This window comes from Roseibium sp. (genome assembly GCF_039982295.1).
In the GTDB taxonomy this organism is placed as follows: Bacteria; Pseudomonadota; Alphaproteobacteria; order Rhizobiales; family Stappiaceae; genus Roseibium.
The window spans coordinates 57,467-284,707 of sequence record NZ_JBDWYP010000082.1 but is presented as its reverse complement, the minus strand read 5'-3'; the positions used below and the strand labels follow the sequence as shown (position 1 = coordinate 284,707).

At 57.4% G+C, this 227,241-nt stretch carries 213 protein-coding genes, 1 tRNA gene and 2 riboswitches (2 of these 216 only partly in view); of the genes, 116 read left to right on the top strand and 98 right to left on the bottom strand.

The genetic code is table 11. From position 1 onward, the window contains the following. From ABJZ52_RS17300 to purD, 3 genes are all read right to left on the bottom strand, one after another. Positions 1-607 carry the 5' end (the start) of an EAL domain-containing protein gene (locus tag ABJZ52_RS17300; protein WP_348185993.1) on the bottom strand. 2,612 nt of this gene lie to the left of the window's left edge, so only the first 607 of its 3,219 coding nucleotides appear in the window; its start codon is at positions 605-607; its stop codon lies off the left edge, out of view. Positions 608-1,118: 511 nt separating this feature from the next. Then, on the bottom strand, positions 1,119-2,030 hold the full coding sequence (locus tag ABJZ52_RS17295; RefSeq protein ID WP_348185991.1) for an alpha/beta hydrolase: 912 nt from the start codon (positions 2,028-2,030) through the stop codon (positions 1,119-1,121). Between the two features lie 92 nt (positions 2,031-2,122). Continuing rightward, complete coding sequence (gene purD / locus ABJZ52_RS17290) at positions 2,123-3,397, bottom strand: phosphoribosylamine--glycine ligase (RefSeq protein ID WP_348185988.1); 1,275 nt, start codon at positions 3,395-3,397, stop codon at positions 2,123-2,125. Positions 3,398-3,582: 185 nt separating this feature from the next. On the opposite strand from purD, the gene ABJZ52_RS17285 reads away from it, so the two are divergent. The 3 genes from ABJZ52_RS17285 to ubiA are packed head-to-tail and all read left to right on the top strand — an operon-like array spanning position 3,583 to position 6,369. Further along, entirely contained in the window at positions 3,583-4,047 is a 465-nt protein-coding gene (locus ABJZ52_RS17285; protein WP_348185986.1) for a GNAT family N-acetyltransferase, read from the top strand. Between the two features lie 58 nt (positions 4,048-4,105). Next, positions 4,106-5,365 (top strand): GGDEF domain-containing protein, encoded by a 1,260-nt coding sequence (locus ABJZ52_RS17280; protein ID WP_348185983.1) that lies wholly within the window; start codon positions 4,106-4,108, stop codon positions 5,363-5,365. Between the two features lie 59 nt (positions 5,366-5,424). Continuing rightward, positions 5,425-6,369 carry a 4-hydroxybenzoate octaprenyltransferase gene (gene ubiA, locus ABJZ52_RS17275; protein ID WP_348186221.1) on the top strand — a complete coding sequence of 315 codons (945 nt, stop codon included), beginning with the start codon at positions 5,425-5,427 and terminating at the stop codon, positions 6,367-6,369. 17 nt (positions 6,370-6,386) lie between these two features. Here ubiA and ABJZ52_RS17270 read toward each other — a convergent pair whose 3' ends face one another. Both ABJZ52_RS17270 and ABJZ52_RS17265 read right to left on the bottom strand, forming a co-directional pair. Further along, complete coding sequence (locus ABJZ52_RS17270; RefSeq protein ID WP_348185980.1) at positions 6,387-7,610, bottom strand: GGDEF domain-containing protein; 1,224 nt, start codon at positions 7,608-7,610, stop codon at positions 6,387-6,389. A gap of 142 nt (positions 7,611-7,752) precedes the next feature. Further along, positions 7,753-8,346 (bottom strand): DUF6101 family protein, encoded by a 594-nt coding sequence (locus tag ABJZ52_RS17265; RefSeq protein ID WP_348185977.1) that lies wholly within the window; start codon positions 8,344-8,346, stop codon positions 7,753-7,755. A 351-nt stretch (positions 8,347-8,697) separates the two neighbouring features. On the opposite strand from ABJZ52_RS17265, the gene ABJZ52_RS17260 reads away from it, so the two are divergent. Genes ABJZ52_RS17260 through lpxK form a run of 6 tightly spaced genes read left to right on the top strand, consistent with a single transcriptional unit; the run spans position 8,698 to position 14,172 of the window. Next, on the top strand, positions 8,698-10,041 hold the full coding sequence (locus ABJZ52_RS17260) for a metallopeptidase TldD-related protein (RefSeq protein WP_348185974.1): 1,344 nt from the start codon (positions 8,698-8,700) through the stop codon (positions 10,039-10,041). Next, a complete protein-coding gene (locus ABJZ52_RS17255; RefSeq protein ID WP_348185972.1) occupies positions 10,028-10,840 on the top strand; it encodes a 3'(2'),5'-bisphosphate nucleotidase CysQ in 813 nt (270 codons plus the stop codon). The genes ABJZ52_RS17260 and ABJZ52_RS17255 overlap by 14 nt, the downstream gene beginning before the upstream one ends. A gap of 36 nt (positions 10,841-10,876) precedes the next feature. Continuing rightward, positions 10,877-11,116: a DUF4170 domain-containing protein gene (locus ABJZ52_RS17250; RefSeq protein ID WP_213216774.1), complete on the top strand. Its 240-nt coding sequence runs from the start codon at positions 10,877-10,879 to the stop codon at positions 11,114-11,116. Positions 11,117-11,148: 32 nt separating this feature from the next. Further along, a complete protein-coding gene (locus ABJZ52_RS17245) occupies positions 11,149-11,847 on the top strand; it encodes a lysophospholipid acyltransferase family protein (RefSeq protein ID WP_348185970.1) in 699 nt (232 codons plus the stop codon). Then, entirely contained in the window at positions 11,840-13,147 is a 1,308-nt protein-coding gene (locus tag ABJZ52_RS17240) for a 3-deoxy-D-manno-octulosonic acid transferase (protein WP_348185967.1), read from the top strand. The genes ABJZ52_RS17245 and ABJZ52_RS17240 overlap by 8 nt, the downstream gene beginning before the upstream one ends. Next, positions 13,144-14,172 (top strand): tetraacyldisaccharide 4'-kinase, encoded by a 1,029-nt coding sequence (gene lpxK / locus ABJZ52_RS17235; protein WP_348185965.1) that lies wholly within the window; start codon positions 13,144-13,146, stop codon positions 14,170-14,172. Before ABJZ52_RS17240 ends, lpxK begins: the two co-directional genes overlap by 4 nt. Positions 14,173-14,193: 21 nt before the next feature. Here lpxK and ABJZ52_RS17230 read toward each other — a convergent pair whose 3' ends face one another. Both ABJZ52_RS17230 and ABJZ52_RS17225 read right to left on the bottom strand, forming a co-directional pair. Then, complete coding sequence (locus tag ABJZ52_RS17230) at positions 14,194-14,409, bottom strand: DUF2093 domain-containing protein (protein ID WP_348186219.1); 216 nt, start codon at positions 14,407-14,409, stop codon at positions 14,194-14,196. 351 nt (positions 14,410-14,760) lie between these two features. Further along, positions 14,761-14,988: a hypothetical protein gene (locus ABJZ52_RS17225; protein WP_348185963.1), complete on the bottom strand. Its 228-nt coding sequence runs from the start codon at positions 14,986-14,988 to the stop codon at positions 14,761-14,763. Positions 14,989-15,305: 317 nt separating this feature from the next. Between ABJZ52_RS17225 and tldD the strand changes: the two genes are divergently transcribed. Beyond that, complete coding sequence (gene tldD, locus ABJZ52_RS17220; RefSeq protein WP_348185960.1) at positions 15,306-16,730, top strand: metalloprotease TldD; 1,425 nt, start codon at positions 15,306-15,308, stop codon at positions 16,728-16,730. 261 nt (positions 16,731-16,991) lie between these two features. Next, positions 16,992-18,779: a monovalent cation:proton antiporter-2 (CPA2) family protein gene (locus tag ABJZ52_RS17215; protein ID WP_348185959.1), complete on the top strand. Its 1,788-nt coding sequence runs from the start codon at positions 16,992-16,994 to the stop codon at positions 18,777-18,779. An 8-nt stretch (positions 18,780-18,787) separates the two neighbouring features. Here the strand turns inward: ABJZ52_RS17215 and ABJZ52_RS17210 are convergent, their stop codons facing one another. Beyond that, on the bottom strand, positions 18,788-19,288 hold the full coding sequence (locus ABJZ52_RS17210; RefSeq protein WP_348186217.1) for an invasion associated locus B family protein: 501 nt from the start codon (positions 19,286-19,288) through the stop codon (positions 18,788-18,790). A 549-nt stretch (positions 19,289-19,837) separates the two neighbouring features. Here ABJZ52_RS17210 and coxB point away from each other — a divergent pair. The 8 genes from coxB (at position 19,838) to ABJZ52_RS17170 (ending at position 26,525) form a co-directional block, all read left to right on the top strand. Beyond that, on the top strand, positions 19,838-20,734 hold the full coding sequence (gene coxB, locus ABJZ52_RS17205) for a cytochrome c oxidase subunit II (RefSeq protein WP_348186215.1): 897 nt from the start codon (positions 19,838-19,840) through the stop codon (positions 20,732-20,734). A 90-nt stretch (positions 20,735-20,824) separates the two neighbouring features. After that, a complete protein-coding gene (gene ctaD / locus ABJZ52_RS17200; RefSeq protein WP_153770863.1) occupies positions 20,825-22,420 on the top strand; it encodes a cytochrome c oxidase subunit I in 1,596 nt (531 codons plus the stop codon). 153 nt (positions 22,421-22,573) lie between these two features. Then, positions 22,574-23,509 carry a heme o synthase gene (locus tag ABJZ52_RS17195; RefSeq protein ID WP_348185957.1) on the top strand — a complete coding sequence of 312 codons (936 nt, stop codon included), beginning with the start codon at positions 22,574-22,576 and terminating at the stop codon, positions 23,507-23,509. A gap of 4 nt (positions 23,510-23,513) precedes the next feature. Next, complete coding sequence (locus ABJZ52_RS17190; RefSeq protein ID WP_348185956.1) at positions 23,514-23,675, top strand: hypothetical protein; 162 nt, start codon at positions 23,514-23,516, stop codon at positions 23,673-23,675. 9 nt (positions 23,676-23,684) lie between these two features. Beyond that, the gene (locus ABJZ52_RS17185) at positions 23,685-24,293 is read left to right on the top strand and encodes a cytochrome c oxidase assembly protein (RefSeq protein WP_348185954.1); all 609 of its coding nucleotides are present in this window, start codon (positions 23,685-23,687) and stop codon (positions 24,291-24,293) included. Between the two features lie 50 nt (positions 24,294-24,343). Next, on the top strand, positions 24,344-25,213 hold the full coding sequence (locus ABJZ52_RS17180; protein ID WP_348185953.1) for a cytochrome c oxidase subunit 3: 870 nt from the start codon (positions 24,344-24,346) through the stop codon (positions 25,211-25,213). 89 nt (positions 25,214-25,302) lie between these two features. Beyond that, on the top strand, positions 25,303-25,707 hold the full coding sequence (locus tag ABJZ52_RS17175) for a DUF983 domain-containing protein (RefSeq protein WP_348186213.1): 405 nt from the start codon (positions 25,303-25,305) through the stop codon (positions 25,705-25,707). Between the two features lie 32 nt (positions 25,708-25,739). Continuing rightward, the gene (locus ABJZ52_RS17170; protein WP_348185952.1) at positions 25,740-26,525 is read left to right on the top strand and encodes an SURF1 family protein; all 786 of its coding nucleotides are present in this window, start codon (positions 25,740-25,742) and stop codon (positions 26,523-26,525) included. Positions 26,526-26,629: 104 nt separating this feature from the next. Here ABJZ52_RS17170 and ABJZ52_RS17165 read toward each other — a convergent pair whose 3' ends face one another. Both ABJZ52_RS17165 and ABJZ52_RS17160 read right to left on the bottom strand, forming a co-directional pair. Further along, positions 26,630-27,115 carry a peroxiredoxin gene (locus ABJZ52_RS17165; RefSeq protein ID WP_348185951.1) on the bottom strand — a complete coding sequence of 162 codons (486 nt, stop codon included), beginning with the start codon at positions 27,113-27,115 and terminating at the stop codon, positions 26,630-26,632. Positions 27,116-27,231: 116 nt separating this feature from the next. Then, positions 27,232-28,080: a protein-disulfide reductase DsbD domain-containing protein gene (locus tag ABJZ52_RS17160; protein ID WP_348185949.1), complete on the bottom strand. Its 849-nt coding sequence runs from the start codon at positions 28,078-28,080 to the stop codon at positions 27,232-27,234. A 253-nt stretch (positions 28,081-28,333) separates the two neighbouring features. Between ABJZ52_RS17160 and ABJZ52_RS17155 the strand changes: the two genes are divergently transcribed. The 5 genes from ABJZ52_RS17155 (at position 28,334) to ABJZ52_RS17135 (ending at position 35,381) form a co-directional block, all read left to right on the top strand. Then, complete coding sequence (locus tag ABJZ52_RS17155) at positions 28,334-28,915, top strand: YqgE/AlgH family protein (RefSeq protein WP_348185948.1); 582 nt, start codon at positions 28,334-28,336, stop codon at positions 28,913-28,915. Positions 28,916-29,054: 139 nt separating this feature from the next. Beyond that, positions 29,055-30,461 (top strand): threonine synthase, encoded by a 1,407-nt coding sequence (gene thrC / locus ABJZ52_RS17150; protein ID WP_348185945.1) that lies wholly within the window; start codon positions 29,055-29,057, stop codon positions 30,459-30,461. A 2-nt stretch (positions 30,462-30,463) separates the two neighbouring features. Further along, positions 30,464-31,777 carry a pitrilysin family protein gene (locus ABJZ52_RS17145; RefSeq protein WP_348185942.1) on the top strand — a complete coding sequence of 438 codons (1,314 nt, stop codon included), beginning with the start codon at positions 30,464-30,466 and terminating at the stop codon, positions 31,775-31,777. 24 nt (positions 31,778-31,801) lie between these two features. After that, the gene (locus ABJZ52_RS17140; protein WP_348185939.1) at positions 31,802-32,440 is read left to right on the top strand and encodes a GNAT family protein; all 639 of its coding nucleotides are present in this window, start codon (positions 31,802-31,804) and stop codon (positions 32,438-32,440) included. Positions 32,441-32,471: 31 nt separating this feature from the next. Beyond that, complete coding sequence (locus ABJZ52_RS17135) at positions 32,472-35,381, top strand: EAL domain-containing protein (RefSeq protein WP_348186211.1); 2,910 nt, start codon at positions 32,472-32,474, stop codon at positions 35,379-35,381. 60 nt (positions 35,382-35,441) lie between these two features. Here the strand turns inward: ABJZ52_RS17135 and ABJZ52_RS17130 are convergent, their stop codons facing one another. From ABJZ52_RS17130 to ispH, 4 genes are read right to left on the bottom strand one after another with little or no spacing between them, the layout of a single operon-like run. Continuing rightward, positions 35,442-36,368 (bottom strand): diacylglycerol kinase family protein, encoded by a 927-nt coding sequence (locus ABJZ52_RS17130; RefSeq protein WP_348185936.1) that lies wholly within the window; start codon positions 36,366-36,368, stop codon positions 35,442-35,444. Then, the gene (gene rnhA / locus ABJZ52_RS17125; RefSeq protein WP_348185933.1) at positions 36,365-36,844 is read right to left on the bottom strand and encodes a ribonuclease HI; all 480 of its coding nucleotides are present in this window, start codon (positions 36,842-36,844) and stop codon (positions 36,365-36,367) included. The genes ABJZ52_RS17130 and rnhA overlap by 4 nt, the downstream gene beginning before the upstream one ends. Then, positions 36,841-37,806 carry a homoserine kinase gene (locus ABJZ52_RS17120; protein ID WP_348185931.1) on the bottom strand — a complete coding sequence of 322 codons (966 nt, stop codon included), beginning with the start codon at positions 37,804-37,806 and terminating at the stop codon, positions 36,841-36,843. The genes rnhA and ABJZ52_RS17120 overlap by 4 nt, the downstream gene beginning before the upstream one ends. Positions 37,807-37,812: 6 nt before the next feature. Then, positions 37,813-38,811, bottom strand: a complete 999-nt coding sequence (gene ispH / locus ABJZ52_RS17115; RefSeq protein WP_348185929.1) for a 4-hydroxy-3-methylbut-2-enyl diphosphate reductase — start codon at positions 38,809-38,811, stop codon at positions 37,813-37,815. 155 nt (positions 38,812-38,966) lie between these two features. Between ispH and ABJZ52_RS17110 the strand changes: the two genes are divergently transcribed. The 9 genes from ABJZ52_RS17110 (at position 38,967) to tyrS (ending at position 47,785) form a co-directional block, all read left to right on the top strand. After that, complete coding sequence (locus ABJZ52_RS17110; protein WP_348185926.1) at positions 38,967-39,593, top strand: hypothetical protein; 627 nt, start codon at positions 38,967-38,969, stop codon at positions 39,591-39,593. Positions 39,594-39,712: 119 nt separating this feature from the next. Then, positions 39,713-39,804, top strand: a riboswitch (glycine riboswitch). A 185-nt stretch (positions 39,805-39,989) separates the two neighbouring features. Further along, a complete protein-coding gene (gcvT, locus tag ABJZ52_RS17105) occupies positions 39,990-41,141 on the top strand; it encodes a glycine cleavage system aminomethyltransferase GcvT (protein ID WP_348185924.1) in 1,152 nt (383 codons plus the stop codon). A gap of 26 nt (positions 41,142-41,167) precedes the next feature. Further along, the gene (gene gcvH, locus ABJZ52_RS17100) at positions 41,168-41,539 is read left to right on the top strand and encodes a glycine cleavage system protein GcvH (protein WP_348185922.1); all 372 of its coding nucleotides are present in this window, start codon (positions 41,168-41,170) and stop codon (positions 41,537-41,539) included. A gap of 1 nt (position 41,540) precedes the next feature. Beyond that, positions 41,541-42,029 (top strand): OsmC family protein, encoded by a 489-nt coding sequence (locus ABJZ52_RS17095; RefSeq protein ID WP_348185919.1) that lies wholly within the window; start codon positions 41,541-41,543, stop codon positions 42,027-42,029. Positions 42,030-42,047: 18 nt separating this feature from the next. Further along, a complete protein-coding gene (gene gcvPA, locus ABJZ52_RS17090) occupies positions 42,048-43,394 on the top strand; it encodes an aminomethyl-transferring glycine dehydrogenase subunit GcvPA (RefSeq protein WP_348185917.1) in 1,347 nt (448 codons plus the stop codon). Further along, positions 43,391-44,983: an aminomethyl-transferring glycine dehydrogenase subunit GcvPB gene (gene gcvPB, locus ABJZ52_RS17085; protein WP_348185914.1), complete on the top strand. Its 1,593-nt coding sequence runs from the start codon at positions 43,391-43,393 to the stop codon at positions 44,981-44,983. Before gcvPA ends, gcvPB begins: the two co-directional genes overlap by 4 nt. 110 nt (positions 44,984-45,093) lie before the next feature. After that, a complete protein-coding gene (locus ABJZ52_RS17080; protein WP_348185911.1) occupies positions 45,094-45,570 on the top strand; it encodes a MarR family winged helix-turn-helix transcriptional regulator in 477 nt (158 codons plus the stop codon). Positions 45,571-45,589: 19 nt separating this feature from the next. Further along, positions 45,590-46,261 (top strand): cysteine hydrolase, encoded by a 672-nt coding sequence (locus tag ABJZ52_RS17075; protein ID WP_348185909.1) that lies wholly within the window; start codon positions 45,590-45,592, stop codon positions 46,259-46,261. A 243-nt stretch (positions 46,262-46,504) separates the two neighbouring features. Beyond that, positions 46,505-47,785, top strand: a complete 1,281-nt coding sequence (gene tyrS, locus ABJZ52_RS17070; protein WP_348185906.1) for a tyrosine--tRNA ligase — start codon at positions 46,505-46,507, stop codon at positions 47,783-47,785. A 182-nt stretch (positions 47,786-47,967) separates the two neighbouring features. On the opposite strand, the gene ABJZ52_RS17065 is transcribed toward tyrS, so the two are convergent. Then, positions 47,968-48,861: a hypothetical protein gene (locus tag ABJZ52_RS17065; RefSeq protein WP_348185903.1), complete on the bottom strand. Its 894-nt coding sequence runs from the start codon at positions 48,859-48,861 to the stop codon at positions 47,968-47,970. Between the two features lie 162 nt (positions 48,862-49,023). On the opposite strand from ABJZ52_RS17065, the gene ABJZ52_RS17060 reads away from it, so the two are divergent. Together ABJZ52_RS17060 and ABJZ52_RS17055 are read left to right on the top strand one after the other, a co-directional pair. After that, complete coding sequence (locus ABJZ52_RS17060) at positions 49,024-49,428, top strand: MerR family transcriptional regulator (protein WP_348185901.1); 405 nt, start codon at positions 49,024-49,026, stop codon at positions 49,426-49,428. Next, positions 49,425-50,024, top strand: coding sequence for a short chain dehydrogenase (locus ABJZ52_RS17055; protein ID WP_348185898.1), 600 nt, complete (start codon positions 49,425-49,427; stop codon positions 50,022-50,024). The genes ABJZ52_RS17060 and ABJZ52_RS17055 overlap by 4 nt, the downstream gene beginning before the upstream one ends. A gap of 21 nt (positions 50,025-50,045) precedes the next feature. Here the strand turns inward: ABJZ52_RS17055 and ABJZ52_RS17050 are convergent, their stop codons facing one another. Beyond that, positions 50,046-50,450: a VOC family protein gene (locus ABJZ52_RS17050; RefSeq protein WP_348185896.1), complete on the bottom strand. Its 405-nt coding sequence runs from the start codon at positions 50,448-50,450 to the stop codon at positions 50,046-50,048. Between the two features lie 264 nt (positions 50,451-50,714). Here ABJZ52_RS17050 and ABJZ52_RS17045 point away from each other — a divergent pair, with 264 nt between their 5' ends. After that, positions 50,715-51,200: a hypothetical protein gene (locus ABJZ52_RS17045; RefSeq protein WP_348185894.1), complete on the top strand. Its 486-nt coding sequence runs from the start codon at positions 50,715-50,717 to the stop codon at positions 51,198-51,200. Positions 51,201-51,308: 108 nt separating this feature from the next. Here ABJZ52_RS17045 and ABJZ52_RS17040 read toward each other — a convergent pair whose 3' ends face one another. Beyond that, complete coding sequence (locus tag ABJZ52_RS17040; protein WP_348185892.1) at positions 51,309-52,448, bottom strand: site-specific DNA-methyltransferase; 1,140 nt, start codon at positions 52,446-52,448, stop codon at positions 51,309-51,311. A 548-nt stretch (positions 52,449-52,996) separates the two neighbouring features. Here ABJZ52_RS17040 and ABJZ52_RS17035 point away from each other — a divergent pair. Then, a complete protein-coding gene (locus ABJZ52_RS17035; protein WP_348186210.1) occupies positions 52,997-54,463 on the top strand; it encodes an AMP nucleosidase in 1,467 nt (488 codons plus the stop codon). A gap of 25 nt (positions 54,464-54,488) precedes the next feature. On the opposite strand, the gene ABJZ52_RS17030 is transcribed toward ABJZ52_RS17035, so the two are convergent. Continuing rightward, entirely contained in the window at positions 54,489-55,481 is a 993-nt protein-coding gene (locus tag ABJZ52_RS17030; RefSeq protein WP_348185889.1) for a phytanoyl-CoA dioxygenase family protein, read from the bottom strand. Between the two features lie 133 nt (positions 55,482-55,614). Here ABJZ52_RS17030 and ABJZ52_RS17025 point away from each other — a divergent pair, with 133 nt between their 5' ends. After that, positions 55,615-56,502, top strand: coding sequence for a LysR substrate-binding domain-containing protein (locus ABJZ52_RS17025; RefSeq protein WP_348185887.1), 888 nt, complete (start codon positions 55,615-55,617; stop codon positions 56,500-56,502). A gap of 214 nt (positions 56,503-56,716) precedes the next feature. On the opposite strand, the gene bfr is transcribed toward ABJZ52_RS17025, so the two are convergent. Together bfr and mutY are read right to left on the bottom strand one after the other, a co-directional pair. Beyond that, positions 56,717-57,202, bottom strand: a complete 486-nt coding sequence (gene bfr / locus ABJZ52_RS17020) for a bacterioferritin (RefSeq protein WP_348185884.1) — start codon at positions 57,200-57,202, stop codon at positions 56,717-56,719. A gap of 203 nt (positions 57,203-57,405) precedes the next feature. Further along, positions 57,406-58,476 (bottom strand): A/G-specific adenine glycosylase, encoded by a 1,071-nt coding sequence (gene mutY, locus ABJZ52_RS17015; protein ID WP_348185882.1) that lies wholly within the window; start codon positions 58,474-58,476, stop codon positions 57,406-57,408. A gap of 195 nt (positions 58,477-58,671) precedes the next feature. Here mutY and ABJZ52_RS17010 point away from each other — a divergent pair, with 195 nt between their 5' ends. The 8 genes from ABJZ52_RS17010 (at position 58,672) to ABJZ52_RS16975 (ending at position 66,433) form a co-directional block, all read left to right on the top strand. Beyond that, on the top strand, positions 58,672-59,178 hold the full coding sequence (locus ABJZ52_RS17010; protein ID WP_348185879.1) for a DciA family protein: 507 nt from the start codon (positions 58,672-58,674) through the stop codon (positions 59,176-59,178). A gap of 175 nt (positions 59,179-59,353) precedes the next feature. Further along, positions 59,354-60,016: a thioredoxin domain-containing protein gene (locus tag ABJZ52_RS17005; protein WP_348208025.1), complete on the top strand. Its 663-nt coding sequence runs from the start codon at positions 59,354-59,356 to the stop codon at positions 60,014-60,016. Positions 60,017-60,118: 102 nt separating this feature from the next. Next, positions 60,119-63,577 (top strand): AAA family ATPase, encoded by a 3,459-nt coding sequence (locus ABJZ52_RS17000; RefSeq protein WP_348185874.1) that lies wholly within the window; start codon positions 60,119-60,121, stop codon positions 63,575-63,577. Between the two features lie 208 nt (positions 63,578-63,785). Then, positions 63,786-64,172 (top strand): AtpZ/AtpI family protein, encoded by a 387-nt coding sequence (locus ABJZ52_RS16995; protein WP_348185872.1) that lies wholly within the window; start codon positions 63,786-63,788, stop codon positions 64,170-64,172. Between the two features lie 59 nt (positions 64,173-64,231). Continuing rightward, positions 64,232-64,981, top strand: coding sequence for a F0F1 ATP synthase subunit A (locus ABJZ52_RS16990; RefSeq protein WP_348185870.1), 750 nt, complete (start codon positions 64,232-64,234; stop codon positions 64,979-64,981). 79 nt (positions 64,982-65,060) lie between these two features. Then, the gene (locus ABJZ52_RS16985) at positions 65,061-65,285 is read left to right on the top strand and encodes a F0F1 ATP synthase subunit C (RefSeq protein WP_153770903.1); all 225 of its coding nucleotides are present in this window, start codon (positions 65,061-65,063) and stop codon (positions 65,283-65,285) included. Positions 65,286-65,382: 97 nt separating this feature from the next. Continuing rightward, positions 65,383-65,943 (top strand): F0F1 ATP synthase subunit B, encoded by a 561-nt coding sequence (locus ABJZ52_RS16980; protein ID WP_192110420.1) that lies wholly within the window; start codon positions 65,383-65,385, stop codon positions 65,941-65,943. 10 nt (positions 65,944-65,953) lie between these two features. Next, positions 65,954-66,433 (top strand): ATP F0F1 synthase subunit B, encoded by a 480-nt coding sequence (locus ABJZ52_RS16975; protein WP_348185867.1) that lies wholly within the window; start codon positions 65,954-65,956, stop codon positions 66,431-66,433. An 82-nt stretch (positions 66,434-66,515) separates the two neighbouring features. Here the strand turns inward: ABJZ52_RS16975 and ABJZ52_RS16970 are convergent, their stop codons facing one another. Both ABJZ52_RS16970 and ABJZ52_RS16965 read right to left on the bottom strand, forming a co-directional pair. Continuing rightward, on the bottom strand, positions 66,516-67,178 hold the full coding sequence (locus ABJZ52_RS16970; RefSeq protein ID WP_348185865.1) for a ribonuclease HII: 663 nt from the start codon (positions 67,176-67,178) through the stop codon (positions 66,516-66,518). 45 nt (positions 67,179-67,223) lie between these two features. Continuing rightward, the gene (locus ABJZ52_RS16965; RefSeq protein WP_348185863.1) at positions 67,224-68,372 is read right to left on the bottom strand and encodes a PA0069 family radical SAM protein; all 1,149 of its coding nucleotides are present in this window, start codon (positions 68,370-68,372) and stop codon (positions 67,224-67,226) included. Positions 68,373-68,485: 113 nt separating this feature from the next. Between ABJZ52_RS16965 and ABJZ52_RS16960 the strand changes: the two genes are divergently transcribed. Then, positions 68,486-69,190, top strand: a complete 705-nt coding sequence (locus ABJZ52_RS16960; protein ID WP_348185860.1) for a glycosyltransferase — start codon at positions 68,486-68,488, stop codon at positions 69,188-69,190. Between the two features lie 6 nt (positions 69,191-69,196). On the opposite strand, the gene ABJZ52_RS16955 is transcribed toward ABJZ52_RS16960, so the two are convergent. After that, entirely contained in the window at positions 69,197-69,991 is a 795-nt protein-coding gene (locus tag ABJZ52_RS16955) for a Stf0 family sulfotransferase (protein WP_348185858.1), read from the bottom strand. Between the two features lie 175 nt (positions 69,992-70,166). Here ABJZ52_RS16955 and ABJZ52_RS16950 point away from each other — a divergent pair, with 175 nt between their 5' ends. Continuing rightward, positions 70,167-71,063, top strand: coding sequence for a DMT family transporter (locus ABJZ52_RS16950; RefSeq protein ID WP_348185855.1), 897 nt, complete (start codon positions 70,167-70,169; stop codon positions 71,061-71,063). Positions 71,064-71,332: 269 nt separating this feature from the next. Further along, positions 71,333-71,905 (top strand): Panacea domain-containing protein, encoded by a 573-nt coding sequence (locus tag ABJZ52_RS16945; protein ID WP_348185853.1) that lies wholly within the window; start codon positions 71,333-71,335, stop codon positions 71,903-71,905. A 450-nt stretch (positions 71,906-72,355) separates the two neighbouring features. On the opposite strand, the gene moaB is transcribed toward ABJZ52_RS16945, so the two are convergent. Further along, entirely contained in the window at positions 72,356-72,913 is a 558-nt protein-coding gene (gene moaB, locus ABJZ52_RS16940; RefSeq protein WP_348185851.1) for a molybdenum cofactor biosynthesis protein B, read from the bottom strand. A gap of 208 nt (positions 72,914-73,121) precedes the next feature. On the opposite strand from moaB, the gene ABJZ52_RS16935 reads away from it, so the two are divergent. The 4 genes from ABJZ52_RS16935 to ABJZ52_RS16920 all read left to right on the top strand — a co-directional run bounded on the left by ABJZ52_RS16935 (position 73,122) and on the right by ABJZ52_RS16920 (position 79,163). Continuing rightward, complete coding sequence (locus tag ABJZ52_RS16935; RefSeq protein WP_348185848.1) at positions 73,122-74,348, top strand: PLP-dependent aminotransferase family protein; 1,227 nt, start codon at positions 73,122-73,124, stop codon at positions 74,346-74,348. A 15-nt stretch (positions 74,349-74,363) separates the two neighbouring features. Continuing rightward, entirely contained in the window at positions 74,364-75,017 is a 654-nt protein-coding gene (locus ABJZ52_RS16930) for a ceramidase domain-containing protein (RefSeq protein ID WP_348185846.1), read from the top strand. A 123-nt stretch (positions 75,018-75,140) separates the two neighbouring features. Further along, a complete protein-coding gene (locus ABJZ52_RS16925) occupies positions 75,141-77,435 on the top strand; it encodes an NADP-dependent malic enzyme (RefSeq protein ID WP_348185843.1) in 2,295 nt (764 codons plus the stop codon). Between the two features lie 420 nt (positions 77,436-77,855). After that, on the top strand, positions 77,856-79,163 hold the full coding sequence (locus ABJZ52_RS16920; protein ID WP_348185841.1) for a DEAD/DEAH box helicase: 1,308 nt from the start codon (positions 77,856-77,858) through the stop codon (positions 79,161-79,163). A 746-nt stretch (positions 79,164-79,909) separates the two neighbouring features. Here the strand turns inward: ABJZ52_RS16920 and ABJZ52_RS16915 are convergent. Then, positions 79,910-81,586, bottom strand: coding sequence for an electron transfer flavoprotein-ubiquinone oxidoreductase (locus ABJZ52_RS16915; RefSeq protein WP_348200170.1), 1,677 nt, complete (start codon positions 81,584-81,586; stop codon positions 79,910-79,912). 348 nt (positions 81,587-81,934) lie between these two features. Between ABJZ52_RS16915 and ABJZ52_RS16910 the strand changes: the two genes are divergently transcribed. The 4 genes from ABJZ52_RS16910 to ABJZ52_RS16895 all read left to right on the top strand — a co-directional run bounded on the left by ABJZ52_RS16910 (position 81,935) and on the right by ABJZ52_RS16895 (position 84,947). Then, positions 81,935-82,855, top strand: a complete 921-nt coding sequence (locus ABJZ52_RS16910) for a uracil-DNA glycosylase (protein ID WP_348190263.1) — start codon at positions 81,935-81,937, stop codon at positions 82,853-82,855. A 147-nt stretch (positions 82,856-83,002) separates the two neighbouring features. After that, a complete protein-coding gene (locus ABJZ52_RS16905) occupies positions 83,003-83,740 on the top strand; it encodes a PilZ domain-containing protein (protein ID WP_348190265.1) in 738 nt (245 codons plus the stop codon). A 99-nt stretch (positions 83,741-83,839) separates the two neighbouring features. Beyond that, entirely contained in the window at positions 83,840-84,700 is an 861-nt protein-coding gene (locus ABJZ52_RS16900; protein ID WP_348190267.1) for a S49 family peptidase, read from the top strand. Positions 84,701-84,764: 64 nt separating this feature from the next. Next, positions 84,765-84,947 (top strand): hypothetical protein, encoded by a 183-nt coding sequence (locus tag ABJZ52_RS16895; RefSeq protein WP_348190269.1) that lies wholly within the window; start codon positions 84,765-84,767, stop codon positions 84,945-84,947. A gap of 8 nt (positions 84,948-84,955) precedes the next feature. Here ABJZ52_RS16895 and ABJZ52_RS16890 read toward each other — a convergent pair whose 3' ends face one another. The 3 genes from ABJZ52_RS16890 to ABJZ52_RS16880 form a co-directional block, all read right to left on the bottom strand. Then, on the bottom strand, positions 84,956-85,393 hold the full coding sequence (locus ABJZ52_RS16890; protein WP_348190291.1) for a GNAT family N-acetyltransferase: 438 nt from the start codon (positions 85,391-85,393) through the stop codon (positions 84,956-84,958). A gap of 50 nt (positions 85,394-85,443) precedes the next feature. After that, positions 85,444-86,703 carry a DUF2778 domain-containing protein gene (locus tag ABJZ52_RS16885; protein WP_348190271.1) on the bottom strand — a complete coding sequence of 420 codons (1,260 nt, stop codon included), beginning with the start codon at positions 86,701-86,703 and terminating at the stop codon, positions 85,444-85,446. A 998-nt stretch (positions 86,704-87,701) separates the two neighbouring features. After that, positions 87,702-88,334 (bottom strand): metalloregulator ArsR/SmtB family transcription factor, encoded by a 633-nt coding sequence (locus ABJZ52_RS16880; protein WP_348190273.1) that lies wholly within the window; start codon positions 88,332-88,334, stop codon positions 87,702-87,704. A 408-nt stretch (positions 88,335-88,742) separates the two neighbouring features. Here ABJZ52_RS16880 and ABJZ52_RS16875 point away from each other — a divergent pair, with 408 nt between their 5' ends. After that, complete coding sequence (locus ABJZ52_RS16875; RefSeq protein WP_348190275.1) at positions 88,743-89,060, top strand: DUF2293 domain-containing protein; 318 nt, start codon at positions 88,743-88,745, stop codon at positions 89,058-89,060. A gap of 27 nt (positions 89,061-89,087) precedes the next feature. Here the strand turns inward: ABJZ52_RS16875 and ABJZ52_RS16870 are convergent, their stop codons facing one another. Beyond that, the gene (locus ABJZ52_RS16870) at positions 89,088-89,711 is read right to left on the bottom strand and encodes an MOSC domain-containing protein (RefSeq protein ID WP_348190277.1); all 624 of its coding nucleotides are present in this window, start codon (positions 89,709-89,711) and stop codon (positions 89,088-89,090) included. Positions 89,712-89,952: 241 nt separating this feature from the next. Between ABJZ52_RS16870 and ABJZ52_RS16865 the strand changes: the two genes are divergently transcribed. Continuing rightward, entirely contained in the window at positions 89,953-90,657 is a 705-nt protein-coding gene (locus ABJZ52_RS16865; RefSeq protein ID WP_348190279.1) for a hypothetical protein, read from the top strand. 29 nt (positions 90,658-90,686) lie between these two features. Here the strand turns inward: ABJZ52_RS16865 and ABJZ52_RS16860 are convergent, their stop codons facing one another. From ABJZ52_RS16860 to ABJZ52_RS16845, 4 genes are all read right to left on the bottom strand, one after another. Further along, a complete protein-coding gene (locus tag ABJZ52_RS16860; protein WP_348190281.1) occupies positions 90,687-91,244 on the bottom strand; it encodes a pyridoxamine 5'-phosphate oxidase family protein in 558 nt (185 codons plus the stop codon). Positions 91,245-91,392: 148 nt separating this feature from the next. Beyond that, positions 91,393-93,045: an energy-dependent translational throttle protein EttA gene (gene ettA, locus ABJZ52_RS16855; protein WP_348190283.1), complete on the bottom strand. Its 1,653-nt coding sequence runs from the start codon at positions 93,043-93,045 to the stop codon at positions 91,393-91,395. Between the two features lie 445 nt (positions 93,046-93,490). Beyond that, positions 93,491-94,318 (bottom strand): class I SAM-dependent methyltransferase, encoded by an 828-nt coding sequence (locus ABJZ52_RS16850; RefSeq protein WP_348190285.1) that lies wholly within the window; start codon positions 94,316-94,318, stop codon positions 93,491-93,493. 34 nt (positions 94,319-94,352) lie between these two features. Next, complete coding sequence (locus tag ABJZ52_RS16845; RefSeq protein WP_348190287.1) at positions 94,353-95,234, bottom strand: metal-dependent hydrolase; 882 nt, start codon at positions 95,232-95,234, stop codon at positions 94,353-94,355. A gap of 330 nt (positions 95,235-95,564) precedes the next feature. Between ABJZ52_RS16845 and ABJZ52_RS16840 the strand changes: the two genes are divergently transcribed. The 4 genes from ABJZ52_RS16840 (at position 95,565) to gltS (ending at position 100,491) form a co-directional block, all read left to right on the top strand. Continuing rightward, positions 95,565-96,530: a glycine--tRNA ligase subunit alpha gene (locus tag ABJZ52_RS16840; protein WP_348200171.1), complete on the top strand. Its 966-nt coding sequence runs from the start codon at positions 95,565-95,567 to the stop codon at positions 96,528-96,530. A gap of 146 nt (positions 96,531-96,676) precedes the next feature. Then, on the top strand, positions 96,677-97,234 hold the full coding sequence (locus ABJZ52_RS16835; RefSeq protein WP_348188617.1) for a LemA family protein: 558 nt from the start codon (positions 96,677-96,679) through the stop codon (positions 97,232-97,234). Positions 97,235-97,245: 11 nt separating this feature from the next. Beyond that, positions 97,246-99,207 carry a DUF2207 domain-containing protein gene (locus ABJZ52_RS16830; protein WP_348188615.1) on the top strand — a complete coding sequence of 654 codons (1,962 nt, stop codon included), beginning with the start codon at positions 97,246-97,248 and terminating at the stop codon, positions 99,205-99,207. A gap of 63 nt (positions 99,208-99,270) precedes the next feature. Further along, positions 99,271-100,491 (top strand): sodium/glutamate symporter, encoded by a 1,221-nt coding sequence (gene gltS, locus ABJZ52_RS16825; protein WP_348188613.1) that lies wholly within the window; start codon positions 99,271-99,273, stop codon positions 100,489-100,491. Positions 100,492-100,525: 34 nt separating this feature from the next. On the opposite strand, the gene ABJZ52_RS16820 is transcribed toward gltS, so the two are convergent. Next, positions 100,526-102,109, bottom strand: coding sequence for an EAL domain-containing protein (locus ABJZ52_RS16820; RefSeq protein ID WP_348188611.1), 1,584 nt, complete (start codon positions 102,107-102,109; stop codon positions 100,526-100,528). Between the two features lie 343 nt (positions 102,110-102,452). Between ABJZ52_RS16820 and glyS the strand changes: the two genes are divergently transcribed. After that, positions 102,453-104,693, top strand: coding sequence for a glycine--tRNA ligase subunit beta (gene glyS / locus ABJZ52_RS16815; protein WP_348188609.1), 2,241 nt, complete (start codon positions 102,453-102,455; stop codon positions 104,691-104,693). 32 nt (positions 104,694-104,725) lie between these two features. Continuing rightward, entirely contained in the window at positions 104,726-105,253 is a 528-nt protein-coding gene (locus ABJZ52_RS16810) for an N-acetyltransferase (protein ID WP_348188607.1), read from the top strand. Between the two features lie 36 nt (positions 105,254-105,289). On the opposite strand, the gene chrA is transcribed toward ABJZ52_RS16810, so the two are convergent. From chrA to ABJZ52_RS16795, 3 genes are all read right to left on the bottom strand, one after another. Then, positions 105,290-106,561 carry a chromate efflux transporter gene (gene chrA, locus ABJZ52_RS16805; protein WP_348188605.1) on the bottom strand — a complete coding sequence of 424 codons (1,272 nt, stop codon included), beginning with the start codon at positions 106,559-106,561 and terminating at the stop codon, positions 105,290-105,292. Next, positions 106,558-107,376: a sulfurtransferase/chromate resistance protein gene (locus ABJZ52_RS16800; RefSeq protein WP_348188603.1), complete on the bottom strand. Its 819-nt coding sequence runs from the start codon at positions 107,374-107,376 to the stop codon at positions 106,558-106,560. Before ABJZ52_RS16800 ends, chrA begins: the two co-directional genes overlap by 4 nt. A gap of 142 nt (positions 107,377-107,518) precedes the next feature. Beyond that, positions 107,519-108,757, bottom strand: coding sequence for an MFS transporter (locus tag ABJZ52_RS16795; protein ID WP_348188601.1), 1,239 nt, complete (start codon positions 108,755-108,757; stop codon positions 107,519-107,521). A 384-nt stretch (positions 108,758-109,141) separates the two neighbouring features. Between ABJZ52_RS16795 and nadA the strand changes: the two genes are divergently transcribed. From nadA to ABJZ52_RS16765, 6 genes are all read left to right on the top strand, one after another. Next, positions 109,142-110,263, top strand: coding sequence for a quinolinate synthase NadA (gene nadA, locus ABJZ52_RS16790; RefSeq protein ID WP_348188599.1), 1,122 nt, complete (start codon positions 109,142-109,144; stop codon positions 110,261-110,263). Beyond that, complete coding sequence (locus tag ABJZ52_RS16785) at positions 110,260-111,087, top strand: hypothetical protein (protein WP_348188597.1); 828 nt, start codon at positions 110,260-110,262, stop codon at positions 111,085-111,087. Before nadA ends, ABJZ52_RS16785 begins: the two co-directional genes overlap by 4 nt. 11 nt (positions 111,088-111,098) lie before the next feature. Next, positions 111,099-112,733: an L-aspartate oxidase gene (locus tag ABJZ52_RS16780; protein ID WP_348188595.1), complete on the top strand. Its 1,635-nt coding sequence runs from the start codon at positions 111,099-111,101 to the stop codon at positions 112,731-112,733. A gap of 3 nt (positions 112,734-112,736) precedes the next feature. Continuing rightward, positions 112,737-113,597 carry a carboxylating nicotinate-nucleotide diphosphorylase gene (gene nadC / locus ABJZ52_RS16775; protein ID WP_348188593.1) on the top strand — a complete coding sequence of 287 codons (861 nt, stop codon included), beginning with the start codon at positions 112,737-112,739 and terminating at the stop codon, positions 113,595-113,597. A 113-nt stretch (positions 113,598-113,710) separates the two neighbouring features. Further along, the gene (locus ABJZ52_RS16770; protein ID WP_348188591.1) at positions 113,711-114,619 is read left to right on the top strand and encodes an ATP-binding protein; all 909 of its coding nucleotides are present in this window, start codon (positions 113,711-113,713) and stop codon (positions 114,617-114,619) included. Further along, on the top strand, positions 114,610-114,906 hold the full coding sequence (locus tag ABJZ52_RS16765) for an STAS-like domain-containing protein (protein ID WP_348188589.1): 297 nt from the start codon (positions 114,610-114,612) through the stop codon (positions 114,904-114,906). Before ABJZ52_RS16770 ends, ABJZ52_RS16765 begins: the two co-directional genes overlap by 10 nt. 244 nt (positions 114,907-115,150) lie before the next feature. Here ABJZ52_RS16765 and ABJZ52_RS16760 read toward each other — a convergent pair whose 3' ends face one another. The 7 genes from ABJZ52_RS16760 to ABJZ52_RS16730 form a co-directional block, all read right to left on the bottom strand. Beyond that, a complete protein-coding gene (locus ABJZ52_RS16760; protein WP_348208047.1) occupies positions 115,151-115,744 on the bottom strand; it encodes a HupE/UreJ family protein in 594 nt (197 codons plus the stop codon). 114 nt (positions 115,745-115,858) lie between these two features. Continuing rightward, on the bottom strand, positions 115,859-118,627 hold the full coding sequence (locus tag ABJZ52_RS16755) for a cation-translocating P-type ATPase (RefSeq protein ID WP_348188489.1): 2,769 nt from the start codon (positions 118,625-118,627) through the stop codon (positions 115,859-115,861). 126 nt (positions 118,628-118,753) lie between these two features. Continuing rightward, positions 118,754-120,010, bottom strand: coding sequence for a cell wall hydrolase (locus ABJZ52_RS16750; protein WP_348188487.1), 1,257 nt, complete (start codon positions 120,008-120,010; stop codon positions 118,754-118,756). A 199-nt stretch (positions 120,011-120,209) separates the two neighbouring features. Next, positions 120,210-121,193, bottom strand: a complete 984-nt coding sequence (locus ABJZ52_RS16745) for an NAD regulator (protein WP_348188485.1) — start codon at positions 121,191-121,193, stop codon at positions 120,210-120,212. Between the two features lie 26 nt (positions 121,194-121,219). Continuing rightward, the gene (locus ABJZ52_RS16740) at positions 121,220-121,726 is read right to left on the bottom strand and encodes a tyrosine phosphatase family protein (protein WP_348188483.1); all 507 of its coding nucleotides are present in this window, start codon (positions 121,724-121,726) and stop codon (positions 121,220-121,222) included. A gap of 60 nt (positions 121,727-121,786) precedes the next feature. After that, positions 121,787-122,443, bottom strand: a complete 657-nt coding sequence (locus ABJZ52_RS16735) for an HD family hydrolase (protein ID WP_348188481.1) — start codon at positions 122,441-122,443, stop codon at positions 121,787-121,789. A gap of 45 nt (positions 122,444-122,488) precedes the next feature. Continuing rightward, on the bottom strand, positions 122,489-123,388 hold the full coding sequence (locus ABJZ52_RS16730; RefSeq protein ID WP_348188479.1) for a folate-binding protein YgfZ: 900 nt from the start codon (positions 123,386-123,388) through the stop codon (positions 122,489-122,491). A 202-nt stretch (positions 123,389-123,590) separates the two neighbouring features. Here ABJZ52_RS16730 and ABJZ52_RS16725 point away from each other — a divergent pair, with 202 nt between their 5' ends. Then, positions 123,591-124,925 carry a dihydroorotase gene (locus tag ABJZ52_RS16725; protein ID WP_348188477.1) on the top strand — a complete coding sequence of 445 codons (1,335 nt, stop codon included), beginning with the start codon at positions 123,591-123,593 and terminating at the stop codon, positions 124,923-124,925. Between the two features lie 39 nt (positions 124,926-124,964). Here the strand turns inward: ABJZ52_RS16725 and ABJZ52_RS16720 are convergent, their stop codons facing one another. Further along, entirely contained in the window at positions 124,965-125,189 is a 225-nt protein-coding gene (locus tag ABJZ52_RS16720) for a DUF2061 domain-containing protein (protein WP_348199844.1), read from the bottom strand. 149 nt (positions 125,190-125,338) lie between these two features. On the opposite strand from ABJZ52_RS16720, the gene ABJZ52_RS16715 reads away from it, so the two are divergent. The 4 genes from ABJZ52_RS16715 to ABJZ52_RS16700 all read left to right on the top strand — a co-directional run bounded on the left by ABJZ52_RS16715 (position 125,339) and on the right by ABJZ52_RS16700 (position 129,730). Beyond that, positions 125,339-126,184: a helix-turn-helix transcriptional regulator gene (locus ABJZ52_RS16715; RefSeq protein ID WP_348188473.1), complete on the top strand. Its 846-nt coding sequence runs from the start codon at positions 125,339-125,341 to the stop codon at positions 126,182-126,184. Between the two features lie 192 nt (positions 126,185-126,376). Further along, entirely contained in the window at positions 126,377-127,621 is a 1,245-nt protein-coding gene (locus tag ABJZ52_RS16710) for a L,D-transpeptidase (RefSeq protein ID WP_348188471.1), read from the top strand. A gap of 157 nt (positions 127,622-127,778) precedes the next feature. Further along, the gene (locus ABJZ52_RS16705; protein WP_348188469.1) at positions 127,779-129,041 is read left to right on the top strand and encodes a DUF3419 family protein; all 1,263 of its coding nucleotides are present in this window, start codon (positions 127,779-127,781) and stop codon (positions 129,039-129,041) included. A gap of 5 nt (positions 129,042-129,046) precedes the next feature. Continuing rightward, positions 129,047-129,730 carry a class I SAM-dependent methyltransferase gene (locus ABJZ52_RS16700; protein WP_348188467.1) on the top strand — a complete coding sequence of 228 codons (684 nt, stop codon included), beginning with the start codon at positions 129,047-129,049 and terminating at the stop codon, positions 129,728-129,730. Here ABJZ52_RS16700 and ABJZ52_RS16695 read toward each other — a convergent pair. Continuing rightward, the gene (locus tag ABJZ52_RS16695) at positions 129,709-130,377 is read right to left on the bottom strand and encodes a hypothetical protein (protein ID WP_348188465.1); all 669 of its coding nucleotides are present in this window, start codon (positions 130,375-130,377) and stop codon (positions 129,709-129,711) included. The two genes, ABJZ52_RS16700 and ABJZ52_RS16695, sit on opposite strands and share 22 nt — an antisense overlap. 155 nt (positions 130,378-130,532) lie before the next feature. Between ABJZ52_RS16695 and ABJZ52_RS16690 the strand changes: the two genes are divergently transcribed. Continuing rightward, on the top strand, positions 130,533-131,171 hold the full coding sequence (locus ABJZ52_RS16690; RefSeq protein WP_348188463.1) for a LysE family transporter: 639 nt from the start codon (positions 130,533-130,535) through the stop codon (positions 131,169-131,171). Between the two features lie 59 nt (positions 131,172-131,230). On the opposite strand, the gene ABJZ52_RS16685 is transcribed toward ABJZ52_RS16690, so the two are convergent. From ABJZ52_RS16685 to ABJZ52_RS16670, 4 genes are all read right to left on the bottom strand, one after another. Continuing rightward, the gene (locus ABJZ52_RS16685) at positions 131,231-131,503 is read right to left on the bottom strand and encodes a hypothetical protein (protein WP_348188461.1); all 273 of its coding nucleotides are present in this window, start codon (positions 131,501-131,503) and stop codon (positions 131,231-131,233) included. A gap of 192 nt (positions 131,504-131,695) precedes the next feature. Further along, positions 131,696-132,106, bottom strand: a complete 411-nt coding sequence (locus ABJZ52_RS16680; protein ID WP_348188459.1) for a TIGR02301 family protein — start codon at positions 132,104-132,106, stop codon at positions 131,696-131,698. 69 nt (positions 132,107-132,175) lie between these two features. Next, positions 132,176-132,607 carry an NUDIX hydrolase gene (locus ABJZ52_RS16675; protein ID WP_348188457.1) on the bottom strand — a complete coding sequence of 144 codons (432 nt, stop codon included), beginning with the start codon at positions 132,605-132,607 and terminating at the stop codon, positions 132,176-132,178. A 93-nt stretch (positions 132,608-132,700) separates the two neighbouring features. Continuing rightward, a complete protein-coding gene (locus tag ABJZ52_RS16670) occupies positions 132,701-133,213 on the bottom strand; it encodes a hypothetical protein (RefSeq protein WP_348188455.1) in 513 nt (170 codons plus the stop codon). Between the two features lie 84 nt (positions 133,214-133,297). Here ABJZ52_RS16670 and ABJZ52_RS16665 point away from each other — a divergent pair, with 84 nt between their 5' ends. Further along, positions 133,298-134,038: an SOS response-associated peptidase gene (locus ABJZ52_RS16665; protein ID WP_348188453.1), complete on the top strand. Its 741-nt coding sequence runs from the start codon at positions 133,298-133,300 to the stop codon at positions 134,036-134,038. A gap of 122 nt (positions 134,039-134,160) precedes the next feature. Further along, positions 134,161-134,991, top strand: coding sequence for a methyltransferase (locus ABJZ52_RS16660; RefSeq protein ID WP_348188451.1), 831 nt, complete (start codon positions 134,161-134,163; stop codon positions 134,989-134,991). Positions 134,992-135,096: 105 nt separating this feature from the next. Here the strand turns inward: ABJZ52_RS16660 and dnaA are convergent, their stop codons facing one another. Next, on the bottom strand, positions 135,097-136,548 hold the full coding sequence (dnaA, locus tag ABJZ52_RS16655; RefSeq protein ID WP_348188449.1) for a chromosomal replication initiator protein DnaA: 1,452 nt from the start codon (positions 136,546-136,548) through the stop codon (positions 135,097-135,099). A 721-nt stretch (positions 136,549-137,269) separates the two neighbouring features. Beyond that, positions 137,270-137,785 (bottom strand): TetR/AcrR family transcriptional regulator, encoded by a 516-nt coding sequence (locus ABJZ52_RS16650; protein ID WP_348188447.1) that lies wholly within the window; start codon positions 137,783-137,785, stop codon positions 137,270-137,272. 83 nt (positions 137,786-137,868) lie between these two features. Between ABJZ52_RS16650 and ABJZ52_RS16645 the strand changes: the two genes are divergently transcribed. Next, the gene (locus ABJZ52_RS16645; RefSeq protein ID WP_348188445.1) at positions 137,869-138,942 is read left to right on the top strand and encodes an alcohol dehydrogenase family protein; all 1,074 of its coding nucleotides are present in this window, start codon (positions 137,869-137,871) and stop codon (positions 138,940-138,942) included. Positions 138,943-139,040: 98 nt separating this feature from the next. Here ABJZ52_RS16645 and ABJZ52_RS16640 read toward each other — a convergent pair whose 3' ends face one another. Both ABJZ52_RS16640 and ABJZ52_RS16635 read right to left on the bottom strand, forming a co-directional pair. Beyond that, a complete protein-coding gene (locus ABJZ52_RS16640) occupies positions 139,041-139,484 on the bottom strand; it encodes a glyoxalase superfamily protein (RefSeq protein WP_348188443.1) in 444 nt (147 codons plus the stop codon). A 218-nt stretch (positions 139,485-139,702) separates the two neighbouring features. After that, on the bottom strand, positions 139,703-141,115 hold the full coding sequence (locus ABJZ52_RS16635; protein ID WP_348188441.1) for an FAD-binding oxidoreductase: 1,413 nt from the start codon (positions 141,113-141,115) through the stop codon (positions 139,703-139,705). Positions 141,116-141,287: 172 nt separating this feature from the next. Here ABJZ52_RS16635 and fabI point away from each other — a divergent pair, with 172 nt between their 5' ends. The 5 genes from fabI to yghX all read left to right on the top strand — a co-directional run bounded on the left by fabI (position 141,288) and on the right by yghX (position 146,469). Continuing rightward, complete coding sequence (gene fabI / locus ABJZ52_RS16630; protein WP_348188439.1) at positions 141,288-142,106, top strand: enoyl-ACP reductase FabI; 819 nt, start codon at positions 141,288-141,290, stop codon at positions 142,104-142,106. 168 nt (positions 142,107-142,274) lie between these two features. Then, the gene (locus ABJZ52_RS16625) at positions 142,275-142,895 is read left to right on the top strand and encodes a histidine phosphatase family protein (RefSeq protein ID WP_348188437.1); all 621 of its coding nucleotides are present in this window, start codon (positions 142,275-142,277) and stop codon (positions 142,893-142,895) included. A 105-nt stretch (positions 142,896-143,000) separates the two neighbouring features. Continuing rightward, complete coding sequence (locus ABJZ52_RS16620; protein WP_348188435.1) at positions 143,001-144,179, top strand: DUF3095 family protein; 1,179 nt, start codon at positions 143,001-143,003, stop codon at positions 144,177-144,179. A 142-nt stretch (positions 144,180-144,321) separates the two neighbouring features. Beyond that, complete coding sequence (gene aroC / locus ABJZ52_RS16615) at positions 144,322-145,407, top strand: chorismate synthase (protein ID WP_348188433.1); 1,086 nt, start codon at positions 144,322-144,324, stop codon at positions 145,405-145,407. Positions 145,408-145,563: 156 nt separating this feature from the next. After that, entirely contained in the window at positions 145,564-146,469 is a 906-nt protein-coding gene (gene yghX / locus ABJZ52_RS16610) for a YghX family hydrolase (RefSeq protein WP_348188432.1), read from the top strand. 21 nt (positions 146,470-146,490) lie between these two features. Here the strand turns inward: yghX and ABJZ52_RS16605 are convergent, their stop codons facing one another. From ABJZ52_RS16605 to dxs, 16 genes are all read right to left on the bottom strand, one after another. Further along, positions 146,491-148,287, bottom strand: a complete 1,797-nt coding sequence (locus ABJZ52_RS16605) for a TRAP transporter fused permease subunit (RefSeq protein ID WP_348188430.1) — start codon at positions 148,285-148,287, stop codon at positions 146,491-146,493. A gap of 73 nt (positions 148,288-148,360) precedes the next feature. Further along, the gene (locus ABJZ52_RS16600; RefSeq protein WP_348188428.1) at positions 148,361-149,320 is read right to left on the bottom strand and encodes a TAXI family TRAP transporter solute-binding subunit; all 960 of its coding nucleotides are present in this window, start codon (positions 149,318-149,320) and stop codon (positions 148,361-148,363) included. A gap of 206 nt (positions 149,321-149,526) precedes the next feature. Next, positions 149,527-150,075: a hypothetical protein gene (locus ABJZ52_RS16595; RefSeq protein WP_348188426.1), complete on the bottom strand. Its 549-nt coding sequence runs from the start codon at positions 150,073-150,075 to the stop codon at positions 149,527-149,529. A 99-nt stretch (positions 150,076-150,174) separates the two neighbouring features. Next, the gene (locus ABJZ52_RS16590; protein WP_348188424.1) at positions 150,175-151,380 is read right to left on the bottom strand and encodes a multidrug effflux MFS transporter; all 1,206 of its coding nucleotides are present in this window, start codon (positions 151,378-151,380) and stop codon (positions 150,175-150,177) included. Positions 151,381-151,529: 149 nt separating this feature from the next. After that, positions 151,530-152,849: a 3,4-dihydroxy-2-butanone-4-phosphate synthase gene (gene ribB, locus ABJZ52_RS16585; protein WP_348188499.1), complete on the bottom strand. Its 1,320-nt coding sequence runs from the start codon at positions 152,847-152,849 to the stop codon at positions 151,530-151,532. 72 nt (positions 152,850-152,921) lie between these two features. Further along, positions 152,922-153,626: a type 1 glutamine amidotransferase gene (locus tag ABJZ52_RS16580; protein WP_348188422.1), complete on the bottom strand. Its 705-nt coding sequence runs from the start codon at positions 153,624-153,626 to the stop codon at positions 152,922-152,924. Then, complete coding sequence (locus ABJZ52_RS16575) at positions 153,623-154,606, bottom strand: amidoligase family protein (protein WP_348188420.1); 984 nt, start codon at positions 154,604-154,606, stop codon at positions 153,623-153,625. Before ABJZ52_RS16575 ends, ABJZ52_RS16580 begins: the two co-directional genes overlap by 4 nt. Before the next feature lie 112 nt (positions 154,607-154,718). Next, positions 154,719-155,855 (bottom strand): class I SAM-dependent methyltransferase, encoded by a 1,137-nt coding sequence (locus ABJZ52_RS16570; RefSeq protein WP_348188418.1) that lies wholly within the window; start codon positions 155,853-155,855, stop codon positions 154,719-154,721. 3 nt (positions 155,856-155,858) lie between these two features. Beyond that, positions 155,859-157,076, bottom strand: a complete 1,218-nt coding sequence (locus ABJZ52_RS16565; protein WP_348188416.1) for a class I SAM-dependent RNA methyltransferase — start codon at positions 157,074-157,076, stop codon at positions 155,859-155,861. Positions 157,077-157,189: 113 nt separating this feature from the next. After that, positions 157,190-157,933, bottom strand: coding sequence for a TlyA family RNA methyltransferase (locus ABJZ52_RS16560; protein WP_348188414.1), 744 nt, complete (start codon positions 157,931-157,933; stop codon positions 157,190-157,192). Positions 157,934-157,978: 45 nt separating this feature from the next. Beyond that, positions 157,979-158,113, bottom strand: a complete 135-nt coding sequence (locus tag ABJZ52_RS16555) for a hypothetical protein (RefSeq protein ID WP_348188412.1) — start codon at positions 158,111-158,113, stop codon at positions 157,979-157,981. A 46-nt stretch (positions 158,114-158,159) separates the two neighbouring features. Continuing rightward, positions 158,160-158,786 carry an SCO family protein gene (locus tag ABJZ52_RS16550; protein WP_348188410.1) on the bottom strand — a complete coding sequence of 209 codons (627 nt, stop codon included), beginning with the start codon at positions 158,784-158,786 and terminating at the stop codon, positions 158,160-158,162. 7 nt (positions 158,787-158,793) lie between these two features. Beyond that, on the bottom strand, positions 158,794-159,318 hold the full coding sequence (locus ABJZ52_RS16545) for a copper chaperone PCu(A)C (RefSeq protein ID WP_348188408.1): 525 nt from the start codon (positions 159,316-159,318) through the stop codon (positions 158,794-158,796). A 56-nt stretch (positions 159,319-159,374) separates the two neighbouring features. After that, positions 159,375-159,779, bottom strand: coding sequence for a hypothetical protein (locus ABJZ52_RS16540; protein WP_348188406.1), 405 nt, complete (start codon positions 159,777-159,779; stop codon positions 159,375-159,377). 67 nt (positions 159,780-159,846) lie between these two features. After that, the gene (locus tag ABJZ52_RS16535) at positions 159,847-161,244 is read right to left on the bottom strand and encodes an MFS transporter (protein ID WP_348188404.1); all 1,398 of its coding nucleotides are present in this window, start codon (positions 161,242-161,244) and stop codon (positions 159,847-159,849) included. A 167-nt stretch (positions 161,245-161,411) separates the two neighbouring features. Then, on the bottom strand, positions 161,412-163,331 hold the full coding sequence (dxs, locus tag ABJZ52_RS16530) for a 1-deoxy-D-xylulose-5-phosphate synthase (protein ID WP_348188402.1): 1,920 nt from the start codon (positions 163,329-163,331) through the stop codon (positions 161,412-161,414). On the opposite strand from dxs, the gene ABJZ52_RS16525 reads away from it, so the two are divergent. Next, positions 163,321-163,506, top strand: coding sequence for a hypothetical protein (locus ABJZ52_RS16525; protein WP_348188400.1), 186 nt, complete (start codon positions 163,321-163,323; stop codon positions 163,504-163,506). The genes dxs and ABJZ52_RS16525 overlap by 11 nt on opposite strands. Positions 163,507-163,706: 200 nt before the next feature. On the opposite strand, the gene ABJZ52_RS16520 is transcribed toward ABJZ52_RS16525, so the two are convergent. The 4 genes from ABJZ52_RS16520 to ABJZ52_RS16505 form a co-directional block, all read right to left on the bottom strand. Then, positions 163,707-164,873, bottom strand: a complete 1,167-nt coding sequence (locus tag ABJZ52_RS16520; RefSeq protein ID WP_348188398.1) for a hypothetical protein — start codon at positions 164,871-164,873, stop codon at positions 163,707-163,709. 127 nt (positions 164,874-165,000) lie between these two features. Further along, complete coding sequence (locus ABJZ52_RS16515; protein WP_348188396.1) at positions 165,001-165,258, bottom strand: exodeoxyribonuclease VII small subunit; 258 nt, start codon at positions 165,256-165,258, stop codon at positions 165,001-165,003. A 116-nt stretch (positions 165,259-165,374) separates the two neighbouring features. Beyond that, positions 165,375-166,355 carry a histone deacetylase family protein gene (locus ABJZ52_RS16510; RefSeq protein WP_348188392.1) on the bottom strand — a complete coding sequence of 327 codons (981 nt, stop codon included), beginning with the start codon at positions 166,353-166,355 and terminating at the stop codon, positions 165,375-165,377. Between the two features lie 456 nt (positions 166,356-166,811). After that, positions 166,812-167,819: an L-threonylcarbamoyladenylate synthase gene (locus ABJZ52_RS16505; RefSeq protein WP_348188390.1), complete on the bottom strand. Its 1,008-nt coding sequence runs from the start codon at positions 167,817-167,819 to the stop codon at positions 166,812-166,814. A 189-nt stretch (positions 167,820-168,008) separates the two neighbouring features. On the opposite strand from ABJZ52_RS16505, the gene ABJZ52_RS16500 reads away from it, so the two are divergent. From ABJZ52_RS16500 to ABJZ52_RS16490, 3 genes are read left to right on the top strand one after another with little or no spacing between them, the layout of a single operon-like run. After that, positions 168,009-169,790, top strand: coding sequence for an acyl-CoA dehydrogenase (locus tag ABJZ52_RS16500; RefSeq protein WP_348188388.1), 1,782 nt, complete (start codon positions 168,009-168,011; stop codon positions 169,788-169,790). A 25-nt stretch (positions 169,791-169,815) separates the two neighbouring features. Further along, positions 169,816-170,559, top strand: a complete 744-nt coding sequence (locus tag ABJZ52_RS16495) for a crotonase/enoyl-CoA hydratase family protein (RefSeq protein WP_348188386.1) — start codon at positions 169,816-169,818, stop codon at positions 170,557-170,559. 22 nt (positions 170,560-170,581) lie between these two features. Then, entirely contained in the window at positions 170,582-171,445 is an 864-nt protein-coding gene (locus tag ABJZ52_RS16490) for an NAD(P)-dependent oxidoreductase (RefSeq protein ID WP_348188384.1), read from the top strand. Positions 171,446-171,529: 84 nt separating this feature from the next. Here the strand turns inward: ABJZ52_RS16490 and ABJZ52_RS16485 are convergent, their stop codons facing one another. Both ABJZ52_RS16485 and ABJZ52_RS16480 read right to left on the bottom strand, forming a co-directional pair. Further along, complete coding sequence (locus ABJZ52_RS16485; RefSeq protein ID WP_348188382.1) at positions 171,530-172,516, bottom strand: J domain-containing protein; 987 nt, start codon at positions 172,514-172,516, stop codon at positions 171,530-171,532. 145 nt (positions 172,517-172,661) lie between these two features. Further along, on the bottom strand, positions 172,662-173,147 hold the full coding sequence (locus ABJZ52_RS16480) for an RT0821/Lpp0805 family surface protein (protein ID WP_348188380.1): 486 nt from the start codon (positions 173,145-173,147) through the stop codon (positions 172,662-172,664). Between the two features lie 72 nt (positions 173,148-173,219). Here ABJZ52_RS16480 and pdxH point away from each other — a divergent pair, with 72 nt between their 5' ends. Then, positions 173,220-173,855 carry a pyridoxamine 5'-phosphate oxidase gene (gene pdxH, locus ABJZ52_RS16475; RefSeq protein ID WP_348188378.1) on the top strand — a complete coding sequence of 212 codons (636 nt, stop codon included), beginning with the start codon at positions 173,220-173,222 and terminating at the stop codon, positions 173,853-173,855. Between the two features lie 20 nt (positions 173,856-173,875). On the opposite strand, the gene ABJZ52_RS16470 is transcribed toward pdxH, so the two are convergent. Together ABJZ52_RS16470 and ABJZ52_RS16465 are read right to left on the bottom strand one after the other, a co-directional pair. Next, entirely contained in the window at positions 173,876-174,850 is a 975-nt protein-coding gene (locus ABJZ52_RS16470; protein WP_348188376.1) for a magnesium transporter CorA family protein, read from the bottom strand. A gap of 168 nt (positions 174,851-175,018) precedes the next feature. Beyond that, a complete protein-coding gene (locus ABJZ52_RS16465; RefSeq protein WP_348188374.1) occupies positions 175,019-175,162 on the bottom strand; it encodes a hypothetical protein in 144 nt (47 codons plus the stop codon). A gap of 562 nt (positions 175,163-175,724) precedes the next feature. Between ABJZ52_RS16465 and ABJZ52_RS16460 the strand changes: the two genes are divergently transcribed. Continuing rightward, positions 175,725-176,672 carry a DUF1499 domain-containing protein gene (locus ABJZ52_RS16460; protein WP_348188372.1) on the top strand — a complete coding sequence of 316 codons (948 nt, stop codon included), beginning with the start codon at positions 175,725-175,727 and terminating at the stop codon, positions 176,670-176,672. 21 nt (positions 176,673-176,693) lie between these two features. Here the strand turns inward: ABJZ52_RS16460 and ABJZ52_RS16455 are convergent, their stop codons facing one another. Continuing rightward, a complete protein-coding gene (locus tag ABJZ52_RS16455) occupies positions 176,694-177,593 on the bottom strand; it encodes an MBL fold metallo-hydrolase (protein WP_348188370.1) in 900 nt (299 codons plus the stop codon). A gap of 294 nt (positions 177,594-177,887) precedes the next feature. Between ABJZ52_RS16455 and ABJZ52_RS16450 the strand changes: the two genes are divergently transcribed. The 8 genes from ABJZ52_RS16450 to phoB all read left to right on the top strand — a co-directional run bounded on the left by ABJZ52_RS16450 (position 177,888) and on the right by phoB (position 186,926). Continuing rightward, entirely contained in the window at positions 177,888-179,219 is a 1,332-nt protein-coding gene (locus tag ABJZ52_RS16450; protein ID WP_348188368.1) for an ATP-binding protein, read from the top strand. A 104-nt stretch (positions 179,220-179,323) separates the two neighbouring features. After that, positions 179,324-180,325, top strand: coding sequence for a substrate-binding domain-containing protein (locus ABJZ52_RS16445; protein WP_348188366.1), 1,002 nt, complete (start codon positions 179,324-179,326; stop codon positions 180,323-180,325). A gap of 359 nt (positions 180,326-180,684) precedes the next feature. Continuing rightward, entirely contained in the window at positions 180,685-181,722 is a 1,038-nt protein-coding gene (locus ABJZ52_RS16440; RefSeq protein WP_153771005.1) for a substrate-binding domain-containing protein, read from the top strand. Between the two features lie 84 nt (positions 181,723-181,806). Then, positions 181,807-183,279 carry a phosphate ABC transporter permease subunit PstC gene (pstC, locus tag ABJZ52_RS16435; RefSeq protein WP_348188364.1) on the top strand — a complete coding sequence of 491 codons (1,473 nt, stop codon included), beginning with the start codon at positions 181,807-181,809 and terminating at the stop codon, positions 183,277-183,279. Beyond that, positions 183,279-184,631: a phosphate ABC transporter permease PstA gene (gene pstA / locus ABJZ52_RS16430; RefSeq protein ID WP_348188362.1), complete on the top strand. Its 1,353-nt coding sequence runs from the start codon at positions 183,279-183,281 to the stop codon at positions 184,629-184,631. The genes pstC and pstA overlap by 1 nt, the downstream gene beginning before the upstream one ends. Positions 184,632-184,684: 53 nt before the next feature. After that, positions 184,685-185,446, top strand: coding sequence for a phosphate ABC transporter ATP-binding protein PstB (gene pstB / locus ABJZ52_RS16425; RefSeq protein WP_348200088.1), 762 nt, complete (start codon positions 184,685-184,687; stop codon positions 185,444-185,446). Between the two features lie 34 nt (positions 185,447-185,480). Next, entirely contained in the window at positions 185,481-186,191 is a 711-nt protein-coding gene (gene phoU / locus ABJZ52_RS16420; RefSeq protein WP_348188358.1) for a phosphate signaling complex protein PhoU, read from the top strand. Positions 186,192-186,230: 39 nt separating this feature from the next. Next, positions 186,231-186,926, top strand: a complete 696-nt coding sequence (phoB, locus tag ABJZ52_RS16415; protein WP_348188356.1) for a phosphate regulon transcriptional regulator PhoB — start codon at positions 186,231-186,233, stop codon at positions 186,924-186,926. Positions 186,927-187,001: 75 nt separating this feature from the next. Here the strand turns inward: phoB and ABJZ52_RS16410 are convergent, their stop codons facing one another. Beyond that, positions 187,002-187,538, bottom strand: a complete 537-nt coding sequence (locus ABJZ52_RS16410; RefSeq protein WP_348188354.1) for a GcrA family cell cycle regulator — start codon at positions 187,536-187,538, stop codon at positions 187,002-187,004. Positions 187,539-187,972: 434 nt separating this feature from the next. On the opposite strand from ABJZ52_RS16410, the gene ABJZ52_RS16405 reads away from it, so the two are divergent. From ABJZ52_RS16405 to ABJZ52_RS16385, 5 genes are all read left to right on the top strand, one after another. Beyond that, a complete protein-coding gene (locus tag ABJZ52_RS16405; RefSeq protein WP_348188352.1) occupies positions 187,973-189,175 on the top strand; it encodes an aspartate aminotransferase family protein in 1,203 nt (400 codons plus the stop codon). Continuing rightward, positions 189,172-190,101 (top strand): ornithine carbamoyltransferase, encoded by a 930-nt coding sequence (argF, locus tag ABJZ52_RS16400; RefSeq protein ID WP_348188350.1) that lies wholly within the window; start codon positions 189,172-189,174, stop codon positions 190,099-190,101. Before ABJZ52_RS16405 ends, argF begins: the two co-directional genes overlap by 4 nt. A gap of 12 nt (positions 190,102-190,113) precedes the next feature. Beyond that, complete coding sequence (locus tag ABJZ52_RS16395; RefSeq protein ID WP_348188348.1) at positions 190,114-191,091, top strand: Hsp33 family molecular chaperone; 978 nt, start codon at positions 190,114-190,116, stop codon at positions 191,089-191,091. A 177-nt stretch (positions 191,092-191,268) separates the two neighbouring features. After that, positions 191,269-192,663: an HlyD family efflux transporter periplasmic adaptor subunit gene (locus ABJZ52_RS16390; RefSeq protein ID WP_348188346.1), complete on the top strand. Its 1,395-nt coding sequence runs from the start codon at positions 191,269-191,271 to the stop codon at positions 192,661-192,663. Between the two features lie 11 nt (positions 192,664-192,674). Continuing rightward, the gene (locus ABJZ52_RS16385) at positions 192,675-196,076 is read left to right on the top strand and encodes an efflux RND transporter permease subunit (protein WP_348188344.1); all 3,402 of its coding nucleotides are present in this window, start codon (positions 192,675-192,677) and stop codon (positions 196,074-196,076) included. 28 nt (positions 196,077-196,104) lie between these two features. Here ABJZ52_RS16385 and ABJZ52_RS16380 read toward each other — a convergent pair whose 3' ends face one another. Beyond that, positions 196,105-196,767 carry an alpha/beta family hydrolase gene (locus ABJZ52_RS16380; RefSeq protein WP_348188342.1) on the bottom strand — a complete coding sequence of 221 codons (663 nt, stop codon included), beginning with the start codon at positions 196,765-196,767 and terminating at the stop codon, positions 196,105-196,107. A gap of 145 nt (positions 196,768-196,912) precedes the next feature. Here ABJZ52_RS16380 and ABJZ52_RS16375 point away from each other — a divergent pair, with 145 nt between their 5' ends. Further along, the gene (locus ABJZ52_RS16375; protein WP_348188340.1) at positions 196,913-197,722 is read left to right on the top strand and encodes a sterol desaturase family protein; all 810 of its coding nucleotides are present in this window, start codon (positions 196,913-196,915) and stop codon (positions 197,720-197,722) included. Here ABJZ52_RS16375 and ABJZ52_RS16370 read toward each other — a convergent pair. Then, positions 197,716-198,570, bottom strand: coding sequence for a transporter substrate-binding domain-containing protein (locus tag ABJZ52_RS16370; RefSeq protein ID WP_348188338.1), 855 nt, complete (start codon positions 198,568-198,570; stop codon positions 197,716-197,718). The genes ABJZ52_RS16375 and ABJZ52_RS16370 overlap by 7 nt on opposite strands. Positions 198,571-198,656: 86 nt before the next feature. Here ABJZ52_RS16370 and ABJZ52_RS16365 point away from each other — a divergent pair, with 86 nt between their 5' ends. Next, entirely contained in the window at positions 198,657-200,483 is a 1,827-nt protein-coding gene (locus ABJZ52_RS16365; RefSeq protein ID WP_348188336.1) for a glycosyltransferase family 2 protein, read from the top strand. An 11-nt stretch (positions 200,484-200,494) separates the two neighbouring features. On the opposite strand, the gene ABJZ52_RS16360 is transcribed toward ABJZ52_RS16365, so the two are convergent. Continuing rightward, positions 200,495-200,568, bottom strand: a tRNA-Gly gene (locus ABJZ52_RS16360). Positions 200,569-200,756: 188 nt separating this feature from the next. Between ABJZ52_RS16360 and ABJZ52_RS16355 the strand changes: the two genes are divergently transcribed. Together ABJZ52_RS16355 and ABJZ52_RS16350 are read left to right on the top strand one after the other, a co-directional pair. Next, the gene (locus ABJZ52_RS16355; protein WP_348188334.1) at positions 200,757-201,554 is read left to right on the top strand and encodes an ion transporter; all 798 of its coding nucleotides are present in this window, start codon (positions 200,757-200,759) and stop codon (positions 201,552-201,554) included. A gap of 99 nt (positions 201,555-201,653) precedes the next feature. Then, positions 201,654-202,547: an ion transporter gene (locus ABJZ52_RS16350; protein ID WP_348188332.1), complete on the top strand. Its 894-nt coding sequence runs from the start codon at positions 201,654-201,656 to the stop codon at positions 202,545-202,547. Positions 202,548-202,619: 72 nt separating this feature from the next. On the opposite strand, the gene ABJZ52_RS16345 is transcribed toward ABJZ52_RS16350, so the two are convergent. Then, positions 202,620-204,278 carry a lysine--tRNA ligase gene (locus ABJZ52_RS16345; protein ID WP_348188330.1) on the bottom strand — a complete coding sequence of 553 codons (1,659 nt, stop codon included), beginning with the start codon at positions 204,276-204,278 and terminating at the stop codon, positions 202,620-202,622. 218 nt (positions 204,279-204,496) lie between these two features. Here ABJZ52_RS16345 and ABJZ52_RS16340 point away from each other — a divergent pair, with 218 nt between their 5' ends. Then, positions 204,497-204,910 carry a tellurite resistance TerB family protein gene (locus ABJZ52_RS16340; RefSeq protein ID WP_348187694.1) on the top strand — a complete coding sequence of 138 codons (414 nt, stop codon included), beginning with the start codon at positions 204,497-204,499 and terminating at the stop codon, positions 204,908-204,910. A 5-nt stretch (positions 204,911-204,915) separates the two neighbouring features. Here ABJZ52_RS16340 and apaG read toward each other — a convergent pair whose 3' ends face one another. After that, entirely contained in the window at positions 204,916-205,308 is a 393-nt protein-coding gene (apaG, locus tag ABJZ52_RS16335) for a Co2+/Mg2+ efflux protein ApaG (RefSeq protein ID WP_192110306.1), read from the bottom strand. A 165-nt stretch (positions 205,309-205,473) separates the two neighbouring features. Between apaG and ABJZ52_RS16330 the strand changes: the two genes are divergently transcribed. Beyond that, positions 205,474-206,091, top strand: coding sequence for a CDP-alcohol phosphatidyltransferase family protein (locus ABJZ52_RS16330; protein ID WP_348188327.1), 618 nt, complete (start codon positions 205,474-205,476; stop codon positions 206,089-206,091). Here the strand turns inward: ABJZ52_RS16330 and ABJZ52_RS16325 are convergent. Next, entirely contained in the window at positions 206,088-207,020 is a 933-nt protein-coding gene (locus ABJZ52_RS16325; protein ID WP_348188325.1) for a LysR family transcriptional regulator, read from the bottom strand. The genes ABJZ52_RS16330 and ABJZ52_RS16325 overlap by 4 nt on opposite strands. Positions 207,021-207,097: 77 nt before the next feature. On the opposite strand from ABJZ52_RS16325, the gene ABJZ52_RS16320 reads away from it, so the two are divergent. After that, the gene (locus ABJZ52_RS16320) at positions 207,098-207,706 is read left to right on the top strand and encodes a LysE family translocator (RefSeq protein WP_348188323.1); all 609 of its coding nucleotides are present in this window, start codon (positions 207,098-207,100) and stop codon (positions 207,704-207,706) included. Here the strand turns inward: ABJZ52_RS16320 and ABJZ52_RS16315 are convergent, their stop codons facing one another. Further along, positions 207,707-208,909: an O-succinylhomoserine sulfhydrylase gene (locus ABJZ52_RS16315; RefSeq protein ID WP_348188321.1), complete on the bottom strand. Its 1,203-nt coding sequence runs from the start codon at positions 208,907-208,909 to the stop codon at positions 207,707-207,709. 41 nt (positions 208,910-208,950) lie between these two features. Beyond that, positions 208,951-209,030: riboswitch (SAM riboswitch) on the bottom strand. A gap of 198 nt (positions 209,031-209,228) precedes the next feature. Here ABJZ52_RS16315 and ABJZ52_RS16310 point away from each other — a divergent pair. Further along, a complete protein-coding gene (locus tag ABJZ52_RS16310; RefSeq protein WP_348188319.1) occupies positions 209,229-210,329 on the top strand; it encodes a 2'-deoxycytidine 5'-triphosphate deaminase in 1,101 nt (366 codons plus the stop codon). 5 nt (positions 210,330-210,334) lie between these two features. Continuing rightward, a complete protein-coding gene (locus ABJZ52_RS16305) occupies positions 210,335-210,883 on the top strand; it encodes a YigZ family protein (protein ID WP_348188317.1) in 549 nt (182 codons plus the stop codon). Here ABJZ52_RS16305 and ABJZ52_RS16300 read toward each other — a convergent pair. After that, positions 210,837-211,769, bottom strand: a complete 933-nt coding sequence (locus tag ABJZ52_RS16300; RefSeq protein WP_348188315.1) for a thermonuclease family protein — start codon at positions 211,767-211,769, stop codon at positions 210,837-210,839. The genes ABJZ52_RS16305 and ABJZ52_RS16300 overlap by 47 nt on opposite strands. 24 nt (positions 211,770-211,793) lie before the next feature. After that, entirely contained in the window at positions 211,794-212,438 is a 645-nt protein-coding gene (locus ABJZ52_RS16295) for a helix-turn-helix transcriptional regulator (protein WP_348188313.1), read from the bottom strand. Between the two features lie 218 nt (positions 212,439-212,656). Here ABJZ52_RS16295 and ABJZ52_RS16290 point away from each other — a divergent pair, with 218 nt between their 5' ends. Further along, a complete protein-coding gene (locus ABJZ52_RS16290; protein WP_348188311.1) occupies positions 212,657-213,001 on the top strand; it encodes a DUF952 domain-containing protein in 345 nt (114 codons plus the stop codon). Then, the gene (locus tag ABJZ52_RS16285) at positions 212,998-214,095 is read left to right on the top strand and encodes a quinone-dependent dihydroorotate dehydrogenase (RefSeq protein WP_348188309.1); all 1,098 of its coding nucleotides are present in this window, start codon (positions 212,998-213,000) and stop codon (positions 214,093-214,095) included. Before ABJZ52_RS16290 ends, ABJZ52_RS16285 begins: the two co-directional genes overlap by 4 nt. Here the strand turns inward: ABJZ52_RS16285 and ABJZ52_RS16280 are convergent. Beyond that, a complete protein-coding gene (locus tag ABJZ52_RS16280; protein ID WP_348188307.1) occupies positions 214,092-215,441 on the bottom strand; it encodes an MATE family efflux transporter in 1,350 nt (449 codons plus the stop codon). The two genes, ABJZ52_RS16285 and ABJZ52_RS16280, sit on opposite strands and share 4 nt — an antisense overlap. A 113-nt stretch (positions 215,442-215,554) precedes the next feature. On the opposite strand from ABJZ52_RS16280, the gene ABJZ52_RS16275 reads away from it, so the two are divergent. Further along, positions 215,555-216,481 (top strand): histone deacetylase, encoded by a 927-nt coding sequence (locus tag ABJZ52_RS16275; RefSeq protein WP_348188497.1) that lies wholly within the window; start codon positions 215,555-215,557, stop codon positions 216,479-216,481. Here the strand turns inward: ABJZ52_RS16275 and ABJZ52_RS16270 are convergent, their stop codons facing one another. From ABJZ52_RS16270 to ABJZ52_RS16235, 8 genes are all read right to left on the bottom strand, one after another. Continuing rightward, a complete protein-coding gene (locus ABJZ52_RS16270) occupies positions 216,482-216,757 on the bottom strand; it encodes a DUF6460 domain-containing protein (RefSeq protein ID WP_348187685.1) in 276 nt (91 codons plus the stop codon). It lies immediately after the preceding gene. Positions 216,758-217,370: 613 nt separating this feature from the next. After that, the gene (locus ABJZ52_RS16265) at positions 217,371-218,423 is read right to left on the bottom strand and encodes a helix-turn-helix domain-containing protein (RefSeq protein WP_348187682.1); all 1,053 of its coding nucleotides are present in this window, start codon (positions 218,421-218,423) and stop codon (positions 217,371-217,373) included. 154 nt (positions 218,424-218,577) lie between these two features. Continuing rightward, positions 218,578-219,558, bottom strand: coding sequence for a helix-turn-helix domain-containing protein (locus ABJZ52_RS16260; RefSeq protein WP_348187680.1), 981 nt, complete (start codon positions 219,556-219,558; stop codon positions 218,578-218,580). A gap of 209 nt (positions 219,559-219,767) precedes the next feature. Beyond that, positions 219,768-220,784, bottom strand: coding sequence for an AraC family transcriptional regulator ligand-binding domain-containing protein (locus ABJZ52_RS16255; RefSeq protein WP_348188304.1), 1,017 nt, complete (start codon positions 220,782-220,784; stop codon positions 219,768-219,770). 221 nt (positions 220,785-221,005) lie between these two features. Further along, complete coding sequence (locus ABJZ52_RS16250) at positions 221,006-223,219, bottom strand: FAD-dependent oxidoreductase (RefSeq protein WP_348188302.1); 2,214 nt, start codon at positions 223,217-223,219, stop codon at positions 221,006-221,008. Between the two features lie 23 nt (positions 223,220-223,242). After that, positions 223,243-224,451, bottom strand: coding sequence for an acetyl-CoA C-acetyltransferase (locus ABJZ52_RS16245; RefSeq protein ID WP_348188300.1), 1,209 nt, complete (start codon positions 224,449-224,451; stop codon positions 223,243-223,245). 144 nt (positions 224,452-224,595) lie between these two features. Next, positions 224,596-226,392 (bottom strand): acyl-CoA dehydrogenase C-terminal domain-containing protein, encoded by a 1,797-nt coding sequence (locus tag ABJZ52_RS16240; protein ID WP_348188298.1) that lies wholly within the window; start codon positions 226,390-226,392, stop codon positions 224,596-224,598. Positions 226,393-226,790: 398 nt separating this feature from the next. After that, a protein-coding gene (locus ABJZ52_RS16235) for a MerR family DNA-binding transcriptional regulator (RefSeq protein ID WP_153771043.1) crosses the window boundary here: on the bottom strand, positions 226,791-227,241 show its 3' portion. 14 nt of this gene lie beyond the right edge of the window; 451 of the gene's 465 nt are visible here — the last part of the coding sequence; its start codon lies off the right edge, out of view; its stop codon occupies positions 226,791-226,793.

Below are 227,241 nucleotides of genomic sequence, written 5' to 3'. Positions count from 1 at the left end.
TGCCATCGACGCTCCAGGGCCTCACGGCGGAAATCGTCGTGGTTCCGTTGTCTCCGAGCTCGAGCCCGCGCGATACACTCTCCGTCTCCGCAGAAAGGCCGAGCAGGAAATTCGGTTGATCATCAGGCCGCGTAATAGCCTTGTGCGCGCTGATGATCCGTTGTTTCTCCGAATTATATATGCTGAATTCCGTGATCCTATGGCGATCGATCATCTCCGGAAACAGGTGCGAGGTAACCTGCTGAAGTGCATAGGAGTCATTACTTTTAAACGCATCTATAAGCCGTTGATTCACGGAGAGTCCGAGAAGGCTTTTTTCCAGGCCCTCTGTGCCGATCTTCTGTTGATGGCTGAGAAAAGACTTGGCCGTTTCGATAGTCTTTTCCAGACGTTCCGTAAGGTGTTGGTATTCGCTGACCAACCTTAGTCCCGTCAGGGAGATGACGGTCATGGCAAAAAAGCAGATGAATGTGATTTTGAGAGGCTTCGAGATCTGCCTGCCGTTGCGGCTCCAGTGGCGCATAATTGCGTCGAGACGCGCGGTAAAACCGCGTTCTTGGTCCGATCGGCTCTTGATGGCTTCAGCTGGTTGAATTCTGACGCCCACTACAAACTCCTCGTGTAGCCTCGCGCTACAATCCATTCCGAAACAGCGGTCTGGAGGAAGAGTGAGAATCCCTGATTTTCTGCGCAGGGGCCGCCACAAATCGTCAAGAGCATGAGCTTCGGTCAGCGTCAGGCTAGCCTAGACAAGTTAACTTCTCTTGAATCCTCAAGTTAATTTGTTAGCAAAAGCGTGTATATTCCAAGTACTTAGAAATGGGACCCCAGTGCATTCCGGCAGTCGCTGGCAGTCTGTTCCGCAGACGCCTTCGCTTCTGTTTGCAAAGCCCAAAAAGGGTATGTGAGTAGAATTAAGTACGACGTTGCGTAAATAATGACTTAACTCCTTTGTGACCGCTGTTGCCCCGGAAGTTCGGTTGGCAAGCAGGCATGGTTTGCGGTCGTAGGGCCATACGGCCAACCTTGGGCAGCGCAGCTAACGAAGACAGGAGCGCTGGGTTTCTTAAGGCTTGGCGCGTAAGCCTCCGCTCACGGGTGACCTCGTTGAGGTTCCCCTACTGCCCTAAGAACGGCAGGAGCATGTCAAGAAGCTCCCTTGGGTTTTCCTCGGCAACGAAATGACCGGCTTTGACAGGACCGCCCGAGACATCGTCGGCCCATCGCGCCCAGACATCGAGAGGTGTTTCACCTGCCTGGGCGATACCCGTGGCGCCCCAAACGGCGAGGAGTGGAGCTTTCACCTTGTTGCCTGTTTCCAGGTCCTGCCTGTCGTGATCGACATCAACTGTCGCGCCTGCCCTGTAGTCCTCGCAAGTTGCGGTGATCCGGTCAGGATCGGAGAAAAACGCATGGTAGTGCTTGAGGGCTTCCAAACTAAAACTCTTGAGCGACTTGTCGGCTGTCCAGCTGGCTAGTGTGTGGTCAAGAAAGCGCGCTGCTGAGGCCGCGATGAGGTCTTCGGGGAAGGGAGCCGGTTGCGCCAGAAATGCCCAGTGGTAGATCTTCAGTGCAAAATTCCGATCCATCCGCTGCCAATAGTCATAGGTTGGCAGGATGTCGAGCACTGCGACACGCTCGATGCAATCTGGATGATCCAGTGCCATGCGATAGGAAACACGAGCACCACGATCGTGCCCGACCAACCGAAAACGCTCATGGCCGAGCTTTTGCATCAGAGTGAGCAGCGCATTCGCCATGGCTCGCTTTGAATAGGCACTATGATTGGCGCTGGGTGCCGGAACAGAACTTTGTCCATAGCCGGGAAGGTCGGGAAGGATCAGCGTGAAGCGCTGGGCCAGATCGGGAGCGATCTGGTGCCACATGGCATGGCTTTGCGGATAACCATGGACAAGCAGCAGGGGCGGTCCGTCACCACCGGTGCGGCAATGGACTTCGCAGCCATCACAGTCAATGCGATGAGTTTGAAAGCCGGGGAAAAGCTCCGGCAGTACAACTGGATTTGACACGTGTTCCCTCCCGCGGAAGTCCGATCAGCGGGAAGGTGCACGGACAGTGTTCTTGGCGCAAGGTCGATCTTCCGACAAAGCGCAGCGGGGCTTTAGCTTTCCCGCTCGATCGCGCGCCAGCCGATGTCGCTCCGGCAAAACCCGTCTGGCCAGTCAACCTTTTCGACCGCGGCGTAAGCCCGGTCACGTGCTTCCCTGACCGTTTTGCCGCGTGCGGTGATATTCAGAACTCGGCCGCCATTTGAGAGGATCTTGCCATCGCTCGCTTTGGTGCCCGCATGAAAAACCTCCACGTCAGCATCTGAAGATGCTTCGGCGAGGCCGCTGATATTCGTGCCTTTTTCATAAGCCCCAGGGTAGCCTTTTGCTGCCATGACCACCGTGAGTGCGACATCGTCGTGCCATCTTGCGCTGACCTTGTTCAAGGAGCCTTCCGCAGATGCGAGCATCAACGTGAGAATGTCGTCCTTCAGCCGCAGCATCATGACCTGGCATTCGGGGTCTCCGAAGCGTGTATTGTATTCGATCAGTTTCGGGCCATCGGTGGTGATCATCAGTCCGGCGTAGAGAACCCCTTTGAATGGCGTTCCGCGTTTGGCCATGGTTGCGACTGTTGGTTCGATAATTTCGCGCATGGTGCGCTCGATCATGTCTTCGCTCATCACCGGCGCTGGCGAGTAAGCCCCCATGCCGCCAGTATTTGGGCCCGTGTCGCCGTCGAATGCACGCTTGTGGTCCTGGGCCGTAGCAAGTGGTAGAGGGGTGGTGCCGTCGACAATGACAAAGAAGCTGGCTTCTTCGCCTTCCATGAACTCTTCAATGACGACTTCGGCACCGGCCTCGCCAAAACTTCCGTCAAAACACGCTTCGACTGCTTCCAGTGCGTCCTCTTCGGACATGGCAACGACAACGCCTTTGCCGGCGGCCAGGCCGTCAGCCTTGACGACGATCGGCGCGCCCTTTTCGCGAATATACGCGAGCGCGTCTTCCTTCCGGTCGAACCGGCCGTAGCCAGCGGTTGGAATATCGGCTTCGTCGCAAACACCTTTGGTGAAGGCTTTTGAACCTTCCAGCTGAGCGGCGGCTTTGCTGGGGCCGAATGCCTTGATCCCGGCAGCTTCCAGATCATCCACCAGACCGGCAACAAGCGGTGCTTCGGGGCCGACGACGACCAGATCGATCTGCTTTTCGCGGCAAAAACCAATCACGGCCGCATGGTCGTCTGCGTCCAGAGAAACAAGAGTTGCAACCTCGCCGATGCCGGCATTTCCCGGCGCGGCATAGAGCGTGCTGAGCAACGGCGAGTTGGCCAGTGCCCAGGCCAGGGCATGTTCGCGACCACCGGAGCCAATCAGAAGAACGTTCATAGGGCGCAGTCTCTCAAATCTGGGGCCAGACAACTGGCCGGTCCTCGCTCTGGTGAGCAAATGATCAATTTCGCGGCGGTCTAACATGTTGTGAGGGTTTCAGACAATGGAGATGCGAGGTGATGGCTGCGCACGTCCGCTAATGGGCGCAGGCAAATCAAGTCGGCAGAGGTGGGAGGGCAGGAGTGGGGCGTTCTCTTGAGATTTTCCTGGGCGGCCCTTTGTCAGCACGTGAGTTGCGACGGCTTCTGGGCGAAGCATATCTGGAATATGGTCTGCCCGTTTCAGATGAGCAGGAAGACGAGTTCAATAGACTGCTCGTCGATGCTGCGGCAGGACGGATTTATTTGTTTCGCTACAAAGGGGACCCGGCAGGTTTCGCAACGGTTTTCTTTCGCCAGTCTGTGCGGGAGGCCGGACGTGTCGCTCATTTCGAGGACCTGTTTCTACGCTCTCAATTCAGGCGCCTCGGACTTGGGCAACGTATGGTCCGCGCGGTCATACAGGACCTGGAAGCTTTCGGGATCGTTTCGGTTTGGTCCTTCACACGTCGCAATGTTCAAGCTGCGCGGGTTTTCGAACTCGAACATTTCGAACGTCATCCGCTGAACGCGTTCAGGAGGTCATGGAAGCTTGAAGATGCGGAATAAACATTCTTTGCGCTGAATGTTTGCCTTGTCAATTTATGCACTGTTGATACAGAGGGGCATGGTTGTCACGAACACATTTTTGCTGATCGCGCAGGCTGCTGTCTATTTCAGCGTCATGATGAGCCTTCTTCAGGCGCGGCATTCGATAGGTATCGGTGTGTTCATGTGCGCGCTTGGCGTAATGCATTTCCTTGAGACATATCTCGCCAGTGTCTTCTATATTGAGCTGCCCTTCGGCATAATATCCCCCGGTTCGACGATTTTGTTTTCCGGCAAGCTGCTGATGATCCTGCTGCTGTATATCCGCGAGGATGCGCTCGTGGTTCGTCAGCCCATTTACGGTCTTCTGATCGGCAACTTTCTGATTGTCGCGCTGGTGATGATCCTGCGCAGTCACGACACCGTATCGGTTATCCCAGATCGTGTTCCGGACATCCGCTTTGTCGACGAGATGGGCTGGCTGATGATTTGGGGCACAATCCTCCTTTTTATCGATGCTATTGCAATCATTGTTCTTTACGAGCGTATCGGGGATGCCTTCGGTCGGCATCTGGGATGGAGGTTCCTTGTTTGTGGGGCTGTCGTTCTCACCTTTGATCAGGCTGGCTTCTACCTTGCCCTGCATTACGTCTCGGGGGCACCTTTCAGCGTGTTCCTCGGCGGGTGGGCGGCAAAAATGATTGCGACTCTCCTCTACACCAGCTTCTTCGTCGCCTACCTGCGGTTTTTCGATGAAAGGGCCAGGTGGCTCACGCATCGTTCTTTCAAGGACGTCTTTCATGTCCTGACTTACCGGGAGCGGTACTATGATCTTCTTGAAACTTCGGACAAGGATCATCTGACAGGCGTTCATCATCGCAGAAGTTATGATCTCAACGGCCCGAAAATCCTGCAGGAGAGCCTCGCGGCAAAACGCCCCATCACCATGCTGGTCATCGATATCGATCACTTCAAGTTGGTGAATGACAGGCTTGGGCATCAGGCCGGTGACGAGGTGTTGAAGGCCATCGCAGGCCTTCTCAATGAAAACCTCAGGGCTGAAGACCACCTCTATCGCTTTGGTGGAGAAGAGTTTGTGTTTTTGTGCGACCGTCTCTCACCGACTGGGGCAATGGCAATGGCAGAGCGCATCCGCAAGCTGATCGAAAAGTTCAGTATTATCTATCTGCCCGAAAAAGTGACGGTCAGCGTCGGGGTGGCGAGCGCGCCAGAAGACGGCGATAACCTTGAGGCCCTGTTCCAAACCGCCGATCAGCGTCTTTACAGGGCCAAGCATATGGGACGAAACCGTGTCTGTGGGCCGACTGTGCAGGATTGAAGCCTTCTTGGCGTCAAAAATCGCTCGCACCCGAACGCTGGCCGCGGTAAATGAAATCCATGTTTTTCGGTACAAAAGACACGGGACCTGTCGCTGACGCTGTTAAGAGTCATTGGGTCGACACGCGGCTTCCTGCTTGGGCGAGGCCCTATGCAAGACTAGCGCGTTGGGAACGACCGATTGGTTGGTGGTTGCTGCTGTGGCCTTGCTGTTGGTCTGCGTCGCTGGCGGCGATTGCGGAAGAGGCCCCGGGACCCAACCCTTGGCACATCGCCCTGTTTTTGATTGGGGCCGTCGCCATGCGTGGTGCGGGCTGTACCTACAATGATCTGATCGATGAAGACATTGATGCACAGGTGGAGCGCACGCGCTCTCGGCCAATCCCCGCCGGTCAGGTCAGCCGAAGTCAGGCGAAGATCTTTTTAGCGGCGCAGGCACTTGTCGGTCTGTTGGTGCTTCTGCAGTTCAACACCTTCACAATTCTGTTGGGTTTTGCCTCGCTTCTGCCGGTAGCCATCTATCCCTTCATGAAGCGCGTGACAAACTGGCCGCAGCTTTTTCTGGGGTTGGCGTTTTCCTGGGGCGCACTCATGGGATGGGCCGCAAGCTTTGGATCGTTGTCCTGGGCGCCGCTCGTCCTTTATGCTGGCGGCATTTGCTGGACGATTGGCTATGACACTATTTATGCCCATCAGGATAAGGAGGATGATGCACTTGTCGGCGTGAAGTCTACGGCACGGCTGTTTGGCGCCTGGACGAAACCGGCAATGCTGCTGCTTTATACCCTGGCGACGCTTTTATTCGCTTTGGCTGCGGTGCTGGCCGATGCCGGACCGGCTGCCTTTGCGGGTATTGCTCTTGGCGCACTTCATCTGCTCTGGCAGTCGATCGTGCTTGATATCGACGACGGCGACCAGTGCCTCAAGCTCTTTCGCTCGAACACCACCTACGGCTGGATTCTGTTTGCCGGCTTTGTCCTGGACGCACTGATCCGCTGGCTTTGATACAAGAACGTGTGCGGTCAGGCAGCGTCGTCCGCATTGAGCGAGGTGACATTGGGAGGGATGCCAGCATCGGCCAGAATGTCGGTGACGATTTGGTTCTTACCCTTGGCCTTTGCCTGATAGAGGCGCCTGTCGGCCGCGGCGAGTGCCCCGTCCAGAGGCTCGTGATCTGAGGAAGTAGAATATAAGCCGCCGCTGACCGTGGCGCGGATCTTTCCATTAGAGGCAGCCAGGGATTCGCGTGCAAAGCGCTCGCGAATGCGTTCGGCTCGCATGATGGCCTTATGCGGGCTTGTGTTCGGAAGGAACAAGGCAAATTCTTCTCCGCCAAGACGCCCCGCAATACTGCCTAGTCTTAGTCCGTCTCCGCAGATTCCCCCAAGCTTCTTGAGGATGCGATCTCCTGTCGCATGACCGTGCTCATCATTGATCTGCTTGAAATGATCGACGTCGATCATCAGGACGGAATAGGGTTTGGGCCAACCGCTCTGATCGGTCAACCAGCGACGCGCATCATCGAAAAAAGCCCTGCGATTGGCGAGGCCCGTGAGCGGGTCGCGATGAGCTTGGTCTCGATAGTGCCGCTGTTCTTTCTCGATCACCATCGAGAAGACCAAAATGACCTTGGCCGTCGCAGTCAGCAGGACGAGTAGAAGATAAATCTGGGTGGCATTTTCACTGTAAAATTCAGTCAGAGATCCGACGGACCTAAAGTGTGAAACGAACATGTAGCCCGTTTGATATACGGCATCGAAGCTGGAGGTGATGCCGAGCCACTTTGCGGTATTCAAATGTTCTTTGTTGTGACGAAGGCAGAGAATGGCAATCCTGCAGGAAGTCGAGATGAAGACGACTTGGACGAAAAATGCTCGAGCAGCGTAGGTCTCGAAAAAATTTGGAACTGTGCAAAGTGCGAGCCACAGTATGCTTGGCAACACGGCCAGCCGATACGGGCGCTTTTGCTTCCAGAGCGCTGCCACGGCGACAGGGCCAAGACCAAGTCCAAGGAATAGGAATGCGTTGCCAAAAACGATACAGAGGTCTTCCGGAAGTGTCTGACGCAAACAGATGGATAACGAGCCAACACCTGCAAAGGCGAAAGCAAGTGCCCAGATGAAGATGCTGTCCCTGTTGCTTTCCGTTTGGTGCGGTGTCATGCGCCAGACGAGGAAGATCAGCAATGCCGCGACCCACTCTACAATCGTGATCGCGATGATGAGTGTTGCCGCGTCCAAAGACATGAGATGCATCTTTCAAAGACGAGGAAGGAAAGGCAGAAGTGAGAAGGTCTGTGTACCTCGATGACAGAAATATAAATCCATACCGTAAAAAATACGTAATGATCTGCCGTTTCGGGAAAATGCACCGAACAGCCGGTCTGGATCAGTCCCGGGCAATGATCTCCCGTTCGCCCTGGTGAAGAACTAGCCGATCTCCGGTATTGCCGATGCGGCGGCGGACGAGGAAGCGCGGGCGCCGACCAGTCAGCAAGGGATACTTGCGTCTCGGTGCGGGTGTTCCACAAGGGCGGGCACTGAAAGCTTCTATTGGTTTGACCGCGCCACCGGTGTCGCACACCAGCATTGGTAAATTCAGCGCTGCCGACCATGTTGGCCAGGATGTCGCCAGTTGTTCGGGCTTGTCGGTTTCAATCAGAATGACGCAGAATTGTGGGTCTGGATGCTTCAAGACCAGCCTTGCGGCGACGGCGCCTGGCACGTCTGATGCCTCGATCTGCACCATAACGCCAGCATAGGTATGGACCGGAGCGATCAGCGACTTGAGGTCACCATCTCGCCATCGGCTGATGCTAACATTCTGTCTGTCGAGTTTCACCTCGACCGGATTTGCACCGTCAACGACGGTTATATCGAAAAGCCGCGTTTCGAAAACTGCGGGCAATTGGCCGGGGACGGGAATTGCTGTTGCTCCCGGCCCGGCTTCCATTGCTCTGTCTGCTGCTGTCTGACGTCTCAATTTGCCTCTCCGTCGGACCTTGATTGTTTTTTTAGGTCTCGCGAATGAAAGCAATGTAGCGAATGCAGGTGGTGATCCACTTAACGTACAGAGTTAAAAAAGTCTGATTTTAAAGAGGGTTACTTATTTCTCACCGTTGAATTCATGATTGGTCAACCTTAGCACGTCGGGAGTATTCGAACGCTTGTAGAACCGCAGCGGATATTTGCGTTTCGCGGCTTGGGTGGTCCGAAGGGTGATCTATATGCCTTTCCAGGGGGCAAAGGGGCGGAGCCGGGACAGTGGATGACGCGCTTGCCTCCCGAGTGTCACCATCTTATGAAAGCCGGACAGCAGGAGAATTGAACGCACATGTCAGAAGTCATCGACCAGAGTGAGCTGGAAATCCGGGCAGCCCGGCTTGTGGATGCCGCGAAGAAAGCAGGCGCGGATGCCTGCGACGCAGTGGCTGTCACGGGTGTTTCTCTTTCTGTTGATGTCAGGGATGGGCAGGTAGAGGAGACCGATCGCGCAGAGGGCGATGACGTCACCCTGCGTGTTTTTGTTGGCAAGAAAACAGCCTCTGTGTCCGCGAACGTTCTGGATGACCCGATGGCTCTTGCGGAAAGAGCCGTCGCAATGGCGAAGGTAACACCCGAAAATCCCTATGCAGGTCTTGCCGAACCTGACAGGCTTGTTAAAAATTTCCCTGATCTGGAAATGCTGGATCCCACCGAAGTCCGCTCAGGCAGGCTCGCCGACCTGGCAATTGAAGCCGAAGAGGCTGGGCTTGCGGTGACCGGCGTTACGAAATCCGGCGGCGCGAGCGCCTCATGGCGCCTTGCCGGTATTGTCCTGGTCACAAGTCATGGTTTTTCCGGTTCCTATCTGAGTTCGCGCCATGGACTATCGATGACGGCCGTCGCTGGCGAAGGCACCGCGATGGAGCGCGACTATGACTATGATTACCGGGTTTTCTTGGAGGACATGGAAAATCCGGTCGATATCGGGCGACGCGCAGGCGAACGTGCCGTTCGTCGGCTGAACCCGCAGAAGATTTCAACACGCACCGCAAATGTTCTCTATGAATCGCGCGCGGCGAAAAGCCTCCTTGGCCATTTTGCGGGGGCTGTAAACGGATCCTCGATCGCGCGAAAGACGAGCTTTCTGCGCGAGAAGATGGGGCAGCAGATTTTCGCACCGGGTATTCAAATTGTCGATGATCCGTTCAAGCGTCGCGGCGCTGCGACGAGGCCATTTGACGGCGAGGGAACCGCGGGACTGGCGCTCGATATGGTTGAGAACGGCGTTCTGAAACACTGGTTCCTTGACGGGGCCACCAGCCGTGAACTGGGATTGCAGCCCAATGGCCGCGCCCACCGAGGTGGATCAGGCACTGCTCCCGGAGCAACAAACCTGACCTTGGCGCCGGGCAAGAAAACGCCCGGGGAGATGATGAAGGAGTTGGGGGATGGGCTACTCGTCACGGACTTGATCGGTCACGGCGTCAATGGTGTCACGGGCGATTATTCGCGCGGAGCATCAGGTTTCTGGTTCGAAAATGGCGAGCCGGTCCAAGCTGTCAGTGAAATCACCATCGCCGGCAATCTGATTGACATGTTCGGGCGCATGGTGCCTGCCAGTGACCTCGACGCTCGCTACTCGGTGGCGGCACCGTCGGTCATGATCGAGGGACTGGCCATTGCCGGCGAATAAGGGACCAGAACACGCTCCCGGCAGCATGGATGACCTTGCGCTGCTTCAAGACGCCGCCAGACAGGCTGGCGAGATTGCCATGTCTTTTTTTGGAGGAGATCCGAAGACGTGGTTCAAGGACAACAAGTCACCTGTTTCAGAGGCTGATCTCGCGGTCGATCGTTATTTGGCCGAGGTGCTCTTGGCCGAGCGGCCCGAGTATGGCTGGCTTTCTGAGGAAACAACCGACAATTCGGATCGCCTTGAATGCCGGCGTGTGTTCATCGTTGATCCGATCGATGGGACGCGGGCGTTCTTGGCCGGTGGTGACGAATGGACCGTTGCCTTGGCCGTTGTCGAGAACGGGCGACCTACCACGGGCGTTGTCTACAGTCCGGTACGTCAGGAAATGTTCACCGCCACGTCTGGCAAAGGGGCCTTTCTCAATGGCGAGCCGCTCAAGGTATCCGGGCAGACGAACGTCGACGGAGCGAGCCTCACCGGTCCACATTCAATTGCTGCCAACAAGGACGTTTTGAACGCAGGATTTAGGCGGTCCGCCAACATACGTTCGCTGGCCTATCGCATCGCGCTCGTGGCCGCGGGCCGAGTGGATGTTGCTGCCGCGCGCAGCTCGGCAAGCGACTGGGATCTTGCGGCGGCTGATCTTTTGGTGCAGGAAGCGGGCGGCAGATTAACCGACCTGTCTGGACAGGGCGTGCGCTACAATCAAACCGTAACGCGCCACCCCGCATTGATTGCAGCACCTGAGCGCCTTGTCGCTCCGGTTTGCGAGCTTCTGTTCCGATTGGTGGGCTGAATACACGACACAACTCGAAGCAGCGAGATTTGAGCAATGAGTGAAGCCCAAGAACCGAAACAGCTCCTTCATCTGGTGTTTGGTGGCGAGCTTGAAAGTCCCGACGGAATGACCTTTCGTGACCTTGAAGGCCTCGACATCGTTGGGATCTATCCGAATTACGCTGAAGCCTATGCTGCTTGGAAGGGCAAGGCACAGGCGACAGTTGATAACGCGCACATGCGTTATTTCATCGTGCACATGCACCGTCTACTCGATCCTGAAGCCACTGGCTGAGGGCCGATCAAGTTGCACCGGACATCTAGCTGATGCTTAAAAGTCTCGGCCGTCATCCTGTCGTTCTCAGGACTGTCGGCACTCTCCTGGCGACCTATCTGAAGTTCGTTCGCAAGACGAACCGTTTTGTCGTGGATCCGCCTGACGTCTATGACCAGATCGATGGTGACCTGCCGGTCATCGTTGCCATGTGGCATGGTCAGCATTTCATGGCGCCATTCATTCGGCCCGAAGGCTATTCAGTCAGTGTTATGATCTCCAGGTCCGCCGACGGCGAGATCAATGCGATTGCAGCAGAAAAGCTGGGGCTGGGTTTGATCCGCGCCTCCGGCAGCCAGAAGGCACATCAGATTTCCAAGCGTGGCGGTATGCGTGGCTTTATTGAGGCCATGCGCGTTCTGCGTGGCGGCGGCAATGTTGCATTGACTGCGGATGTCCCAAAGGGGCCCGCACGGATTGCTGGGCCAGGTATCGTTCAAATCGCTCGTCATTCCGGCCGTGCGATTTTGCCCGTCGCTGTCGCAACCAGCCGCAGTATCGAGCTGAATTCGTGGGACAAGGCCAGCATTAACCTTCCATTCGGGCGAGGCGCGATCGTCCTTGGAGAATTGATCCATGTTGCGTCCGACGCAGATGACGATGCTCTGGAAGCATCGCGCCAGGAAGTTGAAGCTGGATTGAATGCGACCACCCGGCGGGCCTATGAGTTGGTTGGGCGCAGCGATGGCTGAACGTTGCCCGTTTCCGGTAACGTTCTATCTGGTCCTGTCGCGGCTTGCCGCGCCAATCTATAGGCTCGTCCATCTGCTCCGGTGTCGGCGTGGCAAGGATGATCCGGCAAGGTCGGGAGAAAAGTTCGGTTTTGCCAGCATTGCCCGGCCAAGTGGACCACTCGTTTGGCTTCACGCTGCAAGTGTCGGCGAAACGATTTCCGTGCTGCCATTGATCGAGGCACTCACCGCGGATCATCAGCGCGTCCTGTTGACCACCATCACGAGGACTGCGGCAGAGATTGCCGCAAAGCGGCTGCCCGATGGTGCCTTCCATCAATATGCACCTTTCGACAGTCAGGACTATTGGGATCGCTTTTTGGACGCATGGACGCCTGACCTGGCGATCATGGTCGAATCCGAGATCTGGCCCGCCTGCTTTGAAAGTTTGCGTAGGCGAGACTGTCCGCTTTGCCTCGTGAACGGTCGTATGTCGGACGGATCTTTCAAAAACTGGTCACGTCTCCCCAAGTCGGCACACCACATCTTCCAGGCGTTTGATCTCACCCTGGCACAAAGCTCGGCCGACGCCCGGCGTTTGAAAGCGTTGGGGTGCAGGACCGTTGAGGAGCCTGGGAACCTGAAGTTTGACGCGGTGCCGGAGCAAGCCGACAACGCCCGTATCCAAGAGCTGTCCGGCATGTTTGACGGCCGCCCAATCTGGCTGGCGGCTTTGACCCATCCGGGAGAGGAAGAAATTGTCCTCGCCAATCATCGTACATTGCTGGAAAAGAACCCGGATTTGCTCCTGTTGCTCGTTCCGCGCCACCCCGCACGCGCTGATGAGGTGTCTAGGGCGATTGAGCAGAGCGGCTTGAACGCGGTACGAAGGAGCAAAGGCGCTCGCATCCTTTTCGACACCCAAGTTTATCTCGGCGATACCCTTGGTGAAATGAGTCTGTTTTACGAGGTCGTCGATGTCGCCTTCCTTGGAGGTTCATTTGTCGAGGTGGGCGGCCACAATCCTGTTGAGGCTGCGAACCTGGGAACGGCGATCATTACGGGCCCAAAGGTGGCGAACGCTCGCACCGTCTACAAGTCCTTGTGGGCGGCGGGGGGCGCGCTTCGGGTAGACGAGGCTGACACTCTTTCTGTTTCAGTGGCCAGGCTTTTGCATCACCCTGCAGAGAGAAATCGCCAGATCGAGGCTGCGCGCGAGATCATCGAGAAGGGGCGTGGTGCACTTCAAAGGACGCTTGCGTTTTTGCAGTCCTATCTGCCACCGTCTGGCGATGTAGAGGCGGGGGGCAATGGGCAATGAGGAAGGCACCAGACTTTTGGTGGCGCAAAGGGTGGAGCTGGCAAGCGTTTTTGCTGCTCTTGCCTTCCTTCCTCTATGGGCGGGTCACTGGCAGACGCATGCTGCAGAAGCCCCGCGGTCGTGCCAATATACCGGTCATCTGTATTGGAAATTTTGTGCTCGGGGGCGTCGGAAAGACGCCTTTCGCCTTGCGTCTCGCGGAGCGCCTGACTGCCGAAGGGTATAGCCCGGGATTTCTGCTAAGGGGCTACGGCGGCCGCGAAAAAGGTCCTCTTTCGGTGGATCTGGATGTTCATGATGCAGAGGCCGTTGGCGATGAGGCGCTGCTGCTGGCCAGCAAACTGCCAACGGTCGTTTCCGCAGATCGCCTGGACGGTGCGAAATTTGCAGAAGGCGAGGGCATCGATCTTCTGATCATGGATGACGGGTTTCAGAACCCTGCACTGGAAAAAGATCTTTCAATCGCACTCGTGGACGCGTCAACCGGGCTTGGAAATGGTCGTTGCATTCCGGCGGGGCCCTTGAGAGCGCCAATGGACGTGCAAATGGTCAAGGCCGACGTTCTTGTTCGCGTCGGCAATGGCGACGCGGACGACGAGGTGGTTCACCTGGCGGCCCGCAAGGGGCTACCAATGTTCCATGCTGGCCTGAGAGCGACCATTCAAGACGAACTTAGAGAACGGCCTCTGTTTGCCTTCGCAGGTATCGGGCGGCCAGCCAAGTTCTTTGATACCTTGCGGCAAGAGGGGCTCGACGTCGCCAAGACCCAGTCTTTCGCTGACCACCATGAGTTTACAGAGGCCGAAGCGGAGACGCTGCTAAAGACCGCCGAGGCCGAGGATCTTCAATTGGTCACCACCGCCAAAGACATGGTGCGGCTCCAATCCACTCGCCATGAGATCTTTCGTTGGCTGGTCGCCAGAACACATGTGTTGAACGTCGCGATGGAAATCGGTGATGAAGACAGGCTCGTCGGTATCATTCGCGAAAGCATCCGGTCCCGCGTCTTCAAGCCAGGCGCATGAGTTATCGATGCCAGATGAGCCTCAGTGGGTTTCTTTGTAGCGCTTCAAGGAAGCGACTGCATCCACATAGGCCTCTTGAAGCTCTACCGACCAATACTTCAGCTCGTCGAGGGGAATGGCCGATCCAGTCACCGCGCAGCGAACAAACGTGCCCGGTGTTTCCACCTGGTAGTCGCCGTCGAGGTAGCGCACGCGAGCTTCACTTGGAATGCGCGGGTTTTCATATCGGTTCATCATGGTCTTGTCGCCGGTCTCGGGTCTCTCGAGCAGGTCTTGTATCGTCGCCTTGCCCAGTTTCTGGCGCGATCCTATGCATTCGCTTATGCAAGGGCAAGCGTCAAAGGCTCTTGCGACGAGCCTCGCTCTAGAACAGCTGCAGACTTCTGCCGTCACGCGCGATGAGATATCTGCAACGTGCCATGACGACTGTCCAGGCCGGTAGCTGTGACCTTGCAGAAGAGATGAGGTCTTCTTTCCGAGCGGTGCAGTGGGAAATATCGGTCCACCGGAGACCGTCATCTGCCATATCCTTGCAGATCAGAAGGTCTGGCTGGCAGGCAACAATATGCAAGGCGACCAGAACAGATTTCACGCGGTTTGTTTCCCGGAGCGCGTCGATGGTCGCTTGCTGCGGAAATCCACGTTGATAACATTTGCCGCCGTCGGTCCATCGCTTGGCGCAGGCCCGGAGATGGAACCTTTCTGAGCGAGAGCTTCGATCATGCGTGGATCGAGACCGTCGCCGCGCTCGGCCATATAGGCCTGCAGGGGTGAAAGGGGGCGACTCGAACCCTCGGGCATGTCGTTGTCCGTCATGAAGTGCTCACGATAAAAGGCACGCAGTTTCGAGACCGCGGCGCTGGTTGAGATACTTTTAGGAAGTGGCTTGCTCGCGCTGTGAACTGTCGAAGGGCAGCAGATGTGCGCGACTTGCTAAAAGAAGCATGCTGTTTTTGATCCGCAGCGCTTCTTTAATATGAGTACTATAATCAAGTTAAAATTCATGCAAGTGGAGAACCGCGATTGGAAGATGAAATTCCGCCGCGATCACCTATGTTACTGACAGAAGCACTCCCAAGCTTGCACGGAAGCGGCCAGAGCCCTGCCAGCGGCCAACGGATACAGGACGTCTCATGAGCGACAAGAACACCGATCTCATCGAAACTTCGGGCCTTGGCCTTGAAACTGCGAAACGCATCACAGCGCAGGCTCTTGAAGGCGCGGACGACGGCGAGCTTTTTGTGGAATATCGCCAGTCTGAGGGGCTGGTGTTCGACAATGGCCGATTAAAAGGGGCGAACTACGACACGGCGCAGGGTTTTGGCCTTCGTGCAGTGGTCGGGGAGGCTGCGGGCTACGCTCACGCCGGTGAAATTTCCGAGGGAGCGCTGAAGCGTGCAGCTGATGCCGTCAGTGCAGTGAAAACTGGCCACAGCGGGACTTATGCAAGCGCTCCTGCACGCACCAATCAATCCCTCTACACCGACGAAAATCCACTCGGTGGACCGTCTTTCGAAGACAAGGTCAAGCTTCTTCAGGAGATCGACGCCTATGCTAGGGCGCGAGATCCACGTGTGCGGCAGGTAACCGCATCCCTGGCGGGGTCCTGGCAGGTCGTTGATATTCTGCGCGCTGACGGGCACCGCGTTCGCGACGTTCGACCCATGGTCCGCATGAGCATAAATGTGGTTGCTGGAAATGACGAGCGGCAGGAATCTGGTTCCTTCGGTTGCGGTGGCCGCGAAGGGTTCGCGCGGTTCATCACCGCGGAAAACTGGCAGTCCGGCGTTGATGAAGCCCTGCGCCAGGCGTTGGTCAATCTCGACGCCGTGCCGGCGCCAGCCGGGACGCTCGACGTGGTCTTGGGGCCGGGCTGGCCGGGCATTCTGCTTCACGAAGCGGTCGGCCACGGGCTTGAAGGTGATTTCAATCGCAAGAAGACGTCCGCTTTTGCAGGGCTGATGGGCCAACGTGTGGCAGCTCCCGGTGTCACCATCGTGGATGACGGAACGATACCTGATCGTCGCGGCTCGTTGACCGTCGATGATGAAGGAACACCGGCCTCACGCACGCCCTTGATTGAGGACGGTATTTTGACGGGATACATGCAGGATCGCCAAAATGCGCGCCTCATGGGAATGGAGCCCACGGGCAACGGCCGTCGCCAATCCTATGCGCACATACCGATGCCTCGGATGACCAACACGGTCATGATGTCCGGTGACAAGGAACCGGACGAAATTCTGGCATCGGTCAAAGATGGGCTCTACGCCGTCTCCTTTGGTGGCGGACAGGTCGATATCACCAGCGGAAAGTTCGTGTTTTCATGCACCGAGGCCTATCGTGTGCGCGACGGCAAGGTTGGTGAGCCGGTAAAAGGTGCGATGCTGATTGGAAATGGCCCCGACGCATTGACCCGGATTTCCATGATAGGCAACGATATGGCGCTTGATCCTGGTATGGGAACTTGCGGCAAACAAGGCCAAGGCGTTCCTGTCGGCGTTGGACAGCCCTCCATGCGGATCAACGGGTTGACCGTCGGCGGAACGGCGGTTTGAGCCAGCGATCTTAGTCGGGGGCTGTGCTCCGTAGACCTCTCTTTTCGCCGATGACCGGGAAAGCAATGTCGCGGTAACCCAAAACGCCGGAGTGGCAACGCCTTTCTACGGGAGTTATAAGGGCTCGTTGCGTTTTCTCGACGGCATGGATTGCTGTTTTTCCTGAACTCTTTTCTTGAAGCCCTCTGTTTTGTTTAGAAACAGCTGCTAGTTGTTATCTGGACGTAACAGATCAAGCACGAAGCGAGAGTGGGAGAGGGAATGGCCGCCGAGGGTGCTCCGCCATTTTTTACTGAATCGATCATTTTTCTCGCGGCAACCGTCGTGGCTGTGCCTATAGCGAAACGGCTGGGGCTGGGCTCCGTGGTTGGCTACCTTGCGGCAGGTGCAGCCATAGGGCCATTCGGTCTCGGGTTTCTGGGGTCTGGGGAGGATGTGCTGCACGTCGCCGAGCTGGGGGTCGTCCTTCTTCTGTTTGTGATCGGCCTGGAACTCGATCCGCAAAAGCTCTGGAAGATGAAGCGGGACATCTTCGGCCTCGGAACGGTGCAAGTTCTGCTCACGGGCGCGACCCTTTATTCCATCGGACATTTCCTCGGGTACTCGACCAAGCTCTCCCTTGTGGCAGGCTTTGGTCTGGCGTTGTCTTCTACGGCCTTCGCCCTTCAGATCCTGCAGGAGCGTGGCCAGCTCTCATCTGCCTACGGCCAAAGGGCGTTTGGCATCCTGTTGCTGCAGGACATTGCCATTGTGCCGCTTCTGGCCATGGTGGCTCTCCTCGCGCCGGATGAAGGCCCTTCAACAGGCTCCGAGGTTGCCGTGGAAGTGGCGACGATCGTCGGCGCGGTCGGTGCCGTGATTCTGGCGGGGCGTTTCCTGGCCTCGCCGTTGTTCTCATTTCTGGCGGCCAGCCGTGCACGGGAAATCATGCTGACGGCTGCCCTGCTGGTAGCGCTTGGCAGCGCCGGCATCATGCATGCTGTCGGCCTGTCTATGGCGCTCGGGGCATTCCTTGCTGGCGTGCTGCTGGCGGAATCAAGTTTCCGCCACACGCTGGAAGCCGACATCGAACCATTCAGATCTTTGCTGATGGGGCTGTTCTTTGTTGCCGTTGGCATGTCGCTCGATTTTTCAATTCTCACTGAGAATCTTGGTCTGGTGGCAACAGGCGTTCTGATCGTGATGCTGGTGAAGGGTGTGTTCCTTTGGGCGCTGACACGTGGTTCGGGCTCATCCAATTCCGACGCCTTCCGCGTCGCCGTGACGTTGCCGCAGGGTGGGGAGTTTGCTTTCGTTCTTTTCACTGCCGCAATCAGCGCTGGCATCTTGCCCTATAAGACAGCGAACCTGCTCAACTCTATCGTTATCCTGACGATGCTGATGACACCGCTGGCCTGCCTTGCGTTGGACTGGATCGCGGCTCGATTGAAGAAAAGTGGCGTCGAGAATCCGTCAATCGAGACCTTTGACGAGGCGACACCAACGGTTTTGGTCATCGGCTTTGGGCGCTTCGGAATGATGGTCGGCCAGATTCTGACCTCTGAAGGTCTTGAAGTCCGAGCCATCGATAACCGGCCCGACCGCATCGCCTATGCACGCAAGCTTGGCTACAAGGTCTACTACGGTGATGCGACACGCCCTGATGTCCTTGCCGCCGCGGGCGCTGGAGAAGCTGCGTTGGTCGCAATGTGCATCGAGAACGACAGGGTGATGAGCCAATCCATCGATCTGATCCACGGGAATTTCCCCAACGCCTTGGTCTTCTGCCGGGCTACCGACCGCGCCCATGCAATGGAGTTGACCCAAAAAGGCGTTGACTATCAAATCCGAGAGACCTTTGAGTCCAGCATCGCTTTTGGCAAGGCGGCGCTGGAATCACTTGGGACACCTGTCGATCGTATCGCTCAAATCGAGGAAGATGTCCGCATCAGAGACGAGGAACGGCTCGCTCTTCAACTGGAAGAAGGTATCTTCGCTGGCGCTGATCGTCTTCACGGCGTGACGCCACGCCGACGCTCTACGGATGTCGTCTCAGATAAGCCGGACTGAGTACTGCGTCAGGGCAGCGAGTCGAAACCCGCGGAAAAGCCATTCAGGGAAATCGGAATTCCGATTCCTTCTTCCGGTGTCTGGAAGATGATGAACGTCGCCTGACCGCCGCTCTTCAGCTGGTTGATCAAATTGTCTTCCAGAATAACCTCGGCGATGCAGCCATTTGGCAGACACCGTACGAAGCCGGCACGACCTATATCTGCATCATCAACCCGAAGACCCAAGCCTGATGGCAAGAGAACACCTAGCGGCGCCAGGACGCGAAGAATTTTGGCTTGCTTGTCGGCCGTTTTCAGCACGATGACCGATAGCCCGACATTCTCGCGATCCTCAGCCGTAACATTCTGGATCAGCGCGCATTGCTCGCCGGAAGCTCCAGGTGGAGTGTCGCACCGCATTTGCCAATCCCCATGGGTTGCTTTCACCTCTCCTTGGGCAAGAGCGGGCAGAGCTGAGGTGGCGCCAAGGGCAAGTGTCAGGGCCAGGGAGGCTCCGAAAGAAGACAGACGGCTCAACAAGGGTATCCTCCAGTCACAGTTTGTGAACAACATTTAGCATGCCGGCCAATGGATGTATGCTTTCACAAACGCGAATCGACTTTGCTTTCTAAGCGCGAGATTGCCGTATGGAAGCCTGCGTGGCCACCCCTTCGGCGGAGACGGGAATGAGCTACTGCGCATTTTTGACCAGATTTCGACTGTCCTTGATCTCAATCAACGATATCAGAGGGTAAGTCCGGTGCGAAATGTCCTGATGACCATTGCAGCTTTGCGTTTCTTGTGGTTTTTGTGCGACGGAACGGAGTCCGTGGAGTGATGCGTCAGATCGCCGCTTAACCCTTTGGACCCATCGCGCTATGTGCGTGTTTGTGAGTATTATGTGGCAAAGCCGTTGTGTTTTGCCGGTCTGGCTGGAAGCGACATGCTCATGCGTGTCATAGCCCGGCTGCTGTTGGAGCCTTACGGTTCTTGGATTAGCATGCGTATACCGCTGGAAACGGGCGGTCGAGGGAAGGGAGCGCGGACGTGAAGGGCATCTTCAAGCGTCTCATCAACATGGTCGCACTGGCGATCGCAACGGTCTGTGGTTCAGCCGCGGCACTTGCTCAGGAACCCGGTTTCGTGCCGTGGCAGCTGGGTTTCCAGTCTGCAGCGACCGAAGTCATGGACGACATTCACTGGTTCAACAACATGACGCTCTGGATCATCACGATCGTCACATTGTTCGTGCTGGCTCTTTTGATCGTCGTCATGGTGAAGTTCAATTCCAAGGCGAACCCTGTTCCGTCGCGAACTTCTCACAACACGATGATCGAGGTTGTCTGGACCATTGCTCCGATCCTGATCCTCGTCGTGATTGCTGTCCCGTCTTTCCGTCTGCTCTACAAGGAGCTGGAAATTCCCGAATACGACATGACCGTCAAGGCGATCGGTTATCAGTGGTACTGGGGTTACGAGTACACCGACGAAGGCATGGGCGATCTCTACTTCGATTCCATCATGGTTGAAGACGCCGACCGTGCCGAAGTCGCCGAAGCACGTGGTGTTTCGCTGGATGAAGTCCCGCGTTTGCTCGCCGTGGACTATGACTTGGTTGTGCCGGTCAACAAGACGGTCCGCCTTCAGGTTACCGCCGAAGACGTTTTACATGCATTTGCGATGCCTGCTTTTGGCGTCAAGATCGACGCTGTTCCGGGCCGCCTGAATGAGACCTGGTTCAAGGCCCGCGAAACTGGCGTCTACTACGGTCAGTGTTCCGAGCTTTGCGGCATCAAGCATGCCTTCATGCCGATTGCTCTCCGCGTTGTCACTCAGGAGCAGTATGACGCTTGGGCGATTGCCGCGCAGGACGATCTCGATGTCGCCAATGAGCAGCTGATTGCAGCGATAGCCGCTGACAAGAAGGTGGCCGAGGCGCGCTCGATCGACGAAATCACTGTCGCCAAGAACTAACGGCGACAGTCAACGAATGCGGGCGCGCGCGACGATCGCACATTGCGACGTCAGACGCGCCGCCAGCTGGGCTTAACGAGGGAGCACAATATGTATGCGACCGATACACATGCGGCACATGGTCATCCGACAGGATGGCGTCGGTGGGTCTATTCGACCAACCACAAGGATATCGGAATTCTATATCTTTTCTTCGCGATCTTTGCCGGGATCGTCGGGGGAGCGCTGAGCGTCGGCATTCGCCTTGAGCTGCAAGAGCCAGGCATGCAGATCTTCTCCAACGCGCATACGTTCAACGTCTTCACGACTTCGCACGGTCTTATCATGATCTTCTTCATGGTGATGCCTGCGATGATCGGCGGGTACGCCAACTACTTCGTGCCGATCATGATCGGTGCGCCGGACATGGCCTTCCCGCGGATGAACAACATCTCCTTCTGGCTGCTTCCGCCCGCCTTCATTCTGCTACTGCTCTCGCTCTTCGTTGAAGGGCCTCCAGGTGGCAACGGTGTAGGTGGTGGCTGGACGATCTACCCGCCACTGTCCACCTCCGGGCAGCCGGGTCCGGCCATGGACCTTGCGATCCTGTCCCTGCACGTTGCAGGTGCTTCCTCGATCCTGGGCGCCATCAACTTCATCACCACCATCTTCAACATGCGTGCGCCGGGGATGACCCTGCACAAGATGCCGCTGTTCGCCTGGTCGGTGCTGATCACGGCATTCCTGCTGCTGCTGTCGCTGCCGGTTCTGGCTGGTGCCATCACCATGCTGCTGACTGACCGGAACTTCGGCACCACCTTCTTCGATCCTGCAGGTGGCGGTGACCCGATCCTGTTCCAGCATCTTTTCTGGTTCTTCGGCCACCCGGAAGTGTACATCCTGATCCTCCCAGGCTTCGGCATCATCAGTCACATCATCTCCACCTTCTCCCGTAAGCCGATCTTCGGTTATCTGGGCATGGCATATGCCATGGTGGCGATCGGTGTCGTCGGCTTCATCGTCTGGGCTCACCACATGTATACGGTTGGCATGTCCGCCGAAACGCAGGCCTACTTCGTGGCAGCCACGATGGTGATTGCGGTGCCGACAGGTGTGAAGATCTTCTCGTGGATTGCGACCATGTGGGGCGGCTCAATTGAGTTCAAGACACCTATGGTCTGGGCAATCGGCTTCATCTTCCTGTTCACCGTTGGTGGTGTGACCGGGGTGCAGCTGGCCAACGCGGGTCTCGACCGCGCGCTTCATGACACCTACTACGTTGTGGCTCACTTCCACTACGTTCTGTCGCTGGGCGCCGTGTTCGCGATCTTTGCGGCCTGGTACTACTGGTTCCCGAAGATGTTCGGCTACATGTACAACGACACGATCGGAAAAGCGCATTTCTGGATCACCTTCGTTGGCGTGAACCTGATCTTCTTCCCGCAGCACTTCCTGGGTCTGAATGGCATGCCGCGTCGCTACGCTGACTACCCGGACGCTCTGGCCAACTGGAACCTGGTCTCTTCGATCGGTTCGTACATCTCGGCCTTTGCCGTTCTGGTCTTCATCTTCGGTATCGTCGAAGCATTCGCCAAGAAGCGTGCTGTCGGCAACAACCCTTGGGGTGAAGGTGCAACCACTCTGGAATGGACGCTGTCTTCGCCGCCTCCGTTCCACCAGTTCGAAACCCTGCCGCGCATCAAGTAAGGCGACGGGTTTCCCCGCAGGCTCCAGCTTGCGACTGGACAAAATACACACCGCGCCATTTCCGGCGCGGTGTGACTTTGAGATCAAGATCCGTCCCTCTGCCCAAAGGCAGCTGCGAGACGGTAATACGAAAACAAACAAGGGACGCCGCCCATGTCGCTCGCCGAGCGCCAGGATACGATGAACACGGAAAGCTTCGTCTGGGATGGCGGGCAGGGATCCGTTGGCGACTACATCGCGCTGTTGAAGCCGCGGGTGATGTCGCTGGTGATCTTCACCGCATTCGTCGGAATGATGTTGGCGCCGGGGAACATTCACCCCGTGCTTGCCGCTGTGTCCCTGCTGTGCATCGCAATCGGCGCTGGCGCGTCCGGCGCTCTGAACATGTGGTATGACGCGGACATCGACCAGATCATGTCGCGGACCGCAGAACGCCCGATTCCTGCCGGCAAGGTCAGCCGTGAAGAAGCCTTCGCCTTCGGCATGACGCTATCTGTCGGATCTGTCCTGACGCTCGGGCTCCTCGTAAACTGGTTTGCCGGAGCCTTTCTCGCGTTTACGATCTTCTTCTATGTCATTGTCTACACGATGTGGCTGAAGCGTTCGACGCCTCAGAATATCGTCATTGGCGGTGCGGCCGGAGCCTTCCCGCCGATGATCGGCTGGGCGTCTGTGACAGGAAGCGTGAGCCTCGAAAGCTTTGTTCTTTTCCTGATCATCTTCATGTGGACACCTCCGCACTTTTGGGCGCTGGCGCTGTTCAAGAACAGCGACTACAAGGCCGCGGGCGTTCCAATGATGCCGGTTGTCGCTGGAGAGAATTCGACCCGCAATCAGATTCTGGCCTATTCGGTGGTTCTGACACCGCTTGCCGTCGCGCCTTATTTCTTGGGCTTTGCCGGTCTCTTCTATGGCGTTTCAGCGGGCGTCTTGGGGGCGATCTTCCTCGCGCTCGCATTCAACGTCTGGCGTGTGCGGGACGGAGAGGCTGCTCGCAAAGCGACGGTCCACCTCTTCTCCTACTCCATCTTCTATCTCTTCATGCTTTTCGCCATTCTTCTGGCGGAGAGCCTGATTTCAGGTCTTTAAAGCCATGACGGGTGACGAAAACGGTATCAAGCTGACGGTCGAGCAGCAAAAGCGTCGGCGCTCACGGTCAATAGCGATCGCCTTGTCGCTGGTCGCGCTCGTCGTGCTGTTCTATGTGGTTACCATCGTCAAGATGGGACCTGAAATCTTCAACCGGGCCCTCTGAGACAAAACCATGAGCGACTACAGATCCAAAGACGACAAGGCAATGCGCCGGAACCAGACCTTAGGTCTGGCGTGCGCTGGATTGTTCTTCACGATGGTCGGCGCCGCATATGCGGCCGTACCACTTTACAATCTGTTTTGTAAGGTCACGGGATTTGGCGGGACCACCCAGGTGGCGGAAGCAGCGAGCGATCTCGTGATCGACCGCCCGATCACCATACGGTTCGATGGCAATGTGAATCGTACGCTGAACTGGAATTTCAAGCCTGTTCAGCGGTCCGTGACCATGAAGATGGGCGAGAGCGCGCAAATCGCCTACACTGCGACAAACTCGGGCGCTGATCTCTCCGTCGGAACTTCGGTCTTCAACGTGACGCCGAACGAGGCAGGCGCCTATTTCAACAAGCTGGAGTGCTTCTGCTTTACCGAACAAGTGCTGGCACCTGGCGAATCAATCGAAATGCCAGTCTTGTTCTTCATCGACCCGGAAATGGACAAGGATCCCGAGCTGAAACATGTGAAGGAAATCACCCTGTCCTATACCTTCTTCCCGGTGGATGAGCCGGAACAACCTGTTGTGGCCCGGGCAGTTCAGCCCGCCGCTGAAACGAAGCTTTGAACCCGCCGCTCTGATGGCGACGGATCTATTTGTGTTTGGGGAGCATGCCGATGGCTGAGGCACATACCAAAAATCACGACTACCACCTGGTGGATCCCAGCCCGTGGCCGTTCCTGGCTTCGGTCGGAGCGTTCATCCTGGCCCTAGGTGCCATTGGCTTCATGAAGCTGGGTCAGGGAACGGAGTTCGTTCTTTTCGGTCTCGACCTGACCGGCTGGGGACTCTTCGCCGTCGGACTGGTAATTGTCCTTTACGTGATGTTTGCCTGGTGGCGTGACACCATTCGTGAGGCGCATGAGGGGCATCATACCCGTGTTGTTTCGCTACATCTGCGCTACGGCATGCTGCTTTTCATCGCATCCGAAGTGATGTTCTTCGTCGCCTGGTTCTGGGCCTACTTCGATGCTGCGCTCTTTGCGGGCGAGGCCATCCAGTTCGCGCGCGTGGAAGCAACCGGTGGTCACTGGCCGCCCGACAGCATCGCGACATTCGATCCTTGGCATCTGCCTCTGCTCAATACGCTGATCCTGCTCACTTCCGGCACGACGGTGACCTGGGCACATCATGCGCTGCTGCATGACGACCGCGAAGGTCTGAAGTGGGGACTGATCCTGACCGTGATCCTCGGCGTGATTTTCAGCATCTGCCAGGCCTACGAATATGGCCATGCCGCCTTCACCTTCGACGGCAACATCTACGGCGCGACCTTCTACATGGCCACCGGTTTCCATGGCTTCCACGTTATCGTCGGAACCATCTTCCTGGCCGTCTGTCTGTTCCGCGCTCTTGCCGGTCACTTCACCAAGGAACAGCACTTCGGTTTTGAGGCAGCTGCCTGGTACTGGCATTTCGTTGATGTGGTTTGGCTGTTCCTCTTCGTCGCCATCTACATCTGGGGCGCTGGAACGCCTGCTCACTGATCTTCGATACAGTGAGATGACGAACAAAGCGCCCGTTCCGGCTTCCGGTTCGGGCGTTTGCTTTTTGAACCAGCATTCCATTGAAGGTCATCATGTCCGACAAAGCCCATTTCCCACCTGTGAACCCGGTGACTGCCGGCATGTCCGGCCATTGTCCGCGCTGTGGCGGGGGGAAGCTGTTCAAGGGTTTCCTGGGGCTTCGTGATCGTTGTAGCAATTGCGGATTGGATCTCAATTTCGCTGACAGTGGAGACGGTCCCGCGGTTTTTGTCATAATGCTGGTGGGCTTTGTGGTCGTCGGGTTGGTCCTCGCGGTCGAGCTGTCCTATCAGCCGCCGATCTGGCTGCATATGGTGCTTTGGTTGCCGCTGACTGTCGTTCTTGCCGGTGGTGTCTTGCGTCCCCTCAAAGGCGTGATGATCGCCATGCAATACAAGCATAATGCCAGCGAAGGGCAGCTTGACACTCCACAGGACCAGGCCGCCGATCGTTGAATGCTCGGGAACAAAAGAAGTTGAAATCGCAAGTGTCTGAAGCCTCCTCGGTGCGCCGTCTCGTTCTTCCAACTGTCGCAACAGCGATCGCCTTGACGATTTTGCTGACGTTGGGCTTTTGGCAACTCGATCGTTTGGCATGGAAGAATGCGCTGATCGCCAAGGTGGAAATCGCGACGACGGCAGATCCACAGCCAGCGCCGGGCCCGAAAGGCTGGGCGGGTCTGGTTTCTTTCGATGTCGACTACCGACATGTGTTTATCGAAGGACAGTTTCTCGCAAAGGACGTGTTCTATTTCACGTCCCTCGGCTCCGACAGAAGCGGGCAGTACAAGGGGCCCGGCTATATGGTCTATAGCCCCTTCGTCACAGAGGACGGATGGACGGTGCTCGTCAATCGGGGCTTTGTGCCTCAGGAAATCTGGTCGTACGGCGCTGGGGTTTATGCCGGGCCGGATAAATGGCCTGACGCGACGCGCCTGACGGGGTTGCTACGTCTTTCGGAGACACCAAACTGGACGACGCCTGAGGTTCAGGAAAACGAACGTATCTGGTTTGCCCGAGACACCGATCACATGGCCAGTGTGCTTGGGCTCGAGACTGGAAAGCTCGCACCATTCAGTATTGATCTCGATGAAGAATTCTCCGGGAAAGACGGCATTCCGCAAGCGGGAGAAACCGTGGTGCGCTTCAAGAATGACCACCTCGGCTATGCCTTGACCTGGTTTGGTCTGGCAGCAACCTTAATAGGTGTCTATCTGACCTTTGCGCTGAGCTTGCTGCGCCGAAAGCCTGTTCCCGATCAGAGCTCTGATTGAAACCACGCCGCGGAGCCCAAAACAAAAGGGCGCAGAAACCTGCGCCCTGAAATCGTTTCGCCCTGAAAGCCTGATCCGAGTGCTGTGGCCCGGAAAACCTTGCCTTAGAGCGCTGCCAATATGGCAGCTGCGCCAGTCGCTGTCGCATCACTGGGCGTTTCCTCAATTGCCAGGAACGTGACTTCGCCATCTTTTGCCACCAGTGCAAAACGCTGGGAGCGGAGATGGCCAAAGATCGGCGCCGGACCAAGTCCAAGACCAACTGCCTCGACAAATTCAGCGCCGGTGTCCGCAAGGAATGTGATCTGATCGCTGGCGTTGGAGGCCTTTTTCCAAGCGTCCATGACGAAAACATCATTCACGGAAAGAACGGCAATGGTGTCGACACCCTTCGACTTGATGGTGTCTGCATGCTCGATGAAACCGGGAAGATGGTTCATGTGGCATGTCGGAGTGAACGCGCCTGGGACGCCAAAGAGCACAACCGTCTTGCCACCGAACAATTCACTAATGCTGATCTCGCCAGGGCCATCGGCGGTCATCACCTTGAAGGATGCCTCGGGCAGCTTGTCACCAACCTTGATGCTCATTCACCACACTCCATGTTCGCCGCTCATCCCCATGTGAGGGCTGTCTCCTATCCAAATAGAACTTTGCATCTGCGGCGTCGAGAGCTCAACCGGCACTTGTTGTTCTGTTGGCCGATTTAATCCGCCGCGGGAAGGAGTTCAGGCGGCACTTCGAACTTGGTTTCAACGGCAGCGTCCCCGTCGACAAGAACGAAGGTAAGGCTTGAGCCCTTGCCTGATTGCGCCAAGCCACGGGATGAAAGCGACCATGTTGCTTGAGAACCATCGCGTTGAAGCAAAACGGGAAGCGCGATGTAGGACCCTTCCGGCCCCTCTGCGAAAAGATCGATCTCAGCGGTTTCCGAGACTTCGGCTGTGATCAGGAATTGGTGGCCCTTGTCTGACGTTTCGGCATCAAGACTTAGAACGTTGGTGGCGCTGTTGCCCGCGGAGGTTGGCACGAGTTCCAGATCGCGGTCGATGAGTGTTGTCGCCAGTGCATCGGCCTTGCCGTCCGGAAAAAGTGTCAACGACAGGTTGGCATCGCCGGGCACACATATGTCCTTGCAGATACCAAAGAACATGGAAAGGGACAGGTCGATCGGATCTCCGGCGTCATCGGGTGTGATGATCACTGGCAGAACGACCGCATCGTGATAAACGATGGAGCTCGAAAAACCGTCATTATAACGCTTGGGTGCGGGGAACAGGACATCGCTGTTCTGCACGTTCTCAGACGCAGAAAAGTCGATCATCGGCGGAATGCCTGCCTCGCCTGGGAAACGCCAGTAGGTGTGCCAACCAGGCTCCATCGAAAATTCAATGCCCGCCTTGTAGGTGCCGTCCTGGAGGGGCCCGGCAGCGATCAGACGAACCGCTCCGCCATGTACACTTGCCCATTCTGTTGCTGCAGCGCTGGCCGCGCTTGAGACAAGGACGGGGAGGTAGGCTGAAAATGCGAGTGCTATGACCAGTCGTTTTACCATGCCTCTTTGCTAACGGATCCGAGGCTGTTCGTCATCACTGGGCGTGCCCTGCTTGCGTCATATCTGCGTGACAGGGTGGTGAGGTCACACAAGTTTGGCGCCTGCTCACAATGAGATTATTCAGCAGATCCCGACGTTAACAATTTTGTAAAGTCAGGGTACTCTTTTGGATCTCTGAATTGGGCAGAACGAGGAGACCAGTTGGCGTGACCGGATATCGGGAAAGACAATCGGTTTCATGAAGGAGTACGGAATGACGGATTCGCTCGAAGGCCAGTTTCTGATTGCCATGCCAAACATGGATGACGGACGCTTCGATCATTCTGTGATTTATGTCTGCTCGCATACGGAGCAGGGTGCCATGGGTTTGGTGCTCAACCAGGTGGCGCGTCATCTCAGTTTTGAAGATCTGCTGCTTCAGCTCAACATTTTGAACGACGAAAATGCCATTCGCCTTCCGACCAAAATTCGGGAAATGAACGTCCACAAGGGTGGTCCGGTTGAAATGGAACGTGGCTTTGTCCTGCACACGAATGACTACGTGCTGGACAGATCGACCCTTGAGATCGACAATGGAATTTGTCTGACCGCGACCCTCGAGATTCTCAAGGCCCTTGCTGAAGGTCGTGGCCCGGAAAAGGCCATGCTTGCGCTTGGCTATTCTGGTTGGGCACCTGGGCAGTTGGAAAGTGAGATCCAGGCAAATGGGTGGCTTACCGGTCCGGCCAGCCGGGATCTGGTGTTTGATCCGACTTTCGACGACAAGTGGCAACGGGCCCTGAAATCCATCGGCATCGATCCGGCCATGCTATTCGGCACTGCTGGCCACGCATGATTGCGACCGCCTGCTGCAAATCGACGCTAAAGACAGTTTGCAGGCGAGGGTTTTGTTTTAATTCCGGCTAAGTTTGCTCTAGGGTGCGCCAAAAGCGAATACGCTTGATGAGTAACGACAGTTTGGAGGCAATCGGGCGGTGAAATACTTCAGTACGCGCGGCGAAGCACCTGTTCTCGGCTTTTCCGAGGTTCTCTTGCAGGGACTGGCGCGCGATGGCGGCCTCTATCTCCCCGAAACCTGGCCCACCTTCGACGCAGACAAGATCGCGTCATTTGCTGGAATGCCCTACGCAGATGTCGCCTATGAGGTGATGCAGCCGTTTGTGGTCGGTGAGATTTCTGATCAGGAACTGCGCGATATGATTCGTGAAGCCTATGCCGGGTTCCGGCATGAGGCGGTTACGCCACTCGTGCAGATCGGCGCCAACAGCTTTGTTCTCGAACTTTTCCATGGTCCGACGCTTGCCTTCAAGGACGTGGCAATGCAGCTGCTCGGCCGAATGATGGACCATGTTCTGACCAAAAAAGGACTGAGAGCGACCATCGTTGGCGCGACCTCTGGTGATACCGGCGGTGCAGCGATCGAGGCGTTTCGTGGGCGCGACCGGACCGACGTTTTCATTCTTTTCCCGGATGGGCGCGTGTCGCCGGTGCAGCGACGGCAGATGACGACGCCAACCGAGGCGAATGTCCATGCTTTGGCTCTGACCGGCAACTTCGATGATTGTCAGTCCATCGTGAAGGGGATGTTCAACAACTTCGGCTTTCGCGACCGGGTGGCACTTTCAGGCGTGAACTCCATTAACTGGGCACGGATTCTGGCCCAGATCGTCTACTATTTTGTTTCGGGGGTTGCGCTTGACGCACCGCACCGCAAGGTGTCTTTCACCGTTCCGACCGGGAACTTCGGCGATATCTTTGCAGGTTATGCGGCCATGCAAATGGGGTTGCCCGTTGAAAAACTGGTCGTTGCCACGAATGTGAACGACATTCTGGCAAGGGCATTGGAGACGGGCCGCTACGAAATGCGCGGTGTGACGGCAACCAGCGCGCCGTCGATGGACATTCAGATTTCGTCGAACTTCGAACGACTGTTGAGCGAAGTCAGTGACCGCGATGGCAGCGCGGTGCGTCGCATGATGAACCAGCTCACCCAGTCAGGCAGCTTCACCATAGAAGACGGCCCTCTCGCAAAAATGCGGGAGACATTCCTTGCTGGACGCTGCAATGAGGCGGAAACCGCCGAGACCATCGATCGTGTCCTGAAACAGAGCGGCTACCTGCTTGATCCACATACTGCGATTGGTGTTCATGTCGCCAAGGAGCAGGACATCAGCGAAACGCCGATGATCATCCTTGGCACCGCCCATCCGGCGAAATTTCCGGATGCCGTAGAGGCAGCGTCTGGCATACGACCCGCGCTTCCGCCCGAGCTGCAGCCTATGATGAGCGCAGAAGAACGCCAGGAAGTTCTGCCCGCGGAGCAGGACGCAATTGAACGCCACATCGAAGAGCATGCCCGCGCCGTGCGCAGCGGGGTTTGACCATGCAGGTACGTATAACGAAACTGTCGAACGGCATGACTGTGGTGACCGACGAGATGCCACATCTGAAGACGGTTGCCCTTGGCGTCTGGGTACGCACCGGGTCCCGCGCCGAAACGAACCAGCAGAATGGGATTACCCATCTGCTCGAGCACATGGCTTTCAAAGGAACCCTGTCTCGTACAGCGCGGGAAATCGCCGAGCAGATCGAGGCTGTCGGCGGAGAGCTGAATGCGTCTACCAGCATCGAGCACACCAATTACTACGCTCGTATCCTCGCTGAGGATCTACCGCTCGCCGTCGATCTATTGGCCGATATTCTGCAGAATTCGACTTTCGACAAGGATGAGCTGGCGCGTGAGCAGCACGTGATCCTTCAGGAAATTGGTGCTGCCTATGACTCCCCTGAAGATCGCGCTTTTGATCTATTTCAGGAGGCTGCCTGGCCGGATCAGCCGTTGGGCCGTCCCATCCTTGGCACGCCGGAGACCGTGCAGGGCTTCTCCCACGATGCTTTGAACAAGTACCTGCTTGATCGATATCGCGGACCGGACATGGTCTTGTCAGCTGCCGGTGCGGTGGATCATGACGAATTGGTGCGTTTGGCGGAAGAAAAGTTTAAATCCATTCCTGCTTCAGCTGCCGAGGCTGAAACACCGGCTCTCTACAAGGGCGGAGAGCAGCGGCTGACAAAGGACTTGATGGAGGCCCAGATCCTGATCGGCTTCGAGGGGCGACCTTACAAGTCAAAGGATTATTACGCGATCCAGATCCTTGCTTCCGTCCTGGGCGGAGGCATGTCCTCTCGACTGTTCCAGGAAATCCGCGAAAAGCGGGGGCTGTGCTATGCGATTTACTCCTTCCACTGGGCGTTTTCCGACACGGGTCTTTTCGGCCTGCACGCTGCCACCAGCCGCGAAGATATCGCCGCCTTGATGCCTGTCATCGTGGACGAACTGAAAACTGCCGGTGAAACCATCACCGATCAGGAGGTGGCGCGTTCCAGGGCGCAGATCCGTGCCGGCCTTATGATGGCACTTGAAAGCCCGGCTGCCCGGGCAGGGCAGATCGCCCGCCAGATTTTGGTTCACGGCCGCATTCTCAGCATCGAGGAAGTGTCGGACAAGATCGAAGCGGTGACCGTCGAGGACATCCGCAGGGTGGCAAGAGAAACCTTCATTGATTCGACGCCGACGCTGACAGCCGTTGGACCAGTAGATACACTGATGAATGTCGATGAGCTTGCCAGCCGCCTCGCTGGATCAGGGCCCTTGTCTGCCAAGCAGTCAGCAGGCCAGGCCGCTGGCGCGATGTAGTAGGGAAAAGGAGGGGAGGCAGCCATGTCTTTGTTGCGACCCGTGCTTTCCCTGGATGCCGGTCCGCGTATCGAGACCGATCGGCATTACTTGCGTCCGCCGAGCATGACCGACTTCCGGCAATGGGCCAGGTTGCGCGCAGAAAGCCGAACCTTCCTGAGCCCATGGGAACCTGTCTGGCCGGCAGACGATCTGACAAAGGCCGGGTTTCGCCGCCGTCTACGGCGCTATGCTCGCGACCGGCGGGATGGGCGCAGCCAACCGCTTCTTCTGTTCTGTGCGCAAACTGATGAAATTCTCGGTGGGCTGACACTGTCGAACATCCGCCGCGGTGTCAGCCAATGTGTGACGCTCGGCTACTGGATGGGCGCTGCACATGCGGGCAAGGGGCATATGTCCGCGGCAGTTTCCGCCGTCATGCCATTTTGTTTCAATGATCTTGGTCTGCACCGGATTGAAGCCGCCTGCCTGCCATCCAATGAAGCTTCAATTCGCCTTCTTCAAAAAGCCGGATTTGAGCGCGAAGGGTACGCACGCAATTATCTATTGATTAATGGCACTTGGCAGGATCACATACTTTTTGCCTGCCTGGCTGAAGATCATGCCAAAAAACGTTCCGCGCTTCCGTTTTCTTACGGGGGCAAGCTGAAAGAAATCTTGTGACATGCTACGCAACCCGGTACTTCTTCGCCCCATGTGGAATGTGATACCGGAACAGCTTGGAGGCGCAATAAAAGGCCTCGCTGTATTGTTGATTGCGCTGCTGGGTATCCTCGCAGCCAATCACGCACGCGCCGTCGAACCAATCCAGGTTCCGCTCGATGTGGACGCTCTCGATCTTACGAATGCAATTGAGATTCATGCTGGCACGGGTCCGCGCATTCAGGTTTCCACTGCGCCCGGGGCAGACGGTATCGTTCGAAGGATCGAGGTATCGTCAAGGGATGCGAGCAACACAGATTGGGCGGTGTTTGCCCTGACGAACACCAGCGACGAGCAGATTGACAGGCTTCTGGTTGCCCCCTTCTTCCAGCTCGTCGGATCTCGCCTGTTCTGGCCTGACCTCGGCTCTTCCCGGATCGCGTCGATCACGCCAAGTCAGGGCATCGCGCCTGAGCGTCAGAAGAGTCTCGAAGCGGACGTATTCCTCATCACGCTCGACCCTGGCGCCATCGTGACTTTCGTTGCGGAGATGACAACGCCGGATCTTCCGCAATTCCGTTTGTGGGAGCCAGATACCTACAAGGAAACGATCAACGCCTATACGCTCTACCGGGGCATTATTCTTGGTATTTCAGGCCTTCTTGCGCTTTTCCTGACGATCCTCTTCGTCGTCAAGGGAACGGTGATGTTTCCCGCCACCGCTTCGCTTGCCTGGGCGGTTCTGGCTTATTTGTGTATAGACTTTGGCTTCTTCAGCCGGGTTTTCAATTTGACCCAGGGTGATGATCAGCTCTACCGCGCTTGCGCCGAGGTGATGCTGGCAGCAAGTCTGATCATTTTCCTCTACGCCTATTTGAACCTCAACCGTTGGAACATCCACTACAGCCATCTGGCGTTGACGACCTTGGTGTTGCTGTTGGGCCTCCTGGGCGTCGCCGTCTGGGACCCTTCGATCGCGGCGGGTATCGCGCGCCTGTCACTTGGCATCATTGGTGTTCTCGGCTTCGCGACGGTTCTATTGCTAGCCTTCCAGGGCTATGACCGGGCCATTATGCTCATTCCCACATGGTTCCTGCTGATCGCCTGGCTGATCGGTGCGGCACTTACGGTGACGGGCGGACTGGCAAATGACATCGTTCAGCCAGCTCTCGGCGGTGGTCTCGTTCTTATCGTGCTTCTGATCGGGTTTACGGTCATGCAGCATGCTTTCGCTGGTGGCGCGATTGCCCAGGGCCTGATTTCCGATGTTGAGCGCCGGGCTCTGGCGTTGACCGGGTCTGGAGACATCATCTGGGACTGGGATGTGGACCGGGACCGGATCTTTACCGGCAACGAAGTTGAAGACCTGCTCGGCCTGCGTCACGGAACGTTGGATGGTGCGGCAAGGGATTGGCTTGAGATCCTGCACCCGCAGGATCGGGATCGTTTCCGGGCGACGCTCGACGCCGTCATCGACCAACGACGTGGCAAGGTTCAGCAAAATTTCCGGTTGAGATCTGAGGACGGCCATTTCCGGTGGTTCCGTCTGCGGGCACGTCCCATCGTCGGGTCGGACGGCGAGGTGATACGCTGTGTCGGAACGCTTCTGGATATCACCGAAGAGCGCACCGCCGAGGAGCGCCTTCTTCATGACGCCGTCCACGACAATCTGACTGGCCTGCCCAACCGCGAGTTGTTCATGGACAGGCTGACTATGGCGCTGGCGCGCTCGCGTGCCGAAGCCAGCGGCAAGCCTGCAGTTCTGGTGATAAACCTCGATCGCTTCAAGCAGGTCAATGACAGCATTGGCCTGTCTGCTGGAGACAGCATTCTTTTGACCGTCGCACGCCGTCTTGGACGTCTCGTTGGACAGCAGGACGCGCTCTCTCGTTTGAGTGGTGACCAGTACGGGCTGGTGCTCCTGTCCGAGCAGGAGCCGGATCGCGTGGTGACCTTGGCAGATTCCTTGCGCAAGGCCGTGCGTGCGCCCATTACCTTTGGTGACCGCGAGATCTTCCTGACCTGTTCTGTGGGTATTGCGCTATATGAAGGCGAGAAGCAGAGCGTTGAGGACCTGGTCACAAATGCCGAGATCGCGCTTAATCATGCCAAGCGGCTGGGCGGTGACAGGCAGGAGGTCTTCAGGCCGATCCTGCGCCCCTTGGGCAAGAACGTTGTCGACATGGAGACGGACCTGCGCGAGGCGATCAAGAAGGAGGCGCTTGGCGTCTTCTTCCAACCGATCGTGCGTCTTGAAGATCAGTCCATCGCAGGATTTGAGGTCCTGGCCCGGTGGACACATCCAAAGCGTGGCAAGATTGCGCCGTCTGAATTCATACCGATTGCCGAACAGTCAGGGCTGATCAACGAACTTGGCACTTACATGATGGAGAAGGGGGCGGCTCAGCTTGCCTTCTGGCAGCGCGAAATCAAGATGTCCAAGCCGCTGTTCGCCAGCATAAACATGTCGTCGCGCCAGCTGCTCAAGCATGATCTGATCAATGAAGTGAAGGCCATTCTCTCGCGCCTTTCACTGGCCCCGGGAACCCTCAAGCTCGAACTGACTGAATCACTCGTGATGTCCAATCCGGAGTATTCGGCCAAGGTTCTTGAGCGATTGCGTGCACTGGGGGCAGGCCTGTCGCTCGATGATTTCGGCACCGGCCATTCGTCCCTGTCTTATCTGCAACGCTTTCCGTTCGACACGATCAAGATCGACCAGTCGTTCGTGAAAGCTGATGGCCAGTCCGCTCGTCCGGTCCTGCTAAGGTCCATCGTTGCGATGGGACATGACTTGGGCATGTCGGTGGTCGCTGAAGGTGCCGAGAACGAAGCCGATGCGCTGGAGCTCTATCAGCTTGGCTGCGAATATGCTCAGGGTTATTTCTTCGGACAGGCCCTGTCTGCCGACGAGGCAACCAAGTTGCTCCGCAGCATTCCGGCAGAGACTGAGCCCGCTTGAAGCAAGCCTATGTGGAAGCAGATCGCTTCGCCATAGACCCGCCTGGAAGTGAACAAGTGTTCAGGGAACGACGATAGCCAATTCGTCTTTGGCTGCCTCGATCATCACCGGTGTCGTGCCGAAGGCATCGCCATCGATCTGCACAGCCACGGGCCGCTTTGCAAAGAAGCGCGCTTTTTCAAAAGCAGTGACAGTTACGCCCTTGGCCTTGTGTACACGCCCCATCAAGAGCGCGAGACCAAACCGGACGGCCGAGACGGGATCGCCTTTTCGAAGCACAAGAACGTGCAGTCCACGGGTCGTTACGGATGCGTCGGGGCAGATCACGAACGGCCCGCCATAAAACCGGCCGTTCGTGGCAACCACGAGCTTGCCGGTGAACTCCTGACCGTCGATGTCCACATTGATGTCGGAACTATCTCGGCTCATCCCGATCTTCAGTGCAGTAAAGACATAGGCGAGCTTGCCGAATTTCCGCTTCAATGCCAGAGAAATGCCGTGAACCACCTCGGCATCAAGGCCGGCGGAAGCCATCAGGATGAATGGGTGGCCGTTCGCAAGCCCAAAGTGTAGTGGCTGCGTGCGGTGGTTCAGGATCGCCCTTGCAATTGCGGCAGGCCGGTTGGGCAGGCCCAGCTCATGGGCGAGTACATTGGCCGTGCCGCATGGGATCACGGCAAGATCAGGAGCGGCGGGGTTGGACTGAAAGCCTGAGATCGCTTCATTGACAGAGCCGTCTCCACCGGCAATCGCCAGGACGTTCACGGCAAGACGCGGATCGGCCGCAACCTCGCCAATTTCGCCCGCATGTGTCGTCAACCTCAACGTGACGCGACAACCTGCCTCCGTAAGGTAAGATTGGATTTTCTCAAGCTTGCGCGGATTGTACCCACCGCTTGTCGGGTTTGCGAGAATGAGGACCGTCTTGCCCTTCGCGTCCGGCGCGAGGTCAGGCAGAGCATGAGAGGGTGACCAGAGTGACCTCAAGTGTCTGAGCCTTCTTCGTCGCCGGAATAGCCAGGTTTGAAAGGAGCCATTCCCTTGCGCGCCAGTTCGTCAGCACGTTCGTTGTCGGGATGGCCTGCGTGTCCCTTCACCCAATGCCAGGTCACGTCATGGCGTTGACGCGCTTCATCCAGTGCCTGCCATAGTTCCACATTTTTGACTGGCTTGTTGGCGGCAGTGCGCCAGTTCTTGCGCTTCCAGCCTGCCATCCATTCCTTGATGCCACTGCGCACGTAGGTGCTGTCAGTGTAGAGGTCGACGCTGCAGGGACGCTTGAGCGCATTCAAGGACTCGATGGCCGCCGTCAGTTCCATGCGATTGTTTGTTGTCGAGCTTTCGCCGCCACACAGTTCCCGCTCATGCTCGCCGAAGCGCAAAATGGCCCCCCAGCCGCCCGGCCCAGGATTTCCTGAACAAGCGCCATCCGTATAGATCGTAACCTGATTGTTGTCTGTCATAGGTCCAATCCGTAGGATTTCACGCTGTCAACGCTTTGATGAAATCTGAGCTTCTTCAGATACTCAAGCGGATCCTTCGGTGTGACGAGCGCGCCTTCAGGCACACTAAGCCAGTCATAAAGACGTGTTAGAAGAAAGCGCAGGGCCGAGCCACGTGCGAGCAGCGGCAGAGCTTCGTATTCTGGTTCACTTAAGGGCCTGACCTTGGTGTAGCCGTTCAGCAGCGCACGTGCCTTGGTGACATTGAAGGCACCATCTTGTTCAAAGCACCAGGCGTTGAGGCAGATTGCAACGTCGTAGGCGAAGGCGTCGGTGCAGGCGAAATAGAAATCAATCAATCCGGAAAGTTCATCGCCCAGAAAGAAGACGTTGTCCGGAAAGAGATCTGCATGGATCACCCCGTTGGGCAGGTCCTTTGGCCACCGGCCTTCCAAGAGATCGAGTTCTCTTTCGATTTCGCCCGAAAGGCCGGCCTGTACCCGATCTGAATCCGCGCCGCATTGCTGGAAAAGCGGGCGCCAGTCGCCAACGGTCAGTGCGTTGGGTCTGACCATCGCAAAGTCAGCTCCTGCCAGATGCAAGGCCGCCATGCCGGCGCCAAGCTCGGCGCAATGTTCCGGACGGGGTCTTTTGACCCACATGCCCTCAAGAAACGTGACGATCGCCGCTGGTCGCCCTGCGAGTGTCCCCAGAAGCTCGCCCGTCTTGTTGGCAACTGGCGTCGGGCAGGAAATGTTCTTCGCAGCAAGATGCTGCATCAGGTTCAAAAAGAACGGGAGATCATTCGGGTCGACGCGCTTTTCGTAAAGGGTCAGAATGAAATAGCCAGCCTCAGTGTGCAGCAGGAAATTGCTGTTCTCGACCCCTTCGGCAATGCCTTTGCACGAGAGCAAGGCGCCAATGTCGTATGTTGCAATGAAGGCGGCGAGCTCTTCATCGGCGACGTCGGTATAAACAGCCATAAATGTTTACTCTGCAGCCGTGGGCGCTTGTGTGGAAGCTTCGCGCAGTTCCCGCGGTAGGTTGAAGGCAATCGTCTCTTCGGCCGTACGCACGGTCTCGACAGAAACGCTGTAGCGGTCCGCAAAGGCAGTGATGATTTCTTCAACCAGTGTCTCGGGCGCAGACGCACCGGCGGTCAGGCCGAGGGACGAAATCCCGGAAAACGCGTTCCAGTCAATGTCACTGGCTCTCTGGATCAGGTGAGATGTTGTACACCCAGCGCGCTCGGCAACTTCGCGAAGCCGTTGCGAATTGGAAGAGTTGGGTGCTCCGACCACGATCATGGCATCAACTTCAGGGGCGACGGCCTTGACGGCCTCCTGGCGATTGGTGGTCGCGTAGCAAATATCTTCCTTGTGCGGGGCGACAATATCCGGAAACCGCTGTCGAAGCACCTCAACAATACCTGCCGTATCGTCCACCGACAGGGTCGTCTGCGTGATAAACGCCAGTTGGCGATCTGTCTTGGGCCGGAAGCCGAGTGCATCTGCCTCGGTTTCGATCAAGGTTACGGTGTCGGCGGGAAGCTGGCCCATGGTTCCGATCACTTCGGGATGACCTGCGTGTCCGATCAGAAGAATCTCGCGTTCGCGGCGGTGATGAATCACCGCTTCCTTGTGAACCTTGGAAACCAGTGGACAGGTCGCGTCGAGAAAGAACATGTTGCGTGAGCGGGCATCCTCGGGCACGGATTTGGGTACGCCGTGGGCCGAAAAGATGACCGGTCGTTCATGATCCTCTGCCGGAATCTCTTCCAGCTCTTCCACGAAGACAGCACCCTTGGTTTTCAGGCCGTCGACCACGAACTTGTTGTGGACGATCTCGTGGCGCACATAAACCGGACGGCCATATTTTTCCAGAGCCAGCTCGACAATCTGAATTGCCCGGTCCACGCCAGCGCAAAAACCACGAGGTGCGCACAGGTGGATCGTCAGGGCAGGCCTCTCGGAGGTTGGTGCTGTCATTTTGGTCCTTCGGACTGTCATCAGTCCGCAATAAGGGGCGCGAGCTGGGTCCTGTCAAGGTTCAACTGAAACGTATGCAGCCTCAGTCTCGCCAAGGTTTGATGGACCTGCTATGTAGCGCGGCCGAAGCTTAAAGGGAAATATGCGGGTGAAACATGGGTAAGGGCATTGAAACTGTGGTTAAACGTCGGACGGGTCTCGTTATGGCCGGAGTGCTTTGCGCAGGCTTGCTCGCCGGCTGCATGAGCAGTTCCGATGAAGTCACGTCTGGCGGTGCCAGTGTATCCTCCAAGTCAAAGAGCTGGATAGCGGGCATCACCACAAGCGGCAAGGGGCCGATTGAGGTCAACCCGGATGCCTTTGTTGCCGATGTTTACTGTCCTCCGATCCAGCTTCAGATAGGTACGCACCTGATCATGAAGTTTGCCCGACGTAAGGAAGAAACGCCGGAGAATCTCCTCTACCAGGCTACTGTTGAAGAGTGGGCGCGCGAGTGCACGCGCGAGGGAACGGATCAAACGCGCATCAAGATCGGTCTTTCCGGTGATGTTACTCCAGGCCCTGCGTGGTCGGGAGGTGAGGTTCTGCTTCCTGTCCGTGTTGCGATCATTCCTTCAGGCGGCGACGCAAAGCCCCTTCACTCTGAAATTGTTTCGGTGCCGGTCACCGTTGGTGCAGGTGCTCCCAGTGAGGCCTGGACCCTGATCGAGAACAAGTTCACGGTCCCGCGCAATCAGGAAATGAAAATTGTGGTCGGCTTCGACGAAGGAAAGCGCCGTTGAGAACGATCGCTTATCGTTTGAGCAGTCTGGCTTATTGACATTGGCATAGGCGCGCCACAGAATTGTCAACATTGGCTCGGGTCGTTCTCGAGTCGATGGGAGGCTTGTTTGAGCCTCCTCGAGACCTAGCGGGAGAGGCCGGATGAAACAGACCGGCGCCGAAGGAGCAACCGCCCCGGAAACTCTCAGGCAAAAGGACCGCTAGGACATCAACGCTCTGGAAAGCAGTTAACCGGCCCGGTGAAACGGGAAGGAACGGCTCACCGAAGGAGTAACCGTAGATCGCCTGCCTTTCCGGCTGGCGACGCGGGAAATCTCTCAGGTACTCGGACAGAGGGGGTGCGGACGGGCCATTGTTGGCGCGTTCCCGTGCAACCTTGAATCTGAGGACCTTACATGGCTGAGCCGGACGCTTCTGGCGATCTTCAAAAGACACCGCTTTACGATCTTCACGTCGAACTTGGCGCGCGTATGGTGCCGTTTGCCGGCTATGAGATGCCGGTCCAGTATCCGACCGGCATCATGACGGAGCACCTTCAGACCCGTGAAAGCGCCGGTCTGTTTGACGTCTCTCACATGGGCCAGGCCAAGCTGGTTGGACCAGACCATGAGACGACGGCGCGGGCGCTGGAAGCCCTTTGCCCGTCCAACATGGTCGAGCTGAAGCCAAGCAAGCAGCGTTACACCGTTCTTCTGAACGCTGACGGCGGTATCGTCGATGATTTGATGGTGACACGTCCAAGAGACGAAAGCCTCGACGGTCAGCTGTTGCTCGTCGTCAATGCATCTCGCAAACATGTCGATTATCCGCTGCTGGAAGCTGGTCTTCCAGACGGCGTTCGCCTGGAAATTCTGGAAGATCGTGCGCTGATCGCGGTGCAAGGCCCCAAGGCGGTGGAGGCGGTCGCCGCTCACGCGCCTGCTGCGGCCGACCTCGAATTCATGTCTGGCGACTTCATGGAATTTGACGGTATCGCCTGCCACATCTCCCGCGCCGGTTACACGGGCGAAGACGGTGTGGAAATGTCAGTGCCGGCGGGGGCTGCGGAAGCCATTGCCCGTGCGCTGCTCGCCGATGACCGGGTTGAGCCGATAGGCTTGGGTGCGCGTGACAGTCTGCGCCTTGAAGCCGGACTTTGCCTTTATGGTCATGACCTCGATGAAACCACGTCGCCGATTGAAGGCGCGATCACCTTCTGCATGCAGAAGCGCCGCCGCGAAGAGGGCGGTTTTCCAGGTGCCGAACGCATCCAGGCGGAATTGAAGGACGGTCCTGGCCGTGTGCGTGTCGGGTTCAAACTCGAAGGCCGTGCGCCTGCGCGAGAAGGTGCCGAGATCCAGTTGCCGGGCGGTCCGGTGATCGGGACGGCGACCTCTGGCGGCTTTGCCCCCAGCGTCGGCGCGCCGATCGGCATGGGTTATGTCCCGGCCGAACATGCGGCCACCGGCACCAAGATCAATCTCGTTGTGCGGGGCAGGGAGCTGCCGGCGGAAATCGTCGACATGCCCATCGTGCCGAACCGCTATTACCGCAAACCCAAAGCTTGACTACATTTCAGAGAACGGACGCAATCATGACCACCTATTTCTCCAAGGACCACGAGTGGATCGCAGTTGAAGGCGATGTCGCAACGGTTGGCATTACCAAATACGCCCAGGAACAGCTCGGTGATGTTGTTTTTGTAGAGTTGCCCGAAGCCGGGAAGGCGCTTTCACAGGGGGACGAGGCAGCCGTCGTTGAATCGGTCAAGGCAGCCTCCGAGGTCTATGCCCCGATCGATGGCGAAGTGGTCGAAGCCAACGATGTGCTCGCCGATGAACCGGCCAAGGTCAATGAGGACCCTGAAGGCAGTGCCTGGTTCATCAAGATGAAAGTCGCCAATGCAGGCCAGCTGTCCGACCTGATGGACGAGGCCGCCTACAAGGCGTTTGTGGACACTCTCTGAGATGCCGGGACACGTCTACACCGCTGAAGTGACATGGAAGCTGGTTGGCGATGACTTCGCCAAGGGCAAATATTCACGCGCCCATACCTGGCGCTTCGATGGCGGCGTGGAAGTGCCCGCATCAGCTTCACCCTCTGTGGTCCCGCTGCCGTTTTCTTCTGAAAGTGCGGTGGATCCCGAGGAAGCCTTCGTTGCCTGCCTGTCTTCCTGTCACATGATGACATTTATCGATTTGGCGCGCCTCTCGAAGTATCGGGTGGAAAGCTACTACGACAAGGCCGAAGGCGTCATGTCCCGCATCGATCGGGGCCGGATGGCTGTGACGAAGGTGATCCTGCGGCCGCAGGTTACTCTTCTTGGCAGCGCGGCTCCGGACCCGAGCTTGTTCGCCGATCTGCATGAGAAGGCGCATGAAATGTGTTTCATCGCCAATTCCGTCAAGACCGAGATCGAGATTGCGCCAGAGCCCCTGCGCCTGATCCCGGCATAACAAAAGAGCCTGACCGTTATGCGTTACTTGCCTCTTTCCGACACTGACAGAGCCGATATGCTGGCGCGCGTTGGCGTCGACAGCATCGATGAGCTGTTTTCCGATATCCCGGAAAAGGCACGCCTCAACGAGGTTCTGGACCTGCCGCGCCGCGCGGGCGAGCTGCAGGTGGAGCGTCACCTGTCCAGCCTGGCGGCCAAGAATGTTCCGGCCTCCACTGTGCCTTTCTTCGTGGGTGCAGGTGCCTACAAACACCATGTTCCCGCCACCGTCGATCATCTGATTCAGCGCTCGGAGTTTCTGACCTCCTACACGCCCTATCAGCCGGAGATCACCCAAGGCACACTACAGTATCTCTTCGAATTCCAGACCCAGGTCGCGCGCCTGACCGCCATGGATGTGGCCAATGCCTCCATGTATGACGGCTCCACCGGCACCGGCGAAGCCGTTCTCATGGCGCACCGGGTCACCAAGAAGAAAAAGGCGATCCTCTCCGGCGGCCTGCATCCGCAGTACCGGGAAGTTGTTGAAGGCCTGTCCGAGATGGCAAGCGACGATGTCGTGTCCTTGCCGGCAGACCCGATGGGCACGGAAGACATCCTGTCCCAGATCGATGACGAGACCTCTTGCGTCGTGGTGCAGTCACCGTCCTTCTACGGCCAGATCATCGATCTGAAGCCGATTGCGGAAAAGGCGCATAAGCACAAGGCGCTGTTGATCGCGGTCTTCACCGAAGTCGTGTCTCTCGGCCTGATTGAGCCTCCCGGGACGCAAGGCGCCGACATCGTCGTCGGCGAAGGCCAGTCCATCGGCAACGGCCTGAACTTCGGCGGTCCTTACGTCGGTCTCTTCGCCACCAAGCAGAAATACGTCCGCCAGATGCCGGGCCGTCTGTGCGGTGAGACGGTGGATGCCGACGGCAAGCGCGGCTTTGTGCTGACGCTCTCCACCCGCGAGCAGCATATCCGCCGCGACAAGGCGACCTCCAACATCTGCACCAATTCCGGCCTGTGCTGCCTGGCGTTCACCATTCACCTGTCGCTTCTGGGCGCCAAGGGGCTGGGCCAGATGGCGCGGATCAACCACGCCAACGCCGTGAAGCTGAAGAAGGAGCTCACCGCCATCTCCGGTGTTGAGGTGCTCAACAGCGCTTACTTCAACGAGTTCACCGTCAAGCTGCCGAAGGCCGCCAATGGTGTCGTCGAGGCACTTGCAGAAAAGGGCATTCTGGCCGGTGTGCCGGTTTCCCGCCTGGAGCCGGGCAAGGCAGAGCTTGAAAACCTGCTGGTCGTGGCTTCCACCGAAGTCAACACGGATGAAGACCGCGCCGCCCTTGCCGGCGCTCTGAAGGAGGTGCTGGCATGAGCATGAACACTCAGGGACGTCCGACCTCTGCGGGCGATGCAGGAACTCACTTCACTCCAAAGACCTTCACCGGCAACCGTGCGCTCGACATGGAAGAGCCGCTGATTTTTGAAGTCGGCCATCTGGATGTGACCGGTGTCGATCTGGACGAGCCGGAAAGCTTCGAGCCGGAACTGGGCGCCCATGCCCGTGCCGACATGCTCGATCTGCCGGGGCTGGCCGAGCCGGAAGCCATGCGCCACTATGTGCGTCTGTCACGCAACAATTACGCGATTGACGCGGGGCTCTACCCGCTCGGCTCCTGCACCATGAAACACAATCCGCGGCTGAACGAGAAGATGGCTCGCCTGCCGGGCTTTTCCGACATTCACCCGCTGCAGCCCCTGTCCACGGTGAAGGGCGGCATCGAGCTGATCGACGAATTGGCCCATTGGCTGATGGTCATGACTGGCACGTCCGCCGTTGCCATGAGCCCGAAAGCCGGTGCGCATGGCGAGCTTTGCGGCATGATGGCGATCAAGGCGGCCCATACGGCGGCTGGCCGCGATCCGAAAATCGTTCTGGTTCCAGAAAGTGCTCATGGCACCAATCCGGCCACAGCAGCGCTTCTCGGCTACAAGGTGGTCTCCATCGATGCCAAGGACGACGGCACCGTCGATTTCGACGGCCTGAAAGCGACCATTGGCGAGCATGAAGGCAACATCGCCGGCATCATGCTGACCAATCCGAACACCTGCGGGCTGTTCGAACGCGACATCATCGAGATCGCGGAAATCATCCATGCGGCAGATGCCTACTTCTACTGTGATGGTGCCAACTTCAACGCCATTGTCGGCAAGGCCCGTCCCGGTGATCTTGGCGTCGATGCCATGCATATCAACCTGCACAAGACCTTCTCCACGCCCCATGGCGGCGGCGGGCCGGGTTCCGGTCCGGTGGTGCTGTCCGACCGTTTGGCGCCTTTCGCACCGCTTCCCTTCATCCGTAAGGGCGAGAGCGGTCCGGAGCTGGTCGAGACCACTGCCGAGGTCAAGGACGGTGAGCAGCCCTTTGGCCGCATGACCGCGTTTCATGGCCAGATGGGCATGTATGTGCGCGCGCTCAGCTACATGCTGAGCCATGGTTCCGACGGTCTGCGTCAGGCTTCTGAAGATGCGGTGCTGAACGCCAACTATGTGCGCGTTGGCCTGCAGGACCTGATGAGCCTGCCCTTCGGCGAGCGCCCGTGCATGCATGAAGTGCTCTTCGATGACAGCTTCCTGAAGGACACGGGCGTGACCACTCTCGACTTCGCCAAGGCGATGATCGACGAGGGCTATCATCCGATGACCATGTACTTCCCGCTGGTGGTTCATGGCGCGATGCTGATCGAACCGACGGAATCTGAAAGCCGGGCCGCGCTCGACCTCTTCGTTGCCACCATGCGCGACCTGGTGATGAGTGCCAAGCGCGGCGAGACGGATCGCTTCTCAGGCGCGCCATATCTCTCGCCCCGCCGCCGCCTGGACGAAACGCTGGCCGCCCGCAAGCCGGTCCTCAAGTGGACTGCCCCGGATCCGGCAGATGTCACGCCGGTTGCTGCAGAGTAGCTGTGTTTGAAAAATTGATTGCGGAACAAAGCCCCGGCCATTTGGTCGGGGTTTTTTATTGCCTACTTTATTGACAAGTAAATTGTCATTATGACAATATAATTGTCGTTATGATCGATAATGCCAAAACCGCCGAGCTTTATGAGCTCATCCGACTGATACGCCCGGTACACCGGCGCTTGGCGCGCGCCGTTGAGGCGAAACTCGTTGGAACCGGCTTATCCGTCGGCATGCGCGCAGTGATGGAATTCCTGGGCAAGGCGGGAGCAACGTCTGTCCCGGACATTGGCCGGGCACTGTTCCTGGCGCGTCAGCAGATCCAACTCCTGGTGAATGACCTGGAGAAATTGGAATTGATCAAACGGCACCCCAATCCAGCGCACAAACGCTCACCACTCTTCGCGTTGACCGACAGCGGACGTGCACAATTCGGCGAAATCAGAGCCAGCGAAGACGCAGATATCGCTCTTGTCGGCCAGAGATTCTCGTCTGAGGAAATAGCCGCGGCGCAGAAAGTTGTTTGTGCGATGCTGGATCATTTCGCTGAATTTGAAGATGACCCCAACCGGCCTCGTGGCCTCGAGTGATCTAGCAAGGAGATTTCAAATGGACCTGATTTGGCTGTTTGCCGCCATCGCAGGACTGATCGTCGCGGGCCTTGTCTTCTGGTCGGTCCTGGTCCTGCGGAAACTGGGCACTCCGACACGAGGTGTGAAGATTGACGTTAAAACGCGGCCAAGGTCCGCGCTTGTCATCATCGACGTTCAGGAGGATTTTACGCGAAATACCGGCAAGAACGCTTTTGACCCAGAAGAGCGGAAACAGGTTCTTGCCAGAACGAACAGGCTGATTTCGAAAGCGCGGCAGGATGGTGAGGATGTGATCTTTGTTCAAAACGTCTTCCGGGATCTACCTGTCATCCTGGCGATGAAGATCGTGTCGGGAGGAATCGGAACGCCCGGTCGGGACGGTCTTCGGCTTGATCGCGAGCTGGATGTTGGATCTGAGCCTGTGTTCGAAAAATCTATTGGGGACACTTTTTCCAACCAGGACTTCGACGCCTATTTGGCCGAAAAAGGGATCGGGTCCCTTAAGCTCGTCGGCCTCGATGCCTGTCATTGCGTTCAGCTCACTGCCAAGGGCGCGCTTCAAAGGGGGTATGAGGTCGAGGTTATCGAGCCGGCCTTGTTGACGGCTTTTCCCGAAAAGTGGCCAGGTTTCAGCAAGGAGCTGATAGAGCTGGGAGCCCGTGTCTCCGATCAAACGGCTGTTTCTTGATGTGGTCAATGTCAGGGCGTGAAATTTGTTTTCGATCCAGCTTGACAACCTGAGTGAACTTCCCGCATGTAAAGCGTTATGAAGCAGATCGCCGCACCCACTTTTGTGTACTTTTATTACGTCACCGACATATCGGCGGCTGCGTAGGATCTTGTCTCACTCCTAGAACCTCAAAAAAGCCGCCGCGTCAGGCGGCTTTTTGGTTTCAAAGCTCCTGGCGGGCAAACCTCCAGGAAAGCCGAAATGACAAATCACATGATCGAAGCCGGTAAGCCGGCCGCAAAACTCAAGTCCGAAGCCCTGCAGGTTCTGTTGGAGCGTGGGTTGGTGCATCAATGTACTGATCTGGAAGCGCTGGACGCCAAGCTGGACGCCGGGCCGGTGACCGCCTACGCCGGGTTTGATGCCACCGCCGCCAGTCTTCACGTCGGCCACCTGATGCCGCTGATGACCATGCGCTGGCTGCAGAAGCTTGGTCACAAGCCGATCATTGTTCTCGGCGGTGGTACATCCCAGGTCGGTGACCCAAGCTTTCGAAACGAAGCGCGCCCTCTTCTGGAACAGCAACAAATCGCGGCCAACATCGCCGGTATCCGACGCTCTGTCGAACGCTTGCTGGATCTGGAGGGCGAGGACGGCGCGCAGCTCGTCGATAATGCCGAGTGGCTCACAGAATTCCGCTTCCTGGAATTCCTGCGTGATTATGGTGCACATTTCACCGTAAACCGCATGATGACCTTCGACAGCGTCAGGTCGCGGCTGGACGCCCAAATGCCTCTGACCGTGCTGGAGTTCTGCTACATGATGCTTCAGGCAGTCGATTTTCTCGAGCTTGCGCGAAGGCACGACTGTTCCTTGCAGGTGGGCGGATCAGATCAATGGGGCAACATCATCAACGGTGTGGAGCTGGGACGAAAAGGCGAGGGGCGGCAGCTCTTCGGTCTGACCGTGCCGCTGATCACCACCGCGAGCGGGGCGAAAATGGGCAAGACGGCTGCGGGCGCCATCTGGCTGCATCCTGAGCATCTGTCACCCTTCGCTTTCTGGCAGTTCTGGCGCAATACGGCGGACGCGGATGTGCCGAAATTCCTCAGGCTTTTCACCGAATTGCCGATGAATGAAGTGATCCGTCTCTCCGAGCTTCAGGGCGCGGAGCTGAATGAAGCGAAGAAAATCCTGGCAACACAGGTGACCACCATCGTTCACGGCGCAGAAGCTGCTCGCCATGCGCTGGAGCAGGGAGACGCCTTGTTTGCCGGTCAGGCGGACAATCTGGAGCCGACCCATCGTCTGCCGCTCGTGAGACTGGCTGAAGGCCTGGGACTTTTGGAGCTTCTGGTCGAGATCGGATTTTCCGCCTCCAATGGGGATGCGCGGCGGCTCGTGGAAGGCGGTGGTGTGCGCCTCAACTCCAAGGTTGTCGATGACCCGCGCCGCCGGATTTCAAGCGGCGACATCGGCGCGAAGGATGCCCTGACCCTCGCTGCCGGTAAGCGCCGGAAGGCCCTCGTCCGGTTTGAGTAAGGGAGAGAGGGTTTTAGAGCGGTGTTTGGCACGGTTCCAAACAATCCTCTCCTTCGTCACCCCGGACAAAGGCGCAGCCGGAGATCCGGGGACGGTGAGCCACTGTTCTAGAGATACCCCCTCGGCTCTCCGATCCCAGGTCCCGCTGCGCTTGCCCGGAATGACGATGGAGAGGGTGAGGATCAGACGAAACTCATATAGAGGCGTTTGAGGAAAATGAGCTGACCTGCACGATTTTCGAACATGGCTTCCGGGTAATATTGCAGGTCGGTCTGGATCGGCGTTTCAACGGTCACACCACGTGGGCTCATGTCTGTCTTGATCACCTGGGCGGACTGGCCGAGTTGCATGAGCTGATCCAACAGGGCGGGGTAGTGAGCTCCATAGAAGGTCTCTGCGGCCTCCGAGGTGGCGAAGGCATGGCCGGTGTGGGCATTGCGATCTGCAGCTGTGGCGTCCACCACCTTCATTGGCCGGTAGTAATTGTTGGTCTTGACCTGATCGCCGCCAAAGACACTGCCCTCCAGCGTGCCGCTGCCCACATAGACAATGGAATTGTCGAGGTTTGGCCTGTGAACCGCGGCATTTTGGTCGATGATCTCTTGGGTCGTTTTCGTGGTTCCCTTCAATGCAACGATTGACGCAGTGATGTCCGTGACATTGTCGCCGAGATAGGAAAACAGGATATCGTCATTGGCATCCCTGTTTTCCTGAAAGGTTTCCGCAGAATGCCAATCGCCGGTGTAGATCCCCACCACGCGCGTTGCCTTCTCAAACATGCCAAAACCGGATCTGTGCAAAGGCCGGAGCCGGAGGAACGGGCCTGCTCCGGTCATGTAATAGGTGCTTGGCAACTGACCTGCGTTGAACTGATTGGTGTGAGTGTCGATGTCGATTGTCGCAAACAACCGGTTGGCCGGTTTGATCAGGGCGATTGGGGTCGGGGTCGGCATGTTCAGATCCTCATGTTGTTCCGCTTGCTGTCTCTCGTCGAGCCTTCGACGCGCTGGCTTTTGGCGCGCGTGAGACGAAAGAAACCGCGCCGCCAGGATCACCTCCGTAAGTGAAAGCGTCATCAGATCCTCCGGTCCGTGAGGCGAGCGTTCTTTCAAGAGGACGGTTGGGAAGCGCGCATGTGAAAGGAAAGCGGGCGATGCGTTTGATTGCTTTCTTCGCTGACGATTTCGCTTGATCTGGAGCCACTCCAGGCGAGTAGGCTTGCTGTGTCAGGAGCGAGAATGAAGTTTTCATCGAAGGTGAAAACTGGAAAGGCGAAGACGATGCGAATTTCAGAAGCAGCCTCTTTGAGCGGGCTGAGCGTTGACACCATCCGGTTCTACGAAAAGTCGGGCCTGTTGCCGCCAATCGGGCGTGGGTTGGATGGAAATCGCCAATTCTCGGCCGAAAATATCGATTGGCTTGTTCTCATGTCCTCTCTGCGGGAAACCGGAATGTCGCTCGGAAAGATGCGCCACTTCGCAGAGCTTTATCGCTTGGGGAATCGCACCATTTCAGAACGAAAGCAGGTTCTGCTGGATCACGCCGAGCACCTGGAAACCAAACGGGCCGCTCTTGATCATTGCGCCAGTCTGCTTGAGCGCAAACTCAGTCTCTATGCAGAAATCGAAGAGGTCCCAGCATGAGAATTATCATCATTGGAGCCAAAGGTGATATTGGCCAGGCCGTCTGTGCAGAGCTGGGCGCTCGCCATGAGCTTGTTCTGGCGGGTAGGTCGAGCGGCGACCTGCGCGTGGACATCGCCGACCGGTCTTCCGTGGACGACATGTATGCAAAGGTTGGAGCGGTTGATTCTGTGGTCTGCACTGCCGGGGATGTACATTTCAGTCCCCTGACAGACTTTACCAGCGAGAGCTTCATGTCGACGCTACGCGAAAAGGTCATGGGGCAGGTCAACCTGGTGCTCGCGGGATTGGAAAGGCTTCCGGACGGTGGTTCCTTCACCTTGACCAGCGGAATTCTTGATCGTGAGCCGATCCGAACGGGTGCCTCAGCTGCAACGGCGAACGGAGCGCTGGGCGGTTTCGTTAAAGCCGCTGCCATCGAGATGCCGAGGGGGATCAGGATTAATGTAGTGAGTCCCGGACTTCTGGACGTGTCCGCACCCAAATATGGCAGTTGGTTTCCAGGTCACGACCCTGTTTCATCCCGCCGCGTCGGTCTCGCTTATGCCAAGAGTGTCGAGGGCGCAGCCACGGGACAGGTCATTGTCGTGGACTGACAGGGCCCCGCGGGGGGGGGCTCACTCGCGGCCGTCTGTGAACTGGATCAAATCCCACAGATTGCCGTAGATATCCTTGAAGACAGACACGATGCCATAGGGAGCTTCATTCGGTTCTCGGATGAACTCGATGCCCTTGGCGCGGTAGTCTTCATAGTCCCGCCAGAAATCATCGGTTCTTAGAAACAAAAACACACGGCCGCCAGCCTGATCGCCAATATAGTCTGCCTGATGATCATTGGACGCACGGGCGAGCAAAATCGAAGCGGTCCCTTCGCCCTTCGGTTTCACCACGACCCATCTTTTGTCCTGTTCGGGCTGATAGGTGTCTTCAACCAACTCAAAGCCCAGCAGGCCGACATAAAACGCCAGGGCTTCGTCGTAGTCACGGACCACAAGAGCGACGTGAGCAAGGCTTTGGGTCATGAAAGATCTCCGGAAATTGGGTGGCAATCTTAGGGGGCGGGTCGTTCTGGCTCCAGCGAAATCGGGGTCAAAGGTGTCGCCACGGGCGATGTTCTCAGAGTTCACCAATCATGACGGAGCGGTAACAACGGTGTCAGTCACGCGGGCTTGAACTTGAAACCGGGAAGCCTCGTCCCCTAGTTGGCTTCAGTCAAGGTGCGATGGCCGTGCTCGGTCTTCCTGCTCGGTGGCAGGACATCTTTCCAATCCTGAAAGGCGAACTTCATGAACCTACTCGCTCGCGGCGATCTGAAGAATATTATCCTGGCGGGGCTCGTCGGTGAGCTTGCTTTTGAACTCTACGGCTGGCTGGCTTCTCCGGGTATCTTTGGTGTCAGGCTTGAACCCGCCAATCTTGTGGCGGGCCTCGCTGGAAAGTTTCTCGGCCTGCCCCTTTCTTATGCCGTAGCCTTCGCGGTGCATTTTCTGATCGGTGCTGTGGTGTTTTCTTCGCTTGTGCTGCTGATGCAGCGCGTCAGCAGGCTCAGTTTTGCAGTTTCCGGTGCACTTGTCGGACTTCTTCTTTGGTTTGTCGCGCAAGGATTTCTGGCGCAGCTGGTCGGCCGCAGCTTCATGATGGGTTTTGGCGCCTACACCCAATCTTCCTTCGTCGGCCATGTGGGCATGATGCTCATCATCGGGCTTGTCTTCCAGGTCCTGACAAAACGTCAGGCATCAGGCGGAGCCGAGCAGGCAGCCGCAGCTGCGTGATTTTGAGCACCTCTGAAGGGACTTAAAGAAAAACCCCTGCTTCATTGCTGAGGCAGGGGCCAATAGGGGCCGCGGGGATACGAGGCCATTCTCTCTTGTGTGTCCTGCTTATGTGCGCAGGCGGGATCTGATCTCTTCACGAAGGTCATCGATCGGCGATCGCTTGCGGCCGCTCTTGATGTGCCAGAACGTCCAGCCGTTGCAGGATGCCGCGCCCTGAACCAACGCGCCTACCTTGTGGATCGATCCCGTGTGCTCACCGCACTTGAGGGAGCCGTCTGCACGAACGACCGCGAGATGACGTCCTTTGGAACAGGTCAGTTCCGCGCCGGGTTCCAGAAGGCCAGCCTCGAGAAGGTTGCCGAAAGGAATGCGCTTTTCAGCGCGCTTTCCCTTTTGCATGTCGAGCGACGCGCCTGATCCCATTTCGATGGCATCGATCCGAGCGGTTGCCGCATCGATATAGGACTGCTCACGCTCAACCCCGACGAAGTTGCGCCCGAGTTTCTTGGAGACAGCGCCGGTGGTACCTGTTCCAAAGAAGGGATCCAGAACCACATCGCCTGGGTTGGAAGACGCTGTCAGCACCCTGTAGAGCAAGCTTTCAGGTTTCTGTGTCGGATGCACCTTCTGACCGTCGTCGTCCTTCAGCCGTTCGCCGCCTGTACAGAGTGGCAGGTGCCAGTCCGACCGCATCTGGAGATCGTCATTGAAGGTCTTCAAGGCATCATAGTTGAAAGTCGGCTTGGCCGTCTTCGACTTTGTTGCCCAGATCATTGTCTCATGCGCATTGGTGAAGCGCTTGCCCCGGAAGTTCGGCATCGGATTGGACTTCAGCCAAACGATGTCGTTCATGATCCAGAAGCCGAGATCCTGAAGGAGCGCGCCAACGCGGAAGATGTTGTGATAGGAGCCGATGACATAGATCGAGGCGTCATCCTTCATCACTCGCCGTGTGGCCAGAAGCCAGGCGCGGGTAAAGGCATCATAAGCCTCGAAGCTCTCGAACTGATCCCAGTGATCATCACAGGCATCAACCTTCGAGTCGTCCGGCCTGTGCAGGTCGCCGCCCAGCTGAAGATTGTAGGGCGGATCGGCAAACACCAGGTCGACAGATTTCGACGGCAATTTGTTGAGGGCGGCTACACAGTCGCCCTTCATGATTGTGTTGAGCCATGCAGGATCACCGGCTGGCTCGGAAGAGTGGTGGGGTGCCACGGTGGACACCCCGGTACGCAGAACTCTCATTGCGACGCAATACCTCACGCAATTTCGAGTGCCATGGTTACCGGGTTTGGTAAATCAGGTGTTAAGCGCTGAAACTTAAAATTCTCGATGAATCAATAGTTTGTTTACATTAGTAAAAGCTTTACAAGAGATTAACCGAGTGTCCCGCCTCAAAACGACAGATTTCTGCTGATTTCATCTGGCATCCGTCTGAATTGCATTTTGTATTGGTTAAATACCGCAGGACTGGCTGTCGAAATTTTTTCGAGACGCGGTCGCTGTTGAGCGCATTGCCGCTACGTCATATTTTAACCGTGACGTCCAGGAGCTGGTCATTCTCTCTATTCGAGACGCGCTGGGCCCAAGGCCTGGGGGACCACCAAAGCGACCTTCGTGCCGCCGATGATGGTTCGAAAAAATAATCGAGCGATGAAAAAAATTTCACATAACGAGCGTATGCTGATTGACGAAGGAGGGCGAAAGGCCGAAATTCTTCGGTTAAATATAACAATAAGGAGAAACCATTGTCCGTCACCACTTACTTTCTGAACGGCTCGTCCACCCGGCCAATCGAATATTCCCCAGAGTGCCCCTTTGAGGCATTCACAGATGCGGACAAGGCTGTAGATCGTCTGGTCGAGATTTTTGAGCGAAACACCGCGTTTCTGCGCGACGCTTTTCAGGAGCTGATCGCCGGTAAGCCTCGCGAAGGCCGCGTTCGGGCGTTTTATCCAGAGGTTCGTCTCGTCACAGAAAGCCATGGCCGCCTCGACAGTCGTCTTGCTTATGGCTTCGTTTCGGGCCCCGGCGATCACGCAACAACGATCACGCGCCCTGATCTTTTTCGTGACTATTTGAAGTCGCAAATTTCATTGCTGATGCGCAATCATGATGTGCCGGTGATGATTGGCGCTTCGGAAATGCCGATCCCGCTTCACTTTGCATTTTATGACGGCACCCATGTTGAAGGCGGTGCGGCTGCCGCGCAGCTCGATCTGCCTTTGGCCGACGTCTTTGATCTTCCCGACCTATCGGTGATGGATGATGCCATCGCCAATGGCACCTATGAGCCGGTCGACGGCGTCATGCCTCTGTCGTCCTTCACTGCCCCGCGTGTGGATTACTCCATTCACCGCTTGCAGCATTACACCGCGACCGCTGCGGAGCATTTCCAGAACTATGTGCTCTTCACCAACTACCAGTTCTACATCGATGAATTCTGCCGGATGGCGCATGATCTCCTGGCCGATCCCGAGAGCGGCTATGAAGCATTCATCGAACCTGGAAACCTGGTCACTCTGGCCGGTGATCTGGAGCCCAGCAGTGGTACCGCGCCGGCCCGGTTGCCGCAGATGCCGGCCTATCACCTCAAGCGGAAAGGGCAGGGCGGTATCACGATGGTCAACATCGGCGTCGGCCCGTCCAACGCCAAGACCATTACAGATCATGTCGCGGTCCTGCGTCCCCACGCCTGGCTCATGCTTGGCCACTGTGCCGGCCTGCGCAACAGTCAGACCCTTGGCGACTACGTGCTGGCCCATGGTTATGTGCGGGAGGACAATGTGCTCAACCAGGATCTTCCGACCTGGGTACCGATCCCACCGCTGGCAGAGGTGCAAGTCGCGCTCGAAGACGCCGTTACAGAGATTACGGGCTATGACGGTTATGAGCTGAAACGGGTCATGCGAACCGGAACGGTGGCGTCTATCGACAACCGCAACTGGGAACTCTGGGACCAGCGCGGTCTTGTGCAGCGGTTCTCGCAGTCCCGCGCGATCGCACTCGACATGGAATCGGCGACAATTGCGGCCAACGGCTTTCGCTTCCGTGTGCCTTATGGGACGTTGCTATGTGTCTCCGACAAGCCGCTCCATGGCGAGCTGAAGCTTCCGGGTATGGCGACTGACTTCTACAAGCGTCAGGTCGCTCAGCATCTGGAAATTGGAATTCGCGCTCTGGAAAAGCTGAGGGCAATGCCGAGCGAAAGCCTGCATTCCAGAAAGCTAAGAAGCTTCGCCGAAACAGCTTTCCAGTAGACGTCTGGACGGATTATCGCGGCGGTCAGCAGACCGCCGCGTCGTCCCATCTCTTGTCTTCAAAGATGCGGCCCTTGTAGGCGCCGGACAGAATGGCATCGCGCGCGTTGTCCCAGGATTCAGCCCAGGCTCTAGGGTCCCGGAGTTCGCTTGCCGGATTCTGCCTGCTGCGGGCGACGAATTCCGGGAAAGCTGGGCGGCCTGTTGCCTGGCCCGTTGGCAGATAGCGCAGATCGACGCTCCAGCGCAGATGATCCGAAACGTTCGGCAGTGCGCGGTGCACATTCATCTTGTGAAACAGTACGGCGCCACCCTTTTTGACGGGCAATGGCGTACCGACTCTCTCTTGCATCACTTTTTCAGGTACCTGGGGCTCTGATGCCAACGCGAGATTGGAACAGTGCACCTTGGGGCCTTCGCGGTGTGAACCGGCAACTGAGGTCAGGCAACCATTTTCAAGGGTTGCTTCGGTTATCGCCAGCCAGACCGTTACCTGGTTTGTCTCATCAGCTTCAGGGAGCAGGGCGACGATGTCCTGATGCCAGGTTGTAGCACCTACATTTGAGTGGCCCGCAACATCAGCGCTGAGCCTGCGTTGGGGAGGCTTCATCCGCATTTGCTGCACGGGACTGGAGGAAATCTCCGGACCGATGATCGTTTCAACCAGGTTCAGGATTGCCGGGTGCCGCATGAGGTTGAAGACCGCCGGGCCCGTGTGCATGTGGAAGTTCTTCGGCTCAAGCACTTCATTCACCAGCGGCAGTGAGACATTGAAGTGCCGGTGCAGATCAGAACATTCGGCAATGATCGCAGAGTACCGGTCGCCAAAGTCCAGATTTTTGTGAAGATCGGATATCTTGCCCGCTGCATAAAGATGCGCGGCAGTGTCGTCCAGAAGTTGCGCATACTCCTGCTCGATCTCGACAAGATCTTCCTCGGGAACGAGGCGATCTATCGCGAGGAAGCCGTTTTCGTCGAAGGATTCAAGTTGAGCGTCTGACAAGGTCTGGAAGGTCATTGCGCAGTTCCTCAAATGGCGCGCGCGGCGGCGGCGTGTGGCTTTGCTTTCTCTTTCAAATTAAATATGCTCGTAGAAAGGCTATTCAAAAAGGCGGTAAATGGCGCTGATAAATTAAGTCCAGGATTAACTTATGTCAGGCATCCCACACCTCCGCCTTCTCGCGACATTCGATACCGTTTGCCAGCTGGGCTCCATGCAGAGGGCTGCTCAGGAACTGAATGTAACGCCACCTGCTGTTACCCAGGCGATCCGCGCGCTAGAACTGGAAATTGGTGTGCCTCTGCTTAATCGCAGCACCAAGCCCGCCTTGCCAACCGAGGCTGGCGAGCGACTGTCGAGCGCCATTCGGCACAGCTTTGCGCTGATCGAGGACACCATCGTGGACATTCGCCATCTGGCGGGTCTGTCCGAGCAGCAGCTCAGCCTGTGTTGCACTCTTGGCATGGCGACCTATTGGCTGATGCCCAAGCTTTCCGGCTTTTATGGCCGTTTCCCGGATATCACCGTGAACGTGCAGGCACCGCCTTCCGACCAGCCGGTTCTCTCTCCCGGTCTGGATATCGCCTTGCGATATGGGCGGGGTGGCTGGACCGATGGCGAAACCTGGAAACTGTTCGACGAACGCGCTTGCCCCGTCGGAACGCCTCAGATGATTGGGCAGGTGGCTGAAGCAGGTGGTCTGGAGGAGGTGCCCCTGATTGAGGTTCGTCTCGGGTCTCCCCATCTTTGGGACACCTGGGCCGACTATTTCGAGCAGCGCGGTATCAAGCGTTCACGTCGACCAAGTCATGTATTCGACAATTATGTGCAAGCTGTTCAAGCTGCGCTGGATGGTCGGGGTATCATGCTGGGGTGGCGGTCAATCACACACAAGCTGGTCGGCGATGGTTCACTGGTGGAACTACCCTCCGGCACACATGATTTTGGAACGTCCTATTTTGTGACCTGTTCCCACCGAAGCATGAACAAGCAATCGACGAAACACTTCATAGACTGGGTGACTGGCCTCGATCGTTAAGGCTCGGATCGGGGGCAACGCGGCGCATCGGCCCGCGCCCAAAGAGTGGCGGGCGTAAAGACAATTGCTGCCGCCAGACACATTACTCGATCATCGTGTTGGCGACTACCTAGCCGGGATGTTCGCCGACTTGCAACAAACGACGGGCCGGACAAGAAAAACGCGGCCCCGTGAAGAGCCGCATTTCAGTGTGATGGGGCCACTTTGCGTGGTCTTATTCGGCCTCGTCCGCCGGAGCCGCATTCAGCAGGCCATAGCGTTCGACACCAATCTTCTCCAGAAGCTCAAGCTGGGTTTCCAGGAAGTCGATGTGGCCTTCCTCGTCTTTCAGCAGCTCTTCAAACAGTTTCATCGAGACGTAGTCGCCTTCCTCAAGGCAGATGTCGCGCGACTTTGCATAGGAGGTGCGGGCGTCGTATTCGCCGGCAAGGTCGCACTCAAGCACTTCCTTGATGTCCTGGCCGATGCGCAGAGGAGCGAGCTTCTGCATGTTCGGATGACCTTCGAGGAAGATGATGCGGTCGGTGATCTTGTCCGCGTGCTGCATCTCCTCGATGGATTCTTCGCGCTCCTTCTTGGCCAGACGGGCAAAACCCCAGTCGGCCAGCAGGCGGTAATGAAGCCAGTACTGGTTGATTGCTCCCAGTTCAAGGAACAGGGCTTCATTGAGTCGCTCGATAACTTTCGGATTGCCCTTCATGGCCATTACCTTTGTGTTTCGGTCACTGGATGACTTACATTAGAATTATTCTAGTTTTAGGTCTAGTGCCGGAAGCGCGATAATATGAAAAAAACCTGACGTTTTGGCCGGAAAAAATGCTCTTGCAAACCATTAGCGGTTGTAGGGCTCGAATGGTTGATCCGGTCACCGCATACGTTCGCCTGGTGGGATGCTTGAGGCGGTCAGGTGCCGCTCAAGCCCGCTTCCAGAACCTTGCGCATCACAGTCGGCAAGGCCTCATCCGACTGTTGCTCCTTCTCGGACCACCAAAGCGCTTCAGGGGCAGGGCTTTCAGGCGCCAGACGGCAGACGTAGATATCAAGTTCCAGATGGAAATGCGTGAAAGTGTGTTTGACGATGCCGCTTCGCTTGCGCCAATTTCCCTGGACCGGGGCATGGGAGATTGCCGCCGACAGGTCGAAGTCATCCGCCCAAAGCGTCCCGGGAACTTCGGTCATGCCGCCGAGCAGTCCTTTCGGAGGCCGCCGACCCAGTAAAACTGCATTGTCATGGTCTCGAATTGCGACAAAGGCTGCGCCCTTTCTGGTGGGTTTGGCCTTTTTGGGTGCTTTTCTTGGTAAGGTTTCCGCCAGGCCAGAGCTTTGCGACTTGCACTCCGTCAACCAGGGGCAAAGCGCGCAGGCAGGCCGTTTGGGCGTGCAGATGGTAGCGCCAAGGTCCATCACGGCCTGGGCGAAATCTCCCGGCCGGTCGTGAGGCGTCAGTGCGTCCATGGCTTCGCGTATGGCTGGCTTGGCATCTGGCAGCGGTGTCGTGATCCCGTAGAGCCGCGACAGCACACGTTCGACGTTGCCATCCACGACCGCCGCATGACGGTTGAAGGCGATAGCGGAGATTGCCGCAGCCGTGTAGGGGCCGATACCGGGGAGAGACCGCAGGCCGTCTTCCGCGTCAGGAAACCGCCCGCCAAGCTCGAAGGCGACCTGTTCTGCACATTTTTTCAGGTTTCTCGCCCGCGAATAATAGCCAAGACCGGCCCAGGCCTTCATCACATCTTCAGTGTCCGCCGCGGCCAGATCCTCGACCCGTGGCCAGAGCGCGAGGAACTTGACGTAGTAGTCCTTGACTGCCGCGACGGTTGTTTGCTGAAGCATGACCTCTGATAGCCAGACGCTGTAGGGATCAGGCACGACCCCAAGCCGGCGGTCTTCTGGAGAGGTTCTCCATGGCAGGGTGCGGGCATGGCGATCGTACCAATCAAGCAATGCGTCGGGAGTCGATAAAGAATTCATGGTCCGAATGTGTCGCGCGGCAGTGGTATTGCAAGTCGTAAACTTGGAAGCCTGGGGAAAAGGAAGGGATAAGACTGTGAGTTTGTGGGGGGTGAGAAGCGCTAGTCTTTATTCTGACGCAAATTAGATCGATGGTGTATCAGTGAAGAACCATGACTCGGCTCGAGGCGAGTAAGGAGTAGCGTCATTTCAGCGATGCGAGCAAGACAGGGGGCCAAACCACTGGCCGATCTTGTCGGCAAGGCCATGACGCCTGCCTGCCGCAAGCGCGGATTTGCGTCCGTCGACATCCTGGCAGCCTGGCCCGACATTGTCGGCGAACGTTACGGTGAAAGGGTGCAGCCCGACCGTATCATCTGGCCGCGGCGAACGGGCGAAGATGGCGAAATGACAGCCGATCCAGCGACGCTTGTGGTCCACACTGATGGTGCAACTGCCTTGATGTTGTCGCATGAGACGAGGCAGCTGATCGAGCGCATCAACACCTTCTACGGTTGGGCCGCTATTGGCCGCATAAAGATCACTCAAAAACCGGTCGAAGTCCGCCGCAAGCCTCAGCCTCGTGCGCTGCGCAGCCTGACGGGTGAAGAGGAAGCGCGCCTTGAAAGCCAGCTGGAGACCGTCGCCAACGATCGTCTTCGCGAAGCACTCAAGAAGCTGGGCGCGCAGGTCATTGCGCGCTCTGGAGACGAACAGGTCTGAGGATCTCTCGGAGCTTCCCATCCTTCAACCTCGCTGACGATAACCTCCTCGTGATCGGGCTGTTACATCGCATTCCAACTACGGCCATATTTGCTCTGTTGTGTTGACGCGAGTGGGCTGAATATGCACATCACTGCTGTAGGCAGGGATGCCGCGAAAGCGGAGCCCCGAATTAATGACGCTGGACAGGACATCGCTCGTGACTATTTCCCGTAGAAATTTCCTTCAGACCGGATCCGGTCTTGCGCTTGCTACTGCGCTGACCTCCATGTCGGGCGCCGCCTTTGCCCAGAGCGTCGATCTGGACGAATTGCTGAAGCCGGGTCCTCTTGGCGACAAGATCCTCGGCGCCGAAGACGCGCCGGTCACGATCGTTGAATATTCATCCATGACATGTGGTCATTGCGCAAACTTCCACGAGAAGACCTATCCGGCGCTGAAAGCAGAATACATCGACACGGGCAAGGTCCGTTTCATCTTCCGTGAATTCCCGCTTGATGCGGTTGCCGCAGCTGCCTTCATGCTCGCGCGCAGCGCTCCGCCAGAGAAGTATTTCGAGATCATCGACATCATGTTCGAAGAGCAGCGTTCCTGGGCGTTTACGGACAATCCGTACAATTCCCTGCTGAATTTCTCCAAGCAGATCGGATTTACACAGGAGTCCTTCGAGGAGTCCTTGACAAACCAGGGCTTGCTTGACGCAGTGAATGCTGTACGGGATCGCGGCTCCAACGAGTTTGGCGTCAACTCGACCCCGACATTCTTTGTGAATGGAGAAAAGCACTCCGGAGCCCTGTCGGTTGAGCAGATTTCAGAGATCATCGAGAACGAACTTTGATCTTCCTGTAGCAGGCGGGAGGCAGCTGGCTGCGTTTAAGTCAGGCCCCTCTAATCGAACGACAGACACATCGGCGCACACCTCAAGCTTTCAGGTGCGCCGATGAAGTTTTCCAAACTACGCGTTGTGGGCTTCAAGTCCTTTGTCGAGCCGATGGAGTTTGTCATCGGCAAGGGCCTGACCGGTGTGGTCGGGCCGAACGGCTGCGGCAAGTCCAATCTGGTCGAGGCCCTTCGCTGGGTCATGGGCGAAAACTCCTACAAGAATATGCGCGCGTCCGGTATGGACGACGTCATCTTCTCGGGATCGCTGAACAGGCCTGCGCGCAATACGGCGGAAGTTACGCTTTTTCTCGACAATCAGGATCGCACGGCGCCCTCGGCGTTCAATTCTGCCGACATGCTGGAAGTCAGTAGGAGGATCGAGCGCGAATCCGGCTCCAACTACAAGATCAATTCTCGTGATGTGCGCGCACGCGATGTGCAGCTTCTGTTCGCAGATGCCTCCACCGGCGCCCGGTCGCCAGCCATGGTGCGGCAGGGCCAGATCGGCGAACTGATTTCCGCGAAACCGACGTCCCGCCGTCAGATCCTGGAAGAAGCTGCCGGGATTTCCGGCCTTCACAGCAGGCGCAAGGAAGCGGAGATCAGGCTTCGGGCCGCGGAGCAGAACCTTGAACGTCTTGAAGATGTGCTGGTGCAGATCGATGGCCAGCTCGATAGCCTGCGTCGCCAGTCCCGCCAGGCGTCGCGGTATCGCAATCTCTCATCCGAGATCCGTGCAGCTGAGGCCTCTATACTGTATTTGCGCTGGAAGGATGCAGGAACGGCCTTGTCGGAGGCTGAAACGCATTTCAATGCCGCCCAGCAGAAGGTCGCCGAAGCCGCTGGTCTGCAGGCCGAAAGCGCCCGGATACAGGCAATTGCCTCCCACAAGCTACCGGAATTGAGAGATGCGGCAGCATCCGCCGGAGCGGTATTGCAGCGTCTGGTGATCGCGCGGAACGAGTTGGATTCCGAAGAACGCCGGATCAAGGAGCGTCTTCAGGATCTCGAACGGCGCTTGGTTCAGCTGGGCGAAGACGTCACCCGGGAGCAGTTGCTGGTTTCGGAAAACGACGAAGTTCTGGAGCGTCTCGCTGAAGAGCGTGCGGAACTGGTTGAAGAAAATGAAACCGTGCAGGAACGGGCAGAGCTTGCTCGTGAAAAAGTGGCCGAGGTCGGCGAAATGCTTGCGGGCCACGAAAGCCGCCTGAGCGATGTGACGGCAGCTCAGGCGCGCGAGTTGGCTGAGCGCGGGCGACTTGAGCGCCAGGTCGTTGATGCGCGTCAGCGTTCGGAGCGCCTCGCCGCGCAGGCGCTGGAAGCGCGCAATGTACTCGACGCCTTGAGCGAAGAGATGGCAGCACACGATGGCATGGCCGAGCGACAAGCAGCTGTGGAGCTTGCCGAAGAGTTGCTTCTGGAGGCGGAAACAGCTGTCGAGATTGCTGAAACGCAAACACGAGAGACCCGTGAACTGGAGCAGGCGGCGCGCGGTCCGGTCAACGACGCCGAAAAGGCACTTTCAGCATTGGAGACAGAAGCAAAGACCCTCGAAAAGGTCCTTAACGTCTCTCTTGGCGGTGAATGGCAGCCTGCCGTCGACAAATTGACTGTGGCGCCGGGGTTTGAAACCGCACTGGGAGCCGCGCTTGGTGAGGATCTCGACGCCCCGCTCGATGCTGCAGCACCCGTGCGCTGGGGCGAAACTCCCGACGCGTCTTTCGATCCAGCTCTTCCGGAAGGCGCTAAGCCGCTTGCCGGGCATGTGGATGCACCGCCTCAATTGTCGCGCCGTCTGGCGCATATCGGGCTCGTCGAGGCACCAGATGGCCCGCGTCTGCAAAAACTCTTGAAGCCCGGTCAGCGACTGGTGTCAAAGGATGGAGACCTGTGGCGTTGGGATGGCTTTGTGGTCAGCGCCGAGGCGCCAACTCCAGCAGCACAGCGTCTTGCCCAGAAAAACCGCTTGGCAGAGTTGTCCGACAAAATCGATGCGGCCCGTGTCGTTGTGGAGGACAGCCGTGGCGCGTTGGAACGAGCGTCAGGCAACGTGCGGCAGGCTGCTGAAAACGAACAGGCTGCCAAGGGGCGGACACGGGGGCTCCAACAAGACCTGACGGCTGCACGCGAGGCGTTGGTTATTGCCGAGCGCGCCTATTCACAGCTTTCTAGCAAAAAGGCTGCAGCTGAAGAGCGTTCGGAACGGCTCGGTGAAGAGGCCGCTGAAGCGCGTGAAACACTGGCAGAGGCCGAAGAAGAACTCGCCGGCGCACCAGAGGTGGCCGGTTTTCGAGATGAGATCGCACGTCTTCAGGCTGATGTCGCAGGCGCGCGTGCAGCACTCGCCGAGGCACGGGCCGTTTCGGAAGGCATTTCCCGCGAACAGCAGATGCGAGACAGGCGGCTGGAATCCATTGCGCGCGAGTACGACAGCTGGAAAGCCCGTGCCGCCAATGCCTCCCAGCAGATCGCCGTGCTTCAAGGGCGCAAGCAGGAGGCGGAAGATGAGCGCTCGGAGCTGATTGAGGCACCCGAGGAGATTGAACTGAAGCGCCGGAGCCTTTTCAGCGAGATTGCCAAGGCGGAAGAGGCCAAAAAGCAGAAAGACGATGATCTGCAGCGAGCCGAGTTGGACCTGGCGGAGGTCGACCATGCCGCTCGCGCGGCGATGGAAGGTTTGGCAGGTGCGCGCGAAGAAAAGATCCGCGCGGAAGAGCGCCTTGAAGCGGCGCGCCAGCGCAAGACCTCCATCGAGGCCCGGATTGATGAGGATCTCGAGGTTCCGGTGTCGGCCCTGCCGGAGATAGCGGGGCTGAAGGAAGGCGCGCCACTCCCGGACCCCGAAGCGATCGAACGAAAGCTGGAGCGATTAAAGGCTGAACGTGAGCGTCTTGGAGGCGTAAATCTCAGAGCCGAGGAAGAGCTTCGCGAGATCGACGAGCAGAAGACAACACTGACCAGCGAACGAGATGACCTGATCGAAGCGATTCGGCGCCTACGGACCGGCATTTCCAACCTGAACAAGGAAGCCCGGGAACGTTTGCTGGCCTCCTTTGAAGTCGTCAATGATCACTTCCAGCGGTTGTTCACGCATTTGTTCGGTGGTGGGACGGCCGAGCTGCAATTGGTCGATTCCGATGATCCACTGGACGCGGGCCTCGAAATCATCGCCCGCCCACCTGGCAAAAAGCCCCAGACCATGACGCTCTTGTCCGGCGGTGAGCAGGCATTGACGGCCATGGCTCTGATCTTTGCCGTTTTCCTGACGAATCCGGCGCCAATCTGCGTTCTCGATGAGGTGGATGCGCCGCTCGACGACGCAAATGTCGAGCGTTATTGCGATCTGCTTGAGGAAATGGCGCGGCGCACGGAAACCCGGTTTGTGGTGATCACCCATAATCCCATCACCATGGCCCGGATGAATCGCTTGTTCGGGGTTACAATGGCTGAGCGCGGAGTCTCGCAGTTGGTCTCGGTCGATCTGGAAACTGCGGAGCGATTCCGCGAGGCCGGTTAGGAACGCCAAATCCTTGTTGCAATGCGTGCAGATCCATTCGACTTAGGTCTGGCACTGTTGCTCTGTGTGCGAAATTTTCTATTTAAAACAGAAGCTTATGCTTCATATGGTGGTTCTTGACAGGGCAGAGGGTGCCGACTATGGTGCGCGCGGCTTACGGGGGTTGAATAACTGCCGGATCTGAGCGGAATGTTGCAGCGGGGAACACATGAGCGGCTCTGCAGACGACGAACCGAAATCAGGACCGAAGGGCGATCTTACGGAAGCTGAACTGTCAGAGCGACGGGACCGGTTGAACCGGATGCTGGACGACAGGCAGGAAGCCGAACGGGCTTCCGAGGCCAGGTCAAAAGGCAGCACCTCCGGCTATGGCCAGGCAATGAAACTTTCTTCGGAATTCATTGCGGGCATTTTGGTTGGTGGCGGGATTGGCTGGGTTCTGGATCAGTGGCTGGGGACGACGCCATTTGGCCTGATCGTCTTTTTGTTGCTGGGCTTTGGGGCTGGGGTCTTGAATGTTCTTAGGTCGGCGGGTTATGTCGCTGAAGCAGAGAACAAGCTTGGCTCCGATGAGTCCGAAGACAGTTCCAATTAAATATGTGTCCGCGCCGTGATTGGCGCGCCTTGAAATGAACGAGCGAAGAAGGCTGACCGGTGGCGAACGATCCGATCCATCAGTTCAAGATCCAGAAACTTTTCCCGATTGAAGTCGGGGGTATGGATTTCTCTTTCACCAATTCTTCGCTGTTCATGGTTGCGACCGTGGCAGCGGCGTCTGCGTTTCTGATCTTCTCGACCAGCGGTCGTGGTTTGGTCCCGACCCGCATGCAGTCCATTTCGGAAATGGCGTATGAGTTTGTGGCAGGCATGCTGCGAAGCTCCGCCGGAACCGAAGGCATGCGCTTCTTTCCAATGGTGTTCTCGCTCTTCATGTTTGTCCTGGTGGCAAACCTGTTCGGCATGTTCCCCTACTTCTTCACTGTCACCAGCCACATCATCGTCACCTTCGCGCTGTCGATGCTGGTGATCCTGACGGTAACAATCTACGGCTTCATGCGTCATGGCATGAAGTTCCTGGGTCTCTTCGTGCCCGCCGGTGTTCCTGGCGCACTGATCCCGATTGTGGCACCGATCGAAGTGATTTCCTTTCTTTCCCGTCCGGTTAGCCTTTCTGTTCGTCTGTTCGCGAACATGCTTGCCGGTCACATCACCTTGAAGGTGTTCGCAGGCTTTATCGTAAGCCTGAGCGCAATGGGCGCTGTCGGCATCTTCGGTGCAATTCTTCCGCTCGGAATGACGGTTGCGCTTACAGCGCTGGAATTCCTCGTCGCCTTCCTGCAGGCCTACGTCTTCACAGTCCTGACCTGCATGTATCTGAACGACGCAATTCACCCGTCACACTAAGCGTTTCAAACTCATGCGGTGCCGAACCGGCACCGCCTGGTGAGACAATCTGCAAAAACACAATCTAGGAGCACGTGTCATGGAAGCAGAAGCAGCAAAGTACATCGGCGCCGGTATCGCATGCCTCGGCATGGGCGGTGCAGCTATCGCACTCGGCAACATCTTCGGCAGCTACCTGGCTGGCGCACTGCGCAACCCAACAGCAGCGGACGGCCAGTTCGGTCGCCTGGTTTTCGGCTTCGCCGTTACCGAAGCTCTGGGCATCTTCTCCCTGCTGATCGCCCTTCTTCTCCTTTTCGCGTAAGAACTCGCTAGTCCCTAGCGAAACTGACGCGACTCCGGTGGCGGCGCCCAAACCTTCAAGGTAACTGCGCCGCCTAATCGGGATTTGGAGACAGGAAATGGCAAGCCAAACCCATTCGACTACCGAAGGCACGCACGAAGTGATCGAAGTGCCGCCGGGTGAACATGGTGCGGGTTTCCCGCCGTTCGACAGCTCGACCTTCGCTTCGCAAATCCTTTGGCTGGCCATCACCTTCGGCCTGTTCTACTGGATCATGAAGAACGTGGCCGTGCCGCGGATTGCTGGCATTCTCGAAGATCGTAAGGATCGCATCGCTGGTGACCTTGCCGAGGCCAATCGCCTCAAGCAGGAAACCGACGCTGCCATCGCCGCTTACGAACAGGCCCTTGCCGAAGCGCGCAACAAGGCTCATGGCATCGCCCATGACACGCGTGCCAAGCTGAAGGCCGAGAACGAAGCGCGCCGGGAAAAGGCTGAAACCGAGCTTGCCGAAAAGCTCGCTGCAGCAGAAACCCACATTGCCGGTATCAAGACCGAGGCCCTGTCACAGATTGGCGACATTGCCGGAGAAACCACCACAGCGCTCGTTGAAGTGCTGATGGGCAAGGCTCCGACAAAGACCGATCTGACCAAGGCGCTCAAGTCGGCGATGAACTGAGGAGACGACAATGGACGCAACATTTTGGGCCTTTGTCGGTCTCGTCCTCTTTCTCGCTGCCATGTTCTGGGTCAAGGTCCCGGGCAAGATCAGCGGTGCGCTGGACAACCGTGCAGATGACATCCGCAAGGAACTGGACGAAGCGCGGAAGCTCCGCGAAGAAGCCCAGGCTCTTTTGTCGGACTATCAGCGCAAGCGTCATGAAGCCGAAGGTGAAGCAGAAGCGATCATCGCCGAAGCAAACTCTGAAGCTGAACGTCTGACCGTTGAAACCAACAACGCTCTGGAAGAGATGATCGCCCGCCGCTCCAAGGCTGCGGAAGACAAGATCGCTCAGGCCGAAACTCAGGCGATTGCAGAAGTTCGCGCACGTGCTGCGGACATCGCGGTTGCTGCGGCCGAACAGATCCTGTCCGCCAAGGTCAAGGACAAGGTGGCTGATGACATCCTGTCCAAGAGCATTGCTCAGGTGAAAGAAAAGCTGAACTGATCTGACCAAAGATCTGGCCAAAGATCAGTTTGAACGAGAAGCGGCCCCCGGGCCGCTTTTTTGTTTTTGGGCCAGGGAGCTTTTAGGGCGCCTGGTCTGACGCCAATCGTACAGGTTTGAAGGACCTGCGGTGCAGCGGGCAGGGGCCAAGCCTTGTGAGCGCTTCGCTGTGCTTCGGCACGCCGTAGCCTTTGTGAACGGCGAATCCATATCCAGGGTGATGAGCGTCGGCCCGCACCATCATTCGATCACGCAGTACCTTCGCCACAATCGAGGCGGCAGCAATGCACAGGCAGCGCCCGTCGCCCTTGATCAGGCTTTGCCCATCTTGCGTGAGGCCCGGCGGTACGTCGCGCCCGTCGACCAGAACCATCTTGGGCGGCAGTGTCAGTGCATCTACGGCTTGCACCATGGCACCAAGGGTGGCCGCCCGAATGTTCTTTTCATCAATGGTCGCAGCGCTGGCGCTGGAAATACCCACATGGGCCGATGACATGATCTGGTCGAAGAGCGCTTCGCGCCTGGTCTCGGTCAGTTTCTTGGAGTCGTTGAGGCCTTCGGGCAGATTGTCGTAGTCCAGGATAACGGCCGCCGTTACCACCGGCCCGGCCCAGGGCCCGCGGCCTGCCTCGTCAACGCCAGCCAGGCGCCCGTCAAACGAGGCGGCATGGCGCCGCTCCACCCGGGCGTCCGGTGCGTCGGGAAAGGGAAGATCGAAGAGGGAAGGGGTAGGGCGCTTGCTCATCGCCCAAGTGTGCCGCCGAGCGTTTCTTGCGGCAAGTGTTGCTCCTTAAAACAGGTCCAGCTGTACCCCACCTTTTTGCGGCGACACGAAGAGTTCTGTGTTGAGCTTGCGCCGGCGTGTGTTCAGACCGAGGCGCTTGGCCGCCAGCTGAAAGCGTTTTGCGATCTGGTCGGCATACGGGCCCTTGCCACGCATGCGCTCTCCCCAGTTGGCATCATAGTCCTTGCCACCACGCATGGAGCGGATCAGGCTCATCACATGCTGATACTGACCGGGCCGTTCGCGCAACAGCCAGTCACGGAAGAGTTCGGAAACCTCGCGCGGCAGGCGCAGAAGCACGAACCCGGCTTCGGTCGCGCCATGCTCGGCGGAGGCCTCCAGAATGGCTTCGATCTCGCTGTCTGTCAGCGCCGGAATGACCGGCGCTACCATGACGGATGTCGGCACGCCTGCATCGCTGAGCGACTTGAGCGCATGCAAACGTTTATGCGGGGCCGAGGCGCGGGGTTCCATGGACCGGCAAAGTTTCTTGTCGAGCGTCGTGATTGACAGGGCGACCTTGCAGAGATTGCGCTCGGCCATACGTGCCAGAATATCGATATCCCGTTCCACCAGCGCCGATTTGGTCACAATGGCCACTGGATGATGATAGCGGTCTAGCACGTCCAGTATCTCGCGCATCAGGTTGTAACTGCGTTCAGCCGGCTGATAGGCATCAGTATTGGTGCCGATGGCTATCGGCTTGGGAACATAGCCAGGCGCGGAGAGTTCCCGCTCGAGCAGTTCGGCCGCATTCGGTTTGGCAAACAGGCGAGCTTCAAAGTCGAGCCCGGGCGAAAGGCCCATGAAGGCGTGACTGGGCCGCGCGAAGCAGTAGGTGCAGCCGTGTTCGCAACCACGATAGGGATTGATGGACCGGTCGAAGGAGGTGTCCGGTGAAGCATTCCGGGTGATGATGGTGCGTGCTTTTTCTTCCTGAACGGTGGTCTTGAAAGGAGGCAGGTCCTCATGGCTGTCCCAGCCATCATCCACGATTTCCGTGGCCCGCGCTTCAAACCGCCCGGCCATATTCAACCCGGCGCCGCGACCCCGCCGGCGCTCGTCAGAAATGCCGATGGGTTGTAAAACACCGTCCGCCGCCTGGGCAGAGGCTGGCGCTTGAGCCGAACCTTCCTTTGCGGCAGTCATGGGCATGGTGCGAATCCGATCATCAGAAATGAGAACATAATAGGAACATTAATCGAAACAACAGGCGAAACAAGCCGTTTGCCTCGCCATGGCAAAAAAAAGGCGGTAAAAGAAAGGCCATGATCAGTGTGATTGTACCGACCTTGAATTCTGAAGCAGATTTGGCTCACTGCCTCGCGGCGCTCGTTTCTGCGGCCGCCGAGGGTGTTGTGCGAGAAGTGATCGTCGTTGATGGCGGATCTTCGGACAGCACCGAACGCGTTGCAGATGCCGCCGGCTGCGATTGGTGCGAGGTCAAGGGACCACGCAGCGAGCGATTGGCGGCCGGAGCCCAGGCCTCACGGCGCGGAGAATGGCTGCTTTTTCTTCCCGCCGACACGGTCCTTGAAGCCAGCTGGCATCACGAAGTACAGAACTTCATTGAGCGCGCTGAGCGGGCTGGCAGCGCTGACAAGACAGCCGCTGCCTTCAAACTGCGGTTCGAGGCCTTCGGCATGGGCGCGCGCGTGTCTGAATTCATGGCGGTTGTCCGCTCCAGGTTCCTGGGCATGCCGGATGGCAGTCAGGGCTTGCTGATTTCGAGGCGCTTTTACCAGAGCCTCGGCGGTTATCGGCCTCTGCGCGAGATGGAAGATCTGGACCTGGTCAAACGCATTGGCGGCCGGCGTCTTGTGTTCCTGCGCTCCGGCGCGGTGTGTTCGGGACGCGGGTCCGAGCGGGGTCAGTCTGACGGCCTGATTTCCGGCTTCCGGAAGTCTGTAGCGCGCTTCTGTGTCAACACTCTTCGCCTGCCACCCAAGGCACTGCTCAAGCTTCACGGTTGAAGCGCTTCAACTGGCTGCATAGTCCTGACGGAACCGCTCTGCCCAGTCCTGGTTGGTCGCATCGGCAAGCTTGGCAACGGGCAGTTCGACATCCTTTGCAAGATCACCATCAAGCCCCAGATTTGTCAGGACTTCTGCAAGAATATGCTGCGGGTCTTCTGACAGCGCGTCATAGGTGATCGTGAGCGGGTTGATGCCCTGGACGGCGAACCACTCGATCCAGGTGCGTTCGAAGGCCTCAAAAAGGTCGAGCTCCGCCTTGATTGCCGGTCCGTCGTAGACCGGCTCTCGCGGGGCGCTGAGACGCTCCAGCTCCCGCCCATCCGGCGCCTTGTGCCAAAGGCCGGTCTGCTGTGCCTTCACGAATGAAATCGCCTGCTCGAGCTTTTCTGCCCGTGTCAGATGGAGGAACAGCACCCGTCCGAAGGCTGCTTCCATGCGCGCGCGGTCAGTTTGCTCTTCCGGATGGAGGAGTGCCAGTTTTTGCTGAAAGAAGTCGAAACTGTGCCGCTGCAGTCTCAGGCCGAAGAGGTCAGTCCCGCCCCTGCCTTTTTCCCGCGCCGCGTCAAACACAGCCTTGAGACTATCTAATTCGCCAGCACAAGGCTCAAGACCATAATACTCAAGCCAGGCCACGAGCGAGGGTTCGTGGAAATGAGAGCCTGGACGGCCGGCGACCCCGGTGGCCGACAGCAGCTTGCACAAGAGTGTGCTGCCGCTGCGCGGAGAGGTGCAGATTACATAGGCATCATAGGCATCATAGGCATCATAGGCGGGCATGGCGTCCAACTGAAAGCGCATCACAGAACGTTCGTGACCTATCTACAAGATGTTTCGGCAAGAAGACGAAGAAACAGACGCGAAGGCACAGGAGAGAACTGCTCGGGATGTAAGTCGGCTTGTGGTGTATTGCAGGGCATGACTAAGCTTTAAGCTGCAACGCTCTGACACAGCGTTGGCAAGGTGAGGAGAAGCCATGACCACGGCCGCAGCTGCAGTGCCAGCCACCCGCACAACCACCGGCATCATCATGATGTGCGTCGGCGTCGCGTGTCTCTGCGTCAATGATGCGCTCGCCAAGACCCTCGGTGAGACCTATCCTCCCGTGCAAATCCTCTTCATGCGCAACATCATCGCGCTGCCGTTTGCGGCACTGGTAGCCTACTTCCTGGGCGGAGCGGGCGCATTGAGGACCTATAGTCTCGGCGCCCATATGGCGCGCGGCCTTTTGTGGATGGCTGCGGCAACGCTTTTCTTCACCAGCGTAACGCTTCTCGATCTGGCTGAGGCGACGGCGCTGGTCTTCGCAGCTCCGCTGTTCATCACGGCCCTGTCGGCCTTTCTCCTGCGCGAAACTGTCGGTTGGCGCCGCTGGAGTGCCGTTCTGGTGGGGTTCTTGGGTGTCCTGATTGTTGTCCGGCCTGGCGGCGGCAGCTTCCAGCCGGCACTGCTCCTGCCGCTTGCGACCGCGGTTCTTTATGCGGTGCTGATGATCGGTGCGCGTTGGGTTGATCCGCGCGAGAGCGTCTGGACCTTGATGCTTTATCTCGTCGGCGCCGGCGCGCTGCTCAGCGCCCTGGTATGCCCCTTCTTCTGGGTCGACCTTCAGTCCCGGCATCTTTGGCTTTTTGCCGCTATCGCCTTTTTCGGCACCATCGGCATCACTCTGATGACCCAGGCCTTTCGTCTTGCACCCGCAACCGTACTCGCGCCCCTCGACTACAGGGCGCTCATCTGGGCGAGCATTCTCGGCTGGATATTCTGGCGTGAAATCCCTGATCTCGCCACTTACCTCGGCGCCGCCATCATCATCGTCAGTGGGGTCTTCATCGTGTTGAGAGAAGGGGGCGAACGGGATAGGGCGTGCGAGTGATCTGGCGTCGGCAGTATTGTCAGGTTTCTTAAGGGGCAGCTATTTAGTTCGCAAAGGACTAGCCTTTGCCTCTACGGTCTTGATCGGAGCGGGATCTATAGCGGCTAGCTTGCCTAAAGTGCATCAATTGACTTCCTAGCGTTTTGGCTCCTTCTGGAGATTCTCGATCAGCGAAATAGCGGGTCGGTTTCCAGCCAAACATTGCAGTTAGGAAAAAATCTACTATACAAGGATTACAACTAAGCGCCGATTAGCGGCGTGGGGAAGCTATGAGCTACGAACCCAAAAAAGCAGCACAGCTGATCGCCTACCTTATCATGAAGTCTGGCGGCGATAGGCTCAACATTCTGAAGGCTGTAAAACTCGTCTATCTGGTAGACCGGTACAGCCTTGAGAAATTTGGATTTCCGGTACTTGAAGAACGGCGAGTTTCTATGCCGCATGGACCGGTAAACTCGCTAACATATGACTACCTCAATGGTGTTTATGATCCAGACCCTGTGGGATGGTCGGAGTTCTTACGGGATCGCGAAAATCACAATATCGCTTTAGCGAATTCGGACCTCTCAATAGAAGGCCTAGATGAGCTTAGTGATGCTGACATCGAGTGCGCCGATGCTGTCTGGGCCTCATTTGGTCACATGACACAGTGGGAGTTACGCGATTGGACGCATGACCCTAGTCATATACCCGAATGGGAAGAACCCAACGGCGGTTCGACCGTGATCCCTTTGCAGCGAATTCTGAATGCGGTGGGCGTCTCAAACGCGGAAGAATTCGCAAACGAGGCAGAGAGCTTTCGGCATATTGAAGATGCCTTTAGGCGTGCGAGGCTGAATTGATTTGGTTTCGCGCGCAGGGACACTACTAATACCATCTGGACCTGCGCATGATCCTGGCAGGAGGCACCTTCACGTAGTCTGCACTGAACCTTGTGAGCATGGTGATCAAGTTATCGTTTCGATTTCGACTTGGTCCAATTCGCTTTGTGATGCAACCTGCATACTCTAGGTGCATGAGCACGAATGGCTGACTCATAAGTCTTATGTCTTCTATCGTAAGAATCGAATTGAAGCTGCTGAGACTCTAGAAAGAGGCGTCCAACAAGGTATCTTTGAGGAGCGTGGGGCTATGAATGCGCAGGTTTTTCTTCGAGTAAAAAACGGTATCTGCCGCAGTAATCAAACGCCTAGGAAAGTGAAAAATTACCTCGGTTGCTAGTGCTTGACCTAGCTATTGAGTGCTTTCGACGAATATTCAGAATTTCTAATTGCCACTCAAATACCACGCCTCTATGCCTCCTGCAGTTTTCCGCGCTTCAGGTGCTCGTCCAGCCTCGGCATGATCTCGACGAAGTTGCAGGGCATGTGCCGGTAGTCGAGCTGAAGCTTGAGGATGCCGTCCCAGGCGTCCTTGCAGGCGCCAGGAGAGCCGGGCAGGGCAAAGATATAGGTGGCTCCCGCAACGCCTCCCGTCGCCCGCGACTGGATGGTCGAAGTGCCGATCTTGTCATAGGAGATCCGGTGAAACACTTCCGAAAATCCATCCATACGCTTTTCGAACAGCGGCTCGACAGCTTCCGGTGTCACATCGCGCCCGGTGAAGCCGGTGCCGCCGGTTGAAATCACCACATCGACACCCTTATCGGCGATCCACCCCCGCACAATCGCCTGTATCGCCGGAACATCGTCAGCGACAATCTTCCGGTCAGCCAACTTGTGCCCCGCCTTCTCGATGCGGTCGGCCAGAGTCGATCCGGAGCGGTCTTCTTCCAGCGTTCGTGTGTCCGATACAGTCAGGACAGCAATGTTAAGCGGAATGAATGGGCGGCTTTCGTCAATACGATTCATCGGGAAACTCCTCTGACCAAGACATAGTAGAGCCGGCGTCCTGGCGCCAGTCAGGGGCAGAGCCGGGCAGGACGGAGTGTGTTGAATATTCCAAAAGAGGACACTCTTGCGAAATAATGAAAAAATATAGGTCAGCAATATTGACCTTTAATTTCCTGCGTGATTTATCGATCAGACAACAAAAAAGAACCAGCAAGAGAGAAACGTCATGACTGATTGGGCACACCTTTATGCCGCCCGCGCCAAGAGGATGGGGGCATCGGAAATTCGGGAGCTGTTGAAACTTCTGGACCAGCCGGACATGATTTCCTTTGCTGGCGGCATACCCGATCCGGCCCTGTTCCCGGAAGATGCCTTCAAGCAGGCCTTTGAAGAACTCTTCTCGGACGGAAGTCACCTGACCGCTCTGCAATATTCGGTCAGCGAGGGGTACAAGCCTTTGCGGGAGTGGATCGCGGGCCAGATGGCAACCATCGGAGTTCCCTGCTCGGCAGAGAACATCATGATCACATCCGGCGCCCAGCAGGCGCTGGATTATCTCGGCAAGCTGTTCCTGACGTCTGGTGATACGGCACTTGTCGGTTGGCCGACCTATCTCGGAGCGCTTCAGGCCTTCAACGCCTATGAGCCAACCTACCAGCGACTTGACCCCTTCGCGAACATGTCGGCGCAGGCCTATCGCGAGACGGCAGCGGCAGCCGGTGGTGCCGTCAAATTCGTCTATACATCCGCCGACTTTGCCAACCCTACGGGCGAGACGCTGTCCCTGGATGCGCGCAACGGAATACTGGACCTCTCTGGTGACCTGGATATTGCTGTCATTGAGGATGCTGCCTATCAGTCGCTGCGCTTCGACGGCGAGGCTTTGCCGCCGCTTATGGCGCTCGACATTGCACGCTGTGGAGACATAGAGGCGACGCGAACCATCTATTGCGGCAGCTTTTCCAAGACACTGTCACCTGGGCTGCGGCTTGGCTGGGTCTGTGCGGCAACACCGGTCATTCAAAAACTCGTTCTGATCAAGCAGGCCTCGGATCTCAACTCGTCGACGCTCAACCAGATGGTTATGGCGAAGGTTGCTATGACCTGTTTCGAGGAACAGGTCGCCAGGATCCGCAAGGTTTACAGCCAGCGGCGCGATCACATGCTGGCAGCTCTTGAGCGTCACATGCCTGCCGGGGTCTCCTGGGGGCGGCCTGAGGGCGGTATGTTCCTCTGGCTGCAATTGCCGGTAACGATGGACGCAGCTGCTCTGATGGAGCAGTCTGTTGCAAGCGCGAAGGTGGCTTTTGTTCCAGGTCATGCGTTTTTCGCCGACGGATCGGGACGAAATTGCATGCGGCTCAACTTCACGTCATGTGGACCGGATAGGATCGAGGAAGGCATAGCCCGACTTGGACGCCTGATTGCGGACCGGATGCCCAGCGTAGCTTGAGGCAGGAGCAAGTGTTTGGACTGGAACGAGCGTCTCGACAACTATTGTGAACGGATGGGGCCGGAGTTCTGGGCTGAACCGCTCAATGCAGTGAGCAACCTGTCTTTCGTCGTTGCCGCGCTGTGGGCTTACGTTCTCTGGCGGAGGCAGACGCCCGGCGACTGGCCCGCTCTGTTCCTTATTGTTGTGGTCCTGGCCACAGGAATTGGCTCCTTCTTGTTCCACACAGTGGCAACCCGCTGGGCCATGCTGACCGACGTGGTGCCCATCGCCATCTTCATTCACGGCTACCTGCTGCTGGCGTTGAGGCGCTATCTTGGCCTGCCTTGGTGGGCGACCATTGCCCTTGTTACCGTGTTCCTTGTCGCGACACCCTTTATCGCCGCGCTCGCGCGGCCGGTTGCGTCCTCATCTGCGGGCTATGTTCCCGCGTTGCTCGCCATTTTCGCGATGGCGGCGCTGGTCTGGCGCACGGGGCAAGGGCTGTCTAAGCCGCTCTTCATCGTCGGTCTCTTGTTTTTGATCTCATTGACTTTTCGCACCGTCGACGCGCCTCTGTGTTCAGGCTTGGAAGTCGGAACGCATTTTCTGTGGCATATGTTCAACGGATTGGTGTTGTTTTTACTTCTGCGTCTTCTCATTTCTCAGCGTGCCGGTTACACCCCTTGAACAATCGTCTAATGCAGGTTCCTTTTGTCTTCTGTTCTCGCGCTGGTCTGGCAAGATCGTTCGCGCCCGTTCGGGGACGCAAGGGAAGGTCCCTGAACCGCCAATGGAAAGGCTGCGGATACCATGAGTGACAACAAGACCACCGGTAGCGATCTCACGGAAGCCGCGCTCTTCTTTCACCAGCATCCGCGCCCGGGCAAGCTTGAGATCCAGGCGACCAAGCCGCTGGGCAACCAGCGTGACCTTGCGCTGGCTTACTCACCTGGCGTGGCCGCACCCTGCGAGGAGATCGCCAAGGACCCTGCCAAGGCAGCCGATTATACGGCTCGTGGCAACCTCGTCGGTGTGATCTCCAACGGTACGGCTGTTCTGGGTCTTGGCGCAATTGGTCCGCTGGCGTCCAAGCCGGTGATGGAGGGCAAGGCGGTCCTCTTCAAGAAATTCGCGGGCATCGATGTCTTCGATATCGAGGTGGATGAGCTCGACGTCGATCGTTTCGTCGACGCGGTCGCTGTTCTGGAACCGACCTTCGGCGGCATCAATCTTGAAGACATCAAGGCGCCGGAGTGCTTCCAGATCGAAGCCAAGCTGCGCGAGCGGATGAACATTCCGGTCTTCCACGATGATCAGCATGGCACGGCCATCATCGTTGGCGCTGCCGTTCGCAACGGTCTTGAGCTTGCCGGCAAGAAGATGTCTGAAGCGAAGGTCGTCGCCTCTGGCGCGGGAGCCGCAGCGCTTGCCTGTCTGAACATGCTCGTCTCGCTCGGGGTCAAGCGCGAGAACATCTGGATTTCCGACATTGAAGGTGTCGTCTACGAGGGGCGCGAAGCCCTGATGGACGAGTGGAAGTCGAAGTTCGCACAAAAGACCGACAAGCGCACTCTGTCTGAGATCATCGAGGGCGCAGACGTATTCCTCGGCCTCTCCGCTGCCGGTGTTCTGAAGCCTGAGATGGTTGCCACGATGGGCAAGGGCCCGCTGATCCTTGCGCTGGCCAACCCGCGTCCGGAAATCATGCCCGAGGACGCCCAGGCGGTTCGCTCGGACGTTGTCATGTGCACGGGACGCTCTGACTATCCGAACCAGGTCAATAACGTTCTGTGCTTCCCCTACATCTTCCGCGGCGCGCTGGATGTCGGTGCAACCACCATTAACGAAGAGATGAAACACGCGGCCGTCGAGGCCATCGCCGAACTGGCCAAGGAAGAGCCATCCGACGTGGCGGCTCGCGCCTATGGTGGCGCGACAGAGACCTTTGGTCCGAAATACCTTATCCCGTCGCCTTTCGATCAGCGATTGATCCTCAGGATTGCACCTGCGGTCGCCAAGGCTGCCATGGCAACTGGTGTCGCCACGCGGCCGATCGAGGACTTTGACGCCTACCTGGATCGCTTGAACCGCTTTGTCTTCCGCTCAGGCCTTATCATGAAGCCGATCATCCAGGCGGCCAGCCAGGATGCCAAGCGTGTTATCTATGCCGAAGGTGAGGACGAGCGCGTGCTGCGCGCCGCGCAGGTTCTCATCGAAGACAAGGTCGCTGTTCCGGTTCTTGTCGGCCGCCCGGACGTGTTGCAGAGCCGTTGTGAGCGCTTCGGTCTGAAGATCCGCCCAGGGACTGATTTCGAATACATCAACCCGCAGGACGATCCGCGCTACCGCGATTATGTGGATGACTATTTCGCCTGCGTCGGCCGCAAGGGTATGCCGCCCGATGCTGCGCGAACCGTGGTGCGCACCAACTCGACGGTCATTGCTGCTTTGGCCGTGCGCCGCGGGGATGCGGATGCGGTCATCTGCGGACTTGAAGGACGCTTCATCCGCCACCTGCGCGATATCCGCCAGATCATCGGCTTGCGTGAGGGCGCGCGTGATCTGTCAGCGCTCTCCCTCCTGATCAACAGTCGCGGCGCTATCTTCCTTTCGGATACATTCGTCAGCGAAGAGCCGACCGCGGAGGAGCTTGCCGAGATGGCAGCCCTGGCCGCCGAGGAAATCCATTGCTTCGGCATCGAGCCCAAGGTGGCGCTCCTGTCCCTTTCGAATTTTGGGTCGCGCGATACTGCATCGTCACGAAAGATGCGTGACGCGCTGGAAATCCTTTGGGAACGCTGTCCGGACCTGGAAGTCGATGGCGAAATGCACGGCGATTCCGCCCTCAACGAGGTGCTGCGCAATCGGGTCATGCCGGACAGCCGCCTGAAGGGCGAAGCAAACCTGCTGCTGTTCCCGAACCTCGATGCCGCCAACATCGCGCTGAACCTTTTGAAGGTCGCAACTTCGGCCCTTCACGTCGGCCCGATCCTGTTGGGTACGGCAAAGCCGGCGCATATCCTGACGCCTTCGGTGACGTCGCGCGGCGTGGTGAACATGTCGGCACTGGCCAGCGTCGAGGCTCAGAAAAAAGCTGGGGCCTGAGTGGAAACACAGGCTTTGTGAGACGAGCCCTTTGGCGGAGCGATGCGTGCCGCCGAAGGGGCAGTCCCTGGCGATAGGACGATTATCCTTGACATTGCGGCCCACTCGGCAGATAGGGGGCGTGCATTATCCGGCTGCCGCGTGAGCAGCCCGCCCCTTGCAAACTTCCGGTACGATCCGGAAAAGTTCCAAGAAGAACCGCAAGATACTGCAAAACTCCTCCTTTCGGACGGGGTATCCTTTTCCAAGTTCCCATTTCACGCGGGGTTCTGACGGCATTTGCCGCCTTTCAAGGACAGTTCGGTCCTGGGCGCAGCACCTGCCGCAACCGCTAAATGGCTCTCGAGCTCCGCGATGGGATACGAGGGTTCTGGCACGCCATGGCGCATTGCGTCTGGTGCCAATGACAAAGGTAAAAACTTGACAGATTTCAAATCGCTTGGCCTCTCCGATCAAATTCTGAAGGCCATCGAAGCCAACGGCTATGAAGCGCCGACACCGATTCAGCGCGATGCGATCCCGTACATCCTCAAGGGTGAGGACATTATGGGTCTGGCCCAGACCGGCACCGGCAAAACCGCTGCCTTCGGCCTACCGCTGATCGAGCAGCTTCTGGCCAACCCCAAGCAGCCAGTTGCCAAAGGCGCACGGGCACTGATCCTGGCGCCAACCCGCGAGCTGGTAAACCAGATCGCTCAAAACCTGATTTCATTCGTGCGTGGCACGCCGCTTCGGGTTGCCTCCGTTGTGGGCGGTGTATCGATCAACGGTCAGATCAAGCGCCTTTACCGCGGCACGGACATTCTGGTCGCGACGCCTGGTCGTCTGCTGGATCTGGTCGACCGTGATGCGGTGCGTCTTGATACGGCGTCTTTCCTCGTGCTCGATGAAGCGGACCAGATGCTGGACCTCGGCTTCATTCATGCCCTGCGCAAGATTTCCTCCCTTGTCGCAAAGAAGCGTCAAACCCTGCTTTTCTCGGCGACAATGCCCAAGCAGATCGCTGATCTTGCCAAGTCCTACCTGACCGACCCGGTGCGGGTGGAAGTGGCGACTGCCGGCAAGACGGCGGACAAGATCAGCCAGTGTGTCCATTTCATGGACCAGAAGGCGAAGACAGACTTCCTGATCGATATGATGAGCACGCGTCCTGATGACTTGTCGCTCGTCTTCTGCCGCACCAAGCATGGTGCGGAGCGGCTCATGAAAAGGCTGGTGTCTTCGGGTATCTCTGCAGGGTCAATTCACGGCAACAAGAGCCAGAACCAGCGTGACCGCGCAATCAAGGGCCTGAAAGACGGCTCCTTGAAAGTTCTGGTGGCGACCGATGTCGCCGCGCGCGGGATCGATATCCCGGGCGTCAGCCATGTCTATAATTTCGAACTGCCCGAAGTGCCTGAAGCTTATGTCCACCGGATCGGCCGGACGGCTCGTGCGGGTGCCGATGGCGATGCAATAGCTCTTTGTGCGCCAGAGGAAATTGGCCTGTTCCGCCAGATCGAAAAGCTGATAGGCATTTCCATCGAGGTCGCGAGCGGCGAGGTTCCGGCCGATAGCCGTGCGGTTTCTCCCGGCAAGGGCCGCGGTGGCGGCAACCGTGGGCGCCGCAATGGTGGCGGCAATGGACCAAAGCCCGGCAAGAGGTCTTTCGGGGCACCTTCCGGAGGCAACGACAACGAAAACCGTGGTCGCCGACCGCAAAGACGCCGGCGGACGGCAGCGGCCTGATTGGCGCCAGCCAATCTGCATCCCTGACATGAAGAAAGCGCGGTTACTTCGTAATCGCGCTTTCCTTTTACGTAAACGTCGATTTCATCCATGCATGGCTAGTCTGCAGAACCGTTTGAAGTTCCAAGATTGTTATATCTTTCTGAATTAAAAGCATTATTTTGTTTAGTGAAAAAAATTTCAATAGTTGAAAAAATATTGCAATTTCCGTTAAGGTAATCTATATTGCTTTTCATCGGCGGCGCGATTGCAGGCCTTGAACGGAATAGCCCGTTCACTCGTTTTCCAAATGGAAAACGCGCAAAGGATGCAGGTATCGGCGACGCAGCGTTCGTTTTCGTGACGTGCAGATCCCTCAGCCTCTTTTGGGCCGGTGGATGATTTCGGCCATGTCCGGCTGTTTGGAACAGGGCGTGCGAAGCCGCGCGGCATCAGGTCATCGGGTATCGTTGGATCTGGGTCAGCATTGCGGCGCGCAGACCCGGCCAGACTGGATCGAGCCTCACGTAACGGCGCGTTAAATCTTGTGGCAGCGGAAAGGTGTGCCTGCTTTTCTAATGAGACGGGCCTGGTTCCCAAATCGTGGATCGGAGCACGCAGAGCAGAAGCAGTACCAGATAACCGCGACCAGGACCCGGTGGCTTTCACCATGGATCTTGGAAAAACCCATCGCCCACAAGTCGACGGCGCCAGACCTCTGGTCCGGCTCCGTTTTCATTTTTAGAGTCAGGCCTCGGGCCTGTTGTTTACATGTTGGGGTAGTTCGGGCCGCCTGCGCCTTCGGGCACCGTCCAGGTGATGTTCCGGTTTGGATCCTTGATGTCGCAGGTCTTGCAGTGGACACAGTTCTGCGAATTGATCTGGAATTTCGGCGCGTCTTCCCCTTCCTCGATCCATTCATAGACGCCGGCCGGGCAGTAGCGGTTCGATGGCCCTGCGTAGACATCATGTTCAGACAGCTTCTGAAGCGTCTCGTCCTTCACCTTGAGATGGATCGGCTGATCTTCCTCGTGGTTGGTGTTGGAGAGGAAGACCGAAGACAGCTTGTCGAATGAGATGACACCGTCCGGTTTCGGATAATCGATCTTCTTGCAGTCCTTGGCAGGCTTCAGCGTATCCGCATCCGCCTTGCCGTGTTTCAAGGTGCCGAAGAATGAGAAGCCGAAGAGCTCGTTGGTCCACATGTCGAGGCCGCCGAGCGCGATGCCGGCCACTGTGCCGAACTTCGACCACAGAGGCTTGACGTTGCGAACGGTCTTCAGGTCCTTGCCGATCGGACTGGCCTTCCAGGCCTCATCGTAGCTGGTGAGTTCGGCATTGTCTTCGCCGCGGCCAATTGCCGACATGACTTCTTCAGCGGCCAGCATGCCCGATAGCATGGCGTTGTGAGAGCCCTTGATCCGCGGAACATTCACGAAACCGGCAGAGCAGCCCATGATCAGGCCTCCCGGGAAGGAGAGCTTTGGAACCGACTGATACCCGCCTTCAGTGATCGCACGTGCGCCATAGGAAATGCGCTTGCCGCCCTCGAAGACATCGCGGATCGCCGGATGTGTCTTGAACCGCTGGAACTCGTCAAAGGGCGAAAGCCACGGGTTCTCGTAGTTGAGGTGCAGCACGAAGCCGACGGCGACCTGATTGTCTTCCAGGTGATACAGGAAAGATCCGCCACCGGTTTTGCCGTCCAGCGGCCAGCCGAAGGAATGCTGGACAAGGCCTTCCTTGTGTTTTTCGGGGTCGACCTGCCAGAGCTCCTTGATGCCAATCCCGAACTTGGCGAAGTCGCTGTCCTGGTCGAGATCGAATTTTTCGATCAGCTGCTTGGCAAGAGACCCGCGCGCGCCTTCGCCGATCAAAACATATTTGCCGCGCAGTTCCATGCCACGGGTAAACATGGCGTTCGGCTTGCCGTCCCGGCCAATCCCCATGTCGCCGGTCGCGACGCCGACAACGCGGCCCTGATCATCATAGAGAATTTCCGCGGCTGCGAAGCCGGGATATATTTCCACGCCCAAACCTTCCGCCTTTTCGGCGAGCCATCGGCAGACATTTCCGAGCGAGACAATGTAGTTGCCGTGATTGTTCATCAGCTTCGGCATGAAGAGATTGGGCAGACGAACGGAGCCCGCCGGTCCCAGAACGAGGAAGTGGTCGGCCTTGACCTCGGTCTTGATCGGCGTGTCTTCCTCACGCCATTCCGGCAGCAGCTGATCAAGCGCAATCGGGTCTATCACGGCACCTGAAAGAATGTGCGCACCGACTTCCGAGCCTTTTTCCAGAACGACGACACTGATCTCTTCGCCCTTGTCGGCAGCGATCTGTTTCAGGCGAATGGCAGCAGCAAGTCCGGCTGGGCCCGCTCCGACGATGACAACATCGACGTCCATGCTTTCGCGTTCGCCAAGTGCGTCCTGTTCTGACATCTGGTTCTCCCTCATGCGCTCCGGACTGAGCCCGGACGATATCCTTTTTGCATTTTTTCCCATTTCGAAGCACGACAAAATTTGCCGCATTTGCGAAATCGGAAAAAATGCTGCCATGCTGCGGCGCGTCACGTCGGACATAGCCCCATTTTTCCGTGTCACGTCAAGGTTTGATATAACGTTTACGTAAACGGAAGATACTGCAGTCAGTTTGCGAATGGAAGGGCGCGGCCAAAGTGCGCGTTCCATGCACAACCATTGGACAACGTGAACGGCGCCGAAGCGAGGCGCCTTGCGGACTTTGTTTTTCCTGCAGCTGGCGCTAAGTTGCCGTCTGGAGGCTTGGCTTTGCAAACATCCGACACAGCGCAGCGCGAACTGGAATCCCTGCTTGAATTCTATCTGGCATCTGGCCTCGACTGTTTTCTGGAAGAGGACGCAGTGGACAGGTTTGCCTTGTCGGCTGAGCTTGCCCGCGCGCAGGCCGAATCCCGGACATCTGCCCCAACGCGGCTCGCCGCCCAGCCCGCTCCCATGCAGTCTGGAGTCCCGGCACAGCAATCCCGTCTACCAGCAACTGCGCCGGCTACTCGGGAGTCAGGCGCTGCCAATGCTCCGATTGCGGGAGGGGCGTTCGCCGATGCTGTCGTGCCGGATACGGAGGCGATCCATGCGGCGAGGGACGCGGCTCGCAATGCTCAGACCCTGGAAGAGCTGAAGAGCTGCCTGCAGGCATTCAACGGTTGCAATCTGCGCCTGACCGCGAAGAACCTTGTTTTCGCCGATGGCAACCCGAACGGCCGTGTCATGATCATCGGTGAAGCACCTGGCCGCGATGAGGATCTGCAGGGAAAGCCTTTCGTCGGCCGGTCTGGCCAGCTCCTCGACAAGATGCTCGGTGCGATTGGCCTTGACCGGTCATCGGTCTATATCGCCAATGTGGTGCCCTGGCGCCCGCCAGGAAACCGAACGCCGACGCCTCAGGAAACCGAAATCTGCCGGCCGTTCATCGCTCGCCAGATCGAGTTGGCGGCACCTGATGTTCTGGTTTTTCTCGGAGCGGCTTCCGCCAAGACGCTCCTTGATGTCCAGGACGGTATCCGACGTATGCGTGGTCGTTGGATGAGTTATGATTGCGGAGGACGCAAGATACCTAGTCTGGCGACCTATCATCCTGCTTACCTTCTGCGTAGCTCTATAGAAAAGAGGCTTGGCTGGCGTGATTTCTTGTCTCTGCGGCAAAAGCTTAATGAAGACGCTAATGGTTAACGTAAGATCATGAAGTCTAAGTCCGAATTGGCTTGTTTCCGATGTTGAACTACATGGAAAATGTCAGAACTGGGTGATTTTACACATGGAATTAACTTTTGGTTTGCGTGTGATATGGTAATAATTCCCTATTAGGGGATTTATATTTTGAACGCATTGACTGCCGACATACCCGAGCACGCAATCGTGTCCGTATTGGTCATCGACCTTGAAGGATTGAACTGCATTGAGGCGTCTGCTTCCGGCTTCAACAAGTCGGGCTGCAATATTCTGTCGGATCGAGTCAGCGAATTGCGGGAGACCATTGGCCTGAGGGTCGACGGTCTCGACAAGATGATCCGTGGCCGGGTGACGGGCGTTTCAGATAGCAATGCGAACGTTGTTTTCGAGTTCGAAGACGAAGCGCCACGTGAGAAACGCAAAGAAGAACGCCGGGCTGTCCGGATCCCCGCGCAAGTCTCGGCCCCTCGCGGCGGGATCGTGATACATGCGATTATCGTGGACGCCAGCAAGTCCGGCTGCCGGTTGGATGCGCGCGATCTGGATCATCTTCCCGACAATGTCCGCATGCATATTCGTGGCCTTGACTTACCGGTCAACGGACGCATTGTCTGGCGAGCGCCCGGTTGCGCCGGCCTGGAATTGCTCTGGCAATTCTCCAAACGCGCAGATGTCAAAGGCGCCGGTCTAGGGGGCACCGCCGCCGTTGATGGGGCAGGTGGCGCTGTGCAGACTGCCACCGATGGCAACGTCACAGGCCGAAAGCGTGTCCGAAAAAGCGCCTCGACACGTGCAAAAGCCGGACTGGCGGGCGCTGCAGAAGAAACTCCTCAACGCGCAGATGCTTTCGGGCCGCGCCGGAAGTCTCCTCCGGCGCAAAAGTAGAATTAAAACTCGAGGCTTGCGCAAACCTTGCGCCGAGGCCTTTTATCCTTTTCGTTCAGGACCTATATCCCGATTACCTATCAACCGGGATCCGCCGATTTGTTTGAAAAACTCCGCAGCCTGCTTCCAAAGAAATTCCGCAATGATGGACCGGTCATTCCGGTGGTCCGCCTTCAGGGGCCGATCGGCATGGCGACCCCTCTGCGTCCGGGCCTTTCGCTTGCGACAGCCTCTTTGCCTCTGGAACGAGCCTTTTCGGTAAAGAAGGCGCCCGCCGTTGCGCTGATTGTCAACTCACCGGGCGGTTCTCCGGTTCAGTCCAGGCTGATTTTTCAGCGCATTCGTGATCTTGCCAAGGAGACCGAAAAGGATGTTCTGGTGTTCGTCGAGGACGTTGCGGCCAGCGGCGGCTACATGATCGCTCTTGCCGGTGACGAGATCATCGCCGACCCGTCATCTATCGTCGGCTCGATTGGCGTGGTGTCTGCCGGTTTCGGATTTCCTGACCTTCTCAAGAAGATCGGCGTCGAGCGTAGGGTCTATACGGCTGGAGAGAACAAGGTCATTCTTGATCCGTTCCAGGCTGAAAAACCTGACGATATCGAGTATCTGAAAAACCTCCAGCTCGAGATCCACGAGATCTTTATCGAGATGGTCAAGACGAGCCGCGGCGATGTTCTTGCTGATGATCCCGAGATTTTCTCCGGCAAGTTCTGGACCGGCGGTTCGGCCCGTGATCTTGGCCTGATCGACAGCCTTGGCGACCTTCGCAGCACCTTGAAGGAGCGCTATGGCAAGGATGCGGAGCCCAAGCTTTTCTCCGCTCCGCGCGGCTTGTTTGGCCGTCGCTCTGGCGCTGGCGGGATCTCTGGCGGGCAAAAGGGCCTTGTCGACGGCATCGGTAGCGATCTCATTTCGGCGGCCGAAGAGCGTTCACTCTGGTCGCGTTTTGGTTTGTGATATTGAGTTTTAATCTCTGAGAACGCCCTTTAGGGTTTTGAATCAGTGTGGGGAAGGGGACCAGATGACAGAACTTCTCGGCGTAGCAGCTTTGGCTGTGGGCGGTTACTGGATCGTCAAGCGCATGAAAAAGAAAATGGCAGATGTCGAGCGTCATTTGTCTGATATTGCCGCTCGCTCCGCCAGCAAAAGGCCTGCGGAAAAGCTGGTGCAGGATCCTTTGACGGGCAAATACCGGCCGGAATAAAGCCGGGCCTAGATTTTAGCCGCCTGTCCTGCTGCCCATTCATAGGCATTGTCGAATTCGGAGCTGCCCTTCAGCTTGAAGCCGTGACTTGTATAGAAGTCGTTCGCGGCGCTGCCTTTAAGCGCAATCAAGCGAAGGGGAAGCTTGAGTGCAGTGGCCTTCTTCTTCGCATCTCTCACCACGTGTGTGCCGATGCCCCGGCCTTGAATGTCCGGGAGGACATAGAGGTGATCAAGATAGAGATGATCGGCCCGGGTCCGCAGCACAAAGAACCCCACAAGCTGGCCTGAAGCCTCGATACGGAGCGTCTCGTCAGGTGTAAAGCTTTCCAGGAATCTTGCTTTCGCCCGGGCCGGGTCAAACCGGCCAATGGCCTCGAGGCTCGGGCGCATTGCCGCCACGCGCAAATGCGCGAGGCGTTCTCCGTCGTCTTTGCCGGAGGTCACGAATTCCAAGGGAATTCCGCGCTCCCGGCCAGTCACAATAAAGCGCTCGATCAAAGAGCTGCCATATAGACCGGCAGCTTGTCGATCTTTGGCACAACGATCATCTTCTTCACCTTGCCGGCTTTGAATGCTTTGAGGAACTTGTTGTAGTCCTTGAAGGCGACGCAGCCGTGCGAGCCGATACGTCCGCGCAGGAGTGGCGTGTGGGTCAGCATGCCGTCGCGCCCGTGCATGGCAGCGACGTCCACGGGAAGCATGCGAATGGCTTCGACGCCATGGAACCGTCGCTCGCGCATACGCAGGTTATAGATGTTGGGTGGGGTCGGTCCCTTGTTCCGCACCTTGGTATAGCGGGGATTGTCACGCATCTTGCCGATCCCCGAATGGGCCTCGAGCTTCGTACCATCAGGCATGTACACAACGGCGGCGCTGATGTCGTAGACGGCAATGCCGCTGCCGCGTCCGGGCAGGCGTACTTCGCCTGAATTGAAGACTTTCGACAGGCCACTGAAGATGCCGTCGCCTTCCTTGCGCGGGTCGACGTCGCGGGCATATGCCAGGGAGGCTGCCGCTGGAGCTGCGGTGTCGCGCGGCTTGACGATCCGGCGTTTTGGAGCGGCGGGGCGCTTGCCGGGCACCGGCACGGGCTCGGCTTCAAGCAGGGCAATCGAGCTCTCCGCGGGCACGTCGGGCTCCGCTGTCGGCTCAAGACTGGCCACGGCCGCAACGACTGCTTCGACCGGAATGTCGCCCGCGGCCGGCTCTGCGCTGGCCACCGTTTGGGCAGTCGCACCTGGGAATGTCAGCAGGCCTGCCATTTGGCGTGTTTCAATCAGGTGCCGCAATTTGCCTTTTGCATCTTGCTCTGCCTGGGCCACCTTTGGGTCGATTGCGCTCTGTGCAGCGCTAGCAACGCTTGTCGAAACAGCAGCGCTGACCTGTGCTGCGGCCCGATCCTCGAAACGTTCATCATGCCGCGCAGCGAGGGCTTCGTGCTGCCTCTTCTTTTGGGCTATGATCGCTGCGATTTCTCTAGGCCCCGGAAGGCCTGCATCTGGCAGGCCGGCTTCCGTTGCAGCTGCAGCGCCTTTTGCGGGAGCGGTCTGCCCTTGTGGGATCAGAACCTCTGGCTGCTTCTCTGCCCAAGAAATCTGTCCAAAATTCACGATCGCCTGGGGCGGGCCGTTCAAGGTCCAGATCAGAGCCAGTCCGGCGACTATGCTTGCGCCGCCAAACATGGCGAGGCGAATGGCACCGGTGACGCTTTTTTCTGCCGTTCTGGCAGCAGTTTGCGGAGTGTTTTTACGCATGTACTCTTGGGTCCAATTTACGCGTACCCGCACGGAATACACGTCCGCGCTCGATCAAACCTTGCAGCTGGGCGACGGGTGGCAGCGATGACAAAATCCCCTTTGCGACCCGTCAGCCCTGGCCGCTGACATTTCATGACTATGAGCAAACTTGGTAACCAAGACGTTTATGCGCTCGTTCAACCTGTCGAAGACCATCCAAAAACGGCTATTTTCAGGCGTTTCAAACAAGGTGAATTGTTTTTGCGGCGTTGCTTTTTGCAGCTTGGAAGCTCTTTTATCTGCGTCTTGATCTTTGTCCGGTGGCTCAATCGTGACATGCGAACCTGTCGTGAGCCTTGAGCCGGGTAACGTGGATTTCGAAGGAAATGCTTCGCCCTTTCCGCCTTCCCTGCGTAGGCAGAGAGCCAGTCGTCGCAGGCGCTTCGGCAAGACCCGTGAGACCCCGGATCCCGGATCTTCGCTCCGCTCGTCCGGGAAGGCATGGAGTGATAAGCGAGGCTGACCTTATCCCACGCCGTCATCCTCGGGCGTGTCCCGAGGATCCACTCCTACGGTATGAGTGGCGAACCTTGCTGGATTGCCGGGACAAGCCCGACAATGATGAATGCGGGGGTCTTTGCAGCCGCAAGGTCTCGCTTCAATCCGGGCCGTCATCCCCGCCTTGTGCGGGGATCCATTGGTACCCGTAGCGCTGGAATCAAAGCAGAGAACGCGCGGCAGTTTCTTGCCTGCTCGCAAACGTCCGGCTGGCAGCTATGTGGATTGGATCCCCGCACTGGGCGGGGATGACCGTCGGTGGTTCGGGGGACGTGCGGCATCCGAAACTTCACAACTGTCCACCATCCCCACCATCCCCCCATCGTCATTGCAGGACCTGATCCTGCAATCCATGCCGTCCCGTCTCCCCAAATCGAGGTGGTCCTGCGTGGCGATATCACGGCATGGATGCCATGGTCGAACCATGGGATGGCAAGGGTAGGAGGGGCCTATCTGCCTCAGGCTGACTGCTTGACGTGGTAGACGCAGCGGCGGCCACCGGAGAGGAGGTGTTCAGTGCGGGTGAGGTCAACGTCCTGGCCCAGAACAGCGCGAAAGAGGCTCATTTCTGATCGGCAGAAACCCTGGCAGGTAGTGGCCGCTGCGCAAATTGAGCAGTGGTTCTCGACCAGGAAAAACCCGCCCGTATCTACATTTTCCTCGACGCTTGCCATATAGCCTTCGCGTGAGCGAATCTCGGCAAGGGCGCAGAGCTTGTCCTTGAGCTCAACCTTGTCCGCGAGGGCGGTGGAATAAACTTTCAGCGCCTCTTGCTCCCGGTGAGCGATCAGGCGGTTGATGCCTTCATCGCCATAGAGCTCCTTCATGCCGTCGAGCAATCCAAGGATCAGACCGGAATGATTGTCTGGAAACTGCGCATGACCTTCGCGGGTTAGTGTCCAGACCCGCTTGGGCCTGCCAACGGCGCCCTTGATGTCTTCAAATCCCACGAGACCTTCCGCGAGCAGGCTGTCCAGATGCTGGCGGGCGGCGACGGACGTCACACCCTCGGCCTTGGCAAGCTCGGCAGCTGTCTGGGGTCCGGCGGTCTTCAGCGCCGTGATCAGTCGGGTCTTGGTACGATCGGACATAAAACGCTTCTAACATGGATCCGTGTTTAAAAAAAGATTTTGCTTTTTATATTGCCGGATCTCAAAAGTGGGAGCATGATAAAGAAAGAAAAAACTTTCTTTATGTCTCGTTGAAAGCCCGGGAGGACATCATGCGACCTGACTATCTACACCAGCGTTTCGGCATAAGTTTGCGGTTCGGCAGATGTGTTGCCCACCATCTGCGCCCCCTATTGCACCTTTGGTTGGCTTACAGGCGACGCCGTGCCTTGCGCCGGATCCCCGATGAGCTCATTGATGATGTGATCAAGGACCCGCAATTGAGGGCGCGGGAAAGCGAGCGCCGTCGGGCACGCCCAGCCTTCAGTGACTGGTACTGGCGCTGACGCGGGCTTATGGTCAAGGCTTGAAAGAAGGATGGGCGCGTCATTGGCTGGGGGGACAAAGCGGCAGAAGGAAATGCGCAAGGCGCTGAGATCCATGGCTCCGCGCATGCCTATGGCCGATGCCGAAGCCATCCTTGAGGCGGCATTGGCCGGGCATCTGCGCCATCTGCCGCCATCCATCGCGCTTTGGCAGGCCACCACAAGCCGCATCCGCCACGCTCATACCGACTATGACGCCTTGCTGGATGAGGGCTATGACCGCGACGCGGCACGCTTCTTCGTTCTGGATCATATGAACCAGATGCTGGAAGACTGGGGCAGCGCAAAGCGCCTTGATCCGAGCGAGGGCCAGGAGTTCTAGAGCCGGATCAGCCTTTTGGCGGAAAGCCTAGGCCGGGTTGTAGATCCACTGCTCGGGGATGACCGCCGTGACGCTTTCGCCGGCGCTGATGGTGCCTGGTTTCTCCACATAACCGACAAGGCCGCGCAGCCGTTTGGCCACTTTCGGGAACAGAAGATCCAGACCTTCACGGCCTGGAACGTGAGCGGCAATGGACTTGCCCGAAGCCCGGCAGGGCGCATTGTCACCATCCACCCGGATGACGGTGCCATTCTCAAACACCAGCCGTGTGCGTGGCGGGATCAGCGAAAGGTTTGGAAAGCCATCCAGCACGATATTGCCGCCGATCCAGGCCGCTTCAACGGTTTCAAGCTCCATGCGCTCGGCCACGAGTGCCAGCTCCGCAGGGCTGAGAATGGACACCTGCCGCTCGTTGCACATTTCCGTCCCACGCGGATACCACGGCTCACGACCACCGGATTTACGAGTGAAGCCGCCGTGGCGATCGCCTGAGATGCCAGAGAACTCAAGATCCAGCGCGTCGCACGATTGGGTGGCAAAATCACCGGGCGACAGGGTCTTCAGGACATCTGTGACCTGCCCGGTCAATTTGCGCGCCGGCGTGACGGAAAGCTGCTGAATCATCGCATCAGGAGAAACCGCGGAAGACATCAAGGACCCTTTCGAAAATCACTGTTGGCCGAGACTTAGCGCAAGCCTTGCTGTTGGACCAATGAAAGACATTGATCAACTGATTGGCAAGTGAGATGGGCCGGTCAGCGCCGCGTTAACAGAAGGTAAATATTCGCGAGGCCAGCCAATAAATGTGCAAGCTGCACAGGTTTTGAATCTTCTTGAAGATCGCGCGAAGCCTTATGATGTTGCAACCCAGTAGAGTGATGGTAGGTGGTACATGCGCGACGAGGGGATCAGCGAGAACGTCTTTGCCCGGTTGATCAATATCGCCGGGCGCCAGAGAATGTTGTCTCAGCGGATCGGGTTCTTGCTCATGACCATGAACGGCCTATGCGAGAAGGGGGAGCCGATTGACGGTGAACTCTGGACCATGCTTGAAGGCGCGGTCTCTGACTTCGGTCACGGCTATTCGATTTTGTGCCATGGCGACGCGGCACAGGACTTGCCGGCCCTGAAGTCCGCGCGCATCAACATGATCCTGACGCGCAACCAGCAGAAATCCGAGAGCGGTGGCCAGGTGATCGAGCGGTTCCTGTCTCAGACCCAAGACGCGATGGCTGCGTTCAAAGAGGGCAGGGCCCAGCCGCGTGATGTTGCCAGCACACGGTCCGCCTATGTTCTTGGCCCGGTTCTGCAAACCCTTCAGGCGCTGGTCGCGGCTTTGGGAGCTGATTTCGACGACGAGATGACTGTACGCCGCCAGGAGCGCAGCAGCGAAGTGAGCCGCGTCAAGGATGCACTGCATGAAATTCTCAAGGCGTCCCGTTTCTCGCGGATGGTCGCCCTCAACGCCAAGATTTCAGCAGACCGGGCAGGCGCCCATGGCCGCGAATTCGGCGCTCTGACCGAAGAGATCAAGAAGATTTCCGACAACATCACGGAAAGCTCCAGAGACATCATGCGCCACCTGGAGCAGGCCTGACACCAAACACGCTGCCGGGCCCCTGACTTTTACGCGTCTTCAAAGAGCCCGGTGGGAAATCCGTCGATGCTGACCTGGTTCTTCTGCCGCTGATAGGCCTCTAGTTCCTCTGCGCTCTTGTTCGCTGCCCAGTTGTCCAGGGATGGCCGTTCGCCTTCATAGTTGTGGAGCGGAACGCCATAACCACAGGAAGTCTGCACCAGGTCGAAGTCCAGATGCACCATCTGCCGTGCGCCGCCCGGTTCATCGCCCGCAAAGGCGCTGTCCAGCAGAGCATCATACTCGGCGCTGCCCCGGCGGATGATCCGCCCCCTGCCGTAAAGCCGCATGATTTGGGGCGGCCCGTCCATGGCGCAGAACATGATCGTCATCCGGTCGGACAGTTTCAGATGTGCAGCGGCTTCGTTGCTGCTGCCCGTTCGGTCCAGATACACGAGGGCATTGGGACCCAGCAGCTTCAGTGCCGTTGTCGAGCGCGGCGAGACATTCACCCGGCCGGTCGGCGCGGCGGTCGCTGTGAAGAAGATGTGCTGCCGCGCGATATAGCTGCGGTGGGCATCAGTGAGTTCGGGGAACTGCTTGGCCAAGAGATTGCTCCGCTGAAAGGACGCTTCGGCGGCAACCTATTGGAAAACCTTCCCAAGCTGCAAGGTACTCTGCCTGCCAAACAAAAAACGGCGGCCCGATGGACCGCCGTTTTAATTCGTTCAACAAGCTCCAGACTTACCGCCCCGGTTACCGGGTCAGCGGCTTGTACTTGATGCGGCGCGGGTCGGCGGCGTGGGCGCCGAGGCGGCGGACCTTGTCCTTTTCGTAGTCCTCGAAGTTGCCTTCGAACCATTCCACGTGGCTGTCGCCTTCAAAGGCAAGCATGTGCGTGGCCAGACGGTCGAGGAACATGCGGTCATGCGAGATGACCACGGCGCAGCCGGCGTAGTTTTCCAGCGCGTCTTCGAGGGCAGCCAGCGTCTCTGTGTCGAGATCGTTGGTCGGCTCATCGAGGAGAAGCACGTTGGAGCCCTGCTTGAGGACCTTCGCCAGATGCACCCGGTTGCGCTGACCACCGGAGAGGTCACCCACCTTGGCCTGCTGGGCCGGGCCCTTGAAGTTGAAGGACGAGCAATAGGCGCGCGAGTTGATCTCCTTGTCGTCGAGGTAAATGACCTCGCCGCCGTCGGAGATTTCTTCCCACACGGTCTTGTCCGGATCCAGCTTGTCGCGGGACTGGTCGACGTAGCCAAGATGCACCGTGTCGCCGACGACGATCTCGCCATTGTCGGGCTTTTCCTGACCGGTCAACATCTTGAACAGGGTCGACTTACCGGCGCCGTTCGGGCCGATGACGCCGACAATGCCGCCGCGCGGCAGCTTGAACGACAGGTCGTCGATCAGGAGGCGGTCCTCAAAGCCCTTGGAGACATTCTTGACCTCGATGACATTGGCGCCGAGACGCTCGCCGACCGGGATCATGATCTGCTCGATGGTTGGGACGCGCTCTTCCTGCGCTGACAGCAGGTCCTCATAGGCCTTGATACGGGCCTTGGACTTGGTCTGGCGGCCTTTCGGCGACATGCCCATCCATTCGCGCTCGCGTGAGATCGCCCGGTTGCGGGCCATGTCTTCGCGGCCTTCCTGGGCCATGCGCTTGGACTTCTTCTCCAGGTAGGCAGAGTAGTTGCCTTCGTATGGAATGCCCGAGCCGCGGTCGAGCTCGAGGATCCAGCCGGTGACATTGTCGAGGAAGTAGCGATCATGGGTGATGATCAGCACGGAGCCCTTGAACTCGCGCAGGTGCCGTTCCAGCCAGTGGACGGTTTCCGCGTCCAGATGGTTGGTCGGCTCATCGAGAAGCAGCAGATCAGGTTCGGACAGCAGCAGCTGGCACAGGGCCACACGGCGCTTTTCACCGCCCGACAGGTTTTCGACCGAAGCATCTTCCGGCGGGCAGCGCAGGGCTTCCATAGCCATTTCGACCTTGCTGTCGAGGTTCCAAAGGTCTTCCGCGTCGATGATGTCCTGGAGCTTGGCGCCTTCGTCGGCGGTCTCGTCCGAGTAGTTCATCATCAGTTCGTTGTAGCGGTCGACGATCGCCTGCTTGTGGGCGACGCCCTCCATGCAGTTCTCGCGCACGTTCTTGGTCGGATCCAGCTGCGGCTCCTGCGGCAGATAGCCGACGCGCGCGCCTTCTGCGGCCCAGGCTTCACCGGTGAAATCCTTGTCGAGCCCTGCCATGATTTTCAGGAGGGTCGACTTACCGGCGCCGTTGGGGCCCAGGATACCGATCTTCGCGTCCGGGTAGAACGACAGGTTGACGTTGTCGAGGACCTTCTTGCCCCCGGTGTAGGACTTCGACAGTCCGTGCATGTGATAGATGAACTGGCGCGCCATGGGGCTCCGCTTCTCCGGCATTTGATTCAGAAATGGGAAATCTTTGCGCGGGTTTTACGGGAAGATGACGCGCGGAGCAATGGCCTAACACAGCTTCCCTGAAATGATCATTCGTATGGGGGTGTTTGTGCAAGCAATCGCCGGGGCTTCTGGGCCGAACAATGATGACCTTGGCAGCGCAAGTCGGGGGCTGTAAAAGTCGTGCCTTCCCTGCACTGGCAGGGTTCCAAAAGACGCAGGCCGTTCAGAACGGGCGCGAGGTTTCAGCGTACCTGATCGTCGCTGCGCTTGTCCGGGAAGGCATAGAGAGGGGCAGGGACCACCGCACCCGCTGGCGTCATCCTCGGGTACGTCCCGAGGATCCACTTTTCCAGTTGCTTGCGGCGATGGGTTCTTGGATTGCCGGGACGAGCCATCGCGGGTGCGGCGTTGACGAATGCCTTGCCTAGCCCGCCTTCCGATAGACGCGCGCCAGATAGATCACCTCGCCGTTCTTTAGCCATTTATAAAGCGCTGAGCCCTTGGTGCCTGCGAATTCCTTGAAAAAACGACCAGCAAGCGGGATCTTGGCGATCCGAGCGACCTTGCGTTCATTCATTTGATCAAGAGCGGCGACCACGCCGGGTGAGAGCACTGTCTCTCGCTGTTTTTCAAGGGCCTTGACCGCCTCGAAAGACGCGTCGGTGCCGGGCATCATGGCTTTGCCGCGCATGTCCGCCCAGGTAAAGCTGCCGCCGGGTCTAAGTACACGGGCAACCTCGCGCAAGAATGCGTCCATGTCTGAATAGCAGTGGGAGGATTCGATGTTCACGACGACATCAAAGGAACCATCTTCGAAGGGCAGATTCTCGGCATCGCCAAAGGCATAGGACAAGACGTCCGTTTCGCCATTGAGCGCCTGCGCACGTTTCACAGTCACCGGTGAATAGTCCACTCCGACGGCCTTGGCCGCACCGTGATAGTTTGCAACATAGGCGGTTCCCCCTCCGCGGCCGCAGCCGACCTCCAGCACCCGCTTGCCAGCGAGGTCGATGCCGTCGACAGCCTGGAAATAGAGACCGATGAAGGCGCGCTCCGGCTCATCGATTTCATCAAGTGGGAATGCGGCCTTGTCTGCCGGCGGCAGATAGCCGTAGTTCATGAAACGCCAGTCGCCGTCAGTCCAAAAGCGGGACATGAGGTTATAGAGCCGTTGCCAGCCCCACTTTCGGGCCTTTGGAAAAATGCCTCTGTCGGCTGCTTCCAACACCATGTCGAACACACGACTTGTCATGAAAATCTCTTCCTCTGGAAAGGTCTCGGCAATTTCAGTTTGTCGGTGCCAGTTCAGGTGCAGGTGCCGTCTTGGGCTTGGCAATGAGGTCAGACGTTTCCCGGTCGACCCACTCACGCCATTTGTCGATCAGCTTTTCATCCCGCTCTTTCGCAGGGTCGTAGCTTGGAAGGTAGTACTTCAGGAAGGCAAGCAAGCTGAAGCGCGCAAAGCCAGGTTTGACGATCAGCAGCCACCAGAACCGTGTCCAAAATCGAATGCCGGTCTTTTCGCCATCGGCCCGTGCATAAAGGCCGACGTTGCGCAGGTAGTTGATCAGGAATGTAACAGCCACGCCGTTGATCGCGCCGGTGCGCAGGAAATAGCGTTTCCAGGCGGGCATATCCCGGGAAGCATCTTTGAAGACGTCGATGGCGACGGCCATATGCTCAAGCTCTTCAAGTGCGTGCCAGGTCCAAAGCCTGCGATAGCGGATGTCTGCGCCTTCAAAAACCTCCGGATGACGAAGGACTGCAAAGGAGAAGACAGCTGTAAAATGCTCAATGGCGCAGGTGACTGCGAGCCGGATCATCGGGCTCTTGATGGTCTTTAACGTGGCACAAAGGTTGGCCTCCATCTTGTCGACATCATAACCAAGCGCTTTAAGCGAATTATTGTAATCCAGGTGTTCGCGGGTATGGAATGCTTCCTGCACCGAATACCCCTTGATCTCGGCGGTCAGCTCGGCGTCGGAAAGCTTGCCGGCATAGTGGGTCAGTGAACGAATGAAAAACCGCTCTCCCTCGGGCAGCGCAACCGAGAAGCAATCAATGATCGCGGTTTTTTGCAGGTCGTTGTCGAACCAGTGCCGTTGCGCAGCCTTGGAAATGCCAAAGTGTATATCGCGCGGAATAATGTCTTTATGTACGTCGCCCATAAATTCGCTTTCCATATTTCGCTCGCGCCGGACGATAGAGGAATGAAGCGTAGTTTCATAGGCTTATGTAGGGAACAGTCATGGCAGAGAATGCCGAAGTTTGTGAGTGAGTTTTTGCTTCGAGAGGAGCGGGACTGCAGTTAGTTCAGCAGCCTGCGCTCAGCATGCCGGATCCAGAGCCCTGACGTCCTTGCTGGAGCATCTTCTGGCCGCTCGATCGTTGGCCACGCCCTTGACCTTCTGCCCCTTGCGTGGCACCTGTCGCCAACAATGGAGCGGCGTGATCTTCGCTGCCCGAAAATCAACCGGATCCGACGGAAACGAAAAGCCATGTCGAGCGATGTCCCGGCGCATATGCGTCCCGAAAACTCCTTTCAGGGCCTGATCCTGACCCTTCAGCGCTACTGGGCGGATCAGGGGTGTGTGGTGTTGCAGCCCTATGACATGGAAGTCGGCGCGGGCACGTTCCATCCTGCAACGACGCTGCGCTCGCTCGGGCCGCGGCCGTGGAAGGCTGCCTATGTTCAGCCGTCCCGTCGCCCGACCGACGGCCGCTATGGCGAGAACCCGAACCGTCTGCAGCACTATTACCAGTTCCAGGTCATCTTGAAGCCGTCGCCGGAAAACCTGCAGCAGCTTTATCTGGACTCGCTGAAGGCCATCGGGCTCGATTCAGCGCTGCACGACATTCGCTTCGTGGAAGATGACTGGGAAAGCCCAACGTTGGGCGCCTGGGGGCTTGGCTGGGAGTGCTGGTGCGACGGCATGGAAGTCTCGCAGTTCACCTATTTCCAGCAGGTGGCCGGTTTCGAGTGTTCACCCGTGTCCGGCGAGCTGACCTATGGTCTTGAGCGCATCGCCATGTATGTCCAGGGCGTCGATAACGTCTATGATCTGAACTACAACGGCATGGAAGGCGACGACAAGGTCACCTATGGAGATGTCTTCCTTCAGGCCGAGCAGGAATATTCGCGCTACAATTTCGAACACGCCGACACGGACATCCTGTTCCGGCACTTCAAGGATGCGGAAGCCGAATGCCGTGCCATTCTGGATGCAGGTGCCAAGGCCCGCGAAGACGCCGGTGCCAATGTGCACCAGGTCGTGCTTCCGGCCTATGACCAGTGCATCAAGGCCTCTCATGCGTTTAATCTGCTGGACGCGCGCGGCGTGATTTCGGTGACCGAACGCCAGAGTTACATTCTGCGAGTGCGTGAACTGGCCAAGGCCTGCGGGGCCGCATTCCTTGAAACGGAAGCGGGCGGCGTCGGGTATCAGCTTGAGGCGGCCGAGTAAGGCGCAGCCCCTCAAAACCACCGCCTGAACCTGCAAAGTGTAATCTGAATTACAGTTCGCCGGTTTTGCAAACCTGATAGCTCGTCAGCCGGTGACAAGCGGCCGATCTCCCGATAGCTTCCGGAGCAATTGTTTCGGAGGTTTTCATGGTCAGTTGGTTCGTTCTTGCATTTCTGTTTGCGCTCTCGCTATTCGCCATTCTTCTCTACAACACGCTGGTGAAGAAACGGCAGATGGTAGAGGAAGGCTGGAGCGGCATCGACGTCCAGCTGAAGCGCCGGGCAAACCTGATCCCCAATCTCATCGAAACCGTCAAGGGCTACGCGTCTCACGAACAGGAGACGCTGGACCGGGTCACCGAACTACGGGCGCAGGTCAGCGCCTTGCCGAAGGGGGATGTCGCTGGCAGGGCACAGGCGGAAGGCATGTTGTCCCAGGCCTTGGGCAAACTGTTTGCGGTTGCCGAAGCCTATCCGGACCTCAAGGCGAGTCAGAATTTTTCCGATCTGCACACTTCACTTGATGAAATCGAGAACGCGATCCAAATGGCCCGACGCTATTACAACGGCGCGGTGCGCGGGCTGAATGTTGCCGTGGAAAGCTTTCCCTCGAACCTGATTGCCAACCAGTTCAAGTTTGAAAAGGCAGAGTATTTCGAGATCGAAGACGCGGCTGAGCGCGCGGTGCCCAAAGTCCAGTTTTAAGGAGCGCTTCCGTGACATGCTGTCGTTCCCTGAGACTGATCCTCTTCGCTGTCGCCACGCTTTTAGGGATGGCGGGTGCGCAAGCGGACGAGCGCATTCAGACGTTTGTCTCCGACATTGTCGTGCAGCAAGACGGATCCTTGATGGTGACAGAAACCATTACGGTCCGTGCCGAAGGCGATCAGATCAAGCGCGGCATCTTTCGCGATATTCCGTTGAGGGCCAAAGATGCGGACGGCTGGACCCATGATGTCGGCTTTGAGCTGCTGTCCGTTCACCAGGACGGCAAAAAGGCTCAATATTTCACCAAGCTCAATGGTGATGGCGTCAGGATTTATATTGGTGACGCGAGCGTCTTTCTGAAGCCGGGGACCTACACCTATGCCATCACCTACTTGATGGATCGGCAGGTTCGGTTTTTCTCTGATTATGACGAGGTCTACTGGAACGTCACGGGCAATGAATGGATTTTCCCGATAGACGAAGCCGTTGCCAGGATTTCCCTGCCGCATTCCGCGAAAGCGTCAGAATGGGCCGGGTATACCGGCGGGTACGGCGAGGCGGGGACTGCTTATGTTGCCGAACAGGAGCCGGCGACATCCCGGATCGTTTTCACAACCACATCACCCCTTGGCGCTTACGAGGGGCTGACGGTTGCCGTCGCCTTCCCAAAGGGTGTTGCAGACGAACCCGGTGATCGCGAAAAGCTTCTGACCTGGCTCCAGGACCAGCGTGTGCTGGTTGTCGGCAGCATCGGGCTTTCCGTCCTGATGCTCTATTACCTGGTGACCTGGCTGGCTGTCGGACGGGATCTGAAGACGGGTGTTGTCTTTCCAAGGTTCAAGGCACCGGAAGGAGTGTCGCCCGCTCTTGCAAGCTATATCGTTGAACGCGGCTTTGGCGGAACGGGATGGACCGCTCTGTCGGCGGCGTGTTTGAGCCTTGCGGCGAAGGGATATCTGACCCTGACAAAAAACGATGACGTCATGGTGCTGCAGTCAGCCAGTGCTTTCAGGCCCGGCTCGGACGGGAAATTGCCGAACGGAGAAGCCGTCATTGAGGCGTTTGTCTCCGGGAGGGGCGGGTCCCTGGCGCTGGACAAGAACAACGGCGAAGCGATCAAGACACTCGGCGCAAAGTTCCGGTCGGCAATTGCCAGGGAAAATCGTGGTGTCTATTTCATCAAGAACGGATGGTACCTGTTTGCAGCACTTGTGCTGAGTGTGGTTGCCATCGCGGCTCTGTTTGTTTTCGGCAACTTGAGCGACAGACAACTGGAGAGATCCCTGCTGTTTGGGTTTTTCTCCGTTTTCTCAACCGCCCTTTCGCTCGGGTTGGCACATTTGATCTTGATGCCGTTCAAATCTGCCCTGGGTGAGACGGCCAGAGACGTTTTGTTCTGGATTGCCTTTGCAGCGATTGCGGTTGGGGCCCTGTATCTGATCAGTCTTCTGACCGCGCTGATTGTCGGTGATGGCTCCGAGATCCCTCTGGTGCCGCTGTTTGTCCTCGCGATCGTCGTTCTGTTTTTCTTCTATGCGAACCACATCGATGCACCGACAGCTGAAGGGCGCTCCATGATGAGCGAGATAGAGGGTTTGAAGCTCTATCTGTCAGTTGCCGAAAAGGAACGCCTGAACATGTCCGGCGTTCCGCAGATGAGTGTCGTGCATTTTGAAGCATTGCTTGCCTATGCGGTCGCCCTAGGGGTCGAGGAGCCCTGGGCGGAGAGGTTCCAGCACTGGCTGAACTCGGCGACGCAAGCGGCGGAAAATCACGACTATCGCCCGACCTGGTACAGTGGTCGTGACTTCAATGGCCACGATATCACCCGCAGCATCGGGGCAACGGCCAGCGCCATGGCCGGGTCATTTCAGTCTTCTCTGCCCGCTCCGAAGTCTTCCAGTTCCGGCTCTTCCGGCGGAGGCTCTTCCGGTGGCGGCGGCGGCGGAGGCGGCGGGGGCGGGTGGTAGCTGGCGTCTTTCCACAACCGCGGCTACAAGGGGGCCATCGGCGCAAGGGAAGGCATAAACGAAATGACTGAGGGACTGCTCACAATCGGCGAGTTCGCGAGTTTCAACATTGCGATCATCGTCTATTTTCTCGGCGTGCGCCTTAACGCGCTGTTCCCGCTGCTCAACAATTATAACATTCCGGAACCGGTCTCCGGAGGCTTGCTGGTCGCGACCCTGGCCCTGATCGTCTATCTGGCAACAGGTGCTGAAATCGGCTTCTCGCTCGCCGCTCGCGACTTCCTGCTGCTGTATTTCTTCACGGCTATCGGCCTCAACGCGAAATTCTCCGATCTCGCCAAGGGCGGCAAACCGCTGTTGATCCTTCTGGTCCTTACCGTGGGCTATATGCTCGTGCAAAACGGCATCGGCACAAGCATTGCCCTTGCGATGGGCTTGCCGGTCGGTTTTGGCCTTCTGGGTGGCACGATCTCTCTGGTCGGCGGCCACGGAACTGCCATCGCCTGGGGCCCGACCCTGGTTGAAACCTACGGCGTAACCGGTGCAGTCGAAATCGGGGCGGCCACGGCAACCCTCGGACTGATCGCCGCGTCCCTGTTGGGCGGGCCGATTGCCGACATTCTGATCAACAAGCGCGGTGCAAGGCCTGCGTTGGCGGCTCATGAGGAAACGCCGGTGATCGGTATCGAGCATGATGACGAAGCCACGGCCACGGTGACCCACACAGGCCTGATGCGCAGTCTCCTCTGGCTCAATATCGCCATCGGGCTTGGTTTTGGTCTTCAGGAAAGCCTCAAGCTGGGGCTTGGTCTCGACTTGCCGCTTTTCGTCGTCTGCCTGTTCTGCGGCATCCTGCTGTCCAACACGGTGCCCGCCGTGTTCAAGACAATGACCTGGCCCGCCCGTTCGCGCTCACTGGCGGTCATCTCCGACCTTGCGCTGGGCATCTTCCTGACCATGTCACTGATGAGCCTGCAGCTGTGGACCGTTGCCGGTCTTGCTGGCCCGATGCTGATTATTCTGGCAGCTCAATTGGTCGGAGCCGCACTCTTCATTGTCTATGTTCTGTTCCCGGTTATGGGACGGGACTATGAGGCAGCTGTCCTTGGTGCGGGCTTTGCGGGATTCGCGCTGGGTGCCACGCCGACGGCGATTGCCAACATGACCGCAGTCACCAAGCAATATGGCGCAGCAACACGGGCTTTCCTGATCCTGCCATTGGTCTCGGCGTTCTTCGTCGACCTGTCCAACGCAGCGATCATCTGGCTGTTTCTCGGCGGCTAGAGGCCGATCAGAATGATGAGCGGGTGCAGACTGCTCAGTTGATGGCCTTGGCCATGTCGTTCCCGGAGGGCGCGTCGACAGTGTGGGGCATTGCGCTCCCTACGCCTTGCTGAGCAACCATTTCGTCGATCCGCGCAGCGGCCTTGGCCGCACTGAAAAGGAAGCCTTGCCCGAACTGACAACCGCTTTCGGCCAGCTTGGTCATGACCGCGGGTTGCTCGATACCCTCGGCCACCGTCTCGATGCCGAGCCCCTTGGCCAGTACGAGGATCGCGTCAATGATGGCGGCGCATTCGGCGTCGTCTTCCATATGCAGGGTGAAAGACTTGTCAATCTTGACCTTGTTGATGGGAAAGTCCCGCAGATACCCAAGGCTCGAGTGGCCGGTGCCAAAGTCGTCGAGCGCGATCTGGATGCGCGCCTCCGACAGCTGCTCTAGGACAGCCTTTGCCGCGCGTGGGTTCTTGAAAAGAGAGGTCTCGGTAATCTCGAGGATCAGCCGACCCGGGTTAAGGCCGCTGTCGGCGAGGATCGACATCACCTTCAGTGGAAACGTATGGTCGTGCAGCTGGACAGGTGACACGTTGAAGCTCAGGAACATGTGCTCCGGCCACTGGCTGGCCACCCGGCAGGCCTCCCGCAGAAGCCGGTCCGTCAGTTCCGAGATGATACCGCTTTCTTCGGCAATCGGGATGAACTGATTTGGCGGCACATGGCCAAAATCCCTGTCTGACCAGCGGGCGAGGGCTTCGAAGCCGCGGATCTTCTGGCTGGCGAGATCCAGGATCGGTTGGAAATGGACCTGAATTTCATTCTCTGCCAGGGCCGACCGCAGTCGCTGTTCCAGCAAGGTGCGGTGCAAGATGGACGCGTCCATCTCCATCTCGAAGAAGCGATAGGCCGAGCGACCCGAAGTCTTGGCCCGGTAAAGCGCAATATCGGCCCGCCGCAGAAGCTCGGACACCGAAAACCCGTCGTCCGGGAACATCGAGATTCCGACGCCGGTGCCGACCTGAACCTGACGGCTTTCGAGGCAAATCGGCTCCTGGATACGTGCCAGGAGGCGCCTTGCCAGATCCGCGGCCTCTCTCTTTTCTGCCAGTGGCGGTGTCACGATGGCGAATTCATCACCGCCCAGACGAGCGATCATGCCCTCGTTACCCACTTCGCTGGAGAGCCTGAGGGCGAACTCGCGCAGCAATGCGTCGCCGAAAGCATGGCCGTAGACATCGTTGATCGGTTTGAAGCCATCAATATCGAGCATCATCACCGCTCGTCTTTGCCCATGAATGGTCTTCGCCGTCAGTTCTGCAAATCCGTCAATAAATTTGCGGCGGTTCGCCAGACCGGTCAAAGCATCGTGCTCAGCCAGCTCGCGCGCCTGTTGTTCGGCAACTGCGTGACGGTTGATTTCACCCTTGAGATGCAACAGGCGAAAGATGCCGTAGATGGAACCTGCGATGAAGAGCGTCAAGGAATAGCCGATGATCAGGTCGAAGAGCCAAACCGGCCCATGCTTGATCAGCAGCGCATAAGGCTCGGCCTCGGCCAGAATGTAACCAATCGGAACGACAGCGACGACAAGCCAAAGGCCACAGCGAAGAGTATAACGAGGCAAGCGCTGAAACAGTCTCAAAATCTAAAGGCTCGGCTTGTTTGTGTTGGACTTCAGTATTGCCGATTTTTTATTTAGGAAGCGTGAATTCGTCGTCTGGGTATAGGGATATTGTAAAAAATAACAGTGTTTATGATTTTTATATTTGAAAGCGCTTGTTCGGCTTCTGGCAGCATGACGGCGGGGTCGGCCCCTCGAAAAACGCTACCAAGCAGCGTGACCCTTCCAAGGGGGTGACAAAACCAGCCTGAATTGCTAACGGACGGGCACTGAATTTACCGGGCACGCTGCCCGCGATTGACCACGGGCATATCGCCCGCCAAACACCTGAAGGCTGTTGACTCCAATGCCCGATCTCCTGCTTGAACTTTTCAGCGAGGAAATCCCCGCGCGCATGCAGCGCCGCGCCGCTGAAGACCTGAAATCCCTTGTGACCAATGCTCTGGTCGATGCGGGTTTGCCCTATGAAGGGGCAAAGGGTTTTGCAACGCCGCGCCGTCTTGTCCTGCATGTTGCCGGCGTTCCGGCTGCATCAGCAGCAACGCGTGAAGAGCGCAAGGGCCCGCGAGTTGGATCTCCGGACAAGGCTGTCGAGGGTTTCCTGCGCGGGGCAGGTCTTTCCTCCATCGATGAGGCGACGATCCAGAGCGATCCCAAGAAGGGTGAGTTCTACGTCGCGGTGATCGAAAAGCCGGGTCGGCAAGCCATCGACATCATTTCCGGGTTCATGCCCGGTCTGATCAAGGGGTTTCCCTGGCCGAAGTCCATGCGCTGGGGCACGGGATCGATGCGCTGGGTGCGTCCGTTGCATTCCATCGTCGCGACATTCGGTCCTGAAACAGAAGAGCCGGATGTTGTTCCATTTGAAGTCGAGGGCGTCACGTCAGGACAAACCACACGTGGTCACCGCTTCCTTGCCGATGAGGCCTTCGAGGTTCGCCGCTTTGACGACTACGCGCCGAAGCTGGAGAAGCACAAGGTTGTCATCGACGCCGATCGCCGCAAGGACATGATCCTGCATGACGCGCGCGACCGCGCGCTCGCGCTTGGTCTTGAGCTGGTTGACGATCCAGGCCTTTTGGAAGAGGTCGCAGGCCTGGTCGAATGGCCGGTGGTTCTGACCGGTACCTTTGATGAGGCTTTCCTGGAAATCCCGGACGAATGCATTCAGTTGACCATTCGGGTGAACCAGAAGTGCTTCGTTCTTCGCGACCCGAAGACCGGCAAGCTGGCCAACCGCTTCGTGCTCACCTCCAATCTTGAGGCAAGTGACGGCGGCAAGACCATCGTCGCGGGCAACGAGAAGGTCATTCGCGCCCGTCTCTCCGACGCGCGGTTCTTCTGGGAAACCGACCTGAAGACGAAGCTTGCGGACAACTTGCCCAAGCTCGACAGCATCGTGTTCCACGAAAAGCTCGGCACACAGGGCGAGCGCGTCAAGCGTCTCGAAGCGCTGTCGGCTGAAATCGCGCCGCTGGTTGGCGCAAATGTCGACAAGGCCCGTCGTGCCGCGCAGCTGTCCAAGGCGGACCTGGTCTCCGCCATGGTCTATGAGTTCCCCGAGCTCCAGGGCCTGATGGGCAAGACCTATGCTGAAAAGCAGGGTGAAGACGCTTCTGTCGCCATCGCCATCGAGGACCACTACCGCCCGCAGGGCCCGAGCGACAGCGTGCCGACCGATCCGGTCGCCATCGCCGTTGCGCTGGCCGACAAGCTCTACCTTTTGGCAGGGTTCTGGGCCATCGGCGAAAAACCGACCGGTTCCAAGGATCCCTTCGCCCTGCGCCGTGCCGCACTGGGTGTCGTTAGGATCATTTTGGAGAATGGGCTGCGTTTACCGCTTAAAGACTTGCTACTTCGACAAGTAAGGATGATCGCGACCGAGATTTACTATAGAAGTAAGGCTCAGACTTCCGATCAGATCGAACAGCTTAAAGCAGCTGGCGTACAGCACGATTTTGCCGATGAATTGAGCGATCGGTTCTCAGGCTCTGTCAAAGCGATTGATACTGACGAAAACGATCTGATACCTGGTGTTCATGATGCAGTTGAGGATGATGTCGCCGACCTTCTGTCTTTCTTCGCCGACCGCCTGAAAGTTCACCTGAAGGACGAAGGTGCCCGTCACGATTTGATCGACGCCGTCTTTGCGCTCGGCGGTCAGGACGATCTGCTGATGGTCGTCAAGCGCGTTGAGGCGCTTGGCAAATTCGTCGCTTCCGACGACGGTGCGAACCTGGCTGCTGGCTACAAGCGCGCGGTCAACATTCTGCGCGCCGAGGAAAAGAAGGGCGGGGCGCCCGTCACCGGCCGGCCTCATGCGGACCACTTCAAGGAGCAGGCCGAGATCGATCTGGCCGCAGCCATCGACACGGCGCGCGCCGAAGCAGAGGCTGCCGTCAAGGACGAGAACTTCGAAGGTGCCATGGAAGCGCTGTCGAAGCTTCGCGCGCCGGTCGACACCTTTTTCGAGGACATCCTGGTCAACGACGAGGATCCGGACATCCGCATGAACCGTTTGCGGCTTCTGTCCGAAATCCGCGACGCCACCCATGTTGTTGCCGATTTCTCCAAGGTGGCGGGCTAACGCTGCAGGCAGCACGAGGCGAGGTGAATGCAATGCCGGAACTGATCCGCGAAAGCGTCGCCTCCGACTTTCCGGTTCTTGAGGGGCTCTATCCCCTGGCGTTTCCGGACGAGGACCTCCTACCGTTGCTGCGGGACTTGTTTGCTTCTGATTGCGTTCTTCTGTCGCTCGTTGCAGAAACTGACGGAGCCGTGGTGGGGCATGTTGTCTTCACGATGGTGCAAGTCGGCGGAACAGACGCGAAAGCCGCCCTGCTGGGGCCGGTCGCCGTCGCCCCGGACCGGCAGAAACAAGGAATTGGATCGGCTCTCATCGAAAGGGGCTTCGGCTTACTGGCTGATGAGAACGTGTCCCGCATTTTCGTTCTGGGAGATCCCGCCTATTACGGCAGGTTCGGATTTGATCCAGAAAGCAAGGTCGTGACGCCTTTCGAGATTCCGGTGGAATGGCGCGAGGGCTGGCAATCGAGAACCTTGTCCGACGGCGCGAGCGACGTGTCGGGCACGCTGGTCGTGCCGGAACCGTGGAACAAGCGCGATCTCTGGGTGCCGCCCGAATAAAGCCCGGCCGTCTTTCAGTCTCGGAACATCGAACGATCAGATCTGGCTGACCAGCAAGCCGCTGGCCGCCATCAGAACCAGCACTTTGCCCAGGCCCATGTGAAGGCGCAGCAGCAGGACCCCGGCAAGACAGGTCAGCGCTGCTGCCCGCCAGTCGAAGCTTGCCACGTCCGGCAGCCACAGGGTCAAGGGGCCGTGCTGCTCCTGTTTCACCGATCCAAAAAGCGTGTGGAGTGCGAACCAGATCCCCAGATTGAGGATTACGCCCACCACCGACGCTGTGATGGCCGCAAGTGCGCCGCTGAGCTTGGGTGCGCGGTCGAGCCGGTCAATGAACGGGGCTCCCGTGAACACCCACAGGAAACAGGGCACGAAGGTGGCCCAAAGGCCGACGACAGCCGCCGCCAGCCCCATCACCACACCGCCTGCCTTTTCGCCGGCAAGATAGGCGACGAATTCGGTCACCAGAATGAGCGGACCTGGTGTTGTCTCCGCCAGCCCGAGCGCATCGATCATTTCGTTGGCTGTCAGCCAGGAACGGTTGATCGCCACTTCCTGTCCGAGATAGGTCAGCACCGCATAGGCACCACCGAAGGTCACGACCGCCAGCTTGGAAAACAGGATCCCGACCTGAACCAGAAGATCATCCGCCCCGAGGGCCAGCCAGAGTGCCCCGAGCGGGACGACCCAAAGCGCCAGCCAGAAACCTGCCGTCAGGATGGTCCGCTTCAGGATGGCTGGCTGAGGTGAAGCGTCGTCAACCTCCTCGCGGCCGTGGCTGGTGAAATAGCCATAAAGCGCAGCGACCAGAATGATCACCGGGAAGGGAACGCTGAAGAAGAAGATCGCGACGAAGGCCAGTCCCGCCAGAACCCAATAGTCCCGGCGTTTGAGCGCACGCTTCGAGATCCTGAGCAGGGCTTCAATGACGATGATGATCACAGCCGCCTTGATGCCGAGGAACAAGGCGGCCACGAGCGGCGCGGTGCCGAAGGCGGCATAGAGGCTGGCAAGGACCAGCATCACCAATGCGCCGGGCATGATGAAACTGAGCCCGGCGATCAGTCCGCCAAGGGTGCCGTGGAGACGCCATCCGGACCAGGCGGCAAGCTGCATCGCTTCTGGGCCGGGCAGCAGCATGCAGAAGCTGAGCGCGTTGAGATAGGTCTTCTCGCTGAGCCACTTCTTCTCATCGACAAGCACCTTGTGCATGAGGGCGATCTGCGCAGCCGGGCCGCCGAATGACAGGAAGCCGATTTTCAGCCATGTCGCTGCGGCTTCCTTCAAGTTGGGATGTGAGGAGGTCATTTTCCGCTGTGCATCTCTGGCCAGTCGTGGGTTTCGCTCGTGGCGTCTCGGCACCACCTGTAGAACGCATCATAGAGCGCGAGGCCCGCTTCCAGCTGGGCCACGTCGTCCCGGTACATCCGCGACAGGCCGAGTGAAGCTGCCAGAAGACCCGCGCATTGGGGCTCGAGGTCGAGCCGTTGTGTGTCCGCGCCGCGTACGATCCTGGCCAGATGAAGCAGGGCGGCGCTTGATAGGCCGAATTCCTCGATCATGGTATCGAAAGTGCAATTTTCGCCCCGGTGAGACCAGGTGACGCCCTCGATGTCAAAAGGCGTCGCGTCAAAGCGCTCGGCTACCGCGGTTACTTCCTGCTTGGCGACGAACAGAAAGACAGCCGATGGGGCAACGAACCGGCGGATCAACCAGGGACAGGCAATCCGGTCGACTTTCGGACGCAGCCGGGTAACCCAGACAGTGCGGCCTTTTTCGTCCCGCTCTGGCAGCTTGCAGCAATTGACGTTTGGCAAACCGGCTTCGCGCCAGGCAACCATTCCGCCCTCAAGGCTCTCGGTCTCAACCCCTTCATGGCGGAGCCAGGCTGCAACCCCTTCGCTCAGTTTCTTGCCCTTGTGGCAAATGATGATGGCCCGTTGGCCACGAAGCTTTTCGGCGAGGGTATCGATCTGGTCATGTGGATGACGGAAGGCCCCTGGGATCAGCAACCGGTCGACCTCGAAGTCCTCATCGATACGGACATCAACAAGAACCGGACAATCCGGTGTTCCGACCAGGCGGTTGAGTTGGGAAACGGTAATTTGGTTCGGCGCAGGCATAGCGTCCTCCATAGCGTATGGATCTCAGGACGCGATCTTTGAGCTTGCGCTTCACGGGGACGTCGCGGGAACCCCTTGCGCGAAAAATGTCCTCAAGAGAAGCAGAAGTCAATCAGCTTCTCTTGAAGGTTTCATGTCAAAGCTATTCGGCTGGCACGTTGGCCAGACGCGGCACAGGCTTTTCCTCTATCGGCCAATGAACGGCCGCCGCGAAGATCCCGAGAGCAATGCTGACGTACCAGATCATATCGTAAGAGCCCGTCTCGTCGTAGAGTTTGCCGCCGAGCCAAACCCCAAGGAACGAGCCGATCTGATGGGCCAGGAAGACGAAACCGAACAGGGTCGCCATGTAACGCGGTCCGAACATGACCGCCACCAGCCCCGAAGTCGGAGGCACTGTGGAGAGCCACAACAGCCCCATGGCTCCGGAGAACAGCAGGACGGTTAGCGGCGAAGCGGGTAAAACAAGGAACAGGGCGATCACGACTGAACGGGCGAGATAGATGCACGACAGGAAAATCGGCTTGGACCAGCGCCCGCCAATGTAGCCCGAAGCGAGTGAGCCGACGATGTTGCAGAGCCCGATAAGCGCAAGAGCAATGGCTCCCCAGGACGGGTCCAGGCCAAGGTCTGCGATATAGGGCGGCAGGTGGACCGTGATAAAGGCCACATGGAAGCCGCAGACGAAAAAACCGAAGGTCAGAAGGATGAAACCACGGGTTCCGAAGGCCTCTGAAATGGCAGACTTGAGGGTCTGGTTGGAAACTTCAGGAGATGTCGACTGATTGGATGCCTTGCCTTTCAGGGCAATCGCCATCAGCGGAATAATCGTGATCAGACCGGCAAAGAAGATTAGCGTTTGCTGCCAGCCGACAGTCGCGATGAGGCCGTTGCCGAGTGGTGCGAAGATGAACTGACCGAGCGATCCGGATGCGGTGCCGATGCCGAAGGCAAGGGAGCGCTGCGCCGGGGAGACGATCCGGCCGAAGGCGGCAAGCACAAGCGAGAATGACGAGAAGGCGATGCCAAGTCCGATGAGAACGCCGGCGGAGACTTGTAGCGCGACGACACTTTCAGCATCCGCCATCATCAACAGACCGGCTGCATAGAGCAGGGCGCCGACCGTCATGGTCTTCCAGGTGCCGAAGCGGTCTGCCGACATGCCGGCAATCGGCTGGCCGATGCCCCACATCAGGTTCTGGATCGCGATGGCGAGCGCGAAGATCTCGCGGCTCCAGTCACGTGCTTCCGTCATCGGCTGGAACAACAGTCCCATGGCCGAACGCGGGCCGAAAGACAGAAGGGCGATCACGCAACCACACACGATGACCAGTGGAATATTCGGACCGGAACGAGCGGTAGCAGTCTGGCTATTAGGCATGATCTTGTCCCGATCCGCGTTTCAAAGAACCGGCACGATACGGTCCGGAGGATATTGAAAAAAGTGATTTCTTTTGAAGAAAGGATCAAAATTCTGAATGAGTGGTGCCGCCGCGATCGCAGGTCAGTGGGCTGATATGGCAAGATGCGCGACCGGTCTTGCTAAGTCGGCTTCGGTGATATGTTTCGATCAAAAGTATTCAGGTATATGAAAATAATAGTGAAATAAGAACGAAAGGGTCATGTGTGAGGAATTTTATGGATTTTTCAGATCGGCGGGGATATATAAACTCATTATGAGCAAAAGAGTTGGTGGGGCACATCGCCCTGTTTTCTTTTGCATTTAATATACTCAATATGAGTATAAACTATGAGGGAGGCCGCCATGACCACGACGAACTTTGGTGTCGCATGTGAAAGCGTCGAGCAGACAACCGCCTTTTCCACCAGCCCGCCGTCAGCCTTGCAACGGTTCGCGGAAATCGAGCGGCCCTCCCTCGACTACACGCCCGAGGTGGCCGAAGCGACCGCGTCGATCTACGAGAAGGTCAAGCACATCATTCCTGCTATCGAGTGGCCAGTGCTTGCGCCGACAATCCATGCGATCAATCGGCTGAAGAAAGAACGCAGCGCGGTCATCCTGGCGCACAACTACATGACCCCGGACATCTTCCACGGCGTTGCCGATATCGTTGGAGACAGTCTTCAGCTTGCAATCGAGGCCAAGCGCGCGAATGCCGATGTCATTGTCCAGTGCGGTGTGCACTTCATGGCCGAGACCTCGAAGATCCTCAGCCCGGACAAGACGGTATTGATCCCGGACATGAAGGCTGGCTGCTCGCTGGCTGAATCGATCACGGGCGCAGATGTTCGTGCACTGCGCGAACGCAATCCTGGTGTGCCGATCATCACCTATGTGAACACCTCGGCCGACGTGAAGGCCGAATGCGATATCTGCTGCACGTCCTCCAACGCCCTGCAGGTCGTGGAGAGCTTCGGCACTGACAAGGTGTTCCTAATCCCGGACAAATATCTGGCGGCCAATGTCGGGAACAAGACCCATGTGGAGGTGCTTGTGTGGGATGGCGCGTGTGAGGTTCACGAGCGGTTCACCGCTCAGGAGCTGCGCGACTACCGCAAGATCGACCCGGGAGTGAAGATCATCGCTCACCCCGAGTGTCCGCCCGAAGTCGTGGCCGAAGCCGATTTTGCCGGGTCCACCGCGCATATGATCGACTGGGTCAAGACGAAGCAGCCGGAAAAGGTGATGATGATCACCGAGTGCTCCATGGCCGACAATGTGGCCAGTGAGACGCCCGGTGTTGACTTTATCCGGCCCTGCAACTTGTGCCCGCATATGAAACGCATCACCCTTGGCAAAATTCTCGACAGCCTTGTCGAAATGCGGGAAGAGGTGGTCGTTGATCCGATCATTGCCAAAAAGGCGCGTATCGCGGTCGAACGGATGATTAACCTGAAAAAGATTAGCCAGGACTTGTATCGGTGAACGATAGTGACAAACGCAAGGAAAGCAGATCGCCAACAGACGTTTATTTAAAGGTCAAGAGGTGGTCTGCAATATTTTGGATCGTTTGTACATTTTACTTTTTTGGGGGAATTGAGGACAGTTCAATAAAGAAGCTGGAATTTCTCGGTTTGAGGATTGGGGATGATAGTCTTATTCCAGTTCTTCTGTTTTTTATATCCATTTACATGTTGTACAATCTTGTATTTTGTTGGGAAGTTCAGAATTCAATTGTAAAAAGTGATATTTTTTTGAAAGTAGACTATCGAATCCATATTATAGTCGCATTTTTATTTTTGTTTTTCTCTCTCCTGAATACCCTGTATTCAGTGAGATTATTTGGCATCCACATCCCGACTGTACTGTCAGAGTTGTTCGATATCTCCAACGGAGCTCTTTCGTCAGCAATGGTTTCGATTTTCTCCGCATCTATTGGAGGAATTGCAACAATGATTTCTGCAGCTTCGGTGGCTGTAGTACTTCGTAAGTTGAGATTTGCAAAATCAGAACAGGACCATGTTATTTTTGAAGAGATAACTAATTTTAAATGGAAGTTTTATTATACCGGAAAGCGTTCTGAAGATGAATCGAAAGTAATGACATTCACGTCTGAAGGAAAAATTGAACAAGGTGCAAACGGGAATGAAGCCTCGTGGATCGTTCGGAATGGCATTCTTGAGATTTTGAATGGTAAGGGCGATGTGTACAGTCGCTTCAAGAAGGACGGTGACGTCTTCAGGCATACCAATGATGACGACACGCTGTCTCTTCGAGATCAGTTTATGGAAAAACTAGAGAAGAAATAATTGGGTTTGTAATGGGCGTTTCCTCTGAGGATTTTGTCCCCGCGCTGGCGGGTAAGGACGTTGACGACGTCGTCATTCTGGGCGGTGGACTGGCCGGTCTGTTCTGCGCGCTCAAACTGGCGCCGCGTCCAGTCACCGTGATCTCCAATGCGCCGATCGGGCAGGGCGCATCCTCCGCCTGGGCCCAGGGCGGCATCGCGGCAGCTGTCTCCGAACAGGATACGCACAAGAAGCATTGCGACGACACGCTGGCCGCTGGCGCAGGCATCTGCGAAGACAAGATCGTCGAGATGATGACCCGGGAAGCAGGGGAGCGTGTCCGCGATCTTCTGTCTTACGGGGTGCCTTTCGACCAGGATCTGGAAGGGCGGCTGGAGCTTTCCCGCGAGGCGGCCCACTCCGAAAACCGGGTCGTGCGCGTGCGTGGAGACATGGCCGGCCAGGCGATCATGGCTGCGTTGATCGCAGCGGTTCGCAAGACGCCGTCAATCCGACTGCTGGAAGGCTTCATGGGCGAGAGCCTGATGGGCGAAGGCCGTTATGTCACCGGTGTTCTGGCCCGCAAGCGCGGCGGCCTTGAGCGTATGGCTTTTCCCGCCCATGCGGTGGTGCTGGCGTCAGGCGGCATCGGCCACCTTTTTGGCGTGACGACCAATCCCGGCGAAGCCAACGGTCATGGTCTGGCGATGGCCGCGCGTGCAGGCGCTGTGATCGCTGATGCGGAGTTCGTCCAGTTTCACCCGACCGCTCTTAACGTCGGCAAGGATCCCGCGCCTCTGGCGACAGAGGCCCTGCGCGGTGATGGCGCCCTTTTGATCAACGCCGCCGGTGAACGGTTCATGGAGGGCGTCCACGATCTTGCCGAGATGGCCCCCAGAGACATCGTTGCGCGTGCGATCCACCGCGAAGTCGAAGCGGGGCGCGGTGCCCTCCTCGATTGCCGGGACGCCGTCGGCAAGAGTTTTGCCGAACGCTACCCGACCGTCTTTGCGGCCTGTCAGGAGGCGGGCATCGATCCGGCGACCCAGCCGATCCCGGTTGCCCCAGCCGAGCACTATCACATGGGCGGCGTTCTGACCGACGCCAACGGCAGAACTTCGCTCGACGGTCTTTGGGCGGCTGGCGAAGTGGCGGCCACCGGAGCTCATGGCGCGAACCGCCTTGCGTCGAACTCACTTCTGGAGGCGGTCGTCTTCGCCGCACGCATCGCCGAAGACATTCAAGGTCTGATGCCGACGCCGCGCAGCGCCTATTGGAACGAGATGGACAGCGAGCCGGGACTGCCGAGCCAGCGCAACACTGATGAACGTGAGGCGATCACCGTGCTGCGTGAAACCTTGAGCCGCAACGTTGGTGTGGAGCGCAGCGCCGACAGCCTGCGTCAGGCTCTTGTCGACATCGGCCAGGCAGAAGCCAGGTGTCAGCGGGTCTCGATCCGCAACATGATGGCATCCGGAAGGATCATTGCAGCCGCGGCCCTCAAACGCGCGGAAAGCAGGGGCGGTCACTTCCGGGCCGACTATCCCGATGCCGACCCAGCGCAGGCGCGGCGCTCCTACATAACGCTTGATGAGGTGAACGCCATTGCCGAGGCGGCGGCTGATCAGGCTGCCGGCAATTCCGTCTCGAACGCAATGGGAAGCTGATCAATGTCCGCCCAATTGCCCGTGCTGCCGAAACTGATGATCGACGAGGCCGTCAAGGCCGCGCTGTTGGAGGATTGGGGCCGGGCAGGGGACATAACCAGTCAGGCGACGATCCCGGCGGACAAAGCCGCAACGGCGGTGATTGCAGCGCGTAAACCCGGGGTGCTCTCCGGCCTTGGTTTGGCCGAGAGCACATTCCGTCAAACCGAAGATGCGCTGCGGTTTGAAGGACTGGCATCTGACGGCGGGCGGCTGGAAAAGGGCACCATCGTCGCCCGAATTTCCGGACCCGCGCGGGCCATCCTTTCAGCGGAGCGTGTTGCCCTCAACTACCTTGGCCATCTGTCTGGAATTGCCAGCGCCACGGCGCATTTCGCGGACCTGATCTCCCACACCAGTGCGGACATTGTTTGCACCCGCAAGACCACGCCGGGCCTGCGTGCCTTTGAAAAATACGCGGTGCGTTGCGGCGGCGGCTCAAATCATCGTTTCGGCCTGGACGATGCCATCCTGATCAAGGACAACCACATTGCTGTTGCAGGTGGCGTGCGTCAGGCCATCGAGGCGGCCAAGGCCTTTGCCGGCCATCTGGTCAAGATCGAGGTGGAAGTCGATACGCTCGACCAGTTGCGCGAGGCGCTTCCCCTGAAACCGGATGTGGTGATGCTCGACAACATGGGGCCGGATCTCTTGAAGCAGGCAGTCCAGATCGCGGACGGTCAGGTGCTTCTGGAAGCCTCAGGCGGCATTGAAGCCGACACCATCAAGGCGATTGCCGAAGCCGGTGTCGACCTTATCTCCTCCGGCTGGATCACTCACTCCGCAACTGTTCTGGATCTTGGTCTGGATATCGAGATCGGGTGAGGGAGACTTGGTCGGATCGGACGTTCGGATATTACGGTTCTTCACGCTATGAAGGTAGATTTTTTCTTCGCAACGTGTAGTGTATTGGAAGTGGTCGGCAAACGGCAGTGTGATTGGAATATTTCAACAAAAATATGACAATACAGGTCCTCCTACCATATGAGTTCACGGCACCCGATATTTTTCCCGTTATCAAATCAAGGTTTGGTAGGTTCAGCGAGGTTCCTGGGGAAGTAACGTTCGATTTTTCTAGATTGAATTTTGTTCGTCCGTCAGGAGTTGTATTTCTAAGTAATGTTGCGCGGTTTCTACATAGAAGTGGCTGCAAGGTTACGTTTTGCGGCATGGAACGAGATGCGGAATGCATGCGTTTTCTAGACGATGCCCGTTTCTTTGAGCAGCATATCGGGAAAAAGATTTTTCCTGGAAGTCACGTGAGGCAGACGACACAGCCTTTGGTTGAAGTTCGTCATGAGCGCAGTCACAATTGGCTACGAACTACCTTAATACCTTGGGTATCTGCGTCGTCTAATGTGCCTGAACACGATTTGTATAATCTACAGACTTGTATTTCGGAGATATTCAACAATATCAATGATCATTCCACGCAAGATGTCGGTAGCATTTTTGCGCAATGGTATCCGAAAGAAAAGCGAGTGATGTTGTCGGTCGCAGATTTCGGGACAGGGATACCAAACGCGGTGAGAAGCGTTGATCCTGAGCTGTCAGACCCTGCCGCAATAATGCGTGCTTTCGAAGAATGCTTTTCGTCAAAAAGCAGTCCAAGAAACCGCGGTCTCGGCTTATTTGACTTGCAACAGAACATTGTGGGAAGATTTGGAGGAATTGTCACGGTGTACTCTCTGGAAGGGGCCGTAACGTTCAGTGACTTTCAGGGTTCGGTAATCCGGCGTGAGTATGATGTGGAAGGTTACTGTCCTGGTACGCTCATTGACATCGAACTCAGCACAGATCGTATTGAAATTACCAGCGGAGAACGGGAGAGTTTCGAATGGATATAGTAGTTCGAAACATTGTGCCAAATTGTGATACAAATGCCGATGGCGCCTTGATTAAGGCTGCCCTTACAGAGCATTTGTGTGCCGATAGGCTCGTAACTGTTGATTTTTCTGGGATTAACAACGTCACCTCTTCGTTTGTGAATACCGCATTCTTAGAGTTGATCGAAGAATTTGGTGCACGAAAGTTCAAAAGTGTTGTTAGTGTAGCGAACGCGACCAAGCAGACAGCTGACATGATTAAACGGCGGGTTACTGGGCAGACAGGAAAGCTGGCTAGCGTCGCTTAAGACTTGCGATGGATTTCATTGAGAATTCAGCGTCCGAAATCTTCACAATTTCCTCTGCTTCAAAGAGGCCGGGTGTGAAAGGTTCGCGATAAGGTGACCTTCATGCCAGAAGATCTTTTGTTCTTCCTGGCATGAAGATGAACTTTAGAAAATTCCGTTCACTGAGCCAGCTTCCGCGCAGCGATTTGTAGGCGGGTTTCGACGGTAAAACCTTGCGTTAGTCGCTTAATATAGGTCGCCTCAGCTAAGCGGCCATCAGCGCGAGGCCGCAAAGGGCGGTGACACCGCCTAGAAAGCGGGTGGCGATTTCGCCGCGCCGGGTTTCAGGGCCCAGGCCAACCTTGGCGCCATAACCGATCAGGACGCCGGCCGCGTGCAGCAATGCCGTTGCGGCGACAAAACCAGCCGCATAGCCAAGTTCACCGGCCCCACCGATCTCGCCGCCATGGGCGTGACCGTGGAAAAAACCGAACACACCGACAAGAAGGGCGCTTGGCAGGAGCGCAAAGCGTGCGGCGACGGCGACGAGCGCGCCAAGCGCGACGACAGATGCCAGGATCACCGGTTCCACCATCGGGACGTGAACGCCCAAAAGGGACAGGCCGAAGCCGGCAATCATCAGTCCGACGAAGGCGCTCGGCAGCGCCCAAATGGCCTTGCCGCCGAGGAGAGCTGCCCAAAGGCCGACCGCGATCATCGCCAGAACATGATCCAGGCCGAAGACCGGGTGGGTAAAGCCCGCAGCAAAGGAACCATGGGAGGCCGGGTCGAGATGGGCATGGGCGGGGGAGGACAACAGCAGGAAGGCCGCTGCGGCGGCGAACCGTTGAAACGTCATGATTGGATCCTTGAATACAAGTTGATCAGGTGCCCCGGAATGGGTCGCACCGTTGCCGGATGGCGGAGTCGATGGTCGCGGATTCGCGCCTGGAATGGAAGTGCTCGCGCGCATCTAGAGAAATTTGAAGCCGAAGAGCTCCTTGATCCCCGACAGCAGAAGCGTGGGCAGGGCGGCGATGAAGATCGCTTCCAGGAGATGCCGGGCACTCAGTGGTTCGGTGTTGAGGATGTAGTTCCCTGCCGGCGTGTAGATCGCGAGCAACGACAGGGCAGCTGACAGGGCAACCGCGCCGAGCAAATACGGATTGTCGAAGGGGTTCTTGGTGAAAAGCGTTCGGCTCGAGCGCGCATCGAAAATATGCCAGAGCTGGGCACAAATCAGTGTCGCAAATGCCAAAGTCTGCGCATAGGCGAGCGGTTGGCCGCGTTCGAGCGCTGTGTTGAAAACAAAGAACGTGAGGCCGCCGACGGCGAGGCCTCGGATGATGATCATCTCCTTGAGACCTCCGGAAAAGATGTTCTCGTCCCGCCCGCGCGGTTTGTGTTTCATCAGGTCCGGCTCCGCCGGTTCAAAACCGAGGGAAAGAGCAGGAATGCCATCCGAGACGAGGTTCACCCACAAGATCATCAACGGTGTCAGGGGAAGGAGCGGGTCGGCTCCCATCAGCAGGAACGCAAAGAGGATCGTCGAAACTTCGGCGACATTGGCGGTGAGGGCCTGACGAATGAACTTGCGCAGGTTGTCATAGATCCGCCGTCCTTCGCGAACAGCGGTTACGATGGTCGAGAAATTATCATCCAGAAGCACCAGAGAAGAGCTGTCCTTGGCGACCGAGGTTCCTGATATGCCCATGGCAATGCCGATATCTGCCTTGCGCAGCGCAGGCGCATCATTCACGCCGTCTCCGGTCATTGCCGCCACTTCGCCGTTGGCTTGAAGGGCCGCTACAATCCGCAGCTTGTGTTCGGGCGTCACCCGGGCAAAGACGGCGGCGCGTTTGACGGTTTCTCCAAGCTCTTCATCCGAAAGCGCGTCCAGTTCCGCGCCGACGTGAACGGTTTGCTCATCCGATGTCTTGATGCCGATCTGTTCTGCAATGGCCTGTGCTGTGACGGCATGATCTCCTGTGATCATCACAGTGCGAACACCGGCGCTGGTGGCTTGGGCAACTGCATCGGGAACTTCCGGCCGTGGCGGGTCCATGATGCCGTGAATGCCGATGAGCACGATGTCACGTTCGGGATCTTCATGATTGAGATCACCCGCCGAGATCTTCCGGTAAGCGACGGCAAGTGTGCGCAGGGCATCATTGCCGAACGAGGTGATCACCGACTCGATTTCGGCTCGGTTGCCATCATTGATCGGGACTTCTTCGCCATGCAGGCGAACGTGTGTCGCCCGCGCCAGGATCATGTCCGGGGCACCCTTTGCCACGAGGTATTCCTCACCGTCCGGCAGGCGGGTGTGCACGCTCATCATCTTGCGCGTGGAATCGAACGGGAAGTGAGCCAGCGGAACATAGTTCCGGGCCTTGAGGTCACTTCTGGAAACGCCGAGCTTGGCAGCGGCCACGACCAGCGCGCCTTCGGTCGGATTGCCCTGGATCGCCGGCCTCCCGTCGACCTCGATCATGCGCGCTTCATTGCAGAAGGCGGAGATCATCAACATCTCGCGCAGATCGTCCTCGACCTCTGGATCTGCTTCGGTCTCATCCGCGCCAAGAAACACTCCACCCGGATCGAAGCCTTCTCCGGTGACTTGCCACGTTTTTCCGCCGGCCCATAGACGCATGACCTGCATCTGGTTCTGGGTCAGTGTTCCCGTCTTGTCGGAGCAAATGACTGATGTGGTTCCCAGCGTTTCCACCGAGGACAGGCGGCGTGCCAGGGCGTTCTTGGACGCCATGTTCTGTGACCCGAGGGTCAATACGATCGTCACGACGGTCGGAAGGCCTTCGGGAATTGCGGCGACAGAAAGAGAGATCGCCGTGTTGAGCATCTCAACGGCGTCCATGCCATTGAGAATGCCAATGCCGATAATGATCGCCACAACGCAAAGGGCTGCGCCTATCAGCACACGCGACAGGCCTTCGATGCGCTCTTGAAGGGGCGTCTTGGGCTCCTTGGCCGCCGCCATCAACCCGGCGATATGGCCGACTTCCGTCGTCATCCCGGTGGAGGTGACGATGCCCACCGCCGTGCCTCCGGTCACCTGCGTGCTCATGTGGCCCATATTGAAGCGCTCGGCGAGGACTGTCTGAACGTCGGCGAGGATCTGGTCGTTCTTGTCGACCGGTTCCGACTCTCCGGTCAGGGCGGCCTCATCGACTTGAAGGCGGTGAGCGGAGGCGAACCTCATGTCGGCGGGAATGATGTCTCCGGCCTTGAGTTTGACGATATCACCTGGAACCAGATCAGCCGCCGGAGTGTCTCTCCACTGCCCATCGCGCATGACATGAGCCTGTGGGGCGGCCATCTCACCGAGCGCCGCAAGCGACTGCTCGGCTTTATACTCTTGCCAGAAGCTGATGAGGGCGTTGATCACGACGATGACCAGAATGGCAACCGCATCCACCGTGTGCCCTGTGTAGGCGGAAATCGCGGCTCCGACCATCAAGATGATCAAAAGAGGATTGGCAAACTGTTGCAGCAGCAGGATCAGCGGCGAAAGTTTGTCTGTTTCGGCCAACTTGTTGGGGCCGACCTTGCCCCGACGGCTGACTGCATCCTGCTGCGAGAGGCCACGTTCGACCTCAACATTCAGCGTGCGTGCCGTATCATCTGATGACAGCGTGTGGGGTGGCGTATCTTTGAACAGGTAGGTGTCGAACCCGGAAGACCGATCTTGTTCGTCGGACCGGGGCTGCTGTTGCATCTGCATCGATACGTTCCCGCGTAATCAATTGAAAGCCAAATGGCCACCTCGCGGACGTCCGCAAGGTGGCCACCAAGTTGTACAGCAAATGGGAACGAGTTCAATTATGCCGGGTATCGGACGCTTGCTTGATCAGTTCCAGCCGCCGGCACGGGTCTTGTAGAAAATATGAAGTCCGACCTGGCCGCGCTTGACCATGGATTTGCGCCAGCGCGGAGCCACATAGTTCGCGTGGTAATGCGTCGAGGCATCGACCATCTTGGAATACTGCTTGCCGCCGATGACCTCTTTGGCGAGGCGCTGCGCGAGTTTCCAGCTCTTCGGCTGCGTGATCCGGTCCTTGATGCCATCGCAGGCAAAGGAGAACTGGCAGCGGTTGCGCTTGTGCTTGTTCTGATAGACCACGCCGCAGATCGAGTTCGGGTAAGCGGGGTTCTTCACCCGGTTGAGAACGACCTGTGCAACGGCGATCTGGCCCTCTTCGCTTTCGCCGCGGGCCTCAAAATAAATGCCCTCCGCAAGACAGCGTTGTTCCTTCTTCTCCATCACGGAGAGAGGCAGTGGCTTTTGCGCCCACCAATGCGGATTTTCCGGATCTTCCGGCGGCGGCAGCTCCTGCTCGTATTTTGCAGCACCGAAGAGCGCGTTGAAGGGCTCTTTCGTATCCTGGGCCGTTTCAGGGGCATAGGCGGAGACAAGCGAGAAGCTGGCAGCTGCGGCGTTGCGCGCCATCATGACCTGTTGCAGGTCAAGCGGCCCGTCTTTGCCCGGCGTACGCGAGGGAATGCCTGCCAGGAGTGTCGACTGTTGCTCGCTCAGCGGTTCCGGCTTGACGAAGGAGACGCGCGGCAGGGAAGCCCGTTTGTGGTCGCCGCCGATCATGCTGGGCAGGGCATAGACAGCACCTGCGGCCATGTCGACCATGTGCCTGTCCGGCGCAAGCGAGATATGGCGGTCACCCTTTGCGGAGCGGTTGACCGCGATTTCGTCGGGAATTTCTTTCGGCGCAACTTCTGCCGCCAGAGCGGAAAGACCCGAGACATTCGTGTCGCGAACGCCTTTGGCAGCCGATGTCAGCGTCAGGTGCCGTTCCTTGAGCGGGTTGATCGGCACGTTTCTGCTTGCTGCCAGCGCGAGTGTCGGTTTGATCTCGGTGGCGAAACTGGCCGGCTCCAGCGCCATCATCCAGCGCGGTGCATCGGTCTGTTTTTCGGCCAGGAGAGACAGGATGTCCTGTTGGCCGATGGAGCCGGTCAGGAACATGAAGGCGAGGGGCGATGTCAGGACAAGGCGCTTCAGCTTGTGCCGTGCGGCCGCAGGCTTTGCCCGGCGCGGGGAAACACGAGACGAACGGCGCCCGGAGGACGAACGATTACGCGGGCCAGACATACGCAGCCAACTCCAACTCAATACGCGTGCCAGGAAAGTCTTCTGACGAAAATCGTCACTGGAATCCTTTCCGAAGCGATTGAATTGAAGATGACGCTTTAACCTTGAAAGAGAGTTAACAAGAAGAAATTGGCTTGTTCCCCTGCGTCAGAAGTCGCCAAATGCAAGTTTCATGGTTAAGACGCAAGTGAAATTTTGATCACCGGCCGCCAACACGCAAGCCCGGCGCAGGGCGCTCCTTGAGGAGTTCATGGCGGAAGCGGAAGAGTGCCGCTGGCCGCCCGCCCGTCGCCGTTGATGTCGCGCCGGTTGGTTCCACAAGGTCGGCGTTTTCAACCAGCCTTCGGAAATTCTGCTTGTGCACGTGCCGACCAAAAATCGCTTCCACCGTGGTTTGAAGCTCTGTCAGAGTAAAGGTGCCAGGCATCAGCTCGAAGACAACGGGGCGGTATTTCAGCTTGGCGCGCAGGCGGGACATGGCGGTTGCCAGGACACGGCGGTGATCGAACCGCATGGGTCGTCCGAACTTGGGCAAGTGCGGCCGCTTGAGGGCTGCGGGCCGACCATCGCGAAGCGCTTCTTCCACGAGACTGGCTTCATAAAGCAGTTCGTACCGTTCGAGCGCGCGCTCTTCGTCCCATTTGTCGGCATGAAGCCCGAATGCCAGAGTCAGGCGTTCCATCCGGTTCAAGGCCCGCGGTGGTGCATCAGCTGGCGGAGGGATTTCTGCCCATGCCATCAGGGCAGGCAGAATGTCGCTGTCGAGCATGCCCGGTCGGCCGTCGCGCCAATCCTCCCAGGGAAAATAGTCATACCAGGATCGCCAACCCGAATGATGTCTGGCGAGCACGTCGCGCGATCCTTCGCTTTGGCGGGCGAGGGCGAGATACCCGACTGAAACCACGTGGGGGTCGGAATCGTCGCGTGACCTGTGGCGTCCACGGTCGCCGAAAGTATAGAGCTGCTCGACGTAACCAAGCTGCAGCGCGGTCTGCTCTTCCACCCAGGACCTCAAACCGATCTCGAATGTCCGGTGATGAAGGGGATCGAAGGCACCAAAGGGCAGGCTTTCAGGGTCTCCGGTGCGGCCATCGCCTACCTGAACGATTTGGGGCATGCCGTCTGCTACGGCGACGATCACCGCATTCAGGCCGATTTCGATGGTCGTATTCGCCGCAATCATGATGGCTTTGCCTCTGCAGTCGGGTGCTAGTCCAGCGGCATTTCGAACGGTGTGCCTTCAAAGGCAGTCGCTCCCCGGCCAATCTCGCGAATGGCGTCGATCATGCGTCCCTCGCGTCCGAGGACCTTGTCGGCCATTGATACGAGGCGGCCATTGGGAGTGGCTGACGGCGCCCGTCGTCGCAACTCCTGCGCAAGGTCACGTTCGCTGAACTCCGGGTTCAAGGCACAGGCCGTGATATAAGCCCCGGCGGTTGATCGGCTGATCCCGGCCCAGCAATGGATCACAAGCGGTGCCGTTCGGTCCCAGTTGCCGATAAAGGCCAGCAAGCGGTCAACATGGGCCTCGGTCGGCGGTGTCAGGCCGTCAATCGGCGCAAGAATGTCGTTGAAGCCCAGGAAAAGATGCTGATCCGGCGAGATTTGCGGCGGCGTTGGCACGTCCATGTCGGAATTGATCAATGTGACGAGATGGCCAGCGCCAACCTTGCTGACGGTTTCGGTCAGGCGGGACAGGGAACAGACGTAGAGCATGGCGATCCGTTGATTTGTTTATCTGCGAATCGTACCTGTCCGGCGCGCCAACGTCACCAGTCAGCGAGCAGCCTTTTTGCTGTTTTTCCCAGCTTCGACGAGGCTTTCGATCAACTCGAAGCGTTCCAGGAATTTTTCCTGTGCTTGAAGAGCGGGAAGAGGTCTGAGATCAAGCCGGGGAATGGACGCGCCATCGCGCGAGAAACCGCGTGGCTTTCCGAAGATCTTGGCCGCCTCGTTCTCTTCAAAACCGGCCAGTTCGATGGCCTCGTAGTAGGCGCAGATGATGTCGGCTCGTTTGGCCAGTTTCTTCACCGTTTGCGGAATTTCAGCTGGCAATCCGAAGCGCAAATGGATGGCCGCCTGCAAGCGAGCTTCCACGGCCTTGTAGGCGCCACCCATCACGGCCTTGAAGGGAGAGATCATGTCGCCGATCACGTATTCGGGCGCGTCGTGAAGGAGAACGGCGAGACGCCAACGTGGCGGCAGATCGGGCTTCAGCTTCAGGGCGATGTCCTCGACCACCAGACTGTGTTCTGCGACCGAAAACGCGTGTTCACCCCGGGTCTGACCGTTCCAGCGGGCGACGCGGGCCAGGCCGTGAGCAATGTCGGAAATCTCGACGTCCAGAGGTGAGGGATCCAGAAGATCAAGCCGGCGTCCGGACAACATGCGTTGCCATGCTCTTGGGGAGGGAACGGAATTATCGGCAGGCATGGCAGCTCGGGTTTTAGAGCGGAACGGGGAATTTCAATCTGCGGGTCAGGTGTCGTTTGGATCAGCTGGCCAGCTAAAACCGGCCCACGAGGGTAGATCCAGGGAGACCGCAACATCGCCGCAGTGAAACGCAGCGCCTTTGTCACGAGCAGCCTGCGCCTTGTCAAGCCGCACCAAAGCGATGCCCACATGAGCGCCGTTTGCCTGCGATGAGGAGCCGAGGGTCCCGATTGCCTTGCCATCAGCCTCGATTTCCGTTCCCGCTTCCGGCAGGGCAGTGTCGGCGGAGACGGCAATCATGCGCTTGCGTGCCGTCGAGCGGTGCTGAACCCGCGAGACCACTTCCTGCCCGACATAACAGCCTTTTGAAAAGGAAACGCCATTCAGCTGATCCATATCCGCGTCATGGGGAAAGACCTCCGAGTAGCCATAGTCCGAGAGACTTTCCGGAACACCCAGCGCGATCCGATGAGTTGCGTAGGCCGCGGGCGTTTCTTGCAGCCCACCTGCTTCCAGCAACGCTGACCGAGTATCTTCCAGGTCGCCCAGGTGGCGGTCTCCCAATTCTGGAAGACGCGGGTCAGACGCATGATGGCCCGGCAAGGGTGAAGGGACAGCGCCACCCCATGAGGCAATAACGCCAACGTTCGATCCCAGAGCCTCGATCTCGACCTTTGCACGCAGGCGATAGAACGTCAGGCGCTTTGCAAAGTCAGCGAGAGTTTCGCCTGGCGTGTCGAGCAGATAGCCATCATCGGTTCGCAGGATTATGAAGTCGAACAGGATCTTGCCCTGAGGCGTCAGAAGGGCTCCGAAGCCGGCATTGTCCGCATCCACCTTCTCGATGTCGCAGGTCACAAGGTTCTGAAGAAAATGCGTCGCGTCTTCGCCGTCAATGCGGATCAGACCCCGGCTTTCCAGAAGCGCAAAGTGCAGTTGGCTCATCGTCCGGATCCTTGCTGTTGTTTTCGGGCGTGCGGGCACGCATTCAAAGTCGTGGTTGATACCTTGTCATGCGACATAGGAGGCTTTGAGAGTGTGGGCAAGGCTGGAGTACGCTCTGCGCGGTTGAGGTCGGCACTGGTCCTTGACCGGTCATCCGCGTATAAGCCCGGAAATGATCTAGTGGCGAAGCAGGAGACAGACCTTGACCCAGACCTATGACGTGATCCTCAAGGGCGGAACAGTGGTCAATCAGGACGGCGAGGGCCTGCGCGATGTCGCAATTCGAGATGGCCGGATTGTCGAGCTTGGAGCCTTCGATCCTTCACAGGCTGGCGAGACCATCGATTGCACCGGTCTTCACATTCTGCCGGGTGTGATCGACAGCCAGGTACATTTCCGCGAACCCGGTCTCGATCACAAGGAAGATCTTGAATCTGGTTCCCGCGCTGCTGTCATGGGTGGTGTTACTTCCGTCTTTGAGATGCCGAACACCAATCCGTTGACGACCTCGGAGTCTGCGCTCGCCGACAAGGTTCGCCGCGGTCATCACCGCATGCACTGTGACTTTGCCTTCTGGGTTGGTGGCACGCGTGAAAACGTCACGGATATTCCAGAGCTGGAACGTCTTCCAGGCGCTGCCGGCATCAAGGTGTTCATGGGCTCTTCCACCGGAGACCTGCTGGTGGAGGATGATCAGGGTGTCCGCGATATCCTGTCGACCACCCGCCGCCGTGCCGCCTTCCATTCTGAAGATGAGTTCCGGCTGCGCGAGCGTCAGGGCGAGCGGATTGAAAACGACCCGCGGTCTCATCCGGTATGGCGCGATGAAATCGCTGCCTTGCAATGCACCCAGCGTCTGGTCGGCATTGCGCGCGAAGTTGGTGCGAAGATCCATATCCTGCATCTGTCTACGGCTGAAGAAGTCGACTACCTGCTCGGCCACAAGGATGTCGCTTCCATCGAGGTGACACCGCATCACCTGACCTTGACCGATGAGGCATATGAACGCCTTGGAACGCTGGTTCAGATGAACCCGCCGGTCCGCGCGCCACATCATGGCGAACGGCTTTGGTGGGGTCTCAAGCAGGGCATTCTGGATATCTTTGGTTCTGACCATGCGCCTCATCTGCTGGAAGAGAAGCAAAAGCCCTATCCGGCATCGCCTTCCGGCATGACGGGTGTGCAGACGCTGGTGCCGATCATGCTGGACCACGTTAACGCCGGCCGGCTGTCGTTAGCCCGTTTCGTTGATATGACCTCTGCTGGTCCGGCGCGTCTGTTTCAGACCGCGCTCAAGGGCCGGATTGCGGCCGGTTACGATGCTGATTTCACCATCGTCGACATGAAGCGCAAGGAGACGATCCAGAACGAGTGGATTGCCTCCAAGTGTGGCTGGACGCCGTATGACGGCAAGGATGTGACCGGCTGGCCGATCGGTACAATCGTACGCGGTCAAAAGGTGATGTGGGACGCCGAGTTGACAACGCCTTCCCGAGGTGAGGCTGTTCTCTTCCAGGACGGCATGCCGCGCGCCTGAGCGAGCAGTATCGATTGTTCCTGAAAGGCGTCCCGCAAATCAGTGGGGCGCCTTTTCTGTTTGCGCCGTCCGCCCCCAAGGCACCTTGTTCCAGACTTTCTCGTGTACAAAGAAAGCAAGAAAACCGCTCGCAGAGGCACTTGAGGCCAGGGCAAGCGCCGAATACAGCGACCCGGTATGCGGGTAGCTCAGGGCTGTCATGGTGATCAGCCCGAGAAGCTGCCAGGTCAGCGCTTTCAAAAAGGTTCGCTTTGTGGTGTCCATCACGCCTGTCGAGGGGTTCATGCCGGGTGGAAGGGGCTCTTCGCAACGCAAAAAGAGTGCGCCCGAACATCGGTTGATGGAAGTCTGTATCTTTTCAGCAAAAAATCTGAATTGTAGATTTTAATCACAAACTGTGATAAAAAACGCGAATGGACAAACGTGACCGCTCAACCCTGTTTCGGGAACGCCTGGCCGACGCCATGTCGCGCCAGGGCATGAGCCGTGCGGAGATGGCTCGGATCTGCGGCGTGGACCGCTCGACCATTGCGCAGCTTTTGGGGGAGGGAGATGCAAGGCTTCCCAACGCTCATCTGGCTGCTGAATGCGCTTCAGCGCTTTCGGTCAGCGCTGACTGGTTGCTGGGCCTGTCTGAGCGCAGCGAGACTGCCGCGGATCTTCTGGAGGCCTCCTTTCGGGTGACAGAAGCCGAGCGCTCCTTCGCCGATGCAAAAATTGATGAGTGGCACCGTGAAGCGGCCGGCTACAAGATCCGACACGTACCGGCGACGCTACCGGATATCCTCAAGACCGATGCGGTTTTCGAATTCGAATATGCTGCCTTTCGCGACCGCACGCCTGATCAGGCCATTTCGGCCATGCGCAGCCGTGCCGACTGGCTGCGGCGGCCAGGGTCCGACTACGAGATCTGCTGCTCCCGGGAACTGGTTGAATCCCTTGCGCGCGGCGAGGGCTATTGGCGCGGGTTGCCCAAAGAGGCGCGTGAAGAGCAGATCGAGCATATGGCACAATGCTGCCGGGATCTTTACCCCTCACTGCGGCTCTACCTCCATGACACCAAGGTCGTCTTCTCTGCACCGGTCACGATCTTCGGGCCACTGCTTGGCGTGATCTATATCGGTGGTCATTACATGGTGTTTCGCGAGAGTCGGCAGATCCGCGCCTTGACGGATCACTTCGACCAGCTGATCCGCGATTCAGACACCGATGCCCGCTCTGCCTCCGACGTGATCGAAGGCATGACTTCCCTGCTTTAGAGGGACGCTTAAGGCTCTTGGCCAGCTCATCAAACTGTGATCACGAACACAGCGGCCTTGCGCTATCGTGCCTATTGTCGGTGCAGATCGGCTCAAACGTTTCGGTAACCTTGTTCCATAACGTAAAATACACCTGTAGATTTTAAGTTTCTGTTTGAGCTTTTGAAGAGTGCTGCGTAGGGGGCTCCTGCCATGAATGTCAGTTTAGAGACTCGCGAGACCGTTACATCGGGTCTTCGCCAATTTGCGCCCATCAAGGGAATTGCTGTCGCTATCGGCGTGATCGCCGCTGTTGCAGGACCTGCAACGGCGCGTGACAACCAGGCGTCGGAAGGCGAAAAAGCTGCGGCAGAAGCGCCTTTGCAGATGCTGGTTTCACTCGATGAGCAGAAGATCGATGTCTATCGCGGGACCGAGCTGCTTCAGAGCGCTCCGATCTCGTCAGGAAAGCCCGGCAACAGCACACCCACGGGCGTGTTCTCCATTCTGGAGAAGCGCCGCAAGCATTTTTCCAACCTCTACAACAATGCGCCGATGCCTTTCATGCAGCGTCTGACATGGTCAGGTATTGCTCTGCATCAGGGACGTCTGCCTGGATATCCTGCCTCACATGGATGCATCCGCATGCCACGTGACTTCGCGAAGGATCTCTTCGGCCAGACAGAGCGCGGCATGCATGTTGTCGTCACCCGCGGCGCAGCTGCACCTGAGCTCATCCGCCACGATGTGTTGCCACAACCTCTGCCCGCCGCAACGACATTGGCCAGCCTGTCGTCGAAGACGATTGCTTCCGATCCTGCGTTGCGTGGGACGCTCGTAACCGCCTCCATTCAGCCCGAGCTGAATGCGGCGGCTGCCAAAAATCGGAAGTTCGATCAGCCCCTGCGCATGATCGTCACCCCGAAGAAATCAGAAAACCAGACGCGGACCTTGCAACGCCTGCTGAACCGGATGGGTTTCAACGCTGGTCCCGTTGACGGCGTCATGGGCCGAAAGACCCGCGCTGCGATTGCTCTCTATCAGGAAGGTGCCGAACGCCCGGTGACCGGCAAGATCACCGACAGTCTGATCCGCGACATTCACGCAGCTGCCGGTTATGAAAAGCCACAGAACGCGACCCTTCGCATCCGCCGCAAGTTCAAGGACATCTACGAGGCACCTGTAACGCTCTCGGATATTGATGCGCCAATCGGCACCCATGTCTTCACCGCACTCGGCTTCGAGCAGGGCGCAGGTTCGGTTGACTGGATGGCCGTTCCGGCGGAAGGCGAAAGCCATGGCACGCCGCGTGATGCACTTGACCGTCTGACACTGCCGGCAAAAGTCCAGCGGGAAGTCAGCGAGATGTTGACGCCGGGAACCTCTTTGATCATCACAGATCGCGGTTTTGCCAGAAACACGGGTCTTGGCACCGACTTTGTCGTCGTAACGAGGTAGGACCTTCCAACGACGCGCTTTCGAAAGGCCTCCGCCCTTGGCGGGGGCTTTTTTGTTGAATAAAGAACGCAGTCTGCTGACCTTTCGTCACCAAACTGTCGTCAGACTCCCGTATCGGAACTGAACTCCACAGCAAGGTCAGATCCGGGAGAAGGCCATGTCCTCCAGTACGCTGAATGCATCCAAGGCCCGTTTGAAGAATGCGGTCCATCGCTCCAGCGCGACATCCAAGGAGGGCTTTCTCGAACGGCTCTTTACATTCGCCTTCAAGGGTCTCGTCTATCCACAGATCTGGGAAGATCCGGACGTGGACATGCAGGCGCTGAAGTTGACGCCAGAGTCGCGGATGGTGGCAATTGCGTCCGGCGGCTGCAACGTAATGTCCTATCTCACGGCAAATCCGGCCGAGATCACGGCTGTTGATCTCAACCGCGCCCATGTGGCGCTCGGGCGGCTGAAGCTGCTCGCGGCCAAACGCCTGCCCAACTACGATACGTTCTATCGCTTCTTTGGCGAGGCCGACGAGAAAGCCAACATCGCAACCTATGAGCGCTTCCTGCGCGAAGAGCTGGATGCAGAGTCCCGTTCTTACTGGGAGGGCCGCGATATTGCAGGCTGGGGCCGCAAGCGCATCACCCTGTTCTCGCGTGACCTCTACCATCATGGTCTGCTGGGCTATTGCATAGGTGTCGGGCATTTCGTTGCGAAGCTCTACGGCATCGACCCCAGGCATATGGTCCGCGCGCGCTCGATGGATGAGCAGCGCAGCTTCTTTGATACCGCGCTGGCACCGCTTTTCGACAAGCGTCTTGTACGCTGGGCGACTTCCAAGAAGATGTCGCTCTACGGGCTGGGCATTCCGCCTGCGCAATATGAAGCGCTCGTTTCTGCTAGCGCCGAAGGCGACATGTCTTCCGTCCTGCGTCAGCGCCTGGAAAAGCTCGCCTGTGACTTTTCAATCAATGACAACTATTTCGCATGGCAGGCTTTCAGCCGCGGATATGCGCCTCAGGAAGGCGAATCCACTGGCGATGCCGGTCCACTGCCGCCCTACCTGAAGCGAGAGCATTTCGAGGCGATCAAGACGCGTTCGAACCGGGTCCGTGTCCTCAACCGGAACTTCACCGAGCACCTTCAGGGCGAAGCGGAAGACAGTCTTGATGCCTATGTTCTGCTGGATGCGCAGGACTGGATGACAGACGCTCAGCTCAATGCCCTTTGGAGTGAAATCACGCGAACCGCACGTCCGGGCGCGAGGGTTATTTTCCGCACTGCTGCTGAACCAACCTTGTTGCCAGGGCGCGTTGAGGACGAAACCCTCGATCGCTGGAGCTATCGCGAAGAGGAAAGTCTTCGCCTTGGCCAACAGGATCGCTCGTCCATCTACGGCGGCTTCCACCTGTACGTCTACAACGGATAACAACGATGTCAGCGACCGCGGAAACTGCACAGCTTATGGACGCGGTCTACCGGAACCAGCGCCACGTCTACGATTTGACCCGAAAATATTATCTGCTGGGCCGGGATCTGTTGATCGATCGTATGGAGCCGCCTTTTGGCGCCAATGTCCTGGAGCTTGGGTGTGGCACCGGTCGCAACCTCATAGAAGCAGCGACCCGTTTTCCCAACGCGCATTTTTATGGGGTCGACATTTCGCAGGAGATGCTGGACACGGCGCAGCGTAATATCGATAAGGCAGGCCTGTCCAATCGGATTCGACTTGCTCGTGGTGACGCCTCGGACCCGGCGGCCGCAGACTCCTTCAGGATCACGTCCTTTGAACGGGTTTTCTACTCCTACACGCTGTCGATGATTCCGGTTTGGCGCGAGGCTTTGCAGGCCGGGGCTGCTCGATTGGCGCCTGGTGGCCGAATTTCCGTGGTCGATTTTGGCCAACAAGAGAGACTTCCGGCCTCCTTCAGGGCTCTGCTCTTTGCCTGGCTTCGCAGGTTTCATGTAACGCCGCGCTCCGAGCTCGAAACTGTCCTTACGGAAATCGCCGAGGAGACCGGACGGAGCCAGTCATTCACACCGCTCTACCGAGGTTACGCCCACTACGCGGAAATAGGTCCTTCGCCGGAAGGCCTCTACTCGCCCGCGACAAAATAGTGAAGCGTACCGTCCTTGCCGATCCCGACGCGATAAAACAGCCAGACGCCGAAAGCTTCCATTTCGGCAAAATCGGCAGCGGTCACGATCCTGTACATCTCGACCTTCTGGTCTGCGGTCAGGGCGTGAAACGGATATCGCGCGAAATAGGGCCAGATGTACATTTCCTGGGCCGTGCCGACGTCAGCATGAAGAAACCCTGCATCAAGGGTGTCGGCGAGAATGGCGAGGATCTCGAGACCGTCAGGGTCCCCGGAACTTTCTTTGAGAAATTCGATCGGGTCATCGATCTCGATCAGGGAAAGTGTCGGTGGAACCTCATTGCTCTCCAGGACCATGCGAAGTCGTTCAATATCACCGGAGATCGCAGCGTCGAAAAGCTGGGAGTGCATACGCGCGACAGGTTTGGGCAGAAGGCTCGTGTCGTAAAGAACCTCTGGCAATGGGAGTTCCAGCTCTTCGGTCAGAACTTTGTCGTCAGCGCCTGGTTCTTGTTGCGATGTGATCGAATCTTCGACTGGAATCGTTCCACTTGCAGGGGTCTCTATCGGTGCAACGCGGATGGTGTCGGTGCGAACCGTCTTGGCCATGGCTGGCGTTCCGGCGAGACTTGCGGCGACCGCAAGCAGAAACAATCGTTTGGACATGCGGTATACCCCTCACTGCCGAAATCGGCAGGATTTGCATACACGCAAAGTGGGGTCTCTGGCCACTGCCAAGGCAATGTGCCTGAGGCCTTGCGCAGGTCGGCGGCCGGCTGTATCGCACAAGTGGGAGCCGAACCGTTGAGGAAACTGGCCGCGTGAGCGTATTTGGATTTATTGCACTTGGAGTGGCTATTGGCCTGATCACGAGCGCCCCCGTCGGCCCGGTCAACATCATGACCATCCGGCATGCGGTTCAACGCGGCGCCCGCGAAGGAGTTTTCGTCGGACTTGGCGCCGTCCTGGCAGATACCATCTATGCGGCTGTTGCTGTGTTTGGCGTTTCCGCTGTCACTCAATTTATCGAGGGGCAGGTGGACCTGATCAAGCTGGTCGGAGGGACGCTGCTGATCGCTTTCGGATTGAAGATCCTGCACACCCACCCGCATCTTGAAACCGAGCCTGGCAATGGTGCGGCAGGTCTTTGGGCCGATGCGACGGCGGCCTTTTTCATGACGCTGACCAACCCGGGTGCTGTTCTCGGGTTCATTGCCATCATCGGCGGGCTTGGCAGTTGGCGGCCAGAACACGGCAATCACATTGGCGCGCTTGCGCTGGTCGCCGGCGTTGCCATGGGAGCCTTGTTGTGGTGGACGTTGGTGTCGGCCGCGGTTCATCGCTTCAGCAGCCAGATCAATGACCGCTGGCTGGAGAATGCCAACAGGATTGCCGGAACCGTTCTGGTTCTTTTCGGACTCGCGGTCTTTACAGACCTGGCTGTGACAGTCTTGTTTTGAATGGAAATGCAGGAATAGGCGGAACGGCTGGGCAGCCGCCCCGTGAGGCGTGATCGTTGTTACTGTAGAATGCGATTGACCGTGTAGTCCCCGCGCAGGATTCGGTCGGGCAAGCCTTCGGCCAGCTTCGCCACGGCATCTTCACCATAGGTGGTGACAAGGTCGGCAAGGGCAGTGAACATGGCCGCATGTGCGACAGCATCGGCATCGACGCCGCATGCGATTGCTTCGGCCCATGCGTCCGAAATGAAGCCCAGAGCTGCGCGCCGGATGTCTTCATCCTCAGCGAACTCAGCTTCCATTGCCGCATCTGTGAAATCGTCGTTAGTCATTCGTTCCCTTACTGGTGTTGAACAGCCGCGGATCTTGCTGCCCGTCGGATGTGGCCCCCGAATCTCTTGATAAAAATCCTAACACGGCAAACCCGGCCGATAACCAACTGTGAACGCAAACTTAACAACCACCCACAAATTAGATGGGAAAGGTTAACCAAGTGGTAAGAAGTGCCGTAGCGGCGTCAGCCCTCAGCGGCCGTAGCGGCTCGTGACGTCGCTGATCAACGTCTGTCCTTCGGCAACATATTGTTCCATCGCGATACGCGCGGACGCGGTGCAATTGCGATAAGCCGAAGAAAAACCACGGTATCCCTGGTTGAAGCGCTCGATGAAGCGGCGCTGCCGATTACCGTCCCGGGTCTCTGATGTCAGGAAAGTTTCCATCTGCTCGCGCCAGCTCGGCTGATCGTCGTGTCCGCACAAGGGCCGCAGGAAATGAAGCGCGCCGAGGACTTCCGAAAGGCGCATGAGATTTGCTTCGTACGGTGGTGCATTGTCTGCTGACTGTGCCTTGGCGCCGAGCGGTGTGCCAAACATCAACACCGCGAAGAGAGGTACTGCAACCACTTTGCCCAAGGGCTTTTCAAACAGGAAGCTCATGGGCGGATCATGCGCAGGCCAGTGAGTGTTCGCAAGGGCCAGAGAACGGCAATCGGGGGAAATCCGGTGTCAGCGTCGATCAAGAAGGCGCCGAACTCGCTCCGGGGTGCCGGGCGTCGTCAGGAGGTCTTGCAGAGCTGCGCCGTCGAGCCATCTGGCGTCCAAGGCGTCGTCGCCTGCCAGCACGCCGCCAGACAGGTATTGCCCGCAAAAGACCGCCAGTACGAAATGGCTACGCACCCTGCCGTCTGCATCACGCTCTATGCTGTCAAATGTTTCGCGCGGTACATCGAGGTCGGCAAGGACACCTGTCTCCTCGAGAAGTTCGCGCTCTGCAGCCTGTTTCAAAGGTTCGCCGACGTCAACCAACCCGCCCGGCAGGCTCCAGTGTTCGGGGTAGGGCGGTTTGCTGCGTTTGATCAGCAGAACGTCATCGCCCCTGTAACAAAGGACGCTGACACCCAGCAGCGGGATCGGAGGATAAAGACGGGGGATCTGCATCCTGTTTTGTCTCACAGAGACGGCGCGGATCCAAGAGGCTGCAAGTCATTGGCTCTGCGGCAACAGACATGGCAACCAGGCGGGAGGAACGCCTTATGCGAACATCGCGTCGATTTCGGCCTGGGCCTCATCGCCTTCGAGCTGGATCGCTTCACCTGCTACATGGCCGTGGATCACGCCACTTGCCACCGAAATCAGTGGCTTGATGCTGTTGGTCGCTAGGGCTGCGATCTGATCGGCCATCAACGATGGGTCCGGTGTCTTGCGCAGCATCTCCTGTGCTTCGGTCACAGCCGCATCAATCTGGGCCACTCTCTGCTCCAGATGGGTGCGCAGGTTCACAGGAGCAGCGTGGAAGGCAAGGATCGCGAGCTGCTTGTCGGAGAAAGTCGACTTTTCGAAATGGGATTCATAGTCGAGCGGCGTCCATTCAAGGACGTCCTCGGCGCAGTCCGGCATTGCGGGCAGCATCTCAAGCAACATGACCACCTCATTGAAGTGATTGAGATAGTCTGTCGCCAATCCGGTCTTCGGATTGATATTTGCCTGTTCCAGCTTATCGGCGGCGAGCGGCCCGACGCCTAGAACTGGATCATCGCATTGCATGCCGTTCCCCCACGCTCTTGAATTCTTTGGCTAAGCTAGCGGCTCTTCGTTGCCAATTGCCTAACTTCATGCCAAAGACATTTTATGTGCGGCCGGTTCACCTTGACAGCGACTCCGAATGACGTTCGAGCCTTGTTTGATTACATTGAACAGCCGAATTTTCCGCCTCGTTTCAACATAGCGCCGACCCAGCCTGTAGCCACGGTTCGTCAGGAACATGGTGGGCGGCATTTTGCCCTCGTGCGGTGGGGTTTGATCCCGCCTTGGGTCAAGGATCCTGCGAGTTTTACATTGCTAATTAATGCAAGGTCGGAGACGGCAGAGCACAAGCCATCCTTTCGCGGAGCGATGCGTCATCACCGTTGTCTACTTCCTGTCTCCGGTTTTTATGAGTGGCGCCGCACTGCCGAAGGAAAGCAGCCTTACTTCATTCGCCCAGCTGACGGCGGACTAATGGCTTTTGCCGGTTTGTGGGAAATTTGGTCGGACCCGGACGGCGGCGATATCGATACGGGCGCGATTTTGACAACTGATGCGAATCTGTGCGTCCGCCATATTCATCACCGGATGCCCGCCATCCTAATGCCGGAAGATTTCGGCGCCTGGCTGGACACGGGAAATGTCATGGCTCGGGACGCGAGCCAGCTCTTGAGACCGGCTCCGGAGGACTATCTGGTCGCTGATCCTGTTTCCACCCGCGTGAACTCTGTCGCCAATGACGATGAGTCTTTGCTCGAAATCGTCGCTCCGGAGCCGAGCGAAGCGGCCGGGCAAAAAACAAAAGCTGCCAAAGGTGTCGCTAAGGACCAGCTGGACTTGTTCTGAAGCCCAGGAGATCGAGAAACGTCTGGCCTGTGTTGGGCGCGCTGGTTAAGAGGAGCACCCGAGAGATCCGGCCCACATCTACTGCAATTCGGCTATGAGAACATAAGAACTGGAACCGTGACATGAGCGAAATCGATGATGATGCCCTCGCCGATGCCTACAACAAGGGGCTCGAGCTGGAGAAGGCCGGCGATCGTGATCAGGCCGCTGTTTTTTATCGCCAGGCGCTCAGTCTCGATCCGTCAGACCCAGGCGGTGTTTCCATCCGCCTTGCAGCTATGGGGCACGAGACGTCTCCCGAAAAAATGCCGGATGCCTATGTGGCGACACTCTTTGATCAACATGCAGATGTCTTCGACGACATATTGGTCGATCAGCTTGGCTACTGCGTTCCCCTTTTGCTACGCGATCTTGTCAGCAAACTTGATATTGGCCCGTTCGAAAAACTATTGGACTTGGGATGTGGCACCGGGCTCACAGGCGTTGCGTTCAACGACTGCACCAAACATCAGACAGGCGTCGATCTCTCGGAGCGGATTGTGGAGTTGGCCTATGATCGACAGGTTTATGATGACCTCTACGTCGGTGAGGCGGTCGAGTTTCTCCAAGAGTTCGAGGACGAAGACGGGGCTCGCCCTCGTTGGGATCTGATCGCCGCCACGGATGTCTTCCCCTATCTGGGGGCAATCGAACCGATCTTGGCAGGCGCGGCTGATCGGCTTGAAGCCAACGGATACTTTGCCTTTTCAACCGAGACGCTACCTGAAAGCACTCTGGCCGGCAGGAACTACATGGTCGGTGCGAAACAGCGTTTTGCTCAAGGAGAAAGTTACCTGCGCAGCGGACTTGAAGCGCATGGTTTCAAGGTACTTGCCATGGATCCGATCACGGTGCGGCTTGAAGACGGTGAGCCGGTGCCCGGGCACTTGGTTGTTGCGCAACTTGTGGCGTAATGCGTCACGCGATTGTCTCTGAAGTCGAAGAGCAAAAAGGGCGGGGATCAGGAATCCCCGCCCTTGCCGTCGCCGGCTCTGGCCTCTGCCGGCAACTTGCCGCGTTTAGCTGTGCGCGAGCCGCTTGAGCAGCGCCAGTTCCTGCCCCAAACTCGTATCGGCCTGTGATTGCGCCTCGATCTTACGGACTGCATGAAGAACCGTTGTGTGATCACGGCCTCCGAAGCGCTTGCCAATCTCGGGCAGGGAACGCGGTGTCAACACCTTCGACAGATACATGGCGATCTGTCTCGGGCGGACCAGATTTCGAGACCTGCAGGCTGACAGCAGGTCAGCCTTGCTGACGCTGTAATGTTTGCACACCACCTGCTGGATTTCCTCGATCTTGATGTTGCGTTTCTCGCCCGAACGAACCAGATCGCTGAGGATCTTGTCTGCGAGATAGGGCGTGATTGCTTGAGCGGTCAGTTGGTGGTGGGCGTAGAGCCGATTGATCGCACCTTCCAGATCTCTGCCGCACGCCGTCACATGGCAGGCAACGTAATCGAGAACTTCCTTCGGGATGTCGAAGGTCGGAAGAAGCTTCCTGGCTGCCACCAGCCGCCTGGTCAGAATACCGCGGCGCAAGGCGAAGTCCGGGGGCTGCAAGCCTACCACCAGTCCGTCACAAAGCCGGTCACGCAGTCCGCTCTCTACCGTTTCCAGTTGCAGCGGCGGCCGGTCAGCAGCCACGATGATATGCTTGACCGGTTGCATCAGCGACAGAAGTGTCTCGCTGAAGTCTGCCTGGGCCTGTTTGCCGTGAAGGAATTGCATGTCGTCGACCAACAGAATGTCGATTGATGCCAGGATCCGTTTTAGGGCCTGGAACGATCTGGACTTCAACGCCGGTACGAGATGGTACATGAAGTACTCGGCGGTCAGATAGCAGACATTCTGTCCGCGGGATCTTGCTTCCGTCGCAACGGCGTGGAGCAGGTGGGTCTTGCCGAACCCGACAGCGCCATGAAGGTACAGAAGATCGAGGGCTTCGTTCTGGCCACTTGCGATTTTCCGGGCCGCCTCGAAGGCAAGTCCATTGGAATCCCCCTCGACAAAGGACTCGAAGGAGTTTCGTGGATTGGTTGGCGCGCCTTTCAGAAACTCTATGAGAGTTTCTTCGTCAGCATCGCCGAGGGCGATAGGCACCTGCGGATAGCGAATGGCATCTGGCAAGCCCGGGTGTGCATAGCCGGCACGGGCCGGTGATGCATTGGTTGGTATGAGTTTTTTGGGTCTTGATTTGCCCGGGCGAAGTGCGCTGCGAACTGTCAATTCGATGCTGTTGATGTCCCGGCACTCGTGTTGCCAAAGGCCGACCAACTGCTCTTCGTAGTGGGATTGGATCCAGTGTTTCAGGAAGCGTGTTGGCACTGATAGCCGAACAATATCCCCACTGTTTTCTTCGAGAATAACGCGGCCAAACCAGTTGAAATAGGCGTCATCTCCAAGTTCTTGTCTCAATTTCGACTTTACGCGATCCCAGCGTTCCGTCCCGTTCGTACTCTGAATCTGCATACTCGCCTCCTGTCAAAGGAAAGCGGCCCAACTCACCCGCTTGCTGTTTTTTTAAAGGAAGGACAAGACAGTGAAGCCTTGGACTTTCTTCGATTTTCGCGGTTTTGATCCGCAGTCTGGGTTTTCTCGGCATCCCGACATCTTCTGGTCAGGTATGCGCTTTCATCACGTGCACTTTGTTCTTGTGGACTTTGACAACCGCGACGTCTCCCTTGTTGGTTTTGGGAGGTCGTTGTGCGGTCGAAAAGTCAGGAGTGAAAATTGCCTGTATTTACACCCCAGAGGGTAATTAACCCTGTTATATTTTACGGAAGCTTCTCCTTTGCTTTGGTGTTGTGATGTCAACTATTGTTATTTGTCTTTTTTGAGTATTGAACACCTTTTTTGAAGAAATCAAAAAAAAATTAATCTCTTAGGAGAAATCAGAGTTGTTAATCAGCGTTTGGCGCGTCATGTCCTGTCAAATCTACTCTGTCCCGATGCAGACGCTTTTCCCCATCACGGCCATAAGGATGTTTTTAGACGCCAAATTGTGACGAGAATGTTCTCGACTTCGGATAGGGCGTTGACGGACATGAGGAATCACCCGGAACAGCGTCTCTTGTCAATTCTCTCAAGCCTGACATACAGGCCGCTGTACGATTGGTCTTCAGCTCTTGACCGGCTTCGTCAGGACCGTTGAGTGCGTGGCCTTGTGAAATCAGTTTTTAGTATTCGCAAGTTATTTGCGGGCTTGAATGCTGAGCATTCCGCTGAGCCGTTTAGCGCTCGCAACAGCCTCTTCTCGATGAATTGGCCAGCTTTGCATGAGACCTTCGATGATCAGGTTCAGGTCCACCTGATGTTGCGTCAGACCGCATGCCTGGGCAGCGCGTTCGGCGACTTCGCCCTTGTGTCGCTCCAGAAGGGAACGGAGTCGTGTATCGGCTGGAGCTGCGGCAACAGCCGCATGAAAAAGACATCCATGCGACGCTTCATTCAGCATCCAGGCCCCGATCCGGTCCATCAGATGGTCGAGCGCTGCGGCCTGGTCTTCGGGCAGATCGTCAAAGATGCTCGAAAGGTAACGTTGATGGCGATGCTCGAGCGCAGCGTACATCATGTCATCGCGCGAAGGTACGTATTTATAAAGTGTCCTGAGACTAACGCCTGCCGCTTCGCGCAAGTCCTCGACACTCGGCTCGGCAAACCCCTGAAGTGCAAAGGCATGTTCGAGCCCGGAGGCGATCTTGGTCATCGTCGCGTTCATGCTTGACTATGTAGAATGATCCCTCTACCAAAGCAAGTAGAGTACTCATTCTACCAGCTAAGGGGGCCGCGATGGCACTTCCAGAAACGATGAAGGGCATGGTCCTGACGGGACACGGTGGTCTCGACAAACTGGTTTGGCGCGAGGATCTTCCGGTTCCAACCCCTGTGCCCGGAGATGTCCTTGTTCGTGTAGGTGCTGCAGCCGTCAACAACACGGACGTGAACACCCGCATTGGCTGGTATTCGAAGACCGTGCGCGGCGACACCGCTGTTGCCGCAGCAGATGGTTATGAGGATTCCGAGGATCTTGAAGGCGGGTGGGCTGGCGCCTTGTCCTTTCCTCGCATTCAAGGCGCAGATTGCTGCGGCGAGATTGTCGCAGTCGGTGAAGGTGTCGATCCGGTGCGCATCGGTGAACGGGTCTTGCTGCGTCCGATGCATCATCCTGCAGGGTCAGAAGATCCCCATGCACTTGCCACGATGGGTTCGGAGCGCGATGGGGCCTTCGCCGAATACACCACCATTGGATCTGTGAACGCGGTCACTGTTCAGTCGGACCTTACGGATGTTGAGCTTGCCTCGTTTCCTTGCGCGTTTTCGACGGCAGAGGGCATGATTCAACGTGCCGGGCTCGCAAACGAGCGCGTTCTGATCACCGGTGCTTCAGGCGGCGTTGGCTCGGCGGCCATTCAGCTGGCAAAGAGACGCGGTGCGCATGTTACAGCCGTGACCAGCCCTTCAAAGGCCGAAGAGCTTCGCGCGCTGGGCGCCGATGCGACGTTGGACCGAGATGCGGAGCTGGGAGAAGAGGCCTATGACGTGGCCCTGGATCTCGTTGGCGGCGCACGCTGGAACGCCTTGATCGATGCCCTGCGCATCGGCGGTCGCTATGTCACATCGGGTGCCATCGCGGGGCCGATAGTCGAGCTGGACCTGCGCACGCTTTACCTCAAGGACCTTACCTTGATCGGCAGCACACGCCAGCCGGTCAACGTCTTCAATGATCTGGTGAGGTATATTGAGGCCGGAGAAATCAAGCCGACAGTCGCGCGAACCTACTCCTTGAAGGAGCTGCGCGCAGCACAAGAGGACTTTCTCGCCAAGTCCTACATTGGCAAGATCGGGATCGTGATGCCGGGCTAAACCTCTGTCCAAACATGCGATCGTCATCAAGGCTGTTCTTTAAGAAGGTTCGCTTCAAGCTGAAGCGGACCTTCTTTTTTCGCAAACGGTGATCAGGCTCAGATCGCCGTCGTCAGCTGCATGTGCGGGACACCGTCCGAGGTCTTCTCTGCGGTCTTTCCGTCGTTGCCAAGCGTTACGGTGACCCGTTGCCTGAATGCGGAAAAGCTGTCGAAGCTCACCACATCGACCGGCTCGTCGAAAACAATGGTGATGCGCGTCCTGTTGGACGGTCCCAGCTTGGCGGCCGAAACGATCTCGCCCTGAAAAGCCTGGTGCAAATAGGTGCCAGATACCTTCTGACCGAGTGACAGCGGCATGTTGGGCGCATTGCCCTTGGCCGCATGAAGAGTGTTCCAGTCGCGGAAGCCATATTGTCTGGCAACAAGATCAAGCGACTGGCCATGATTGAGCGGCGCATCGGTGGCTGCCGGCATCGCGGCTCTCAAGCGTTTAGCCTGAGCTTTCAACTCACTCAGTGGTGGAAGTGTAGTTTGGGTCATTGGAACGTGCCTTTCCCGTCTGTTGCAGGCGTTCCGGATGGGGCTCGCATTGCCATCGGCCTGCATCAAAGCAAAGGCTGATTTCGATCTGGCCGTCGATTTTTGGCGGCACGGGAAGGTTTTACCCAAGGCATAAGCCCGCGAGCGGCCGGGACCTTCGACCTGACCGCGGACATAGGAACCCGCCTGCCTTCTGTCAAGGCTTGCGGGTCAGGCCGCTAAAGAACCCGGCCTGGATTGACGAGGCCCTTGGGATCGAACGCGTCCTTGATGCGTTGCATCAGGTCTAGTTCAAGCTCGCTTTTCACGTCCTTCAGAAGATCGCGCTTCAGACGCCCGATGCCGTGTTCGGCGGAGATCGAGCCGTTGAAGTTCGCCACTATGCCATGAACGATGTCGTTCATTGCGTCCCACTTCTCCAGATAGGCTTCCTTGTCCGCTCCGACTGGCTGGCTGACATTGAAGTGGATGTTGCCATCACCCAGATGACCAAAGGGCACCGGGCGGCAGTTGGGCACGAATTTCGTGACTGCGGCGATGGCTTCCTCCAGGAACGCCGGGATGGAGGCGACAGGGACAGAGACGTCATGCTTGATGGAGCCGCCTTCAGCTTTCTGTACTTCGGACATGCCATGCCGAATATGCCAGAAATCCTGGACCTGTTGCATGGACTGGGCGAACGCTGCGTCCTCGACCAGGCCTTCCTCGAAGGCTTCTCCCAAAATGGACTCCAGCAGGTCGCGAACCGGAAACGCCTCTGACCCGCTCGAAAGCTCCATCAGCACATACCAGTCGTGTGGCGCCTCAAGAGGATCTCGTGCACCGTCCAAATGTGCGACACAGAACTCGACCCCGACACGAGGCATGATTTCGAAGCCGGTCAGCACCGGGCCTGCTTGAGCCTTGGCGGTGGAGAAGAGCTTCAGCGCGGCCTGGGGATCTGCGAGACCGACGAAGGCGGCCTCCAGTTTCTTCGGCTTGGGGAAAAGTTTGAGTGACGCTGCGGTAATTATGCCGAGAGTCCCTTCCGCGCCGATAAACAATTGTTTCAAATCATAACCAGTATTGTCCTTGCGGAGGGTCCTGAGACCGTTCCAGACATCACCATTTGGCATCACCACCTCGAGCCCGAGAACGAGGTCGCGGGTGTTGCCATAGGCAAGAACAGCGGTGCCGCCGGCGTTGCTGGAGATGTTGCCACCGATCTGACAGGATCCTTGCGAGCCTAGCGCCAGCGGGAACAGACGGTCGACTTTTTCAGCTTCATTTTGCAAGGTCTCGAGGATCACGCCGCTCTCGACAGTGATTGTGAAACCGTCGGGATCAACCGCACGGACCTTGTTCATTCGCCCGAGTGAAAGAACCATTTCATCCCCGGTTTCCAAGGGGATTTGACCGCCCACGAGACCGGTATTGCCGCCTTGGGGAACAATCTTGAGATCATTCAGGGATGCATATTTCATCACCGCGCTGACGTCCTTGGTTGACCCTGGTCGCAGCACCATCGGTGTCACACCCTGATACAGGTCTCGCCATTCCGTCAGGAACGGCGCCTTGTCTTCGGGGCTGGTCAGTACGTTTGCTGCGCCGATGATTTCAGCGAGCCGCTCGGCATGGGGATTTCGCTCCATGAGCGCGTGTCCTCGTTTCTCGATGGGGTGATTTCGGCCGGTAACATAGTGCCAAGATGCGGTCCCGTCGACGTCTCATTCGCTTTGTCGGCGTCTTGAAGGATATGGGGGGCTGTGCCATAGGAGGCCAACCCGCTGTAGGGTGGTTACTGAAATCCTTCTGGAGATGAAGATGGCGGAAACGCGCGGACTTATGAACGGCAAACGCGGACTTGTTATGGGCGTTGCGAACAACAGGTCGATCGCCTGGGGAATCGCGAAGGCTCTTGCCGATGCCGGCGCGGAACTCGCTCTGACCTACCAAGGTGATGCCCTGAAAAAACGTGTCGAACCTCTGGCGGACCAGCTTGGCGCTTTCGTGGCTGGCCACTGTGACGTGACGGATGGCGACAGCATTGATGCTGTCTTCAAGGCGCTTGAAGACAAGTGGGGCAAGATCGATTTCCTTGTCCATGCCGTTGCATTTTCCGACAAGGATGAGCTGACCGGGCGGTACGTCGACACGACCTCCGACAATTTCAACCGCACCATGGATATTTCGGTCTACTCTCTGACCGCTGTCACACAACGTGCCGAAAAGCTCATGGACGATGGCGGTTCTGTGCTGACGCTGACCTACTACGGCGCCGAGAAGGTCATGCCGCATTACAACGTCATGGGTGTTGCCAAGGCTGCATTGGAAGCCAGCGTCAAATACCTCGCAATGGACCTCGGTCCCAAGCAGATCCGTGTGAACGCGATCTCCGCCGGTCCGATCAAGACCCTCGCAGCATCCGGCATCGGCGACTTCCGCTATATTCTCAAGTGGAACGAATACAATGCGCCGCTGCGCCGCTCGGTTTCCATCGAAGAAGTCGGCGACAGCGCGCTCTATCTCCTGTCCGACATGGGCCGCGGTGTCACCGGTGAGATCCAGCATGTCGATTGCGGATACAACATTGTCGGCATGAAGGCCGTGGATGCGCCGGACATTTCGGTGGTGAAGGACTAGGGTTCAAACCCGAAGCTCTCAAGGCCGGCGCAAGCCGGCCTTTTTTATATCTATCGGGCCATCTCTTCAGGGATCTGGACAGCCCGTCATGAATTGGTGATAGGTAGCGGTCAGAAAGAGGCTCTGCTGTCGTTGGATTCTCATCTCCTCAAGCCCGCGAAAGTCACCATGAGTTCTGCACTGCCCAAGCTGAAAGACCCGCATTTCCTGATCTTTATCCGTCATGGCCAGACTGACTGGAATGCGGAAGGACGCATGCAGGGTCAAAGGGACATTCCGCTCAACTCCGTCGGCCGCGGCCAGGCCAGTGATAACGGGCGTCGTTTGGGAGACTTCCTCAGGACCGAGAACGTCGACCCTGGAACGTTCGATTTTGTCTCATCGCCGCTCGGCCGTACCCGGACGACGATGGAGCTTGCGCGCACAGCCATGAATCTCGATCCCGCTGCCTACCGTCTTGATGAGCAGCTCCTTGAAATCACGTTCGGTGAATGGGAAGGCTCTACACTCGAAGAACTGGCCGACAAAGAGCAGGATCTCGTTCTTGCGAGGCGTCAGGACAAGTGGGGGTTCGTGCCGCCAGGTGGCGAGAGCTACGAGATGCTTGCAGGCCGGATCGGCAACTGGCTAAAGACCGTCGATCGTCCGAGTGTCGTTGTGGCTCATGGCGGCGTATTTCGGGTTCTGCGCGGCCTTCTGGAAGGCTTGGAGACCACAGCCGTGCCAAAGCTTGATGTGCCTCAGGACAAGGTGTTCGTTTGGCGCAACAGCGGGTTTTCCTGGATCTGAATCCGATGAGATCAGACCACACGGCAATGTGAAAAGCAGGCAGCGCAAACGGTTGATCGGGCGTTGAAACCTACACGTATGAAGGGGCAAACAAAGGACGTTGCCATGCCGGACCCTTCAGATGAATTTTATCTCAAATTAGAACCCTTCACTGATTTCGCAACCGTCGGCGACGTGGAGTGCTATGAGGCGGTTCCGGTCGATTGGGTGATCCTCGCCGCCGATATTGTCCGTTCGCACGATGCGATTGAGGCCGGTCACTACAAGGAGGTAAACCTCATTGGCGCGGCAGTCATTTCCGCAGTGCTCAATCAGGTCGGGCGGGAAATCGTACCCTTTGTTTTTGGCGGCGACGGAGCCATGCTGCTTGTACCGCCGGGCGCGGTGAATGCAGGCAAGATCGCACTGGCCGGCGTCCAGCGCCTTGCGGACGAGGAAGCCGGGTTGTCACTGCGTACGGCAGCGATCCCGCTCACAGAGGTCCGGTCAAAAGGCACGGACGTCCGTCTTCGCAAATATGAATTGTCGCCGGGGAACTATCTCGCCATGGTGATCGGCGGAGGGCTCGAACTTGCTGATCAGATCCTCAAGGATGAGGCTCTCTGCAAGCCTTTCCTGATCGATCCGGCCATGGCTGTTGAACCTGATCTTGAGGGATTGTCCTGCCGGTGGGAGCCTCTACCTTCGGAGCGAGGAAAGGTCCTGTCCCTGATCCTGAGGCCGTGGGAAGGCGGTGGTGAAAGCCTGCGGTCGATCGCGGCGGACATCGAGCACATCGTCGGCTTCGATCCGCTGGGTGAGACGGAGAGTGCCAACCACGTCACACGCAACCGGTTGAAATTCCGGTTCCCTCCGCGTGGGCTCGGACTGGAAATCCGAATGCTTTCGCGAACCGGAAACCGCCTTGCCTATGGTGCAAGAGCCGTGTTTCAAAGCGTGGCCACGATTTGGGGGTTCCTGACGGGACTCAGAGTCGGGCCATTTCGTCCTGCACGATACCTTCAGGAAATTTGCCGTCATACCGACCACCGCAAACTTGATGACTCGCTCCGGCTCGTTCTCGATGTTTCGGTGGAGCAACTTAACGCTCTGACCGATTACCTTGATGAGGCGTTCTGCGCCAGGCGTCTGATCTATGGCATGCACGTCAGCGACAGCGCCTTGATGACCTGCTTCATGACCGACATCGGTGCCAGCCAGCACGTGCATTTCATTGATGGAGCAAATGGCGGACTGTCTGTTGCTGCTGCGGATTTCAAGCAGCGGAAGGCAGCTACATCCTGACACTTGTTTCTCTCATAAGGGGGCGGCAACCTCCACCACAGGCCGGAAGGGCTTGAGATCAGCCTTTTGATGGCTTATCGCTTGCCGCACTGGATTTCAGCGGGTCGGTACGCGCCGACGATCGCTTTCGGGAAGGCAAGGCATGTCACATAACTCGTTCGGGCATCTGTTTCGCGTCACCACCTGGGGCGAAAGCCATGGACCCGCGATCGGCTGTGTTGTTGATGGCTGCCCGCCACTCATTCCCCTGACAGAAGCCGACATTCAGAGCTTTATGGAAAAGCGCAAACCCGGTCAGTCGAAATACACCACTCAGCGGCGGGAACCGGACGAAGTTAAAATTCTGTCTGGTGTCATGGTCGACGAAGACGGCGTGCAGAGGACCACTGGGACCCCAATTTCTCTTATGGTTGAGAACACAGACCAGCGATCCAAGGACTATTCCGAGATCAAGGACCGTTATCGTCCAGGTCATGCTGACTACACATATGATGCCAAGTACGGCATTCGCGACTACCGCGGTGGCGGACGATCTTCTGCACGCGAGACCGCTATGCGCGTTGCCGCCGGGGCCGTTGCACGAAAGGTCTTGCCGCAGGTGAGTATTCGCGCTGCACTGGTTCAGGTCGGTCCGCACAAGATCAATCGCGAAAACTGGGATTGGTCCGAGGTCGAGAACAACCCGTTCTTCTGCCCGGACAAGGAAGCTGCTGCATTTTGGGCTGACTATCTCGATGGTATCCGCAAGGCTGGATCTTCCGTAGGTGCCGTGATCGAGGTCATCGCCGAAGGCGTGCCTGTCGGTCTGGGAGCACCGATTTACGGCAAACTCGATACTGAACTAACGGCTGCGCTTATGTCGATAAATGCAGTCAAAGGCGTTGAGATCGGCAACGGCTTTGATGCGGCAGCTCTCACAGGCGAGGAAAATGCCGATGAGATGCGTATCGGTGGGGATGGCAAGCCACTCTTCCTTTCCAACAATTCAGGCGGCATCCTGGGTGGCATTTCCAACGGCGATCCGATCGTTGCCCGTTTTGCAGTCAAGCCGACATCTTCCATCCTGACCGAGCGCAAGTCCGTGACGCGTCAGGGGCAAGAGGTCGATGTCATGACCAAAGGCCGCCATGATCCTTGCGTAGGTATTCGTGCAGTCCCGGTAGGCGAGGCCATGGTCGCCTGCGTTCTGGCCGACCATCTTCTGCGCCATCGCGGTCAGGTCGGGTAGGACCTGGCCCGATCACTTCTCCGCGAAGTAGGGGCTATAGCAAACTTCTGATACACTTCGTTACAGTTTTCCTGCCGCCCTTGGCTGGATTGCGGATGCCAGACTTCTAGTATTCTCGGCAGGCAGGCTGCTCTGCCTCACTGATGGAGGGATGCTATGAACGAGATGACCCCGGTTCGCCGTAAAACGGCAAAAGACTTTCCGCAGGAATTGCTCGACCTTTACGATTTTTATGCTCACGGCAAGATCACCAAACGTGAATTCCTGACACGTGCCGGCAAATTCGCAGTCGGCGGTGTGACCGCTGCCATGCTTTTGAACCAGTTGGCACCAAACTACGCGCTGGCCCAGCAAGTGGCACCGGACGATCCCGAGATCGAAACCACGCGGATCACCTATCCCTCGCCCAACGGGCACGGCGAAGTGAACGGTTATCTGGTGAAACCAGCCGGGGCCACGGGCAAACTCCCGGCCGTTCTGGTCATCCATGAGAACCGTGGTCTCAACCCTTACATCGAGGATGTGGCTCGCCGTATGGCCAAGGCAGGCTTTCTGACGCTTGCTCCAGATGGCCTGACTTCGGTTGGTGGTTATCCAGGCACGGATGATGAAGGCCGCGAGCTACAACGCACAGTCGATCGCGAGAAACTGCTCAATGATTTCTTTGCAGGTTTTGAGTTCCTTCTGAAACACGAAGGCTCAACCGGCAAGGTAGGGGCTGTTGGCTTCTGCTATGGCGGCGGCGTGGTCAATGCGATCGCCGTTGCGTATCCGGAGCTCAGCGCGGGCGTTCCATTCTACGGTCGCCAGCCATCCGCAGAAGACGTGGCTGCAATAGAGGCACCTCTTCTTATTCAGCTCGGTGAACTCGATGAGCGTATCAATGCCGGCTGGCCAGCTCATGAAGAAGCCCTCAAGGCCAATGGCAAGACCTACGAAGCCTATATCTATGAGAACGCCAACCATGGCTTCCACAATGATACGACCCCTCGTTACGACGAGGAAAAGGCCAAGCTTGCCGAAGAGCGCACGATTGCCTTCTTCAAGAAGTATCTTGGCTAAAGCGCAAGCTGAGACGGCTTCTTAGCCGAGAGCAAGCCGGATGAAGATGATGACCAGGCCGCCCCCGATCAGGGCGGCCTTTTTCACGGCTGGGCCTGCGGCAATCAGGCCATAGGACATGCAACCAAGTCCCAAGCCAATCTGCGCAAAGGCAAGCAGGGCGGCGATAGGCGCGTCTGAAAGTGCGATCAAGTCCGGGTTGGCAATCATGCCGAGCGGGATGATGTAGAGCCCAATCCCAAGCGCCATTGCGGTCACCGCCACCTTCAGCCAGTTTTCGTTGATCATGCCGGCGGCAATGAAGACCGCACCGCAGACGGGCGGCGTGATCGTCGACAGAAGCGCGAACCAGAACACGAAGAGATGGGCCTGAAGTGGCTCCAGGCCAAGCTGGGTGAGGGCTGGACCGGCAACCGAAACGCAGATGACATAAGCCGCGGTGGTCGGGACTTCCATGCCGAGCACCAGACAGGCGAGAGCCGTCAGGAACAGGGAGGGCCAGAGATAGCCTCCCGAAACAGAGAGGATCAGGGATGTAATCTTGACGCCGAGGCCAGTGATTGAGAGCACGCCAATGATGATCGAGGCACAGAGGATGATTGAGGCAATCATCGCGACCTGGCGGGCTGCCGTCACCATGGCGGCCTCCAGGCGAAGAGAAGTCTTCTTGATGGAAAAGCCCAGCTTGGCATCGGTGAACAGCAGCAGGAAACCGGCAAGGATCGCGAGGCAGGCCGCGTATTGTGGCGTATAGCCGACTGCAAACATGCCCCAGAGCAGAACCGAGAAAGGCACCAGGAAGAAAGCGGTGGTGATCAGTGTGGCCTTCGGATCAGGACGATCAGCTTCGTCCATGCCTTTCAAGTCCAGCCGGCTTGCATAGGCATTGATTCCGACCCATACGGCGATGAAATAGAGCAAGGCTGGCAGAACCGCGGCAGCCATGATCGATGTGTAGGGTGTGCCAGTGAGTTCGACCATAACGAAGGCGCCAGCTCCCATGAGCGGCGGCATGATCTGGCCACCGGAGGAGGCAACGGCTTCAACAGCTGCGGCAAGCCTTTTCGGATATCCAAGCCGCGTCATGGCGGGCAGGGTGATGGCGCCGGTCGATGCGACATTGGCCGAGGCGGAACCGGAAATGGAACCGAAAAGAGCGGACGAGATCACCGAGACTTTTGCCGCGCCACCGTTGAGGCGTCCGGCGGCGGTCGCTGCAACGTTCATGAAGCCCTGACCGGCCTCGCCTGCGTTGAGCACTGCCCCGAAAATGACGAAGATCGCAACCACCGAGACAGAAACACCCGTCAGGCTGCCCCAGATGCCACCTTCGGCAATCGTGAGGGTTCCGAGAAAGCTCTCGATCGGTGTGCCCGAGTGACCGAATTCGCCCGGAATGTGCTGCCCGAACAACCCATATGCCAATGCCAGAACCGCGACGAGCGGTAACGGCCAATTGATGGCTCGACGGGCGGCTTCCAGAACTGTGATCAGCAAGATGGCGGCGATGGCGATCTGAAAATCACCTTCCAGAAAGCCGTATTGGTCAATCAGGCTGCTGTGGTTCAACGCAACCCAAAGACTGGCGGCGAGGCCAAGCGCCGCAATCACATAGCCGGTTACCTGTGAAATGAGGCCAGTCGACGCGCTGAAGAGAAAGATCCAGGGAAGGGCCAGTGCCAAATGAAGCGGCCTGCTGACAAGGTTCGGCACCAGGCCTGAAAAGATCAGGCCCAGGTGAAAGGCAACCAACGTGGCCGCGCAGGCGAGCAAGATGAAGCGATGGATCGGTCGCGCGGGTGCGGTGAAAGTCGGCATGGCTGGCCCTGGCAAAAACAAGACCCCGGGCACATGGCATGCCCGGGGCAAAATCATCGAGAGGGTGAGAGGTTTACTTTTGCGCGTCGGTCAGCGCAAAACCGGCCTCTTCATAGTAGCGCTGGGCACCTGGGTGGATCTTGCCCGTGATGGTGCCCATCAGGCCTTCATCGACGCCGTTCCACCAGCGAGCAGTCTCACCCATCTTGGCCTTGGTTTCCCAAAAGGTCTTGGTCAGTGCATAGGCCGTGTCGTCATCCATGGCAGTTGTCGTATAGGCGACGACAGGAAGCGACGTGGTCGTGATATCTGCATCCTGACCTGAATAGGTGCCTGCGGGAATGACCAGCTTCGCACGCTTGGACTGTGCAATTTGCTCGTCCGTCAGCGTGAGGACTGTCACGTCGGTGGAGGCGGCTGCCTCGATGACGTTCGGTGCGGGCCAGGAACCGGCGGTGACGAAGCCGTCGATCTGACCGTTCTTCAAAGCAGGAACAGCGTTGGACAGCTCGACTTCAGCGAGTTCCACCTTGCCTTCGAGGCCGAAGAGCTTGAGGTACTTCTCACCTTCGCGTGCTCCGAAAGATCCCTTGCCGAGCAGGATGGTCTTGCCTTCCATGCTCGCAAAGTCGGTTGCGCCGCTTTCTTTCGACATAACGAAATGCATCGTCAGCGACGGGATCGGAAACAGCGCACGGATTTCATCGAACTTCGGGTTCGACTTGCCTTCGAACATGGCTTTGCCGCCCTGGGCCAGACCAACGAGAGCAGGAGGCGTCGTGAACACATAGTCGCCGCCGCGTGCACGGGTTTCCATGACGTTCTGGACCGAGCCCTGGCTTTCCTCGACTGTTACGATGATATCGCCGTTCGAGCCTGCCTTCATGGCTTCGGCAATCTGGACGCCCATCTGATAGTAGGATGAGCTCGATTTGGCCGACTTGTAGGTGATGCGCGTTTCTGCCGAAGCAGGCAAGGCAAGAGCGAAGCCGGCGACAGCGGCTAGGCTCAGACGAAGAGCTGATTTAAGCATGGTTTCCTCCAGTTTGATGTGTGATGCCCTGACCTGACCAACGAATGAAAGCCGGATCGTGGCATATGTCTTTGCGGCGCACAGTGCACGCTCCGGCGTCGCTCTACAACTGCCTTTGCAACCAATTTAGGCCTTGCCAGACCTCATAAAGTTCGATCCGCCGAAAAGCCTTGTTGGAAGTCACGGCATGCGTGCTGGGTTGGCAGTCAGACCGGTCGATAGGCTTGCAGCCGTTGCAGGATTTCCTCCGGCTCGCCCGCCAGCGTGTTCAATTTGATCGTCAGGTGATCAGTACCGTCGGCTTGCCTGGATAATTTCCAGTTCCGCGTCATGACCGACTTCCAGAGCGGAAACATGTGCTTTTCATTTACGGCGGCTGGCAAAGCGCTGGTCAGCGAAATTTCCAGGCCAACGAGTTCGATGCTGCGCACGGATGATTGATGAAGGGCCATCTTGTCGATGGAGGCCCAATCGATAAATCCGATACGCTCAACGAACAGACCCTGCTCATTTGCCCCGAGCTGAGGCTGGCTACGGTCGATCATCGGATAGTGCCAAAAGGACACCAGCAGTGGCACGATGGCGAGAGCCGCGAGAGGTTTCACGCCGCCGAAAAGGCCAAGCACGACGAAGCCAAAGCCGAAAAACAGACCGCCAATGACAAGCGCTTCTCCTGTCGACCGGATGTAGCCAATTGCAAATGGCTTGGGTTCGCTTGGGTTTTTCTGGCCTGTATCTTTGACGTCTGTCGGCATGAGGCGACTTGATATCCTGTTGTGAGGACGCTGGAGCTTCCTTGTTCCAGGCCGCTGAAGGCTTGTCAAAACCTCGGCCGGCAATAAAGAGAGCCGCCTCTAGGCGTTTGCCCCGTTGGTTGGTGTCTCTTTCCCGATGCCCAGGAGCTTCATCAAGGCGAAGGCTGCCAGTGCACAGAAGGTAATGGCCGCAACCAGAGGTGTCACTGTGCCGTCGAAGAATGGGCTCGCTGCAGCAATCATCAAACCGCCTGCAATCATCTGCAGGGTTCCGCCAAGAGAGGATGCCAGACCCGCAATTTTTCCGTGATGATCAAGAGCGAGCACCATGGTCGAGGGAATGACGAGACCAAGACACGCGTTGCCGCAGAACAGGAACAACATGACTACCGGCAGTGTTCCGTAGCCTGAAAGCGTCAGGGCGAGAAGCGCGAGTTCAATCAGGACAAAGCCTGTGACCGCATAGACGATGACCCTCGTCATGCCAAATCGTTGACCAAGTTGGGCTGCGATTTGCGATGATGCGAAGAAGCCGATTGCGTTGACGGCGAAGGCGAGGCTGAATTCGACACCCGACAATCCGAAGTGGCCGGTGTAGACGAACGGCGCGCTGGCGATGAAAACGAAGAAGCTTGCCATGCCGCAGCCGCCGATCAGGGTCAGGCCCATAAACAGCGGATCTGCCAGCAGAACCTTGAGTCCCGCAAAAAGAGACCGCGTGTTGACCGGTACCCGATCTTCCGGCGCGAGGGTTTCCGGAAGCGCCCGGTCTGTGACGACAAGGGAGAGAACGGCAGCGGCCGCGAGGAAATAGAAGATGGCTTGCCAGCCGCCGATTGCGATGATCCCGGTGCCTGCCAGGGGCGCCAGCATTGGCGAAACGCTGATCACGAGCATCACCAATGCCATCAGCCGGGTTGCCTGATAGCCCGTGTACATGTCCCGGATGATGGCGCGCGGAATGACCATGACCACGGCAGCGCCGACGCCCTGCAGCAGGCGGGAGGCGATCAGCCATTCGATCGTGGGAGACAGGGCACAGCTGATGGATCCCAGGATGAACAAGACAAGTCCGCCATAAAGCGGCAGCTTGCGTCCGATCTGATCCGAAAGCGGGCCGTACACCATCTGCGACAGGCCGAAGGTCAGGAAGAAGGCCGTCAGCGTCATCTGCGTTGATGCGATCCCTGCATTCAGGTCTGCTTCAATCGCGGGCAGGGCAGGGAGATAAATGTCAATGGCGAGCGGTCCAACGGCAGCAAGTAGCCCAAGTACCGCGGCAGATCGAAACAATCCGCTGGTCATCTGAATATCCTGAAAATCGGTATGGAAGGGCCCGAGGTGGACCAGGAGCAACTTGCTCAGGATAGTAGTTGGCGTGATCTGGTGCAATAAGACAAGAAAGCCCTCCGCCGCAGGGACGGAGAGCTATTCACAGACGGCTTCTGAGCGGGTTATTGATCCAGAATTTCCGTGGCTTCTATCTTGATGTCGAAGCCTTCGAGGCCGACGTAATGGCGCTCGCGGGAGGCCAACAGGCGGATGGAGGTGACGCCGAGATCTTTCAGGATCTGCGCGCCCAGTCCAACTTCGCGCCATTGCTCTTCGCGCGCCTGGGCCGAGCCATGTTCTTCCAGCTCGGCAGCCTCCAGCTCGGTGCGGGGCCGCTTGGACTGGCGGGCAACGCCCACCGACCCTTCGCGCAGATAGACAACGATGCCGCGTCCTCGCTCGGCGAAAAGCTGCATGGTGGTATCGAGCGGCTGGGTTTGGCCGAAAACATCGTCCAGTACGGATTCCAACTGCAGACGCACCGGCACATTGCGCCCGTCGAGGATGTCGCCGTACACAACGGCGACATGGTGCATCGGGTCATATGGTGTCTCATAAGTCATGGCATAGGCCGGGCCTGCAATCGTGTCGACCGGCTGCTCGTTGATCCGCTCGACCAATCGTTCGGTGCGTTGACGCCAAGCGATGAGGTCTGAAACGGACACCATCTTCAGTTCGTGTTCGGTGGCAAAGGCTGCGACTTGGTCGCCGCGCTTCACCGTGCCATCGTCGTTGACGAGTTCGCTGATGACGCCAACTTCTTCAAGGCCGGCAAGTCGGCAAAGGTCAACGGCAGCTTCCGTGTGGCCGGAGCGCATCAGCACACCGCCTTCCTTGGCAACCAGCGGGAAGACATGACCGGGGCGGACAAAGTCGTCGGCGCCGACATTGGGGTTTGCGAGAGCCCGGACCGTTGAGCAGCGTTCTTCGGCCGAAATGCCCGTCGTCAAACCCTGGCGGTAGTCGACCGAGATCGTGAAGGCGGTCGCCAGCGGTGCGTCGTTCTGCGACACCATTGGATCGAGACGGAGCCTTTGGGCGGCTGCCACCGTCATCGGGGCGCAGACGATCCCGGACGTGTGTCGGACGATGAAGGCCATCTGTTCCGGAGTGATTTTCGAAGCGGCAACAATCAAGTCGCCTTCGTTCTCGCGGTCGTCGTCATCTGTCACGACGACAACTTCGCCACGTTCAAATGCGCGGATAGCTTCTGCGACACGGGCCTGGGACACAGGATGCTCCTTCGTAGTGGAAAGGCCGAGAAAGTCATTGGGGGTAACGGCGCCGTTCGTGGCCTCCGCGATTTTGCGGGCCATGTCCCGCGACACCCACACATCGGGGTCGTTGCACAAGGCGGTAACGGAGGCGGCGGACAGGTTCGCGCGTCGCGCAAATGCGCTCCGGCTTTCCCCCATCTCCAAGAGCCAATGATCCAGTCTCATGAGACCCATTTAAGCCGGTGACCCAAGCCTGGCAAGGCTTGCATACAAAAATTTTCAGTATCACTGAAAGATTCAGGTGCCGGGAAAACAGCCGGGATCACGAACCGCTGCAAGGAAAGCTCTGAACAGACGGCGATGGGCGGGCCGATAGAGCAGAAACTCGGGGTGCCACTGAACGCCCATCAAAAACCGGGCGGATGTGTCCTCAAAGGCCTGGGGGATTCCGAACTCGTCACGCCCGACGATCCGAATGTTCTTGCCCGTCGTATCGATGGCCTGGTTATGGAGGCTGTTGACGCGGACGCAATCGCAGGCGTGGATCTGGCCAAGTCGGCTTGGCTCTTCAAACGTCACGGTCTTGCGGGGCAGGGGCGTCCACATGGGGGGCAGGTCAGCGTAAACCTCCCGCACATTCTGGTGCAGATTGCCTCCTTTGTGAACGTTGATCATCTGCGCTCCGCGGCACACTCCGAGCACCGGGATGTCGCGCGGCGTCGCATGGTCCAGCACGGCCAGCTCCATCGCGTCTCGCTCCGGGTCGAGTCGTGCGTCAATGAGCGTATCGCCCCGGTAAAGGTCGGGGCTTATGTCATCGCCGCCGCCGATGATGAAGCCGTCAAACCCGGCAAGCTCGGAAGGGTCCAGCGGCGCGAGCAGCCGTACGGGCACGGCGCCGTAAAGCCTCAGGGCAAGCCAATAGAACCACCACATGTAACGCCCGCCGCCACGGGATGTGGTAACACCGATGCGTGACCGTTTCTTTCGCTTCCCGCTCATGAGAGCAGCAGCCATTCGCTGGCGCGCAGGGCCCAATTGGCTTGATTGGATGATGTCAGATATTCTCTCGCCATTGCATCCAGAAGGTCAGGTTTGTCCGCGAGGTCCTCAACCAGACACCAACGGTTCCACTCCAGGGCGATCGACCATGCCTCCTCGTCCAGCCGCGCATCCGGCAGCCGGTAGTGGAACGTGGGTCGGGATTTGATCAAGGGATCCGAGACGGCCGCCGCGACCTTTTCCGGGTTCAGATGAGACAGAAGCGGCAGGAGATCCAGCTCCCGGTTCCGGGTCGGATTGAACTGGATGTAGTCGTCAATCAGCTGGTCGAGGTCCGGTGCATAGGCCGGCGCGAGGATCTTGCGCACATAGTCTTTGGGGAAAGGATCAGCGAAGGCCGTGAGCTTGCGCGTCTTGTCCACGTCGATCACGCCGCGCAGCCAGGGCGAAAGCAGCATATAGGCTTTTAGAATCTTGCTGATATAGGCCCCGGAGAAGTCCGGCAGTTCGGGGTTGAACTGCGCGCCAAAGGCATAGAGCAGATTGTCGCGGGTACCGCTTGCGCCCGCTTCTCTCAAGGCAAGCGTGAGCAGGCTCAGGTCACTCAGTTCACTGAGCGCAATCGGCGGGCAGATGATCTCGCAGGGGACGACAAGGGACGACACGTCGCCAAGAAACTCCTGCACACGGCTTTCGACCTGGCCAAGCACTCGGTCCAGGCTCTTTTTGCGACCGCCAAGCCCTCCGTGAATATATTGGCTGTCGAGTTCGCAGACAAAGTCGCCCAGTCGGGTTTCGTTGATTGCAAAGCGATGCGCATCCTGGCGCTCGATCTCACCGCCGAACAATTGATGTACAAGCGTGGCTCCGTCACGGGCTGATACCGCTGCAAATTCCAGCTCCACGCCGACACGTCGCACTTCACCCGCGGGCGTGGTCTGCCGCTCGGGCATTTTGAAATTGCCGTGGTAATCGAACATGGAGCCTGGGTTCCCGACTGATGAAAGCTATCAATCGCAAACGCCGGGAAGCGGATTCTGTTCCATCGCTCGGGCATCTCGGCACCCGGCTGCAAGGTTCCCGGACCTTGGGCTACTTCACGAACGCAGCAACACGGGACACAAAGGCAGGCGCAAAAAAGCCGCGATGCATGCCTTCATTTTTGAACATCTGGTCCAGGTCTTCCTTGAGATAGGACGCGTAGTAGGGTTCGTGAAAGAGCTGCGGAAACAGCGACAGCAAGCCGTCATAGTCGGGCACATCACCAGTCTGCAGGCTGTCGACAAACAGGAAGCTCCCTCCCGGCTTCAGGACCCGTGCAATCTCTGAAACCACTTGCCGCCTTATCTTTGGTGGAAGTTCGTGAAACAGGAAAACGCAGGAGAGGACATCCATGCTGTTGTCGGCAAAGGGCAGTTTCTCCGCCATGGCGTTGATGAAGCTGGCGCGTCTTGTCGGGATGCGCTCCATGGCGACATTCAGATAGGGTTCGGACAGGTCGATGCCAATGCCACTCAGTCTCGGAAAGGCATCCAGGGCAGGGCGCAAAAGACCACCTGTTCCAAAGGCCAGATCCGCATAGGCAATCTGGCGCTGGTCCTTGCGTTTCACGATCTCTGCAAAAGGAACAAGAGCGCGGCGACGCATGGCAGCGGTAGCGCCGGAGAACAGAACGTCGACCTGAAAGTCATAGAGCCTTGCACTGTCTTCAGACAGCCAGCCATCGCTCTGATAGTGGAAGTTCTGCTGATAATACCGAGGCAGTGCGTCGGCAAACCCGTCTGTGGTTTCAAATACTTCCTGATGGGAACCGGTCGCACGTCGCCGCGCAACGTCAGGCACGTCTTTGAAAAAGGCGCGGCTTGTCGACACAAGCTCTCGAAGGCTCATGCGTCCATCACGGGGGGGCGGGTAGAGGCCGGCCTCTACGGCTTTCAGGTCCGAGGCAAAGAGACTGGCGATATCAGCCAGCATGCGCCTTTGACTTGGGACAGGCCCTTCCGGCACAGGCGCTGGTGTCTTGGGAAGGTCTTTCTGCAGGCGCTTGTTCATCCGGCGCATGACTTCGGAGTGCGCTGTATAAAGCGCCAGCCGGTTTCCTTGCCGCCAGACATAGTCCGCACGAGAGACGAGCTTTCGAAGCGACGGCCTCTTGCGCTGCCTTCGTTGCGGCTCTATCGCCGCCTCAAAGGACGCAGAGGTTGTTGACGCGTTGCTCGCCTTAGTCATGGTTCACTCCCGTTTCAGGATCGCGACACACTCAATATGGGGCGAGAACAGGAACTGGTCCACAGGTGTTACCTTTTGGAGCGTATATCCGCCGTCAATCAGAATTCGCAGGTCCCTCGCGAGGGTCGCAGGGTTACATGAGACGGCAATCACCGTCTTGACCTTGGACGCAGCGATTTGTTCTGCCTGAGCCTGCGCGCCGGCACGCGGCGGATCGAAAACGACGGTGTCATAGTTCGCCAGTTCCGCCTTCATCAAAGGTCGGCGAAAAAGATCGCGGCGCTCGAACGTGACTTTCTTGAGACCGCGTGGAACGCGAAGCGCCTTATCCAGCGCCTTGTTGGCCGCAGCATCCCCCTCCACAGCATGAACGGATGCGTTCTTGGCGATCCGAAGGGCAAACGTTCCCACGCCGGCAAAGAGGTCAGCTACCTTTTTGGACTTCCCGAGGCCATCGAGCACAAGTGCGCACAACGCTTCTTCGGCTTGCAACGTTGCCTGGGTGAAGCCGGCTGGCGGCGGAACAACCGTCAAACCTCCCATGTCGAGCACAGGTGGTCTCGCTTCCAGAAGCGTCTCGCCATTGATCGTAAGGCGAGCAAGGCCCAGCTCGACAGCGAGTTGAGACAGCGCGGCAAATTTGCTTTCGTACTTGCGGTCTGCCTGGTCAAAGGCAACGTCGAGGCCGCTCTTGGTCGAGAGGATGTTGAGACGCAACTCGCCCTTTTTCGGCATCAGTTCAACGCAAAGGCGTTTCAGTCCGCGAAGGCTTGCAATGATCTCGGGCACCAGAACCGGACACTCGGAGATGTCGACCATCTTGTGGCTGGCCTTCTCATGATATCCGAGAAGGATCGTGCGGCCAGCACGGGTTGCCGTCAGCACAGCACGCCTGCGGCTTCCGGGATTGCTTGGCACGACCGGTGAAACCTCGGCCTCGATACCTCGATCTGCCAGCGCCTTGACGACCAGGCCGCGCTTCCAATCCAGGTACGATTCCTCGGCAAGATGCTGCATAGAGCAGCCGCCGCAGCTTTCATAATGCTTGCAGATAGGTTCGATGCGGTCGGGGCTTGTCTTGATGTAGGTGACGTTCGCCGCGCGACCATTGGAGACGTCGGCGGTCACTTCCTCGCCGGGGAGTGCGCCGGGTACATAGACCTGTCCGCCTTCACTATGGGCAATGCCGTCACCGCGGTGGCCCAACTCCGCGATTGTCAAATTTGTATCCCTCATGCGGGCAGCGTTAACTGCCCGGGTCCTCGCTTGCAAGGGAAGACGCCAAAGCTTCGCCTAATTCCTGTAGGCGTAGCGTTGGAGAGAAAACCGCGTTGCTAGCTGTCTTTACGCCCGTAAAGGAGCCATTCGGCGTTACCATCGCCGCCCTTGACCGGGGAGAGAACGAGATCGCCTGCGCTCCAGCCCGGCACAGCCGCCAGCCATTCCTGCAGGTTCTGGGCTGTTTCCTCTGCAATATCCGGATCCACAAGGCCGCCCTTGCCGATGTTGTCACGGCCAGCCTCGAACTGTGGTTTGACGAGGAACACTCCAGCAGCCGCGGGTGCAGCAAGGTCAAGCGCCGGTGGCAGAGCAAGTTTGAGGGAGATGAAACTCACGTCCGACACCAGAATTTCCGGATGGTTGCCATCAAGGTCGGCGAGGGTGAGTTCACGGGCGTTCAACCCATCGCTGCGTCGAACTCTGGCATCAGCGGAAATTGTCTCATGCAATTGGTCATGGCCGACATCAATGGCGTGAACGCTGGCGGCACCTCGTTCGAGAAGGACTTGTGTGAAGCCGCCAGTCGAGGCGCCAATGTCGAGGCAAATGCGATCAGACACATCAACGCCGAAACTGTCCAGTCCCGCAATCAGCTTTAACGCTGCGCGCGACACATAACCTGCTGCGGGGTCAGCGACAGAGATTTGAGCTGTTTCGGCAATCTTCTGGGCCGGCTTCAGGCAAGGCGTACCATTCACTTGAACCGTTCCGCGCAGGATTGCGTCGCGCGCACGCGCCCTGCTCGGGAAATGCTTCAGATCGACGAGATGCTGATCAAGGCGTTGTTTGCTGCTCATGACGCGTGTCTTAGTCGAACCTGGTTCCCTGGAAAACCTGGAGCCTCAAAAACAGCCAGCGATGCCGGCAACAAGCTGATCAAAGTAGACACGCTCGCCGAAACGCAGCCACAATAGACCCGAGGCTGCAATCAGCATCGTCGCGCCGGTCGCAAGTCCCAGATAGAGTGGCATGTGCATTGCTCTGAGGCTCCCTGGTTCTGTTCGTCTCGAATTGAGCCCGGTCTCAAGACGAGGCGGGAGCATTCTCGATCAGCCGCTGGAGTTTCTTGAGGGCGCTGTCTTCCGCTTCGCCATAGGCAACCGTGCCGACAAAGTGGTTGTTCGCATCCATCAGGAACACGGAGGCGGAATGATCCATCGTATAGCCGCCGTCCTCAAGAGGCACTCGCTTAGCATAAACCCTATAGGCTTTGATCATCGCGTCAACCTGCTCGCGCGACCCGGTCAGCGGGACGATGCGTTCATCGAAGGCAGCGACATAGTCTCGCATGACTTCGGGTGTGTCGCGTTCCGGATCAACCGAGACGAATGCAAAGTTCAGCTTGTCGGCATCTTCGCCGAGGGTGTCGATCCATCCTTGCATATCAGAAAGCGTGGTCGGACAGACATCCGGACAGAAGGTGAAGCCGAACATGTAGGCAGTGGGTTTGCCGACCATGTCCTTGTCGCTCACCTTTTCGCCCGCGCCATTGACGAGTTCGAACGGTCCGCCGATCGCAGAGAGCGGTTCGATCAGGGCTCCAGCATTCTTGTTGCCTGCCGTCTGCATCGTGATGAGAACACCGGCTCCGACTGCAAGGGCGGCAACTGCCGCCCAAGCTCCGTAACGTATCGCTTTCAAACCAGACATATTGCCTTCAGTCCTTGCCGTGTTCGGCATGATCGCCGTGTTTCATTTTGGAATGATCCATTTCGCCGTGATCCATGCCCTTTGCGCCGATCTTTTCTGCGGCAAGCTCAACGGTGATCTCGCCAGCTTTTTCAAAGGTCAGTGTGACAGGGACTTTTTGACCTTCGGTGATTGGAGCCTTGAGCTTCATGAACATGATGTGAAAGCTTCCCGGCTTCAATACGGCAGTTCCATTGGCCGGGATTTCCAGCCCGTTCTCGAGCTGACGCATTGTCATGACGCCGTCAGTGACGGCCATTTCATGAATTTCGGTCCGTCCGGCTGCCGGCGAGGACGCGGAAACCAGGCGATCGGCTTCTGAACCGGAATTGTGAATTTCAGCGAAGCCGCCAGCAGCCGCAGCCTTCGGAGGCGTTGCGCGTGTCCAGGGGTGATCGATGGTCAGATCACCAAGCTTGTAGTCGTGAGCCTGCGCGGCAACCGACAGGAGTGCGATGGCGGCCGCAGTGGCCAGCGTTTTCAGAGACGTCATGTGTCATTGATCCTGATTGGAAAATAGCTGTTGGCGCTTGCGCGCCGGATGTCGTGTCAGGTCAAGACGGAAGGTGGTGCTCGAATTGGTCCGGTCGTCCCGGCGCGCGTCGATGGGCCCAAATGGTCAAGTGAACGAGGCCTCGAGGCAAAGCGATTGTCGGCAGCTTCGATGGCGTGAGCCGCGCTTTGAGGCGTGGCCGAAAACTGGCCGATGTGGCCGCACCCGGTTCCGCAGATACAATGGGCAGCGTCGTGCTGACCGCCCGACGGAAGCGAGCGGCCCTCCTCGAGGGCAGATGCCTGGCACAGGATGCCGAGGTTTTCTCCCGCTACGCCGGGAGATATGGTCAAGCCGACCATGATGACGGTGACTCTGAGGCCGAGCGCAAGCATGGCAAGGACCGCCAAGGGGTGGCGTTCCTGCCGCAGCATCTGGAATAGGCTCGGGCGCGAGTTCATGGGCGGAATATGATGGCAAACTGTAGTGGCGTCGAGGGGTGTTTTGCCACAGGGGCGTAAACGGACCCTAGTCTTTGTCAGTGGCAGCCGCTTCGTCAGTCTTGCCTGGTTCCTCTTCAGCAGCAGCTTCCTCGAGATCCTCATATGCCACGACCTCTTCGGTAATGGCATCAGTCTCTGGATTGTAGATTTCATCGTCATATGCTGGAAATTCTTCCGGCGGGATGACGTTGGGCGCGTCAACGTCCAGCGGTTCAGGCGACATGACAGTACCGACCTGAGCGGTTGCAGCGTATTCGAAGTCGAACTTCTCCTCCGGATCGATGGCTCCGCGCGCAAACAGGCGTGTCATGATGAAGGCGGCCATCACTACATTTACGAACGCGATCAGCACATAGAGCCCCGACGGTCCTGTTTGATTCATCAAGATCGAAGCAGAGATCGGGCCGGCGACGGAGCCAAGCCCGAAAGCGAGCAGCAGTCCCGATGATGTTTCGACGAAGTCCTCGGGATCGGCGTAGTCGAAAGCATGAGAGACCGCGATTGCGTAGCCGGGTTGCGAACAGATGCCTATGAGAACGGCCAGGGCCGTTGCGGTTTGAAAGTCCTGAGGAGCCAAAACGGCGACGCCGGTTGCGACCACCGAGGTTGCCACTCCGAGCATCAGCAGCACGAGGCGGCGATCCATCCTGTCCGAAAGCCGGCCAACTGGCCATTGCGAGAGCATGCCGCCTGCAATCACGGCAGCCGCATAGACGGCCGACTGATTGGTCGAAAAGCCGATCTGGGAGCCATAGAGCGGTGAAAGTGACCAGATGGCCCCGTTCGCGACGCCGATGAGCAGGGCACAAACCAGAGCGGCAGGCGAGTTGCGGTAAAGCTTGATCGGTCGAAAACGGACAAGAGTAATCGGAGCTGGCTGATTGGCTGTGGTAAGGGCCACGGGGATAACGGCGAGGCTTACGGTGACCGAGGCGATGGCAAACGGAATGAAAGACGTAATGTCCATACCTGAAATCGAAACCTGTCCCACCATCATGGCGGCAAACAGGATCACGACGTAGATGGACATGATCGTTCCGCGGTTCTCGTTGGTGGCGCTTTCGTTCAGCCAGCTTTCAACGATCATGTAAAAGCCGGCAAGGCAAAAGCCCGAGATGATCCGGATAACGAACCATGTGACCGGATCAATGGCGATCGGGTGCAGGATCGCGGCTGCGGACATGAGGGAGACAACTGCAGCATAGGCTCGGATGTGGCCAGCACGCATGATGACAAGCGGTGCACCAAGGCAACCAAGCACGAGCCCGATAAAATAGGCCGAGGAAATTGCACCGATCTGCAGGTCACTGAAATCCGCGTTGCTCGCGGCAAGCGGTAACAGCGTCGACTGCAGCCCATGTCCGAGAATGAGCAAAGCGACAGAAATCAACAGGGCGGAAACGGAAGCTAGCATCTGCGCCATGAAACACCTCGGTGCAGTTGGACAAAAGAAAATGCGCCGACGGAACGTCGACGCAGATCTTCTTGAATTTCAGCTTTCTCAGTCCTGAATGGGTCTGTCAATCGAATACTGACGAGTGACGGAAACCGCATACACGAGTGACGGTTTCGTGCTCTGGAAATACCGTGTCAGGCGCGCTGGAAAGAGCTCAAATGGTCCGGACCAAGAGCAAGGAAGACTTGCTTCATGATGCCTTCACAGGTGAGGCCGGCGTCTTTGTACATCACGTCCGGCTTGTCCTGATCCTGATAGACATCAGGTAGCGTCACGGTGCGGATTTTCAGGCCATTGTCCAAAAGTCCGAGCGCCGCCAATTGGCTCAGAACGTGGCTGCCAAAACCGCCGATCGAGCCTTCCTCGACCGTTACCAGAACTTCGTGTTCTTTCGCCAGGCGGGTGAGGAGATCGATATCGAGCGGCTTGGCAAAGCGCGCATCGGCAACTGTGGTCGAAAGGCCTGCTGCATCCAGTTCATCGGCAGCTGCAAGACATTCACTCATGCGTCCGCCAAAGGACAGCAGTGCGACCTTGGTCCCTTCGCGTCGGATCACGCCCTTGCCGATTTCCAGAACTGTTCCGCGCTCGGGAAGCTCAAGGCCGACACCCTCGCCGCGGGGATAACGGAATGAAATCGGGCCTTCGTCATACGCGACCGCAGTCGCGACCATATGGCGAAGTTCGACTTCGTCAGCCGCCGCCATGACGACAAAACCGGGCAGGCAGGAAAGGTAGGCTGTATCGAAGGCACCGGCATGTGTTGCCCCGTCCGCGCCGACGAGCCCCGCGCGATCAATCGGAAAGCGCACTGGCAGGCCTTGAATGGCGACATCGTGCACCACCTGATCGTATGCGCGCTGCAGGAAGGTCGAATAGATCGCCGTAAACGGCTTGAACCCTTCTGTCGCCAGACCAGCGGCAAACGTCACGGCATGCTGTTCTGCGATGCCGACATCAAACGTCCGCGACGGGAAGGCTTCCTGGAACAGGTCGATGCCGGTCCCGTCGGGCATGGCAGCGGTGATCGCCACCACCTTCTCGTCGTCTTGTGCCTCGCGCACCAGAGAGGTCGCGAAGACATTGGTGTAGCTCGGCGCATTAGCCTTAGGTTTCGACTGCTTGCCGGTCACAACGTCGAACTTGGCAACGCCGTGATACTTGTCCTTGGCGCCTTCTGCGGGAGCGTATCCCTTGCCCTTCTGGGTGACCGCATGGATCAATACCGGTCCGTGATGCGTGTCGCGCACATTCCTCAGAATCGGGAGAAGATGTTCAAGATTGTGGCCGTCGACAGGGCCGACGTAATAGAAACCGAGTTCCTCGAACAACGTTCCGCCAGTCCAGAACCCGCGTGCATATTCTTCGGCGCGTGCGGCTTTTTCCTGAAGCGGTTTGGGCAGGTTCTTTGCAATGTTCTTGGCAGCATCGCGCAGGGATTGATAGGTCGGGCCTGATACGAGTTTTGCAAGGTAAGCCGACATTGCACCCACCGGAGGTGCAATGGACATGTCATTGTCATTGAGGATGACAACAAGACGCGAGCCGAGATGACCGGCATTGTTCATGGCTTCATAGGCCATGCCTGCTGACATCGCCCCGTCGCCGATTACGGAAATGACGTTGTTGTCCTTGCCGGCGAGATCGCGCCCGACGGACATTCCAAGACCAGCTGAGATGGAGGTGGAGGAATGGGCAGCGCCGAACGGGTCATAGGGACTTTCCGACCGCTTCGTAAAGCCTGAAAGACCCTCGCCCTGCCGCAGCGTCCGAATGCGATCGCGCCTCTCCGTCAGAATTTTGTGAGGGTAGCACTGATGGCCTACATCCCAGATCAGGCGGTCGTCCGGGGTGTTGAACACATAGTGAATTGCGACGGTCAGTTCGACCACGCCAAGCCCCGCGCCCAAGTGTCCACCGGTCACGGAAACCGCGTCGATCATCTCCGCACGAAGTTCGTCGGCGATCTGAGCTAGATCGGTTTCCTCGAATTGACGCAGATCCGCTGGACAATTGATCTTGTCGAGTAGGGGAGTAGAGGGCTTGGACGTCACGCTGTGTACGGCTCCAGAAGATTCTATTTGGCGCGCAGGATTACACCAAGCAAAGATAGGGCGCAAACCTAGCTTTGGTACCGGGCGTTTTTACGCCTTCCTTTATCCGGTAAACGAAATCAAACTTCAAAAAGATAGTCAAAAATATCAGGTTGTTGTCGAATTGATAGCCTAGTCACCCAGATGGGTGATGCATTTAAACCGGAAGTGGAATAAAAGGCTGGTGTGGTCGATGGGGCCACGTGCACAGTGATCAACTGGGGCCGTGTTTCACGGCCCCTTTTTTTATGTGCGGCTGCTTATGAGCGGCTGTAGCGGTCCCGGGTCATTGTATCGTTTTGAGGCCATTGTATCTCTGCGGAAGGCAGGCCTTTTTCAAAAAAGACCGCTCAAGCTGTGTATCAACTGCGTAAGCTCAAGTTGTGATTGCGTCGATGTTTTCTCATATATTCGGCGCAGATGTGTCTTTGCGGTGTTCCTCGTGATGTCGAGATTTTCCAGTGTCTCAGCAAGAGCGCCGCTGACGGCTAGGTCGTAAGCCAGCCGCGCTTCTCCATTCGACAAGCCGAATGCGGAGCGCAGCAACCCCTTGAGGTCTTCGGAAAGCTTGTGGGGCTTTCGGACCTCCACCAGTATGAAATTGCTCTCTGCAAGCTCCGGTCTGTCGGTGAAGGATCGGAGACCGCGGATCGAGACATGACACAATGCTTCGTCATGAACAGAGACAAAAACAGACTGTTCGGGAGCCGGCGTCACTTCGAGCGAAGGTCCGGTCGCTGCTGCTGACCTGAACGGGGCGCCCACTTGTTGTGATACCGACGTAAGCGCGGTCTCGAGTTCCTTTTTCGTAGGTACAAGCCGATTTCCATTTACGGTGAAAATATGGCCGTCCTTCAACAGTTCTCGATAGGAGGGCGTGCTGAAGTGGATTGAAAGATCTTCGTCGACGAGACACATTGCGTTCTTTTGGCTCGATGCCATCAACTGCAATGCCTCTTTGCGAGAGGCGGCTTCACTAAAGCGCTCTGCGACATCAAGGGCTGATGAAACTGCCTTCGCGAAACGCCTGAAGGGCGGCATCACGTAATCGGGATCAGCTTCTTCCATGGAGATGGTCGACCAGAGACAGCCGACCAGAACTGTGGTGCCCCGCGATCGCAGAACAGGTGTGATCAGTCCGGGCCAATTGGCAAGTGGGTGTGCTGCCGGTACCGCCTGTTTGGAAACTTCCTTGCTGCGGTTCGTCAGCTGAGCCTTGCAGTAGGGATAGTTGACTGCGGCTTCGTCGATCAGGAAGCGCAAGGCCGTGCGGTTCGCTTCGGTCCGGACATTGTCCAGAAAATCGATCAGCTCCTTTGCCTGCGCTGCATCTGAAAAGCGGCCCGTGTGCTCCTTGTTCGGGCCAAATTCAAGCATGTAGGCGCGGCATTTGAGGGACCGCTCGACGCATTGCAGGGTTTGAGGCCATAACGACGGGTTGCCAGCGCATTCTTGAACGCGCTCCAGCACCCTGAATTCGTCATGTGCGGTAATCGAAACCATGCCGCATAATTTTCCAGTTTCTCAGCTGTTGGCAAGAGAAAAGCTGGTCAATTCGGCGAGATCTCGGTAAAAATGTATACATTACGTTGCGAGAGTTTTTAAGTCGGAGGAAATTAGAGGTGTGAGGTCAGCTTTCGGGGTCAAGATCTGCTGTCCCGGCCGCTTGTCCGTCCTGCCCAAGTTGTATCTTCTCTACTTTCGCCTCAGCAGCCTTCAGGAGGCTGTTGCAATGACTGCGCAAGGTCGCGCCGCGCTCGTACATCTCGATGCTGCGCTCGAGCGGCACATTTCCCTGTTCCAGCTCTCGCACAATCGTTTCCAGCTGCTTGAGTGCCTCTTCAAAGGAAAGAGAGGCAAGGTCTGGCTGGGTCGTTTCGCTGGTCATGGCGCTAATCCGAGAGGTTTTTGATGACGGATTTAGACACTTACGGGCTTGGCGGCTGAGGTCAAGGCGTAGAGGACCGTTGCGAAGTGCTATCCTCAATTGATCCGAAGAAGCGATCAGCCGGTCATAAGCGTCATAACGTGTGCCGCGGCAGAGCGTGCCAGCCCTTCGAGGTCGTACCCGCCTTCAAGAACGGAGACGAGGCGGCCGTCGCAATGTTTTTCAGCCACGTTCATCAAAGCCCGTGTCGCCCAGGCAAAGTCGGCTTCCAGAAGGTTGAGGCTGCCAAGCGGGTCGCGAGCATGCGCATCAAACCCGGCGGAAATTATGACCAGATCCGGCGCGAAGCCACTCAGGCGGGGAAGAATGACTGCTTCCATTGCTTCCTTGAAGACTGAGCCGTCATCTCCTGCGGAGAGTGGTACGTTGACGATTGTGTTGGCCTCACCGGTCTCATTTGCGGCACCTGATCCCGGATAGAGCGGCATCTGATGGGTCGAACAATACATCACGGTTGGATCTGCCCAGAAAATGTCCTGGGTGCCATTGCCGTGGTGAACATCAAAGTCGACGATTGCAACGCGTTCTGCGCCATATTGGGTCTGGGCGAAACGAGCCGCAACCGCGACGTTGTTGAAGAAGCAAAAGCCCATCGCCCGGTCTTTTTCAGCATGATGGCCGGGTGGGCGGGACGCTGAAAATGCGTTGGTGACTTTTTTGTCAAACACCTCCTCGACTGCGCGGCACGCGCCACCCGCCCCACGCAAGATTGCTTCCCAGGTGCCCGGAGACATGGTGGTGTCCGCGTCGACTCGTGCAAGGCCCTCCTGAGGTGCAAGCCTGTGCAGCATGTCGATATAGATCATGGGGTGAGCGCGCGCGATGTCTTCTCGCCGGCCAATCGGTGCTGCCTCCCGCTCCAAGGGCTGAAAGCGCTCGTGCTCAAGAATGCGGTCAATTGCCCTCAGTCTGTCCGGGCGCTCGGGATGGCCTACGGGCGTTAGATGATCGAGGAAGGTTGGGTGATGAAGCAGAAGCGTTGACACAAGAACACCAATAAAAGGAGGTCGCCGAGCGGGCTCTGAGATTGAGTGCATCAGACCGGCGCTCCGCAGGCCTGTCAATCCGGCATTGGATGTAGGAGTGTCGAAGTTGAAAGTCTGGAGCGGTGTCGTGTGCAAAGAAACGGGGCCGATCTGGGTGGAGATCTGGCCCCGAAAGGTGCGAGCACAAGGGTGCTCGAGGGGAGGTCCGCTGCATCTGATTTAGTAAGTAAAAGATAATTGATTCGCGGCCCTTGTCGCTAGGGTGGCAACAAACTTCCGCAGATGTATCTGTGTATAAATTGTGTTGTGAGATATAAAGTGGCGATTATATAAAAATGAATATTGTCAATTACACGATGTGAATCGGGCTGAGAGATTTTTTCTGTATTGGTGCGTTCGATCAAGCTTTCGGTATTTTCAGGCTATCTCGAAAAAATCCAAACGTTTCGACGCCCAGAAACTCGATCAATGTTGCCGCTCAATCAAAACTTGCACGGCAATTGTCAGTCACGATGGTGTATTCGGGCGCGGTGCAGCGGCGCGCTCAATGCGGTCATTGATGGCTTCCCCGAGACCTTCCTTCGGGATGGTCTGGACACAGATTGTCTCTGCCCCTGAGGTGTCCAGGGACCTTAGTGCCGCGAAAAGCCTTGCTGCAGCTTCTTCAAGATCGCCTGAGGGACTTAGATTAATTTCGCAGACAGCGCCATCTGCGCCGGGAAGCTTGTGCGGGCCAAACGCCAAGAGTGCTTCGCCTTCTTTCACCGCTAGGGCATTCAGGCGTACAGCTGCCGAGGGTGCGTAGTGAGAGGACAGCATTCCCGGTGCTTGCGGTGTGTCGGGTTTTGCTGGTGTCGAAGCATCGATCAGGCCACGGCCAAGGACGGCCTCCAGATCCTTTCGCGGGACGCCGCCCGGGCGCAGCAGGCGCGGAGTGCCATCAACGAGCGCGACAATTGTGGATTCGATGCCGACCGAACAGGGGCCGGCGTCGACGACAAAACTAAGCGAGGCGCCCAAGTCAATTGTGACGGCATCGGCAGTCGTTGTGCTGACCTTTCCTGAAATATTGGCGCTGGGCGCCGCGAGCGGCAAGCTACATTTTTCTGCCAGAAATCGCATGACAGGTCCCGCAGGTACGCGCAGGGCAACTGTGTCAAGCCCGGCCGTAGCAAGATCGCAAATGGTTGATTGTGGCCTCTTGGGGACGACGAGTGTAAGCGGGCCTGGCCAGAAAGCTCTCGCAAGCTTCAAGGCGTCCTCATCGAAAATCCCGTGCTCCATACAAGCTTCCAGAGATGGTAGATGGGAAATCAGGGGATTGAACTGGGGCCTGCCTTTTGCGGTGAAGATCTTGGCACATGCGGCGCTGCTGGTGGCGTCAGCGGCAAGCCCGTAGACCGTTTCCGTCGGAATGGCCACGAGTTCACCAGCCTTGATCGCATCACATACGGCATCCGCCTCTGCTGCGTCCTGCCAGTCGTCTTGTGTCAGGTTCAGGGTCCATTTGCGCATGGATTGCCGTGTCTCCGCCTGAATGGGTGTCGAACCGCTCCTGTCGAAGTATTAGGTTGCCGTAGCGGTACGGATTGACGTTCACGTAAACCCGGTTAGTGTTCCGTCAAATAGTCAAACGTCAGGGCCTTTTGCGGCCCCGGGGCGGTCCCGTCAAGGTGCCGTATAAAATTGCTTAGGGAGCTCTTCATGTATCGTGCGCCAATCGACGAGATTGCTTTTACCCTCAAGAACGTCTGTGGACTTGAAGAGCTTCAGAAACACGATGCGCATGGTGACCTTGGGGATGACCTCGTTTCCGCGATTTTGACAGAAGCCGGACGCTTTGCCGCGGAGGAAATTGCGCCACTGAATGCGGTTGCCGACAAGCATGGAACTCCCTTTTCGAACGGCACTGTCTCGACGCCTCCCGGTTGGAAAGAGCTTTATCATCGCTGGATCGAAGGAGGCTGGAACGGCTTGAGTGCAAATCCTGACTTCGGTGGTCAGGGACTGCCGGTCATGCTCTCTGCCGCAGCGCTGGAAATGTGGAACTCGGGCTCTATGGCCTTTGCGATCGGCCCAACATTGACAATCGGCGCGGTTGAAGCGCTCGAAAAGCATGCCACAGATGACTTGAAGGCCAAGTATCTCGAAAAGCTGGTGTCCGGTGAATGGATGGGAACCATGAACCTGACCGAACCTCAAGCAGGTTCAGATCTGAACGCACTGAAAGCCAAGGCCGTTCCCCACGGCGATGGTACCTACAGAATCAGCGGACAGAAGATTTTCATCACCTACGGCGAACACGACATGACGGACAATATCGTCCATCTGGTGCTTGCCAGACTCCCGGATGCGCCCGCGGGAACGAGGGGCATTTCTCTATTCCTGGTGCCGAAGTTCTTCGTCAACGACGATGGTACGCTGGGAGATCATAACGACGTGCGCTGTGCCGGTGTCGAGCACAAGCTCGGAATTCATGGCTCACCGACCTGTACGATGGTCTTTGGTGATGACGGAGGCGCCACCGGCTGGTTGATCGGCGAGGAAAACCGTGGCCTTGCATGCATGTTCACGATGATGAACAACGCTCGGCTTGCCGTCGGTATCCAGGGACTTGGTGTTGCGGAGAGGGCCTATCAGCAGGCACTCGCCTACGCTCTCGATCGCAAGCAGGGGCGCGCGCCGGGTGAAAAAGGCGAGGGAATGAGCGCAATTGCGCATCATCCCGACATCAAACGCACGCTTCTGGCCATGCGTTCGCGGACGCAGGTGGCGAGGGCGATCTGCTATGCCTGTGCCCACGCAATTGACATGTCTCATTTGGCCGAAACAGCTGAAGACAGGAAGTTCTGGTCAGATCGGGCCGGGCTTTTGACCCCGCTTGCAAAAGCGATCCCGACCGACTTCGGTGTCGAGGTTGCTTCCATGGGCGTCCAGATCCACGGCGGAATGGGGTATGTGGAGGAGACAGGTGCAGCTCAACACCTTCGTGATAGTCGTATCGCAACGATCTACGAAGGCACCAATGGCATCCAGTCGATCGACCTTGTCATGCGTAAATTGCCACTGTCGAACGGTGAGCATATCGACGGGTTCATTTCTGAGTTGCGGCAGATTGCCGATGAAGTCGTCGCCAGCAACCGTCCCGAATTCGGTGCGACGGGTGATCTGCTCCATGCAGCGATTGAAGAACTCGAACGGGTCACGAGCTGGATGAAGTCAGCGCAGGCTGACGGGCGCACTGCCGAGGCTTTGGCAGGGGCAACGCCTTATCTCCGATTGGCCGGGCTGACCCTCGGCGGAGTTCTCCTTGCCAAGGGCGCTCTGCGCGCCGGCACAGAGAATGCAGCGGCTGTGAAGGACCGTACACTGTTGGCCCGCAGTTTTGCAGAGACGAGCCTTTACGAGACGATTGCTCTTGGAGCCGATGTCACGTCTTCAGCAGGCTCGATCCTGTCTCTCGACCCTGAAGCGCTGGCGTCCTGACAGAAGCTGCAATGGGAGGAATTCAATGATCCGGAAATCTCTGGAGGAGGGGGTTTGCACCCTCCGGCTTGACCGTGCCGAAAAGAAAAACGCGCTCACCGGCGCGATGTATGCCGACCTTGCTGAAGCCCTTGAAGAGGGGAATTCGGATGAGAGCGTACGATGCCATCTCATTTGCGGTCAGCCCGGCTCTTTCACCGCGGGCAATGACATCGCCGATTTTCTGCAATTTGCAGGAAAGGGCGATCTCTCGGGCACGCCCGTGATCCGTTTTCTCAAGGCGGTCGCGTTGAATGAGAAGCCGATTGTCGCTGCGGTTGATGGTCTGGCAATTGGCGTTGGAACCACGCTGCTGATGCACTGTGATATGGTTTTTGCAACGAAGATATCCACCTTCAAGACGCCCTTCGTGGATTTGGGACTTGTGCCTGAGGCTGGCTCATCTCTTCTCGCACCCAGGCTCATGGGGCATGCGCGGGCGTTCGAACTCCTCTGTCTTGGGGCCGCCTTTGATGCGGAAAGAGCGCATGCTGTAGGCATCGTGAACCACATTGAGGTCGATGTCGAAAAGGCAGCGCTTGTCTGCGCCAGAACGATCGCGGCGAAGCCGCCCCAGGCCATGAAACTGTCGCGCGACCTTTTGTTGGGCGACCGGAAAGATCTGCTGGCACGAATCGACGAAGAGGCCCGAATTTTCGGTGAGCGGCTAAGTGCGCCCGAGACCATCGCCGCTTTTCAGGCCTTCATGATGAAAAAGCCCAAGGGCTGACAAGATTGATCGGAGTATCCCAATGAGCCTGTCAGGCAAGACACTTTTCATCACCGGCGCCTCGCGCGGTATCGGCAAGGCGATTGCCCTGCGGGCGGCGCGCGACGGCGCGAATATTGCCATTGCGGCCAAAACCGCTGAGCCGCACCCCAAACTGGAGGGCACGATTTTTTCCGCTGCAGAGGAAATCGAGACGGCTGGTGGCAAGGCGCTGCCACTGGTCCTTGACGTTCGTGACGATGAAGCCGTCAAACGTGCTATCGACAAGGCCGCCGAAACATTCGGCGGACTGGACATACTCGTCAACAACGCCAGCGCAATTCAGCTTACACCGCTCGCCCAAACAGACATGAAACGATTTGATCTGATGCATCAGATCAACACTCGCGGCACGCTTGCCTGTTCGAAACATGCAATTGAACACCTGGCAAAGTCTGACAATCCTCATATTCTGACACTCTCGCCACCTCTTGATATGCAAGAGAAGTGGTTTGCGCCGTTTACGCCGTATTCGATTGCCAAATACGGCATGAGCCTTGTGGTTCTGGGGCTCGCCGGTGAGCTCAGAGCGAAGGGGATTGCAGTCAATGCGCTCTGGCCGCGCACCACAATTGCGACGGCTGCAATCAGGAACATCATTGGTGGTGATGCCCTGATGCAGCAAAGTCGGACACCCGATATTCTCGCAGACGCTGCCTACGAGATCTTCACGACCTCGTCGGAAGAGCTTTCTGGCCAGTTCCTGATTGATGACAGTTTCCTGGCATCACGGGGCGTGACCGATTTTGACGGCTATCGCGTTGACCCAAGCGTTGCCTTGGCGCCTGACTTCTTTGTACCAGACAACAGCGTCGCGCCCTGCGAGCTGGGACCGGTCAAAGCCTGATATCTCTCGGCGGACTTCGATTGAGCCAGAAGAGCCCCGGCGGTGTGCCGGGGCTTTTCTTATTGGATCGACGTTTTGTCTGGCCTAATCGAATTCCGGTCCCCTGGCGCGGTAAGGTGTGACGTCCTTCCAGGCTTTCATGAGGGTTTCCAGCTCGTCATCTGCATTCGGGGGCAGGATGATCTGAAGTTTGACGAGAAGGTCGCCATGGCCACCGCTCTTGGTTGGCAGACCCTTGCCTTTCAGGCGCATCGTCTTGTCTCCCGAGCTGTTGGGCGGGATGTTCAAGTTGACCGCGCCCGTAAGCGTCGGGGTGCGGACCTTTGCGCCGAGCACCGCCTCATAGAGAGCAAGCGGCAACTCCAGGATAAGATCGTTTCCGCGAACATCGAAGAGTTTGTGCGGCTTCACGCGAATTTCGACAAGCGCATCTCCTGCCGAGCCGCCATATTCTCCAGGGTAGCCTTGTCCACGCAGGCGGATTTTCTCGCCCTCGTGCGTGCCTGCCGGTATCGTGACGTTGACGGTCTTGCCGCTTGGCAGCGTAACTTGCGTCTTCCCGGCGTTGACGATGTCCTCAAGCGAAACCGCCGCGATCAACTCGGCGTTCTTTCCTTTTTGAGCAGGTCGCGTGCGCTGACCTGCACCTGGCTTCGGGCCGCCAGCACCGGCACGTGCACGTTTGCCGCCACCAAAACCACCAAGGATATCATTCAAGATGTCATCGAAGCCGCCGGTAGAGCCGCCTGGGCCACCCGCCGCCTGTCCGCGGAAACCTCTCGAGGAGCCCGCGCCACCAAAGTCCTGAAAATCCGAGAAACCGTCAAAGCCATGGGATTGGAATTTTTGCTTGCCCTCGGCGTCAATTTCTCCCCGGTCAAATTTCGCGCGCTTTTCCTTGTCGCCGATGATTTCATAGGCCTGATTGACCTCGGCAAACCGAGCCTGCGCTTTTGGATCGTCCTGATTTTGGTCAGGATGATATTGCTTTGCCAGCTTGCGAAAGGCTTTTTTTATGTCGGCCTCGGTCGCCGATTTCGCAACACCGAGGACGCTGTAAGGATCACGCATGGAATGTCACCAATTCATGGATACGGCCGGCGCAACCGCCCGCCTCCGAAGTCTGTCTCTGGAATTATATCGTGATTGATAGGAAAAAATTCCAGACCTGTTCAGAATAGTCTTCAGATCTGTTTTACCGGGATTATAGAGCCGATCAAGCGCCGCCAGCGGCCAAGCTGGTAATTGTCAGCTTTCGGCTGATATCTCTGCACGCCGTACCGGAATAGATCCTTACGCCGGCAATCGTGTTGGCTGTCGTCTTGAAGGTCAGGCATCCGGTTTCGGCAAGATCCTGCTGGTCCACATCGCTGACCTTGCCTGAATTGCCGCTTTCCGGATTGGTCCAGCTCAGACGTGCGTCATGGTCTCCGCCTGTTTCTTGCTCAGGAACGGCGCCTGACGTGAGCAGGCCGAGGGTAAAGGCAATTATCTGACGGTCTTTTCCGTCAATGTCGGTGAACGCTACGTCTATCCCGGAGGGAATGGACCCGGTCAGAACAAGCGGCGTTTCAACGTCATCGCTTCCCAGTGGCATCGTAACCTGTCCGCAGCCGCCGACAGCAAGGCATAGAAGAACGCCCAGGCTCGCGAGGCTCTGGATCTTTGCCTTGCCGGCAGTATATGTCTGTTCGTGAGACAACTGGTTCGATCCCGATTGGCCCTGACCTGATATGCGGTCAGTACGCCATTTCCAACACTCGGCAGGCAGGAAATGACAGACTCCAACACTTCGCCAAAAGAGTTAACAAATGGTGACTTTACAGAGTCATCGAAGCCGTTTGACCTGTTTCGTGAGTGGCTTGAAGATGCAGGCAAGAGCGAAGTCAATGACCCGAACGCGCTGTCTTTGGCGACGGTCGATCCAGATGGATTGCCAAATGTGCGGATGGTCTTGCTGAAAGGCTTCGATGAGCGTGGGTTCGTATTTTACACAAATTTTGAAAGCGCCAAAGGCCGTGAGTTGCTCAGCGCAGGCAAGGCCGCGATGTGCTTCCATTGGAAGTCGCTCCGACGCCAGGTGAGGATTCGCGGTCCGATTGTTCAGGTCGATGATGCGGAGGCTGACGAATACTATCAGTCTCGCGCGCGTGGAAGCCGTATCGGTGCCTGGGCGTCGAAGCAGTCACGACCGCTTGAAAGTCGTTTCGCACTTGAAAAGGAAGTCGCGAAGTTTACGGCGAAATTCGCCATCGGCGAAATACCGCGGCCCGACCATTGGAGTGGAATGCGGCTTGTTCCCACATCGATCGAGTTCTGGCACGATCGGCCATTTCGGCTGCACGACCGTGTCCTCTTCACGCGCGCATCGGCCGATGAGGGGTGGAGCAGGGATCGACTCTATCCGTGACCTAAAGCGACATGCGAGCCTTAGAGAAGTTTTTTCCAGCGCAGGAAAAAATAGGTCATGGCGACCGAGGCAAACATGAGTGCAATCGAGAATACAAACCCGAGATGCCACTTCAACTCGGGCATATTGATGAAATTCATCCCGTAGATCGACGCGATCAGGGTCGGCGGGAGAAAGATGACGCCAAGCACGGAAAACACCTTGATGATCTGGTTCTGCTCCAGATTGACAAGGCCAATGGTAGCGTCGAGCAAGAACGACAGTTTGTTGTCCAGAGCGTCGCCATGCTCCTTGATGGAATGGATGTCACGGCCATAACTCTTGCAGGTGAGGTATTGCTCGTCCGAGAGGGATACCTTTCGCCCATGACTGTCCAGAAAGAGCAAAAGCCGTGAAAGGCTGGCACAGACGTCATGCATCTTTGCGAGCTGCAGGCCGATTCTGCCCTGCGTCTTGATGGCGTCCTGGTAAACGCTTCCCTTTCGGGCGGTGATGCCCTCTTCAAAGACTTTGACGGACATCTCGTCAAAGTGTCTTGAAACCTCTTCCATCACGTCAGCCGAACGATCGATAATGATCTCCATGAGCGTGAAAAAGACAGCTGTGCCTGTATGGGGAATCGTCGCATCTTTTTGGACTTTCCGCCCGCAGATGACGATCGACTGCGGGTCGCCATAGCGCACGGTGACCAGTCGTTTTGATGACAGGACAAATGTAACGGACGAGAGCTCCGGGTCTGGTGTTCGCGCAGCCATCGGAAGAAGCCCGGTCATGACGATTGCACCCGGTTCGTCATAAAGCCTAGCAGATGTCTCGATAGACGCGATTTCTTCACGGGTGGGAATTTCAGCGCCCATCAGCTTCTCGGCTGCCAGTTGCTCTTCATGTGTTGGCTGGATCATGTCGATCCAGACCGAGGTCGGAGGCAAGGGGGATCCTGCGGGCACCTCACGTCGTTCGAGGCCAGCGGAAGAGGGGCAATAGGCGATAATCATGCAGCGAGCTCCGACGCAATCCGTGGATTACGTGAAAACATGCCACTTTGAATCGTTATGTCCAGCAGAGACTTGTCCGAAGCGAAACTGTTCGTTCGGACTTTGCGCCACGCCGACATGCCAACAATGTACGTTTCAATATTGGCGCGGGCAGACGGGGGACGCCGCTCAGTTGTGGTTTTTCTTCCCGGTCTTGTTGCTCGCGCAAAGCGCAGCTGCAGTCAAGGCAGCGATGCCGACCGGCTTGTATTGGCTTTCAAGGGAGGGCTTGGCAGGTGACGCAACTGCAACGCTTGAGGCTTTTTCAGACATTGTTCTCGTCCATGGGGTCAAAGTGTTCCGGGAGCTTGCGCCGCAAATGAGACGATACGTTGGCAAAGAGCTTTTACGAAAGTCATCGCGCCGCGAAGTCGTGGTTAATGCCAATTCATGATGCGCCGCAAATCGCTTTCTGGCGAGTAACAATGAATAACTGAATGTAACGGAAAACATTGACTTGGCGGGTGAAGCTGATGCGCCGGCTAAATTTGAGAGCGTTTGTGATCAGGTCGGGGACGCTGATTTACGACGCAGACCACTCCGTATGATGACAGCAACAAAGATCACACAAGTTTCGTTATCAGCAGAGGTTCGCTGGGAACCAACGTGTTCGAAACCAGGTTCGCGCCACCAATAATGGCCGGAACCACCAGGAATAAGAACCAGAAGCGCGCCAGTAGACGTGGGTCTGGCAAGGTGATCATGTGACCAGAGTGGTCGCCGCAGCGCCTGAAACTTCATCAGGCGCCGCTTGCGATGAACGTGTGTTTGCAGTTCCGAGAACCGTTGCATGATGCTATGAGATGCAGGTGTTGGTGAAAGGTCTGGCGGATTCATGAAACGCTATCCGGTGTTTACATCGAACATCGCACGACTGAGTCGAAGGGTTGGTGCAATCGCTTTGCCGGTCGCGCTGTTGGGCGTTCTGGCGCACCGCGCGGGATTGCTCGACCCCGCACAAATGTCCTTTTCAATTCTTCTGGCAACAATTCTGGGCATCGCCGCATTGTTTCTGGCCGCCGTCGGCTTCCTTCAGCTGTGGAATAGAGGCGGCACGGGGGCCGGGCATGCATTCCTTGGCTCTATCTACGGGATCGCGGCCCTGCTGCCAGCGGCGGCCCTCGCGATGGGGCCGTTTTTGCAAAACAGTGCCCTGGATGTTTCGACTGATCCCGACGACCCACCGGCGTTCCTCCAGGGAGTTGATGCGCCTGGAACGCTTGATCAGCTATCGCGGGTTTTTAAGGTACGGAGCGATGTGCTTCCTTCCTCAGATATCGTTTCGCGCCGATATCGCATGCAGCCGGCCGAGCTTCATTTTGCAGCGCTTAAGGCGGCCCAGCGAAACGGATGGCGCATCGTTGCGGAAATCCCTCCGGACTTGCTTGACGACCCGACTGGTTTCCAGGCCGAGGTGAAAACACCAGTGCTCGGGCTTTTCGAAGACGTTGTGGTCCGCATTCGCCCAGACCGGCTTGGGGCCCTGTTTGACATGCGATCTGCTTCAAGGTCGGTGCTGCAGGACCTGGGCGGGAACAGCGACAGAATTCGGAATTTTTATGGAGCCGTGGATGACGTGCTTCTGGAGACCTATGGGGAAATTGAAAGCATAGAAGTTCTGGGTGATGGCGATGTGATGGAGGATGATCCCCCTGAGGGCGCTTCTGATGCGCGCGCTGATGGCGACACAGAGATCCCGGTCCCGGAGTTCAAACCCTATGTAGAGGGTGCCGAAGATAGCCTTTCGCCAGATCCAGGTATCCCCGAAGACCTCGAAGGTTAGGGGCGGCGGCTCAAAGCGGCTCTAGGGTCGGCGATACATTGCCTCTAGCCGGATCTCGGGGGCAGCAATCACAAGATTGCGGGCAGCGAGATCCTCGAGATGCGCAAAGACAGAAAGCGCCGCGGCAGGACGAAGTGCCGGATCGAGCCCATAATAGATGCGAAGAACCAAACTCGGGATTGAAATCGGCTCAGTGCCCAGCTGGTCCAGTATTGAGGCCTCGCGTTGCATGCGATGGGCTTTGAGCTCCGTCATATAGTCGTGGGCATCGTGCACCAGGCCACCGTGGCCAGGAAGATAAATCGTTTCCGGACGGGCCAGAAGCCGATCGAGCGAGTTCATGTAGGATCGCATACTTCCATCCGGCGGTGCGACGATCGAGGTTGACCAGGCCATGACGTGATCTGCCGAGAACAGAAAGGGAGAGCCTTTAAGCGCAAAACAGAGGTGGTTGTCTGTGTGCCCAGGGGTTTCGATGACTTCGAAGTCGCCGCCTGAGGTCTTGTAAAGGCGGCCATCCTCCAGCGTGAGGTCAGGCTGATAGTCTCTGTCTGAGCTTGCGTCCATCGGGTTGCTTTCACCTGCCCCCAGCTCCCGTGCGGGCCGGTAGGCTGCACACCCAAGGATCGGAGCTCCCGTTTCGGATTGAAGCAATCTGGCACCTGGAGAGTGGTCAAGGTGCGTATGGCTGACAAGAATTGTTTCGACCTTTGCCCCGCCGATGGCCCTCAGGAGTGTGTCGATATGCTCGGGAGAGTCGGGTCCGGGGTCTATCACGGTTACCGCATCTTGCCCGACGAGATAGGTGTTGGTGCCATGAAACGTGAATGGGCTGGGGTTTGGTGCGGTCAGCCTGCGAATGCCGTCCGAGATCTCAATCGCGTTGCCGTATGCAGGGTCAAACTGGCGATCATGTTTCACTTTTTGATGTCTCCCGACGGTTTCGACGATCCTCTAGCATGCCAGCCGTTGCATGTGCCATCGCCTGTCGTTGCTATGGAGGCATCTGGTAGATGGCCATCGTCAGCATTGGAAAACCGGGGCTTCTGCTGCGCAGGAAAACCCGACAGGCGGTCTATTGTCGCTTATCTGACATGCTTGCCATGGTATCAGCAGTGCTCGCTGTAGTTTGAAATATGTGCTGGAGCGGTCTATCTGATTGATAAGTCGTCAAAATAACAAACTGAAAAATGCAGTCCGGAAGCACACCCTGTAATGACTGAAGTCCAAAGCGAACCAGCACATCCGGTTGTTGAATATAAGTCGGCTTCGCCTTTCAACAGGCTACGGGAAGCCCGTTGGCAGCTCGTAACCGCTGCGAGCCTGGGGTTTGCCTCGAACGTCTTCTTTGATGTTCCCTGGCAGGCAGTGCTAGGTGCCATTGCGCTTCTAGTTGGTGTTACGGCCTATGTTCCACGCAGGCTCAGATCGCGTCGCCTCGAGGTCGTCAAACAGCGTGAATTGCGTCGCATGTGGCCCGGAACCGGTATGAAGGTGACCGTCGACGCCTTGCCCAATCCCTGCTTTGTTGCCGATGGCCGTGGCATCACGCGATACATCAATCAGGCTGCGCTGAAGCAATATGGTGAACTGACGCCGGGCGACCCGCTGTCCTTTTCCCTTCGCGCGCCGTCGTTACTAGAGGCCTTCGACAGGGTGTGCAGCTCGGGCGCTGCAGAGCGAATAAACTGGACCGAAAAGGTCCCAACCGAGGCCTGGTTCGAGGCGCATGTTTCACCCGTTTACATGCCGGGGCCGGGGGGCGGCGGGGCGGACGCCGGTCGATTGCCGGACTTCGTTCTCGTTGTGATTCGAGACTTGTCCGAGCAGCGTCGACTCGAACGTATGAGGACTGATTTCGTCGCAAATGCCAGCCATGAGCTGCGCACGCCGCTCGCGTCACTTACCGGTTTTATCGAAACGATCCAGGGGGCCGCGCGCGACGATCCGGCTGCCCGCGATCGGTTTTTGCAGATCATGCTTGAACAAGCCGGCCGGATGAGGCGCCTGATCGATGATATTCTCTCGCTTTCCCGGATCGAGCTCAAAGCCCACGTGAAGCCGGCGGCACTCGTGGATCTGGTTGAAATCGTTCGGCACACCACTGACGCACTGGCTCCGCTTGCGAGCGACATGAATGTCGAGATCGAAACCGATATTGATGTTGGCGAAGCCTTGGTGCGTGGCGACCGGGATGAACTTATACAGGTCACTGAAAACCTGATTGAAAACGCCCTGAAGTACGGCAGCACTGGCGAAAAAGTCTCGGTTTCTGTCAAGCCGGTTGCTCCGGATGCCGGTCCGGTAAATTGGTCGCTTGTGGTTCGGGATTACGGCGAGGGCATACCAGCTGAACACCTGCCGCGCCTGACAGAGCGTTTCTACAGAGTCGATGTCGATTCCAGTCGTGCACTCAAGGGGACGGGCCTCGGCCTCGCCATCGTGAAACACATCTTGAATCGTCACAGGGCGCGCCTGGAAGTAGAAAGCGCTCCGGGCGAAGGTGCAGCTTTCAAGGTGCATTTTCCCGCGAATGACGCAGACTGATGTCGGGAACACCCTTGCTTGAAGTCATAAAACTGAAGCGCTGATCCTTTATTCGACGATCATCTTTTTGGCTTTGTGAGCCAGAGTTGGATCGGAGTGATCAAATGGGCGAGAAAGCCACAAAATATTCAATCGCCCTTGCTCTCTTGCTTCTGGCTTCGGGGGTGGCTCACGCGCGTGATCGAATATTGATCGTCGGATCCTCCACGGTGTTTCCCTTTTCCATGGCGGTTGCCGAAACGTTCAGCGAGAAAAGCGGTCACAAGGTGCCTATTGTTGAATCGACCGGTACTGGCGGTGGGCTCGAGTTGTTTTGCACCGGTGTTGGTGACAACACGCCTGATATCACGAATGCCTCGAGGCGGATCAGAAAGTCTGAGTACGTGGCGTGTCTCAAAAACGGCGTGACGCCTGTTGAGGTCATTGTCGGTTACGACGGAATTGTCCTCGCCAATTCGAAAGCCGGGCCAGAGTTCGACATCACGATCGAGCAGATGTTCCTTGCCTTCGCGAAGAATCTGAAGCAGCAGGGCGAGGTTCGCCTTAATCCATTTGCCAAATGGTCGGAGATCGGTCCTGGGCTTCCTGCCGAAAAAATTGAGGTCTTTGGGCCTCCGCCGACATCAGGCACTCGTGATGCCTTCGAGGAGCTTGTCATGGACGCAGGCCGCAAGATCGTTGGCGGAATTGAAGAAGACGCATGCCCTGAGATCCGAAATGATGGGGCCTACATCGAATCTGGAGAGAACGATGATCTGATCGTTGAGAAACTTGAAGCCAATCCGGGAACGGTAGGTCTTTTCGGGTTCTCTTTTCTCGATCAGAACAGCAGCGAAATCCAGGGGGCAGCGGTTGGGTCAATCGAGCCTACCTTCGAGAATATTGCGTCCGGAACCTACCCGATCTCGCGGCCTCTCTATTTCTATATCAAGAAAGAGCACGTCGGAATGGTTCCTGGCATCGAAGGGTATCTTGAAGAGTTTACCTCCGAAGCGGCTTGGGGTGACGCTGGCTACCTCGCTCAAAGGGGATTGATTCCGTTGACCGAAAATCAGCGTAGGGAGGGGGCTGCGCGCATCCGGAAAATGGAGCCGCTGCGGCTTTGAGGGACGTTCTGCCACGAGACGCTTCTAAGCCAGATAAGATTGAGCCGCGCAAATGACCGCACAAGGGTCAGGAAATTCTCTTCAGCAGCTAGCAGCAGTTCGCTTTGGTCAGGGCATTTTTCGAGGTGTTCTGCGAGTCATGTGATAATTACCAAGGCGCCTTCATAAAGCGCGTCTGTCATTGGCGATGAAAAGAAATAAATTAGAAAAAGCAAATAAAATCAATATTTTATATTGTCACAAAACTGATATCAAATAGTCATAGAAGTCACATGAGTGGCCACTAGGGTCGCAGCCATCGCACAGGCTGGAAAGTCTGCGATATCCAGGAAACCTTGACATTCAAAGGGAGTGGTCAAGTGAAATTCAAGACCCTCGTTAGCGCAACAGCTCTGGCCGTTGCTTCCACTGCGTTTGTTGGCGCTGCTCAGGCTCGTGACCAGGTTCAGATCGCTGGTTCTTCCACAGTTCTGCCTTACGCTTCCATCGTTGCTGAAGCTTTCGGCGAAAACACCGACTTCCCGACACCGGTCGTTGAGTCTGGCGGTTCCTCTGCTGGCCTGAAGCGTTTCTGTGAAGGCGTCGGCGAGAACACGATCGACGTCGCAAACGCATCGCGCAAAATTCGTGAAAAAGAAATCAAGGCCTGTGCAGAAGCTGGTGTCAAAGACATCATCGAAGTTCGCATTGGCTACGATGGGATTGTTTTCGCGTCGCAGCAGAGCGGCCCGGCTTTCACTGCGTTCCAGCCTTCCGATATCTTCAATGCTATCGGCGCAAAGGTTCTCAAGGACGGCGCAGTTGTTGACAACCCTTACAACTCCTGGGCTGAGTTCAACTCGGATCTTCCGGACGTTGAAATCGCAATGTTCATCCCGGGCACCAAGCACGGCACACGCGAAGTTTTCGAAGACAAGGTTCTTCTGAAGGGCTGTGAAGAAACTGGCGCTATGAAAGCCATGATGGACGGCGGCATGTCCGAAGACGACGCTGAAGACGCATGTCTCAACGTTCGCGCTGACGGCAAGTCCACGGACATCGACGGTGACTACACCGAGACCCTGGCTCGCATCGACTCCAATTCCAACGGCATCGGCGTTTTCGGTCTGGCGTTCTATGAGAACAACACCGACAAGCTCAAGGTTGCCACCATGGGCGACGTTGCTCCTTCCACAGAGACCATCGCTTCTGGCGAGTATCCGGTTTCCCGCCCACTCTTCTTCTACGTCAAGAAGGCACACATCGGCGTGATCCCTGGTCTGAAGGAATACGCACAGTTCTTCATTGCTGACGAAATCGCAGGTCCTCAGGGCCCACTGGCTCAGTACGGCCTGGTTTCCGATCCGGAGCTGGCTGCTACTCAGGCTTCTATCGCCGCTGAAGAGACCATGAAGTAATCGAGCTATGCTCGATGGGGGCGGCGTTTTCGCCGCCCCTTTTCCTTCCTGACTTATATTGTCGAAACACTTTCGGGGAAGCAGATGCCTTTATTTTGGCTCATCTTGATCGTTCTCGCCGTCGCTGCGGTGGGTTACGTTCTGGGGCGGTCGCGGGCCTTGGCCAGTGCTGGGGGAGAGCGGCGGAAACTGCACTCGCTTCCTTCATATTACGGCGCCAACGTTGCGATGAAAGCCGCTGTGCCGGCTTTCTTGCTGATGATTGTCTGGCTCTTGGCGCAGCCATTCTACATCGACAACTCCATCTCTGGCATGATCCCGGATTCTGCGATCAGCGAGGGCTCTTCGCGTGGGCTTGTGATGGCGGAAGTGCGGCGTGCAGCCCGAGGGTTGGAAAATGCAGTTGCGATGGGTGAAATCACGGATGATTTTGCGCGCAACGCACGCGCTGATTTCAACGACATTACAGCCCGCCTGAAGGAGGCCGGGCAGATCGTCACGTCCGAGATCACGCAGCCCGTTATGCGTGCAGCTCAGCGGTTCCGAATTCTCGATTCGACCGCGAGCCTGCTCATGGCAATCGCTGTGCTTCTCGTTGCTGTCATAGGTGTCCTTTGGGGTTTGCGCGAGACCAAGGCCGATTTTTGGGCGCGCAACACCGTTGAAGGTGGTGTGAAGGCACTTCTGATCGGAGCTGCTTCGATCGCCATTTTGACGACGATTGGCATCGTTCTGTCGCTGGTGTTCAACACTGTTGAATTCTTCAGGCTCTATCCGGCCATAGACTTCTTCACCGGCCTGACGTGGTCTCCGAGCTTCTCCGGTCGAGGCGGATCATCAGAGCTGGGCATTATCCCGCTGCTCTGGGGCACGTTCTATATCTCGATCGTTGCCCTGGCGGTTGCCGTGCCGGTCGGCCTTTTCGCAGCAATCTATCTTTCGGAATACGCGGGCCCTCGCGTTCGCGCGGTGGCCAAGCCGCTTCTGGAGGTGCTCGCGGGTATTCCGACGATTGTTTACGGCCTTTTTGCGCTCCTGACTGTCGGGCCTTTGCTCCTGTCTGTCTTTGGCGATGAAGGTGTCGGCATCATGCAAGCCGGAACGGCAGTGATGACGGCCGGTCTGGTCATGGGCATCATGTTGATCCCGTTCGTCAGCTCACTGTCCGACGACATCATCAATGCTGTCCCGCAAGCCATGCGTGATGGTTCCTACGGACTGGGGGCAACCAAGTCCGAAACCGTAAAGCAGGTGATCCTGCCCGCAGCTCTGCCGGGCATTGTCGGTGCCATCCTGCTGGCAGCCTCGCGCGCCATTGGTGAAACCATGATCGTAGTGCTGGGAGCCGGTGCCGCGGCCCGTCTCAGCCTTAATCCTTTCGAGGCGATGACGACTGTCACTGCCAAGATCGTCAGCCAGCTCACCGGCGATGCGGACTTCGCGTCTCCAGAAGCTCTGGTGGCCTTCGCGCTTGGGATGACCCTCTTCGTCGTGACCCTTGGTCTGAACATCGTCGCGCTCTACATCGTGCGCAAATACCGGGAGCAGTACGACTGATGACCGAGACAACCCATTCTTCGGCACCATCTTCTGCCGAGACGACCGCTGCTCCGGCTCAGGGTAAATCCCTTTATGCATTGGACAAGCGGACACAACAGCGCAACGCTGCGGAGACGCGCTTCAAGGCTTACGGCATTGGCGCTATCCTGATCGGGCTTTTCTTCCTCGTGGTGCTTGCTGTGTCGATCATTAGCGAAGGCACTCCGGCATTTACCCGGACCGTCATAGAGGTCGAGTTTTCGGTTTCCCAGGAACAGTTTGATGATGCTGAAAAGCAGCTCTTCAAGACCCGTGCCTATGAGAACCTGTTCATTTCGGGCCTTAAGCAGCAGCTTGACGAGAGCGGCGTGACTGTTCCCTTCGATGAAGCAGCAATCGAGCGTTTGCTCGGTAAGCCGGGCAGCACGATCCGGTCCTTCTTCAGAGAAAATCCGGATCAGATCGGCGAGCCCGTTGGCTTCGAACTGGCAGCGTCGTCGCGTGTCGATGGCTACATGAATGGCCGTGTCACACGTGACAATATCGTCGACAGCCGCTTCCTGATGAAGTCGGACCTGGATATTGCTGATGCACTTGTGGACGCTGGAATTATCAAGACCGCATTCAACTGGAATTTCATAACCGGGGCAGACTCCGGAGTGGATAACCCGGGTGGCGCAGGCATTGGCGCTTCTGCCGTCGGTTCTTTCTTCATGATGCTGGTTGTTCTCTTCCTGTCGTTGCCGATTGGTGTGGCCGCGTCGATCTACCTCGAAGAGTTCGCACCCCAGAACCGGATCACGGACATGATCGAGGTGAACATCTCGAATCTGGCCGCCGTTCCCTCCATCGTGTTCGGTATCCTTGGACTTGCAGTGTTCATCCAGTTCATGCACCTGCCGCAGTCGGCTCCGCTGGTTGGCGGTCTGGTGCTGACGCTCATGACCTTGCCGACGATCATTATCTCGACGCGTGCGTCCTTGAAGGCTGTTCCGCCGAGCATCCGCGATGCTGCTCTGGGAATTGGCGCCTCGAAGATGCAGGCCATTTTCCATCATGTGTTGCCACTGGCGATGCCCGGTATCCTGACCGGAACCATCATCGGTCTTGCACAGGCCCTTGGAGAAACGGCCCCACTGCTGCTTATCGGTATGGTTGGGTTCGTTGCGCGCGGTTATCCAGACGGATTGATCGCAGGCTTCACCGAGCCGAACTCAGCCATGCCGGCACAGATCTACACTTGGGCGGCACGTGCGGACTACGCTTTCTACGAGAAAGCCTGGGGCGGCATCATCGTCCTGCTCGTCTTCCTGCTCTCAATGAATATTCTTGCGATCATCCTGCGCCGCAGGTTTGAGCGCCGTTGGTAAGAAAGCCGCTTCCCATGAATGAGATGCCTACTACAGTCGAAAAGGTCAGCGATATGACTGTGACGAAAATCGCCGCTCGCAAGGTCCAGGTTTATTACGGCGACACGCATGCGATCAAAGACGTCGATATCGACATCCAGGCAAAGGCGGTGACCGCGTTTATCGGCCCGTCTGGCTGCGGCAAGTCGACCTTCCTGCGCACGTTGAACCGCATGAACGACACCATCGATGTCTGCCGCGTTGAAGGCGACATCAAGATCGATGGCGAAGACATCTATGACCCGAAGGTTGATCCGGTTCAGCTGCGGGCCAAGGTCGGAATGGTGTTCCAGAAGCCGAACCCGTTTCCGAAGTCGATCTACGACAATATTGCCTACGGACCACGTATTCATGGTCTGGCCAGCAAGAAGGCAGATCTTGATGAGATCGTTGCCTCGAGCTTGCAGAAGGCAGGCCTCTGGAATGAGGTCAAGGATCGCCTCGATGGCCCGGGCACCGGCCTTTCCGGTGGCCAACAGCAGCGCCTTTGCATTGCGCGTGCGATCGCGGTCAGCCCGGAAGTGATCCTGATGGATGAGCCCTGTTCAGCGCTGGACCCGATTGCAACAGCAAAGGTTGAGGAGCTGATCGACGAACTTCGCGAGAACTACACGATCGTCATCGTGACGCACTCAATGCAGCAGGCTGCACGTGTCTCGCAGCAGACAGCATTCTTCCACCTTGGTGTTCTCGTTGAGCTTGGCGCTACGCAGGATATCTTCACAAACCCGCAAGACAAGCGCGCCCAAGATTACATCACTGGACGCTTTGGTTGATCGCGCTCGCTCCAGGCTGGAAAGGAAAACAGAGATGACCGAACATACGGTGTCGTCCTACGACGAAGAATTGACCACGATCGCGGGTCGTATCGCGGAGATGGGTGGTGTTGCCGAAGATCTGGTCGGCGACGCCGTGTCTGCGCTGATGAGGCGTGATCTCGCGCTGGCAGAGCAGACCATTGCCAAGGACGTCAAGCTGGATGAACTGCTGCTTGATATCGAAATGCGCAATGTCCAGGTGATCGCGCGCCGCCAGCCGATGGGGCAGGATCTGCGCGAGATTATGGCTGCAGGCCGTATTGCCAACGATCTCGAGCGTGTAGGCGATATGGCGAAGAATGTCGCGAAGCGCGTCATCGCCATGGACGAAGGCCTCAAGTCTTCGACGCTGGCGATTGGTGTTGAGCACATGACCGAGCTTGCCCTGGCGCAGCTAAAGGCTGTTCTGGACGCCTATACGCGCCGTGATGCGGAGGCTGCAAAGCTGGTTCGCGACCGGGATAGTGAAGTTGACGCCATTTACACGTCCATCTTCCGCGAACTCCTGACCTACATGATGGAAGATCCGCGTAACATCACGCAGTGTGCTCATCTGCTCTTTTGCGCCAAGAACATCGAACGCATTGGCGATCATGCGACAAACATCGCTGAGAACGTCTACTACATGGTCACGGGTGACCGACTGACGGACGATCGTCCTCGAATGGACGAGACGGGCGTTGCGGATAAGGAAAACGTCTGACTGAACTGGTCAGGCGCGAGTGTGTCGGAGTGAAATGGAATGCCTAAGGTACTCATCGTTGAAGACGAGGAGCCGCTTAGCCTCTTGCTAAGGTACAATCTTGAAGCTGAAGGCTATGCGGTTGAGTCCTGCATGCGCGGTGATGACGCAGAAGTGCGGCTTCGCGAAAGTGTGCCGGATCTGCTGCTTCTGGATTGGATGTTGCCTGGTATTTCAGGGATCGAGCTGTGCCGCAGGTTGCGTATGCGGGAGGACACGGAGCGCCTTCCGATCATCATGCTCACGGCCCGTGGCGAAGAAGCGGAGCGTATTCGTGGTCTGTCGACCGGCGCTGACGACTACGTCGTCAAACCCTTCTCTGTACCCGAGCTTATGGCACGGTTGCGGGCGATCCTGCGCAGGGCCAATCCGGAGGTCGTTTCGTCCATGCTGCGCTCGGGCGATATTGAACTCGATCGGGAGACACATCGCGTTCGTCGTAGCACCAAGGAAATTCATCTTGGTCCAACCGAATTCCGGTTGCTGGAATTCCTGATGACGTCCCCGGGCCGGGTGTTCTCGCGTGAGCAGCTTCTGGACGGCGTTTGGGGGCATGACGTCTATGTTGACGAGCGAACCGTCGATGTGCATGTCGGTCGCCTTCGCAAGGCCTTGAACCGTGGCAAGGCCAAGGATCCGATCAGAACCGTGCGCGGGGCTGGCTATGCCTTCAACGATCAGTTTGCGGTCGCCTGATTTTATAGGTTTCGAAACTAAAAAAAGCCCGCCGATGATTATCGGCGGGCTTTTTCGTTTGAGACTGCGATGATGTCAGGAAGCACGCGCCGTGACAACCTTGCGGTCACGCCTACGATCGCTGACCGGCTGGTACGCGATCTTGCAGTGATGCGCGCAGTAGGGAACTCCCGCGTCAGACACGCGCCCACAGAAATAAAAATCATCGCTGCTTGGATCGCCGATTGGCCATTTGCAGGTGCGCTCAGTCAGGGTCAGGATGGTCGCCCGCTCGGAGATCGGCACCAGTTCGGCAATGGGCTCGGCTTCCGGCGCGATTTGCGCGACCGGTGCAGGTGCACTCTCCATTTTAAGCGCAGTAGCGCCCTGTGTCTGCGGCTGAGGCGCGCTGGGACGGCTCGATGATGAGGTCGGAGCGGTGGATGCCCGGCTGCGGCGCGGCTTTGAAGCCGGCGCTGGTGTCTTGGCACGGCCCGACAAGCCGAGACGGTGTACCTTTCCGATAACGGCATTGCGTGTGACGCCGCCTAGTTCGCCTGCGATCTGGCTCGCGCTGTGGCCTTCGGTCCAGAGCTTCTTCAGCAGCTCTACGCGTTCGTTCGTCCAACTCATTTTTGCCGCACCCCGTCTGGTCTGTGGCCAATAGCCACGAGGCATTAACCTGGTGTTAAGGCACGCGTAGGCGTGCCAGTCGTGGCATATTTAGTGCCATTAAGTGATTTGTCGCACGAGATGTCGTATTCGACGGGTTGGAGACTACAATAGCGCGAAAAGTCGAGGCAAGGTTGGCAGGCCATTGAGATGGGGATGAACCCACTTTTCCCCAGAATAGCCATCCCTATGGGAACGTTGCCGGAATTGGCGGAAACCCGCCAATTGCATTGACAGCAAAGAGTGGAAGGGGTGTATAAGCAATTCAGATATGCGCGTGCCGCCTTCCGGGCGGCATGTTTCGTTTTGGGGGCGAGTGTCGTTCCGGGCGTGAACATCCAGGATTGCTTGGTGCGCTTGTCAGAAATTTTGTCTCTCCACAGGAGTAAAGAGTAATGTCGGCGTCTGCGCTGTTTGGAACTTACGCAAGATCGGGCCTGGAGTTCGATCATGGGGAAGGTGTCTGGCTGGTAGCGAGCGATGGCCGACGATTCTTGGACTGTGGTTCCGGTGTTGCCGTTAACGCATTGGGGCACAGCCACCCGCATCTGGTCGATGCGCTCAAGACCCAGGCAGAAAAACTCTGGCATGTCTCGAACCTGCATCCGATTGCCGGACAGGAGCGTCTCGGACGTCGGCTTGCTGATGCTACCTTCGCTGATCGGGTTTTCTTCACCAATTCGGGTGCTGAAGCCATGGAGGCCGCGATCAAGACAGCGCGGCGCTATCATTATGATCAAGGTCATCCGGAGCGTTTTCATGTGGTGACGTTCGAGGGGGCCTTTCATGGACGCACCCTTGCAACGATCGCGGCAGGCGGGCAGGCCAAATACCTTGAGGGCTTTGGTCCCAAGGCACCCGGTTTTGACCAGGTGCCGGCAGGCGACCTGGAGGCGCTGAAGAAGGTCATTGGCCCACAGACGGCTGCTATTGCCATCGAGCCTATTCAGGGCGAAGGCGGTGTCCGCGAAGTGCAGGCGGACTTCCTGCGTCATCTGCGCAAGATCTGTGATGACGAAGGCCTCCTGTTGATCTTCGACGAAATTCAGACCGGCGTTGGCCGAACCGGCAAGCTCTTTGCCCACGAATGGAGCGGCGTGACTCCGGACATCATGGCGATTGCCAAGGGGATCGGTGGTGGCTTTCCCGTTGGCGCATGTCTCGCAACGGCAGAAGCATCCGATTGCATGGTTCCAGGAATTCATGGAACGACTTTCGGCGGCAATCCTCTCGCCATGGCCGTTGGCAATGCTGTTCTCGATGTGATCCTTGCTGACGGCTTTCTCGATGCGGTCAAGTCCAAGGGGCTGAGTTTCAAGCAGAAGCTGGCCGGATTGGTCGATAGCCATCCGAAAGTTCTGTCTGATGTGCTTGGAACGGGTTTGATGCTCGGCCTGAAGTGCGTCGTTCCGGTCGCGGAATTGGTTGTCATGGCCCGCGAGCATGGCCTTTTGGCCGTTCCGGCTGGAGACAATGTTGTACGTATCATGCCGCCATTGACGATTTCCGAGGAGGAAATCTCTGAAGCTGTTGAGCGACTTGAGGCTGCAGTTCAATCACTGGAACAAAAAATGACACTTGAAGGAGCGGCAGAATGACCAGCACCGGTTTGTCGCGTAATTTTCTTGATCTGACAGAAGTTAGCTCCGATGAGTTGCGGCACATTCTTGATGCTAGCAAGCGGATCAAGAGCGAGCGCAACGGCGTACACCGCGGTGTCGGCCCGCTCGCGGGCAAAGTGCTCGCCATGATCTTCGAGCAGCCTTCGACACGTACACGCATATCCTTCGATGTGGGAATGCGTGAACTCGGTGGTGAGACGTTGATGCTCACAGGCGCGGAAATGCAGCTGGGACGCGGCGAGACGATCGCAGATACCGCAAAAGTCCTGTCGCGCTTCGTTGACGCCATCATGATCCGCATCCTCGATCACGATCAGCTGTGCGAATTGGCTGAAAACGCAACGGTGCCTGTTATCAACGGCCTGACGAAGGTGTCCCATCCCTGCCAGATCATGGCGGATTTGCTGACTTTCGAAGAGCATCGTGGCAACATCAACGGCAAATCCGTTGCCTGGACCGGTGACAGTAACAATGTTCTGGCATCCTGGGTTCATGCAGCGTCTCGATTTGACTTCGAGTTGCGCATTGCAACTCCGTCCGAACTGGCGCCTCCCACAAGCCTCATCGAACAGGCACGCAAGGACGGGGGCTCGATCCTCGTCACGGATGACCCATATGAGGCGGTGAAGGGCACCGACTGTGTCGTGACCGACTGCTGGGTCTCCATGGGAGACGATGATGCCGAAAGCCGACACAATCTTCTGAGTGCCTATCAGGTCAACAAGCGTTTGATGTCAGAGGCCAACGCCGAAGCTCTCTTCATGCATTGCCTGCCCGCACACCGCGGCGAGGAAGTGACATCGGAGATCATGGACGGCCCGAACTCGGTGGTTTTTGACGAGGCGGAAAACCGTCTCCATGCACAGAAGGGCATTCTGGCCTGGTGCTTCAACGCTGTGTGAAAGGCATAAGGCGTGGCATTTGATTTATCGGAATTCGGTGTAACCCCGGCGGGGCAGGACGCTGTGCGTCCTTTTGCGGTCGAGGGGCTGGATGTGCGCGGGCGTGCGATCACTCTAGGGCCGGTGGTCGACAGTATTCTGGAGCGGCATGCCTATCCGGAACCCGTTTCGCGTTTGCTTGCAGAGGCGATCGCGCTGACCAGCCTGCTTGGGACCTCGCTCAAGTTTCATGGACGCTTCACGCTTCAAACCCAGACGGATGGTCCGGTGTCGATGCTCGTCGTCGATTTCTCGTCGCCCGAGGCGATCCGTGCATGCGCAACTTTCGATGAAGAGTTGGTCACAGCTGCGATCGAGGCCGGAGAGGCAACGCCAGAGCGTTTGCTTGGTCGTGGTCATCTTGCGATGACCATCGATCAGGGCAAGCATATGCAGCGGTATCAGGGGCTGGTCGAGCTTGACGGCATTTCGCTGGAAGAGGTTGCACGACGCTATTTCGCGCGCTCGGAGCAGATCCCGACGGAAGTCCGGCTTGCTGTCGGTGAATTGTATACGCGCACGCAAGGCGGCGGTCCCAACCATAAATGGACCGCAGGCGGTGTCATGGTGCAGTTCCTGCCCGAGGCTCCTGAGCGCATGCGCCAGCCCGATCTGGATCCAGGCGATGCACCGGCCGGAGCCGACGTACACATCATCGATGAAGATGATGCCTGGGTTGAAGCCAAGGCTTTGGTCGATACGGTCAAGGACGTCGAGTTGACGGACCCGTCGGTAAGCGTTGAGGAACTGCTGTTCCGGCTCTTTCATGAGCGTGGTGTCCGGCTTTTTGATCCGCAGCCGATTGCGGATCAATGCAGCTGTTCGCGTGAGAAAGTCAAAGGCATTTTGACTAGTTTCAGCGCTGAAGAAGTTGAGCAGATGACCGTTAACAACAAGATTGTCGTGAAGTGCGAGTTTTGTAGTGCGAGCTACGAATTCGACGAGATGTGATCGCGTATTTGTTTCTGAATATTTCTCAATAACGTTCCTGCGACGAGGCGAGACAATTTGCGGTCTTGCCAAAGGTACATTCGCCGTGATTATCGGGATCGTGTTTTTTGCAGTGCGGGATGAGCCAAAAGGTGGTCCGTAACGTACACTTGGGTGAGCCCAATCGGAAGGATCTTCATGTTGCAGTCTGTTGAACGAAACGACAGCGAGAAGAAAGCACCTGTTGAATATGCGGAAATTCCTGCTGCCAAGCCGTCAGTGAGCCGCGCAAAGCTGGTTTCCAAGGCAATTCTTCAGGCCGTGCTGGCCTTTCTGGTCCTTTTTGCGGCCTTCAAAGGAATGAACTATCTCGTGAACACGAAACCGGAGGTCGCAAAACGTCCGGTCACAGAGAAGTCCTATGCCGTCGAAGTCTCAACCATCGCGCAAGGGGACTATACGCCGTCCATAAGTGTTTATGGTGAGGTGACAGCCGGGCGTCAGGTCGACCTTCGGGCTCTGGTTGCCGGCGAGATCGTCGCAGTCAACGACGAGCTGAAGGCCGGAGGTATTGTCGCCAAGGGCGATGTCCTCGTGTCGATTGACAGGTTTGAATACGAAGGAGCATTGACGGAGGCCAAGGCGAACCTTGCTGAGGCAAAGGCTGGTCAGATCGAAAATCGAGGACGCGTCGAGCTCGAAAAGGCCAACGTCGTTCGCGCGCGGGAGCAGCTCGACTTTGCCCAGAAGGATCTTGAACGCGCTCAAGGTCTCCTTGAAAGAGGATCGGTGACCGAACGTACGGTTGACGAGCGCAACCTGCTGGTGTCTCAGCGCCAGCAAAGCCTCGAACAGAGTATCAACACACTTGCATTAGAAGAAGCCAAGGTCGGGCAGCAGGCGGCGGTTATCGAGCGCCTTGAATGGCGCCTGGAAGATGCCGAGCGCAAACTGGCCAACACGGTGTTGAGGGCTCCCTTCGACGCCATTGTGCGCTCCGAGGCAGCTCAAGTCGGCCGGTTGACGAGCGCAAATGATGTCGTCGCGTCGATCTATAGCAGAGATGAGCTAGAAGTCCGTTTCACTCTGTCGGACAATCAATACGGTCGCCTTGTTGCCGAAAGCGGCACAGTTGTCGGCCGTCCGGCGGAACTCAAGTGGTTTCTGGGAAACCAGCCCTTGCTCTATACAGCAGAGATTGACCGGGTGGGCGCTGATGTTGCCAGTACGCGAGGCGGTGTCGATGTCTTTGCGATGATCGATGTGACGACGCAGCAGACGCCGTTGCGGCCGGGAGCCTTTGTTGAGGTGACTGTGCCCGATCAGACCTATGCCGCTAGCTTCCGGATTCCCGAGGCCGCTTTCTACGGAGATGGGAAGGTCTATGTCGTCGATGCGGAAAACCGACTGGTCGAACGGAAGGTTAAAGCTCTGGCTTTCGATGAAGGCTTCATTCTGGTCGAGGGCGATCTGAGCGACGGCGAAACAGTACTGGCGACCAGGGTGCCGGAGGCAGGCGAGGGCCTCTTGGTCCGCCCTTTGGAGGACCAGGGCACGGCTGATTCAAGTCAAGCTGTCACAGCGAACAACTAGGGGATCACGTCATGCCGCTTCATGTTGAACCCCGCGGTTTCCTCCAGACCGTTGTCAGACATCCAAATGCCGCCAACCTGATCATGGTCATCATGGTGTTGTTTGGAGCTTTCGGCCTTTCCAAGCTTAACACCCAGTTCTTCCCGACCGTGAAGACCGACCGGGTGACCGTGACAATCAGCTGGTCCGGGGCCAGCGCGGAGGATGTAACCTCCAACATCCTTGAGGTGGTCGAGCCCGAACTCCGGTTCATTGACGGCGTGGATGAAATCGTTTCCTACGGTCGCGAGGGCGCAGGAACTGTCATGTTGGAGTTCGTTGAAGGCTCCGACATGCAAACCGCGCTTTCTGATGTCGAGATGGCGGTCGCGGGCGTTACCACATTGCCTGAGGATTCCGAGACCCCTGTGATCTCTGCGTCCACCTTCACTGACAGTGTGGCAACTCTTGCCATTCGCGGCCCCTTTTCCGAGCAGGCGCTCAAGGTATTTGCACGCCAGATACGTGATGACCTGCTTGCTCGCGGGATCGATAAGGTCGAGTTGGGCGGATACCGGGCTCCCGAGTATGTGGTCGAGATCCCGGAACGCGAACTGCGTCGTCTCGATCTGACCGTTTCAAACGTCGCGGACCTGGTTGCCGACAATACAGTCGACATACCCGCCGGTAGTCTTGACGGGTCGGTTGAGCGTCAGATCCGGGCAGTTGCTGAAACCAAATCGCCCGAGAGCATCGGCCGTATCGAGGTAAAGTCGCTTGCGTCCGGTGAAAAGACGACGATTGCCGATATAGGTCGCGTTTATCCGGATTTCGAGGATGGCGCTCTTCAGGGCTTTTCGAACGGGACACGTGCGATCGAGATCGATGTTCTAAGGGTCGAGGCGACGGACACGCTCAAGGCCGCTGCTATTCTTGATGAGTATCTGGAAGACATCCGGCCGCAGTTGCCTCCAACTCTGGAAATCCTCAAGTACGACGTCCGTGCGGACGCGGTTAAAGGCCGTATATCGCTCCTTGTTGAGAACGGACTTAGCGGCCTGGTGCTGGTTGTTGGTATCTTGTTCTTGTTCCTGAACGCGCGCATTGCGCTCTGGGTCGCGATGGGCATCCCAGTCGCCATGATGGCGACGCTCGGGATCATGTGGCTGGCAGGCGAGAGCATCAACATGATTTCTCTCTTTGCCTTGATCATGATGCTTGGTGTGATTGTTGATGATGCCATTGTGGTCGGCGAGCATACCGCGACGCGTCTTGCGCTTGGTGACACGCCTGATGAGGCGGCAATCAGGGGCGCAAACACGATGCTGGCGCCGGTCATCGCCGCTGGTGCGACGACGGTTGCTGCCTTCCTGCCGATCCTGTTGATCAGCGATGTACTCGGTCAGATCATGGGCACTTTGCCGGTGGTTGTCGTATCCGTTGTCATCGCATCTCTGATCGAGTGTTTTTTCATCCTTCCCGGGCACCTTGCGCACGCGCTTGGCAGCCGTTCAGGTTGGACCTGGTGGCGCGTGGTCATCCTGGCCGGGGCTCCGGCGTTGTTTCTTTCCGGGCTCGCCAGCCGGCCTGACCTGTCCGTGCCGCCTTATCTCGACGCAATCGCCGGGCCGTTGCGCGGACTTCGTGAGCTGTCGGGAGGTTTCGGCTTCGAGCTATTGTTGATCGTGGCGTGTTTCGCCATTGCCGTTGCCGTGGAATCCCTTCTGCAGATTTTGCGCAGACGAAAAGCTGCCCAAAACGTTGAAGGGGCTCCGGGTTGGTTCCGGCGCAGCTTCGATGCCGGCTTCGATTGGTTTCGGGACAATCCTTTCCATGGTGTCGTCCGTCTGGCAGTAAACTGGCGTTACGTCACGCTGGCGCTGGCCATCGCTTGTTTGATCATGGCGGCGGGTTTGATGCGCGGCGGGCGTGTCGGGTTCACATTCTTTCCCTCACCTGAAGCTGAAAATCTCACAGCTTCGATTTTCTTCCACGCAGGTATTCCTGAGGCTGAAGCAATCGATAGCGTAACGCGTATCGAGGCAGCTCTCCGTCAGGCCGAAACCAAGATCACTGCAGAAACTGGCGAGAAGCTGGTTGTTGCGAGCTATGTCACACTGGGGCAGAGCGGGAACAACCGTGGTGACAATGTCGCCAATATCAATGTCCAGCTGACACTTTCTGAAGAGCGAACTATTCGAACGCCGCAGATTGTTCAGGCCTGGAGAAGCGCCGTTCCCGAAATTCCCGGCGCGTCGCGCATTGCCATTGCTGAGAGAAGAGGTGGCCCTCCAGGGAGGGACCTTGATATCCGCTTGACGGGGGCGCCGCTTCAGGATCTGAAGTTTGCTGCGATCGAGCTGCAGGAAGAGCTTTCCGGTTTTCCGGGAACGAGTGGCGTGACCGATGATCTTCCTTACGGCAAGCCGGAACTCCTGATCGAACTGACACCGCGTGGACGCGCGCTCGGGTTCACGGTGGAAAGTGCCGCCCGTCAGATCCGCAATGCCTTTGAGGGGCGGATTGCACGCCGGTTTGCGGAAGGGGACGAAGAAGTCACGCTGCGCGTGAAGCAGGATCTGGAAAGCGGTGGCAGCGAGACCTTGAGGCGCCTGTCGTTGCGCACGAGCGCCGGCGAATTCGTTCCGCTGACCGAAGTCGTCCAGCTGACCGATGCGCAGGGCTTCTCCGTGATTCTGCGGCGGGACGCCAAGACCGTGGTAACGGTCGTGGCCGACGTCGACAGCAAGATCACGTCGAACACCGAGATCATTCAGGAGCTCAGCAAGTCCTTTTTGCCGGCGCTTGCTGATGAATACGGGCTGACCTATTCGTTTGCCGGCAAGGCGGAGGAGCAGTCGACCGCCTTCAAAGATCTGATGACCGGTGTGGCAATGGCCGTTGCAGGGATTTACATCATTCTCGCAGCGATCTTCGCAAGCTACGCCCGTCCGATCGTGGTCATGTCGATCATTCCCTTCGGGATCGTCGGCGCGATAACGGGCCATTATCTGATGGGCTTCAGCGTGACCATCTTGAGCCTGATCGGCCTGCTCGGGTTGGCGGGTATCCTGGTGAACAACTCGATCATTCTGGTTGCCCGCTTTGAAGAACGCCGGGCGACCGGTGAGGACGTCACCGAAGCCGCCATTCGATCGAGCTGCGACCGTCTGCGCGCGGTGTTCCTGACCTCCCTCACAACGGTGGGTGGATTGCTGCCGCTGATGTTCGAGACGAGCCTTCAGGCTCAGTTTCTATTGCCGATGGCAATCACCATCGTCTTCGGCCTGGCGACAGCAACTGTGCTGGTGCTGATGTTGGTGCCGGCGCTCTTGAAAGTCGGCGATGACCTCTCCGGGTTAGTTCTGCTGAGGCGCCAGGAAGGGAAGCCGCCAACTCCTTTCTCCTCGACGGATATCGCACCGGCGGAATGATCAGTGGGCGCGCCTCGGGCTGAAAAACTCAGAGGGCGGCCTGCCCCTGGATCAGTGCTCTGGCAAAGTCGGCTGTGGCCTTTGCAGCTTCTGTGATGTTGCCATCCAGCGTCGCCGGAGACTTGCCGCGAGGGCCAAAGTCGTGGTTTCCATCCTCGAGGAAGTGGACAGAGACCTGCTTCGGCAATGTAATCGCGTCAACTTCAGCCTTGGAGCCAAATGGATCCCTTTCGCCTTGCAGGATCTGAATAGGGCGTTTTGATTCTTCGATCGGAGAAAGACGCCATTCTGCATCCGCTTTGCCGGTAGGATGAAAAGGATAGCCGAAACAGGCGACGCCAAGCACGCGCGCTGGCAGGGAAGAGCCTCCTGCTAGCATGGCCGCGACACGGCCACCCATGGATTTTCCGCCGATCAGGATTGGTCCTTTTGCCTCGCCGAGAACCTTTTGAAGCGCTGTCTGAAATTCACCGATCAACTTTTCCGCCTTGGGAGGTGGACGCTTTGAGCCTCCGGTCCTCCTTGCGGCCATATAGGAAAACTCGAAACGGGCCACTGCCAGACCCTCTTCTGCGAGGTGGTTGGCGAGCCGTGTCATGAACGTGGAATCCATGGCGGCGCCTGCGCCGTGAGCCAGCAGCAGGGTGGCAATCGGCGGCGTTTCTGGCTGGGTCCAGAGTATTTCGGACATGGTGTGGCGATCCGTCTCGTCTAAAGGTCCGTCGGAAGTGACAAAGTGTGACCTGTATCGTCGGGTCGGGCGTATTATGTTTCACGTTCAACTTCAATGGCTGTCGGTCAATGGTTGCGGCACAAACGGGGCAGGTGAATTGGAAATGGCTGATCTGGATGTAGGGACCGTCCGCCTTCTGGCGTTCTCGAGTATCTTCTTGGTGATGTCGCTCGCCGAGCTTCTGCTGCCTCGGAGGGATTTGTCAGTTGGTCGCCTATCTCGCTGGCCGACAAATTGGTCGATCGTTATTCTGGACGCCTTGCTCGTAAGGCTGATCTTCCCGATTGGCGGCGTCGGCCTCGCGATCTGGGCCCAGACAAACGATGTTGGTCTTTTTAACGCGTCGGGCTGGACAGGTTTGCTTGTTGGCGTCGGCGCATTTCTGGTTCTTGATTTCGGTGTCTGGTTTCAGCATTGGGCGGCACACAAGGTGCCGATTCTTTGGCGCATGCATCAGGTGCACCACGCCGACGGCGATGTGGACGTTACAACGGCACTTCGCTTCCATCCGCTTGAAATTCTACTGTCATTTGTCTGGAAGGGACTGTTGATCGTCGCTCTTGGCGCGCCGCCAGAGGCGGTTCTTGTGTTTGAGGTCGTTCTCAATGGCGCCGCGATGTTCAATCATGCCAACGTCACCTTGCCGAAGCCGGTTGATGCTATCCTTCGACTGGTCATCGTAACACCCGACATGCACCGCGTTCATCATTCTGCTGACTGGGTGGAGACAGATTCCAACTACGGCTTCAACCTCTCGATCTGGGACAGATTGTTTCGCACCTATATCGACCAGCCGGCCAAGGGGCACCTCGGTATGACCATCGGTCTTGCCGATGACATGACCGTTGGGGCTCGCAAGCTGCCATGGAGCTTGATGCTGCCATTCCGCCCGCTGAGGTCCCGGCGTCAGTAGAAGCTCAAGGGAAAATAACGAAGATAAAGCTCGCGAAACGTACCCTTTTGAGCAAGCTGTCGGAGCGCATAGTCAATGGCTTCCGCCCGCTCTATGTCCTGCTTGCGCAACGCAATCGATAGGCCGGCGTCGAAATACCCCGGCTCCAGCCAGGGCCCTCCGGCAAACGTGCAGCAGTCTTGCGACGCTTCGCTGTTGATCCATATCGAGAGGGCCAGGCCATCGCCGAAATGTGCATCCGCTCTGCCGTCTTGAACGGCCAGACGTGCCTTTGAGAGATCCGGGTAGGTAAGAAGCAGTGCTTCGGGCCAGAATTTCAGCGCAAAGCGCTCATGGCGTGACCCGGCCTCTACGGCGATCCTGATGCCGTCCATAGCGTCTTCATCGAAGGACGTATTTTCATTCTTGCGCCTTACGAAACGCGCGGGCAGCTTCAGGTAGTCCGCCGAAAACCTCAGTCGCTCTGATAGGCTGGGTGAGGGCGCGAGGCCGGCAATGATGGCATCGCCTTCCTCCTCAACCAGCGCAGGCACCAATGCTTCAAATTCCTGGATCCGGAGAGAGCAAGAGCTTCCGAGCTCGATGCAAATCGCTCGAGACAGGTCGACGTTGAAACCGGTGAGGCGGCCACTGGCGTCGCGGAAAACAAATGGCGGAAAGTCATCGCTCGCAAGGAATTGAATCTTTTCCGGGAAGCTGTTCGGTCGGTCATAGACACCTTTGGGATTCCAGAAGCTGGGCACCACCGGGTCATCGGTCCCGGGCTCCGTGGCGTGGCTCGGATGAATGATTGCAATTAAGGATAGAAATGCCGTAACGACATAAACTATTGCGCGCATAGCGTTCATGTGGCCAAATGTCCCTCAGGGGTTGTTGCGGGTTAAGGGGAAGTACGACTCGCACCGGTCCTCTGGCTGCTCGGGGGGGTATGGTAGTGCATGAGTCCTATTCAGGCGAGTTGGAGATCTTGCGACAGCGGGGCATCGCAGACAGCGCTTTAAGCACCGCGCGGAAAGAATCAGAGAAAATCGGCATTTCCGCTGCCGAGTACTTGGTCAAACGTGCCATCGTTTCGGAAGCTGCGATCTACAGCGCGCTGGCTGAGCATTGCGGTGTGCCGTTTGTTCCCGAAATGGGGTTCCGTCCGCAATCGGTCAACAGCATACCGCTTGGTCTTGGAAGTCTCGACAACGGACCTCTTCTGGTCGGCGTCAGTGCTGCAAGCCCTCACTACGTTATTGCACCTGCCTATTCACAGTTTGCGCAAGTCAGGGCGCACCTGCAGAAGTTTCCCGACTTGGCCGGCCAGATCCGGATCTCGACGCCAAGCGCGATACGTCACGCGAGCACGGTAATGAACGCACCCTCAGGCGACCTGGAAAGCAGGTTTCCCGAGTTCAGCGCGAAAATTCGCTTTTCAAGAGCCCAGTTCGTGACATTTGCTGTCGCGTTTCTCGCGTTTCTTGCCGGCCTTTTGATGCCCAAATCGCTTCTGTTCTATGGCCTTTCGTCCCTGTTTTCCATGGCATGCATCGTGACCGGTCTTGCCCGCTGGCAAAGTACGCGGGCGACCGAAGATGACAGACTTGATCTGGTGTTGCCTGACGCACTCGCCAGTCCTCTGATCCGGTGGCCCGCCTACACCGTCCTCGTGCCTCTTTATAAGGAGGCCAGGATTGTTCCCGAGCTTGTGGAAGGGCTCCGCCGATTGGACTATCCCACCTCCCGGCTCGAGATAAAGTTCCTGCTGGAGAAAGAGGACAAGGAGACACGCGAGGCCTTCGCGGGACTTCTCGATCCCCACATGCATGTTGTGATCGTGCCCGACGGGTTCCCAAGAACAAAACCTCGAGCCCTAGCCTATGGGCTAGAGCTTGCGCAAGGCGAGTTCATCACGATCTTCGATGCTGAGGATCAGCCCCAGCCCGATCAGTTGAAGAAGGCGGCCCTTTTCTTTTCGCTCGGACCAAAGGAACTGGCCTGCCTTCAGGCCAGGCTTGCCATCGACAATTTCGATGAGAGCTTTTTCTCGCGGCAGTATGCACTCGAATATGCCTGCCTTTTTGACCAGGTCATTCCCTGGTTTCACCAGTTGTCATGGCCGTTCCCGCTCGGGGGAACCTCCAACCACTTCCGCAGATCCATTCTTGATAGTGTCGGCGGCTGGGATAAGTATAACGTTACGGAAGATGCCGATCTGGGAATTCGCCTTGCCAGGTTCGGTTACGTCTGCGGTGTGTTGCCAAGCACGACTTATGAGGAAGCGCCTCTGCAATGGCGCGCCTGGTTGTCCCAAAGATCCCGATGGTACAAGGGTTGGCTGCAAACCTTGTGCGTCCATCTGCGCGATCCACGGCGCACCTGTCAGGAGATCGGCCTGACACGGTTTCTGGCCATATCATCGATGATCGGGGGAAGCTTTGTCATGATGGGGCTCCATCCGTTTGTGGTACTTGCTTGTCTTGGCTACGTTTCGGGTGTGCTTCCGTGGCCGTCGAACCATGGCTTCGCAGGCGAACTCTACCTGGCGCTATGCTCCTGCGGGGCTGCGTTTGGATACATCGGTGCAGCATTTGCCACACTGCGCGCCGGCAGGCGCCGCGGGTATCGGCCCAACGTCTCTGACATAGCCTTGCTGCCGGTCTACTGGCTCTTCACAAGCCTGGCCTTTTACCGGGCCGTCTGGGAGTTCGCCTTCAAGCCCTTCGAGTGGAACAAGACCGAACACGGGTTGTCCCGGAAGCGTGCCAAAAGCGGATAGGTAAAGCGGAGTGGAGCGGGTGAAGGGAATCGAACCCTCGTCGTTAGCTTGGGAAGCTACTGCTCTACCATTGAGCTACACCCGCATTCAGAAGTTTTGTGCGCCTTAGAGAGCCGTGCTGTCAAGGTGAGGCATTCCGTCGGCCGTTGTTCTCCTCATGTCGGTTGGGCCAGGCTGGTCGGAATGCCATTTCCGCCCTTGCGCTTGCGGGCATCAAACGCCATTTTCACCTCGATTTTGCTCCCGCTATCAAACGACAGGGTGAACCACGACATGCGCGACGAATTGAAGGCGCTCACGGGATCGCGTGAGTGGGAACTGGCCATCGTTGGGCTGATCGTCATCAATGCGATCACACTGGGTCTGGAAACCTCAACGGCCGCCACTGAAGCTCTCGGTGGCCTGCTGACGGGCTTCGACCGCTTCATCCTGATGGTCTTTGTCGTCGAAATCAGCCTAAGGATAGTGGCCAACGGGTTTCGCTTCTTCAAGGACCCCTGGAATCTTTTCGACTTCATCATCGTCAGCATTGCCTTGGTGCCGACGAGCGGGCCATTTGCGGTGCTGCGTGCCTTGCGCATTCTGCGTGTCCTGCGTCTCATCTCTGTCGTGCCATCGCTGCGCAGGGTCATCGGCGGACTGGTTTCAGCGCTGCCCGGTATGGGCTCCATCGTGGTTCTGATGGCGCTGGTTTTCTACGTCTTTGCCGTCATGGCGACCAAGCTCTATGGCGAGGCCTTTCCGGAGTGGTTCGGAAATCTGGGCCGGTCGATCTACACGCTGTTCCAGATCATGACGCTGGAAAGCTGGTCCATGGGCATCGTTCGTCCGGTGATGGAGGTCTTCCCGAACTCCTGGCTTTTCTTCGTGCCTTTCATCCTGTGCACGGCCTTCACGGTGTTGAACCTGTTCATTGGTATCATCGTCTCCGCCATGCAGGAGGAGCACGAGCATACTGCCGATGAAGACCGTAAGGCCATCCACACCGAAGCAGAGCACATCCTGACAGAGGTCCGCGAACTGCGTGCCGAATTGGCTGAGTTCAGACGAAGTCAGGAAAAGGAGCGGTAGGGGGCAAAGAGGCTCTTCCAATAGAAAACGCCTCGGCGACCGTCATTTTCAGTCCTCTCGCGCGTCTTCTTTCAAAGGGGTGAATTGCGGGGGAAGGCGATGGGGTGGCAGCGGTTGTCTTGGGAGGAGCGGTATCGGCTGGAGCGGCTGGGATTTGGGCTCACGTTGCTGGCGCTCGCGCTCCTGGTCCTGACCTCCATCTGGCGCGGTGAAAAGGCCTTCGGGTGGGAGCTCGCCGAACTCTGGCGGCTCTTGAAGGGCGGCATTCTGGCGGTCATGGCTCTGGAGCTTCTGATACGCTTTCTGCTGGAAGGCTGGCGCTTCTTTCGCTGGCACTGGAACCTTTATCATCTGACCATTGTCGTTGTTGCGTTTGGCTTGAATGCGCCAGTCATTCTTGTCTTCCGACTGGTGGCCATTATCGGTTGGCCGGCCGTCAGGAAACGCTGGCGTCTTCTGGCTGATGTGTTTCGCTGGTGCCGCCGTTTGCTGCGGGAGCAGCTTGTCTCCATCAGTCTTCTGGGGGCCGGCGTCTGCGCCGTCGCGGTTCTGGCGGTGGATCTTTTAGGTGACAGGCATCCGGCCGAATTCGGCAATTTCCTGCGCGCTCTGGAAACCCTTGTCAGACTGTGCCTTTCTCAGCTTTCCTCCCTTGAGGAGTTGCTGCGGTTGGCAGAAGAAGATCCGCTTGTCTGGCTGCCGGCCTGTCTGTTTTGGGCGGTCGTTCTGGTTGCCTTGGTCAATTCGTTGCTGGGTTTGTTTTTCGCAGAGCTTGGGCAAGTCGAAGCCGAGCAGGAGGCAATTGAGGAGGACCTGTCGGAAATGCGCCTCATGAGGCTGGAAAGCGAACTGGTGAGCGAGGAAATGGCCGTTGAGGCTGAGGCGGAACGGCTATTGATCCGCCGAGAAACGGAGCGGATCCTGCAGCAGATCGAGAAGCTCAAGAAGGAAATGGCGCATTACCGCGAGAGCCAGAAGCGCTTTCCGCGTTGATACTGTTTCTGAAATAAAAAAGAGCGGTGCCTGACACCGCTCTCTTCAGGATTCGATTGATGTGAACCGCTGTCAGACGCTTAGGTCGCCCGCCAGAGCCTTGGCGATCAGTGCGCGGGTCTCGTCGATGCCGTAAAGGGCGACGAAGGAGCCGAAGCGCGGGCCGCGTTCCTGACCGAGCAGTACCTGGTAGAGCGCCTGGAACCAGACCACGGAAACGCCGGGACCGCCGTCCGGGCTCTTCTTCTTCGGATCCTGATACCGCTCGATCTTGCGGGCAACATCGAGGATTGCGTCCTGAATGACTGCGCCGTCCGCATCTGCGGGCAGGGCGGCAAGAGAGGCATCGACTTTCTGCAGTGCCTCGCGTTCCACGTCATCCGGCGTCTTGAACGACTTGTTCGGCTTCACGAAGTCGTCGAAGTAGCGGATTGCGTAGCCGACCAGTGCATCGAGGTGCGGGTGGGTCTCTGCCGTCACGCCCGGAGCGTAACGGGTGATGAAGGCCCACAGCACGTCTTTGTTTTCCGCGTTGGAGGCGGACACCAGGTTGAGTAGCATCGCGAAGGGAACCGGCAGATCGATCTCCGGCACCTTGCTGGAGTGAATATGCCAGGCCGGGTTTTGCAGCTTCTGCTCCACCGGCATCGCGTCATATTTCTGCGCGAAGGTGAAGTACTCGTCCACCGCCTTCGGGATCACGTCGAAGTAGAGCTTCTTCGCGGTCTTCGGCTTCTGGAACATGTAGAGCGAGAGGCTCTCTGTCGGTGCGTAGGTCAGCCACTCGTCGATGGTGAGGCCATTGCCCTTGGACTTGGAGATTTTCGCGCCATCATCAGCCAGGAACAGCTCGTAGACGAAATGATCCGGGGCTTCGCCGCCAAGAACCTTACAGATCTTGTCGTAGAGAGCCATGTTCGGGCCGTGGTCCTTGCCGAACATCTCGAAGTCGACGCCGAGTGCTGCCCAGCGGGCGCCGAAGTCCGGCTTCCACTGCAGCTTCACATTTCCGCCCGTGACGGAAACGGTCACATCGGTTCCGTCCTCGTCTTCGAAGGTGATCGTGCCGTCCTTGCCGTTCACGTCCTTCATCGGCACGTAGAGCACGCGTCCGGAGGTCGGTGAAATAGGCAGGAACGGGCTGTAGGTCGCCTGACGTTCTTCGCCGAGCGTCGGCAGCATAACATCCATAAGCTTGCGGTACCTGGCTGCTGCCGTCAGCAGGATCTCGTCGAACTTGCCGGACTTGTAGTATTCGGCCGCGCTGGCAAACTCATAGTCGAAACCAAAGGTGTCCAGGAAACGACGCAGCATGGCGTTGTTGTGATCGCCAAAGCTCTTGTGTTCGCCGCCGAAGGGGTTCGGCACGACACTCAAGGGCTTTTGCAGGTAGGGCTCCAGGGCCGACTTGTCCGGTACATTGTCTGGCACTTTGCGCATGCCGTCCATGTCATCGGAAAAGCACAAGAGCCGTGTTGGGATCTTGTCTTCGGTCAGAAGACGGAACGCCGTACGAACCATGGTGGTGCGGGCAACCTCGCCGAAGGTGCCGATATGCGGCAGGCCTGACGGGCCGTAACCGGTTTCGAAAAGAACCGGACGTGACGGATCCCGTTTCTCGATCCGTTTGACCAGCTTTCGCGCCTCTTCGAAGGGCCAGGCTTTGGAAGTCTGGGCCGCTGCGACAAGTTCTGGCGAAAGGTCAAGCGGTGGCAGGGATCGGTCTGTCATGATTTGAGGTTCGTTCTGCTTGTTTGGAAATTCGAAAGCTTCTGAAGCGCAAGTTCAATTTCGACCTGCAGGAAGCGCCGCGACACTAGAAAAGCCGCGAGCTTCCGTCAATGTCGATATCTCCCTTTGTGCCTTGAAGGTAAAGGTACAAAGGGCTACCTCTCGCTGTGTGGTAGCGATTACCCGGAAAATAGTCGCAGGAAAGGCTAATTCATACGATGAACGATACGATCAGCATTCAGGAAGCCCTCGTCTACGTCATGGTTATCATGTCCGCGGCCGACAGTTCCATGACGGACAGCGAACTCTCAACGATGGGTGAGGTCGCCAAAACGCTTCCTGTATTCGCGGACTATGATGCCGCGAATGTTTTGCCGGCCGCTCAGCGCTGTGGTGAGCGTTTGCAGGCTGAAAATGGACTCGCCGAAGTTCTCGATCTGATCGCAGATACCCTTCCGGTGCACCTCTTTGACACCGGATATGCGCTGGCCGTCGAAGTCGCAGCCGCCGACCTTGGCGTTTCGAAAGAAGAATTGCGTATTCTTCAGCTCCTGCGCGATCGTTTCAATCTCGACAAGCTGACCACGGCTGCCATTGAGCGCGGTGCAATTGCCCGCTTCAAGAAAGCCTGAATCCTCTAGTTCAGGCTTCTGATTTCATCCGGCAGGTCCAGGGAAAAGGCAGGGATCGCGGCATCGAACATGCTGCCGTCCTCGCGCACCATGCCGTAACTTCCCTGCATGATGCCAGACTTGGTCTTCAGCGGGCAGCCGGAGGAATATTCGAAGGTTTCTCCCGGTTCGATCCAGGGCTCTTCGCCAATGACTCCGGCGCCTCTGACTTCCTCCACGCGTCCAATCGCATCCATGATTTTCCAGTAGCGTGTGCGCAATTGCACAGGAGCATTCGTGTCGTTGCGGATCTCGACCATGTAGGCCCAGACAAAGTGGCTCTTTTCTGGGTCAGATTCATCATCCAGATAGAATGGCTCTACCGCAACCTCGATACCGTTGGTGGTGGCTCTATACATGTCTGACAACTCTGATCACCTGTTTTGTACCGTGTTCGACGGCGCATAATTTTCGCAGGTTATAGAGTGGTTGACGCATCCGTGAAAGGGATCAGCTTGCAGTGGCGTCTCGGATTCAGCATTTAGGGCTGAAGCTCAATGCGTTTCAGTAGGAACAATAACGTAATGTTCGACGCTCGACTCCGCACTCTGATTGATCCGCCCTTGGAAATGGTGGGGGTGCGTCTGTCGCGTTCCGGCTGGACGGCTAACCAGATCACTATGATTGGATTCGGCTTTGCGATAGCCGCAGCAGGTGCGATCGCATGGGCCGCTCCTCTGTTTGGCTTGCTCTTCGTACTGCTAAACAGATTGTGTGATGGGCTGGATGGCGCCGTTGCTCGGGTCAACGGCAAGACGGATCTTGGCGGCTATCTGGATATCGTCTTTGACTTCTTCTTTTACGGTGGCGTGCCACTCGCCTTTGCCTTTGCTGACCCGGGACAAAATGCCTTGCCGGCGGCAGCGCTTCTGTTCAGCTTCTATGCCAATGGATCGGCCTTTCTTGCTTATGCAATCATGGCAGAAAAGCAGGGTCTTGAAACGGACAAGCAGGGATCCAAATCTCTCTATTATCTTGGTGGACTGGCGGAAGGCGGAGAGACGATCGCCCTTTTCTGTTTGATGTGCCTATGGCCAGCGGGATTCCCGGTTCTTGCTTACAGCTTCGCGACGCTCTGTGTGCTGTCGGCGGGCGCCCGCGTGATCATCGCAGTGCGGACCCTGGGCGAGAGCCCTGACTAGGCGCCCGAAGGATTGGCGCTCTCAGCCGACATCTCACAGAAACGCCAGAACACCTCCGCTGCTCGCGAACGGAATCCGTTAAGCTCGCGTGCATAGACGATATCGCGCCGAACAGCTGGCGAAAGAGGGACGACCTTGAGGCCCCCAAAGTTCTCCGGCACGGCAAGCTGAGCGATGATCGAATTGCCCAGACCCGCCCGGACACAAGAGGCAATCGAGGTAACCTGAAGGATCGAATGGACGATATTGGGACGGACGCCGGCGTTCGAGAACCAGGTTTCCACCAAGGGGCCGCTGCCGCCTTTGGTGAAAATAAATGGCTCCTTGCCAAGTGCTTTTGCTGTGGCGGCGCCCGACTTTATGAGGTCTGAATGCTCCGGTAAAAGTGCAACGAGCTGATCTGAGGCGATTGAAAGCACTTCAAGATCCCTCTCTCCAGGGTTCGACATGACGCCACAATCAACGAGGCCGTCTCTCAAGGCAGAAAGCAGCGCCTGATCTGTGTACTCCAGTATCTCGACACCTATGTCCGGATATGCCTGCCGAAATCGCCGCAGCGTTTGTGGCAGGATATGGGTCGTTGCAGACGCGCCCGATGAGCCGACACGTACGACGCCAGCTCTGTTGCGACGACTTTCCTCCAGGTTATGCAGGGTGGACCCTAGAAGTTGAGCCCTTTTCAAGGCGTAAAGCGCAACCGCCGAACCTTCCTCGGTGAGTTCCAGCGGGCGGGTGCCGCGGCGAAGCAGCGTTAAGTTCAGGCGTTTTTCAAGTTGGGCAATGCCTTTGCTCAACGCGGGTTGGCTAATTGCCAACTCGCGTGCGGCTGCAGAAACGCTGCCGTGTTCCTGAATCAGGACAAGTCCGCGCGCGACCGAAATGGGTATTTCGCGCTCCGGGGTATCGGGAATGAGATATTTGTTCTCCATAACCTGAAGTTATTAGTTTATGGCTGCCGAAAATCCTAGACCGGAGACCTCTCAAATGATGTTTCCGGATGAATAAAATGAGTTTCGAAACCTGGCTGGCCTTTGCCGCAGCTTCCTTGATCCTGACGATGACACCCGGGCCAAGTATTTTGCTTGGTGTCGTTCACGCACTCAAATTTGGAGCCCGCAGGACTATCTTCACTGCCCTTGGCGACATTTCGGCGAACATGCTGCAGATGATGATTGTTGCACTTGGCCTTGGTGTCGTCATCGCGACTTCGCCGGCGGCCTTTCAGGTGATCAAGTGGTTTGGGGTCGCAGCACTTGTCTATATGAGCTTGAAAATGCTGCGCGCGCGCCCGACCGCCGATATGTCCATGGATGTGGTGGACGAGGGCGGTTGCTTGCGTCTGTTTTCGAGTGGATTTTTTGTAGCGCTGGGCAATCCCAAAGCGCTTGTGTTCTTCAGCGCGTTTTTTCCGCAGTTTCTGGATCCGGCGGTGCCAGCATGGTCGCAACTTTTTGCCATGTGCCCGACCATGGCTGTCCTCGACTTCAGTTGGGTGATGCTCTACGCGCTGACAGCCCGAAAATTTCTGCGGTTTCTGGACCGGCACCCAACAGCCCTGAACCGGACCGGCGGCTCTGCCTTGCTTGGAGCCGCCGGATATCTGTCACTTTCTTGATCAGGAAATAGCCTGAAGCGCTGCCTCAATGTCCTCGATCAGGTCCAGAGGGTCTTCGAGGCCGATGGATAGTCGCAGCAGCCCGTCTGAGATGTCGAGCTCTGCCCTGGCTTCCTCGCCGAGAGACTGGTGTGTGGTCGTCGCCGGGTGGGTGATCAGGCTCTTGGCATCGCCCAGATTGTTGGAGAGCTTGACGACCTCCAGTGCGTTGGTGAACCGGAAGGCCGCCTCCTTGCCACCTTCGATCTCGAAGGCAAGCATTGTGGAGCCGCCTGTCATTTGTTTCTTGACGACTGCCGCCTGCGGGTGGTCGTCGCGGCCCGGGTAAATCAATCGGCTTACAGACGACTGACGCGCCAGGAAGTCCGCAATCTTGCCAGCGCTCGATGATTGGCGTTCGATGCGCAGGGGCAGGGTTTCAAGCCCCTTCAGAAGCACCCAGGCGTTGAAGGGACTCATATGCGGGCCGGTGTGTTTGACGAAGGGCATGACCTCGTCAAGGATCCATTCTTCATCGGAGAGAACGACACCGCCAAGACAGCGCCCTTGGCCGTCTATGTGCTTGGTGGCCGAATAGACCACGACATCTGCACCCAGCTTGAGAGGAGACTGAAACAGGGGAGTTGCAAAGACATTGTCGACGATCAGCCTCGCCCCAACCGAATGTGCGATTTCGGCAACGGCGGCGATATCGATGACTTCGAGCGTGGGGTTGGTCGGGCTTTCCAGAAAGAGCGCAGCGGTGTTCGGCTTTACTGCCGCCTTCCACTGATCCAGGTCTGTGCCGTCGACCAAGGTTGATTCAACGCCGAAACGAGGCAGCAGGGTTTCGACAATATAGCGGCAAGAGCCAAATAACGCCTTGGCAGCTACCACATGGTCACCGGCCTTTACGGAAGCCATCAAGGCCAGGTTTACAGCCGCCATACCTGAGGCCGTGGCACGCGCCGCCTCAGCGCCTTCAAGCATCTTCATGCGGTCTTCGAACATCGCGACGGTCGGATTGGCGTAGCGGGAGTAGACGAAACCGGGATCTTCACCATTGAAACGGGCTTCAGCTGCTTCAGCGGTTTCATAGACAAAACCTTGCGTCAGGAACAAGGCTTCCGACGTCTCGCCGTGTTGTGAGCGCGTCGTGCCGCCGTGGACGAGCTGCGTCGCAGGCCGCAATGGGCGGCTGGTCTTGGTTTCGTGGTTTGTCATCGAAAGTTACTCCAAAAAGCAAAAAACCCGGCCTCGGGCCGGGGTTCTGCAACCCGACCGTTTTAGCTACTTGTTTAATGTGGCTGCAAGCCGGCCGGCCCAAATCACCACAGATCCAGTTAGTGGATACGTCAAAAGCCCAATTTCGTCAATTGCCGGGAACAAAATTGACTTTGACGCACGGATTGGATCTCTCTGTGCCCTTGCCACAGCCACAGCTCTGGCGAGGCAAAGAATAAGGCTGAGGGCTGTTGGCCTTGCAGGCTCAATCCGCTAAGCACGTTAACGAGAGACAGACGGCACTTTTGCGGGACGAGACATGACGCAGACACCGACAGGCATTTTGCCGGCGCATACGATCGAGAGAATGTTCCAGGAAGGAACGATCTCTGCCGAGGTTGCTCCGGTCGAAGGACAGATCCAACCTGCAAGCCTTGATTTGCGTCTTGGGCACTCTGCCTATCGTGTTCGTGCAAGTTTCCTGACAGGACCGGAAAGCACGGTCATGGAGAAGTTGGAAAACCTGAAACTGCATCGCTTCGATTTGAACGATGGTGCGGTTCTCGAGACCGGCTGCGTCTATATTGTGCCCCTGCAGGAAAACCTGGCTCTGCCCGAAGGTATTTCCGCCACAGCAAACCCCAAAAGCTCGACCGGACGCCTTGATGTCTTTACGCGGGTGATCACTGATCGGGGCCTTGCCTTTGATACGGTTCCCGCCGGCTACAATGGGCCACTCTACGCGGAGATTTCTCCTCTGACCTTTCCGATCCTGGTTCGTGCGGGATCACGCCTCAGTCAGATCCGCTTTCGCATCGGTGCATCTCTGGTCAGCGATGCTGATCTTGAAGAGGTGCACAGGACACACATTCTAATGAGTGGCGGTAATGAGCGCATTGGCGGCGGCGTCCAATTGTCTATTGATCTGGAAGGCAAGGGTGAGGGGAGTCTCGTCGGCTATCGCGCAAAACATCACTCTGGCTTGATTGACGTCGACATGCCCGGTGCGCAGGAACCGCTTGATTTCTGGGAGCCGATCTACCGACGTGGATCGGCAGAACTGATCCTCGATCCGAATGAATTCTACATTCTCGTGAGCCAGGAAGCTGTTCATGTTCCACCGGATTTCGCGGCGGAAATGGTGCCCTTTGATGCGTTGGTCGGGGAATTCCGTGTCCACTACGCAGGCTTCTTTGATCCTGGCTTTGGTCACGCGGGCGTAGGCGGCGTCGGAGCGCGGGCCGTTCTCGAAGTTCGCTCTCACGACGTTCCGTTCATTTTGGAGCATGGCCAGACCGTTGGGCGCCTGGTCTATGAAAAGATGGCCGAGCGGCCGGCGCAGCTCTATGGCGAGGGCATAGGTTCGAACTATCAGGGCCAGGCGCTGAAGCTATCGAAGCACTTCAAGACACCAACCTGACCGGAATGGGTTATCTGACGATCGACCAGGAAGCTTGTGGGGTACTGGAAGACCGCAAATCCAGATTTCTGGCTCATCTGGTCCCTTACCAGAAATTTGATGACCGATTGGATGCCCTGCGCAAGGAGCATCGCAAAGCAAATCACTTTGTAACGGCTCACCGACGTTTGCTCGACGATGGGCGTGTTGAGGAGAGCGGCAAGGACGATGGTGAGCCGTCGGGCACGTCCGGCATGCCGACCCTGAAAGTGATGCAGGGTGCCAGGCTGATCGAAGCTGCGGTGATCGTTGTTCGCTATTTCGGTGGCGTGAAATTGGGTGGCGGTGGTCTCGCCCGCGGCTACTCCGGCGCGGCAAGCGACGCGATTGCCAATGCCACGCTGATCCCCTTTGTGAAGACCGGTCGCAAAAGATTGGAAACGGTCTTTGCCGAGAGCTCCGAGCTCGAACGACGTGTTTCCGGCCTGTCGTTGACTGTCGTGAGCCGCGAGTACACAGCGACTGGTGTCATCTTGTTGGTTGAAGGCCCGGAAGAGACGTTGAAGGCTCTATAGAATGACGCTCGGACGTGAGGTCGGGTACTGCTTCGATATCGCTTTCCGGCAGATCGAAGGGGTTGAGCGGCGCTTCGCCAGAAAGGGCTTGATCTGTTTCGGCCAGGTTCGGCAAAAGCGCTTCAAGCGCTGTGTTGTCTGGAAACTCTGTCTCTGACGTCGAGACTGCTGGCTCAGAAAGCCATTCCGATTGCCACTTCCCGATTTTCCTCTCACGGGCCTGTTTGGCGAGTGCGTGATAGGCTTGTGGTGCGTCGTCGTTCGGATCTGCCCAACCGTATTCCGTCAACCACGCGCCCAGATCGGTCTTTCGCCGATAGCAGACTGCCGAAATTTCCCGTGGTCCAATTTCCTCGACCTTGTCGCAAGTGATTGTGAAGAGCCGGACCAGGCCGCGAAGGGAGGTCCTTGCTCGTGCACCGCACGGCCACGCTCCCCCAAGGCGCGAAAGGCAGGTCTCGTCAGCGCTCAGGGCGGTCACATGAGCAAGATGAACAATCATATCATCTGCGATCAGGATTCCAGCAGCTGGAATACGAGGCCTGTGCAGTTGGAGTGGACCATCAGGGATCGCTGCAACAGGCGGGTTTTTTAGTTCCTGATAGCTCTCCGAAGGTTCTACTCGTGTCAGGACGCCGGTGACCCGTGGCGGTGTGACGCCTTCTGGTGAGACATTCCGGATTTCGTTCGGAAGCGGCGCGGCCGTCGTCGGCGCCTCCAAAATTGTGGCAGATGAAGTCGGCACTTCCTGCTTTTTTGGAGCGGGCAATTGGACCCTGGATGTTCGCTCGGGTTCAGCTGGCGGCTCTGCCAACATGAGCCAGGCAACCGCAGCCCCGAAAAGGCAAACCAGCAGCAGTGGAATCAGAAGTGGGCGCAATGCCATGCGGTCTCCGACGGCTCTTGAAGCCTACTGGCTGGCCCAGATGATGCGGCCAACCCAATCGATTTCGCCGTGCTCCATTCGTATTGGTGGCAGGGATTGGTCAAGGGGACGAAACTCCATCGCAGTTTCTGTACGTTGCTGCAACAGCAACACCGAAAGCGATTGGCTACGTTGCTTTACGACAACCCTGTCGCCCTTGCGAAGCGCCATCTCGGGTGCGACGACAATAACATCTCCGTCTCGGTAGAGCGGCAGCATGGCGTCGCCGCTTATTTCGAGGGCGAAAAGCCCTTTGGCCTTGGGGTCCGGAAACGACATTGGCGCCCAGGACTTGCCTTGGGGAGCGCCTTCGGCATCAAAAAATCCTTCGCCGTTTGCCTCGGCAAGTCTGCTCAGCGGCAATTGCCGCCAAGGCTCTCCGTCGTTTTCCTGGACCTTCGGTGTCTGGATCTCGGCAACGAAGAGCTTCAGGGGTTCGCCAGTCGCCTCAAGGATTTTCGCCAGCGACTCTGTTGAGGGCCAGCGCGCACGGCCATCGCCAGCGAAGCGCTTGGAGGGATTGAACGTGGTGGGATCCAAGCCGGCGCGCTTGGCCAGTCCGGATGGAGACAGTCCGTTGCGTCGTGCCAGCCCGTCTATGGCAGCCCAGACTTGCGCATGCGACAGCATGAGTTGTGCCTCCGGTTTATCATGGGTTCACAGGAATAAATCCCTTTCGCCGGATTATGTTCGTCGGCAAAAGCCCTGTCAAAGCGTTAATATCCAGGACCACGGGTTGATCGGGTTTCTTCGACGCTTGTCCCTATTTGGCAGGGACGTTAGGGTCCGCCTCAATAATTAGGTCCGAGGTAGACCATACCGGACGATGCAGGCGGAAACGAAAACCTATGGCGCTGATTTACAAGATCCTTCCACGTTCTCTTTGGCAATCGGCCGAGGCCGTCGGCGAGTTCAAGGGGGCACCGGTGGATCTGGCGGATGGCTACATCCATTTTTCGACCGCGGAGCAGGCACGCGAAACGGCGGCGAAACATTTCGGCGGCCAGGATGACCTGCTTCTTGCCGCCTTCGAGGCTGATGATTTCGGTACGGACATGAAGTGGGAGCCATCTCGCGGAGGTGCCCTGTTCCCGCATCTTTACGCCACTCTTGCAACGAATGCGGCCAAATGGGTTTGCGACCTTCCAATTGGCGAAGATGGCGCGCACGTATTTCCGGATCTCGATCAATGACCTTCCTATCCCTTGAAAAGATCGCATTGGCTGGACTTCACCAGCTGGACGCAGAAACAGCACATGGTGTGACGATCAAGGCTTTGAAGTCGGGTCTGCTACCGTCAGCGCGGTTTGCGCGTGACCCTCGGTTAAGCGTGAAGCTTTGGGATTTGGAGTTTGCCAATCCGCTCGGAATGGCGGCAGGCTTCGACAAGAATGGCGAAGTGCCCGATGCGCTTTTGAAACTGGGCTTTGGCTTCACCGAGGTCGGTTCTGTAACACCAAGGGCGCAGCCGGGAAATCCGCGGCCCCGGGTGTTTCGCCTGCCGGGCGATCAGGGGGTGATCAACCGGTATGGTTTCAACAATGAAGGACATGCAGCTCTGCGCGCCCGGCTTGAAGCGCGTGCTACCCAGACCGGGATTGTCGGGATCAATGTCGGCGCCAACAAGGATGCGACAGACCGGGTGGCCGACTATGTCCATGGCATTGAAGCCTTCGCCGACATGGCGTCCTACTTCACGATCAACGTCTCATCGCCGAACACGCCAGGTCTTCGCAATTTGCAGGCGCGCGATGCTCTCTCGGAACTTCTGACAGGCGTCATAAGTGCTCGGGACGCAAGAATGGAAGTCGTGGGCCGCAAGGTGCCGGTCCTCCTCAAGATTGCCCCGGATGTTGGGGATGACGAACTCGCAGAGATCGTAGAGGAGGTCCTTGCCAAGGGTGTTGACGGTCTGATCATCTCCAACACGACCATCGAGCGTGGGGGACTGCGCTCGGCGACGCATCGCGATGAAGCTGGAGGGCTTTCCGGCAAGCCCTTGTTCCGGCGCTCGACCATTGTTCTTGCCAAGGCACGCAAATTGGCTGGGCCAGATCTTCCGATCATCGGGGTCGGAGGAATCGATAGCGCAGAGGCAGCCTGGACCAAGATCGCCGCGGGCGCGAACTTGCTTCAGCTCTACTCAGCTCTCGTCTTTCAGGGTGTCGGGCTCGTCGGGCGAATTGTCGAAGGTCTTTCCAGGGAGCTCGACAAACATGGCCTTTCGAATCTTGATGAGGCGCGCGGTGTCAATATGGACGCATGGGCGGAAGCCGACCCTGACTAGGGTCTGGCCGCATCAAATGTCTCATCCGCGCGTCGTCTGCAAATAAATGTCAGACTGATGCCTCTGAGGCCCAGAAAGATCTCCAGGGACAGCCAGAGCCCATGGTTCTCCAGCAGCGGAAACAGAGCATAGAAAGCTGCAATGTAAATCGCCAGGGACAGAAGCATCATGTTACGCATGTCTTTTGACCACGTCGCGCCAATGAAGACGCCGTCCATCTGAAATGCGAGAACAGCAAACAGTGGTGTCAGGGCTGCCCAAGGCAGATATATGCGACCTATTTCGCGTACGTCGGGTGAAATCGTCATCAGGTCAAAAAGGGTTGGACCTGCTGCAAAGTAGAAGATGGCGAGCAGTGCCGCCAGGGCAAAGCTCCAGACTGTGGTCAGGCGTATCGTTCGGTCGAAAGCTGGCCTGTGCCGCGCGCCGACGGCCCGGCCGACCAATTGCTCTGCGGCTGTTGCGAGGCCATCGAGAAAGTAGCCGCCGACAATAAAGAACTTCTCCAGGATTGCATTGCTGGCGAGCATGACGTCGCCTTGATCGGCGGAACGGGCGGTAAAGAAGGCGAAGGCGAAGAGCAGCGAGAACGACCGGATCATGATGTCACGGTTGACGGCAAGCATGCGCAAGAGCAGTTGGCGATCAAACACATCTGCTAGTGTTGGCCAGGACGTGCCGCGGACAGCGCGCAAAATGAGGATGAGACCAAACATCGTGGCGGCGACCTCGCTCAGCACAGTCGCGAGGGCAACGCCTTCGATGCTCCAGCCAAGGCCGATCACAAAGAAAATCGAAAGGCCGATGTTCAGGCCATTGAGCACCAGCTGGAGCATGAGGCCCGTTCCGGCCCGGCCGAGGCCCAAGAACCAGCCGAGGATCGCATAGTTGGCGAGCAGGAATGGAGCGCTGTAAATCCGGATTTCAAAGTAGCGTCTTGTCGCGGATTGAACTTCGCTACTGCCTCCTAGAAAGCTAAGGCCAAGATCCAGAAAGGGCGCTTGCAGCAGGATCACGGCAAGACCCGCGGCCAGGGCAATGACCAGAGCGCGCAAGAAGGTGGCCTTGATTTCCGAATTGTTGCCAGCACCCATGGCCTGTGCCGTAAGGCCAGTGGTGCCGGAGCGCAGAAAATTGAAGGTGGTGAACACAAGGTCGAAAATGACGCCACCTATGGCAATTCCGCCGACGAGGGCCGCATCGCCCAACCGGCCAATGACTGCGGTATCGACCACGCCCAGAATAGGCGTCGATAAATAGGCAAAGGTCATCGGAATTGCGATCGCGAGGACACTGCGATGGGTGACGGAAAAGGGCTGCTCGGCGGAGTGGCTGGCTTGGGTCATGGAAGTCCTTGGCATTGGCAGTCTTGCTTGACCCTGCCAGGCTGTGCCGTCAAGCCAATCAGGCCCCGGTTCAGGACTTCCCAACACATCCAATGCCGCTATATGGTCCGCAAATGCACGTGCCGATCGTCCACCATCCCGCCTATTGCGCCGAGCCTCCTGAAGATCATCGTTTTCCGATGGATAAATTCAGGGCCGTTGCAAGCCGGATAGTGGAGGATGGTCTCTTGGCTGGTGACAAATTTTATCGACCGCGGCCGGCGCCATTTGAATGGCTTGCACTCGCCCACGACGACGTTTACGTCGACCAGGTTTTTGCCGGAAATGTGTCGGCAGAAATTGCTCGTGAGATCGGCTTTCCGATGAAGCCGGATATCGCCTTGCGCGCTCGATGTGCGACGGGAGGAACTGTTCTGACGGGATATCTCGCTATGGAGCATGGCTTGGCATGCAACACCGCTGGCGGCAGTCATCACGCGCGCCGGGCACATGGGTCAGGCTTTTGCGTGTTCAACGATGTTGCCGTCGCCATCAAGGTCATGCAGGCCGACGGTGTGATCCGCCGAGCCTTGGTCATTGATCTCGACGTACATCAGGGTGATGGAACTGCGGACATCTTTGCAGGCGATGACAGCGTCTTCACCTTTTCCATGCATTCGGCGAAGAACTATCCAGTGCGCAAGGTGCCTTCCAGCCTCGATGTCGCGCTGCCTGATGGTCTTGCCGATCAGCCTTATATGGATCAGCTGACCTCAATCCTGCCCGAGCTCTTGAAGGATGGTCAATACGACATCGCATTTTACAACGCCGGCGTGGATCCCTACGCAGGTGATCGTTTGGGCCGACTGGCGTTGACACGGGAAGGCCTTGCGCGCCGTGATCGATATGTCATCGAGACCGTGCGTAAAGTCGGACTACCATTGGCAGGCGTGTTGGGTGGTGGCTATTCAAAGGACATGTGTGAACTTTCCGACCGGCATGTGTCCTTGCACCGAGCGGCGATCGCTGTTTCCAACGTCAGAAAATCCGCGACCGTTTAGCTAGCTCTTGTTTCCCAGGTTCAGCACCCGGGAAATGAGCCAAAGTGGCACAACGATTACAGCGCCGAGAGCGAAGTAGCGCAGCAGGCTGCCAATCGCGTCAAATCCCATTTCCCAAAGCCGCTTGAAGAACCCGACAACGATATCGACGATCTCCAGCGGATCCAGGTCGAGGGCAGAGAGAATCACGCCGACAACAAAAGATAGAAAGACGAGGCGAAGGATAACTTGCCCGGGAGACCCGCCCATAAAACGGGAAAGATTGCGCTCGGACATCGTTGCTCCTGTCATCCATCGAAAAGGTGTAACTGTACCGTAGTTAAGCGGCGTTGCGCGCCCAGACAACCAGCTTTGTCAGTTTTGACCTGAATGGCTCAGAGAAAAGAGATGTTTCGTGCCAATTACGCCATCCTGCAATCCCAATTGGCATGAATGGGTAAAAGTAAGACGAGTTCTGCCAATTACAGGCGCGTCAACTTCAACTACCTATCTGGTTCATGAGGCTTGCAGGTGCGAGAATCACCCTCTCTCGGTGCATTCGCAGCTCAGCCTCTGTTCAATCTGCCGCCAGATCTTGGCAGGGTTTTTGGGTTTCAGAAGCATGTGCCCCATCGGCTGCATCTGAATCCTCCCGGTCGCAAGTGGGTTTGGAAGAGCGCGTACAAGATTGGGCGGTGTCTGGTGCTTGACTATGAGACAGTTCAATCGGGTTGGCGGACCTGTGCGAACCCTCGTTGAAAGCAATTACGGACTGATGCGATCTCCTCCCATCTCGCATCAGTCCGACAGACAAAGTGTGGCGCGGGATCGCTACAGAGGCCAACGGGTGGTCTCGTGCCATTACCGCAGATGTTGCGCTAAATCTGTTCGCGCCGAATTGCGAATTTTGTCAAATGTCTCCAGCTACCAGCGGCTTTGTCATTCCCGAGAGGGGGTGGCGGCGAAGAGCACGTGGTGCAAGGCCAAACCAGTTCCGGACCGCGCGAGAAAACGCACTGACTTCCGAGAAACCGAGAAGAAATGCAATCTCCTTGATCGGAATATCAGTGTCGACCAGATAGCGCTGTGCTATCGAGCGCCTCACGTCGTCATGGACCTTGCGATAGCTCGTTCCCTCGTTTTCCAGAGCCCGTTGCAAGCTTCGGCTGGACATTCCAAGAGATGAGGCGACGTATTCTATGGAACAGTCACCAGCCCTTAACCCCTGACTGATCTTTTCCGCGATTGCCGATGTCTTTGTTGTTGGAGCGCCGACGGCCTCAAGTTCCTGCAAGGCTGCCATCTCGACAATTCTGAAGAGGATCGGATCAGCACTCTCCGGAACGCGCTGCAGGCTTTGGAGGGGTAGGAGTATGCGGTTTTCTTCAGCGTCAAATGCGATGTGACCACTGTGTCTTGCGAGAAAGGCACTGCTATGGCGCGGCTGCTTGGCGGATAACTCCATACGAACAAGCGCTTGTCCCTCGCTGCCAAGTCTTTCAATCCGGCCACAAAGATAGGCCATGAAGCCATAGGCAAATTGTGCGTAGGGTCCGAAATAATCCGGAAATGAGAAGCTGAGAACAGCAAGATGCTCATTTTCCTGGTATGCGATCGTCATGCAGTTACTACGGGCAGGACAGAAGCGTGCCCAGTTTCGCAAACCTTCCCTGAGGCTGGAAGCGCATAGGAATACATAGTCAAACACGCTCTCGTAACCGATTGGCGCCTGATCGAAGAGGTCAAAAATGCGCGCGTCATTGTCGAGTTTTTCTGCGAAAAACTCGAAGGCCAGCAGGGCGGACCTGACGCCAATATGATTTTCAGGATTATTTAGATCGTCAGGGTCAAGGCCACAATCCAGCAGTGCAGCGTCCCAGTTTAGATCATTCTGACGGGCAGCTTCGCCGAGATACTTGAGAGGTCTCGCAACGACCCATTCACTCTCCATTGGCGCGAGCATCGCAAGTTTCCCAGCTCTAGTTTCTAGCCTGCCGCTCTTGAGGGCGGCCTGAGGCATTGCTCAGAAATATAAGGTTGCGCTCCGGACTATTTTGCAGTTTAGGCGCGTGTCTATCTTCACGGCAACAAAGGCATAAAAGTGGCGATTTTACGCTCTATCGCCTGTTAGCCTGCTCCCGATATACCCTCGGGGGCATGCCGAACCACGCTTTTGCGGCGCGCGAGAATGCGCTCGTTTCTGAAAAACCCAGTAGATAGCAGATTTCCTTCATCGACAGTTGTGTGTCATGAAGATAGTGCTGAGCAAGAGATTTCCTTGTTTCTTCAATGATTTGACGGAATGTCGTTCCTTCGGCGGAGATCACGCGCTGGAGTTTTCGTTCCGAAATGTCCAGGGCGGAGGAAACGGTGGCGATCGAAATGTGGCCATTTTTCAGCTGTGTGTTGATTGTCTCCACAATTTCGCCAAGCGGACTTTCTCCACCGATCTGAACCCTAGCGCTTTCAAGAGCGGCTTTTTCTACAACCCGATAAAGGTTTGATTCGGAGCGAGGTGGCTGCTCATCGAGAACCACAGCAGGAATAAAAATGCGGGTCCTGGGACAATCGAACTGAATCTTTGATCGATGTTTTGTCAGAAAGGTCGCCTGGCCCGAGGGCGCAGGGGCATCGATTTCAATACGTATCGCGTCAGGGATTCTCTCAGAAAGTGTCATGAAACGCGACGATGCGGAGGTTGCCACGGCGTATGATAGCTGGTTGTGGGTCCCTAACGGTGACATTGGGCCGTATTCCATGCAGCCCCAGTTGTCTTCGACCCTGAACGAAACGGAAACCGCAGTGTTGCAGGTAATCTGAAACCTCGCCCAGTTACGCAGTCCCATTTCGATGCTTGGTGCACAAAGGGTTACATAGTCCAAGATTGACAGTGTACCGATCTGGAGTGTGCTTGCCTCGTCGAATATTTCCGCGTCGTGCCGAGACACGTCGGCGATGTACTCAAGAAGGTCAACGAGCTTTCTGGCTGAGATAAACCCATCGTTGCGTCGATACAGGTAGGGATCGAACCCAATATCTGATGCGATTGTTTCCCAGCACAATCCGTGGCTTAACGCGCGAGCTTCTATGGCTGCCAAAGGGCCAGCTCTCACACGGCCAAGATCTTTTCGCGACAAAGCTTACAGCCCACCATTTTACAAATCCGGGAAAAGCGTAGGGCGCAGGCTGGGCTCTGGTCAACGTCTTTCCGCTACGTCAAATGTCAGGTGCTCGATTATCGACAGTTTTCAGGTTAAATTCGATAGCAGTTCAAGCCCGGACTTCTGCAGTATCCAGGGCATGCAACTTAGCTGCTTGAGATCGTGCGCCGGATTTCCTTGGGAGGCTGACCGTACCAGGACTTTACAGCGCGCGAGAACGTGCTGATTTCGGAAAATCCAAGCAAAAACGCTATCTCCTTCATCGGCAGGTTTGTTTCGCGCAAGTAACGCCCTGCAGCTGAACGCCGGATTTCCTCGGTCAACTGGCGAAACGAGGTTCCCTCTTCTGCAAGAAGCCTTTGAATTGACCTTTGCGAAATGCCTAGGTTGGACGCCACCGTTTGCAAGCTGCAGGTGCCGGTTTTCATGGTCTCCGAAATTTCGTCGGCAATCCTGTGCAGCGGTGAGCCTCGCTGGGCAAAAGCAGCCTGCTCTTCGCCGGCTGCTTTTTGGATGATTGAGTAGAGGTTTTCATCATTCCGCTTCGGTGCCCGGGACAGGATCTCTTTGCTGAAGACGAGGCAGTTTCGGGACTGGCCGAACTGCATCCTGTCGCCGTAGCGTTCCTGAAGTCTCGATTTTTTAGTAGGCGCATCCGCAATCAGTTCGATTTTGATCGGAGCAGGACTTTGATCAAGAGCCATTTCGACTCGCTTTACCGACCAGCCGATACGGGCAAACATGTTCTGCGTGCAAATGCCAAGCCGAGGTGGAATGACCCACTCCAGGGTGCCTGTACTCTCTTCTTCGGTGAACGTAAGCGAGACGCAGTTGGTTCTCATCGCGAGAAAGCGTTTCCACGCAAGACAACCGTCTCTCAGTGTTGGCGCGCAGACGAAAAGGTAGTCGTAAAGCGTGAACTTGCCGAGGTTCATCTCGTGGAAAATGTCAAAAAGGGCGGCGTCATCCTCGAGGACTTCGGCAACATGTTCAAATACAGCGGCGGTCGCGCGAAAAGGGACCATGCCGTCTGGCTCTGTCAGTGCATTGAGATCGAAACCAAATCGATCTGCCAGAGTCGGCCAGCACACACTCTCTGAAGGAAGAGCCATTTTCAGCGCGTTCAGAATCTCTGACCGTGCCCATTCATTGGTGGCAGTCATTTTTGTGCTTCGCCCTCCGCACCGAAGTCCCACCATATCAATATAGCGCGACGTTCTCGGGCTTAAATCGTAAAAATTGCCAAACATCAAAGGGGCGAAGTGGCGAAAAAATGGGCAATATTCCGCAGGAAGGCAATAGCTTGGGTCATAACGGGCGGCAAGTTTGTTCGCCGCCCGTTATCGTTGCTAGGTCTGACCGATGAAGTAGAAGGTTGCTTTGGTCACGCCGCCTCGTCTTTTACAGCGGCCACAGGCGGGAATCTGCCGTAGAAGGTATCTCCGGTCTTAGCCATGTCACGCAGAAGTTTGTTCGGCTTGAAGCGCGGGCCCCATTTGCGGGTAAACTTCTTGCACAGATCGACGAATTCGGTTGTTCCCATGGTGTCGATGTAGCTCAGGGTGCCGCCGGAATAGGGGGCAAAGCCGAAGCCGAGGATGGATCCCACGTCCGCTTCACGAACGTCTGTGAGGCACTTTTCCTCAAAGATGCGCGCTGTTTCCAGAGCCTGCATGACCAACAGGCGCTGTTGAAGTTCTTCGACATTGAAGCTCTCTGCGGGCTTTGGTTGTCCCACGACATCAGGGATGCCGGGCCACAGTTTTTTATCCCGCCCGGCGTAGTCATAAAAGCCCTTGCCGTTCTTCCGGCCAAACCTCTCACGCTTCACGACCATCTCTTCAAGAATGTTGTCGAGCGGTCCTTCGACATATTTGACACCGAGGTCCTTTCGGGTCGCCGAGACGATCTTCCAGGCCAGGTCGAGTGCGACCTCATCTCCCAATGACAGAGGACCGACCGGCATGCCGGCCATACGGCCTGCGTTTTCGATCATTGCGGCTGGCACGCCATCGGCCAGCATCATCAGGCCCTCGCGAATGTAGGTCATCACGACACGTGAGGTGTAGAACCCACGGCTATCGTTGACGACGATCGGCGTCTTCTTGATTGCTTTGATATAGTCGAGAGCCATTGCCAGCGCTCTGTCGGACGTCTTCTTGCCCATGATCACCTCGACCAGCATCATCTTGTCGACCGGAGAGAAGAAGTGAATGCCGATGAAGTTTTTGGGTCGGCTGGAGGCTTCAGCCAGCGAGGTGATAGGCAAAGTGGAGGTGTTTGACGCAAAGATCGCGCGGGATTTCATGGCCGCCTCGGCCTGTTCCGTGACGGTCTTCTTGATTGCTCGGTCTTCAAAGACGGCCTCGATGACAAGGTCACAATCGCCGAGCGCGTCATAATCGGTCGTGGCGTTGATGCGCGCAAGCAGCTTTTCTTTCTGCTCTTCCGTTGATCTTCCGCGCTGGATCGCCTTGGTCAGAAGACCCTCCGAATAGGATTTGCCCTTGTCGGCCGCTTCCTGACTGCGATCGATCAGCACGACGTCGATGCCGGCCTGCGCGCTGACATAGGCGATGCCGGCACCCATGAAACCGGCGCCGAGAATACCAACCTTCTTGATCTTGTTCGGGCGCTGATCGACTGGCCGGCGTGCCCCCTTGTTCAGCTCCTGCATGGAGACAAACAGGGACCGGATCATGTTGCTCGCTTCCGGGCTTTGCAGAACCTTGGCGAAGTACCGACTTTCGACCTGAAGCGCGAGATCCATCGGAAGCTGCAGGCCTTCGACCACCGCATGAAGCATGTAACGCGGTCCGGGATAGTTGTCGAAGGTCTCGCGGCGATAGATCGCGTTGGCTGCCGGCCAGAATTGGAAGCCTGCGGGTGAGTAGACCTTGCCGTTCGGCAGCTTGAAGCCCTTTTTGTCCCATGGCTTGACCGGGTCGACACCGGCAGCAAGCAGTTTTTTTGCCGTTTCGACCAGCTTCTTTGGCGGCACGATTTCGTCGACCAACTTCATCGATTTCGCCTGCTTGGAGCGCAAGGTTCGGCCCTGCAGCAGGAACTGCATGCCCTGTTGACCATCGGCCATGCGCATGACGCGCTGTGTACCGCCAGCACCGGGGAAGAGGCCGACCTTTACTTCAGGCAGCCCCATCTTGAAGCCGTCGTCATCGGCGGCAACACGGGCATGACATGCAAGCGCCAGTTCCGTGCCTCCGCCCATGCAGGCACCCGTCAGCGTTGCGACGAACGGCTTGCCGCAGGTTTCCAGCTTCCTGTAGATCAGCGACAGTTTGCGCGAACCGTCGAACAATGCCTTGGCAGCGGCTTCCGGATCATTTGACTTCTGCTTGTGGAAGCTCTGAAGCAGGCCTTCCAGCATCGTCAGGTCAGCGCCACCGGAAAAGGCTGCCTTGCCGGAAGTGATCACTGCGCCCTTGATCGTGTCGTCGTTGGCGACATCGTCAACCAGTTGGTCCAAGTCTTCCATGACCGAAAGGTCGATGACATTCATCGACTTGTCCGCCATGTCCCAGGTAATGGTCGCAATTCCGTTCGCGTCGGTGTCGATGGTGAAGTTCTTGTAGGTCATTGTCTTGTCTCCTCCGTCTCGCCTCAAACGCGCTCGATGATTGTCGCCGTGCCCATGCCCGCGCCAATGCACAGAGTGACCAGGGCCGTGTTCAGATCCCGGCGTTCCAGTTCATCAAGCACCGTACCGAGGATCATCGCTCCGGTAGCTCCCAGTGGGTGCCCCATCGCTATGGCTCCGCCATTGACGTTGACGGTTTCCGGGTCGAGGTCGAACGCCTGCTGATAGCGCAGGACAACTGCCGCAAAGGCTTCGTTGATTTCAAAAAGGTCGATGTCCTTGAGGTCCATCTTTGCGTTGCGGAGCAGCTTTTCGGTGACATCGACTGGGCCGGTCAGCATCAGGGCGGGCTCGGACCCGATGTTGGCAAATGCCTTGATGCGTGCGCGGGCTTTCAGGCCAGCTGAGCGACCGGCTGTGCGCGAACCGATCAGGACGGCAGCGGCGCCATCAACAATTCCGGAGGAGTTGCCGGCGTGATGGACATGCTTGATCGATTCCAGCTCCGGGTGGGCCTGTACAGCGACCGCGTCGAAGCCGCCCATGCTGCCCATCAGCTCGAAAGACGCATTGAGCGAAGCCAGGGACTGCATATCGGTCTCAGGACGCATGTGTTCGTCGCGATCGAGAATGGTGATGCCATTGATGTCCTTGACCGGCACCACGGAGTTCTTGAAACGTCCGTCTTGCCAGGATTGGGCTGTCCGCTTCTGGCTTTCGACGGCATAGGCGTCACAGTCGTCGCGCGAGAAGCCGTATTTGGTGGCGATAAGGTCAGCGGAAACGCCCTGGGGCATGAAGTAGGAGGGGATGGCGACTTGCGGCTCGATCGGCCATGCGCCGCCTGAAGCGCCAAGGCCGACGCGGCTCATGCTCTCGACACCACCTGCAACAACCAGCTTGTGCTGGCCGGCCATGACTTGTGCGGAGGCCATGTTCACGGCATCAAGCCCCGAAGCGCAGAACCGGTTGATCTGCATGCCGGGGACAGACGTGTCATAACCAGCAGCAAAAACGGATGCGCGCCCGATGTCCCCGCCCGCTTCACCAACGGGATCAACGCAACCCAGCACCACGTCATCGATCTTCGATGTATCGAGGTCGTTTCGATCCCGGAGCGCTTCAAGGGTCGTGGCGGCGAGACGTACTGCCGGAACTTCATGCAGGGCGCCGTCTTTTTTGCCGCGGCCTCGCGGTGTGCGCACGTGATCGTAGATATAGGCTTCAGGCATCATATCCTCCTAAGAGTTTCTTCTCCGCTTCGGCTTCCTGTCGAACGGAAGTGACCAGATGACGGAGTGTTTCTTTCGGCTTTGACGGCAGGCAGCGCCGTGTACTCTGTGACCGGCCCGGTGATTTTCCAGGCCGGGAGTGCCTTAAAAAGCGTTGGCGTCGAGCGACATGAGCGTGTCTGCGCCACTGGAAATTCGTGCCAGATGCGCCGACGTCTCCGGCATGGTACGCTCCATGAAGAAGCTTGCAAACGTCAGCTTTGCCTTGAGCCAGTCTTCCTTGCCATCTGGACCACTTTCAAGTTTGTCGTTGATGGTTTTCGCGATCTTGGCCCACATGTAACCAAGGCCAACAAGGCCGAAGAGGTGCATGTAGTCGACCGAGCCTGCGCCGGCATTGTCCGGCTTGGCCATGGCGTTGTTCATGAACCACATGGTCGCTTTCTGAAGGTCATCGAGCCCCGCCTTGAGGGGCGCGATGTAAGGCTTCATTGCCTCATCTTCGGCATTTTCCTTGATGAAGGTGCTGACTTCTTCAAAGAAGCCCATCACTGCGCGGCCACCGTTGGCCGGCAGCTTGCGGCCAACAAGGTCTAGCGCCTGGATGCCGTTTGCCCCCTCATAGATCATGGCGATCCGTGCATCGCGGACGAACTGCTCCATCCCCCACTCTGCGATATAGCCGTGTCCGCCGAACATCTGCTGTGCGTTCACGGTATTTGCAAACCCGGTGTCAGTTAGAACGCCTTTGAGTACGGGGGTCATCAGCCCCATCATGTCGTCGGCCTTGGTCCGGGCTTTTTCATCAGGAGAGCGGTGCGAGACGTCGCCCTGCAAAGCGGTCCAGAGAACGAGAGCCCGCGCCGCTTCGTTGAAGGAGCGGATCTGCATCAGTGTACGGCGAACGTCCGGATGCACGATGATCGGGTCGGCTGCCTTCTCCGGAGCTTTCGGGCCGGTCAGGGCACGCCCCTGCAGTCGGTCCTTGGCGTAGACGACCGCATTTTGATAAGCGACTTCCGACTGCGCCAGGCCCTGAACGGCGACGCCGAGACGCGCTTCGTTCATCATCGTGAACATGGCGCGCAGACCCTTGTTCTCTTCACCGACGAGCCAGCCAACGGATTCATCATAGTTCATCACGCAAGTTGCGTTGGCGTGAATGCCCATCTTGTGCTCGAGAGAGCCACAGGAAGCGCCGTTGAGGTCGCCAATGGTCCCGTCGTCTGCAACCATCTTCTTGGGAACGACGAAAAGAGAGATGCCCTTGGTTCCCTCAGGCGCGCCTTCAATGCGGGCAAGCACCAGGTGAATGATGTTGTCCGACATCTCGTGGTCGCCAGCAGAGATGAAGATCTTTGTGCCGGAAATCTTGTAGCTGCCGTCCTCCTGGGGAGACGCCTTGGTGCGGATCAAACCAAGGTCCGTGCCGCAATGAGGCTCGGTCAGGTTCATGGTGCCGGTCCATGTGCCGGCGATCATGTTCGGCAGATACTTTTGCTTGATCTCGTCTGTGGCATGCAGCGACAAAGCGGCAACGGCACCTGCCGTCAGGCCCGGGTACATGGCGAAAGCCATGTTGGCGGAAGACAGGAACTCGTTGAAAACCGTCGCAAGAGTATGGGGCAGGCCTTGCCCGCCATAGTCCGGATCAGCCGAAAGCGTGCCCCAACCGCCTTCACAGAATGCGGCATAGGCTTCCTTGAAGCCTTTGGGCGGTGTTACGACGCCATCGTCCGAGCGCGAGCAGCCCTCGTGGTCACCGCTCTGGTTGATCGGCTGGGCAATTTCCTCGGAAAACTTCGCGCCCTCGCGCAAGATCGCTTCCAGCAGGTCAGGGCTGGCGTCGGCGAAGCCGGGCAGGTCGGAATATTGCTCGTAGCCCAGAACATCGTTCAGGAGAAACAGTGTGTCGTCGACTGGTGCGCTGTAGCTCGGCATGGAAATCCTCCCAGATTTGCCACTTCATTTGATACCTGACGTTTCCGTAAACGTCACCTTGATCGCTATATACGTCCCTCTGCACGTGCGAGCAAGTGGTGTCCTTGGGGAAGGGAGACTGAAAAAATGCGTTTTTGAAGGCTTTTGGGCAAAAAGTGGCGTCCGCCGTTACGAAAACCACAAGCCGAAGTCCAATTTTGGGACCATTTTTGACATTTAGGGATCAGAACGCTGAGAGCCGCACTGCATCATGGCCTAAGCCAAGGCGTCGGTTCGTGGCGCACCGACAGTATGCGCTGCGTCTGGAAGCGCCGCAGACAAACAAAAACGCCTGCCGCGACAAGGCGCGCTGCAGGCGTTGAAAAGTTCTCAATTGGCGGGGGAGGGTAGGAAGAGCCCTATTCCTCTCCTTCCGCTTCTTTTTGCTTGAGCATGCCGGAGATGATCTCGACGGTTCGCGACAATTCCTCAATCGCCTGCTCGATATCCCGGCGCTGTTCCTCGAGCACCGAAATCTGCCCGTTGAAGCGTGAAAGCGCGACCCTGAGCTGGGTGACCTGGCCATCGCGCAGATCGTAAAGATCCAGCATGTCACGGATCTCGGAAAGCGAAAAGCCGACACGTTTGCCCATGAGCACCAGCTTCAGCCGTGCGCGGTCACGGCGCGTGTAAACCCGGTTCAGCCCATCGCGCTTGGGGTTCAGGAGCCCCTTGTCCTCATAGAAGCGAAGGGTCCGAAGTGTACATTTGAATTCCTTGGCCAGGTCGCCAATGGTGAATTGGGTCTTTTTTGTACTTTCGTCCCCGGCAGCGACAACGTCGACCAGTTCGTTGTCGTTCAAAATCGAA

What these genes read in the sequence shown, in the direction of transcription:
- ABJZ52_RS17055 (WP_348185898.1), top strand. Translation starts at nt 49,425, where the DNA reads ATGAGAATTATCATCATTGGAGCCAAAGGTGATATTGGCCAGGCCGTC.
- ABJZ52_RS17120 (WP_348185931.1), bottom strand. Translation starts at nt 37,806, where the DNA reads ATGGCTGTTTATACCGACGTCGCCGATGAAGAGCTCGCCGCCTTCATT.
- ABJZ52_RS16715 (WP_348188473.1), top strand. Translation starts at nt 125,339, where the DNA reads ATGGACAAACGTGACCGCTCAACCCTGTTTCGGGAACGCCTGGCCGAC.
- ABJZ52_RS16495 (WP_348188386.1), top strand. Translation starts at nt 169,816, where the DNA reads ATGATCCGGAAATCTCTGGAGGAGGGGGTTTGCACCCTCCGGCTTGAC.
- ABJZ52_RS17040 (WP_348185892.1), bottom strand. Translation starts at nt 52,448, where the DNA reads ATGAGAGTTCTGCGTACCGGGGTGTCCACCGTGGCACCCCACCACTCT.
- ABJZ52_RS16285 (WP_348188309.1), top strand. Translation starts at nt 212,998, where the DNA reads ATGACCTTCCTATCCCTTGAAAAGATCGCATTGGCTGGACTTCACCAG.
- ABJZ52_RS16885 (WP_348190271.1), bottom strand. Translation starts at nt 86,703, where the DNA reads ATGCGTAAAAACACTCCGCAAACTGCTGCCAGAACGGCAGAAAAAAGC.
- fabI (WP_348188439.1), top strand. Translation starts at nt 141,288, where the DNA reads ATGGCGGAAACGCGCGGACTTATGAACGGCAAACGCGGACTTGTTATG.
- ABJZ52_RS16460 (WP_348188372.1), top strand. Translation starts at nt 175,725, where the DNA reads ATGAAACGCTATCCGGTGTTTACATCGAACATCGCACGACTGAGTCGA.
- ABJZ52_RS17215 (WP_348185959.1), top strand. Translation starts at nt 16,992, where the DNA reads ATGGCCGCCGAGGGTGCTCCGCCATTTTTTACTGAATCGATCATTTTT.
- tyrS (WP_348185906.1), top strand. Translation starts at nt 46,505, where the DNA reads ATGACAAATCACATGATCGAAGCCGGTAAGCCGGCCGCAAAACTCAAG.
- gcvT (WP_348185924.1), top strand. Translation starts at nt 39,990, where the DNA reads ATGGCTGAGCCGGACGCTTCTGGCGATCTTCAAAAGACACCGCTTTAC.
- ABJZ52_RS16730 (WP_348188479.1), bottom strand. Translation starts at nt 123,388, where the DNA reads ATGAGCCAACTGCACTTTGCGCTTCTGGAAAGCCGGGGTCTGATCCGC.
- ABJZ52_RS17010 (WP_348185879.1), top strand. Translation starts at nt 58,672, where the DNA reads ATGCGAGCAAGACAGGGGGCCAAACCACTGGCCGATCTTGTCGGCAAG.
- ABJZ52_RS16280 (WP_348188307.1), bottom strand. Translation starts at nt 215,441, where the DNA reads ATGACCCAAGCCAGCCACTCCGCCGAGCAGCCCTTTTCCGTCACCCAT.
- ABJZ52_RS16670 (WP_348188455.1), bottom strand. Translation starts at nt 133,213, where the DNA reads ATGCAATGCGATGATCCAGTTCTAGGCGTCGGGCCGCTCGCCGCCGAT.
- ABJZ52_RS17185 (WP_348185954.1), top strand. Translation starts at nt 23,685, where the DNA reads ATGAGCGACTACAGATCCAAAGACGACAAGGCAATGCGCCGGAACCAG.
- ABJZ52_RS16675 (WP_348188457.1), bottom strand. Translation starts at nt 132,607, where the DNA reads ATGCAGATCCCCCGTCTTTATCCTCCGATCCCGCTGCTGGGTGTCAGC.
- pstB (WP_348200088.1), top strand. Translation starts at nt 184,685, where the DNA reads ATGACTGTGACGAAAATCGCCGCTCGCAAGGTCCAGGTTTATTACGGC.
- argF (WP_348188350.1), top strand. Translation starts at nt 189,172, where the DNA reads ATGACCAGCACCGGTTTGTCGCGTAATTTTCTTGATCTGACAGAAGTT.
- coxB (WP_348186215.1), top strand. Translation starts at nt 19,838, where the DNA reads ATGGTCGCACTGGCGATCGCAACGGTCTGTGGTTCAGCCGCGGCACTT.
- ABJZ52_RS16605 (WP_348188430.1), bottom strand. Translation starts at nt 148,287, where the DNA reads ATGCCGACTTTCACCGCACCCGCGCGACCGATCCATCGCTTCATCTTG.
- moaB (WP_348185851.1), bottom strand. Translation starts at nt 72,913, where the DNA reads ATGAATCGTATTGACGAAAGCCGCCCATTCATTCCGCTTAACATTGCT.
- ABJZ52_RS16710 (WP_348188471.1), top strand. Translation starts at nt 126,377, where the DNA reads ATGAATGTCAGTTTAGAGACTCGCGAGACCGTTACATCGGGTCTTCGC.
- ABJZ52_RS16995 (WP_348185872.1), top strand. Translation starts at nt 63,786, where the DNA reads ATGAGCGGCTCTGCAGACGACGAACCGAAATCAGGACCGAAGGGCGAT.
- gcvPA (WP_348185917.1), top strand. Translation starts at nt 42,048, where the DNA reads ATGCGTTACTTGCCTCTTTCCGACACTGACAGAGCCGATATGCTGGCG.
- ABJZ52_RS17140 (WP_348185939.1), top strand. Translation starts at nt 31,802, where the DNA reads ATGTCTTTGTTGCGACCCGTGCTTTCCCTGGATGCCGGTCCGCGTATC.
- ABJZ52_RS17230 (WP_348186219.1), bottom strand. Translation starts at nt 14,409, where the DNA reads ATGATGAACCGATATGAAAACCCGCGCATTCCAAGTGAAGCTCGCGTG.
- ABJZ52_RS16340 (WP_348187694.1), top strand. Translation starts at nt 204,497, where the DNA reads ATGAACGATACGATCAGCATTCAGGAAGCCCTCGTCTACGTCATGGTT.
- ABJZ52_RS16965 (WP_348185863.1), bottom strand. Translation starts at nt 68,372, where the DNA reads ATGCCCATGACTGCCGCAAAGGAAGGTTCGGCTCAAGCGCCAGCCTCT.
- ABJZ52_RS16570 (WP_348188418.1), bottom strand. Translation starts at nt 155,855, where the DNA reads ATGACTAAGGCGAGCAACGCGTCAACAACCTCTGCGTCCTTTGAGGCG.
- ABJZ52_RS16600 (WP_348188428.1), bottom strand. Translation starts at nt 149,320, where the DNA reads ATGCTTAAATCAGCTCTTCGTCTGAGCCTAGCCGCTGTCGCCGGCTTC.
- ispH (WP_348185929.1), bottom strand. Translation starts at nt 38,811, where the DNA reads ATGACAGCACCAACCTCCGAGAGGCCTGCCCTGACGATCCACCTGTGC.
- ABJZ52_RS16685 (WP_348188461.1), bottom strand. Translation starts at nt 131,503, where the DNA reads ATGACTAACGACGATTTCACAGATGCGGCAATGGAAGCTGAGTTCGCT.
- ABJZ52_RS16545 (WP_348188408.1), bottom strand. Translation starts at nt 159,318, where the DNA reads ATGACGTCTCTGAAAACGCTGGCCACTGCGGCCGCCATCGCACTCCTG.
- ABJZ52_RS16745 (WP_348188485.1), bottom strand. Translation starts at nt 121,193, where the DNA reads ATGATTGCGGCGAATACGACCATCGAAATCGGCCTGAATGCGGTGATC.
- ABJZ52_RS16575 (WP_348188420.1), bottom strand. Translation starts at nt 154,606, where the DNA reads ATGTTCGATTACCACGGCAATTTCAAAATGCCCGAGCGGCAGACCACG.
- ABJZ52_RS17245 (WP_348185970.1), top strand. Translation starts at nt 11,149, where the DNA reads ATGCTTAAAAGTCTCGGCCGTCATCCTGTCGTTCTCAGGACTGTCGGC.
- aroC (WP_348188433.1), top strand. Translation starts at nt 144,322, where the DNA reads ATGTCACATAACTCGTTCGGGCATCTGTTTCGCGTCACCACCTGGGGC.
- ABJZ52_RS16765 (WP_348188589.1), top strand. Translation starts at nt 114,610, where the DNA reads ATGGATATAGTAGTTCGAAACATTGTGCCAAATTGTGATACAAATGCC.
- ABJZ52_RS16945 (WP_348185853.1), top strand. Translation starts at nt 71,333, where the DNA reads ATGAGCTACGAACCCAAAAAAGCAGCACAGCTGATCGCCTACCTTATC.
- ABJZ52_RS16355 (WP_348188334.1), top strand. Translation starts at nt 200,757, where the DNA reads ATGCGCGACGAATTGAAGGCGCTCACGGGATCGCGTGAGTGGGAACTG.
- ABJZ52_RS16470 (WP_348188376.1), bottom strand. Translation starts at nt 174,850, where the DNA reads ATGATTATCGCCTATTGCCCCTCTTCCGCTGGCCTCGAACGACGTGAG.
- ABJZ52_RS16535 (WP_348188404.1), bottom strand. Translation starts at nt 161,244, where the DNA reads ATGGCGCAGATGCTAGCTTCCGTTTCCGCCCTGTTGATTTCTGTCGCT.
- ABJZ52_RS16970 (WP_348185865.1), bottom strand. Translation starts at nt 67,178, where the DNA reads ATGAGCAAGCGCCCTACCCCTTCCCTCTTCGATCTTCCCTTTCCCGAC.
- ABJZ52_RS16865 (WP_348190279.1), top strand. Translation starts at nt 89,953, where the DNA reads ATGCGCGACGAGGGGATCAGCGAGAACGTCTTTGCCCGGTTGATCAAT.
- phoU (WP_348188358.1), top strand. Translation starts at nt 185,481, where the DNA reads ATGACCGAACATACGGTGTCGTCCTACGACGAAGAATTGACCACGATC.
- gcvH (WP_348185922.1), top strand. Translation starts at nt 41,168, where the DNA reads ATGACCACCTATTTCTCCAAGGACCACGAGTGGATCGCAGTTGAAGGC.
- dnaA (WP_348188449.1), bottom strand. Translation starts at nt 136,548, where the DNA reads ATGCAGATTCAGAGTACGAACGGGACGGAACGCTGGGATCGCGTAAAG.
- ABJZ52_RS16505 (WP_348188390.1), bottom strand. Translation starts at nt 167,819, where the DNA reads ATGCGCAAATGGACCCTGAACCTGACACAAGACGACTGGCAGGACGCA.
- ABJZ52_RS17075 (WP_348185909.1), top strand. Translation starts at nt 45,590, where the DNA reads ATGGACCTGATTTGGCTGTTTGCCGCCATCGCAGGACTGATCGTCGCG.
- purD (WP_348185988.1), bottom strand. Translation starts at nt 3,397, where the DNA reads ATGAACGTTCTTCTGATTGGCTCCGGTGGTCGCGAACATGCCCTGGCC.
- ABJZ52_RS17065 (WP_348185903.1), bottom strand. Translation starts at nt 48,861, where the DNA reads ATGACGCTTTCACTTACGGAGGTGATCCTGGCGGCGCGGTTTCTTTCG.
- phoB (WP_348188356.1), top strand. Translation starts at nt 186,231, where the DNA reads ATGCCTAAGGTACTCATCGTTGAAGACGAGGAGCCGCTTAGCCTCTTG.
- ABJZ52_RS16405 (WP_348188352.1), top strand. Translation starts at nt 187,973, where the DNA reads ATGTCGGCGTCTGCGCTGTTTGGAACTTACGCAAGATCGGGCCTGGAG.
- ABJZ52_RS16330 (WP_348188327.1), top strand. Translation starts at nt 205,474, where the DNA reads ATGTTCGACGCTCGACTCCGCACTCTGATTGATCCGCCCTTGGAAATG.
- ABJZ52_RS16665 (WP_348188453.1), top strand. Translation starts at nt 133,298, where the DNA reads ATGTGCGGCCGGTTCACCTTGACAGCGACTCCGAATGACGTTCGAGCC.
- ABJZ52_RS17260 (WP_348185974.1), top strand. Translation starts at nt 8,698, where the DNA reads ATGTCAGAAGTCATCGACCAGAGTGAGCTGGAAATCCGGGCAGCCCGG.
- rnhA (WP_348185933.1), bottom strand. Translation starts at nt 36,844, where the DNA reads ATGACAGACAACAATCAGGTTACGATCTATACGGATGGCGCTTGTTCA.
- ABJZ52_RS16465 (WP_348188374.1), bottom strand. Translation starts at nt 175,162, where the DNA reads ATGTCTGAAAAAGCCTCAAGCGTTGCAGTTGCGTCACCTGCCAAGCCC.
- ABJZ52_RS16305 (WP_348188317.1), top strand. Translation starts at nt 210,335, where the DNA reads ATGGGTTATCTGACGATCGACCAGGAAGCTTGTGGGGTACTGGAAGAC.
- ABJZ52_RS17030 (WP_348185889.1), bottom strand. Translation starts at nt 55,481, where the DNA reads ATGACCTTCCAGACCTTGTCAGACGCTCAACTTGAATCCTTCGACGAA.
- ABJZ52_RS16950 (WP_348185855.1), top strand. Translation starts at nt 70,167, where the DNA reads ATGACCACGGCCGCAGCTGCAGTGCCAGCCACCCGCACAACCACCGGC.
- ABJZ52_RS16895 (WP_348190269.1), top strand. Translation starts at nt 84,765, where the DNA reads ATGACAGAACTTCTCGGCGTAGCAGCTTTGGCTGTGGGCGGTTACTGG.
- ABJZ52_RS17005 (WP_348208025.1), top strand. Translation starts at nt 59,354, where the DNA reads ATGACGCTGGACAGGACATCGCTCGTGACTATTTCCCGTAGAAATTTC.
- ABJZ52_RS16640 (WP_348188443.1), bottom strand. Translation starts at nt 139,484, where the DNA reads ATGACCCAAACTACACTTCCACCACTGAGTGAGTTGAAAGCTCAGGCT.
- ABJZ52_RS17050 (WP_348185896.1), bottom strand. Translation starts at nt 50,450, where the DNA reads ATGACCCAAAGCCTTGCTCACGTCGCTCTTGTGGTCCGTGACTACGAC.
- ABJZ52_RS16295 (WP_348188313.1), bottom strand. Translation starts at nt 212,438, where the DNA reads ATGCTGTCGCATGCGCAAGTCTGGGCTGCCATAGACGGGCTGGCACGA.
- ABJZ52_RS17155 (WP_348185948.1), top strand. Translation starts at nt 28,334, where the DNA reads ATGACGGATTCGCTCGAAGGCCAGTTTCTGATTGCCATGCCAAACATG.
- ABJZ52_RS16845 (WP_348190287.1), bottom strand. Translation starts at nt 95,234, where the DNA reads ATGGGCGACGTACATAAAGACATTATTCCGCGCGATATACACTTTGGC.
- ABJZ52_RS16740 (WP_348188483.1), bottom strand. Translation starts at nt 121,726, where the DNA reads ATGCTCTACGTCTGTTCCCTGTCCCGCCTGACCGAAACCGTCAGCAAG.
- apaG (WP_192110306.1), bottom strand. Translation starts at nt 205,308, where the DNA reads ATGTATAGAGCCACCACCAACGGTATCGAGGTTGCGGTAGAGCCATTC.
- ABJZ52_RS16925 (WP_348185843.1), top strand. Translation starts at nt 75,141, where the DNA reads ATGAGTGACAACAAGACCACCGGTAGCGATCTCACGGAAGCCGCGCTC.
- ABJZ52_RS17080 (WP_348185911.1), top strand. Translation starts at nt 45,094, where the DNA reads ATGATCGATAATGCCAAAACCGCCGAGCTTTATGAGCTCATCCGACTG.
- ABJZ52_RS17060 (WP_348185901.1), top strand. Translation starts at nt 49,024, where the DNA reads ATGAAGTTTTCATCGAAGGTGAAAACTGGAAAGGCGAAGACGATGCGA.
- ABJZ52_RS16835 (WP_348188617.1), top strand. Translation starts at nt 96,677, where the DNA reads ATGGTCAGTTGGTTCGTTCTTGCATTTCTGTTTGCGCTCTCGCTATTC.
- ABJZ52_RS16975 (WP_348185867.1), top strand. Translation starts at nt 65,954, where the DNA reads ATGGACGCAACATTTTGGGCCTTTGTCGGTCTCGTCCTCTTTCTCGCT.
- glyS (WP_348188609.1), top strand. Translation starts at nt 102,453, where the DNA reads ATGCCCGATCTCCTGCTTGAACTTTTCAGCGAGGAAATCCCCGCGCGC.
- ABJZ52_RS16810 (WP_348188607.1), top strand. Translation starts at nt 104,726, where the DNA reads ATGCCGGAACTGATCCGCGAAAGCGTCGCCTCCGACTTTCCGGTTCTT.
- ABJZ52_RS16520 (WP_348188398.1), bottom strand. Translation starts at nt 164,873, where the DNA reads ATGGTTTCGATTACCGCACATGACGAATTCAGGGTGCTGGAGCGCGTT.
- ABJZ52_RS16760 (WP_348208047.1), bottom strand. Translation starts at nt 115,744, where the DNA reads ATGACGTTTCAACGGTTCGCCGCCGCAGCGGCCTTCCTGCTGTTGTCC.
- ABJZ52_RS16250 (WP_348188302.1), bottom strand. Translation starts at nt 223,219, where the DNA reads ATGACCTACAAGAACTTCACCATCGACACCGACGCGAACGGAATTGCG.
- ABJZ52_RS16540 (WP_348188406.1), bottom strand. Translation starts at nt 159,779, where the DNA reads ATGAACTCGCGCCCGAGCCTATTCCAGATGCTGCGGCAGGAACGCCAC.
- ABJZ52_RS17190 (WP_348185956.1), top strand. Translation starts at nt 23,514, where the DNA reads ATGACGGGTGACGAAAACGGTATCAAGCTGACGGTCGAGCAGCAAAAG.
- ABJZ52_RS16595 (WP_348188426.1), bottom strand. Translation starts at nt 150,075, where the DNA reads ATGCCGACAGACGTCAAAGATACAGGCCAGAAAAACCCAAGCGAACCC.
- lpxK (WP_348185965.1), top strand. Translation starts at nt 13,144, where the DNA reads ATGAGGAAGGCACCAGACTTTTGGTGGCGCAAAGGGTGGAGCTGGCAA.
- ABJZ52_RS16560 (WP_348188414.1), bottom strand. Translation starts at nt 157,933, where the DNA reads ATGAGCAGCAAACAACGCCTTGATCAGCATCTCGTCGATCTGAAGCAT.
- ABJZ52_RS17160 (WP_348185949.1), bottom strand. Translation starts at nt 28,080, where the DNA reads ATGGTAAAACGACTGGTCATAGCACTCGCATTTTCAGCCTACCTCCCC.
- ABJZ52_RS16290 (WP_348188311.1), top strand. Translation starts at nt 212,657, where the DNA reads ATGGCGCTGATTTACAAGATCCTTCCACGTTCTCTTTGGCAATCGGCC.
- pstA (WP_348188362.1), top strand. Translation starts at nt 183,279, where the DNA reads ATGACCGAGACAACCCATTCTTCGGCACCATCTTCTGCCGAGACGACC.
- ctaD (WP_153770863.1), top strand. Translation starts at nt 20,825, where the DNA reads ATGTATGCGACCGATACACATGCGGCACATGGTCATCCGACAGGATGG.
- gltS (WP_348188613.1), top strand. Translation starts at nt 99,271, where the DNA reads ATGACTGAGGGACTGCTCACAATCGGCGAGTTCGCGAGTTTCAACATT.
- ABJZ52_RS16700 (WP_348188467.1), top strand. Translation starts at nt 129,047, where the DNA reads ATGTCAGCGACCGCGGAAACTGCACAGCTTATGGACGCGGTCTACCGG.
- ABJZ52_RS16650 (WP_348188447.1), bottom strand. Translation starts at nt 137,785, where the DNA reads ATGACCAAGATCGCCTCCGGGCTCGAACATGCCTTTGCACTTCAGGGG.
- ABJZ52_RS16750 (WP_348188487.1), bottom strand. Translation starts at nt 120,010, where the DNA reads ATGTCTGGCCCGCGTAATCGTTCGTCCTCCGGGCGCCGTTCGTCTCGT.
- ABJZ52_RS16695 (WP_348188465.1), bottom strand. Translation starts at nt 130,377, where the DNA reads ATGTCCAAACGATTGTTTCTGCTTGCGGTCGCCGCAAGTCTCGCCGGA.
- ABJZ52_RS16850 (WP_348190285.1), bottom strand. Translation starts at nt 94,318, where the DNA reads ATGACAAGTCGTGTGTTCGACATGGTGTTGGAAGCAGCCGACAGAGGC.
- ABJZ52_RS16500 (WP_348188388.1), top strand. Translation starts at nt 168,009, where the DNA reads ATGTATCGTGCGCCAATCGACGAGATTGCTTTTACCCTCAAGAACGTC.
- ABJZ52_RS16635 (WP_348188441.1), bottom strand. Translation starts at nt 141,115, where the DNA reads ATGGAGCGAAATCCCCATGCCGAGCGGCTCGCTGAAATCATCGGCGCA.
- ABJZ52_RS17145 (WP_348185942.1), top strand. Translation starts at nt 30,464, where the DNA reads ATGCAGGTACGTATAACGAAACTGTCGAACGGCATGACTGTGGTGACC.
- ABJZ52_RS16915 (WP_348200170.1), bottom strand. Translation starts at nt 81,586, where the DNA reads ATGTCAGAACAGGACGCACTTGGCGAACGCGAAAGCATGGACGTCGAT.
- ABJZ52_RS17135 (WP_348186211.1), top strand. Translation starts at nt 32,472, where the DNA reads ATGTGGAATGTGATACCGGAACAGCTTGGAGGCGCAATAAAAGGCCTC.
- ABJZ52_RS17225 (WP_348185963.1), bottom strand. Translation starts at nt 14,988, where the DNA reads ATGACGGACAACGACATGCCCGAGGGTTCGAGTCGCCCCCTTTCACCC.
- ABJZ52_RS16620 (WP_348188435.1), top strand. Translation starts at nt 143,001, where the DNA reads ATGCCGGACCCTTCAGATGAATTTTATCTCAAATTAGAACCCTTCACT.
- ABJZ52_RS16625 (WP_348188437.1), top strand. Translation starts at nt 142,275, where the DNA reads ATGAGTTCTGCACTGCCCAAGCTGAAAGACCCGCATTTCCTGATCTTT.
- pstC (WP_348188364.1), top strand. Translation starts at nt 181,807, where the DNA reads ATGCCTTTATTTTGGCTCATCTTGATCGTTCTCGCCGTCGCTGCGGTG.
- ABJZ52_RS16315 (WP_348188321.1), bottom strand. Translation starts at nt 208,909, where the DNA reads ATGACAAACCACGAAACCAAGACCAGCCGCCCATTGCGGCCTGCGACG.
- ABJZ52_RS16720 (WP_348199844.1), bottom strand. Translation starts at nt 125,189, where the DNA reads ATGGACACCACAAAGCGAACCTTTTTGAAAGCGCTGACCTGGCAGCTT.
- ABJZ52_RS16735 (WP_348188481.1), bottom strand. Translation starts at nt 122,443, where the DNA reads ATGCCTGCCGATAATTCCGTTCCCTCCCCAAGAGCATGGCAACGCATG.
- ABJZ52_RS16450 (WP_348188368.1), top strand. Translation starts at nt 177,888, where the DNA reads ATGACTGAAGTCCAAAGCGAACCAGCACATCCGGTTGTTGAATATAAG.
- ABJZ52_RS16880 (WP_348190273.1), bottom strand. Translation starts at nt 88,334, where the DNA reads ATGTCCGATCGTACCAAGACCCGACTGATCACGGCGCTGAAGACCGCC.
- ABJZ52_RS17000 (WP_348185874.1), top strand. Translation starts at nt 60,119, where the DNA reads ATGAAGTTTTCCAAACTACGCGTTGTGGGCTTCAAGTCCTTTGTCGAG.
- bfr (WP_348185884.1), bottom strand. Translation starts at nt 57,202, where the DNA reads ATGAAGGGCAATCCGAAAGTTATCGAGCGACTCAATGAAGCCCTGTTC.
- ABJZ52_RS16780 (WP_348188595.1), top strand. Translation starts at nt 111,099, where the DNA reads ATGGGCGTTTCCTCTGAGGATTTTGTCCCCGCGCTGGCGGGTAAGGAC.
- ABJZ52_RS16705 (WP_348188469.1), top strand. Translation starts at nt 127,779, where the DNA reads ATGTCCTCCAGTACGCTGAATGCATCCAAGGCCCGTTTGAAGAATGCG.
- ABJZ52_RS16985 (WP_153770903.1), top strand. Translation starts at nt 65,061, where the DNA reads ATGGAAGCAGAAGCAGCAAAGTACATCGGCGCCGGTATCGCATGCCTC.
- ABJZ52_RS16955 (WP_348185858.1), bottom strand. Translation starts at nt 69,991, where the DNA reads ATGCGCTTTCAGTTGGACGCCATGCCCGCCTATGATGCCTATGATGCC.
- ABJZ52_RS16510 (WP_348188392.1), bottom strand. Translation starts at nt 166,355, where the DNA reads ATGCACTCAATCTCAGAGCCCGCTCGGCGACCTCCTTTTATTGGTGTT.
- ABJZ52_RS16840 (WP_348200171.1), top strand. Translation starts at nt 95,565, where the DNA reads ATGTCGAGCGATGTCCCGGCGCATATGCGTCCCGAAAACTCCTTTCAG.
- ABJZ52_RS17180 (WP_348185953.1), top strand. Translation starts at nt 24,344, where the DNA reads ATGGCTGAGGCACATACCAAAAATCACGACTACCACCTGGTGGATCCC.
- ABJZ52_RS17195 (WP_348185957.1), top strand. Translation starts at nt 22,574, where the DNA reads ATGTCGCTCGCCGAGCGCCAGGATACGATGAACACGGAAAGCTTCGTC.
- ABJZ52_RS16325 (WP_348188325.1), bottom strand. Translation starts at nt 207,020, where the DNA reads ATGGAGAACAAATATCTCATTCCCGATACCCCGGAGCGCGAAATACCC.
- pdxH (WP_348188378.1), top strand. Translation starts at nt 173,220, where the DNA reads ATGACAGACTCCAACACTTCGCCAAAAGAGTTAACAAATGGTGACTTT.
- ABJZ52_RS16370 (WP_348188338.1), bottom strand. Translation starts at nt 198,570, where the DNA reads ATGAACGCTATGCGCGCAATAGTTTATGTCGTTACGGCATTTCTATCC.
- ABJZ52_RS17025 (WP_348185887.1), top strand. Translation starts at nt 55,615, where the DNA reads ATGTCAGGCATCCCACACCTCCGCCTTCTCGCGACATTCGATACCGTT.
- ABJZ52_RS16490 (WP_348188384.1), top strand. Translation starts at nt 170,582, where the DNA reads ATGAGCCTGTCAGGCAAGACACTTTTCATCACCGGCGCCTCGCGCGGT.
- ubiA (WP_348186221.1), top strand. Translation starts at nt 5,425, where the DNA reads ATGTTTTTCGGTACAAAAGACACGGGACCTGTCGCTGACGCTGTTAAG.
- ABJZ52_RS16300 (WP_348188315.1), bottom strand. Translation starts at nt 211,769, where the DNA reads ATGGCATTGCGCCCACTTCTGATTCCACTGCTGCTGGTTTGCCTTTTC.
- ABJZ52_RS16350 (WP_348188332.1), top strand. Translation starts at nt 201,654, where the DNA reads ATGGGGTGGCAGCGGTTGTCTTGGGAGGAGCGGTATCGGCTGGAGCGG.
- ABJZ52_RS16255 (WP_348188304.1), bottom strand. Translation starts at nt 220,784, where the DNA reads ATGACTGCCACCAATGAATGGGCACGGTCAGAGATTCTGAACGCGCTG.
- ABJZ52_RS16390 (WP_348188346.1), top strand. Translation starts at nt 191,269, where the DNA reads ATGTTGCAGTCTGTTGAACGAAACGACAGCGAGAAGAAAGCACCTGTT.
- ettA (WP_348190283.1), bottom strand. Translation starts at nt 93,045, where the DNA reads ATGGCGCGCCAGTTCATCTATCACATGCACGGACTGTCGAAGTCCTAC.
- ABJZ52_RS16870 (WP_348190277.1), bottom strand. Translation starts at nt 89,711, where the DNA reads ATGTCTTCCGCGGTTTCTCCTGATGCGATGATTCAGCAGCTTTCCGTC.
- ABJZ52_RS17270 (WP_348185980.1), bottom strand. Translation starts at nt 7,610, where the DNA reads ATGTCTTTGGACGCGGCAACACTCATCATCGCGATCACGATTGTAGAG.
- ABJZ52_RS16485 (WP_348188382.1), bottom strand. Translation starts at nt 172,516, where the DNA reads ATGCGTGATCCTTACAGCGTCCTCGGTGTTGCGAAATCGGCGACCGAG.
- ABJZ52_RS16680 (WP_348188459.1), bottom strand. Translation starts at nt 132,106, where the DNA reads ATGAGCTTCCTGTTTGAAAAGCCCTTGGGCAAAGTGGTTGCAGTACCT.
- ABJZ52_RS17165 (WP_348185951.1), bottom strand. Translation starts at nt 27,115, where the DNA reads ATGAGCATCAAGGTTGGTGACAAGCTGCCCGAGGCATCCTTCAAGGTG.
- ABJZ52_RS16380 (WP_348188342.1), bottom strand. Translation starts at nt 196,767, where the DNA reads ATGTCCGAAATACTCTGGACCCAGCCAGAAACGCCGCCGATTGCCACC.
- ABJZ52_RS16580 (WP_348188422.1), bottom strand. Translation starts at nt 153,626, where the DNA reads ATGAGCGGGAAGCGAAAGAAACGGTCACGCATCGGTGTTACCACATCC.
- ABJZ52_RS16590 (WP_348188424.1), bottom strand. Translation starts at nt 151,380, where the DNA reads ATGACCAGCGGATTGTTTCGATCTGCCGCGGTACTTGGGCTACTTGCT.
- ABJZ52_RS16660 (WP_348188451.1), top strand. Translation starts at nt 134,161, where the DNA reads ATGAGCGAAATCGATGATGATGCCCTCGCCGATGCCTACAACAAGGGG.
- ABJZ52_RS16550 (WP_348188410.1), bottom strand. Translation starts at nt 158,786, where the DNA reads ATGTCTGGTTTGAAAGCGATACGTTACGGAGCTTGGGCGGCAGTTGCC.
- ABJZ52_RS16515 (WP_348188396.1), bottom strand. Translation starts at nt 165,258, where the DNA reads ATGACCAGCGAAACGACCCAGCCAGACCTTGCCTCTCTTTCCTTTGAA.
- ABJZ52_RS16375 (WP_348188340.1), top strand. Translation starts at nt 196,913, where the DNA reads ATGGCTGATCTGGATGTAGGGACCGTCCGCCTTCTGGCGTTCTCGAGT.
- mutY (WP_348185882.1), bottom strand. Translation starts at nt 58,476, where the DNA reads ATGAATTCTTTATCGACTCCCGACGCATTGCTTGATTGGTACGATCGC.
- chrA (WP_348188605.1), bottom strand. Translation starts at nt 106,561, where the DNA reads ATGACCTCCTCACATCCCAACTTGAAGGAAGCCGCAGCGACATGGCTG.
- ABJZ52_RS16275 (WP_348188497.1), top strand. Translation starts at nt 215,555, where the DNA reads ATGCACGTGCCGATCGTCCACCATCCCGCCTATTGCGCCGAGCCTCCT.
- ABJZ52_RS16265 (WP_348187682.1), bottom strand. Translation starts at nt 218,423, where the DNA reads ATGCTCGCGCCAATGGAGAGTGAATGGGTCGTTGCGAGACCTCTCAAG.
- ABJZ52_RS16345 (WP_348188330.1), bottom strand. Translation starts at nt 204,278, where the DNA reads ATGACAGACCGATCCCTGCCACCGCTTGACCTTTCGCCAGAACTTGTC.
- nadC (WP_348188593.1), top strand. Translation starts at nt 112,737, where the DNA reads ATGTCCGCCCAATTGCCCGTGCTGCCGAAACTGATGATCGACGAGGCC.
- ABJZ52_RS16645 (WP_348188445.1), top strand. Translation starts at nt 137,869, where the DNA reads ATGGCACTTCCAGAAACGATGAAGGGCATGGTCCTGACGGGACACGGT.
- ABJZ52_RS16270 (WP_348187685.1), bottom strand. Translation starts at nt 216,757, where the DNA reads ATGTCCGAGCGCAATCTTTCCCGTTTTATGGGCGGGTCTCCCGGGCAA.
- ABJZ52_RS16980 (WP_192110420.1), top strand. Translation starts at nt 65,383, where the DNA reads ATGGCAAGCCAAACCCATTCGACTACCGAAGGCACGCACGAAGTGATC.
- ABJZ52_RS17250 (WP_213216774.1), top strand. Translation starts at nt 10,877, where the DNA reads ATGAGTGAAGCCCAAGAACCGAAACAGCTCCTTCATCTGGTGTTTGGT.
- ABJZ52_RS16320 (WP_348188323.1), top strand. Translation starts at nt 207,098, where the DNA reads ATGAGTTTCGAAACCTGGCTGGCCTTTGCCGCAGCTTCCTTGATCCTG.
- ABJZ52_RS16410 (WP_348188354.1), bottom strand. Translation starts at nt 187,538, where the DNA reads ATGAGTTGGACGAACGAACGCGTAGAGCTGCTGAAGAAGCTCTGGACC.
- ABJZ52_RS16960 (WP_348185860.1), top strand. Translation starts at nt 68,486, where the DNA reads ATGATCAGTGTGATTGTACCGACCTTGAATTCTGAAGCAGATTTGGCT.
- tldD (WP_348185960.1), top strand. Translation starts at nt 15,306, where the DNA reads ATGAGCGACAAGAACACCGATCTCATCGAAACTTCGGGCCTTGGCCTT.
- ABJZ52_RS16800 (WP_348188603.1), bottom strand. Translation starts at nt 107,376, where the DNA reads ATGCCTGCGCCGAACCAAATTACCGTTTCCCAACTCAACCGCCTGGTC.
- nadA (WP_348188599.1), top strand. Translation starts at nt 109,142, where the DNA reads ATGACCACGACGAACTTTGGTGTCGCATGTGAAAGCGTCGAGCAGACA.
- ABJZ52_RS16310 (WP_348188319.1), top strand. Translation starts at nt 209,229, where the DNA reads ATGACGCAGACACCGACAGGCATTTTGCCGGCGCATACGATCGAGAGA.
- ABJZ52_RS17045 (WP_348185894.1), top strand. Translation starts at nt 50,715, where the DNA reads ATGAACCTACTCGCTCGCGGCGATCTGAAGAATATTATCCTGGCGGGG.
- gcvPB (WP_348185914.1), top strand. Translation starts at nt 43,391, where the DNA reads ATGAGCATGAACACTCAGGGACGTCCGACCTCTGCGGGCGATGCAGGA.
- ABJZ52_RS16555 (WP_348188412.1), bottom strand. Translation starts at nt 158,113, where the DNA reads ATGCACATGCCACTCTATCTGGGACTTGCGACCGGCGCGACGATGCTG.
- ABJZ52_RS16385 (WP_348188344.1), top strand. Translation starts at nt 192,675, where the DNA reads ATGCCGCTTCATGTTGAACCCCGCGGTTTCCTCCAGACCGTTGTCAGA.
- ABJZ52_RS16795 (WP_348188601.1), bottom strand. Translation starts at nt 108,757, where the DNA reads ATGCCTAATAGCCAGACTGCTACCGCTCGTTCCGGTCCGAATATTCCA.
- ribB (WP_348188499.1), bottom strand. Translation starts at nt 152,849, where the DNA reads ATGAGACTGGATCATTGGCTCTTGGAGATGGGGGAAAGCCGGAGCGCA.
- ABJZ52_RS16755 (WP_348188489.1), bottom strand. Translation starts at nt 118,627, where the DNA reads ATGCAGATGCAACAGCAGCCCCGGTCCGACGAACAAGATCGGTCTTCC.
- ABJZ52_RS17110 (WP_348185926.1), top strand. Translation starts at nt 38,967, where the DNA reads ATGGGTAAGGGCATTGAAACTGTGGTTAAACGTCGGACGGGTCTCGTT.
- ABJZ52_RS16245 (WP_348188300.1), bottom strand. Translation starts at nt 224,451, where the DNA reads ATGCCTGAAGCCTATATCTACGATCACGTGCGCACACCGCGAGGCCGC.
- ABJZ52_RS17095 (WP_348185919.1), top strand. Translation starts at nt 41,541, where the DNA reads ATGCCGGGACACGTCTACACCGCTGAAGTGACATGGAAGCTGGTTGGC.
- ABJZ52_RS17280 (WP_348185983.1), top strand. Translation starts at nt 4,106, where the DNA reads ATGGTTGTCACGAACACATTTTTGCTGATCGCGCAGGCTGCTGTCTAT.
- ABJZ52_RS16935 (WP_348185848.1), top strand. Translation starts at nt 73,122, where the DNA reads ATGACTGATTGGGCACACCTTTATGCCGCCCGCGCCAAGAGGATGGGG.
- yghX (WP_348188432.1), top strand. Translation starts at nt 145,564, where the DNA reads ATGAACGAGATGACCCCGGTTCGCCGTAAAACGGCAAAAGACTTTCCG.
- ABJZ52_RS16240 (WP_348188298.1), bottom strand. Translation starts at nt 226,392, where the DNA reads ATGCCGAGCTACAGCGCACCAGTCGACGACACACTGTTTCTCCTGAAC.
- ABJZ52_RS17240 (WP_348185967.1), top strand. Translation starts at nt 11,840, where the DNA reads ATGGCTGAACGTTGCCCGTTTCCGGTAACGTTCTATCTGGTCCTGTCG.
- ABJZ52_RS16445 (WP_348188366.1), top strand. Translation starts at nt 179,324, where the DNA reads ATGGGCGAGAAAGCCACAAAATATTCAATCGCCCTTGCTCTCTTGCTT.